Below are 227,432 nucleotides of genomic sequence, written 5' to 3'. Positions count from 1 at the left end.
TGATGGTGGACGGAACGAAGAAGGGACTGATCTTGCGCGGGCCGCCGTTGACCAAACTTTCGTGGTTCTGTTCAATCAGACCCAGACCGCCGATACCGGAGCCAATCGCCACGCCGACACGTTCGGCATTCTCTTCATTGATGGTCAGGCCGGAATCATCCAGCGCCTGCATACCGGCCGCGATGCCGTATTGAATGAAGAGATCCATCTTGCGAGCGTCTTTACGGTTGATACCGTACTGCTCGGGATCGAAATCCTTGACCAGACCTGCGAAGCGGGTTGCAAACTCGCTGGCATCAAAGTGTTCGATAAGGGAAATGCCGCTCTGCCCGTTGAGCAGTGCTTGCCAGCTGGATTCGGCAGTGTTACCCACCGGGGAAAGCATCCCCAAGCCGGTCACCACGACTCTGCGTTTTGACACTGAGGTAGTCTCCGAGAGGTGTTTTGAAAAGGAACAAATACAAAAGAAGCGGCCCTTGGGCCGCTTCTTTCAGAACAGGAACTTATTCCTGATTAGCGGTGATGTAGTCGATAGCCGCTTGAACAGTGGTGATCTTCTCGGCTTCTTCATCAGGAATTTCGGTATCGAATTCTTCTTCCAGCGCCATTACCAGTTCAACGGTATCCAAAGAGTCAGCGCCCAGGTCGTCGACGAAGGAGGCAGCGTTCTTAACGTCTTCCTCTTTAACACCCAGTTGTTCGATGATGATTTTCTTTACGCGTTCTTCGATGTTGCTCATGACCTGAATTTTCCTTTAAAAATACGCTATTTGCGTCTGGTTGGGGTAGTTTATTCAATTGACGTGAGTTTGCAAGTAGCTTGCCGCTGGTCAAACCACGAAATGTGCCAAACTTCGGCGTACTATCGCAAATTTGAACAGATCTCACGACAAATTGATTACACCATGTACATCCCGCCATTAACATGCAGGGTTTCGCCGGTGATATAGGCTGCTTCATCAGAAGCCAAGAATACCACAGCTGCGGCAATTTCTTTTGGATCACCCAAACGGGCGGCAGGCACCTGACTCATGATGCCGGCACGTTGATCGTCATTCAGGGCACGGGTCATGTCGGTTTCGATGAAACCGGGGGCAACCGCGTTCACTGTGATACCACGGGATGCCACTTCCCGCGCCAACGATTTGGTAAAACCAACCAGACCGGCCTTGGCGGCAGCATAGTTGACCTGACCGGCATTGCCCATGGTTCCCACCACGGAGCCAATGCTGATGATGCGACCGTGACGTTTCTTCATCATGGCACGCAACACCGGTTTGCTCAGACGGTAAAGCGAGGTCAGATTGGTATCGATGATCTCGTTCCACTCGTCATCTTTCATCCGCATCAACAGGTTGTCACGGGTGATCCCCGCGTTGTTGATCAGGATGTCGATGTCGCCAAAGCGCGCCTTGATGGCGGCGAAGACGGCTTCGATGGATTCCTGGCTGGTCACGTTCAGTGCCATGCCGCAACCATTGTCGCCCAGATAGGCGCTGATCGCCTCGGCACCGCTCTCGCTGGTCGCCGTACCGACCACTTTCGCGCCACGGGCCACGAATGTTTCGGCAATCGCACGGCCGATGCCACGACTGGCACCGGTCACCAACACAACCTTATCGGTAAAGCTCATCTCTTGCTCCTGTTTACTTGATCTGGGCCAGCGCCTGCTCGAAAGAGGCGGCATCGTTGGCGTGAATACCTTCCACGCGCTTGTCGATACGCTTGGCGAGCCCGGTCAACACTTTGCCCGGTCCCATCTCGATCTCGAGGGTAACCCCCTCGTTGGCCATCTGCTCGACAGTCTCGGTCCAACGAACCGGGCTGAACAGCTGACGTACCAGCGCTTGCTTGATGGCGGCCGGATCCTGTTCACAGGATACGTCGACATTATTGATGACCGCGATGGTTGGAACCTTGATCTCGATCCCGTCCAGCGCAGCTGCCAGTTTTTCTGCGGCAGGTTTCATCAGCGCGCAGTGAGACGGCACGGAGACCGGTAGCGGCAGCGCACGCTTGGCGCCCGACTCTTTCATCAACACGTTGGCTCGCTCAACGGCCTCTTTGTGACCGGCGATAACCACCTGGCCCGGGGAGTTGAAGTTGACCGGAGAGACCACCTGCCCTTGTGCCGCTTTTTCGCAGTTGGCGGCGATGGATTCGTTATCCAGACCGATGATAGCCGCCATGGCGCCGGTGCCTTCCGGTACCGCTTCCTGCATGGCCAGACCACGCAGCTCGACCAGTTTGACCGCATCGGCAAAATCGAGTGCGCCGCTGCAAACCAGCGCGGAGTACTCACCCAGGCTGTGACCCGCCATGACGGCAGGGGTTGCCCCACCCAGCTGTTGCCACAGGCGCCACAGGGCGACAGAGGCAGTCAGCAGTGCAGGCTGGGTGCGCCAGGTTTTGTTCAGATCTTCAACCGGACCATCCATCACCAGGGCAAACAGGTCATAACCCAGCACCTGACTCGCCTCGGCGAAGGTCTCCTTAATCACGGCATGTTGTTCGGCCAGCTCGGCCAGCATGCCAACGGACTGGGAACCTTGTCCCGGGAAGGCAATGGCAAATTGGGTCATCATTGATTCCTTTTAGATAAGACAAAAATGAAATCGGTGACGGGATGATGGAGACACCATCCCGCCGAAGATCAGAGGCGAACCAGCGCCGAGCCCCAGGCAAAACCGCCGCCAAAGGCCTCCAGCAGTACCAGCTGACCCGGTTTGATCCGGCCATCCCGCACCCCTTCATCGAAGGCGACAGGGACGGACGCAGCAGAGGTGTTGCCGTGCTTGTCGAGGGTCAGTACCACTTTATCGAGGCTCATACCGAGCTTCTTGGCTGTGGCGCTGATGATGCGGAAGTTGGCTTGATGCGGCACCAGCCAGTCCAGCTCGCTCGGCTCGATGCCAGCAGCGGCCAAGGTTTCGGTGACGATCTCGCTCAAACGGGTGACAGCGACCTTGAAGACATCGTTGCCCTTCATGTACATATAGGCTTCGAGCTCGGCACCCGGCATGCCGCGGCGAGGGTGCGGCAGCTTGAGCAGCTCGCCATAACGGCCATCGGCATGAAGATGAGTAGAGAGGATGCCCGGCGTCTCGCTGGCACCGACAATCACGGCCCCTGCCCCATCACCAAAAATAATGATGGTGCCGCGATCTTGCGGATCGCACATGCGGGAGAGCACATCGGCCCCAACGACCAGCACATGGCGGGCTGCGCCGGATTTGACGAACTGATCGGCAATGGAGAGCGCATAAGTGAAGCCTGCGCAAGCAGCAGCCACGTCAAAGGCAGGAATGCCCGGAACGCCGAGCAGCCCCTGCAGCTCACAGGCGGCAGCCGGGAAGGCATTTTCAGCACTGGTAGTGGCCAGCACTATCATATCGAGATCGGCAGCGGTCAGACCGGCTGCATCCAGGGCGCGCAGGGCGGCCTGGTAAGAGAGGGTGGCAACGGTTTCGTCAGCCCCGGCAATACGGCGCTCACGGATACCGGTGCGTTCCACGATCCACTCATCACTGGTCTCAACCATCTGCTCGAGATCGGCGTTGGTACGCACTGAACTCGGCAGGTAGCTGCCAGTACCCAGAATTTTGCTATGCATAGAGTTCTTATAGATCCCTGTCAGAGAAGACAGCTTCAAGGCGATCTGCTATTTGCAGTGGAAGTTGATGTTTGGCCTCTTGTGCGGCCAGCAGGATCGCATTACACAGAGCGCGCCGTTCGGCCCGCCCATGACTTTTTACCACAATGCCGCGCAATCCTAACAGACTTGCCCCGTTATACTGGTCGGGGTTCAGGTAAGAAAAACGTCGTTTGAACATAAATCCGGCGATCCGGCCAAGAAAAGTGCGTTTCTTGCGGGGATATCCGGCCAGCTGGGCCATCATCCGCACCACCCCTTCTGCCGTCTTGAGGGCGATATTGCCGACAAAACCGTCGCAGACGATCACGTCGCTGTCGCCGCTGAAGATGCGATCCCCTTCGACAAACCCGACATAATTGAGCGCGTGGCACTGACGCAACAATTCGGCACTGTGGCGCACCAGATCGTTGCCCTTGATCTCCTCCTCGCCGATGTTGAGCAAGGCAACACGGGGGGATGCAATGCCTTCTACCTTTTCGGCAACGACAGAGCCCATCACCGCAAACTGCAGCAAGGTATCCGCATCGCAACTGACGTTGGCGCCTAGATCCAGCATCACGGTACGTTTGCCGCTCAATGTCGGCAATGCCTTGATGAGGGCGGGTCTGTCTACCCCTGGCAGGGATTTGAGCACGCACTTGGCCATCGCCATCAACGCACCGGTATTGCCGGCACTGACGCAGGCATCGGCCTCACCGGCTTTCACCAGATTGAGCACCACCCGCATGGAGGAGTCTTTCAGAGTACGCAGCGCCACGATCGGTTTATCGCCCATGCCAACCACCTGGGATGCATGTACGAAACGAACGCGGGGATGATTCAGCAAGCCATGTTGCTGCAGCAGAGAAGAGGTCTGGTGCTGGTCGCCGACCAGGATCAGTTTTAGCTGGGGTAAAAGAGACAGTGCCTGCACGGCGGCAGGCACTGTTTCCGAGGGGCCAATATCTCCCCCCATGATGTCTAGCGCGACAGTTTGCGTAGACAAAGGCAATCCTTAAGCGATTACCTTTTTACCGCGGTAGAAACCATCGGCAGTCACGTGGTGACGACGATGGATTTCGCCACTGGTCTGATCAACAGTCAGGGCAGCGGTGGTCAGCGCATCGTGGGAACGACGCATGCCACGCTTGGCACGGGTTTTACGGTTCTGTTGTACGGCCATTGTAGGCTAACTCCTAAATTCACTTACGTTTAAGCTCTTCAAGAACTGCAAAGGGATTCGGCCGCTCATCAGCAGGTTCGATTTCACCCCAAGTCATCTCCATGTTTCCTCTCGGGCATGCATCCAGAGAATGCATTGCGACTTGAGGCAACGAGAGGATGAGTTCATCCTCCAGGATTTGATGAAGATCTATCTCGCCGTTTTCGTCCAACTCAATGGGCTCATAAGCTTCCGGCAGTTCTTCCTCGTTTGTTCTTTCGAACAGCGGAGTGTAGATAAATTCAGCTTCACAGAGGTGTTCGAATGTCTCTCCGCAACGTTGGCAAACCAGGTCAACCTTGGCATGGGCAGTGCCTTTCATAACGGTCAACTTCTGGACATCTTTGCCAAAGTGCAGTGATACATCGATATCACTCTGCAAGCCAGCGGTTGATTCCTCCAGCCTGGGCATCTGCGACTTTTCCACTATCCCGATGTAATCGAGCAGCTTCAAGGCACTACGGACTGGATCAACCTTAACGGGCAACTTCACCTTTTGCATAGGGCGCGAATAATATAGGTCCAACAACTGATAGTCAAAGGAAAAAGTCCTTACCGCCGATGATTTTAACGTCACAAGTCCCTAGAATGCCGGTACTCGCTTTCATCGGTACCTGATTATGCCACAGAATCTGATCCTCGCCTCAACTTCTCGCTATCGCAAAGCCCTGCTGGAGAAGCTCGATCTCCCCTTTGAATGTGCGGCTCCCGACGTAGACGAACGACCACTGGCAGATGAATCCGCTCAGGAGCTGGTGGCCAGACTTGCCCGGGCAAAGGCCCAGGCCATTGCAGATAGTCGTGATCACGGGCTGATCATCGGATCTGATCAGGTGTGTGTCTGCGATAATCACATCCTCGGCAAACCGGGCACCATAGACAATGCCATCGCCCAGCTGATGGCGGCTCAAGGTCGCAGCGTCACCTTCTACACCGGCCTGTGCGTGGTAAATGCCGCAACCGGTGAGGCCCATCAACTGGTGGAACCTTTCACCGTCCATTTTCGCAACCTCGATGAAGCCGCCATTCGCCGCTATGTAGAAGCTGAATTGCCCCTAGATTGTGCAGGCAGCTTCAAATGTGAAGGGATGGGCATCGTGCTGTTCAAGGGGCTGGAGGGGCGCGATCCTAACGCCTTGATCGGTCTGCCACTGATCGGCCTGATCGAGCTGCTGGAGCGCCACGGTATTGCCCTGCCCTGATTGCGGACGAATAAATAAGCTAGATCGAGGATATAAAAAGCCCGGTCAATACACCGGGCTTCTGTTATCAATCAGATTGATGTCTCTTAAAGAGAGGCGTCTACAACAGCGCGCGAAGAGCCGTCATGGAGTCCACCACCGCTACAGGTCCGTGACGACTGAGGGCATCGCGGCTATCTACACCCCAAGTAACGCCAATGCGCGGCATGGCGATCGCCTCGGCCATCGCCATATCGTGAACAGAGTCGCCGATCATTACCGCCTGCCGGGGTGACAGCCCCAGCTCGTCCAGGATCTGCTCAAGCATCAGCGGATCAGGCTTGGAGCGAGCCTCATCGGCCCCGCGACTGGTTACAAACAACGGGCGCAGTCCGGTCTCATCCAATACCCGATCCAGCCCGCGGCGTGATTTGCCGGTCGCGACGGCCAGTTGCAGCCCTCGTGACCGCCAATCATGCAGCAACTCCCCTGCCCCGGAAAACAACGGGCTGGGGGTCGCATCGTGCAGATAGTGATGACGATAGCGATCGATGAGTGCGGCAATCTGGCGCTCATCAAAGGCACTACCACTACCACTACCACTACCACTACTTAAAGGGAACAGACGGGACATGGCGACATCAAGGCTCAATCCGATGATCTGCCGGATCTGGGTTGGTGCAGGAACCGCCAGCTCACAATCTCTGGCGGCCCCCTGCACACAGGCCACAATCCTGCCCACCGAATCCATGAGGGTACCGTCCCAATCGAAAATGGCGAGCCGGATATCCTGCATCAGCGTGGCAAGCCGTTGAGGAAGTTGTCGAGTTCAGGTGCCAGCGGCGCTTCTACCTGCATCTCGCGACCATCGGCCGGATGGGTGAAGCTGAGCTTCCAGGCATGCAAAAAGAGCCGTTTTAGCCCTTGGCTGCGCATTTTCTCGTCAAACGCCGCTTCACCGTACTTATCGTCACAGGCGATCGGGTGACCGGCATGCAGGGTGTGCACGCGGATCTGGTGGGTACGGCCAGTAATGGGGCTGCACTCGACCAGAGTCGCTTCGGCAAATTGACGCACGATGCGGAACCGGGTTTCGGAGGGCTTGCCATCGGCACTGACCCGCACCACCCGTTCACCGGATTGCAGGTCGTTTTTGCGTAGCGGCGCATTAACCACCTTGACGTGAGCCTGCCACTTGCCACGCACCAGCGCCAGATACTGCTTGCGCATGGTCTTGACGCGCAACTGCTCATGCAGGCTGCGCAGGGCGCTGCGTTTTTTGGCAACCAGCAATACACCAGAGGTGTCGCGATCCAGTCGATGAACCAGTTCGAGGAAGCGGGCTTCCGGACGCAGGGCGCGCAGCCCTTCAATCACGCCAAAGCTCAGACCGCTGCCACCGTGTACTGCCATGCCGGAGGGCTTGTTCAGCACGATCATGGCATCGTCTTCGAACAGGATCTGGCTCTCCAGACGCTGGATAACCCCGAGGTTTGCCGAAGGCAGCTCATTCTTCTCGGCAACGCGCACGGGGGGCACCCGTACCTCGTCACCTGCGCAGAGTTTGTACTCCGGTTTGATGCGCTTTTTGTTTACTCGCACTTCGCCTTTACGAAGGATGCGATAGATCAGGCTCTTGGGGACGCCCTTTAGCTGAGTCTTGAGAAAATTGTCGATGCGCTGCCCGTCATGCTCAGCTTCGATGGTGAGCAGCTGCACTTGTTGATGTATCTGTGTCATGGCGCGGATTTTACCACTGCCAGCGCCCCTTGGCTGCTGGTTTGTTGAAAAATGGCGCCTTGCTATAAAAGAGGTTTAAATGGGATAATAAACAAGGTTTTGTCATTGTGTTCAAGCCTTGTACTAAGTGGCCAAAAAGTATGCCACCCAATCCCGAAACACCGTGTATACAAGAACATGACGGTTCCCGGGTGCGAGGTACAACGCATGGAGAACACAAACATCACCGTTTATTTGTCTCCATTTCGGCATCCTTATTCATTCCTTCTCGAGAAGTGATGACCAGAACGCCCTTAGTTTGCGCCTCATGCATACCCCAACCGGGAGGTTGCCCCAGTATGCTGAAGACCCGAGGCCGGCGCTGGCAGGACCCAGATGGAGGAAATCAAAATGACACAATAATGAGAACTCAATGAAAAGAATGCTTATCAACGCAACTCAAGAAGAGGAGTTGCGCGTAGCGCTGGTTGACGGACAACAGCTCTACGATTTGGATATTGAAAGTCCGGGACACGAGCAGAAGAAAGCGAACATTTACAAGGGTAAGATCACCCGCGTAGAACCCAGCCTTGAAGCTGCTTTTGTCGACTACGGCGCCGAGCGCCACGGTTTCCTGCCGTTGAAGGAGATCGCCCGCAATTACTTCCCCTCCGGTTACTCCTATCAGGGTCGTCCCAACATCAAAGAAGTGGTCCGCGAAGGTCAGGAAGTTATCGTCCAGATCGACAAGGAAGAGCGTGGCACCAAGGGTGCAGCCCTCACCACCTTTATCAGCCTGGCAGGTAGCTACCTGGTACTGATGCCCAACAACCCCCGTGCCGGTGGTATCTCCCGCCGCATCGAGGGTGATGAGCGGACTGAACTGAAAGAAGCCCTGAGCGGATTGACCGTGCCGGAAGGCATGGGCCTGATCGTACGTACCGCAGGTGTGGGCAAGTCGCCAGAAGAGCTGGAGTGGGATTTGAACGTCCTGCTCAATCACTGGGACTCCATCCACAAGGCCTCCCAGGAGCGCGCCGCGCCGGTACTGATCCACCAGGAAAGTAACGTCATCGTGCGTGCCATCCGTGACTATCTGCGTCGCGATGTGGGCGAGATCCTGATCGACAATCCGGTGATTTTCGAACGCGCCAAGGCCCATATCGAGCTGGTGCGTCCGGATTTCCTCAACCGTGTGAAGCTGTACAAGGGTGAAGTTGCCCTGTTCAACCACTTCCAGATTGAGAGCCAGATAGAATCTGCCTTCCAGCGTGAAGTGCGCCTCCCCTCCGGCGGCAGCATCGTTATCGATCCGACCGAAGCGCTGACCTCCATCGATATCAACTCCTCCCGCGCCACCAAGGGCGGCGATATCGAAGAGACTGCGTTGCAAACCAACCTGGAAGCCGCCGACGAAATTGCCCGTCAATTGCGTCTGCGCGACTTGGGTGGCCTGATCGTAATCGACTTCATCGACATGACGCCGGTTCGCCATCAGCGCGAAGTGGAAAACCGTCTGCGTGAAGCGGTTCATCAGGATCGTGCCCGCATCCAGCTGGGTCGGATCTCCCGTTTCGGTCTGCTGGAGATGTCTCGCCAGCGTCTGCGCCCCTCCCTCAACGAATCCAGCAGCCATATCTGCCCTCGTTGCCAGGGTCAGGGCGTGATCCGTGACAACGAATCCCTCGCCCTGTCCATCCTGCGTCTCATCGAAGAAGAGGCCATGAAGGACAACACCGAGCAGGTTCACGGTCAGGTGCCGGTGGATGTTGCCGCCTATCTGCTTAACGAGAAGCGTGCCGCCATCGCCAGTCTGGAGCAGCGCAATGATGTGCGTGTTTACATCATTCCGAACCAGCATCTGGAAACCCCGCACTACGAAGTGACTCGTATTCGTCAGAACGAGATCCCTGAAGCGGCCAGCTATGAGCTGAAAACCGAGATTGCCAAGCCGGTCTACCAGCCGAAGCAAGCTCAGGTGATCGAGCGTGAGCAACCGCTGCTGCAAGGCTTTGCCCAGCCGACTCAACCCGCGCCAGTTGCAGCACAGCAGCAGACAGCCCCGGCCGTTGCCGCTGCACCTGCCGAAGCAGGTTTCTTCAGCAAGCTGATCAAAGGCATTACCGGCCTGTTCAGCAGCGATGCAACCCCTGCCGAAGTAAAAGCTCCGGCTGATAAACCGGCTGCTCGCGAAGCTCGCAAGGAAGAGGGTCAGCGTCATCAGCGCGAAGAAGGTCGTGGCCGTGGTCAGCGTCCTCGTCGTGACGACAATCGTGGCAACCGCAACAATGCGGAAGCTGGTGAAAACCGCAATCGCCGTCCCCGCAAAGAGCGCGAGCCTCGTCAGGAGCGTGAAGCTCGTGGCGAAGTACGCAGCGAACAACGCATGGAACGTGAACCCCGTCAGGAGCGCGAGCCTCGCGAGCCGCGTCAGGAACGTGCGCCACGTCCGGCCCGTGAACCTCGTGCTCCCCGTGAGCCGCGCGCCGAAGTCGTTGTTGACGCAGTAGATACCGTCGATGCATCTGCTGCCCAGCCACGTCAGGAGAAAGAGCAGAAAGTAGCCGAGCGCCGCGAACGTCGCCAACTGCGCAAGCAGATCCGCGTCGATGTCGCCGCTGCTGACACCCCTGCCCTGCCGGTTGACGAAGTACCAGCGCAAGCTGAAGTGATCGATGCCACCGTGGGTAACGAGCAGGAAGAGCAGAGTGAAGGCCAGCGCCGTTCACGCCGCACTCCGCGCAGCCAGCGTATCGAAGGTCAGCGCCGCAAGCGCATCAACGAAGATGCCCGCAGCCAGCGTGACGAAGAACAGCAAGATACCACCACTCTGACCACCGCAGCTCAGGCAGATATTGCCAAAGCGCAGGTCGAAGAGCCGGTAGTGCCTGTTGTTACCATCCCGAGCGCTGAAGCCGTCGCAGCTGCCCTGCAAGCTTCTGCGGCACTGACCGAGCATGTGGTTGTCGAAGCCGTTGCTGAAGAAGCTGCCGAGCAGGCTGCTGCCCAGGTCGAAGCAACTCAAGCAGATCTGATCGCTAGCCCGGTTGTTGCAGCTGTTGCAGAAGTCGTGGTTGCAGCAGAGCCGGAAGTTGTCGCCGCTCCGGCTGTCGACATGGCTGCCACTGAAGTCGTTGAAACTGCTCAGGTTGTTGAAGAAGCCCCTGCTGTCAGCACTCCTGTCGTGGAAGCTGAACCGGCTGCAGTCGAAATGCCAGTTGCTGTTGTCGAAGCCCCGGCACCTGTCGCTGCGGTTGTGGTGGAAGAGACTCCGGTCGTGACCAAACAGGTAGCTCACGGTGCCGGCCTGCTGGCTCGTGCCCGCAAAGCATCCGCCCCGATGGCAACCCCTGCCGAAGCCCCTGCCCTGCCTGCTCGTGAGCCGGTTAACTACCCGCCGCTGGTACGCAACGAGGTGAGCACATCAGGTCGTCATGGTGGCAGCACTGCCGCCGTCAACGTGGCCACCTGCCCGGCCGGTCGCCCCTAAGCAACCCTGGTTGACCTCCTAAACAAAAGCCACACCAACCGGTGTGGCTTTTTTATTTCTCGTGTCCCGTCCTGAATATGGTTTACACCTTTCCCCCAATAAATGGAGAACCCGATGGGACAAGGTGTGAAACGGACACAGCGCGATTACTCGCTGACTTTTAAACTGTCACTGGTCGAGCAGATTGAAAAAGGCGAGCTCACCTACAAACAGGCTCAGGTGCGTTATGGCATTCAGGGCCGCTCCACCGTTCTGGTATGGTTGCGTAAACATGGTCGGCAAGATTGGAGCCAGGGGGCTTCTGTGCGCGCCGGCAGGAGCATCACCATGCCTGACCCCGACAACCAGACGCCCGAACAGCGTATCAAGGAGCTCGAGCAGCAGCTGGCGCTGATGAGCCAGAAGGCCCAGTTCTTTGAGGCCGTCGTCGATGTACTGAAGAATGACTACGGCGTCTCCATCGTAAAAAAGCGACCCGGCAAGTCCTCTCGCAGCGGCAAGACCATTGTCAGGGCTTGCCTGTTTCTGGGGATAAGCCGGCAGGCTTACTACAAGCGCAATCGGGTCGCCGACGAGCGCCATGCACAAGGGCTGCAGGTGGTGCGCTTTGTGCGTCAGGTTCGACTGCGACAACCTCGGGTGGGCACTCGCAGGCGGCATTATCTGCTGCAGGGTCAGGATGATGGCGGGCTCAAGGTCGGGCGGGACAGGCTGTTTCAAATATTGGCCGAACACCGCCTGCTGGTGCAGCCTAAGCGGGCGTATCACAAGACCACCCACAGTTTTCACCGTTTCTATCGTCATCCCAACTTGCTCAAGGCGGGGCCAGAGCAGGTCACACCGGTGGTCCCGGAGCAGGTCTGGGTCGCAGATATCACCTATCTGCCCGCCAGGAGCGGGCCGCTGTACCTGAGCCTGGTGACGGATGCGTACTCACGCAAGATAGTGGGCCATCATCAGTCACTACATGAACGGGATTTTGAAAGGAGTGTTGCTATAGGAAAACGCCGTACTCAACTCTGTGTTTGCGCTTTGGGTATCCCTGAGAAAGTTCATTCCAAGCGTTAATGTTCAGCATCACGACTGTTGATAGCTTTAGTACATAAACATGTTTGTTGGCATATTAATGCGGATCGCAGATATGAAAAAAGGGCCCGCAGGCCCTTAGAAAAAATAGCGATGTTATCCACCAAACAGATGGTGGCTGACGATAAACAGGCCACCGGAGAGCAGCATTGTCAGCGGCAGGGTCAGCACCCAGGCCATCAGGATGGTCTTGATGGTCTGGCTCTGCAGGCCGGATTTGTTGGCTACCATGGTCCCCGCCACCGCAGAAGAGAGGATGTGGGTGGTGGACACTGGCATACCGGTCAGACTAGCGACCCCGATGGAGGTTGCTGCCGTGATCTGGGCCGCAATGCCCTGGCTGTAGGTCATGCCGGTGGTGCCGATCTTCTCGCCCACGGTATGAACGATACGACGCCAGCCCACCATGGTGCCGCAACCCAGCGCCAGCGCGATGGAAACGATCACCCAAGTCGGTGCGTATTCAGCGGTCGCGGTCAGATCCTTGCGCCATTTGGCCAGATCGGTCAGCTCCTTGGCGGGCAGCGGCAGCTTGGCAGCCTTGCGGGCGGTGTCATCGATACAGAGCAGCAGACGACGCACTTCGCGGCGGTCGGTCAGGCTCATCTGGTCATAAGTACGCACGGCACCCAGACGGGCATCCAGGGTGGCCATCGCCTGCAGCACGCCATCGGCGGAGCAGTGGGTCATCAGCTCTTCCTGAGCCGTTGCCGGTGCAGAGAAGTTGATGACGCCAGAGAGGGCGGACTGGTTGCGCTGGTAGATCTCCATGATGCGCTGGTTGGCATCCTGGGTCCGGTCCAGATCATAGGCGCGGCTGTTCATGTCCAGTGCGAAATAGGCGGGTGCCATGCAGATCAGCACCAGCATCACCAGACCGATCCCCTTCTGACCATCGTTGGAGCCGTGCACGAAGCTGACGCCCATGGCCGAGGCCACCAAGGTCAGACGCGCCCAAAACGGCGGGTGCTTCTTGCCATCCACCAGCTGACGCTCTTCCGGTGTTTTGTGGATCTTGTTGCTGGTCCAGATGCGCTTCATCGCCAGCAGCAGCAGTGCCGCGATGATGAAGCCGATGGTGGGAGAGATGATGAGGGAAAGCATGATGTCGATCGCTTTGCCCACGTTGATCCCTTCTGTCACCGGTTTATGGGTGATCCAGGCATAGGCGCCGCCTACCCCCAAAATGGAACCGATCAAGGTATGTGAACTGGAGGCCGGGATCCCGAAGAACCAGGTGCCCAGGTTCCACACGATGGCGGAAAACAGCAAGGAGAAGACCATAATCAACCCTTGGGTGGAGTCCATCCCAAGCAGCAGGTCGATGGGCAGCAGATGGACAATGGCATAGGCCACACCCAGACCGCCGAACATGACGCCAAAAAAGTTGAAGATCCCCGATGCAACGACCGCCAGGTGAGCTGGCATCGCCTTGGTATAGATAACCGTTGCTACCGCGTTGGCGGTATCGTGAAAGCCGTTGATAAATTCATAGGCAAGCACAAAAAAAACGGCCAATACCAAACCGATTGACCACCACAAACCCAAACCACTAAACATTTCAAACATAAAAAAAAGCCTGTTTATGAGTTGCGGCGGATTATGCCAGATGGCGGCCAACACCATAGCCACCATTGAAATATTTCAGCCATAAAAAAAAAGAGCTTTTTGGAAAAAAATATCCTAGAGCCAGTCTTCATGAGGCTTGCCATCGATTAATTAAAGCCATCAATGATTGCGGGAAAGGGCAAAAATAGCTGACAATTAAGCCAATAATTTCATTTTTATGACGCTTTTATGACAGGAAAACGGGCGGAAGTGGTGATAAAACGTCCCTACCCCGCCAATCTCATCCGACCAGCACCATCAACCCCATATCCGTTTGATTCCAGATGCAAAAAGGGAGCACCTTGTGCTCCCTTGAATCGTTGCCGTGTTGCCAGTTATCAGTCCTGATTGATGCGACTGGCAACGGCGCCCTGCTGGCTCTTGTACTTGGCATTTTCCCGCTTGTTGTAGGGGCGGGCCGCGACGCCGGAGAGCATCTCGAAGTTCAAGGCGCCGATCTTCATCTTCGGACGCAACGCCAGCGGCAGTTTGCCGCCGTTGTAGAACTCCAGCACGATGCGACCGGACCAACCCGGATCGATGCGGTGCGCCGTCACGTGCACCATCAAACCCAGGCGTGCCAGTGAAGAGCGGCCATCCAGCCAGCCGACGATATCGGCAGGCAGGGTGACGGATTCGTAGGTCACCGCCAGCGCCAGCTGACCCGGGTGAAGGTAGAAGGCTTCGCCATCGGGGATGTGGATCTCGTCACTCATCACCCGATCGATGGCATCGGCCATCTCGCTGCTCGGGCCGCTCAGGTCGATATAGGGCGCGGTATGATCGCGAAACACCCGAAACTCGTTACCCAGCAGCACATCGACACTGACACCACTGATCCGCTCTACCCCGGGCCGTGGCTCAATGACGATCTTGCCTTCATCCAGATGGCGTTCAATATCGGTATCACACAGACGCATTGGGCGACTCTCCTGACAAATTGTGCTTTTAAAAAAGCCGGGCATCACCCGGCTTGTTTCATCTTAACCAATCAACATGTGGCGGATACGCGCTTTGAGCATGTCGATGGCGATGCGGTTCTTGCCACCACGGGGCACGATCACATCGGCGTACTGTTTGGACGGCTCGATAAACTGCAGGAACATCGGACGCACCGTCTTCTGGTACTGCTTGAGCACGGAGTCCATGGTACGGCCACGCTCCTGCACATCACGCACCAGACGGCGCAGCAGGCAGATGTCGAGCGGGGTATCCATAAAGATAGAGGCGTCCATCAGATCCCGCAGACGGCTGTCGGTCAGCAGCAGGATCCCCTCCAGAATGATCACCCGGCGCGGCGCAAACGGGGTCACTTCGCTCATCCGGGTGTGTTCGGTGTAGGAGTACTGGGGAATGGCTACCGCGTCACCTTTGACCAGCTGGCTCAGGTGCTGTACCAGCAAGTCGTGATCCAGCGCGTTGGGGTGGTCATAGTTGGTCTTGACCCGCTCTTCCATGGTCAGGTGGGTCTGATCACGGTAGTAGCAATCTTCGGTGATCACACCAATCTGACCTGCGCCCAGTTCGGCCACCAGCTCTTCATAAATGGTCTGGGCTATAAGACTTTTGCCAGACGCAGATGCGCCCGCAATACCGATGATCACACACGAATGTTGAGTATCAGACATGACAAATACCTAAAAGAGAAGAGCAGTGGGGATGGTTTAAACCGATCCATTATATAAAAAAGGGTGGGTCATGCCCACCCTCAATTCCCTTTCAAGTGACCGACCGCCGATTATTCATCCAGCGCCATGGCATAGAGGGGGGTCGCAATCGGTTTTGCGCTGAAAAAGAGTTCAGCCCCTACCCTGCGCGCCAGCTTCAAATAGGCCTGAGCCAGGCTCCCTTCCGGTGCGCCGAACACCGTCGGACAGCCATCATCCATGTGTTGGCGGATATCGATGTGCAGCGGTAATTGACCAAGCAGTGCCACTTGATACTGCTCTGCCATCTTCTGGCCGCCACCGGTACCAAACAGCGGCTCATGGTGACCACAGGCGCTGCAGACGTGATAACTCATGTTCTCGATGATGCCGAGCACCGGCACATGGACCTTGTTGAACATGGCGATCCCCTTGCGGGCATCGGCCAGCGCCACATCTTGCGGGGTGGTGACGATCACTGCCGCCGAAGTCGGCACCTGCTGGGCCATGGTGAGCTGGATATCGCCAGTGCCCGGCGGCATGTCTACCACCAGATAATCCACCTCGCCCCAGCGGGTCTCATGGAGGATCTGCGCCAGCGCCTTGCTCGCCATCGGGCCACGCCAGATGGTGGCATCCTGCTCGGAGACCAGATAGCCGATGCTGTTGCTCTTTAGGCCGCAGGCCATCACCGGCTCCATCAGCTTGCCGTCATGGCTGACCGGGCGCTCTTTGAGGGTGCCCATCATGGTGGGAATGGAAGGGCCATAGATATCGGCATCGAGAATAGCGACCCGCGCCCCCTCTTTTTGCAGGGCCAGCGCCAGATTGACCGCGGTGGTGGACTTGCCTACCCCCCCCTTGCCGGAAGCAACCACGATGATGTTGCGAATGCCCTGCACGGCATTGAGGCCCTGCGCCCGCGGCATGCTGGCGACGTCAATCTCCAGTGCCCAGTCGATACGGGCGGCACCGGTGGCGCTGCGCAGTCTGGCATCGTAGTTCTCTTTGAGCTGATCGAGCAGCGAAAGACCGGCAAACGGCAATACCAGCCGGATAGTAAGCTCCTGACCCTGATTGATGATCTCGCGAACGAATCCGGCATCCACCAGATCCTTGTGCCAGCCTGCTGGCTTAAATTCGGCGAGGATCTGTTTTACTGAATCAATCACCATTAACTCCTCATTATCTTGTCATTATCTTGAGGTGAACGGTTACCGCACACAAATCAGTGGCTTGCCTGCCATCGTAACAGCAGGTGCTGCCAAGGTTGGCATAGCCACAACCCTAGGCAGGCTACCCCCAATTCGGGTAACATGCACGGCACTCTATCATCCCAACAAGCACATCAAGAACGTAATATGGCAACTGATCCTCGTAAAATGCTGGTAACCTGCGCCCTCCCCTATGCCAATGGCTCCATTCACCTTGGCCACATGCTGGAACATATCCAGGCCGATATCTGGGTTCGTTATCAGCGAATGCGCGGTCATCAGGTGCACTTCATCTGTGCCGATGATGCCCACGGCACCCCGATCATGCTCAAGGCGCAACAGATGGGGATCACCCCGGAAGAGATGATTGCCGCTGTCTCTCAGGAGCACCAGGCCGATTTCGCCGGGTTCAACATCAGCTTTGACAACTATCACTCCACCCACAGCGACGAAAACCGCGAGCTGGCGGAGCTTATCTATGGCCGCCTGAAAAATGGTGGTTTTATCAAGAGCCGCACCATCTCCCAGCTGTTCGATCCGGAAAAATCCATGTTCCTGCCGGACCGTTTCGTCAAGGGTACCTGCCCCAAGTGCAAATCTCCGGAGCAGTATGGCGACAACTGCGACAGCTGTGGCGCCACCTACAGCCCGACTGAGCTGATCGATCCGAAATCTGCCGTCTCCGGTGCCACTCCGGTGATGAAGGACTCAGAGCACTTCTTCTTCGACCTGCCGCAGTTTGAAAAATGGCTCTCTGAGTGGGTGCGCGGCTCCGGCGCCATTCAGGAAGAGATGGCCAACAAGATGCAGGAGTGGTTCGAAAGCGGCTTGCAGCAGTGGGACATCACCCGTGACGCCCCCTACTTCGGGTTCGAAATCCCCGGCGCCCCGGGCAAGTATTTCTACGTCTGGCTGGATGCCCCCATCGGTTACATGGCCTCTTTCAAGAACCTGTGCAACAAGCGTGGCGACATCGACTTTGACAGCTACTGGAAAGCGGACTCCGACGCCGAGCTCTACCACTTCATCGGCAAGGACATCGCCTACTTCCACTGCCTGTTCTGGCCGTCCATGCTGGAAGGTGCCAACTTCCGCAAGCCGACCAAGGTCAACGTGCACGGCTATGTGACCGTCAACGGCGCCAAGATGTCCAAATCCAAGGGCACCTTTATCAAGGCATCCACCTACCTGAACCACCTGGATCCGGAGTGCCTGCGTTACTACTACGCCGCCAAGCTCAACAGCCGCATCGACGATCTGGACTTGAACCTCGAAGATTTCGTGCAGCGCGTCAACGCCGACGTGGTCAACAAGCTGGTCAACCTCGCCTCCCGCAACGCCGGCTTTATTGCCAAGCGTTTTGGCGGCAAGCTGGCTGCCACCTGCGCCGAGCCCGAGCTCTACGCCGAGTTTGCCAATGCCCGTACCGCCATTGCGGAAGCCTATGAGAGCCGCGAGTTCAGCCGCGCCATCCGCGAAATCATGGCGCTGGCCGACAAGGCCAACCGCTACGTGGACGACAAGGCGCCCTGGGTTATCGCCAAGCAGGAAGGGGCGGATGCCGAGCTGCAAGCGGTCTGCTCCGTTGGCATCAACCTGTTCCGCGTGCTGATGGCCTATCTCAAGCCCGTCATGCCGCTGCTGGCCGAGCGTGCCGAAGCCTTCCTGGCCGAAACCCTCAGCTGGGATGGCATCGAGATGCCGCTGGTCGATCACACCGTTGCCCCGTTCAAGGCCCTCTTCTCCCGCATCGAGCCGGCGAAGATTGAAGCCATGATCGAGGCCTCCAAGGAAGACTTGGCCAAGGAGCAGGCACCGAAAGTGACCGGCCCGCTGGCTGATGACCCCATCAGCGAAACCATCACCTATGACGATTTTGCCAAGATTGACCTGCGCGTCGCGCTGATCAAGAAGGCCGAAGCGGTACCGGAAGCCGAGAAGCTGCTCAAGCTGCAACTGGATATCGGCGGCGAAACCCGTCAGGTGTTTGCCGGTATCAAGTCCGCTTACAACCCGGAAGATCTGGAAGGCAAGCTGACCGTGATGGTGGCCAACCTGGCGCCGCGCAAGATGCGTTTCGGCATGTCCGAAGGCATGGTGCTGGCTGCTGGCCCGGGCGGCAAGGATCTCTGGATCCTGGAGCCGCAAGAAGGTGCCCAACCGGGCATGCGCGTCAAGTAAGCGTATCGCTGACTGCGACCACAGCCAGATAGAGAAGAGAGGCCAAACGGCCTCTCTTTTTTTGTCTCGCATTTGTGGCTTGGAGAGTTTTTGTAGATGCTGGTCGCGGATGACTTTCGTAGATTGCGGCCTCGGGGCTATCCACCGCTTGACTTGGCGGACGATACATTGTGTTCTGAATACCTGACCATCCGACTTGGCATGTCATCCACGTTGTGGCCTGCCTGCATCGCCAGTTTGAGCGCCACCAGCTCTGCCTGCTGGCAGTCTAGTTGACGCAAACGGGCGGTGATCTTCCCCTTCAACTGCTGCCGCAGTTTCGTCTGCTTGCGGGTGTTCCCCTGCTCTGCTCGCAACCTCCGCCGCCATTGACGCCAATCCTGCAACTGGCCGAGTCGCTCCTGCCAGTGAGTCAGAGTACTCAACCAGCCGGGATCTCCACTCCCCAGATCCAGCAACAGTTCCACGCCATAACGGGCCTGCTTGATCTCGAGGCGCAACCGATGCCAGCGGCGCAACTGTTGCTGACGGGAGCAGGCAGATTTCCCAACGCAGGGAATAGGTTCATCGCGAGCGCTCTGCGCCTCATCAAGGCGCAGGGCCAGATGCTGCTGATAGAGGAACGCCAATGCCCGTGCATCCGGCACCTGCGCCACCGCTGCAAGCCAGCGGGCCAGTCGCCGCGACAACAGGGGCACGCGACAGGCCGATTTGTGGGTATTGCCCGTGCTGGCAGGCAGCTTGCCAAAACGCTCGGCGTAGACCTGAGCATCCCGCAGCGCCGAGAGCCGCCCGACCGAGCGCAGCAGACGCCGCTCCAGCTCGGGATGATAGGTGAGTGGCCGCCACAGGGCGAGCAGCGCCAGCAAGCGGCGCGCTGCGATACGGTAGCCATGCACGGCCGGTTCGCTGGCCTCTTCGCGCACCGCCCGCGCCGCCTCCTGATAACGGGCGACCCAGCTTGTTGCCTGAGTCAGCAACAGACCTTCCTTGTCAGCGTCCATCTCATCCCCGCCCCTTCAGTTGGTGTGAAAGCCCTGACCGGTGGGCGGCAGCGCCTCCTCATACTCCATCCGGGTCACCCGAGCGGTGCGCGGGCCATGTTCCAGCCAGCCCAGCATCATCTGTACCCCCTGCGCGGGGCCGCTGATGAGGATCTCCACCGAGCCATCCTCCAGGTTGTAGGCATGGCCCCGCAAACCCAGTTGCAGCGCCCGCTCGCGGGTGAAATAGCGAAATCCCACCCCCTGCACCTGCCCCCACACCCGAATGACAAACGATTGCTCTCCCATTTCTCACACCTTCTGCTTAAGAAAAAAATTCCCGAGACGATAATGTGCGCGACACTCTATCTCTGCAGGATGCAGCTCCATTATGAAAGAAGTTAAATTCCGGTGGGTTGACCGCTATCTCATTCACCTTACCATCAGTGAAAAATTCCATATCGCGTTCTGGTTACCTCTCTTCATCATCGCCTTTCTCAGCTGGTATATGCTGGCGGCCAGCCATCAGCAGGAGATCTCCCTGCGGGTAGCGCAGTTGCAGCAACGGGTCGAGACCACGGCGCAGCTGGTCAGCCAGCAGCCCACTCTGGTATTGCCTGCTGATCTGCGTCTGGCCCGGCAAGGCAGCAGCGGGTTGCAGCAGCAAGGAGATCACTACCTCTTTAGCGCGCCAGCGGGTCAGGCAGGCTACGTCACCGGTGATCTCGATACCGGCAACCTCTCCATGTGGGAAGGTCAGGGCTCGACCCTGCTTCTGATCGGCGCGCTGGCCGCCCTGATGGCGCTGGTGATCCACTACATGATGACCTTTGTCTCCGGTGCGCTCTACTCCACCAACAAGGCGCTGCAAACCGTGGCGGACGGGGATCTCACCTTCCGTCTCAACTTCTTCCCGGTGCGGGACGAGTTCTCCACCCTGGCGGGCAGCATCGACCGCTTTACCGACCGCCAGCACCAGATCGTCAAACTGGTGGAAGAGTCTGCCGAAGCGCTGACCATGGCCGCCGACGAGTTTCGTGATCATGCCTGCGAAGGCGAGACCATGGCGCGTTCCCAGCGCCAGCACATGGATTCACTGGCCACTGCCATGGAGCAGATGTCGGCGGCGATCCGCGAAGTAGCGCGCAATGCCAACGACACCCTGCTGCAGACCCGCCAGTCGAGCGAAGAGGCGGCCAATGGCGCCAACCGGGTAGCCCGCACCATCGAAGCGATCCGTACTCTGGCCGACGAGATTAGCAACGCCTCCGGTGCAGTCGAGCGGCTCACCCACAACGCCAACCGGATCAACGAGGTGGTCAACGTCATCAACGCCATCTCCCAGCAGACCAACTTGTTGGCCCTCAACGCCGCCATCGAGGCGGCCCGTGCCGGTGAGCAGGGTCGCGGCTTTGCAGTGGTGGCGGATGAAGTGCGTACTCTCGCCAGCCGTACCCAGCAGGCGACGGTGGAGATCCAGCAGATGATCGAAGAGCTGCAGACCGGTACCGGCGCGCTGAACGAGATCATGGAAAAGACTGTAGGGCGCGCCGCCAACAGCCAGCAGCTCATCAGCGAAGTGGGGCTAGATATCGAAAAACTGAGCAACCACAGCGATGCGGTGCTGGAGATGAGCACCCAGATCGCCACCTCCAGCGAGGAGCAGAGCTCGGTTGCCGCCGAGATCACCCACAATCTGGATCAGGTGCGCCATGAAGCGGCGCAGGTGGAGGAGTCTGCCAGTGCCTCGGTAGCCGGCACACAAGGGCTGAAAGCCACCGCCAGCGAACTGACCCAGGCACTCAAGGGGATCACTCTCTGACGCTGCCGAATAACATCCGGCAACAAGAAGCAATAAGAAAAGAGGCCACCCATTGGGTGGCCTCTTTGTCTTTATGGATAGTGACCATGAATGATAGCGACCAATTGCTATGCCGGCTGGCAGTCCCGCTCAGGATTGCAGCAAACTCAGGGCCGCATTGGGGCGACTGTTTGCCTGACTCAAAATCGAAGCACTCGCCTGCTGCAAGATTTGGGTGCTGACCAAGCGCGCCGATTCCACAGCCATGTCGGCATCCCGGATCCTTGAGCGAGCAGCGCTGAGGTTCTCATTGGCATTGGCCAGATTGCGTACCCGTGAATCCAGCGCGTTGGCTTGGGCCCCGAGCCGAGCGCGCTGAACACCCAGCTGTTTCATACCCACATCCAGGGTTTTGATGGCCCTGCTGGCGTTGTCGTAACTCAGGACATCAATGTTATCAACGGTATATTTCTTCTTGTCCTCTTGATAAAAGCCAAGCGCATGCAAGCTGGATCCCTGCATATCAATATTGGAATACTTGTCGCCTGATGAGCGCAGCTCCATCTGACCGATATACGTCGTCGATGTAACGTCGGGTAGCAAAGCGCTCAGAGAGGAACTACTGATCACCGGAGGCGCCGGTGGTGCTGGCTGCGGAGGGGGAGTTGTGCCATTGGCCAGCGCAAGGCTGTTGCCCTGAGCGCTATGCATGGTCAACGCATTGCTGGCGGGATTGCTGTTGTTGGAGGCACTCACATAAAAACTCAGACCTGCCGATTGCGCAGTACTGTTGATGCGTTGAACCACGGTTGCCATGATGGCACTATTTTTTGCTGTCGGATTGACCGGATCCCATCCGGTCATATCAATGCCTGTGGTCAAATCCACAGAGTGACCCGCCACATCGATATAGGAGGGTAATGCGGATAAATCGACCGCGGAGGCGACTGAAAATGGCAGTTGTTGCGCTTGTACCGGCCCCTGATTATTGGGAAAGGTGGTGCCATTAATATCTGCCACGAACGCTTCCAGGGTTGAATAGTCCTTGTCAAAAGTGACGCCATTAAGGGTGATAGGCTGAGATGAAAGCTTGAGATCAGCAATGTCATACGCCCCTGGCTTGCTTCCTGCCGGACTGCGCGCTTGCCACTCCATCTCCCCCAGATTTTTGGTCTGGGCATTGAGATCGGTAATGACGGTATTCTGTCCTGCATAGGCACCGACCAAGAAGATACCTTCGTAACTCCCCGCCAGCAGGTCCTGTCCGGCAAACCGGGTACCTGTAGCAATCCGGTCCATCTCCAACTGCAGTTGCTTGAACTCAGCATTCAGGGCTACGCGATCCTCTGCCGTATTGGCACCGCTTCCCGACTGCAGTGCCAGGGTGCGCATCCGCTGCATCAGGTTCACCGACTCATCAAGCGCCCCATCGGCGACGTTGATCACCGAGATCCCATCATTGGCGTTGCGAATAGCGGTGTTGGTCCCGTTCACTTCACTGGTGAGGCGATTACTGATCTGCAAGCCTGCTGCATCATCAGCGGCACTGTTGATGCGCAAGCCGGATGAGAGTCGTCGATATACCGAATCCAGCGTGTTGGATGATTGACCAAGATGGCGAGAAGCATTGAGGGCAGAAATATTAGTAGCGATGGAGAGGAACATGGACAGCTCGATACAGGAAAGATTCAAAATGGTCTCCCCCACTATCGACATCATCAAATGACTCTTTAGCGAAAATCACTATAAAGTAAGGTTAAAACGCTTTATTGACTACATTGCGCACACATAGCGACCAGCAATGAACAAAAAACAAGCACAACCAACTGTGGCATATAAGATAAACAGCGTGAAACGCCAACATTGAGATTCTGCAAATCTTGCATATGCAACACTCGGGCGTTGTCCAGATGTACAATTCGTCACTCTGCCATATACCAGCAAAGGCTGGCTTAGCCGCACTATTGCACATAGAATGTGGCCCCTTTTCTTTCTACCATCGGCAAACATCCATGAGCGCTTCCATCTATCTCGTCAAAGGCCGCGAAAAATCCCTGCTGCGTCGCCACCCCTGGATCTTCTCCAAGGGGATTGAGCGGGTTCAGGGCAACCCCATTGACGGCGATACCGTCGAGATCTATGCCAACGATGGCAAGTGGCTCGCCCGTGGCGCCTGGTCAGGCAGCTCCCAGATCCGTGCCCGAGTCTGGACCTTCGACAAGGATGAGACCGTCGATCTCGACTTCTTTATCCGTCGTCTCAAATATGCGCAGGAGTCTCGCGATCCGCTGATCAAGCGTCAGGGTCTCACCGGCTATCGCCTCTGCGCCGCCGAATCCGACGGCCTGCCGGGTCTGACCATCGACCGTTATGCCGATTTTCTGGTGTGCCAGATCCTCTCTGCCGGTGCCGAGTTCCAGCGTGAGCTGATAACGCAAGCACTGCGCACCCTCTACCCCGAGTGCAGCATCTATGAGCGCTCCGATGTGGCAGTGCGCAAGAAGGAAGGGCTGAAAGAGCGCACCGGCGTTATCTATGGCGAGACCCCGAACGAGCCGGTGGTCATTGAAGAGAACGGTGGCGTCAAGATCCTGGTGGACATTCGCAATGGCCACAAAACCGGTTTCTATCTGGATCAGCGGGACAACCGTCAGGCTGCCGCCAAATACACCGAAGGCAAACGGGTCCTCAACTGCTTCTGCTACACCGGCGGTTTTGGCGTTTATGCCCTCAAGGGCGGCGCCAAGGAGGTGGTCAACGTCGATCTCTCCCAGAATGCGCTGGATATTGCCCGCCAGAACGCCGAGCTGAACGGGCTGGATACCAGCAACACCCAGTTTGTCCGTCACGACGTGTTCAAGCTGCTGCGTGAATACCGCGAAAAGGGCGAGAAATTCGATGTCATCGTGCTGGATCCGCCCAAGTTCGCCGAGAGCAAGGCGCAGCTGCTGGGTGCCTGCCGTGGCTACAAGGACATCAACATGCTGGCGTTCCAACTGCTGGCGCCGGGTGGCGTGCTCTTGACCTACTCCTGCTCCGGCCTGATGGAGCAGAGCCTGTTCCAGAAGATCGTTGCCGATGCAGCGCTCGATGCCGGTCGCGATGCCCAGATCCTGGAGCTGCTCTCCCAGGCTTCTGATCACCCTATCGGTACCGCCTATCCGGAAGGCTTCTACCTCAAGGGTCTGGTGGTACGCGCCCGCTGATCGGCAACCACCCTCCCCTTGTGATCAATCAGGCCCCTTGCGGGCCTGATTGTTTTGCTTTACGCCTATAGACCTGCCCCTTGCTCCGTTGACCACCCTCTCTGCTTTATGGGTGTTCTCTCTCCTCCTCTTTCCCTGCCTGCGTCCCACGTTCTTATCTGTTTAAATTTTTTTGCACAATAACTGCACATTTATGATTTAAATCACACCCGTATGGCTCTCTTTTCCGTAGTGTGATTCCGCCTGCGGCAGCCAAGCCGGGGCAACCGTCCCATCAGGATTGATGGACGGTACAACAACAAAAATCGATGTCAGGCCAAGCTGAACATCACAAGGGATCCTGTTATGAATCAATCATTGCCGCTGTTAACGCCGCTGCGGGGCATCGCTGCCCTGATGGTGGTGCTGTTCCATGCCCGCTTGCTGCTCTTTCCCCAGTGGATGGAGTCGATCGCAGGCCACACCCAACTCATCGAGAATGGCTACCTCTGGGTCGACCTGTTCTTTATTTTGAGCGGCGTGGTGCTGGCCCATGTCTATGGCGAGGCCTTCACCCGCACGCCCCGCACCGTGAGCTATGGCCGCTTTCTCTGGCTGCGGCTGACCCGTGTCTACCCCCTCTATCTGGTGACCCTGCTGCTGCTGGTCGGCTGGGAGCTTTACAAGGCGCAGCACGGGGTCGGCTTCTATGCCGGCCCCTTGTTCAAAATGTGGGAGTGGGAAGGGATGCCCCCCTTCGGCTCCCCCTTCACCCCGGCCGAGGCGCTGCCGAGCGCCTTCCTGCTGCTACAGGTGGTGACCGATCACGGGCTGACCTGGAACTTCGCCGCCTGGTCCCTCAGCGTAGAGTGGATCAGCTACCTGCTGTTCCCGCTGCTTATTCCGCTGGCGGTCACCCGCAGTCGCTGGAGCCATCTCGCCCCCCTGCTGGCGCTGACGGTGCTGGCCTTTATCGTGCACAGTCGCGGCACCCTGGATGTCACCAGCGGCGCGCTGGCGGTGGGGCGCGGGGTGAGCGAATTTGTGCTCGGCCTCTGGCTGCTGCCGAGGGTCAAGGCTGCGAAAAACTTCCCCATGATGAAGCGGGATCTGCCGCTGCTGGTCGCCTTTGTGCTGCCCTTCGCACTGATGCAGTTCACCATGACGCCGCAGCTGACACTGCTGCTGATCGGCTCCTACGTGCTGCTGATCTGGATTTCAGCCGCCCAGGGGGAGCGCCAGAGCCCGCTGCTGCACCTTTTGGATAACCGCTTCACCAACTGGCTGGGAGATCTCTCCTACTCCATCTACCTGCTCCATGCGCTGGTGCTGCTCACTGGCTGCGAGCTCATCCACTATCTGGCACCGGGGTTCACCGAGTGGTGGTATGGCCAGACCAACCCGCTGCTGGGGGTAGTGGCCACCTTGCTGATGCTGGCGGTGCTGATCGGGCTATCGGCGCTGAGCTACAACCTGCTGGAGCGGCCACTGCAACGGCGCCTGCGCCGCTGGGGCAAGGCGCGGCAACCGGCGCTGGAGCAAGCCGGATAAGTTAATCTCGCCCTGTCTGGATGAGTTGACGGGCTTATGCCAACTCATCCAGTACCAGTTCATCCAGACTGCTCATCACCCAAGCGCTCGGGTGCTGGCTAAATCCGAGCTTGGGGTAGTACGCCACTGCCTGCGGTGCGGCCAGCAGGATCAGCTTGCAGCCCTGCTGCAATTGCAAAAACGTCTCGCGAATAAGGGCTTTACCAATCCCCAGCCCCTGCACCGACTCGGCTACCGCCAGATCCGAGAGGTAGCAGCAAAAATGAAAATCGGTCACTGAACGGGCCACCCCGACCAAGGTCTCGCCCTGCCAGGCGGTGATCAGCAAATTGGCGTTATCCAGCATGCCCTGCAGGGTGGCGGGACGGTCCAGCGGCCGTCTCGCCCCCAACGAGGTCTGCGCCAACAACTCCGCGAACTGCGCCGTGGTGATGGGGTGGTTAACCAAAAGTGTGGTGGTCACTAAGCTCTCCTGTTGTAGATCGGCTGTTGCGTGCTGTTGGTCTCTTTGACGTTCTTTTTGCTGCATCTGCACTGCAATCATTCAGTCAGCGCCGGATCCAGACCGATGACAGGGAAGTGAGGGCAATTCCCTGCTGTTTATGTGAATTCCTGTTCGAACCCCAAGGGGCAAATGTGGCATAATGCCCCGTCCTGTGGCCCTTGGCGGGGCTGCGCTGGCGCACCTTGTCGCCCTTTTCTTCCCCGTCCGGCCTGGCGGTCCTTCATAACTGCCAGTCATCGCTGCCCCTGTTGGCACCGAGGCCACCCATATTTGCGGCTTCTTGTCATTCTCTCTACAAGGCCGCCCATTGACCAAGACGGCTCCACAGAGCCTCTGCTCTGTTTGCAAATAAAAGGGGTAAGTATGTCTTCCATTCGTCTGACCCAATACAGCCACGGCGCTGGCTGCGGCTGCAAAATCTCTCCCAAGGTACTCGACACCATCCTCAAGAGCCAGATCCCGGGCTTCAACGACCCGACCCTGATCGTTGGCAACAGCAGCAAAGATGACGCGGCCGTGGTCGATATCGGCAACGGTCAGGGCATTGTCTCCACCACCGACTTCTTCATGCCCATCGTCGATGACCCCTTCACTTTTGGCCGCATCGCCGCCACCAACGCCATCAGCGATATCTACGCCATGGGCGGCAAGCCCATCGTCGCCATCGCCATCCTCGGCTGGCCCATCAATACCCTGCCCGCCGAAGTGGCCCAGCAGGTGATCGACGGCGGCCGTCAGGTGTGCCATGAAGCGGGCATTTCGCTGGCCGGTGGTCACAGTATCGATGCCCCCGAGCCCATCTTCGGCCTCGCGGTAACCGGTATCGTGCCTCTGAATGCCATCAAGCAGAACGACACCGCCAAGGTGGGTGACACCCTCTATCTGACCAAGCCCCTCGGTATCGGTATCCTCACCACCGCCCAGAAGAAGGGCAAGCTGAAGCCCGAACACGAGCAGCTGGCCCCCAACGCCATGTGCACCCTCAACAAGATTGGCCAGCGTTTTGCCGAGCTGCCGGGTGTCCACGCCATGACCGACGTGACCGGTTTTGGTCTGGCTGGCCATCTGCTGGAGATGTGTGAAGGATCTGGCGTCAGTGCCCGCCTCGACTTCAAGGCGCTGCCGCTGCTGGATGAGGTGGATTACTACCTCGCCGAGGGCTGCGTACCGGGCGGTACCCTGCGCAACCACGACTCCTACGGCCACAAGCTGGATGCCATGGACGATCGCACCCGCAACATCATGTGCGATCCGCAAACCAGCGGCGGCCTGCTGGTTGCCGTGGGTAAAGAGAGCGAAGCCGAGCTGCTCGCCATCGCGCACGAAGCTGGCCTTGCGCTCTCGCCCATCGGCCAGATCAAGCCCCTTGAAGGCACCCGCTTTATCGAGATTGTCCAATGAGTGAATTGCCACTGGCCACAGACTACGCCCAGATTTTTTTAGGCGATGTGCCGTTGATTGATGTGCGCGCCCCCATCGAGTTCAAGGAGGGGGCCTTCCCCTGCTCGACCAGCCTGCCCTTGATGACAGACGATGAGCGCGCCCAGGTGGGGACCTGCTTCAAGAAGCAGGGTCAGGCCGCCGCCATTGAGCTTGGACACAAGCTGGTGGGGGGAGCAGTACGTGCCGAACGACTCGAAGGCTGGCTGGCGCAGTTGCGCAAGCAGCCCGATGCCCTGCTCTACTGCTTTCGCGGCGGCCTGCGCTCGCAAACTGTACAACAGTGGCTGGCGGATGCCGGGGTGACTCGCCCCCGCGTCGCCGGTGGCTACAAGGAGCTGCGCCGTTTCCTGATCGACACCCAGGACAAGGCCTCTGCCGAGTGCCGCTGGACTGTGCTGACCGGCATGACCGGCTCCGGCAAGACCCATATGCTGGACCATGTTGCCCAGGCGCTCGATCTGGAAGGACACGCCCATCACAGGGGGTCGTCGTTTGGTCAGCTGCCCGGCGGCCAGCCCAGCAACATCAATTTTGAAAACAACATGGCCATCGAGCTGCTCAAGCGCCGCCATCAGGGCGAGCATGCCTTCGTGGTCGAAGATGAGAGTCGCCTGATCGGCCGCTGCTGCCTGCCCCTCTCCCTCCATGAGGCCATGAGTCAGGCACCGCTGGTGGTGGTGGATGTACCGCAGGAGGAGCGCGCCGAGCAGATCCGCGAAGATTACGTGCACGATCTCTGGCTGCGCTATCAAGCCATGTATGGCCAAGAAGAGGGATGGCCGCTGTTTGCCGCCTATCTCACCGATGCGTTGGCCCGCCTCAAGCGCCGTCTTGGCGATCTGGCCCACCGCGAGCTGGATGCCCTGATGCAGACCGCCCTCACCGAGCAGGAAAAGAGCGGCGATACCGGGCTGCATCTGGCCTGGATCACGTTGCTGCTGACCCGCTACTACGACCCCATGTATCTCTATCAGCTTGGCAACAAGCAGGAGCGCATCGTGTTTCGCGGTGACAAGCAGGCCTGTCTCGACTATTTCGCCGAGCAGCATGCCAGCTCGCTGCGCGGCTGACCCATCCCAAGAGAGGAACTCTATGTTGAAATTCGAGGTGATCCCGGTCACCCAGTTCGCCCAGAACTGCTCCCTCATCTGGTGTGACGAGACCCATCAGGCGGCCCTGATCGATCCGGGCGGCGAAGCGGAAAAACTGCTGGCCGCCATCGCCAAGCGCGGCCTGACCCTGACTCATATCCTGCTGACCCACGGTCATCTGGATCATGTGGGTGCCGCCGCCGCTCTGCGGGAAAAGACCGGCGTCGCCATTACCGGCCCCCACAAGGAGGACGCCTTCTGGCTCGACATGCTGCCCCAGCAGAGCCAGATGTTCGGCTTTGCCCATACCCCCGCCTTCACGCCGGATCGCTGGCTGGAGCAGGGTGACAAGGTGCAGGTTGGCCAGTGCGAACTGGAGGTCTACTTCTGCCCCGGCCACACCCCGGGCCATATCGTGCTGCTGAGTCAGGCCGAAAAACTCGCCTGGGTTGGCGATGTGCTGTTTGCCGGCAGCATCGGCCGCACCGACTTCCCCCGTGGGGATCACGGTACGCTGATCAAGTCGATCACCGAGACCCTGCTGCCGCTGGGTGACGAAATCGTCTTTATCCCGGGCCACGGCCCCAGCTCTACCTTCGGCCGCGAGAAGGTGAGCAACCCCTACCTGACCCAGCCTATCTGGTGATCAAAAAAGGCAGCGGTGTTAGCCGCTGCCTTTTCTTCTCTGCTCTCTTTTTCATTCTCGACTCCTGCCAACCGGCCAGCCATGTCCCCTCTGCGTTCTCCAGTTCAGCATGCCTGTTTGTCTCTTTCGCCCAATAAAAATCCCCACCCGAGGGTGAGGATTGATTTATAAGTGCAACCGTAAGGTGGCTTATTGTGCCAGCAGGTGACCGACCAGCTCATGACGCCACCCTTGCAGCAGCATCGGCTTGTCGCTGCGGGCCCGCTCTTCGTCGTTCATCCGCCAGCTCCAGGTGAAGTACTGGTGAATGATCTTCTTGCTGGCAATCAGCTCGGGCGGAATATTGCTGGCCTTGGCCTTCTCTTCCACCATGGCCTTGATGCGCTTGAGCTCGCCCTTGTACTGGGGATAGTCCACCAGCCGGCGAATGGGCTCGGGCCAGCTGTCAGGATCGCTCTGCTGCGCCTTGGCGACGATATCGAGCATCCGCTTGCCGTGGATCTTGATCTCGATGGGCGAGAGGCCGAGCTCGTTGAGATCCCGCAGGGAGGCAGGACGACGCTCTGCCACCTTGAACAGGTGCAGCTCTTTGACCACGAAGTTGAGGGCCAGATCCCGGCGCACCGCCTCTTGCTGGCGCCAGGCTGCCAGTTCACGCAGGATGGCCAGCTCGCGGCGCCCCAGTTGCCAGGCGTTGACGATATCGAGATAGGCCTGACGGGGATCGCTACCCTGGGTCTTGCGGGCGGAGTGGTTCTGACACTCCTGCTCGAACCAGGCAAACTTGCCGCTTTCCCGCAGTTTGGTCATCACCTTCTCGTAGAGCGGCATCAGGTAGAAGACATCCGCCGCCGCGTATTCAAGCTGACGTGGCGTAAGCGGGCGGGCCAGCCAATCAGTGCGCGCTTGATCTTTTTCCAGCTCGACCCCAAGGAATTCGTTCACCAGCGCACCAAAGCCGACCGAGACGCCGTAACCGAGAAAGGCGGTAGCCAACTGGGTATCGTGCATCTGGTTGGGCAGGTGGCCCGCCTGATGCTGGATAAGCTCCAGATCTTCGCCAGAGGCGTGCAGGATGGCGATCTGCCCTTCCCTGCCCAGTCGCTGCCAGAGGGCGGAGAGATCCAGGGTCAGCGGATCCAGTAGCGCCAGATGCTCGCCGTCATAGATCTGGAACAGGCCAAGCTGGGGGTAGTAGGTACGGGTGCGAACGAATTCAGTATCGATAGCCAGGGGAACGTCGGCCAGAGAAGCGAGATACTGCTCAAGTTCGTCTTGCTGAGTGATAAGTTGATAGTGCATCTGTGCCTGCGCGGTTGATCAGGGCCAAAAAGAAAAAACCGTGGGATGACCCACGGTTTTGCATAACGACGGTGCTGGTTTGCAGATAATTCTGCAGCTGCAGTCCGGTTATTGCTTGGCAATCTCCTCGTCGCGCAGTACGCGGCGCAGGATCTTGCCCACATTGGTCTTGGGAAGTTCGTCACGAAATTCTACCAGTTTCGGCACCTTATAGGCAGTCAGATGTTTACGGCAGTGGGCAATAATCTCGTCCTCCTGCAATTTTGCATCTTTCTTGACCACAAAGATCTTCACCAGCTCACCGGAAACCTTGTGCGGCACACCGACGGCGGCCACTTCCAGCACTTTCGGGTGCAGGGCGACGACATCTTCGATCTCGTTCGGGTAGACGTTGAAACCGGAGACCAGGATCATGTCCTTCTTGCGGTCAACGATCTTGAAGAAGCCCTGCTCGTCGCACACCGCGATATCACCGGTACAGAGCCAGCCATCCTGCATCACTTCGGCGGTCGCCTCGGGACGCTGCCAGTAGCCCACCATCACTTGCGGGCCGCGCACCTGCATTTCGCCCGGGGTGCCGAGGGCGTGGATCACCTGACCGTTGTCATCCACCAGCCGGATCTCGGTAGAGCAGACCGGCAAACCGATAGAGCCGTTGTAATCAGTCAGATCGTAGGGGCAGACGCTCACCAGTGGCGAACACTCGGTCAGGCCGTAGCCTTCCAGCAGCGGAGTGTCGGTCAATGTCTTCCACTTCTCCGCAACCGCGCGCTGCACTGCCATGCCGCCGCCGATGGTCAGCTTGAGCTTGTCAAAGGCGATGCCCTGAAACTCTTCGTTGTTGACCAACGCATTGAACAGGGTGTTAACCCCGGTAATGCAGGTGAAGGGGTACTTCTTGATCTCTTTGACAAAACCCGGGATATCGCGCGGGTTGCTGATGAGCAGGTTGTAACCGCCAAGGCGCATAAAGAGCAGGCAGTTCACGGTCAGGGCAAAAACGTGGTAGAGCGGCAGCGCGGTGACCACAAACTCCTTGCCACGCTCCAGCATGGGGCCGTAGACGCCGAGGCACTGCTCGACGTTGGCAATCATGTTGCGATGGGTCAGCATGGCCCCTTTGGAGAGACCGGTGGTGCCGCCGGTGTACTGCAGGAAGGCGAGATCGTCGTTAGTGATCTCCGGCTTGATGTACTGCAGGAAACGCCCCTTGGAGAGGGCCTGACGCATGGTGGTGGCGTGGGGCAGATTGTATTTCGGCACCAGCTTCTTGACGTACTTGACCACGAAGTTGACCAAGGTGCCCTTGGCCAGCCCCAGATTGTCCCCCATCCGGGTCAGGATAACGTGCTTGATCGGGGTGTCGTAGACCACTTTTTCCAGGGTATGGGCGAAGTTGGAGACGATGACGATGGCTTTGGCACCGGAATCTTTGAGCTGATGCTCCAGCTCGCGCGGGGTATAGAGCGGGTTGACGTTGACCACGATCATGCCGGCGCGCAGGATGCCGAACACGGCGATGGGGTATTGCAACAGGTTAGGCATCATCACCGCAACCCGATCCCCTTTCTCCAGCTTCAGCTCGTTTTGCAGGTAGGCAGCAAAGGCGCGGGACTGCTCTTCCAGCCGGCGGTAGGTGATGGTTTGGCCCATGTTGACGAAGGCGGGCTGATCGGCAAACTGGGTCACCGAGGATTCGAACATCTCGACCAGGGAGCTGTATTGGTCTGGATTGATCTCGGCGGGGACCCCTTCCGGATAACGTTTCAGCCAGACTTTTTCCACAAACTTCTCCTGCATAACTAGCACCTGTGCGCTCACTGTGTTGCCTCCGTCCCGGTTCACATCCATTTTAATCGGTTGTTTTAAGCTGATGCTCTAATGCCGCCCATATTTACACAGCGCAACATCAATTAACAGCAAATTAACAACAGAAAAATGTGAGGGAGAAAACAAACCTGGAATTATTGAAAGCTGGCGATTCTACCGAACTTGACAAAACTTTACGATACAAACGGCCGTATCAACCGAATTTTCCATATGAAAATGGTGGTTTCCACCCAATATGACCCGCTCGATCTGCTGGAAGGCATCCTGACGAGCCTGCCATTGGGCTTCCAGCGCAGCAAAGCCCTGCTCCCCCTGAATCAACAGCACAGGACAACGGATAGCCGCCATCAATGCCCGAGCCTGTCCTTCGCTCATTCTCAGGGGCGACAGATCCCGCAAACGGGGATCGCTGCGCCAGTGCCAGCGCCCTGCCCGCTCTTCAAGCTGCCGTTCACAGATAAGACGCGCCGCCTGCGGCGTGATATCCGCCACTTTGCAACGGGCGGCGACAGCCTCATCGATGGAGGCAAAGCCGTTGGCACTGCGCTCCCGGGTGCGACTGCGGTTTAAAATCGCACGTCGCAGCTGGGCAGGTACCTCCTCATCGGGTTGGCTCAGCGGCCCCAGCCCCTCCAGCATGATCAACCGCTCCACCTGTTCGGGGAACACCCCGGCATAGGCGGAGGCGATCAACGCCCCGAGGGAGTGACCGAGCAGAGTGAAGCGCGACCACCCTGCCGCCTGCACGATCTGGTAGAGATCGTCCAGCCAGTCGACAAAGACATATGGGGTGGTTTTGTGATCGGAGTGACCGTGCCCCGGCAGATCGACACAGATGAGGTGAAAATCCCCCAGATGCGGCGCCAGCGGCAAGAAGCTGGCACTGTTGTCGAGCCAGCCATGCAAAGCGATCAGCAGGGGTTTGCCCTGCTGATCATGCTCCGCAGACTGGTTATCCAGCAGGGCTACCCGCCGCCCATCAGCCAGGGTCAGCAGACGTTCGTACAGAGTACTCATCATGGGGTTGATCATGGCAAGCCTTAGCGACGCAGCGGCCGTCTCGGCCAGAAGGGATCATAGAAGGGGTCGTAGAAGTAGGGGTCCATATAGCGCACCTCCACCTCCTTGACTGGCGGCCACAGCTTGCTGCCCGTCACATTGAGCACCGAGAAGCGGTACTTGTGCTCGCCAATCTGGCTATCAACCGGTTGGCCTATGGTGCCGAGCACCGTCAGGCTGCGCCCCTTGGCATAGAGGGTCGGATCGACAAAACCCTTCATGATGGCCAGAAAACGGCCCGGGCTCTGCTCGGTCTGCTCCGGCACACCGTTGGACTTGAGCGGCAAATAGACCACTTCAATAACGCTCTGATCCGCCTTGTTGTGCACCGCCGAGATAACGCCGCTCCAGCGGGCCGGTTTGCCCTCCATCCCGCCAAGGGCGGGCTGATAGGCCACCAGCTGGTTTTCTGGCTCATAGTCCAGCTCCTTGGGTACCGAGCTGCAGGCCCCGAGCAGCAGAGCCAGCGCCCCGACCACCATCCCGCGTTTCATCATGTCGCTTCTGCTATTACGCATCATGTCACTCTCCTGTTGCCGGCGTGGCCCGTCGGGCCATCCGCTTTTATTGCAGCTGATGAGCGGCAAGAGCGACATGACATCAGTGCTCCTGCCCTTATTCGCGACCCGGCAGTTTTTTCCAGGTCACCTTGTCACGCAAATAGACCGGCGTCGCTTGTTCAACCGGCACCGCCTCCCCCGCCAGCCAGGCGGCGCGGGCCAGCGGCAGCATGTCTTCTGCCGCCGGGAAGCGCACCTGACTCACCGCCAGCTCATCGGCCAGACCACTCAGGGTCTCGCCATAGGTTTCAAAACCGGTGCCGACGCAGGTCACCCGACCCGCCAGCTTGCCACGGACGTCAACCAGTGCCGCGGGCTCGCTCACCACCTCATCCCCCACCAGCTGCATGCGGTCATCAATTAGCTCATAGCGGCCGAAATAGACCTCGTTCATCCGCGCATCAATGGCGGTCAGCACCTGCTCGGCGCCATCCAGTCGATAGGCGCCTTGCGCCATGGCGGCCAGGGTCGAGATGCCAATCAGCGGCACTCCCGCGCCAAACGCCAGACCTTGCGCCACACTGATGCCGATCCGCACGCCGGTAAAGGAGCCCGGGCCGCGACCGAACGCGATGGCATCGAGGTCACTCAAACTTATCCCGGCATCCTCTAACACAGCCTGAACCATGGGCAGGATTTTTCGGGTGTGATCCCGTGGCGCCTCCTCCCAGCGGGAGAACAGCTTGTCACCCACCAGCAAGGCGGCGGAGCAGGCTTCAGTGGCGGTATCAACGGCCAGGATCTTCAACTCATTCATGCTTTCCAATCTCTATAAAATCAGTCAATTACATAACCGGCAAGCGAGATATGCTCACCCGTTGTTCAAATCTGTTAGCTGGCGGCACACTTATTCACCGCGTTCAGTGCGATCGAAAAAACTCCCTAACGTTCCCAACTCCCGGGTGCGAGGGATGGCGGGCAGACTCTTGATAAAGGTGGCGCCGTAAGGCTTATTGACCATTCGGGGATCACAGATCACCAGCACCCCGTGATCACTGCGATCACGAATAAGCCGCCCCACCCCCTGTTTGAGGGCAATCACCGCCTTGGGCAACTGCAGCTCGGCGAAGGGATCGCCCCCCTTGAGCTTGCAATCATCCACCCGCGCCTTGAGCAGCGGATCATCGGGGCTGGCAAACGGCAGCTTGTCGATGATAACACACGACAACGCCGCCCCTCTTACGTCGATCCCCTCCCAGAAACTGCTGGTCGCCACCAGCACGGCACGGCCATTCTCGACAAACTCCTTGAGCAACCGCTGCTTGTTGTCCTCCCCCTGCAATAAGACGGTGCGGCCAATCTCCCGGCGCAGCACCTCGGCCACCTGACGCATCACCTGATGGCTGGTGCAGAGGAAGAAACAGCCCCCCGGCGTTCTGTTGATGAGGGGGATCATCAGCTTGGCCAGCTGCTCGCCACGGCCAAAGGCGTTGGGCTCCGGCAGATAACGGGGCACACAGAGCCGCGCCTGCTCGCCATAGTCGAACGGGCTGTCGAGAATAAGCTCGGCGCTGCCCGCCAGCCCCAGCTCGGCTTTGAAGTGATCAAACCGCATATCCACCGTCAAGGTGGCGGAGGTGAAGACCCAGGCCACTTCCGGTCTTTGCACCTCGGCACTGAATCGCTCGGCCACCGACAGCGGCGTGAGATTGAGGGTGAAATGAAGCCGTGAGCAGTCGTACCAGTAGGAGAAACCGGTCTGGTTAACCGCCAGCACCTCGCCAAGACGGGTGCGCAGTTCACTGATGCGCTCGAAGGCGTGATCCAGCTGCTCGCCACGGCCGAGAGCCAGTTTCAGCACCTCGTAGCAGAGCCCGATGGCATCGTTAAGACGAGCCAGAGCCTGCCCCCAAAGCGGCTGGCGCAGCATGTCGCGGGTATTGCCACGACCGCCATCTACCCCGAAGGCCAGACGCAGATCCTGACTGGCGATGGCAAGCCGGTCCGCTGCCTTGCCGAGCTGGGCCATATCGTGGGCCTCGGCCCGATAGGCGAGCTGGATATCCTGTGCCAAATCCAGAATGGTACGGCTGCCCACCGACTTGCCAAAGTAGCTGGTGGCGATCTCCGGCAGCTGATGGGCTTCATCAAACACATAGACCTGAGCTTCCGGTACCAGCTCGCCAAATCCGGTGTCTTTGACCGCCATATCGGCGAAGAAGAGGTGATGGTTGATCACCACCACCTGGGCGTCCATGGCGCGGCGGCGGGCCACCACCAGATGGCAGTCGTCGTAATAGGGGCAATCCCGACCGAGGCAGTTGTCGTTGGTGCTGGTGACGTGGGCGAGGATCTCGGCGTTCTCCTGCAATCCCGGAATATCCCCCACATCGCCGTTATCGGTAGCAGTGGACCAGGATTTGACCTTCACCAGATCGTTGAGAATTTCAGGCTTTTGCAGATGGGATTCGCTCAAGAGCCGGTTCATACGCTCGATGCAGAGATAGTTGCTGCGCCCCTTGAGCAGGGCCACCGGTGGGGTGTAGGAGAGCGCCCCTGTGATGGTCGGGAGATCCCGATAGAAGAGCTGCTCCTGCAGGTTCTTGGAGCCAGTACTGATCACCACCCGCTTGCCGGATTCCAGCGCAGGGACCAGATAGGCGTAGGTCTTGCCGGTACCGGTTCCTGCCTCCACCAACAGACGGCCACCACTTTTGATGGCGCGTGCGACCGCTTCGGCCATCTCCAGTTGGGGAGCGCGGGCTTTGAAACCGTCGATATGGCTGGCCAGAGGGCCATCTGGCTTGAACAGGGTCTGGATGGTCAAAAGGGCGTCCCGCAGCAAAAGCGGCCATTATGCCAAAAGCGGGGCAAAAGCGGGACAGATAATCTGCCTAGACGAACAGATCGATCTGATGCTCGGGGTCCGGCTTGTGATCACCCTCCTCCGCCTTGGGCTGATCACGTTTGGCGGGCGTATTATACGCCTGCTGGCGCTGCTGGGAGTCACTGTTGTCAGTGCCGGTCTTGCGCAGCTGGTGCTTTTTGCTGATCTGGTTCACTTCCCGCTTGATCTCTTCGCTGCCGGGCGCAGCGGGTGCCCTGGGCAAAATGGGAAACAACAGGTCCTGGCTGGGCATGATGGCGACTCCTGCAAGGGGTTATTGTCTAGTTATCGGCCAGAAAACCGTTTTCGCCACTTTAATCGATCAAATCACAATTTCGGGTTGCATTTTCTGTCAAGGCAGGTAGTGTAAATCAGGCGTCAATTACGACATATTATTTTGTAAAGGATTGATTACATGAAGTTCACCACCCTGAAGACTCATCACCACCATCATCATCCCGAATAGTCTTTCAGGAGGTTGACTGCTGGAAGACACGTTACTGGTGACTTCCAAAAGGACCGCAAGATTCATAAACCCTCGGAAGCACCCACTTCCGAGGGTTTTTTCGTTTTTGACTAAAAGGAAATCGAGCAATGGAAACACAACGTCTGCGTATCGCCATGCAAAAGTCCGGTCGTCTGAGCCAGGACTCCCAAGCTCTGTTCAAGAGCTGCGGCCTCAAGATCAACCTGCGCGAGCAGCGCCTTATCGCCCATGTCGAGAACATGCCCATCGATATCCTGCGGGTGCGCGATGACGACATCCCGGGGCTGGTAATGGAAGGGGTGGTCGACCTTGGCATCATCGGCGAGAACGTGCTGGAAGAGGTGCAGCTGATCCGCGCTTCTCAGGGTCAGCCCTTTGCGGTCAAGACTCTCAAGCAGCTCGATTTTGGCGGCTGCCGCCTCTCGCTGGCGGTGCCGGAAGATGTGGCCTACACAGGGCCAGAGAGCTTGGCCGGCAAACGCATCGCCACCTCCTATCCCGGGCTGCTCAAGCGCTTCTTTGACGAAAAAGGGCTCAATTTCAAGAGCGTGATGCTGGGCGGCTCGGTGGAAGTGGCACCGCGCGCGGGTCTCGCCGATGCCATCTGCGATCTGGTCTCCACCGGAGCGACCCTGGAAGCCAATGGTCTGAAAGAAGTAGAGGTGATCTACCGCTCCAAAGCGGTGCTGGTACAGGCCCCCAACCCCTTGTCCGATGCCAAGCAGAAGATCATCGACACCCTGCTGCCCCGCATTCAGGGGATGCAGCAGGCGCGCGAGAGCAAGTACATCATGCTGCACGCCCCCAAAGAGAAGCTCGATGCCATCACCGATCTGCTGCCGGGTGCCGAGCGCCCCACCATCATGCAACTGGCCGGTGACACCAATCAGGTGGCCCTGCACGTCGTCTCCAGCGAGACCCTGTTCTGGGAGACCATGGAACAGCTCAAGGCGCTGGGTGCCAGCTCCATTCTGGTGCTGCCCATCGAAAAGATGATGGAATAAGGAAGGGACATCATGCAGACCCTGATCTGGAAGACCCTCTCCCCCGCCCAGCAGGCCGATGTACTGACCCGGCCCGCTCTCAATGACGAGGCCGATATTGGTGCCGTGGTGCGGGATATCATTGCAGCGGTACGCAGCCGGGGCGATGAGGCCCTGCGCGAGCTGAGCCTGCGCTTCGAGCGCGCCCCCCGTGAGCAGTTGCGCGTCAGCGAAGATGAGATTGAAGCCGCCTGCACGCGGCTGGATAACGACATCAAAAATGCCATCGAAGCGGCCATTGCCAACATTCGAACCTTTCATGCCGCACAAGTGCAGCCGGTGGTAAGAGTGGAAACCCAACCCGGGGTGGTGTGCGAGCTGCGCACCCAACCCATCAGCCGGGTCGGCCTCTATGTGCCGGGGGGCAGCGCGCCGCTCCCCTCCACCGTGATGATGCTGGCCATTCCGGCTGCTATCGCCGGTTGCCGTGAAGTGGTGCTCTGCACCCCGTCTCCGGCGAGCGACGAGATCCTGTTTGCCGCTCGCGCCTGTGGGGTCGAGAAGGTGTTCGCCATTGGCGGCGCCCAAGCCATCGCCGCCATGGCTTACGGCACCGAGAGCATTCCCAAAGTGGACAAGATCTTCGGCCCGGGCAACGCCTATGTGACCGAAGCCAAGGGGCAGGTTTCGCGCGACTGGCGCGGCGCCGCCATCGACATGCCGGCCGGCCCCTCCGAGGTACTGGTGATTGCCGACGAGAGCGCCAACCCCGCCTTCGTGGCAGCGGATCTGCTCTCCCAGGCCGAGCACGGCCCAGACAGTCAGGTAGTGCTGGTGACCACCTCGCCGCTGCTGGCCGATGCCATCGCAGGGGAGATCAAGAGCCAGCAGGCCAAGTTGAGCCGCCGCGATATCGCCGCCCAGGCACTCGGCAGCAGTCTGGTGATCCTCTGTGACGATCTGGCCGAGGCGTGTGCCATCTCCAACGCCTACGCGCCGGAACACCTGATCGTTCAGACCCGCGCACCCCGCGAGCTGCTGGACCAGCTTGAGAATGCCGGTTCCATCTTTCTGGGAACATGGACCCCCGAGTCGGTCGGCGATTACGCCAGCGGCACCAACCACACCCTGCCCACCTATGGCTATGCCCGCACCTGCTCGAGCCTTGGCCTCGCCGATTATCAGCGCCGCTACACGGTGCAGGAGCTGAGCGCCGAAGGTATTCGCGGCCTTGGCCCCATTGTCGAGCGCATCGCCCAGGCTGAGGGGCTCGATGGCCACAAAAATGCCGTCACCCTCAGATTGAACGCCCTGGCCGCCGCGCCCCAACCAACAGCACAGCAGAAGGATTTGTCATGAGCATTGCCAATCTGGCGCGCCGCGTGGTGCGGGCCCTCACCCCTTATCAATCCGCCCGCCGCATCGGCGGCAAGGGCCACGTCTGGCTCAACGCCAACGAGGCGCCGCAGGCCTATCCCTTTACCATCGAGGGGAGCCGCCTCAACCGCTACCCCGAGTGCCAACCGGCCGAGGTGGTGAACGGCTATGCCGCCTACGCCGGGGTCAATCCCGATCAGGTGCTGGTGAGCCGCGGCGCCGACGAGGCCATCGAGCTGCTTATTCGCACCTTCTGCGAAGCGGGTGAAGATCAGATCCTGATCTGCCCGCCCACCTACGGCATGTACGCCATCAGCGCCGAGACCTGTGGCGTCGGCATCGTCGAACAGCCGCTGACCGCCAACCGCCAGCCGGACTGGCCCGCCATTGCCGATCGCCTGTCCGACGTGAAACTGGTGTTTCTCTGCTCCCCCAACAACCCCACCGGGGATTTGGTGGGTCGCGACGGCCTTATCGCTTTGCTGGAAAAAGCTAGGGATCGCGCCATCGTGGTGGTGGACGAGGCCTATATCGAGTTCTGCCCGGAAGCGTCCGTGGTGGACCTGCTGGCCCGCTTCCCCAATCTGGTGGTGACCCGCACCCTCTCCAAAGCTTTTGCCCTGGCGGGGATCCGCTGCGGCTTTACGCTGGCAAGCCCCGAGGTGATCGCCATGCTGGCCAAGGTGATCGCCCCCTATCCCATCCCCGAGCCTATCGCCCAGATCGCGGCGCAGGCCCTCTCCCCCATGGGACTGGAGCTGATGCAAGAGCGAGTGGTAGAGCTCAACAAGCAAAAAGCCGCCTTCAAGGCAGAGCTGACAAAGCTTGCCTGCGTGAAGGAAGTATTCGAGGACAAGGGCAACTTCGTGCTGGTGCGCTTTGTGGATGGCGCCACCGTCTTTGCCGCCATGAAGGCCGCCGGCATCATTCTGCGGGATTTCTCCAGCAAGCCGGGTCTGGACAACAGCATTCGCATCACCATCGGCTATCAGGGCGAGATGGATGCCGTGCTGGCGGTATTGCGTGACCTGCCCTCTCCCTCTTTTTAAGACAAGGATGTAGCGATGAAGACCCCGTTTTTGTTTATCGACCGCGACGGCACCCTGATTGAAGAGCCGGTGACCGACAAGCAGGTGGATAGCCTCGCCAAGCTGCGCTTCGAACCCATGGTCATTCCGGTGCTGCGCGAGTTGCAGGCCGCCGGTTACGTGCTGGTGATGGTGACCAATCAGGATGGACTGGGCACCGCCAGCCTGCCGCTGGAGAACTTCCAGCCACCCCACGACCTGATGATGCACCTGTTTGAATCGCAAGGAGTGAACTGGGAACAGGTGCTGATCTGCCCGCACTTCCCCACCGACGGTTGCAGCTGTCGCAAGCCCCACCTCGGGTTGGTGAAGGAGTACCTCGCCTCGGGCCGCATCGACTTTGCCAACTCCTTCGTGATTGGTGACAGACAGACCGATCTGCAGCTGGCAGAGAACATGGGCATTAGCGGGATTCGCTACCACCCGCAGGATCACGACTGGCTCGCCATCCGTGATCAGCTGTTATCCAAGGGGCGCGTAGCCTCGGTGGAACGCTACACCAAGGAGACCCGCATTCAGGTAGCAGTTGACTTGGATAAGAGCGGCGGCAACCAGATCGCCACCGGTATCGGCTTCTTTGATCACATGCTGGATCAGATAGCGACCCACGCCGGTTTCCAGCTCAAGCTGAACGTCAGCGGCGATCTGCACATCGATGATCACCACACGGTGGAAGATGTCGGACTGGCCCTCGGTCAGGCGCTGCGTCAGGCCCTTGGCAACAAGCGCGGTATCGGCCGTTTCGGCTTCGTGCTGGCGATGGACGAGGTGCAGGCGGTGATCGATGCGCGTCCGCTGACCGAGCAGGAAGTGAGTACCGCGCTGGATCTCAGCGGTCGCCCCTACTTCGTGTTTGACTGCCCGAGCGGCTTTGGCCGCGACAGCGTGGGCGAGATGGCCACCGAGATGGTGCCCCACTTCTTCCGCTCCCTCTCGGACGCCATGGCCATCACATTGCAGATGAAGGTGGGCAGCGGCAACACCCACCATCAGGTGGAGGCGCTGTTCAAAGGCTTTGGCCGCGCCCTGCGTCAGGCCATTCGGGTGGAAGGGAGCGAACTTCCCTCCAGCAAGGGAGTGCTGTGATGGATGTGAGCAAGCAGAAGCTGGTCATTATCGATACTGGCTGCGCCAATCTGGCCTCGGTCAGAATGGCGTTCGAGCGCCTCGGCGTGCAGCCGCTGGTCTCCAGCCAGGCCGCCGATATCGAGCAGGCGAACAAGCTGATCCTGCCCGGTGTCGGCACCGCGGTGGCCGCCATGAAAAACCTCAACGAGCGCGGACTGGTGCCCCTTATTCGCGCCGCCAAGCAGCCGCTGCTCGGCTTTTGCCTCGGTATGCAGATGCTGGCTGAGGCCTCCGAAGAGAGCATGGGTACGGATGACTCGTCAGAGCAGCTTATCGACTGCCTTGGCATAGTGCCGGGCAAGATCCGGCTGATGGAGGTCGGCACCTTACACCAGTCAAGCATGCGCCTGCCCCATATGGGCTGGAACCAGATTGAGCATGACGAGACCCATCCTCTGCTCAAGGGGATCCCGAGCGGCAGCTACTTCTACTTCGTGCACTCCTATGCGCTGGAGGTGACCGACGCGACGCTGGCGACCTGCGACTACGGCCAGCCGTTTACCGCCATCGTTGGTGGGGTTGCAGAGCACAGCAACTTCTTCGGCGCCCAATTCCACCCGGAACGCTCAGGCGCAGCCGGTGCCCGTTTGCTGCAAAATTTTCTGGAGCTGTGACTAGCATGATCATTCCCGCAATTGACCTTATCAACGGTCAGGTAGTTCGCCTCTATCAGGGGGACTACCAGCAGAAGACCGAATACAGCAGCAGCCCGCAGGCCCGCTTCGACGAATATGTCTCCCAGGGGGCGGTGCAGCTCCATCTGGTGGATCTGGACGGTGCCAAGGATGCCAAGGCGCGCCAGCTGCCCCTGCTGACCCAACTGCTGTCGGCCACCGAGGCGCCGGTGCAGGTCGGTGGCGGCGTGCGCACCGAACAGGATGTGGCAGATCTGCTGGCCGCCGGTGCCAGCCGGGTGGTGATTGGCTCCACCGCCGTCAAATCCCCGGATCTGGTAGCCAGCTGGATGGAGAAATATGGCCCCGAGCAGATCGTGCTGGCGCTGGACGTCAATATCGATGCCCAGGGCAATCGCCATATCGCGGTGGCAGGCTGGCAGGAGAACAGCGGCGTGACCATCGAAGCACTGATCGAGCGCTTCCTCCCCGCTGGGCTCAAGCATGTGCTCTGCACCGACATCAGCCGTGACGGCACCCTGGCTGGCACCAACGTCGAACTCTATCGGGATCTCTGCGCCCGCTACCCGAGCATCGCTTTTCAGGCTTCCGGCGGCATTGGCGGCATCGCAGACATCGAGGCGCTCAAGGGCTCCGGCGTCAAGGGGATCATCCTTGGCCGCGCCCTGCTGGAGGGCAAGTTCTCGGTGGGTGACGCCATCGCCTGCTGGCAAGCCCCCGCAGCCGACACCACAGGAGGCAACTGATGCTGGCAAGACGCATTATCCCCTGCCTCGACGTGAAAGATGGTGTGGTGGTCAAAGGGGTGCAGTTTCGCAACCACGAGGTGATGGGCGGCATAGTCGAGCTGGCGCGCCGCTACGCCGAAGAGGGCGCTGACGAGCTGGTGTTCTATGACATCACCGCCTCCAGCGATGCGCGGGTGGTAGACAAGAGCTGGGTGAGCCGGGTGGCGGAGGTGATCGATATCCCCTTCTGCGTCGCCGGTGGCATCAAGAGCGTGGAAGACGCCCGCCAGATCCTCGAATTTGGCGCCGACAAGGTCTCCATCAACTCTCCGGCCCTTGCCGACTCGACCCTGATCAGCCGACTGGCCGAGCGCTTTGGCGTGCAGTGCGTAGTGGTGGGCATTGACTCCTACTTCGATGCCGAAACAGGCCACTATCAGGTCAAACAGTTTACCGGTGACGAGAGCCGCACCCGCACCACCGCCTGGCACACCCTCGATTGGGTGCAGGAGGTGCAAATGCGCGGCGCGGGCGAAATTGTGCTGAACGTGATGAATCAGGACGGCATGCGTCAGGGTTATGATCTCGACCAGCTCAAGCTGGTGCGCAGCGTCTGCAAGGTGCCGCTGATTGCCTCCGGCGGCGCCGGTGCCATGGCGCACTTTCGCGATGCCTTTACCCTCGCCGATGTGGACGGGGCGCTGGCCGCCTCTGTGTTCCACAAGGGTCTCATCCCCATTCCCGAATTGAAACGCTGGCTGAAAACCGAAGGAGTCGCCATCCGTGAATAACTTCTCAGATAACACACAAACAACCGCCAGCGCGCGCCCCCTTGCCGATCAGCTCGATTGGACAAAATGCGATGGCATGATCCCCGCCATCGTCCAGCACGCCGCCAGCGGCGAGGTGCTGATGCAGGGCTTTATGACCCGTGAAGCGCTGGAAAAGACCCTGACTACCGGTCAGGTCACCTTCTTTAGCCGCAGCAAACAGCGGCTCTGGACCAAGGGTGAAAGCTCGGGCAATGTGCTCAAGCTCGTGGCTATCAGCACCGACTGCGATCAGGATTCCCTGCTGATTGCCGCCAACCCCGTCGGCCCCACTTGCCACAAGGGCACTACCTCATGCTTTAACGGCCACCCTCTGCCACCGCTCGGTTTTTTGGCAGAGCTGGAGCAAGTGCTGGCCGCCCGCAAAGGGGCCGATCCGGCCACCAGCTACACCGCCAGCCTCTACGGCAAAGGGACCAAGCGCATCGCCCAGAAGGTGGGTGAAGAGGGTGTGGAAGTTGCGCTGGCCGCCATGGCCAAGGATCGGGAGGAGCTTATCAACGAATCCGCCGATCTGCTCTACCACCTGACCGTGCTGTTGCAAAACGAAGGGCTGGGATTACAGGATGTCGTTCAGCGGCTTTATAAGCGGCATAATAAATAAGCGGATAGTAAGGCCGGGTTATCCCGGCTTTATTTAGTCAAGATGCACGGCCAGCTCAACTAAATTTTTATACGTTGTTAAGCGTCGCTCCAATAGTGACAGTTCCTTTTCTGCCAAAATAGTATTTCCTTCTACAGTCAAATTCCGCATACGCCTAACACAATCTATTGTTAACGAGATAAAACGAGATGAATATTCATCATCTAAAGTCGGCTTCAATAGCCCCTCATAAGACATGACTAAAATTTTTCTCAAGGAAACCATATATTCACTATCTTTAAATGGATTTGCATATCGTTCACCATCGACATCCTTAATATAACTTCCTACAGTACTCCCTGCTTTTATAAAACATTGAAAATGTTGTTCTTCATACTCACTTGTCAGACTATTAAAACCTTTCAAAGTAGGATGGTTATCTGTCTTAGGCATTTTGCCATCCGCTACAGCGCGATAATCTTCATTATTTTTCTCGCATAGAGAGAACAGGTAAACAAGAAAAATCAGATTTAATGTGCAACCTTGGTAATTTACGATGGACGCGATCGTTCGATCCAACACTTGCGCTGTTTTTCTTAAGCTCAATGAAAAATGATCACAAACAGCAGTTAATACATTTACCAATACTTGGCTATTAGTGATCTCAGGCCATACAGTGACATGCTCAAAATGCAATTTTTTATCTACAACTGCCTGCTTAATAAACTCTCGCCGAGAGATACAGCCTAACGTAAATCGTCTATGAAAAAATCGGCCAAGATAACTTTCTGCATCAAAACCATCGCCATAAATGACCTTGATAGCATGCTGTAACTGCTCGGTATCGGTTGCAAGTACAAACACCACGCCGGGAATATCAAAAATATGTTTTATGGTCTCCAGCATTTCTACCGCATAGGAGGGGCGACAGCGATCCAGCTCATCAATCAAAATAAAAGCAGGATAATCTAACTCTCCGTTACCTAAAGCAACAGCACCTTCCACCCATTGCCTAATTTCTTGTTTAAGATACTGGATAGATTCATAACGCTCTTTGTGATTGCTACAAAGCGTATCAACCAGCTTATCTGCATCTTCGCCTTCCACAGAAAAATCACTATCTTCCCATCCAGCTTTTTTAATGGCTGACTTGAGCACCAATTTTCCGCCCACCTTGAGCAAACCCAATAGTTTGGACTTGATGCCATCAGGTATTGCAACCTTATTTCCTGTTGCATCTCTCAATTGATCAATAATCGACGAAATCACCGTCAGCAAGGGATCGTCGGAAAAGTCCTGCTGCCAGGCATCGATATAGACGGTGGGATAATGCGCTTTCAGCTCCATATACCAGCGCTTGATAAACCAGGTTTTACCCGCCCCCCACTCGGCATTGAGGTTGAGCACATAGTTGCGCTGCTTGCCTTCGGCGGCCAAGTAGTTGGTCAGAAACTCTGCATAGCGGGCACGATCAAGCCGATCGGCACTCAAGATCTCTTCGCTACCCGCAATGGCCCCCGGCCCGTCCCACTGAACAACGTCATCCCAATTAAACGGTGCCACTGCCATCTCGAATCTCTCCATATTGCGTTGCTGAGGATGATATCAGGGGCACAGTGAAAATTGTTTGATTAAAGACCTGTTTGTTGCCCTTTCTGCCGCTCGGGCTGGCGTATTTAACTGCCGGGCAATTGCTCTGCTGCTGGCCCACGATGCCGGGCCGATATAGGTGGGACGGTTATCTGCATAGCCACGGACTCAGTTGATTTCCTTTGACCACACCAACGATGACAATCGTGTGACATGGCGCAGAACTTGCGGAAATAAACACGAAATATGGCCTGTTCAGTGCTTAATTTAAACCGTTGGTACATATATTAGCGCGGTATACAACGACTCCATTGACCAAGGATGGTTAACCCCATGAAGAATGAACCCTTCTCTATCCAGTTACAGCATGAGCTGGATCACCTCAAAGCCATCTTCAACGAGACGGACGCCTACATGTTTACCAAGGATCTGGCGGGCCGTTACACCTATGCCAATCAGGCGGTGCTGGATCTCTTTGGTTGCACCCTCGCCGAGTTGCAGGGGCAGGATGATCGGGCCTTTTTTGATCTCGAATTCTCCGACACCATTCAACGCAACGACCGGTTGGTAATGGAGCAACAACTCGCCATCGCCCAGGAGGAGATCAACTACCTCAAATCCACCGGGGAAAAGCGCTGCTACTGGACCGTTAAAAAGCCCATCCATGACAAGGATGGCAACCTGATCGGCCTGTGCGGCATCTCCACCGATATCACCGAACACAAGCTGATTGAGGCCCGCATGGCGGAGCAGCATCAGCTGCTGGAAATCATCCTCGCCAACGTGGATGCCCATATCTATATGAAGGACAGCCTGCACCGCTTTCTCTACGTCAACCAAAAGGTCGCCGATCTGCTGGGCCTTCCTGCCGAGCAGATCATCAATCGGCGCGATGATGAGGTGATCCCGGCTGCCAGCGCCTGCCAGCTGTGGCGGCTGGACAACCGGGTATTCGAAACCGGCGAGCTGCAAGCCGGGGAAGAGATGCTGACCGATCCCGAAGGCAATCAGCACTACTACTGGTCGGTCAAGGTGCCCTTTCTGCTGGGGGATGGCACCCCGACCCTGATCGGGATCTCCTCCGACATTACCGAACTGCACCAGCTCAAGGAGCAGCTACACCAGCAGTCGGTGCGCGATGGCCTCACCGGTCTCTACAACCGCCGTTTCTTTTTCGAGATGTGCGAGAAGAACCTCAGTCTGGACATGCGCCACCACCTCACCTCGGTGCTGATGGTGCTGGATGTGGATCAGTTCAAGTGCATCAACGATCGCTTCGGTCACCCCCTTGGGGATAGCGCGCTGGTGCATCTGGGCAGGGTGATGCAATCGGTGCTGCGCAGCGAAGATGTGCTGGCCCGCATCGGCGGTGACGAGTTTGCCATCTTGCTGCCCAACACCACCCTCTTGGCCGCCGCATCCCTGGCCGAGCGGCTGCGCCTGCAGGTGATGCAAAGCCCGCTGCCCCTGCCCGATGGGGATAAGCTGGTTATCACCATCAGCGCCGGACTGGTGGAAAATGGCGAAGGGGAGCTGATGGAGAGCCTCTACGCCCGCGCCGATCAGATGCTCTATCAGGCTAAACAGAGCGGCCGCAACTGCGTCGCCTGCAAGGCACCCTAGCCATACAACGGGAGGGCCAGCAGCCCTCCATGCTCCCTCGTTTCTCCCTTCTATGAAAGTCTGTGCTGGCTCCTTACGAACAGACCGCTACCCCAGCTGTTTGCGCAGCACGAATTTTTGCACCTTGCCGGTCGAGGTCTTGGGCAATGGGGTGAAGATGATGCGTTTGGGGGCCTTGAAGTGGGCCATCTGCTCCCGGCAAAAGGCGATCAACTCCGCCTGGGTAGTCTCTCGCCCCTCTTTCAATTTCACGAAGGCGCAGGGTACTTCCCCCCACTTCTCATCGGGCATGGCGATCACTGCCGCTTCGTCCACATCGGGATGGCGATAGAGCACATCTTCCACCTCCAGACTGGAGATGTTTTCCCCACCGGAGATGATGATGTCCTTGGATCTGTCCTTAATCTCCACATAACCATCCGGGTGCCACACCGCCAGATCGCCACTGCGAAACCACCCCTCCGCCATCGCCTCGGCACTGGCCGCCGGATTTTTTAGATAGCCCTTCATCACCACATTACCGCGCAGCACTATCTCCCCCATGGTTTTGCCATCTTTGGCCACCGGTTCGCCGCTGACCGGATTGATGACCCGCATCTCCCCCTGCAGAGGCGATGCAACCCCCTGGCGCGCCTTGAGGCGGGAGAGCGCAGTGGCATCCTGCCCCTGCCAGCTTCTTTGCGGTTCGCACAACACGCAGGGGCCATAGGTTTCGGTCAGGCCATAGACGTGGGTCACAGCGATCCCCATCGCCTCCATCCCGGCGATCACGGTGGCGGGGGGCGCAGCGCCAGCGGTCATCACCTTGATGGGGTGATCCAGCCCCCGCTTGAGCGCCGGATCGGCATTGTTGAGCATATTGAGCACGATGGGCGCCGCGCAAAAATGGCTCACCTTGTGCTCGTGCAGCGCCTCATAAATGGCGGCGGCCTGCACATGGCGCAAGCAGACGCTCACCCCGGCGGTGGCCGCCAGCGTCCAGGGGAAGCACCAGCCGTTGCAGTGAAACATCGGCAAGGTCCAGAGATAGACGGGATGTTTGGGCAGCTCCCAGGAGAGCACGTTGTTGATGGCGTTGAGGTGGGCGCCGCGATGGTGATAGACCACCCCCTTGGGATTGCCGGTAGTGCCGGAGGTGTAGTTAAGGGAGATGGCCTGCCACTCATCTTGTGGCAGCCAGCCGGGTTCATCGCCGTTACCAGTGGCAATAAAGGTCTCATAGTCGAGGTCACTGACAAGCGCCCCTTCCCGGTAGAGGGGATCGTCGATGGCGATGATCAGCGGTTGGCTCTTCAGCAGATCCAATGCCTTGCACACAACGGCACCAAACTCCCTGTCCACCAGCACCACCTTGCTCTGGGCATGCTGAAAGATAAAAGCCATCGACTCGGCATCGAGCCGGGTATTGATGGTGTTGAGCACGGCGCCGCTCATGGGCACCCCGAAGTGTACTTCAAACATCGCAGGGATATTGGGCGCAACGATGGAGACGGTATCCCCCTCCCCGATGCCGCGCAGCCGCAGGGCTGAGGCAAGCTGGCGGCAACGGCGGGCGGTCTCGCCCCAGCTCTGGCGCAGCGGGCCGTGGATCAGCGCCGGATAGTCGGGATAGACCCGCTCCGCCCGCCCCAAAAAGCTGATGGGGGTCAGGGCCTCGAAATTGGCGGCAGTTTTGGCAAGGTCGCGCTCATAGATGTTCTGCACTGTCATCGGATTCCTTCCTCACAGGTGGCACAAAACGGGCTGTTTCGGGATGATTCAGAGATCAGCAAGCGACATGGGCATCCTGCCCGTCACTGGTCTCTTATGGGGATGACAGCCTAACAGTGAGCCTGCGGCGGCAGGTATTAGCAAAACGTCTTAGACAGGGGCAGCCTGCTGCCAACAGAGGCCCCCTGTTTTCGTTGCAAAAAATATTTCATTACGGGAAAGCGTGCCATTTTTTTCACAGGCTGTTTTTGGCGAATAACGAAAAATGACGATAATGGAATATTATACCGTCAAAACTGCTTTATATGTCATTTCATTCATCTCGGCACGCACTATTTTCATGACCTTTATTTAAGGTAAACCGCATAAAACGAAAGCTGAAATAGTTATTGCATAATAACTATTATTTCATATCAGCTGTTAAATCCATGGAAAATAAATTTTGTGAGCCATCCCATAAAGCGAGCATGGCACCATGTTCATTCAGCCACACACGGGTTACGGTTACAACGCGAAACAATCCACCGGATGTTTAATATCAGGCCAGATTTCTCGCCAATCACTACGCAATCCACAGTGAGTTTGCGTACCTTGGATGTATGACGCAGAAACCCTATCGACCCGATATTCCGCCGAGCCCAAACCTGCTTTATCAAGGAGCATTTTATGTGTGCCGTGCCGAATACCACACCACGCAGACAATTCCCTACTGCATTTACCATTCTGTTTCTTATTATGTTACTGGCCATTGCGCTGACCTGGATAATTCCGGCGGGCGCCTATGCCAAACTCTCTTATAATCCGGCCAGTGAAAGCCTGATGGTCAATAGCCCACAGGGGGAAATTAGCCGACTTCCCGCAACCCAGGATGCCTTGGCAAAACTCAATATCAATATTGCGGTGGAGCAATTTACCAACGGCACCATCCGCAAGCCCATCGCCATTCCCGGTACCTATGCACGGCTGGAGCAAGCGCCCAAGGGGCTCAGTGACGTGGCAGTCAGCATGGTCAAGGGCACCATAGAGGGGGCGGATATCATCGTCTTTATTCTGGTGCTCGGGGGGCTGATCGGCGTCATCAACAAGACAGGTGCCTTCAGTGCGGGGCTGGTCGCCCTCTCACACAAAACCCGGGGCAACGAGTTCCTGTTTGTAGCGCTGGTCTGCTTCGTGATGGCGCTGGGAGGCACCACCTGCGGACTGGAGGAAGAAGCGGTCGCCTTCTACCCCATACTGGTGCCCATCTTTCTGGCACTCGGCTATGACTCCATCGTCTGCGTAGGAGCCATCTTCCTCGCCGCCTCCATGGGCACCACCTTCTCCACCATCAATCCCTTCTCGGTGGTGATCGCCTCCAATGCCGCCGGCATTCCCTTTACCGAGGGGCTGATCTTTCGCGCCATTGGCTGTCTGGTGGGCACCCTGGTGGTGATCAGTTATCTCTACTGGTACTGCAAGAAGATCAAGGCCAATCCTGCCTTCTCCTACACCTATGAGGACAGAGAGAGTTTTCGCGCCCGTTTTCTCAAAAAGGGCTCTATGGACGAAGGGGTGCCCTTCACCCTGCGCCGCAAGATCATTCTGACCCTGTTTATTCTCGCCTTCCCGCTGATGGTGTGGGGCGTCTCCATAGCCGGTTGGTGGTTCCCGCAGATGGCGGCCTCCTTCCTGACCATCGCCATCATCATCATTTTTATCTCGGGTCTCAGAGAGAAAGAGGCTGTCGAGGCCTTTACTCAGGGGGCGTCGGAGCTGGTGGCCGTCTCCCTCATCATCGGGCTGGCGCGGGGGGTCAATCTGGTACTGGATCAGGGGATGATCTCGGACACTATTCTGGCCTACGCCTCCGATCTGGTCTCCGGCATGCATGGCGCCGTGTTCGCGGTGGCGCAGATGCTGGTGTTCACCCTCTTGGGGCTGGTGGTGCCCTCCTCCTCGGGGCTCGCGGTGCTCTCCATGCCCATCATGGCGCCGCTGGCAGATACCGTCATGATCCCGCGCTATATCGTGGTGTCGGCCTACAACTGGGGGCAATACGCCATGTTGTTTCTGGCCCCCACCGGACTGGTGCTGGTCACTCTGCAGATGCTCGGCATCCAGTTCAACAAGTGGGTCAAGTTCGTGCTGCCCATGGTGGGTTTTGTGCTGGGATTTGGCGCCCTGATGCTGGTGGTGCAAGTGATGTTGGCCTGATGGGCCTGTGATACATGAGTGACAACACCCCGAGCCTGGCGCGGGGTGTTCTTTTGTCAGTCTTAGTGGCGTACCCGCCCCTGCTGGCGAAAGCAGTAGAGTTTAAGGCTGATGTCGGCGATATCGGCGGGAAGCTCCTCTCCCTGCTCGGGCAGTGGCCGGTAGAGGGATGAGAGCAGACGTTCGGCCTGCTGCGCCGTGATGATGTTGGCCTGGATGGCCGGGGTGATCCAGCTGGGTAACATTGACATATCTCCCCCTCGTTGATCCGGTGATCTCGGGTGAACATTTTCATTTCAGGTCTTACGCCGTTGTCGGCCGACCCGTTCACCCTCTGCTTCACCCAATCAAAGCAAAATGCTTGCCGTGATCTCTTATCGGCCAACATCCGATGGGGCTGGAGCCATTTATCAACCACTTGCGTGGCCATCTCAACGAACAGAGCCCTTGTTCAAGATCTCCCTTGACCTGTCCCCGTCAGCACTTTGCCACTCTGGCATTCTGCTCACCGCCCGCCTTGCAAATTGCGACTCGAATTGCCCCTTATCACAAAAGCAAAGCCCGCCATGCGTCGGAAACTGGTCACGTTTAGTCCGTTGTCGCCAAAGCCAGACACTTTTTCATGGTGGCTGTTTTTTGACCTTGCCAGCGCCTGTCGCAGGTCCATCCCCCTCGCCTTGTCCGGCCAGCCGGTTGTGACAAGATGACGCCAGATTGGAACAGCCCGTATGGGTATGCAGGAGAACAACAAGATGAACAGATCCATGATGGCAGGTATCGGTATTGGCATCGCCTCGGCCCTGGCACTCTCGGCCGCGGCCAGCGGCTCCCTCTTTACACCCCAGCCCACCTTTGCCGAGGTGATCGCCAGCAAGCCGCTCACCGAGACCATCAAGACTCCCCGACAGGAGTGTCGCAACGTCACCGTGACCCACCGCAAGCCGGTACAGGATGAGCACAAGATCCTCGGCACCGTGGTGGGCGCGGCGCTGGGGGGCGTGGTCGGCCACCAGTTTGGCGGCGGCAGCGGCAAGAAGGTGGCCACCGCAGCCGGGGCGGTCGCGGGTGGCTACGCCGGCAATCAGGTGCAGAGCAATATGCAGGCGGGGGATACCTACACCACCACCGAGCAGCGCTGCAAAACCGTGCAGGATACGAGCGTCAACACCATAGGTTATGACGTGACCTATCGCCTCGCCGGTCAGGAGGGGGTGATCCGCATGAAGCAAGTCCCCGGCGCCACCATTCCGGTCAAGGATGGCAAATTGGTGATCGACCAGCCAAAAGTGTGATTTCTCCTGACCCCACTCAGCAGCAGGCCCGCCTCTTTCGAGGCGGGCCTGTGTTTTTGGGCGGCTTGATTTCCTTTCTCACACAACAGCACGCACCACTCACGGCACCCGAACTATCACCCTTTGCAGCACTTCTTCACCGCCCGCACCACGTTCTGATACCCGGTGCAGCGGCAGAGGTTGCCCGACAGCCCGCGGCGGATCTCCGCATCGGTCAGCGGACGGCGTTCGGTCTTGTCGAGCAGAGCCGCGCTCGCCATCACGAGGCCCGGGGTGCAAAAACCGCACTGCACCGCCCCCTCGTCGATAAAGGCCTGCTGCACGTCGGAGAGTTCGTTACCTTTGCGCTCTCCCTCCACGGTGCGAATGGATTTGCCATCGGCCCACACCGCCAGATAGAGGCAGCTGTCGATGGCAGTGCCATCCACCCGCACGGTACAGGCGCCGCACTCACCGACACTGCACCCCTCTTTCACACTGATAAGCCCCTGCCCGCGCAGGAAATGGAGCAACGACATGGTGGGCGGCACTGCATAGGAGTAAGGCTTGCCGTTGATCTCGCACTGGATCTCCACTGCGGGACAGCTTTGCGGTTGCATCATAGGATCTTGCCTCCGGCACGTTCGACTGCGCAGGCGACCACCCGCTGCGCCAGGGTTTTGATAAGGTGCAGGCGAAACTCCTTCTCTGCCCGCCAGGAGGATCGCGGCGCCACATCGGCTACCACCGCCTCGGCAATGGCGGTCAGTGTGGCGCTAGTCAGCGGTTGCCCTTCGGCCGCCGCTTCTGCGTGCGGGGTACGCACCGGGGTCGGGGCCGCCACCCCGTAGGCCAGCCGCAGACTCTTGAAGTGACCATCCTCAATCTGGCAGTAGGCGGCGCAGCCGATGGTGGCAATATCCATGGCATCGCGCATGGCATATTTGAAGTAGTGGGAGCCCACATGGGGGTGCGAGTCCGGCGCAAAGTGGAATGCCACCAGAATTTCCGCCGGTTGCAGCGCCACCTTGCCGGGGCCGGTATGAAAACCGGCGATGGGGATGCGGCGTGTGCCATCGGGGCCCGCAATTTCAAGCTCGGCCTCGAGCGCGACGGTAGGCGCCGCCGAGTCGGCACTGGTGGCGCCGTTGCAGATATTGCCGCCATAGGTGGCGACGTTGCGGATCTGCGGGCCGGCGATGGTAGCGGCCGCCTCGGCCAGCATTGGCAGGCGGCGCTGCACCAGTTCGTTTTCAATCAGCTCGGTAAAGGTGGTGCCGGAGCCGATACGGATCGATCCGTCCGGCAACTCGCTCACCCCTTTGAGTTCGGGCAAGTCGTGAATATCGACGATATGGCGATAGGCGGCGTTGAGGTGATGCAGCTGGATCATCACATCGGTGCCACCGGCCAAGAGGCGCGCCTCAGGGTCGGCCTGACGCAGAGCGACCGCCTCGGCCACGCTGTGAGCCTTGTAGTAACGGGCAATATCAAACATGGTGTTGCTCCTCCCCTGATCCCTCGCCAATCAAACCCGCTGCGACAAACTCCCGGAACAGGGTTTTGGGGGTGATGGGCAGCTCGTTGATGGCCACCCCGGTCGCCATTCGAATGGCGTTACGGATAGCGGGGCCCGGCGAGATGATGGGCGGTTCCCCCAGGGATTTGTGGCCATAGACCGACTGGGGCTCATAGGTCTGCACGAAGTCGCATTCAAGCTCCGGCAAATCCAGCATGGTGGGGAACTTGTAGTCGAGCAGGTTGGGGTTGCGCACCACGCCGCTCTTGGCGTCGATGATCATCTCCTCGAACAGTGACCAGCCGATCCCCATCCCCATGCCGCCGTGCACCTGTCCCTCCGCCAGCTGCGGATTGAGGATCTTGCCCGCATCGTGCAGGTTGATGATGCGATTGATGGTTACCTTGCAGAGATCGATATCGACGCTGAGATCGACAAAGGTACAGCCGAAACTGGGCGGGTTGGTGGTGGTCTTGTGGGAGACCTCGGAGGTGATCTGGCCGCCGATAGTGAGGTGGTAGTAGGCGTTGACCGACACCTCGGCGACGCTGATCAGCACCTTGTCCGGCGCACCGGCCAGCACCACGTAGCCGTCGATCAGGGTGAGCGATCCCACATCCTGATGGCAGAGCTGGGCTGCCAGCGAGAGGATGCGGGCCCGCAGTTGCAGCGCCGCCTGATGAATCGCGGGGGCAGCCACATAGCTCTGGCGCGAGGCGAACGAGCCCGGATCATAGGCGGTAATGTCGGTATCCTGAGTCGAGATGACCCGGATCTGCTCAAACGGAATGCCTAACGTCTGGGCCGCCATCTGGGCAAAGACGGTGTCCGACCCCTGCCCTATCTCGGTGGCACCGATCTGCAGATTGACGGTGCCATCCTGATTGAGCAGCATGCGGGCACCGGCAATTTCGACCCCCACCGGATATGTGTTGGAGCCGTAGCTAAAGCACGCCACCCCGATGCCGCGCCGCACCCGGCTCGCCGGATCCTGCCCCAGACATTCGGCCTTGAGCCGATCCCACTCGAACATCTCGCGACCACGCAGCAGGCAGTCGGGTAACCCGGCGCTGTAGATGGTCTTCTGGTTGACCTGATTGACATCCCCTTCCCGCGCCACGTTGGCGATACGCACATCGAGTGGATCCAGCCCCAGTTCGGCGCAGGCGTCATCCAGCATGCATTCGAGGGCAAAAATCACCTGCGGCGCGCCGTAACCGCGCATGGCACCGGCGGTGGGCAGGTTGCTGTAGAAGGTCTTGGCGTCATAACCGAAGGCGCTGCGCGGATAGAGGTAGCTGATCTTGTTGCCCCCGGCGCTGGCGATGGAGTGGCCGTGAGAGGCATAGCCGCCGGTGTTGGAGAGCACGTCGAGCTGATAGCCCTTGAGGGTGCCGTCGCGGTTGAGGCCCATCTTGCCATCGATGGCAAAACCGTGGCGGGTACGAGAGGCAAAGAAGCACTCCTCCCGGCTCAAGGTCACCTTGACCGGCACACCGCCGAGCTTGTAGCTCAAAAACGCCGCCATCGGCTCTTCCAGCACATCCTGCTTGTTGCCAAAGCCGCCGCCCATATAGGGCTTGATCACCCGCACGCTCGACCAGGGCAGGCCGAGAGATTTGGCCACCCGGCTGCGCACTATCTGGGGGATCTGGGTGCTGCTGACGACGATGATGTGGTCCGGTTGATCCATGTAGGCGTAGCAGGTCACCGTCTCCAGATGGCAGTGCTGCACCACCGGCGTCCGGTAGTGCCCCTGAAACTGCAGATCGGCCGCCGCTATAGCATGCTCCGGGTCATTAGCGCGAAGCTGACTTTGGCGCAGCAGATTGCCACTCGGGTGGATGGGATAGGCACCGTCGGCCAGCGCGCTTTGGGCATCCGTCATCACCGGCAGCGGTTCGTAGGTCACCTTGACCAGCGCGGCCGCCTTCTCGGCAGTGAGCGGATCGCGCGCCACGACTATGGCGACCCCATCGCCGAAGTGGCGTACATGGTCGGTGAGCAGACGGCGGTCTTTCACATCCCGTTTGGCCTCATCGAGAGACCAGGCGTGACCGGCGGTGCGAAAACAGGTGGTGGGGACATCTTCATGGGTAAACACGGCTTCGACACCGTGCAGGGCCAGCGCTTCGGTCGCATCGATGGCGAGCACCTTGCAGTGGGCGATATGGCTTCGTACGTACTTGGCGTGGCGCATCCCGAGCATGATGTTGTCATCGGTATAGCGGGCGCTGCCGGTCACCTTGGCCTCGGCATCCACCCGCTTGAGCGGTAATCCTATGGACATATTCAAGTCCTTTTTCAAATGGAAAAATCTGGAACCGGCATAAAAAACAGCAAGATATGCGCCTGTTTCCCGCCATCGTCAGGAGAATGGGGAGAAGTGTGAAGGGGATCCCATCTAGCCCGCTTTTGTTGGCTCGCAGCGACAAGCCAAGGGCAGCCCCTGAGCAAACGGGGCACATTTGCGGTGAAAAAAACGGCAGAGCGAGGAGAGCAAGGGTGGGAGCCTATCAATCTGGTAGGAGGATTTATCAAAATGGTATCGCGATGGCACCAGCGGCTAAGGCATGGTAACCAACGTTGACGATCAGAGCGCCGCAGATATAAAAATGGGGCCGCCAGTGCGACCCCAAACGGGCGGGTTATCCCTAAATAGCCCACCCCCCAGCATAAAAGAGCACCAGCGCCAGGGCGATGACCACGGTGCCGACGTTGAGCTTGTGCCACTCCTTCGAGCAGATGCGGCCGATCACCAGCGAGCTGAAGCCGAGCATGATGCCGGTGACGATATTGCAGGTGAGCACAATAAATACCGCGCACACCAGCCCGGACATGGCCCCGACAAAGTCATCGAAATCGAGTTTGGTGACGTTGCTCAGCATCAAGAGCCCCACATACATCAGGGCTGGCGCGGTGGCATAGGCGGGCACCAGATAGGAGAGCGGCGAGAGGAACAGCATCAGCAGGAACAGGCCACCGACCACGGTCGCGGTGAGGCCGGTTTTGCCCCCCGCCGCCGTGCCCGCGGCCGATTCGATATAGACGGCAGCCGGGGCCGCCCCCACCAGACTGGAGAAGATGCTGCTGACCGAGTCGGCACTGAGTGCCTTGCCGCTGTTGATGATGTGACCATCCTTATCGAGCAGGTTGGCCTGCCCCGCCACGGCGCGGATGGTGCCGGTGGCATCGAATACCGCTGTCATCACCAGCGCCAGCACGCTGGGCAGCACCAGCGGCGAGAGGGCCCCCATGATATCCAGGCTGAAGATGAGGGACTTGCCCTGATCGTCCGAGAGGCTCGGCAGGGCGAACAGCCCCTGATACTTCACCGCCGGATCGAAAATCAGGCCGAAGATTGAGATGGCGATAATCACCAGCAAGATCCCCCCCGGTACTCGCAGCTTCTCCAGCCCGAAGATCACCGCAAGGCCGATCAGGGACATGATGACCGGCATGGAGGTAAAAGCCCCCAGCGCCACCGGCAGCCCCTCCAGCGGGTTCTTGATCACCAGCCCCACCCCGTTGGCGGCGATAAGCAGCAGGAAGAGACCAATCCCGATGCCGGTACCGTGGGCAATTCCCATCGGCAGGTTGTCGAGGATCCAGCTACGCACCCCGGTCACCGAGATGGCGGTAAAGAGTACCCCCATCAGGAAGACGGCCCCCAGCGCCACCGGAATGGGGATCTGCTGCCCCAGCACCAGACTGAAGGCGGTAAACGCTGTGAGGGAAATAGCGCAGCCGATGGCCATCGGCAACTTGGCCCAGAGCCCCATCAAGAGCGAACCGAAACCCGCCACCAGACAGGTGGCGACAAACACGGCGCCTGGGGGGAAGCCCGCCTTGCCGAGCATGCTTGGCACCACGATCACCGAGTAGACCATGGCAAGGAAGGTGGTGAGGCCCGCCAGCACCTCCTGTCTGACGTTGCTGCCCCGCTCGCTGATCATAAAGTAGCGATCAAGAGCCGTGAGCGGCTGTTGCTTTGCTGCGCTCGGGCTGGCGTCATCATTGGCCAGCTGTTCCACGCTGTTTGTCCTGCTGTTTGCTTGGGTCATACCCAACTCCTTCACACGCGCCTGAATGTTCCATGACGAAATGGCGACAGGATCTGCGGGTCTGCCGAGCGCCAGTCTGATGAGAAACAGGCGATGGCGGCAGAGGATGCGGCAGACAGACCAGGGCAGGCAGCCTTGACTCAAACGTTTGCCTTACTGGTCAAAAAAACCGGGCCATTTCACGTTCTATGCGGGGAGATCCCCTGTGGTGCGGCAAGACTGGCGCCCCTGTGGGGCACGCCAGCCGCCGTATTCGTTGGGCAGCGCCGCGGCAGCCCACTCCAGCCCCTACCCCCGTTCATGCACCAGTTGGCCATCCACATAGGTGCGGTAGATGGATTGTCATCCCCCAGGGTCAACAGCACAAAGAGCTTGTCCCGCAGGGTGGTGGAGTTGTCATAACGCAGCTGCTGCAGCGGGGTGGCGACCGGGTCGAGCACCACGAAGTCCGCCTCCTTGCCCACCGCAAAGCTGCCGATCTTCTCGTCCAGCCCCAGCGAATGGGCGCCGCCCAGGGTCGCCAGATAGAAGGCCTGATAGGCCGAGAGCCGCTCGCCCTGCAACTGCATCACCTTGTAGGCCTCGTTGAGGGTCTGCAGCATGTTGAAGGTGGTGCCCGCGCCAATGTCGGTGCCCATCCCCACCTTCACCTGCTTGCGCCACGCCTTGTGCAGCTTGAAGAGCCCGCTGCCGAGATAAAGATTCGAGGTGGGACAAAACGCGATGGTGGAGCCGGTCTCCTTCAGGCAATCCCACTCCTGCTCTTCCAGATGGACGCAGTGGGCAAACACGCAGTTGTGGCCGGTCAGGCCATGCTGGTGATAGACATCGAGATAACCCTTGTGCGCCGGGAAAAGAGATTTGACCCAGGCGATCTCGTCCTTGTTCTCGCACAGATGGGTGTGCAGATAGGTGGTGGGAAACTCTTCGCGCAGTCGCCGCGCCATCGCCAGCTGCTCGGGTGTCGAGGTGGGTGCAAATCGTGGTGTGATGGCATAGAGCAGTCGACCATTGCCGTGCCAGCGCTCGATAAGCTGCTTGCTCTGCACATAGCTGCTCTCGGCGGTGTCGAGCAGATAGTCGGGCGCATTGCGATCCATCATTACCTTGCCTGCGATCATCCTCATATTGATGCGACTGGCCGCCTCGAACAGGGCATCCACCGACTCGGGGTGAACGGTGCCGAACACCAGCGCCGTGGTGGTACCGTTGCGGAGCAGCTGCTTGATAAAGAAGGTGGACATCTCGCGGGCATATTCGAGAGCGTTGTAACGCCGCTCGGCCGGGAAGGTGTGGCGGTTGAGCCACTCCAGCAGCTGCTCGCCATAGGCCCCCACCATCTCGCTCTGGGGATAGTGAATGTGGGTATCGACAAAGCCCGGCACTATCATCTTGCCGCGATAATCCCGCACCCGCACCTCGGCCGGAATACGCGCCTTCCCCTCCTCCCACTCACCGAACCAGTCGATGCAGCCGTTGCGAATGATCAGCAGACCATCCTCGATAAGGCGGGCGTTGGACTCAATCTCCTCGGGCTGATCCACCACCCGGGTGATATCGAAGAAGCTGCCGCGTACCGCTTTGACAGAGTTGTCGTTTTTCATAACCGTTTCCCTGTTTTTCTTGTTCTGTTGACGTTTTTTGCCGGTTTAACCGTCAGATCCGTTCCACTTGTGGCGCCACCGCCTGCCCGGGTACTGGCTCTGGTGAACCCTCCCCCTTGCTGGCCGATGACAGGCCCGCACTGCGGGCGGTAAAGATCACATCCGGCTTGTCGCTCAGCTGGATCACTTCAACCGCCTCTGCATCCCTGACGGCCGCCTTGCGTTTGCGGCTTTGCGGCAACACCAGATTCATGATGATGGCGGTGATGCCGCCGGCGCAGATGGGGTTCTCCACCAGCATGTAGATACCGGCAGGCAGCACCTTGAAGACGTTCGGGTCATAGGAGACACCGAGCCCAAGACCCAGCGAGGTGGCGACAATCAGGGTCTCCCGCCGATCGAAACCGTGGCTGATGATGATGCGACCACCGGCGATGGCGATCATCGAGAACATGATGACCATGGCGCCCCCCATCACAGGTGACGGTATGGTGGTAAAGAAGCGCCCCACAACCGGGAAGAGCCCCAGCAGCACCAGAATGACGGCGATAAACTTACCCACATGGCGTGACGCCACCCCGGTCATCTGGATGACGCCGTTGTTCTGGGCAAAGGTGGTGAGTGGCAAAGAGCCGAGGGCCGAGGCGATCACCGATACCAGACCGTCCGCCAGCACGCCGCCGGAGAGCCGCTTTTGAAACTCGGGGCCCTGAATATCCCGGTGAGAGACCATGGCGGTGGCGGTGATGTCCCCCACCGCCTCCAGCACGCTCAACAGATAGATGGTGCCCGCCAACATAAAGGCGTGAAAATCGAAGGAGAAACCGTACTTGAACGGGATCGGCACCGTAATAAGCGGCAGGTCCTCAAGGGCGGAGAAATCCACCATGCCAAGCATCAGGGCCACCGCATAGCCCACCATCAGGCCGATGGCGATGCCGCTCATCCGCAGCAGCGGGCTTCGGCTGCAGTTGAAGGCGACGATGACGCAGAGCACCAAAAGCCCCAGCCCGATGTGCTCGTATTTGCCGAAGGTGCCGCTGCTCATGGCAGAGAAGCCGCCGCCAAAGTCGATGATCCCCACCTTGATAAGGCTCAGACCAATCATCAGCACCACCACACCGCTCACGGTCGGGGTGATCACCCGCTTGAGGTAGGGCAGCACGAAGGAGGAGCCCATCACCAGAAAGGCACCGACAAAGGAGACCCCGAGCAGGGTCGAGACGATCAGCTCCTCGTGGATGCCATCTTTTTTCATGGCGCCGCCGAGCGCGATCATCACGGTGACGAAGGAGAAGTTGACCGACTGGATGGAGAGCAGCCCCGATCCTATGGGGCCATAGCGGTTTACCTGCAGCCAGGTGCCGATACCGGAGGCGATCATCGCCATGGAGACCAGATAGGCGGTGGTCTCGGTGGAGAGGCCCAGGGCGCCGCCGACGATCAGCGCCGGGGTTACCATGGGGACAAAAATGGCCAGCAGATGGGTCACTGCACCCATCAGGGTTTGATAAAACGGGGGTTTGTCTTCCAGCTCGTAAATAAGATCAGAGTGCTTGCGTGTTGTTTTAGACATCGTGTTTGTCCCATCACACAGAATGGAGGCGGAGTACTCATTCCGCCGTCAGGCGCTGGGGGCGAGCTTGCGCCCGCCCCTCACCTTTTCTTTTGTTATGCCGACACGTTTTGCTCCAGCTTGCCCAGTTCGCGCAGGATCTGCTCCGGCGTGAAGTGCCACTTGCGCAGCCAGACACCGCAGGCGTCGTGGATGGCGGTGGCGATGGCGGGCGCGGCGCCGTTCACCCCAATCTCCGAGATGGACTTGGCGCCGTAAGGGCCGACCTTGTCATCACTCGGTACCAGGAAAGCCCGGAAGTCGCGGGGAATATCGCCAATCTTGGGCGCGCCATAGCTCTTCAGATCCCGGGTCAGCGGGATGCCCTTGCTGTCGTAGCAGATCTCCTCGCTCATGGTGTGGCCGATGGCCCGCATGGTCGCCCCGTAGATCTGGCCGAGGGCCAGCTCCGGGTTGATGGGGGTACCACAGTCGAGCAGAGCGTAGAACTTGTCGAGCCGGATCTCGCCGGTTCTGACGTTGACCGCCACCTCGGCGAAGTTGGCCCCATACGGGAAGGCAAGCTCCGAGGTGATGTAGCTGGCGATGCCCACCAGAATGCCGAAGCCGGTACCGGTCTCCGCCTTGTGGGCCAGCTTGGCGAGGCTCACCTCCCCCTGCTTGCCGCGCACCACGCCCGGGAACGCCAGCTCAACATCTTCTACCGGCTCGCCCAGCATGGCGGCGCCGTGGAACAGGATCTTCGCCTTGAGGTTCTCGGCCGCCATCTTGGCCGCGTTGCCGGAGAAGCAGGTACCGGACGAGGCATAGGCCCCCTTGTCGAACAGGGCGTGGTCGGTGTCGCCAGAGATCACATGCACATCGCTGAGCGGGCAACCGAGCACCTCGGCGGTCAGCTTGGCGACCACGGTATCGAGGCCGGTGCCGATATCGGCGCCACCGGAGTGGACGATAAAGGTGCCGTCCGATTCCAGCTTGACCATGCAGTTGGCCTGATCGATATCGGGGATCCCCGATTTTTGCATGATGATGGCGACGCCACGACCGATGCGCCAATCCCCGTCAGCGGGTTTGGGGCTATCCCAGGCAATCAGTTCGCGACCCTGTTTGAGGATAGGCTCGAGGGCGCAGCTGGCCGCATGGGGCACAGAAGTCGGCATCTTGCCCTCGCCGATGGCACCGAGCACCTTGAGGATATCCCCTTCGTGCACCCGGTTGTGCTCCACCATGTCGAGCTGATCGATGCCCAGTTTCTCGGCCAGCTCGGCAATGGCCATGGTCAGGGCGAAGTTGCCCTTGGGCGCGCCATAACCCTGATAGGCGCCGGTCGGGCAGATGTTGCTGTAGTAGGTGTTGACGGTAAAGCGCACGTTGTCGCACGGATAGAGCGGCAGGGAGAGCGCCGGGCCGTTGCTTGGCACCGTCAATGAGTGGTTGCCGTAAGGGCCGGTGTTGGCACGAAAATCCATGTCGATGGCGGTGATGGTGCCATCTTTCTTGGCCCCCACTTTCACCTTCACCTTGGCCACGTGGCGGGAGGTGTTGCTGATGAACTCCTCTTCACGGGTGTAGCGGAAGGTGACCGGACGGCCGGTGACCTTGGTCGCCCAGGCGCACACCTCTTCCAGCAGGATGTCCTGCTTGGAGCCAAAACCGCCCCCTACCCGCTCCTTGATCACGTGCACCTGATGTTGCTTGAGGCCGACGATCCGCGCCACCTGACGGCGTACGTGCCACGGCACCTGAGTAGAGGCGTGAATGACCAGACGCTCCCCATCCATGTAGGTGAAGCAGATGTGCGGCTCGGTCGGGCACTGCTGGGCCTGAGTCGATTCGTAGGTGCGCTCGACTATCTCGTCCGCCTCGGCAAAGCCTTTTGCCACATCGCCGATCTGGCCATGGACGCTGGCGGCCAGGTTCTCGTGCGGGCGAGAGCCGATGGGGAAATTGATGATCATGTGCTCGTCGCCGCGACGCACCGAGCAGGCGTTCTGCTGCTCGAGATCCGCAGGCGCACCGGCCATGTAGACAATGGGTTCATCGTGGACCAGGGGTGCATTGGGGGCCATCGCCTCATCGATATTCATGACCGCTGACAGCACCTGATACTCGACCTCGATGAGTTTGAGGGCCGCCAATGCGATGGCTTCGCTCTCGGCCACCACGGCGGCGACCCTGTCACCTACGTGGCGCACCTTGCGGCTGAACATACGGCGATCGAGCGGTGACGGCTCGGGGGCACTCTGGCCACCCGGGGTGTAAAACACATCCGGGCAGTTGAGGTGGGTGATGACGTGCACGACGCCCGGCAGCGCTTCGGCACGACTCACGTCGAGTTTGGTGATCACCGCATGGGGATGGGGGCTGCGCAGCATCTTGATGATCAGTGCATCCTCGGTAACCCGATCCTCCACGTAGCAGGGCTTGGCCTGCACCATCTTGGCGGCGTCCACTTTCGGACAGCTCTTGCCGATATGGCGCAGATCGTCGCGAAACTCGGGGGCAATCTGGCACAGGTAATCGGGATCCTTCATCCGTGAACAGGCAAGCTCGATGGCCTGATAAAACTGCTGATAACCGCCATCGCGGTGAAACAGGCCCGAGAGGGCATCGTCGATTTGATCACGGGTGGGCTCGGGGTGGCGATCAAGCAGGTCGGTGACGATGAGCGCGGCGGCCGGATCGTTGTAGCCGGATTGCACCACGCCCACATCCACCATTGCCTGCTGCACCAGACTGAGCTGGTTCCAGCTGCCCAGCGACTCGGCGGTGCGCACTTCTGATCCATCCAGCTGGGCGGCGATCAGCAGGGAGGCGTTGATCACCTTGCCGTTGAAGAGAATGGCGTCGGAGCCGGCGAAGCCGAAGCCGTCGTCGCTGTTGCGCACCGAGTGCATCCGGCACTGGTTGAACAGCACCCGCTGGGCATTGTCACCGGCCTTGCAGATGACGGTGCGCAGGGCACCGTTCAGGGTAAAGTTGAGTTCCATCATGCTTGCACCTCCTGCTGCTGGCAATCCACCAGCAGATCCGCCACTACCACGCCGGTGATATACCGCTTGTAACTTATGCTGCCCGCCAGATCTTCACGGGGCGCAATCAGCTCGCTTACGGCGGCCTCCAGCGCGGCATCGTGCAGTTCGCGGCGCTCCAGATCACGCAGGCGCATCGGCTGCGGCGTAACGCCAGCGACGGCCACCCGCATCTCGCCAATGCTGTCGAGGGCCACGGCGGCAGTCATCACCGCCAAGCCATCGGCGTTGCGGCTGATGCGGCGAGTCGCGCAGCGCAGCGCAGGCTCAGGCAGTACAATCCCCAGCACCAGGGCATTGCGCTGCCCCGCCAGATAGGCGTCGATGGGTTGCAGCAGGTTGTTCTCCAGCACCACTACGGCTTCAAGCACCAGCAGTACCGGCAGCAAGGGGGAGTCCTGCTGCTGGCAGGCAAGTTCGCCGCCGATGGTGGCTTGATTACGCAGATGGCGGGAGTAGACAAACCCCAGCGCCTCGCACAGGGCGGCCGGAGTACGGGGATCATCTTTCAGGGTCTGCAGGGTGACGGTAGCGCCGATATGGAGCTGGCCGTGCTGCTGCTCAATCTGGTTCAGTCCCAGCTTGTCCAGTGAGATAGCGACCTTCTTGTCGGTGCGAGTCGGAGCGGCGTTAAGCTTGCTGCCGCCTCCCATGTAGACGGCGTCGTTGCCGAAACTGGCCTTGAGTTCCAAAGCCTGACCCAGTTGCTCGGGTCGGAAGAATTGCTCAATCATGTGTCGTCCTTACTCTTGCAGCCCGCCGCCGGGGAGATCCACAGGGCGGGCAATCCGGTCCAAAACTGTGGAAGGTGGCCTCAGGCCAGCTGATCCATCCGTTGCCACAGGCGGCTCGCCACCTTGCTGGCCTGCTCGTAAATGGGCGCGACATCGAACGGGAACTCGCGGTCCTGATAGACCATGCGCCCCTCCACCATCACGCTGTTGACGCTGTTCGATCCCATACCAAAGGCGAAATGGCCACCGAGGTTGCGCGGCGCCAGCGGGGTCGGTGCATCGTAGTCGCAAATGGTGAGGTCGGCCTTGTAGCCCGGCTCCAGGCGGCCAAATTTGGCGCCGAAGTTGCGCTCCAGCAATGTGTTGCCGTTCCACAGGAAGCGGGCAAAGCTGTCGGGCCACAGCGCGCCACCGGCATCCTTGTGCTTGAAGTAGGCGAACTTGAGCTCTTCGAGCATGTCGGAGCCGATGCCATCGGTGCCGAGCGCCAGATTGCGATACTCCGGCAGGTGCATGTTGTAGCCCACGTGGTTGTTCATGTTGGAGCGGGCGTTGTGCACCAGAAAGGCATCGCGGCTGTTGAGCAGCTCAATGTCGGCCGGGCTCAGGTAGATGCCGTGGGCGATCAGGCTCTTGCTGTCGACAAGGCCAAACTCGTCCAACCGGGCGATGGGCTCCTTGCCATAGTGGTGGTGTCCGTGGGCCATGTCGTAGCGGTCTTCCGCCACATGGATATGCAGCCCGCGACCGGTGACCTGCACCGCTTCGCGCAGCATGGCCAGCCCCTCGTCGGGGACGGTGAAGGGGGCGTGGGCGCCAATATGGGCCTCCACCAGATAGGGTTCGTTCCCCTTGGCTTTGGCCGCATCGATCTGTTGAGCGAACAGGATGTTCTCCTCCACCCCGGCCTGCAGCTCGGCGAGGCCGCCGTTGCGATCCGTGGTCTCGAAGCAGGTCATGCCGCGCAGACCCGCCTCCATAAACCCTTTGCGCAGCACATTCAGGGAGCCCTTGATGAAGTTGGGCGAGGCGTGGTGGTCGATCACCGCGCTGCAACCGCTCTTGATCGCCTCCAGCGAGCAGATGAGGCCGCTGTAGTAGAGGGACTCCTCATCGAGCGCCCGATCGAGCCGCCACCAGAGGTTTTTCAGGGTGGAGATAAAATCCGGGCAGGGGGCGATATTGGCCATGATCCCCCGCGACAGGCCGGAGTAGAAGTGGTTATGGGCACAGACGATGCCCGGCATCACCAGCTTGCCGCCCATCTCCCGATAGTTGGCCTCCGGGTAGAGGGCCCGCAGATTGGGCCCCACCGCTTTGATAAGGGTGCCTTCGATGGCGATATCCACCCCTTCCAGCACCCGAGTCGGCTCCAGCTGGACGGCGGTGACGTTTTTCAGAATAAACATGGTGTGCTCCTTCGCTTATTCGTTGTTCGTTCAGGCCTCGACGGCCCCCAGCAGGTAGTGGTGATGAGCGTGGACATGGCTGATGATGCGGCACATGTCGCCAAGGGCCGCTGGCGCATCCTTGATCCGGCTCTGGGCGTCTATGGTCAGGCGATAGGTCTCGCCATCCTGACGCACCCGCAGCTCACCGCCATCCGCCAGATAGAAACCGGGGTTGCGGCTGTTGTCGAAGTCCTCGGGCAGGCTGAAGATGGTGACCTTGTCCTGGTAGGGCTTGCCCTGCCACGGGCAGAACTGGGCGCAGTTGCCACATTCGTTGCAGTAGGCATCCAGGTGCAGGGTCTGGAACTGGTCTTTGAAGCCCGGTACCGCGATGGCGATGTTGGCCCGGTTGGGGCAGACATCCACGCACTTGCTGCAGAGGTAGTTGCACTCGAGGCAGCGGTGAGCCTCTTGCGCCACGAAGGCATCCCGCTCGCTCTTGTCGACCAGGGTGACAGCGATGCTTCCCTTGCGGCGATAGATCTCATCCTTGCCCGACGGCTGGATGGCCACTTCACTCTGCTGACTGGCGATATGCTCGCGGGCCAGCACCAGATCCGCGGCGCGGCGGGCGCCACCGATGGCACCGACGATGGAGGACGGGCCGCTCTGTACGTCACCGATCAGGAAGACGTTGCGACGGCTGGTTTCGCCGGTCTGGCCATCCACCTCGGGCCAGCCATCGTTGCCAAGAGGAATCCCCATCGCTTTGAGCACCTCGCAGTCAGGCTGCTCGCCGATGGCGGTGATCAGGGCATCCATCTGCATCACTTCGGTCTGCTCGGTAGGCACCGGACGGCGGCGGCCCTGCTCGTCAGGATCCCCCAGCGCCATCATCCGCACAGTGAGCTTGCCATCTTTGTCAAAGCGCTCCGGATTGGTGAGGAAGCAAAAACGCACCCCATCCTCCACCGCTTCCAGATACTCCTCGCGATAGGCGGGCATCTCTTTTTCGCTGCGACGGTAGATCACGGTCACATCGCTGACACCGGGTACCTTGAGGGCGGCGCGGGCGCAGTCCATGGCGGTGTTACCGGCGCCGATCACCGCCACATGGCGGCCCAGCGGCAGCGGTTTGCCCTGATTGAAGCTGCGCAGGAAGTGGAAGGATTTGTAAATCCGCTCGTGACCCCCCTCGAGGCGCATACCGCCATTCTTGTCGGCGCCGATGCCGACGAAGACATAGATAAAGCCCTGGGCGTGCAGCTTGTCGACGGTGAGCGCCGGATCGCAACCAAACTCGAACTTGACCCCGTGGGCGGCGACAAAGTCGATGTCATGCTGGATAAGTTCGGCCGGAATGCGGAACTCAGGGATGATGTGCTTGACCACGCCACCGGCATCCGCTTCGCGCTCGAACACGGTGACCGGATGGCCGGCGCGGGCCAGAAAGTAACCGGCGGAGAGACCGGCCGGACCTGCACCAATGACCGCAACCGGGTGCTTGTCACCACTGCCTGCCGGTTTGTGCCAGCGGGCCTTGTACCCTTCCCAGCCGCGCTCCAGCGCCACCTTTTTCAGCTCACGGATATTGAGCGCGCTGTCGTAGTCGAGGCGGGTGCAGTTGTACTGGCACTGGTGATCGCAGATATGGCCGGTGATGGCGGGCAAGGCGTTGCGCTGATAAATCAGCTCAAGGGCCGCGACATACTCCCCCTCGCCCATCAGGCGAATGTACTCGGGGATATCCTGATGCACGGCGCAGGCGGTGACGCAGGGCGCTACGTAGCAGTCGGTCAGCGGCAGGCCGCCACCCACTTCAATGCGATCGTCGGACTTCCACTCCTTCTGGGTGTAATCCATGGTGAGGGCCTTGGCGGCAAGCGCTTCCAGCTTGGCCACATCCACCTGACTCATGCCCCAGCTGTCAGAAGCGTCGATCTCTTTGAGACACTCAATCTGGCGCAGGTAGCCACCCGGTTTGAGCAGGTCGGTGGCCATGGTGATGGGACGAATGCCGGTCTCAAAGATCTCGGCGATGTTGAACTTGCTGGCACCACCCGAGTAAGAGATGGGCAGCTTGCCATCGAAGGCGCGGGACAGCACGGCGGCCACGTTGATGGAGAGCGGGAACAGCGCACGGCCGGACATATACATCTCATCCCCCGGCAGCGCCCCTTTGCGGTTGATGGTGCCGAGAGTGTTGGTGAGCTTGACCCCGAAGGTGAGCCCCTTCTCGGCCCCCAGCGCCATCAAGCGGGTCAACATCGCCTTGGCCTGATCCAGCTTGAGGTCGTGATCGAACGACGCTTCGCTCAGACCAATGTAATCAAAGCCGCAGGTATCGAGGATCTCGCGCACCCGCGGATAGCCCAGCAGGGTCGGGTTGAGTTTGACGAAGGTGTTGAGCCCCTTCTCTTCCAGCATGTAGCGGCAGATGGCCTCAATTTCGTTCGGCGGGCAACCGTGCATGGTGGAGAGGGTGACGCCGTGCACCAGCTCGGCCGGGATGCGCTCCACCAGCTGTTGCAGGCGATCGCGCCGCGTCCCCAGTCCCAGCTCGGCGATAAACTGCTCGTCGGCCACCAGCTCGCGCAGCACCTGCTGGTACTCGGTAAATTTCGGACTTTGGCTTGCATCCATCAGGCTGTGGATGAACTGCTGCATCGGTGGCTGTTTGATGCCATCGAGGTTGTAACCCACGCTCATGTTGAAGATAAAGGACTTGGCCTCTCCGTCGAGACGGGGGTCAAACACCTCCTCCAGCAGGTAGAGGGCAAACCAGGCTTTCAGATACTCGTCAAATGCCTTGGGCAGGGTGAACTCGGTGGACCACTCGGTATTGAAGCACTCATCCTCGGCATCGATACAGGGCTTTTCCAGTTCGAGACGGTCCAGGATCTGCACCGTCTTGAGCTCGATAAAGCGCCCGCCAGTCAGCCAGGAGGTGACGATGTTCTGGGCCAACTGGGTATGGGGGCCGGCTGCCGGGCCAATGGGGGTCTCGCAGGTTTCACCGAACACCTTGATCTTGCGCTCGTCCTGCTTGCGATAAAATTGTGCGGCGGGAATACCGAAAATGCTCTGACTCTCTTTATATTCCGCGAAAATACGGGTCAGCAGGTTCTTGAACGGAACGGGTCGCATAATATCGCCCATGGCTATCTCCTTGCAGCTGTTCTGCGCATTGGCAGCATGAATAAATGGGGTATCCCGCACGGGTGTTCCCCCTTGGCAAGGAGAAGAGCAACAATCAGGCCACTACAGTTACAAAACTATTTTTTACGGTAAAAGCGTGAGACAGCTCCAATTAATGGAGAGAATTTACGATGCCACCATTATGGGTATTGCGAGTAGTTATCAATCACTCTGGAATTTACTTAATGAACAGTTCAAAAAGAACTCGCTCTATCAGATTAAGTGCGAGGAATATCACTTTGATACGCCATTTATCTCCCCGTTATCTTTTTAAACAGGGTTATTTCGTGGGCTCGCTCTCATTTTCAAGAATGCCACCCAGCAGCGCCTGATAGCGCTCCGGGGTATCCACATCAAACAGGATGGCGGGGCTGTCGACGGGTACCATACGGTGCGGATGCCCGTGCAACCAGCGCCGTACCGACGACTGCACCGGGGCCGCTGCCAACTCGCGGGCAAGGGATTTTGGCAGCAACACCGGATGGCCCGCCTCCCCCAGCCAGGTGGGAAAGAGTGTCTCACAGCCCCGTGCCTGCCAGAGCTGTTGATAGACATCGCGAGGGATACAGGGGAGATCCCCGTGGCTGATAAAGAGATAGTCAGCATCGCTGGCCGCCAGGGCGCAGCGGATGGAGCTGCCCAGCCCCTGCCGATAGTCGGGATTGTGGACGACAACAATATACGGCCGTGATCCGTAGCGCGTTTGAAGCTCCTCGCCACGATGGCCCACCACCAGAATAACCCGCTGACAAAAAGCCAGGGCATTTTTGAGACTTGCATCAAGCATTGTCCCCTGGCAATAAGGTAGCATCATTTTCCAAGTACCCATTCGGGAAGATAAACCCGCCGCCGTTATTATACAGTCACACTGCACTTGTTCCTGGCAACGTTGTTTCCCACTCCCTTCGATATGTATTTTGGTCGTCATTATGTCGCACCCACACGCTGTTGCTGTCGCATTTCCAGATATAGATCCGCTATTAAACCCGCTCACCAAAAATATTGATAGCCATACTACCTTAATTAGCCTCTGCGGTGCCGGTGGAAAAACCAGCACCCTGTTCTGGCTGGCGGAATATTTTTATCAACAGGGTAAAAGGGTGCTAATTACCACCACCACCCGGATGTTTCTGCCTGCCCCGTCACACTATCGGGAATTGATCCTGGAAGCCGATCCCGTCCGCCAGCTGACCCGCTGTCAGCAACTGCCCGATGAGCCGACTCTGGTCGCCCTGTTCAGCCATATCGATCAGGCCAGCGGCAAGGTGGCGGGCCCCACACCCCAGCAGATTGATCTCATCAAGGGGCAGCAGCGCTTCGATCTCATCCTGGTCGAAGCGGATGGCGCCCATCACAAGTTATTGAAAGTGCCAGCTTTGCACGAACCTTGCATTCCCCAGAGCAGTGATTGGGTGATCGCCCTGACAGGCGGCGCCATGGTGGGTGCCAAGGCCGACCCGCAGCAGATCCATCGCTGGGCAGAGCTTCAGGCCCTGTGCGGGATAGAGGTCGGTGACCCCCTCGACTGGGCCCTGTTTCACCAACTGCTCTCCCACCCCGAGGGGCTGTTCAAAGGCACCCCGGCCAGGGCGCGCCGGATCTGGTTTATCAATGGGGATTATCAAAATGAGGCGTCGTGGCTGGCTGAATTGATAAAGCTGCATAGCCGCCACCCCGAGCTCCATGCCATCTGGCAGGGGGCGGTTCACGAACCACAGCCCATTCGCCTCGCACTCGGTTACTTCGCTCAGGATGAGGCACAGCCGCCTCGCCCATGATGGTTTAAGGATAAGAAGAGGTACCTTATGAATCTGTTTGCACACGCAGCCCGACTGGAACAGGAGAACACTCCCTTTGCCATGGCCCAGATCATCGAGAGCCGGGGCTCCACCCCGCGCCATCAGGCCCAGATGCTGGTGATGGCCGATGGCCGGATCCTCGGCACCATAGGCGGCGGCATGATCGAGCGGCTGGTGATCGAGGAAGCGATGGCCGCCATTGCCGAGCGCAAGCCGCGCATCTTCCACGGCCGGATGGCGCGCAACGGCGAACATGCGGTCGGGTCGGACTGTGGTGGCGCCATGTCGGTCTATATCGATGTCTATGGCCTGCGCCCCCGTCTGGTATTGATCGGCGCCGGTCACGTCAACCGGGCGCTGGCCCATGCCGCCTCGCCGCTGGGTTTTGATATCCATGTGGGCGACTGCTTTGAAGGGAGCCTCAACCCCGATCACTTCCCCGCCGGCACCCATCTCAAACAGGCCGATACCATCAGCGCGGTGATCGAGGCGCTGGCCATCGAGCCCGCCAACTTCGTCATCATCGCCACCAACCATCAGGACAAGGAGGCGCTGGAGCGGCTCATCAACCGCCCCCTCGCCTATCTGGGGCTGCTCGCTAGCAAGCGCAAGGTACAGACCTTCACCCAGGCCCTGCGCCAACAAGGGGTGAATCAGGAGCAGTTGCAGCGGCTGCACGCCCCCATCGGCTACAACATAGGTGCCGAGACCCCCGAGGAGATCGCCATCAGCATTCTCGCCGAGCTGCTGCAGGTGAAAAACGGCAAATCGGGTGGGCTGATGCAGGATGACGTGCGCCTCAAGCGGGATCAGCTGGTGGTGATGCGCGGCTCCGGCGATATCGCTACCGGCGTGGCGCTGCGCCTGCACAATGCCGGCTTCAAGGTGGTGATGCTGGATCTCGACAAACCCACGGTGATCCGCCGCACCGTCGCCTTCGCGCAAGGGATGTTTGATGGTGAAACCAGCGTCGAGGGTGTGAGCGCCAAGCGGGTCGAGAGCGTCGAGCAGGCGTTCGAGCAGCTGGATCGGGGCATCATTCCGCTGCTGGTTGACCCCGACTGCGCCACCCTCACCGAGCTCAAGCCCCGCTATCTAGTGGATGCCATCCTCGCCAAGCAGAACCTCGGCACCCACAAGGAGATGGCCCCCATCACGGTGGCCCTCGGCCCGGGATTTGAGGCGGGACGCGACTGCGATGCGGTGATCGAAACCAACCGCGGTCACCATCTGGGGCGGGTCATCTATCAGGGCCCCGCCCAGCCCAATACCGGCATTCCCGGGGTGATCGAGGGGCACTCCGCCCGCCGGGTGGTGCGCGCCCCCGCCCCCGGGGTGATGAAGAGCCTTATCAAGCTCGGCGATCTGGTGCAGGAGGGAGATGTGATTGCCCACGTGGGGGATGCCCCCATTATCGCGCCGCTCTCCGGCATGGTGCGGGGGCTGCTCAGCGATGGCATCGAAGTGCCGGTCGGCTTCAAGATTGGTGATATCGACCCGCGCGGCGAGCGCGCAGATGCCACCACCGTCTCTGACAAGGCCCGCGCCATCGGCGGCGCCGTGCTGGAAGCCATGATGCATCTGGCCCAGCGCAGATAAGAGAGTGTTATTAAAACCAGAAGGGCCCGCCATGATGGCGGGCCCTTTTTATCTCTTCGCTGGCAATCGGCTCAGCCGTGCTTGATACGGGTCTCCCCCGCCACCGACACCACGGAACGCTTGCCCTTGCGGCTGATGATGAGAAGCGCAAGCACGATAAGGGCGATGCCGCTCCCTTCCACTGGCCCCGGGTTTTCCCCGAGCAGCCACCAGGAGAGCAGCACACCGGTCACCGGCACCGCCAGGGTGCTGAGGCTGGCAATCCCCGCAGGCAGCTTTTTCAGCACAAACAGCCAGAGACTCCAGGCGATGGCGGTGGCGAAGATGGCGCTATAGGCCAGCGCCCCCATCACGTAGGGCTGCCAGTCGATGGGGCGCTCCGGCACCAGCGCCGCCACCAGCGCCATCACTATGGTGGCGTAGATCATCTGCCAGGTGGTGAGGGACATCAGATCCACCCCGGGATGGCGGGCATACATCCGCTTGGCGATGATGGCGCTGATCCCCCAGCAGATGCCGGAGAGGATTGCCAAGAGGGCACTCTTGAGGGATTCAAGATGCAGCAACCAGGGCTGGATCACCAACAGCAGGCCGCAGGCCGCCACCCCGACAGCCAGATAGTGCAGCTTGCGCATCCGCTCGCCGAGAAAGAGCGCCGCGAAGATCACCACCCAGAACGGCATGGTGTAACTCAAAATGGCCACCTTGCCCGCCCCGCCGCTGATCAGGGCCCACTGGGCCAGCCCCACCATGCCGCAGGTCTGGAACAGGGCGATGGCCAGGGTATAACGAAACGGGGTAGGTTTGAGGTAACGGCGGCCACGCAAGGCCAGCACCAGCAACAACACCAATGAACCGCACAGGCAGCGCAGGGCGGTGAACTCGAAGGCTCCCGCGAAGAGCATCACCTGCTTCATCACGATCCAGCTGTAACTCCAGATGGCGGTGAGCAGAACAAGCCCCCCCAGCGCCGCCATATTGATCTTTCCGCTCATTTGCTTGTTACTCACCTCTTGTCACTCATTGCGCCGGGTCTGCTCTCGGCGTCTTGCCCGCGCTTGAAGGCGGCCATCTTACGCCTCCCATCCTCTGCTGACCATGGCCGCCCCGAAATGAACAAGGGGGCCGACGGCCCCCGCAATCACACTCAACCCGAGCTGGAACGCCTAGCGGCTGATAAGGGTTCCCGTCTTGCCGGCAATGCCCTCGGCCGCCTTCTCCAGCAGGGTGATGAGGGATTTGCGCCCCGGCAAGGAGGTGGCGAACGAGAGCGCCGCCTCCACCTTGGGCAACATGGATCCTTTGGCAAACTGCCCCTGGGCGATAAAGCTGTTGGCATCGGCGACGCTCAGCTGATCGAGCCACTGCACATCGGGCTTGCCGAAGTTGATGGCAACCTTCTCCACCGCGGTGAGGATGATCAGCATGTCGGCGTCGATAAGCTCCGCCAGCTTGGCACTGGCCCAATCCTTGTCGATCACCGCACTGGCACCGCGCAGGTGATTGCCCTCCCGCAGCACCGGAATGCCGCCGCCACCGACGGTAATCACCACCTGACCGGCAGCCAGCATGGCAGAGACAGTCTCCTTCTCGATGATGTCGACGGGTTTGGGGGATGCCACTACCCGACGATAGCCGCGACCGGCATCCTCTTTGAGCCGCTCGCCCTTGGCCATCAATGCCTCGGCCTCCTCCTTGCTGAAGAAGCCGCCGATGGGCTTGCTCGGGTCAAGGAAGGCGGGATCGTTTTTATCCACCTCCACCTGGGTCACCAGAGTGGCGACCGGCTTGTGGATGCCGCGCTCCAGCAGGGCTTCGCGCAGGGCGTTTTGCAGGTCATAACCGATATAACCCTGACTCAGGGCCACGCAGACCGACATGGGCAGATGGGGCGCCTTGGAGTCATGACGGGCCGCCACCTCGAACGCCTGCTGGATCATCCCCACCTGCGGGCCGTTGCCGTGGGTCACCACCACCTCATGCCCCTGGGCGATCAGGTCGGCAATGGTGCCCGCCGTGCTCTGCACCGCCTTCATCTGCTCGGGCAGGTTGTTGCCCAGCGCATTGCCACCAAGGGCCAGTACGATTCTCTGTTTCATCTTGTTATCTCCAGTGATGGGACAAGCCGGCGCGATACCGGCCCACCTTTCGTTGTTCACATAACCTTGCTGCTCTGCGTGTTTCGAACGGATTGTCAGCCTGCAGCCGCGGGGCAAGGCGAGTGCAGATCCGGCGCCAACGCCGGATCAAAGGGCGCTCTGGCCAGAAAGCGGCCATGACCACGCTGCCCCAGAAACTCGCCATCGCGAGCGACTATCTCGCCACGGCTCAGGGTCAGCCTGATCCGGCCGGGGCAATGCATCCCCTCGTAGGGGCTGTAGTCGCCGTTGTCGTGCAACTGTTGATGGGAAATCAGGGTGTCACCACAGGGATCCATGATCACCAGATCGGCGTCAGATCCCGGTTGCAAGTTGCCCTTGCGCGGCCAGAGGCCAAACAGGCGCGCCGGGTTGGCGCTGGTGAGGGCCACGAAGCGGGACGGCGAGATGCGCCCGCCCAATACCCCGTGGGCAAAGAGCAGCAGCATCCGGTTTTCGACCCCGGGCAAGCCGTTGGGGCAGCGGCTGAAATCGCCCCCCGAGAGGGTCATGCGCTGGGCGTGGGAGAAATTGCAGTGATCGGTCGCCACCGTATCGATGTCACCCGCAGCGATGCCGACCCACAGCTTGTCCTGCTCGCGGCGCGAGCGCAGCGGCGGGCTGAGCAGATAGTCGACACCGTTCTCCTTGTAATAACACTGCTCATCAAGCAGCAGATATTGCGGACAGGTCTCCACCCAGACTGGCTGGCCCTGACGGCGCGCCAGTTTCAGATACTCCAGCCCCAAGCCGTTGGAGAGGTGGACGATATAGAGCGGCGCATTGCCCGCGAGCCCCGCCAGATTGATCATCCGGGCGATCGCCTCCGCCTCGCACTCCAGCGGACGGCTTTGCGGGTGATACCAGGGCTCATGATGGCCGGCGGCCAATAGGGCCGCCCGGCGCGCCGCGATGGCGGCATCATTCTCGGGATGGACGGTGGCAAGCGCCCCCACCTCTTTGAGGCGGGCCAGGGCGCGCAGCACGTCATGGTCCCCCAGCTTGTACTGGTAGGTGAGATAGAGCTTGAAGCTGCTGATCCCCTCCTCCTGCACCATGGCGGCCATCTCGTGGAGGATGGCGTCATCCACATGCTGGATCACGCCGTGAAAGCTGTAGTCGATCACCGCCTGATCGGCGGCGTAATCGTGATAGCGGGCCAGCTGGTGATGCAGATTGCACCCCGCCGGGCCAAATCCCATGTGGTCGATGATGGTGGTGGTGCCACCACAGGCGGCGGCACGGGTACCGCTGAAGAAGTCATCGCAACTGCGGGCAATCCCGACATCGATGTTGAAGTGGGTGTGGACATCGATGCCACCCGGCATCACATAGCAGCCGCTGGCATCGATCACCCCGGTTTCGCCATCGGGCTGGATATCGGCGGCGCGGGCGCGGATCACCCCGTGCTCGATCAGCAGATCCTGACGATATTCACCCTGTGCATCGACCAGCACACCGTTTTTGATCAGCCGTTTCATTCCCACCACCTCGAACATCACTTCAAACAGCAAAGCCCCGCCTCAACACAGACGGGGCACTTGCCACACTTGCGACAGCCGGGCGGCGATGGCAGCCACCACCCGGCAGACCCCTTACTTGTCCAGCTCGGCCAGATAGAGCATGGGGATCACGGCGTACATGGCAGCGCACTTGACCAGATGCTCTTTCCAGGTCTTCTCGTTCGGTGCGTGGGCCTCCGGCTCTTTACCCGGGCCAAAACCGATGACCGGAATACCGTGACGGCCCATGATGGAGACCCCGTTGGTCGAGAAGGTCCACTTGTCCACCACCGGCTCCTTGTTGAACAGCTCGCGATAAGCCTTTGAGAGGGTTTTGACGGTGATGTGATCCTCTTCCACCTTCCAGGTCGGGAAGTAGCACTCGGTCGGGTAGACCAGACCGGTATAGGCCGGACGATCGTACTGATACATGGAGACCTCGGCACCGGCGGCTTGCACCGCTGGCAGGGCGCGGATCTCGTCGAGCGCCCCTTGCCAGGTCTCGCCCCAAGTCAGACGACGGTCGATGGAGATGGCGCAGCTGTCCGCCACGGCGCAGCGGCTTGGCGAAGTGAAGAAGATCTCGGAGACGGTCAGGGTGCCCTTGCCGAGGAAGTCATCGTTGCCAAGGTTTTGGCTCAGCTCCTGCAATTCACCGAGGATCGGGCCCATCTTGAAGATGGCGTTATCACCGCGCTCCGGCGCGGAGCCGTGGCAGCTCACCCCCTGCACTTCCACACGGATCTCCATGCGGCCGCGTTGGCCACGGTAGATCTGGCAGTCGGTAGGCTCGGTACTGACCACAAACTCGGGGCGGATCTTGCTCTGCTCGATGATGTACTGCCAGCAGAGACCGTCGCAGTCCTCCTCCTGCACGGTACCGGTCACCAGCAGGGTGTACTGATCTTCCAACCCCAGATCCTTGATGATCTTGCCCGCGTAGACCATGGAGGCCATGCCGCCTTCTTGGTCAGATGCACCGCGGCCACCGATGATCTCGTGATCTTCCATCCCCTCATAGGGGTCGAAGGTCCAGTTGGCGCGGTTGCCGACCCCCACGGTATCGATGTGGGCATCCATGGCGATCAGGTGCGGGCCGTGGCCGATATAGCCCAGCACGTTACCCATGGGGTCGATCTCGACCTTGTCAAAACCAACCTTCTCCATCTCCTGCTTGATGCGCAGCACGACGCGCTCTTCATCGCAGCTCTCGCTCGGGATGGCGATCATGTCGCGCAGGAACTGACTCATCTCGGCCTTGTACTGGTAGGCCTTCTCCAACACCATTTCAAACGGAATTTGCTTGCTCATTGTGATTCTCCATAACAACTGAGAGTGCGCGGCCTGTTCGTCGGCAGCGCCCTGTGCCCGTTACCGCACCCCATTGGCGAGGCGCGATCAATGCTTCAATTCGTGTCTCTGCTCTGGCGGGAGAGTTAGTCGCAGGCAGGATGCTTGCCTTCCCACACCACTTCCCGGTAGTGCTTCACATCGGTGTCCCCTTCGGTGTTGATGATCAGCACGACCGAGTTGCTATCCAGCCCGAGACGCGCCATCAGCGCCGCGCAATCCGGGTGGTGACGCACTGCCGCCAGCACGCCTGTACCGACCGAGCCGGATTCGCCGGAGATGATGCGGGGGTCATTGCCAAGAGGGTTGCCGAGCACTCTCATCCCCAGCGCCGACACCTTGTCGTGGCAGGAGATAAACTGGGTGGTGCAGCTTCTGAGCAATGGCCAACCGAGGGGATTGGGTTCGCCGCAGGCAAGACCGGCCATGATGGTGCGCATATCGCCCCCCACGTTGACCATCTCCCCCGCCACGCCGGAGCGGTAGATGCAGTCGGCCTGATCCGGCTCGACCACGATACTGTGCAGGTTTTTCGCCCCGAAGCAGTCCACCAGATAACCGAGCACCCCGCCCGCCAGCGCCCCGACCCCGGCCTGCAGCAGCACATGGGTCGGCTGCTTGATGCCCATATCCTGCATCTGCTCGACCGCTTCGTCGGCCAGAGTGGAGTAACCCTGCATGATCCAGGTCGGGATCTTGGTGTAACCCTCCCAGGCGGTGTCCTGCACTATGTGCCAGCCGCGCTCTTCGGCCATCTTCATGGTCAGGCGCACGGTGTCGTCATAGTTCATGTCGGTGACGATGCACTCGGCACCGAGGTTGAGGATGTGGTCAACCCGCTCCTGGGCGGAGCCCTTGGGCATGTAGACCACCGCATGCTGACCCACCTGTTTGGCGGCCCAGGCAACGCCGCGACCGTGGTTGCCATCTGTGGTGGTGGCGAAGGTCATCGGCTCCTTGATGGTGCGTTTGATGAGATCGAAGGAGAAATCCTCGATGGCCACCCCGTATTTCTCACAGAGCAGGTTGGCGATGGCATAAACGCCACCCAGCATCTTGAAGGCATTGAGGCCAAAGCGCTTTGACTCGTCCTTGACCAATATATTTTTCACCCCGATATAGGCGGCCAGATCTTTCAGGTCGCACAAGGGGGTCGGCTCATAACCGGCCAGTTTTTTATGAAAAGCGCGAGCCTTTTGTGCTTCGGCGCGAGAAAACAGCGGAGATGGCTCGGCGGTAAAAAAGCGGTTATCGGCAATATCCATCTTCAAAGAAAATTGGGACATGCTTACCTCACTAGGCGTTACCTGACAAAGAGCTGCCTCGCCGAGAGATCCGTTATTCAGATACCACGGGGAGAAAACTCGAAATAATGGATTCGACAGCGTGGGCAGGATGAATATTCACCCTGCCCTGCCGTTATTTATTTCACCCGCTTTTGCGCCTCTTTAATCAGATTTTCCAGGGTTTCTGCCGGGGCGGAGAATTTACGGGCCATGATCATGGCGGCGATAATATAGGGCTTCCAGCTCGCCTCTTTGTAAGTGGCGATACGGTATTTCTCGAATACCCCTTCGGTTACTTCGCCCTCTTTGCAGGAGACACCGGAAATATCGGCGGGCAGGCAGTGCATATAGAGCGCTTCGCCCCCCTTGGTCAGCTTCATCATCTCCTCGGTGCAGTGCCAATCCTTGTGCTTGGCGTTCTGCTCCAAACAGTGTTTCTCCAGATCTTTGAGGCCAGCGTGGTCATTGGCACGCAGCAACTCGGTGCGCTGCTCCATTACCTTGTAGGGAGCCCAGGACTTGGGATAGACGATATCTGCATCCTTGAACGCCTCTTCCATGGAGGTGACCTGGCGGAAGCTGCCACCGGATGCCTTGGCATTCTCCTTGGCCACTTCGATCACGTCCGGGATCAGGTCATAGCCTTCCGGGTGGGCCAGGGTCACGTCCATCCCAAAACGGGTCATCAGGCCGATGATGCCCTGCGGCACGGAGAGCGGCTTGCCGTAGCTGGGGGAGTAAGCCCAGGTCATCGCAATCTTCTTGCCCTTGAGGTTTTCCAGGCTGCCGAAGTGCTCCTGCAACCAGGCGAGATCAGCCATGGACTGGGTCGGATGATCAATGTCGCACTGCAGGTTGACCAGCGCCGGACGCTGGGGCAGCACTCCCTTCTCGAACCCTTCATCCAGTGCGGCGCCCACTTCGCGCATATAGGCGTTACCGGCACCGAGGAACATGTCGTCACGGATGCCGATGGCATCGGCGCAGAAGGAGATCATATTGGCCGTTTCACGGACGGTTTCGCCATGGGCGATCTGGGATTTGCCCTCATCCAGATCCTGCTGGGCCAGACCGAGCAGGTTCAGGGCAGAGGCGTAAGAGAAGCGGGTTCGGGTGGAGTTATCGCGGAAAACCGAGATACCGAGCCCGCTGTTAAACAGTTTGGTGCAGATATTTTCGGCGCGCAGGGTCTTGAGTGATTCGGCCAGTTTCAATACCAGCTCCAGCTCCTGAGGGGTTTGCTCCCAGGTCAGCAGAAAATCTTTTTCATGCAGGTTGGATTTGAGTGCTCTGATCTCTTTGATTAATTCGTTAACTGCTTTCATCGTTCGCCCCAATCATTGGATGAGATATGGATAGCTCCCCTTTCACTCACGATGTCACCAGCATCCCGGTTGTGGGTGAGCGCGTCGGTTAGCGTCGATATGAGGCAATCAATAACCGTGCCAAACCAATAAAATGCAGGCAGATATTAATAAATGGCGAAAGTGTGTGATGCCACCCACAAAATCAGCGGCTATTTAAGCGGTTTATTCAATAAAAAGGTGAGCGGATCAGCCAAGCCATAAAATAGCCGAGTGATAATAATCAGAGGTGATATCTCGGCATCGGTGAGAATTATCATCAAAGGTCAGTTTCAAGGGCTGAAATGATATCACTGCGGCTGCCGTTATCATTATGATAATGCCGTACAGCACCTTTTCTCTTGATGGGATCTCTCCTGCGGTGACACTGCAGCCATCTTGCCTCCCCTGCACTCCCCACCGCATCGCCTGGCGCGAAGTGACATCGCTGGGCGAGGTTGGCCCGAAGTGCTAACGTGAATACGCCAGCTGCGCATCTGTATCGGATGCTCAGAAGAAGCCGACGTTCACGACCGCAACTGCGCGGATGAACCTGAATGACTTACATCTTTGAGGGATTATCTATGTCCAGGAATGCTGCTCTGCTCATCACCCTGACCCTGCTCGGGATCGCCCCTGCCCACGCCATCAGCGCCAAATATGCCGAGCAGCTGGAGCGCTCCGGCTGCACCCAGGTCACCGAGGCGCAGGGCTGTGACATTCACAAAACCAAAGCGGAAAATGCCAAGGCGGGATTTAGCGCGGCCGCCCCAGCCGCGGAGGGCGGTCTGAATCTCAGCTATGAGCAGAAGCTGGAGCGCTCGGGCTGCACTCAGGTGAGCGAGCTCAATGGCTGCGATATCAACAAAACCAAGGCTGAGAACGCAGCTGCCGGTGTTGGCAATGCTCCGGCCGCGGCAACCAGCGCCAGCCCCTATGCGGGCAACTGGATCGCCACCTTCCCCCAAACCGGCGCCACCGTGGCTAATATCCGCATCGATGGCAAGGATCAGGTGTGGGTCAACGACAAGAAGGTCAATGCCAAGAAATCCGATGGTGCGCTGGTGTTCAAGGATGGCATGGTCATCTACACCATTCAGGGGGATCGCCGCATCAAGGGTGAAGATGGCTGGGTCGATAATGATGCCGGCACCAAGGGGCCCATCAACGCCAAGTAAACAGCTGACCACAAAATGACGGGGAGCGCGGGCTCCCCGTTTCACACCTGATTGCCCATCGCTTCCAATGACCAGCTCCACCAGCGAGGCGCCAGAATCAATACCTCCTGCTCCAGCCAAGTCCCGTCTGTGATCAGTTTATCGAGCCAGGGAACGCCTGCCAACGCGCCATGACTATCGACCTGATCAGCCTGCTTAGTCACACGCCAGGGCACCTTGCCACTGTCCGTCGCAAAGGTGCGTACCGGACGGGCATAGTGATCCAGATAAGGTTGCAGCTCACAGGGAAGCCAGAGCATGGTCGGTCGATTTAGCTCGCGCGCCAGCTCGATGGCAATATCGATACCCCGTTGATCGAGATCGCCAAAATGGGCCCACTGCACGCCCGCAGGCAGCAGCGGGATCAGCTGTTTGGCCAGGGTGGTATTGCGACCGGGGGCAAAAAGCAGCAGTTGCCCGGGTTGCAGCGGGTAGTCGACAAAGGCCCCCTTGTTCTCCACCGTAATGACCCGCTCCCCTTGCCAACCGATGGCAGCCAGCATGCCCAGAGTCCGCTCCGGCAACGCCAACTCTCCCAACAACGCCATCATTGCAGTCATATCGTGCTGCTGACCCTGCAGATCGACCAGTGAGAGCGGTTCAAGGGTACGGATGCGGATCACCTCATCCTGCGTGAGCGACAATTCCGCAAGCAGTGGCGCGGCAAGGGATGCTGACCGCGGATGCTTGCTGTCCCCATGCCAGAGGGCATAAAAGCAGGCCTGATTGAGCCGTGCAGGCAAACTCACTCCCATTCGTTGCAGCTGCTCCCCCTTGTCCGGTTCGGGGGGCGCAGCCCGTGCCAGTTGTCCGGTCAGATAAGTCCGCCCCGCGTCGGTCAACGCATAATGAGCACCTCGGCCAACCGGCTTGATCCCGGCCACTGCCTGCAACAGATCCTTCAGCTCCCTACCATGCCGACTCTCAAGAGAGCAGCCCTTTCCGTTCTGGCTATCGAGCAACCGTGCACACAAATCCTGTACCCGCATCTCATCAAACAGCGACATCCTCACCTCTCCATGTGGCGTCATCTGACGAAGTAGAGGTGATTTTCCCTGTCATTACCGTGACCGGCTTCGCAAGCGGTTCTTATCAACCCCGCCATGCATGGCCCGTACTGGTAAACCCGCTACAAAGGGCGCAAGCTGGTTTGATATAGAGATACGCTGCGCTCTTCGCGGCACGACAACGCGACACCCGCTTTCACAAGGGCTTGCCATGACCGACGCCACAGACCCCTCGCCATCCTCTTCCTGGCATCTTTCGGATATCCGCGAGCTGGCGCACCTGCTGATTCTGGCGCTGCCCGCCGCGGTAGAGATCACCGAAGCGGTACATCAGGCGGTACTGAGCGGTATGGGGCTCAAGGGACGGGATGAGGGAAAAACAGCCGGGATCACCGGGCTGGTCTACAAGGGGGTACATGGCGGCGCCAACACCCTGGGCAGCGGCATCAACCATCTGCTCAGCCGCCTGCCAGCCACTCCGCCGCCCCACCAGATCCCCGAAACCCCGAAACGTGCGGCCCTGATCGCCACGCTCAACGGCGTGTTGGGGGACAAGCTGGTCGAACACCACAATGCTCTCGCCACCCCCATGACCCTGCGCTATCAGGGCAAGCCCCTCGATTGGCAGGCGATGCCAAAGGATCTACCCCGTGAGGGACGGGCGCTGCTGATGATCCATGGCCTCTGCATGAACGATCTGCAGTGGCAGACCGAGCATCAAGGCAAGCCGGTCAATCACGGAGAGCAACTTGCCAACGCGCTTGGCTATCAGCCTCTTTACCTGCGCTACAACTCGGGCCTGCCCATTGCACAAAACGGGCAGCAACTTGCCCTGTTGCTGGAGCAGCTGTTCGCCCACTGGCCGGGAGAGCTCAAAGAGATAACGATAATGGGCTACAGCATGGGCGGACTGGTTGCCCGCAGCGCCTGCCACCATGCCAGCCAGGCCGGGCTCACCTGGCCTGTGCACCTTGCCAATATGATCTTTATTGGCACGCCACACCACGGCGCGCCGCTCGAACACGCCGGTCACTGGCTGGAGCAGTTGCTGCCCGCCACCGCCTACAGCGAGCCCTTCGTCAGACTGGCGCGGCTGCGCAGTGCTGGCATCAAGGATCTGCGCCACGGCAAGGTGAGCGATACCGTTGCACGGCCGGATCCCGCCGTCCCCTCACAGGATCCTCGCTCGCCACTCCCCTTGCCCTGTGGCGTCAACTGCTATGCCATTGCCGCGACCACTGCCGCCAAGCGCAGCCTGCTGGCCGACCGGCTGATTGGCGATGGACTGGTGCCGCTACGCAGCGCCCTCGGTCAGCACAACGAAGCGCACCATCAGCTGGCTTTTCTTCCTGCCCATACCCTGATTGTCTATCGCACCAGCCATATGGCCCTGCTCGGCAACCCGCAGGTTGGCCAGCAACTGCTGCGCTGGCTCAGCCCCTTGCAGTTATAGCGAGCTGGCTATTAAAGCAACAGAATGCTGGTTCACAAAGGAGCCCTGTGGCACTCTGGGACGTCAAAGGGAAGACCCACACTGACACCTCATGTGTCCCCACTGCAAAGGAGCGCCACCGATGGCCAAAGCAAGCAAGAAAGAGATCAAGAAGAAGATCGCCGCTCGTCTTGAGAAAATTGCCAAGCATGAAGGCAAGATCAAGAAGCTGAAGAAGGCCTTGAAGTAGGGCCCATTGCATAAGAAAAACCGCCAATAGGCGGTTTTTTCATCCTCCTTTTCGCCCCTTTCCCATCGCTTTTGATACCAATGACCCTGATGTAAACGCCTCAAGCGCCCCTCAGCAGAACAACCCGACTGAAGCCACGCACGTTCTCATCACTGATATTTGGTCTAACAGCGCCAATCGGACGCCGCGCGCGCCCATGCCAGCAACTACCTTCAACGGAGTGTTTGATATGAGCCAGTAGTGGAGCGCCATATGTACTCTTACACCCTCACCTTCAAGGAAGATGTCGATCGCCTGACCGCCCCCGAGCAGGAGATCACCTTGCAGAGCCCCGCCCAGGCGGGGGATTTTATTATCCTCTCCGACGGCAGCCGCCATCAGGTGATGTTTGTCACCCACAGGGCCAACTACAGTAGCCTCTATCTCGATAAAGGGGTCAGGGTGCCGCAGAGTTAGTGGCTATCGCCTTCAATTGATGGGGCTGAGTGAAATATTCACGCTGTTGACATAATAATCATCGCATCATGTCAATGTTCCTTTATCTCTATCACGATGTATCTGAGGAAGCGCGATGAAAAAATACAACATTGTCTTATATCAAATTCAATTTATTTAGCCACGAAAAAGCAAATCATACCTCACAAAAATGAACCACCATCACTCAATATCATTGACCACATCCTTGGTCCGTTATAACAATTACTTTGCTGAACATATTTATTCGCAAGCCATTATTAGTGATGGAGTTATCACAATGAATAAAGTTATCTTACCCATAGCATTAATTACCTGTGCCACGCTCGCTCACGCAGAGTCCAGCACTATTATCAACGGTCTGGATTTTGGTCCATTAGCTCAGTTGGCTGGCACATGGAAAAGCACCGATGCTGGTGGTGTAGATGTAGCACCCGGCCAGGAGGGTAGCAAAGTTGGCAAAGGGGGGCCGGCAGTTGAACCCTTTTACGAAGTCATTACTTTTGAACCGGCTGCCGATGCTAAAAATGCCAGCGAACAATATCTGGTAGCCATGTATTACAAGCAGGAAGTATTCAGAAAAAGTGATAATGGAAAATTTCATGACCAACGCGGTTATCTGATTTATGACAAGACCAATCAGCTTGTTTACAACTCATACTGTATACCTCGTGCAGTCTGTGTGGTCACTGAAGGCAAAGCGGGTAACAAAATCGAGTTCAAGACGGGCAAGCGCGGTATTGCGGAAAGCAATTATATGACCATTAATGATTCCACCACGGATTTCTCGATGACTCTGGACTTCTCAGAGAAAGATCTCCTCAAATACGGTCAAACCACCAACCTGATGGTGTATGGCAAGCCATTCGCACACTCCGATAGTGCATCCCTGACCAGAACCAATTGATGTTTCATAGCCAAGGTATTCATTACCTTGGCTTTTTTATATTCGTCGATAGTCTATCCTGATGGCATCCCTATCCCACTCGGGATTGAGCACACCGGCATACCAGAGTGTCAGAATGACATCCATCTGATTGTTATGCTTCACAACCTTGCCGCTCTTACAGGCCGAGATCACCTCCAGCCATAACTGCTCGGGATTAATCGGTTTGGTAATATCCTTGTGTGACAATAAATCAATGGCAGCCAACACATATGCTCTGGTTTTGGTCGCAGCTACATAATGAACTGGCATGATGCAACTGATACAACCAAGACTGCAAAGAGTCAAAAAAGTTACCTTTGGATTATTTTTGAATTTTCCTGTACTGATATCACCACCAAATGCTTCAGCAATAGCCATATCCCAGGCGGTGGCATGCCCATAATTATTCTGCACCATCAGATGAACAGCTCTCAGCGCTGCACCACCATATTTACCATAAATAATCATCACTAATCCCTCCGTTTGCCCCATAGTAAGGCCGAACAGGCGAGATAAGCTAAAATAAATATCAATCACGATCATCGATTTTTTCCATTGATAACAAATCCATTTTTAGCTGAATTAAATATTGATCCATGTCAATGTTATATCTTTATCTACCGAAAGGCTGACTGGTCGATGTCAGCCTTCCAATATCATTCATCAACATCCATTTTCGTGTATAAACGGGTTCACCCAGCCTAGAGCACCTCTATTTTTACTTTGATAATCCCGTCGCGAATATTGCCGATGGCGCTAAAGGCAGATTTGGAGAGATCGATAATACGCCCTTTTTTAAAGGCGCCGCGGTCATTGACCTTGACCACTACGCTCTTGCCGTTGGCGAGGTTGGTGACCCGCACCATGGCGCCAAAGGGCAATTCCATATGGGCGGCGCTATTGAGGTTGTTGCGATAGATCTCGCCGCTGGCAGTCTTTTTGCCATGATAGCGGTCGGCATAATAGCTGGCGTAACCGGTCTCGCTATAGCCGCGCCAGCTGCCGCCGTGGCTCTCGTCATAACGGCTGCTACAGGCCGCCAGCAGCAGGCAAAGAGATAACAGCAGCCCTTTCTGGATATGTTGCACCTTTCCCCTCTCCTCTCTTCTTCTTTTCGCTATGCGCACTTTTTACTCTTCGATTCAACCGATAATGCTGGCGACACACTTGCAGGCGGGAGCCCTCACCTTGCCATAGCTCCAAGGCACTCACCATGTTACTCGCCTTGCTGTCAGGCCGCAGCGACGGTGCGGCTACTGTGCCATATCTTCCATGTAAAAAGGGAGGCAAATGCCTCCCTTTAACCTATTTACCGGTCATCCCGTATCGGGATGGGCCAGAGACCTCTCAGGCAATCAGCTTGTCATCGCTAAAGCCGAAGCCGCGCAGACCCACCACATGCACATGCTCGTGCTTGCCCTGCACCTTGCGGATGAGCTTGTAGGTGGTGCCCTTCTCGGGGCTGATGTTCTCCGGCGCCGCGATAAGCAGCTGCATATCCTGCCGCTCGCACAGCTCGAACAGGGTGGCGATGGATTTGCCATCCAGACGGGCCGCTTCGTCGAGGAACAGCAAGCGGCACGGGGCTATATCCTTGCCGCGCAGACGGCGGGACTCCTCCTCCCAGCTGATCAGCACCATCAAGAGGATGGCCTGACCGGTACCGATCGCCTCACCGGTGGAGAGCGCGCCGCTCTCGGCACGCAGCCAGCCATCGGCCCCGCGCTGCACCTCGATCTCCAGCTCCAGATAGTTGCGATAGTCGAGCAGCACGTCGCCCATCACCTGATAGCTGCGATCCCCCTGTTCGATCTGCGGGTTCAGGCGCTGGAACAGCTTGGCCATCGCCTCGGAGAAGCTGAGCTCCTTGTCAGCGAACAGATCGTTGTGCATGGCGGTTTGGTCGGCCAGCGCCGTCAGCAGACGGGTGTGGGCCTCGCGGATATTGACGTTGAGGCGCACCCCGCGCACCAGACCGAAGGCGATGTTCTGCAAACCCTGGTTGAGCACCCGGATGCGGTTCTGCTCGCGGCGGATGATATTGGTGATCTTGGCCGCCACCTCGTGGGAGGAGAGCGACAGATGGGTTTCCCGCTGCTTGAGCTCGTCAGCCAGACGGGCCAGCTCGATCTCCATCTCCTCGATCGCTTCCACCGGATCATCGGAGCGGATGATGTCGTTGCGGATGCGATCCTTGAGGTAACGGTAGACCTGCACGTAGAAAGCGACCTTCTGCTCGGTGCTGCGGTTGCCCTCAGAGAGACGCAGCGCATCGCGCAGGGCCTCGTCGTGGGCCACCGCTACCCGCAAGGCGCCAAGGGCCTTGTCTGACATAGAGCGCAGCTCGTCGCTGTCGAGGTACGCCAGTTCACGCTTGTTGAGGCGCTTCTCGACATCGGTCTCCCGCGCCAGGCGCACCACCCGTGACCAACTCGCCTTGTGACCCACCAGAGATTTACGGGCGCTGTAGTAATCCTTGCCTTCGAGCTTGAGACGACCGCCGAGGGATTCGATCTCGCGCTTGGTGACCTGCAACTGGGCCTCGGCGCTGGTGCGACGGGAACGGGTGCGGATCAGCAGCTCTTCAATCTCTTTCTTGTGGGCGCGCGCCTTCTCTTCCATGTCATCAGAGAGGGTCAGCCCCATGGCCGCCAGCTCCTGCTCAAACTCGGTCAGGGTCTGGCGCTTGGCTTCGACGCTGGAGTTGAGGGCGGTGCGCAACTGCAACGCCTCGGTGTGACGCTGGGCAATCTGCTTGTGCTGCTCGCCAGCGGTGCGGGCAGCCAGCTCAGCCGCTTTCAGCTTCTCTTTGAGTCGCTCGCTCATTTCAGACGCCTTGCCCAGCAGGTCTTGCGCATCCTGATAGGCAAAGTGCGGCAGACGGGCCACCAGCTGATCGAGGGCATAGCAACGGCGCTTCTGCTCGGCCAGCAGGTCGCTCACCTCATCGTAAGCCGCCTGCAGCGCCGCAAGATCCTGCGGATCCTGACGCAGCACCTGCACCATGGTTTCCAGTTTTTCCAGCGACTTGCCGTGCTTGGCGATAAAGGCTTCGGCTGTTTTAAGGGCCTCAACGTCGGCGTGAGCCGCTTCGAGGCGGGCGGCCAGGTCTGTCTCGGCAAACAGGTGGGCAAAGGGCAGCATCCCCTGCACCAGCTGGATATGGCGAGTCAGCTGGGCGCCGGCCGCTTTGGCATCACTCAGCTGCTTGTCGCACTCACCTATGGCACCTTGCAGCGCGCGCAGCTCAGCCTGCTTGGCCTGCACTTCGGCTTCCGGGTCGGGGCGGAAGGCAATATCCAGATGCTGACCGATAAAATCGCGGAAGTGGCCGTAGAGACGGTGGTACTTCTGCTGCTCGAAAGCGGCCTTGGCGTAGCCCTCGATGAGCCCTTCGCGCTCAAGGTCGAGCTGCTCGATCCGTTTTTCCCGGGCGGCGCGACCAAACAGCGGCAGCTCGGGGTAGCGGGAGAAGCGCACCTGACGCTTGCTGGTGCGCACCAGCACGGCGTCTCCCAGCTCGTCCGCTTCCACCAGATCCTCGTCAAAGGAGTCGGGGTTGCCCTGAATGAGATAGATATCCTCCGGGCAATCTTCCAGCTTTTTCAGCCGCTCGATGGAACCTTCAAGGTCGAGCACCACCAGGGCGCTGCGAGCCGGGCCGTAGAGCGCGGAGTAGTAAGGGGCATCGTCGATGGAGATGTCGTCGTAGACATCGGAGAGCAGCACGCCCCCCACCTGCTCGGCGATACGGGCAAGACGTGGATCCGCCTCGCCAGCACCCAGCTGCAGGTTGCGAATTTGCAGCTCCAGCGCCTGTTTCTGCGCCGCGATGCGGTTGCTCTCCTGCTCGAACTCGCGCTCCTTGTCGAGCACTGTCTGCATGCCGGCCGAAAGCTCTTCGGCGGTGGCGAGTGGCAGACCGCTCTGCTCGCGCAGCTGCTCGAGTTTTTCAAAGGATTTCAGCCAGCGCGGCGCCAGCTTGGTGAGCTCCGCAATATCGCGACCCAGCTGGGTGCCCTGATGCTCGAGGCTGGCGCGGCGCTGGTTCACCTCCGCCTGCTGTTCGGAGAGCTCCTCCTGACGGGTGCGTTGGGCTTCGAGGAAGATCTCCAGCTCATCGCTGCTGGCAATCAGCTGGCCAGAGGCCTGCTGCAGCTCGTCACGCAGCTTGAAGAGACTCTTCTGGCTTTCGCTCTCTTTCTCGAGGCGAGCCAGCGCGGCGCGCAGCCCCTGCCCCTGGGCAATGCGAGCCTTGTCTTCGATGTGACGCTTGAGCAGCGCCTGCGCGGTGGGCCAGGCGGCCTCGCGCACTGTTTCCGGGGCGATGCTCAAAAGCAGCGCCAGCGCCGCTTCGTGCTCGGCCACCGCCGCCTTGGCCAGCGCCAGCTGCTGCTCGGCCCCCAGCACCCGGCTGGTAAGGCTCTGCTCGGCGGCGCGGAACTGGTGCAGGGTGTCGCTCGCCTGTTCGGCGGTCAGCCCCGGCAGCTCGCACTGCTCGCGGGCAGCATCGAGGGCCTGCACCGCCTGACGGTACTGGATGGCGCGGGTCTGCTGAATATCGAGCGCCTGCTGATAATCGGCCAGCTGGGTCTTGAGGCTGTCGACTTCTGCCTGCGCCAACTCCTTGCGCTCTTCCACTTCCAGCAGCTGGCCGTGGATCTCTTCCACCACCGCTTGCTGCTGCTCGAGTTTGTCAGAGAGATCCGCCAGATCGGCGCGGTACATCTCGATCTTCTTCTGCAAGCTGACAGCCGCCATCACCTTGGCCAGATGCTCGGAGGCAGACTCCAGCTCGTCGGTCAGCAATTTTTCGCGGTTGGTGAGCTGCTCCACTTCATCGGCCAGATAGATAGCGCGCTGTTTCTCTTCGGCCAGAATGCGGCGCTTGTCGGCCAGCTCCTGACGCGCCTTGAGGGCCAGCTCGGAGAGGCGGCTCTTCTCGGCGGCATTGCGCACATAGTCCGCTGCCACATAGTGGGTGGTCTCGGTGATCAGGTTCTTGAACAGATCCCGCTGACCTTGCGTCTCCTTGATCGCTTCCAGCGTGCGGCGGTTTTCATAGATGGCCGCCTCCATGTCAGCAAACGCCTTGCGCACCCCGGAGTTCTCCGGCAGCAGGTATTCGCGCAGGGAACGGCTGATGGACGAGGAGATGCCGCCATAGAGGGAGGCTTCGATCAGGCGATAGAACTTGCCGCGATCTTTTTGATCACGCAGTTTCTTCGGGGTGATGCCGAACTCGAACATGAAGTTGTGATAGTCGGTCACCGTATTGAATTTGGCGACTTTCAGCGCCCCCAGCTCGGCGGCCGCCCCTTTCAGATCGGTAAAGGCGCGTACCCGCCCCTTGCCGCCATCGAGCTTCTCCAGTAGCAGATCGGTCGGTGCCAGATTCTCCGGCACATCCACCAGCGCAAACGGGGTGATGTTGACCTTGTTGTCGCGGTTGGCCACCTGCTCGAGGTGGACGCCGACCCAGATCCGCTGCTCGCGGCTGTTCATCACTTCCAGAAGTGAGTAGCAGTGGCCGCGCTGCAGTTTGCCGTAGAGCCCCTTGTCACGGGAGGCGCTGCTCGATCCCGCTTCCGTGGTGTTGCGGAAATGGAGTAGTGACTGGTCGGGGATGAGCGCCGCGATAAAAGCCGCCATGGTGGTGGACTTGCCCGCGCCGTTGCCACCGGAAAGGGTAGTGACCAGCTGGTCGAGATCGAAGGTCCGGGCAAAGAAGCCGTTCCAGTTGACCATGGTCAGGGATTTGAACTTGCCTCGCACCGGTTATACCTCCAGATCCAGTTGTTCTTCATCGAGATCCGCCTCGATGTCATCAAAGAGCGAGTCGCTGCTCGGCATTTCGTCGTCGTGGAAGATAGCTTCACCCTCCTGGATCATCCGCAGCTGAACGGCGCGCGGATCTTCATCGGAGCGCACATCGGCGGCGAAACGGAACACCGATTCGTTGACCCGGAATTTATCCCCGTTGCCAAGGGCGGTGATCATGCCAAGGCGGCGCAGACGGCGCATGGAGGTACGGATCTTTTCGAGCAACTTCTTCTTGTCGAGATCGGTACCGCCAGAGCGGCTGTTGACCATCCGCAGCAGCTGCTTCTCGTCGGCGAGGCTCAGCACCTCTTCTTGCAGCTCGGCCATGGCGAATACCCCTTCCGAAGCCAGACGATCCGGGCTCAGGTAGAGGTAGCAGAGCACCTTGCCCACCAGCATATCGAGCTCGGAGAGCACAGTGGTGCCGATGTCGGAGCTCGGGCGCGGACGCAGGTAGAAGAAGCCTTCCGGCGCCTTGATCAGCTCCACCTGATAGCGGCCGTAGAAGATCTCCAGCTCGCTGTGATATTCGACCAGCGCCGAATGCTGCTCGAACTCGTCGGCACTGATGTGGCGACCGGAGCGCAAGGCGGTGTCGATGCGCGGAAACAAGGGGTTGGCAATCGCCTCTGCGAGCCGCAGCGGCAAGGGAAACTCAGTATTGATCAATGACATAGGCCTGAACCTTGGATCCAGCTTGGTTAATGGGTTTCCATGCGGGTTGGCGATGCAGTTCGCGCTCGCCACTGGCATGGCCCAGGCGCACGGCCTGGTCGATCAGAAGACGCGCCACATCGAAGTGGGCATGGGCCGGGTAGTCCAGCAGGTATTCCCGCAGCACATCGGCTAGATCCAGCTGCTGCCCCTGCTCGGGGTAGCGGGCCAGATAACGCTCGATGCGCTCGGCCAGCTCCTGGTTGATATCCACCATCTCCATGTACTCCATCTCGAGGGGCACCTCACCGGTCACCTCCTCGTCGTGGATAGCGATGGTTTCGTCGCGCAGCTCCAGCAGACGGGGCTCTTCGGCCACCCGCAGCTGCCAGTTGTGCTGCTCGAAGTTGCGGATGGACTCGCGCAGCCGCTGGCTGAAGGCGCGGTTCTTGTCCATGTCGATGGCGTTGCGGATAAATTTGTGGACGTGTCTGTCGTAGCGGGACCAGAGCTCGATGCACTGCTGACCCCAGCTGGTGATGACATCAAGACGACCTTGCAAGGCGTGAGTCAGCTCCTCGACGTGGAACAGATCATCGCGCCCCTGCGCCGCTTCCTGAATATTGAGCAGCCCCGCCTGCAAGCGGTGGCCGGCGGCATCCAGGGTATCCTGCAGCTCGCGCAGGGTCTGGCCGGTCTCGTGCAGCAGCTTTTCGCAGCTGTGAATGGCATCGACCCAGTTCTGGGTCAGCAGGGCCGCGATTTCGCTTTTGACCTGATTCTGCTGCTCATCCATGGCACGCTGGGTGAGATCGATGCGCCCCAGGGTCTCTTCCAGCGAGAAGGTGAGGCGCGGCAGCACCTCGGCATCCCACTGTTCACGGGTGTTGGTCTCAAGCGCCGCCTTGCGGGCGGTGTCGAGCTCGGCAGCCAGGTGTTCGAGCAGAATGGAGAGCTTGATGGAATCAACCTGACGCTGATCCATAAAGAAGTCGACGATGCTCACACCCAGGCGCGACAGGCGGTAGAGGCTCTCCCCCGCCACCATGTCGGTGTTGAAGCGCGACAGCAGCTGCTGGCGAATGAGATCGTTGATGGCGTTGTTGGCGCGACCGGTGAGGGTCTCGTCCATCTGGCCGAAGGCGCTGCTGACATAGCCGAAGGCGTCGTGCAGCGCCGCTTCCGACAGGTCCGACTCATCTTCGGATAGCGTCTTGATTGCAATCAGAAAGGCCAGCCGGTCGGTCGGCAGGCTCAACGCCAACCCCTCCTGCCTGACCCACCCTACTAGCTCCGGCAAAGAACGCTCTGGCAGGGTACGGGATGTACTCATCATGATGTTGTCATCTCGTTGTTGTATTGGGCGCAAAATCGTGCGCGCGGCTACATCCGGTAGCATCGAAAACATGGTTCACATCGACGTGAACCGCGAGCAATCAGCTGGCCGGCTTCTGGGCCATCACATGGATATAGCGACCGAGGGCGACAAAAGGCTCCTGACGGCAATATTGCTGCTCCATGGCCAGCAGATCGTCGAACTTCTCCACCTGATCCTGCTTGTGACGCATATAGTCGTGGATCACCCGCACCCCGGTCTTGCCGATGATGCGCAGCCCCCCGCGACCAATCCAGTCATAGACCTGTTCCGGCAGCTGGGGATTGGTGGGCGTAAGCGCAGTCTGGCGCTTCTTGCGAAGGCCAAGGCGCACATAGTCAAAATTACCCACCACCAGGCTCTGGAACAGCAAACCATGACGGTTGTAGAAAAGCAGCGACAGTATGCCCCCGGCATTGACGAAAGGGAACAGACCCAGCAAGGTCTGGCGCGGCTCGGCGAGCCACTCCAGCACCGCATGGCAGAGCACCAGATCAAAGGTCCCGGTCACGTGTTGCTTCAGATCCTGAATGGGGCAATGGATGAGACGGATTTTGTCTTCCAGCCCCTTCTCGGCGATCTGGCTGCGGGCCAGTTCCAGCATTTCTGCTGACAGATCGCACAGCTCCACCTGATGGCCCATGGCCGCCAGCTTCTGGGCGAAATAGCCAAAACCGCCCCCCGCATCGAGGATGCGCAGCGGACGGTTGCCAAGGCGGGCCAGGCAGGCTTCGATGTCGCTCCAGACAATGGTGGTGCGGATGCGCCCCTTGGTGGAGTCGTAAATGTTGCGGGCGAACTTGTCGGCGCGCCCGTCAAAACTCTGATCGTGCTTCAAGGAGAAACTCAACATTAGCGCCACAGGGTTGTGGCCATCCCAAAAAAGAGAGGTATTCTGTCACATCCCGAATTTGCTGAAAACTCAAGGAAGTGTCTGTCGTGTTTGTGCTCAAAAAGTGGCTGGGTCAGCTGTTGATGCCGCTCCCCTTCTCCCTCTCCCTGCTGCTGGTCGCCCTGCTGCTGCTCTGGTTCACCCGTTTTCAGAAAACCGGCAAGCTGCTGGCCACTCTCTCGCTGCTCATTGTAGCGCTGATGGGAATGCGGCCGGTGAGCTACGAACTGGCCCGCGGGCTGGAGCAAACCTTCCCGCCGTTCGAGGTGAGCCAGCATCCCAACATCGATGCCATCGTGGTGCTCGGCAATGGCCATGTCAGCGATCCGGCGGTACCGATGCGCAGTTGGCAGAACAATATCGCCCTGGCCCGCACCCTCGAAGGGGTTCGCCTCGCCCAGGCCTATCCCGACGCCGAGCTGGTTTTCTCCGGCTATGTATCGGGGGATCCCCTCTCCAATGCCGAGGTCAATGCCCGGATGGCCGAGAGCCTCGGCATATCCCGTTCGCGGATGACGTTGTTTGAAAACAACAAAGACACTCATGATGAGGCGGTCAGTATCAGTCGTCACCTCAAGGGAAAAGAGGTGGCGCTAGTCAGTTCGGCCACCCATTTACCCCGGGCCATGGCTCTCTATCAGGGTCAGGGACTCAATGCCGTGCCGGCCCCCACCGATTACACCGCCAAGCAGAGCCAGGTACCCCAGCCCCTCTACAGTTATTTACCCAAAGGGCGTTATCTGATGTATTCCGAAGCTGCCATCCACGAATGGATTGGGGTATGGTGGGCTCGCTTGCGGGGGCAGGTTAACGAATGAGCGATCAAGCGTTTCATTCCTGATTTGGATCAGGAAAGCGAAAAAAAATTACGTCATTTGCCGCCGGGTCAGCTATCTTGGGCTCGGTTCAATTCATATAATGTCGCGCAATCAAATGCCTAGGAGATATACAAGATGAGACAGCACCTGGTAATGGGTAACTGGAAACTGAACGGCACCAAAGCTTCTGTAGAAGCTCTGATCAAAGGACTGACCCCGGCTGCTGCCGCTCATCCTTCTGTACAAGTCGCCGTCTGCCCGCCGGTTATCTTTTTGGGTCTGGTTGAGCAACTGACCGCTGGCAGCAAGATTGCCTACGGTGCCCAGAACGCTGACGTTCACGAGTCTGGCGCCTTCACCGGCGAAAACGCCCCCTCCATGCTGAAAGCCTTTGGTTGCACCTACTCTCTGGTCGGCCACAGCGAGCGTCGTACCCTGCACGCAGAGACTGACGACGTGGTTGCTGCCAAGTACGAAGCGATCCAGAAAGGCGGCCTGATCCCGGTTCTGTGCATCGGTGAAACTCTGGAGCAGTTCGAAGCCGGCGTGACCAAGAACGTGGTTGAGACCCAGCTGAAAGCTGTTATCGACCGTTGCGGCATCGCCTCCTTCAACAACGCCGTTATCGCTTACGAGCCGGTATGGGCCATCGGTACTGGCAAGACTGCCACTCCGGAAATCGCTCAGTCCGTTCACGCTCACATCCGTCAGTACCTGGCCGGTTTTGATGCCGCCGTTGCTGCCAAAGTACAGATCCTGTACGGCGGTTCCGTCACTGGCGCCACTGCAGCCGACCTGTTCGGTCAGCCGGACATCGACGGTGGCTTGGTCGGTGGTGCGTCCCTGAAAGTGGACGACTTCTCCCAGATCATCGCTGGCGCTGCCAAGTAATCGCTGATTACGGCAAAGAGAGGGGCTCATCCCCTCTCTTGTATCGCTTTTCCTATGGTGGCCCCCGCATCCCATATGAAAGCCGATATAGTAAAAGTGGCTTGTCTATTTAAACATTCGTATTTGACAACTCAGATCCAGAGGCACTCATGACCAAACAAATCAAACGTATTGGTGTTTTGACCAGTGGTGGCGACGCACCGGGTATGAACGCAGCCATTCGCGCCGTGGTTCGCGCCGGTTTGCATCATGGCCTGGAAGTTTACGGTATTTATGATGGCTACCTCGGTCTGCACCAGGATCGCATCGTCAAGCTGGAGCGTCACAGCGTCTCCGACGTGGTGAACCGTGGTGGTACTTTCCTCGGCTCCGCCCGTTTCCCTGCCTTCAAAGACCCCGCTGTGCGCGCCGAAGCGATCGAAAACCTGAAAAAGCACGGTATCGATGCGCTGGTCGTCATCGGTGGTGACGGCTCCTACATGGGTGCCAAGAAGCTGACCGAAGAGGGTTTCCCCTGCATCGGCCTGCCGGGCACCATCGACAACGACATCGCTGGTACCGACTTCACCATCGGCTTTGATACTGCCCTGAACGTGGTTGTTGACGCCATCGACCGCCTGCGCGACACCTGCAGTTCCCACCACCGTATCTCAGTGGTCGAGATCATGGGTCGCCACTGTGGCGATCTGGCCATGTCTGCTGCCGTTGCCGGTGGTGCCGAGTATGTGATCGTACCGGAAGTGGCCTTCGACAAAGAGAAGCTGCTCAAGCAGATCAAGGAAGGCGAAGCCAAGGGCAAGAAGCACGCCATCATCACCATCTGCGAGCACGTAACCGACGTGAACGCACTGGCTAAAGACATCGAAGCCCTGACCGGTCGTGAAACCCGCGCCACCATCCTGGGCCACATCCAGCGTGGCGGAGCCCCGACTGCCCGTGACCGCATCATGTCCAGCCGTATGGGTGCCTACGCCGTTGAGCAGCTGCTGGCTGGTCACGGTGGTCGCTGCGTCGGCATTCAGCGCAACGAGCTGGTACACCACGACATCATCGACTGCATCGAGAACATGAAGCGTCCGTTCGATCAGGAGCTGTACAACCTCTCCACCACCCTGTTCTAAGCCTCGCGGCTTTTTACCGGCTGTTGATGACAAAAACCCTCCATCGGAGGGTTTTTTTATATCTTGCAAAAACGGGGGCATCGGCACGCTGTGTGACCCTCACCATATGGGTTGCCTGATTCCCCAGCCTTGCGCCATCTGACTGATCACCAGCCTTCCTCTCCTCACACCAACCGGCATCAGCCTACGAACAGAGTTCCGGTATCGTCGTGGATGTTTTATCACGGCGAACCGGATTGCGTTGACCTGTGCTCTGTCGCCCCTGAAACCAGCTTGTTCAGCCTCCTCGTCATACGCCGCTTTTTATATCTCAATCTTGTAGAGGGGATTCAGATATCTTCCCCAACCATGCTCCGGCGCAGTTCTCGTATTGCACTCACATGACTCACGCAGATGCACCGGCTACGCGGATCGCTACTCGCGCCCAGCCCAGCCCAGCCAGAGAGTACGCCTCTGGCCTATTGCGCACCTCACTCTTGCTGCGGCCATGTCTATTCCGAGGCCGACGGGAAAATTGGCGGTGGTAAAACAGCCAGTTACCACTCTGAATCCCCCCGATGCACCGCTCTACTCCCTATCAACCCAATGTATTGCTGTAAAAATGCGGAGCCTCCAGACTGATAAAGTGATGGTGTGACAAGGGTTGGCAACCAGACTCTCTCCATAGACTTCTTTTGGATGGGCTATCTACGTCAGGAATCGTCAAATCATTGCCTCGCACACTTTTTATGACCTTAATGACGCTATTACGAGGAGGAAAACTTATAAAATGCCACTTAAGCCCCATACAAAACCCATTACCAAGCCAACCACTAACCAACCAACCAATTGAATTTAAATGAAATAATCATAAAAACAGAGTCTTGAATGCCTACCATGCCAGAGCAGGTGATAAAATCAGCTCAATATGACAAAAATAGCCATCTCAACCAACCTAACAAGAAAAGAAGCTATTTTATCAATTTACACCTTGTTTTACCCCCTTCTTATGGTATCTTGACTACATCAACCAACAACTTAGGGAGAGAAAAATGAAAGAGTTTGTCGTTACTGCCGTTTTCACGGTGTTTTTCACCCTGGTTGCTGTCTCTCTGCCCTCACTGTCACAGTTCTGAGCCGGATAGAGAGGCATCAATCCGGACCGACCCTCTTTGCCATGTCTGTTTAATCGCCATCAACTGGCGTTTTTCAGTAATAATGCCGAGATGGTCAACATAGATATGATTTCATCACGTTGACGCTGTTTCTTTCGCCACAAGGGTGTAACCAGGATGGTTTAACCATATGGCCTGATGGAGTAGAACCAGCAGCAGATCATATCCGAGGGGAGCAAGGCTCCCCTTTTTGTTACCCGCCGTTTGACAATCCCCTACCCCGGCATCTATAACAGGCCGGTTGACGCCATACGGCCCATGTCCACAACTGATGTTTTCCCCTCCTGTACTCTCCATTCAACACAGCTAAATCCGTCAGCAATCTCTTGTGCACACCTTTGCTCTGATACTTGTCAGACAGATATAAAAAAGCCCCCGCCATCATGGCAGGGGCTCGCGTTACGCAGTGTCAGCTTAAGGCTGTTATATCTCAGCCCAGCTCAAAGCAGTTATGCCTTGTTCCAGCGCTGTGGGTCATATTCCGGGCTGAAGCGGTCAACAATGACAGCACAGGCCGCATCGCCGGTGATATTGAGGGAGGTGCGGATCATGTCGAACAGACGGTCCAGCGCGAACAATAGCGGCAACCCTTCGATGGGGATCCCGGCCGCCAGCAGCACGGCAACCACCAGGAAGCTTGGGCCCGGCACACCGGCCTGACCGATCGCCCCCAGAGTGGAGGTCACAATGATGGCCGCCCAGGCACCGACGCTCAGATCGATGTTGTAAACCTGCGCGAAGAAGATGGCGACCAGACCGTAATAGATGGCGTTGCCGCTCATGTTGATGGTGGCTCCCAGCGGCAACACGAAGGAGGCTGTCGCGTTGGTCACTTTCAGATCATGCTCGCAGGTCTCCATATTGACCGGCAGGGTCGCCATGGAAGAGGCGGTGGAGAAGGCCACGATCTGCGGCTTCTTCATGGCAGATAGGTACTTCATCACCGGCGTGTTGGAGAACATCATCACCAGCAGCGGATAGACCACAAAACCGAAGATGAGGATGGCAGCCACATAAACCACGAACAGCTTGAGCACCAGGGTCAGCACGTCGAAGCCATAGGTACCGATGGCCTCTGCCATCAGACCGAACACCCCGAGCGGCGCGATGATCATCACCTTGTTGATCATCCAGACGAAGGCATCCACCAGGGTATTGAGCCCATCGACAAGTGGCTTGGCCCGCTCGCGCGGCTGTTTGGCCAGCGCAATGCCGAGGAACATGCAGAACACCAGGATCTGCAGGATGTTAGCCTCGTTGAGGGAGTTGAAGACGTTGGTGGGGATCATGCCAAGCAGGGTGGCGACTGCATCCGGCAACGCCCCTTTATCGGCATAGTCACCGCCAAACATGGAGGCAACGGAAGCGAAATCGACCCCGACACCCGGTTTGAAGATCTGCCCCATTACCAGCGCCAGCAACACGGCCAACGCGGAGGTCACGAGGAAGAAGGCCAGCGTCGCTGCACCGATCTTGCCCGCCGCCGGGCTGGCGCCCAGATTGGCGGCGCCGGAGAGGATGGCAACCGCCACCAGCGGGATCACCAGCATCTTGATCAGCTGGATAAACAGGGTACCGAGCGGTGCAAACACGGTGGCTTGTTCACCCATGAACGCGCCGACCACTGCGCCCAGTACCATGGCGACCACAACCTGGAAGCCGATGTTTTTAATGAGTCCTTTAGTTAACACAATATGTTCCTTTATGTAGCAAAATTCACACTTTTCCCAGTGCAATTAACCAAACAGGGGAATGAGCGGCTGCCCATTCCCCTGTTTGCGCGTGTTATCTCACATTTAATTGCTGTTTTAAATCAGCAAATCATTAACCTTGGCTATTAATAAGTTTGCGAAAAAGTGAAGATTCAAAGCGGTCTCGGCGATTTTTACCTCATCCCCCATGACAACTGGCAAAAGATTGTGCTAGTTTGGCTGTACAAACGTACACACAGGGATGTAAAGATGCTGAAAGTTAACGAGTATTTCGACGGAAATGTAAAATCCATCGGTTTCGAACAAAAAGGCGATAAATCAACCGTCGGGGTGATGAACGCAGGTGACTACCTGTTCAACACTGCCGCCCCCGAACGGATGACAGTGATCAAGGGCGCCCTCACCATCCAGCTGGCTGATGAAGATGAGTGGCACACCTACAGCCAGGGTGAATCCTTCCTGGTGGCCGGTCACTCCTTCTTCAAACTGGAAGTGAAAACTCCCACCGCCTACCTGTGCGAATTTCTCGACTGATCAAGCCGGTTGAAGGGGATCAGCCCCTTCAACCTTCTTGGGCAATCCCCAGCCCCATTATCTGTGTCCATGTCACAGCACCGCACATCCCCGCTTTCCATCCACGTCAAAAATCCTAGAATAAACAGACATAAACCATCACCGGATTGATGTCATGATCAGCGTGTTTGACCTGTTTTCCATCGGAATTGGCCCCTCCTCTTCCCATACTGTCGGCCCCATGCGTGCCTCCTATGCCTTCGTCCAGCAGCTCAAGCTGCAAGGCCATCTGCCACAAGTCACGCGGGTCGAAGTGGAGTGTTACGGCTCGCTGGGCCAGACCGGCAAAGGGCACGGTACCGGCAAGGCGATCATTCTGGGGTTATCGGGCTTTGAACCGGAATCGGTCGATATCGAAGCGATTCCCGCCATTCTGGCTCGAGTGGAAAAGGAACAGAACTTGCAGCTGGCAGGCGAACAACCAAGCCATTTTCCCCGCACCGGAGCCATCATCTTCAACCGCCGCAAAACCCTGCCGGCCCACACCAACGGCATGACTCTGCGCTCCTTTGATAAAGAGGAAAACCTGCGCTTCAGCCAGACCTACTACTCCATCGGGGGCGGCTTCATCATTGAAGAGAGCCACTTTGCCACCGCCAAAGAAGAGGCCGCCAAGTCTGATGCCAAACACCCAGTCCCCTACCCGTTCGACAGCGGCGCCCAACTGCTGGCCCACTGTCAGGAGAGCGGCCTCTCCATCTCGGGGCTTATCCTCGCCAATGAGCGGGTATTTCGCAGCGATGAGCAGATAAAAGCGGGGCTGCGCAAGATCTGGCAGGCGATGCAGGGCTGCGTCGAGCGAGGCTGCAAAAGCGAAGGGGTGCTGCCGGGCGGCCTCAAGGTTCGGCGCCGCGCCCCGGGGCTGTTCCGCCAGCTCAGCTGCGAGACCAACTTCAACAAGGATCCGCTGATGGTGATGGAGTGGGTCGATCTCTTTGCGCTGGCGGTCAACGAAGAGAACGCCGCCGGTGGCCGGGTGGTCACCGCCCCCACCAATGGCGCTGCGGGCATCATCCCCGCCGTGCTGCACTACTACGATCGCTTCGTGCACAAGGTGGATGACGAGACGCTGATCCGCTACTTCCTCACCGCGGCTGCCATCGGCATCTTATATAAGAAGAACGCCTCCCTCTCCGGCGCCGAAGTGGGCTGTCAGGGGGAAGTGGGTGTCGCCTGCTCCATGGCGGCTGGCGCGCTGACCGAACTGCTGGGGGGCAGCCCGGCCATGGTGGAGAACGCCGCCGAAATAGGCATGGAGCACAATCTCGGCCTCACCTGCGATCCCATTGGCGGGCTGGTACAGGTGCCCTGCATTGAGCGCAACGCTATGGGCGCAGTGAAAGCGATCAATGCCGCCCGCCTCGCCCTGCGCGGCACCGGCGAGCACAAGGTGTCGCTGGACAAGGTGATCAAGACCATGTGGGAGACCGGCAACGACATGAAGACCAAATACAAGGAGACGGCCCGTGGCGGCCTCGCCGTTAACATTACCGAATGTTAAAAAACGGCAAATGACTCCATTTGGTTCCGAAATGCCCGGCATCGCCGGGTATTTTTATGGGCAAACGCTTAACAAAATGGATAAGCACAAAAATAAATTTTATACTCGCGCCTCAGATTCAACAAAAATAGATCTATTTCAACTTTTTTTAGGTCTGGAGCCGTTACACTACGGTTATCTGGTTCTGTGACCTGCGCTGACAAGCGCGTTCCATGGATCTCCCAAATTTCTGTGAGTGGGCATGCCGCCCCCTTCTACCCTGAGGTAATAGTGACATGATCAGCGTTTTTGATATCTTCAAAATCGGTGTAGGCCCCTCTTCTTCCCACACTGTTGGCCCGATGAAAGCGGCCAAACAGTTTGTTGACGAGCTGCGCGCGGGCGGCAAGATCCGCGATGTAACCCGGATCAATGTCGATGTTTACGGCTCCCTCTCCTGGACTGGCAAAGGCCACCATACCGACACTGCCATCATCATGGGCCTGGCTGGCAACCTGCCGGAAAATGTTGATATCGATGCCATCCCCGAGTTTATCTCCCGTGTTGAGCAGACCGAGCGCCTGCCGATCGGCCTGCACTGCCACACCGTCAGCTTCCCGCGTGACGCTATGGTATTCCACGACGAAGCCCTGCCGCTGCACGAAAACGGCATGAAGCTGACTGCCCTGATCGAAGATGAAGTGGTTTACAGCAAGACCTACTACTCCATCGGTGGTGGCTTCATCGTTGACGAAGAGAACTTCGGCAAGGCTGACAGCGGCGACATGTCCGTACGCTATCCGTTCAAGAGCGCCGCCGAGCTGGTTGCCCATTGCAGCCAGACAGGTCTCTCCATCTCTGCCCTGATGATGGAAAACGAGAAGTGCTTCAACACTCCGGAAGAGATCTACAAGAAGTTCGGCAAGATCTGGAACACCATGCGTGAAGGTATCGAGCGCGGCTGCCGTACCGAAGGTGTTCTCTCCGGCCCGCTGCGCGTACCCCGTCGTGCCGCGCCGCTCTACCGTCAGCTCAACACCAACGAGAACCTCTCGAGCGATCCGATGAACATCGTTGACTGGGTCAACATGTTCGCTCTGGCCGTGAGTGAAGAGAACGCTGCCGGTGGCCGCGTGGTCACCGCCCCGACCAACGGCGCTGCCGGTATCATCCCGGCCGTACTGGCCTACTACGACAAGTTCATCCAGCCGGTTGGCCGCGACGAGTACACCCGTTTCTATCTGGCTGCCGGTGCCGTCGGCATCCTATACAAGATGAACGCCTCCATCTCCGGCGCCGAAGTGGGCTGCCAGGGTGAAGTGGGTGTTTCTTGCTCCATGGCCGCTGCCGGTCTGACCGAGCTGATGGGCGGTAGCCCGGAGCACGTCTGCGAAGCTGCCGAGATCGGCATGGAGCACAACCTGGGTCTGACCTGTGATCCGGTTGCCGGTCAGGTACAGGTGCCTTGCATCGAGCGTAACGCCATCGCAGCCATGAAGGCTGTCAACGCCTCCCGTATGGCCCTGCGTCGTACCTCCAAGCCACGCGTCTCCCTGGACAAGGTGATCGAGACCATGTACATCACCGGCAAGGACATGGACTCCAAGTACCGTGAAACCTCCCGTGGCGGTCTGGCCATCAAGGTGATGCAGGTTGCCTGCGAATAAATAGGGGTTGCGACCCTCATCTGAACAAAGGCGGGATATCCCGCCTTTTTTACTGCCCAGATGGGATGCCGGGCACTTAAACCGGCATACCGACCATTTCACTGTAGGGCGTCGCTGATATGTCCCTGCTACGCCACTGCGATGCTGATTGCTTTTTCTAAATACCTCTCTAATTACATACCTTGATTAACTCTTCTCAATGCATTGAAAGGGACATTACGCCCCGACATGAAACCTTTTACCCGCTATCTTGCCCCAGCCACGATTCCACAACTAATCGATATCGAGATGCCCCCTCAGCTCAATATCCCCCCTTTGGTCATACCCTTGTTTGGCAAGACGCGGTTACCGCTCACCCTGCGGATTATCACGCCGCCACATTGATTGCCTCCTATGTGATACTTCGTGATCAGGGCAAACAATCAAGCACACAAACAGGGGGTTAGCTCATCATTTTGGCCACAGCGCATCGCTCAAACTGGTTTTAGCACCGTTATCACCGCCCTCTTTACGCGCCCTTTGATGGACAACTCATCACGCAGTGGAGGCCAAAAAAGCGCCCAAGGAAGAGGCTGAAATAATCGATGAATAAGCCAATAGCCGTTGAAATGGCGGATATGAGAGCACGCCGCTCGCTATTTTTGTGAGCGCCAGCAAAGGTTGAGGATATGGTGTTGGGAGTAGATTGACTTTCTATTTAAACAGCGAAAAGTGAATATCACCAAAGGGAGGGTTTAATTTGGCCAGATCCTGTCACGGGATTATCGCAGGCCACCTCTCCGGGGCCGGAATGCGTCATGCAGAGTCACAAAGAATTAGCCCCGCTGGGCAGATCACACCACGGGGCTGGATATTCAGGATGGTTTTTTCAGGCTGGCCTTGTGCTGCTCCAGCAAATTCTCAGGGGGCGGCGGCACCTGCAGGTAGAACCCCTGGTTGGTCAGCGCGGCCATCACCTTGCCGACATCAGCCAGCCCCAAGGGCTTGGCCGGATCCAGCTTGGTCATTAGCACCAGCTCGGGACGCCCGAATGCGCTCAGCAGTGGCTCGGGAACGCGGGAGAAATCCTCTCTTTTTTCAACAAAAAGATAGGTCTCGGCTTTTTTGCGACTTTTATAGACTGCACACAACATGGAAATTGATATAATCCGACGAGTTTATTGCCTCTGATGGGGGCAAACTATAACATCAGGAATTGAATAACAATAACGGATTAGCATCTCTGCCTCGGGGAAGATTCATGGTTGAGCGCGATAACGAATTGAAAGGGACCACCTTCACTATTTCTGTGTTGCATATCAGCGATGGCGAGCCTGAGCGGATACGTCAGTTGTTGGCCGAAAAAGTCGCCCAGGCACCCTACTTTTTTAATTGTGCGCCGCTGGTGATCAATGTTTCCCGACTGGAGCATATTCCCGATTTCGAACAGCTCAAGGAGCTGGTGGAGTCCGAAGAGTTTGTGCTGGTTGGCATCACGGGGGCGCGCAGTGAAGAGATGAAGACGGCCGCCAAGGCGGTGGGACTGGCCGTGATGGCCTCGGGCAAGAGTCGCAAGAGCGAACCGGAACCCGAGCCTGCCCCCGCGCCAGCCGCTCCTGTGGTGGTTCCCGAGCCCGAACCCGCCCCCTTGATCCCGAGCAAGGTACATGTGGGACCGGTTCGTTCCGGCCAGCAGATTTACGCAGCCGGCACCTCGCTGGTGGTACTGGGGTCCGTCAGTCCGGGAGCTGAAGTGCTCGCCGACGACAGCATTCATATTTATGGCACCCTGCGTGGCAGAGCCATTGCCGGTGCCCGGGGAAACACCCAGGCCCGGATCTATTGCCAGCAATTACAGGCCGAACTGCTCTCCATCGCGGGCACATTCCAGCTGAGCGATGCATTGCCGGCAGGCCTGATCCAGCAACCGGTACACGTCCGGCTGGACAACGAACAACTCCGAATAGACCGTATCAAATAGAGTTACAAGGAAGCGAGAATGGCGCGAATCATAGTCGTAACATCGGGTAAAGGTGGCGTTGGCAAGACCACAACCAGTGCGGCCCTGAGCACCGGCTTAGCCCAGCGTGGTCACAAGACAGTGGTCATTGACTTTGACATCGGTCTGAGAAACCTGGATCTCATCATGGGCTGCGAGCGGCGCGTGGTGTATGACTTCGTCAACGTCATCAATGGGGAAGCAAACCTCAATCAGGCGCTGATCAAGGACAAACGCTCGGAAAATCTGTTTATCCTGCCCGCCTCCCAGACCCGGGACAAAGATGCCCTCACCCGTGAGGGGGTCGAGAAGATCCTGGATCAGCTGGCGGAGATGAAGTTCGATTACATCGTCTGCGACTCCCCGGCGGGGATCGAGGCGGGCGCGCTGATGGCGCTCTATTTTGCCGACGAAGCGATCGTCACCACCAACCCGGAAGTCTCTTCCGTGCGTGACTCCGACCGCATCCTTGGCATCCTGGCCTCCAAGTCCCGCCGCGCCGAGCGTGGTGAAGACCCCATCAAGGAGCACCTGCTGCTGACCCGCTACTGCCCGACCCGCGTCAACCGCGGCGACATGCTGAGCGTGCAGGATGTGCAGGAGATCCTGGCCATCCCGCTGCTCGGGGTGATCCCGGAGTCCCAGGCGGTGCTGCGCGCCTCCAACTCCGGCGAACCGGTCATTCTGGACAAGGAGTCCGATGCCGGTCAGGCCTACGAAGATGCGGTGTCCCGCCTGCTGGGCGATGCCAAGGAATTTCGTTTTCTGGAAGAAGAGAAGAAGGGCTTCTTTAGCCGACTGTTCGGGAGTTAAACATGTCATTATTGGATTATTTTCGTTCCAACAAGAAACAGAACACCGCACAACTGGCCAAAGAGCGGTTGCAGATCATTGTTGCTCACGAGCGTTCATCCAGAGGGGGGCCGGATTACCTGCCCCAGCTCAAGCAGGACATCCTCGATGTGATCCGCAAATACGTCAACATTGATCCGGAGAAGATAACCGTCCAACTGGATCAGAAGAGTGATGAGCTGTCGGTACTGGAGCTCAACATCACCTTCGCCGATGACAAGAAGGGATGAGCTGACGCCCTATGCGTGACCCCTTCCCCCAATGAAGACCGGATCCTGTCACTGGATCCGGTTTTTTATTGGCACAAAAACAGGTCACAGCGGCTCGCATCATCTCGCCAAGGGGTCTGCCGACCGCTAGAATAGCGCCGCCCCGCAGGCTGTGATCTGTGATGGCACCTTTTTCTCTTTTCTGGAACAGACCGCTTATGTCTATGAATGACGAAATGCACAGCGTCGAGGAACTGCTCGATACCGCCCTCGAACTCTTTATGGAGCTGGCCTCTGACAACCTGCCGGAGCAGGAGATCGCCCGCTTCAATCAGGAGTTCAACGACCGCGGCCTGCTGGCCGAAACCGACCCGGCCGATGACTGGGAAGCGGACGTGGGTTTTGCGGTGAGCGATACCGACTATGCCGAGATCTGGGTAGGCCTTGGCAATGAAGAACAAGAGTATGAGCACTTGTTTGCCCGCATGCTGCTCTCCCGCCGTGTTGACGAGAAGTTCTGCCACATCGAATGGCTGCCCCAATAATTCCGGATCCCGATGATCCCAGCCACTATCAATGGGAGTCTGGCCCTGACGCCGTGGCCCCCGTGCGCCCATCTGCATCCCTTGGGCGCCGGGTGTTGAGGTGGGCAGGCAAGATCGCGCTGGCCGGGCTGATCTGCTCGGTCGGCTCGGTCGCCTTGCTGCGTTTTATCGATCCGCCGATGTGGAGCTGGCGTATCGAGCGGGCCCTCTTTCCGCCCGCCAAGATCACCCAGGTGCGCCATCAATGGGTAGATCTGGAGTCCATCTCCAAGGAGCTACAACTGGCGGTGATCGCCGCCGAGGATCAGCGCTTTGCCGATCACAACGGCTTTGACATGGATGCCATCAACGCGGCACTCAAGCACAACCAGCACAGCGAACGGGTGCGCGGTGCCAGCACCCTCAGCCAGCAGACCGCCAAGAACCTCTTTATGTGGAGTGATCGCAGTTTCCTGCGCAAGGGGCTGGAGGCCTGGTTTACCCTGCTGATGGAGCTGGGTTGGGACAAGGCCCGCATTCTCGAGGTCTATCTCAATATCGTGGAGTTCGGCCCCGGCATCTATGGCGCCGAAGCCGCCGCCCGCACCTACTTTGGCAAACCGGCCAGCCGCTTGACCCGCTACGAGTCATCCCTGCTGGCCGCCGCCCTGCCCAATCCGTGGCGTTATCGGGTCAAGCCCCCTTCACCCTATGTGCAGAAGCGCTCGGTCTGGATCCGCCGCCAGATGGGGCAACTGGGTCAGATCACCCTCAATCGGGTGCATCAGGCCGACTGATCCTCAGGGCTCATCGGGTTTCTCCGGTGGGCCCAGATGACCGCCCACCGTCTCGCGGTGAAGCGGCAGATAGTGCCACCACCAGGCCTCGCGCCGTCGCTTGATCTGTTGCCGCCGTCCCCGCTGCTTCATCCCCTTACTCCCTGCCAGATGATCCGCGCCTTAACCATACTCCCCCAACGGCAACTTGGACAGGTCAGGCACGCCCGGCGCACTGGTCTGGCCGCCACAGCCAATAATTGTTACAGTAGCGAACCTCGATGTATCTGGAGTGATTTCATGGAACAGCGTACCCCGGATCAGCTGGTCGAATGGGCCTATGATCAGTTTCTTGAGCAGGCCGCCGACATGCTGGCCCCCGAACAAATAGTCGACATCACCCTGGAGTTTGAGCAGCGTGGCGCCGTGGAGGCGACTCTGCCCAATGCAGACTGGTCGACCGAGCTGGGTGAGCCGGTCGATATGGAGCGCTGGGTCGAAGTGTGGGTCGGTTTGCTGGATCATCAGGATGAGTTTGAGGTGATCTTCGCCACCTTCCTGCTGCCCCGTCTGCTGACCGAAGATCAAGTGCATGTGCGCTGGCATCGCCAGCAGCAGGCATAAGAAAGGCGCCATCGGCGCCTTTCTTGTTTCCGTGCACTCTTATTGCTGTTTTCTGCTAATCCTGCGCCGCGATGGCCTTGGCCAGACAGCGGCGGCACCAGCAAGCGCTGGCCTCCTGCATCGGCATTGCCGGCAACTGGCTGCACCAGCACTGCGCAATGGTCTGACCGGCAGAGACGGCGCAATAGGCCGGTTCGCCACAACCCGGGCAGCGGTGAGTACTTTTCGAGCCATTCAGCTCGGCCATCACCGCCAGCTGGGCCTTGCTATCCATCGCCGACCAGTGGCCGATCTCGGTCAAGGTGCGGCCACAACCCAGGCAAAGCCCATCTTTCGCCTTGCAGAGGCCAACACAGGGGCTCGGCATCTTATTCGCTATCCACTGCCGAGTCGGTCTCTGTGGCCACCAGAGTGATGGCGTTATCTTCGATGACAATCTTGCCCTGCTTGTAGAGGCCGCCGATCGCCTTCTTGAAGGTGCCCTTGCTCATGCTGAACAGCTTGTAGATGAGCTCGGGTTCGCTCTTGTCACCCACCGCCAGACTGCCGCCCTGCTTTTTCATCCGGCTCAGAATGCGTTCACCAGCGTCATCAACCCGCGCCAGACCCGGCTTTTGCAGGGTCAGATCCAGCTTGCCATCTTCGCGCACCTGCTTGACCCAGGCGGTTTGCGGCCGACCGGTCATCACCCGGCCAAACACCTCGTTCTTGAACAGCATGCCGGGATACTGACCGTTGACGATCACCTTGATGCCAAGGGGCGAGTGCTCCCCCGGTAGCGCGGTCACTTCGTCACCAACCTTGAAGTTGCTGCCGGCCGGGGTCAGGAAACGCTCGATGCGGCTGGTGCCGACCATGCGCCCTTCGTTATCCAGTTGCAGACGTACCAGATAAACGTGGCCCACCTGCATCGGCTTGTTCTGCTCGCGGCTGGGCACAAACAGATCCTTTTTCATGCCCCAGTCGAGGAAAGCACCAATCTTGTTGGCATTGACCACTTTCAGACCGGCAAATTCGTCCACCATGGCAAATGGCTTGTCGGTGGTGATCACCGGTTCGCAGTCGGCATCCAGATAGAGGAAGACCTGCACGCTATCCCCCTCTTTCACCCCTTCCGGCAGTTGACGCTTGGGCAGCAGCAGTTCACCGTACTCATCGGCCGCAAGCCAGGCGCCGCGATCTTCGAGTTCAACAACGGTGAGGGTGTTCATCTTGCCAATCTGTATCATGGTGCTCTCTTTTTTCATTACCCGGATGGGCCAACTGAACATGGCCCCTATGGGCGCGCATGTTACCTCAAGAGCGGTGATCCGGCCTAGTCCCCAAGCCACCACTGGCAGCTCTTTCGCCCCTATCTTATCCGCCAATGGTGATTAAATCGCCAAACAGGCGGCCATTTGCTGCAAATAACCCCACTTTTAGGTAGACTTCGCGGCTGTTCAAATCCAGAGGAACTGTCGATGAACCCATCCACTCGTACCCGCCATCTTAATCAATGGATCCAGAGCCACAGCGATCAGGACATGACCTACCCGGCCCTGCACGGTTTTCTCTGTGCTCGTCTGGTGGGGCCGGAAAGCCCTGACTGGCAACGCCCGCTGGCTGGTTTGCTGGAACAGGATGCCGAGTTGGATGAAAAAAGCGCAGAAGCCCTCAACCACCTGATCGCCGAGCTGGAATCCCAAGCCGACGACGCCCAGCTGGCCCTACCCAGCCAGTGTCGCCTGCCCAGCGATAACCCCGAGCAGGTGTTCGAACAGAGCCACCCCCTCGGTCAATGGTGTTATGGCTTCAGCATGGGTTTTGCCACCTGGCCCAAGCCGAAGGATTTGAACGACCCGACCACCCAGTACCGCTTCAGTCTGGCCGCAGAGCTGAGCCTGTTTCGCGACAAGCAGATGGCCCATATGCTCTATAGCGCCGCCGCCAGCGAACTCCCCTTTGTCGAGTTCTGCAAACGACAGCGCCAGAATATGAAAACCGCCCTCAACCAGTTGCTCAACCTCGACCAGTATCAGGCCGCCCCCAGCGCTGATGTGGCCCTCAATGGCGAGCAGGCCCAACAGTGGCAGACCTGGTTCGAGCTGGCCGACAGCTGCCGCGATCATCAGGCCCGCCTCGGCTGGTTCGAGAAGATCATCGCCGATGCCACTCCGCTCTTTGATGAAGCCTTCTGGCCGCAAATCGCCGGTCACGGCTGGAGTGCCCCCGAACTGCGCCCTCTGCTGGCCGCCAGAGCCGGCCGCGCCGACTGCCTGCTACGCCTTGGCAAGCTGGGCGAGGCCAAAGCGGAGTATCTGGCGCTGCTGACAATCTGCATGGCCGATGAGCTGGGTTGCCGCTACAACCTCTCCACTCTCTATGCACTGCAAGGGGATTGGCAGGCGCTGGCCGCCCTGCTGGTGCGCTTCGACGAAGCCTCCAGCTGGTTGCTCTACAACAAGGCGCTGATGGTCTTTGCTACCGAGGGTGCCGAGGCAGCCAAGCCCCATCTGCTGGTCGCCATCGAGGCCAACCCGCACATTCCGGCCTGCCTGCTGGGTCAGCGCAAGCTGCCCAAACAGGAGCCACAAAGCTGGCAAGCGGGCAGCCGCGACGAGGCCGCGCTCTACGCTATCCACACACGCGAGGCCTGGCTCAAGCAGAACGCCCTCATCTGGTTGCGTAAAGGCTGAACAGCGTTGGCTTAAAATCCCGTCGGTCAGACCCGGTTTTTCCTTGAGGGCGTGCGCCACCGCACATTTCATCGCAACCGGGTCAGACAAATCAGCTTGAGTTTCGTATCATCAATGTCAAAGTATCAAAAGAAACTGCATCTGATGCAGCCGTCACAGCAGGGTGTAATATGTCAAAAATCATAGCGTTACTCGCTCACTACCCGCCCTATCAGTTGGTACATGCCGCCGAGATGCTACGGGATACCTTCGAACAGTTTTATGAACAGCGTTACCAGCTGACCGTGCCGCAATGGCGCCTGATGATGGTGCTCGGCCCCAACTACCCCATCAGCCAGAAAGAGCTGGTCGAGGCGAGCGGCATGGACAAGGTGCGCATCTCCCGCGAGATCCGCCGTCTGGTCGAAAAAGGGATCATCTTTACCGAGAGCAGCGAGCAGGATAAACGCATCAGCCTGGTCTCCCTCACCAATGCCGGGCTCGCCCTCTTCCTGCAGCTCAAGAGTGAAGCGGGCAGCTGGCAACATACCCTGACAGACTATTTGCCTAGCGAATCCCGCGAGGCGATCCGCCAGCATCTGCACAGCGTCAGCGCCGCCATCGAGCAGTTGCAATCACTGGATCGGGAGAAATAATCATGGATTTGAAAAAGTTCGCCACCATGGACATCAACATGCTGCTGAGCGTCGTCAATATGCAGTTGCGTGATCGCTATGACGATCTGGATGATCTCTGCAAGGCGCAGGAGATCGATCAGGCAGCACTGGAAGCGCGGCTCGCCAGCGGCGATTTTCACTACCAGCCAGCGCAGAAACAGTTCAGATAAAGAGAGCTAGCGGGATCGGGATCACAGCGCCAGTGATGGCGCTGGCTCTGCGGTAAAAACCTGATATGGTCTGAAGAGCCCCAACAGGGTGATGCACGGATACATCACCCTGTCACAAGAGGGCATTAAAATCGTTTCAGGTGAGCAAACCAAGGATGACCCCATGATATTGATGACCCGACAGAGCCTGTTGATCACGCTCTGTACCCTGTTGATGATCAGCCTCTTCACGCCCCACATGCCGCAAAGTACCGAACAGTGGCTGACCACCCTCTTGCTTGGCCTGCTGGTCACGGTGGCATTGCTGCTGGTGCGTGGTTGTCGCCGCTTTATGATGGAGTAGTGACTCCGCCAGAACGTCTATACCGACCACTTGCCGCGATACTCACTGTAACATTATGGTCTTGTCGCAATAACGTCTGTCGCAATCACACCAAGCCAAAAAACAAACGCAGCCTGATGGCTGCGTTGTGGTATCTGGCGGGCAACCCCTTGAAGAGATAACCCCTGACGGGATAAAGAGCCCTTATAGAGAGAACCCTTAGATAGCCAGAGCCTCAAGCTGCGCTTTGGCCGCTTCCATCCCCTTGCTCTGGGCATCCGGGCCCATCCCCATCCCCTCGGCGTAGATGAAATCCACCTCTTTGATACCGATGAAACCGAGCACGGTACGCATGTAGGGAGTGACCAGATCGGTGGCACTGCCAACGTGCATGCCGCCACGAGGGCTGATCACCAGCGCACGGGTATTTTCAACCCCATATAATGCGCCTACTTATCAGCCTTTGGGACGTTGGGACGGTATTTTTCACTATATACCCCCAAGTTTTTAGACATGAAAAAAGCTCGATATATTATAAATATATCGAGCCTTTAAGTTACTGTTTTTCAATATCGTTCAAAATCTTGATAATTACAGTATACGGTTTTATGAAGTGGTATATTTGCAAATGCTTATTTTGCAAGGTCTATTTGCTTGATTTATCCTACAATCGTAATGCAAAACCCATGACCGGAAGCAACGAACTTAGGTTCAATCTCACTCAAATCCGAGGATAGCTTTTGTCCGGATTCTTGATTGGGCAATGTATCTGCGCCGCTTGATTTTACCGCTGCGTCCCAACTGCTTTCGATAACTTGTCCGTGATTCTCACCCATGCCGAACATGAGGTCGCTGCTAAAGAAAATACCACGTTTCTTTTCAAAAAATAAAAGTCCTTCCCACATATGCATTTCAGATGGGTAACTGATAGCTTGAAATTCAAAATCATCTCCGGCAAATATTTCATTCGGCTTTTTAATAAGCACATTGTTAGTAATACCAAACCCCATCAGTTGTCTTGCTGTGGTTTCGGAACAAACCGCGACAGCTTCGGGATGTTCTTTGAGAACCAAAGCAAGTCCGCCACATTCGTCTGATTCAAAATGAGAAATTAGAATGTATTTTATTTTGCGTTCACCGAGCAACTCTTGCAACTTAGGAATGGTAGTTTGCGCTTGTGATACGGCTCCGGTCTGAATGAGAACAGGCTCATTTGTCATCAATAAGTATTGGTGCACTGAAAGCTTAATCGGCTCCATTACCTCTGTAAATTGGTATAAATCTTTGATAATCTCTGTCATTGTCAAAACACCTTTTTCTATTTATAGTCTAACCTAAATTCCACGTGTGTTTTTTATTAGCTTCAAAAATCACTATTTCACGAAGAATTTAGACTGCTTCTCACACATTGTAACATTATTTACAACCACCTTTCAATCATTTTTGATAAATCATTGATTTCATCTTTGCTGCAATGATACTTAATAAACTCTGCAAGTTATCCACAGAGCAACACTCAATTTTATTGATGATATTCTTATTATACCAGACATTTTTCATACACTCCCTTGTACGGATAGTTTTCCGACAACTTCATGATTACATATCTTGCGGTTTTGATTATTTTTGCTGCAAGAAATACATACTTCAAACGAAAGGTCTTTATTTGCTGTCTGTATTCTGAAGAGTCCAAGGAATCAAACTTGAACAACAAAAATAGGTTATATGAAAGCATCATCATTTGAAACACGGCTTCATTCGCCCAAAATGACTTTAGCAAGAGATGACCCACCGCCATGTCGTATTTGGCTTCTTTGATATAGTTTTCAGCATTACCACGCTTTTCATAGTATATAACTACTTTTTCAGAAAGCAAGGTAGTATTTGTTACAAAGAAAAAGTAGTCGTATTCGGAACCTTCTAAAAGTGATAATTGTGCTCTTTCTTTTTCTGGTTTCAGTACGCGAGATACGACAAATCTTCTGTCTTTTTCCCATTTAACTAATTTTGTATACAGTTCTGTAGTTTCTCTACCTTCTTCTCCTTTAACGAATACAATTGATGAATTCGTTGCTTGTGAGGTGAGTGTAGAATAACTTTTGGCTTTAATTAAATATTTGCATCCAAGAGATTCTATCGTTTCGATAATTTTTTCATCAAAGTAGCCACTATCCATTCGAAATAAAATTTCTAAATCGTCTGATTTGATGTTAGCAACAATTTCTTTGATCATTTCCGCAGCACCGTTTGCAGTGTAAGTATTGCCACTTCTTACAAATCCGGTAACATATGCTTTTAATTCGTCGCAAAATGCAAATTGGATATTGTAGCATCGGTTTCCCAGTTTCTTAGGATTATATCCTTTTGACGCACCTTCTTGATGACCTTCTACGTTAATTACACTACTATCAATATCAATCGTAATGGATGTCAATTTACTTTTAGTGAGCAGTTTTTTAAAGACTTTAAAATTAATGTCTCTAAACATTTGGGTTGTCTTGAAGTTGAAGTTTCCTAGAAACCGTGACACTGTTTCAGGTTCTTTTACGGAAATATCAAACTCGTTGACGAGGGGATCATTTTGAAGTAGCTTTAGACGTTCTAACTTATCAATGCCAATGAAGTGACCGCAGAGCATGGTCTTTATATGATTCATCTTGATTTTATTTGTTGAGTCATTATCAAATACGAGGTCATTTTCAATAAAATCAAAAATCCCATTGCTTTTTGCATTCTCAAGGAGCAGAAAAAGACCTGCATTTGATGTTAGATTCTTAGCTTTGAAATCAATTTTATTAATCATAATTAGAACCCCTTTTTACTACTTTTCTTACTATTATTTTACCATATATCGAGTCATAAAAGCTGATAATTTAACATATTTTTGAGCACTTTTCTTTCACCCAATGGGTGAAAGCTGAATTTCGAAGGAATGCATATTTATCAAGGCTTTGATTATGCTTTTTGAAGTACTGACGTAGAATCTAGGTCAACCATACCGACCGGACCGGTCTCGGTATAGCGGAAGGTGACGCCAGCGCGAGCCACCAGATCGATCCAGTTTTTCAGCTGGGTCGGGATGTTGAAGTTGTACATGGGGGCCGCAATCACCACCAAGTCGCTCGCTTTGAGTTCGGCGATCAGCTCGTCGGACTGGGCGATCACCGCCAACTGACGCTCGCTCAGGTTATCACCACCGCGCAGGCCGGAGGCCAGCTCGCCATCCAGCACCGGCAGGTTGAGTGCTGCCAGATCACGCACGGTGACGACATCATCCTGATGGTCAACCAGGAAGCCGTCGATCAGGGCGTTGGATTGGGAATATTGACCCAGGATGCTGGATTTGAGTACGAGGATATTGGCCATGGTGAAACTCCATTTGGTTGTCGGTTGAACAGCCTTGCTGTCGATGGAGGTCACTCTAAACATTGTGCTTATTTGCTGATAGCGAAAATAGATGCTCAACTTGTTCAAATTTTTTGATGCAAGGCCACTTCCTCGCCAGCCAACCCTGCGGCCGCGCTTCAACCCTTGGCAGAACAAACGATTGCCGTTATGATCCGCCGCACTTTTTTCCAGCGACCCGGATCCCATGATACCCTCGCGCAGGCACTCTCCTTTGGCCGGTGCAGTCTGGATGATGGTGGCAGGACTCTGCTTCGCCGCCGTCAACAGCCTGAGCCAGTATGTCAGCTTCAAACTCGGCCTTGCCTCTACCCAGGTCGCCTTCCATCAATACCTGATCGCCCTGATCTGCCTGCTGCCCTGGCTGGTTCGCCATGGCTTGCGCCACTCCCTGATGACCAATCAGTTCCGGTTGCACCTGTTGCGGGTATTGCTGGCGGTGATCGGCATCCAGCTCTGGCTCTGGGCACTGGCGTACCCTGTACCCATCTGGCAGGGGATCGCCCTGCTGATGACCTCGCCGCTGTTTGCCACCCTGGGTTCCGCCCTGCTGCTCAAGGAGCAGGTGAGCCGCGCCCGCATTCTGGCCACCCTGGCGGGCTTTGCCGGCGCCATGCTGATCCTCGCCCCCTGGACTGACGAATTCAACTGGGCCTCCCTGCTGCCGGTGGCAGCGGCGCTGTTCTGGGCCGGCTACTCCCTGATGGTGCGCTATCAGGCAGCCAACGAATCATCCCACACCATAGTGGTGTATCTGCTTATCTTCAGTACCCCGTTCAACGTCATGCTGGCCCTGCCGGAGTGGCAGTGGCCAAGCGAGAACCAGTGGCTGCTGGTAGCCGCTTCCGGCGTGCTGACGGCACTGGCCCAGATGTCCATCGCCCGCGCTTACAGCGTGGCGGAGGCCTCCTTCGTACAACCTTTCGATTTTGCCAAGCTGCCGATGAACGTGCTGGCGGGCTGGCTGGTCTTTGGCTGGGCGCCCCCCGGCCGTCTGTGGCTTGGCGCCGCCATCATCATTGGCGCTATTACCTTGCTGACCCATCTGGAGCAGCGCGCTCACAAACCCGTTTCCTGAGGTACGCCATGCGTGCCTCTTTTTTTGTCCGCTATTTGTGTAATAGCGATCATCAACAATGACCATTGACATCAGGAGAGATCGTATGTTTGGAACCGCAACCCGCCCCGGCGCCACCCGTGCCCTGCTGCTGGGCTCCGGCGAACTTGGCAAGGAGGTCGCCATCGAGTTGCAACGGTTCGGGATCGAAGTGATCGCCGCCGACCGCTACCCCAATGCCCCCGCCATGCAGGTGGCCCACGCTGCCCACGTGCTGGACATGCTCGATGGCAACGCCCTGCGTGCCCTGGTCGCCGAGGTTAAACCCGACCTCATCATCCCCGAGATTGAAGCGATTGCCACCGATACCCTGGCTGCCCTTGAGCAAGAAGGGGTCAAGGTAGTGCCCAACGCCCGCGCTACCCAGCTCACCATGAACCGGGAAGGGATCCGCCGCCTCGCCGCCGAGACCCTGGGTCTGCCCACCTCACCCTACCGCTTTGCCCAAAGCAAAGAGGAGTTTGTCGCCGCCGTCGAGGCTATCGGCCTGCCCTGCGTGGTGAAACCTGTGATGAGTTCGTCCGGCAAGGGACAGAGCGTGCTGCGCGATCTCACCAAGCTGGATGAGAGCTGGACCTACGCCCAGGAAGGCGGCCGCGCCGGTCGTGGCAAGGTGATCGTCGAGGGCTTCGTTCCCTTCGAGTACGAGATCACCCTGCTCACGGTACGCGCCGTCGATGGCATTCACTTCTGCGAGCCGATCGGCCACCGGCAGGAAGATGGCGACTACCGCGAATCCTGGCAGCCACAAGTGATGAGCGAGCTGGCGCTGGCCCGATCCAAAGAGGTAGCGGCCAAGGTGGTCGAGGCGCTGGGCGGTTACGGCCTGTTCGGGGTCGAGCTCTTTATCAGGGGCGATGAGGTGTGGTTCAGCGAAGTCTCCCCCCGCCCCCACGATACCGGCATGGTGACCCTGATTTCCCAAGATCTCTCCGAGTTCGCCCTGCATGTACGCGCCATTCTGGGGCTGCCGGTCGGCACCATCACCCAGTACGGGCCGAGCGCCTCCGCCGTGGTACTGCACGAAGGGCACAGCCAGAATATCCGCTATCAGGGGATTGGTGAGGCATTGGCGCTGGTGCCGGGCGCCCAGCTGCGGCTGTTTGGCAAACCGGAGATCGCCGGTCGCCGCCGTCTTGGCGTGGCGCTGGCCCGCGCAGCGGATTGCCAGGATGCGGTAGAGAAAGCCAAAGCCGTGGCCGCCAAGGTCGAGGTGCTGTTCTAAGGGCTTTTTTGCCACAGCAAAACAAACGTTTGCTGATGTGATCGGGCGCAAGGGGCATGGCAATGCCCCTTTTGCATTTCCTCGTCAGGCTTATAATCCCCTCTTCAAATTTGTCAGGAGTACAAGATGTTAGCTGCCGTGATCTTCGATATGGATGGTGTTCTGATCGACTCGGAACCCTTTTGGCAACGGGCCCAAATCGCCGTTTTCTCCGAACTGGGTCACCCCCACACCGTCGAGGATTGTGAATCGACCATCGGCGTGCGCATCGATCAGCTGGTCGCCCACTGGTATCGCCTGCGCCCGTGGAGCGGCCCGACTCAGGAAGAGGTGGTACAGCGCATTCTGGATCAGGTCAACGCCCTGATCCTCTCCGAAGGTCAGGCCAAAGCCGGTGTGCTGGAGGCGCTCGACCTTATCGAAGCCCGCGGCCTGAAAGTGGGTCTGGCCACCTCCTCCCCCTTTGCGATGGTAGAAGCGGTGCTCGGCAAACTTGGCATTCGCGATCGCTTTATGGCGGTGCACTCCGCAGAGGTGGAGCGTTTCGGCAAACCGCACCCGGATGTCTATATCCACGCCGCCGAGAAACTGGGGGTTGAGCCGGTTCATTGTCTGGCCATCGAAGACAGCTTTACCGGCCTGCTGGCGGCCAAGGCGGCCTCGATGAAGGCGCTGATCGTGCCGGATCCGGCGCTGGTGGGTGACCCGCGTTTGGCCATCGCCAACTACCAGCTCGGCTCGCTGGCCGAACTCAATGCCGACATGTTGGCCAGCTGGGTCAAGTAGCGCCAATCGGCGTCTTGTTGCGCTCGCATTCTCATACTCGCGGGGGGCTCCAGCCCCCTGTGATTGCCAAACAACTATTGGCAATCCCCTCCTTTTCACTCGTCATTCACAACCAGATTGTTCTTCTCGCACACGACCAGTCCAACCGGTTGCACCTTGCCATCGCTCAGGCTTGATCTCTGTCATAAACGTGCGTTTGCTCGCGGTTAACCCCCTGCAGCCCGACTAGAATCAGGGTAGATAGGCGGCCTCAGGGCCCGAGGAGGTTATCATGATCGAGTACACCAGCAAGCGCATCGTCTGCCCCCACTGCGGCCACCATACCCGGGTCGAGCTGGATGCCAGCCAGGGTGATCAGGAGTTTTACGAAGATTGCATGGCCTGTTGCAATCCGATCCACCTGCGGCTTCACCGCGACGAAGCTCGCGACTGCCTGCAACTCTTTGTGGATGCCGACGACGAGCAACTGTTTTGATTGCGAGTCACAAAAGGCCGAGCAGCTGTTTTGCCTGCAAGTCGCAAAGAGCTGAGCAGATGTTGTGACTGCGAGTCATAGAAGGTTGAGTGGATATTTTCACCATGTAAAAAACAAGGGCCTGCACACTGCAGGCCCTTGCTTATGAGGCGATTGAAACCGAGCCGTTTCCTTTCAGTGACCCGCGCGTGCCGCCAACACCCGCTCCACGGTATCGACGATGGCCTGGGTCTGGGGATCGATCTCGATATTGGTCTGCCAGCCAGCCTTGACCCAACCCAGGTTGGTGCGGGCCAGGGTCTCAGGGATCAGGTGAACGCAAAACTCCCGCTCGCGCACCTCGCCGATGGTCAGGCTGATGCCGTCGATGCCGATATACCCCTTGGTCAGCACATATTTCATCAGCTCGGGGGCGAGGCGATACCACACCTGACAGTTGTTGGGGGTGTCGATCACCGAGGTCACTTCCGCCATGCCGATAATGTGGCCAGACATGGCATGACCGCCGATCTCGTCGCCAAAGCGGGCAGCCCGCTCCACATTGACCTTGTCCCCCACCTGCAGCTTGCCGAGGTTGGTCAGGCGCAGGGTCTCCTGCATCAAATCGAAGCTGACCAGATCCCCCTCAACCCGGGTAACGGTCAGGCAGCAGCCGTTGTGAGCCACCGAGGCACCCAGAGCCAATCCCTCGCCCCACTCCCGGCTGGGCATGCGGATCACGTGGGTACGAAATGAAGCATTCTCTTCGATGGCGACCAGCTCGGCCACACCTTGCACAATTCCGGTAAACATCATCACCTCTTTGTTTCTGGTAACACGCTCTGTTTTTTATCGCGGCCTGTGGCCGCTTCTTTTACATAATCCGTTTTTTACACAATTCGTTTCGTACAAACTGTCACACCTGCTCCGCCGCCTCAGACCGCGCCAGCACTCGAGCCCGGCGCTGGGAATGAATGACCACTATGCCAGCCAGCACGATGAGCAGACACCCCGCCATACTACTGAGGGTCGGCATTTCACCAAACATCAGATAGCCGCAGAGGGTAGAAAAAAAGATCTGAAAATAGAAGAAGGGCGCCAGAGTAGAGGCCTGCGCATACTGCATCGCCTTGATAAGGCAATATTGGGAGAGCAGGGTCACCACTGGTAGCGCCAGCAGATAGGGCAAGTCAGCAAGCCTAGGGTAGCGCCACAGTGCAGGCTGCCAGCAGAGTGCGACCATTGCCACCATCCCCAGCATGAAGCAGGTGACGATCAGGATATCGAGGGTGGTCAAACGTGGATCCACCAGCTTGGTGATGAGGTTGTAGCCGGTGTTGGCCAGTACAATGACCAGTGGCAGCAGATAGTAGAGGTTCGCGTCGCCCCCGTCAGGATGGGTCACCACCAGCACGCCAAACAACCCCAACAGCACGGCCGCCACCTTGGTCCGGGTCAGACGCTCCCTGAAAAAGATCACGCCCGCCACCACGAAGGCCAGCGAACCAAGCTGGCATATGATGGTGTAGACGTTGAGTGGTACATGGGCCAGCGCAATAACCGAGACCAGCGCACAGACCAGAAACAGCAGCGAGCGCAACAATAGCCAGCGATCCACCGCCAGCAGCGCCGACATGGTGCGCCTTGGCAACAACAGCAGCAGACCGAGGAAAGGAACAAAGAAGCGAAACCAAACCATCTCCATCACGGAGTAGCCATGGAGTACCAGATATTTGTCCGCGCCATCCTTAAGCGTCAGGGCGAGAAGTGCAAACAGCGTCAGAAAGATCGCCAGTGAGTTGCGCGAAGAGAACAGCATCAAAGAGGCCGAAACAGGAAAAGGGGGTAACCAAACTAACGGGCTTGCCGCAAATTACAACCGCGAGACTGACAAAATGGGAGCAAAACCGCTATATTTGCTCGCCTTTTTACTTTCAAGGAAGCAAATCATGATGGTTTATGAGTGCTGTGAAGCGATCCGTATCGCCTATAACCAGATTGGCTCCGGCGAGCAGGGCTATGTGCCAAACGCCATCGCCGCTACTATCCGTGCCCTCAACGCGGTCGCCGCCGATGAGCGGGTACCCGCCGAACTGCGTGAACAGGCCGCCTATGCCGCTGCCAACCTGCTGATCAGCGATCACGAAGACGCTTGATCCTGCCCCTTGGGGTGGCAACTATTTCGTCCTGGCTGAATTTCAGGCTAGAATGCCTCCCCCACCCTTTGCACTTTCGTCCGAAAGTGCAAAGGCTCTTCCCGATTTCCGCTCTTTTTTACTCTTATCTGATCCACTCGGAGGTGTCAGTGCAACGTTATTGGTCCGAGGCGAAGCAGCTCGTCCGTCTAGCCAGCCCCATTCTGGTCGCCCAGGTGGCCCAGGTCGCCATGAACTTCGTCGATACCGTGATGGCGGGTCAGGTGAGTGCAGTCGATCTGGCAGCCGTGTCGGTGGCGTCCAGCTTCTGGCTACCGGTGATCCTGCTGGTGCAGGGGATCATCATGGCGCTCACCCCCATCGTCTCCCAACTCAATGGCGCCCGTAAACGGGAGGCAATTCGCCCGGCCGTTCATCAGGGTTTCTGGCTGGCACTGATCGTCACCCCGCTGGCGATGATTGCGCTTTATTACAGCCCGCTGGCGTTGCAGTTCATGGATGTGGAGCCAGTGATGGCGGCCAAGACCACCGGCTATCTGCACGCCATCCTGTGGGGCCTGCCCGCGTTCGTGCTGTTCCAGGTGCTGCGCAACTTGAGTGAGGGGCTCTCCCACACTATGCCTACCATGGTGATCGGCTTTGTCGGGCTGGCGGTCAATATTCCCGCCAATTACATCTTCATTCACGGCCACTTCGGCATGCCGAAACTGGGCGGGGTGGGTTGTGGCGTGGCCACGGCCATCGTGCTGTGGGCCATGCTGCTGGCGATGATCCTCTATGTGAAGCTCTCCCGTCACTTCACCGAGATCCGGCTCTTCTCCCAGCTGGCTCGCCCCAACGGCAGCCGGATCTGGCGCTTGTTCCGCTTAGGGTTCCCCATCGCCATGGCGATCTTCTGCGAGGTGACCCTGTTTACCGTGGTGGCCCTGATGCTGGCCCCCTTCGGTGCCGAGACGGTGGCGAGCCACCAGATTGCGCTCAACTTCTCCAGCCTGGTCTTTATGCTACCCCTCTCCATCGGGGTGGGTGTCACCATCCGGGTTGGCCATAGTATCGGTGAAGGGCTGCCCCATCACGCCCGGGTAGCTGCTCGCACCGGCTTGATGCTGGGGATGGCCATCGCCGCTGCCACTGCCGCCATGACGGTGCTGCTGCGCGAACAGATCGCCTCCATCTATACCGATGATCAGCAGGTGATCGTCCTGGCGGCCATCTTGCTGTTCTTCGCCGCCATCTATCAAATCTCCGACTCGGTGCAGGTGGTCGCGGCCGCCGCACTGCGCGGTTACAAGGATACTCAAGCGATCTTCTACGTCACCATCGTCGCCTACTGGGGACTGGGGCTGCCAACCGGCATGATCCTGGGTCTGACCGACTGGTTGGTACCGCGGATGGGGCCGCAGGGTTTCTGGATCGGCTTTATCGTCGGCCTCACCAGTGCGGCCCTGATGCTGGGGGCGAGATTGCGCTACATCTATGGCCGTTTTGCCACTCCGGAAGCCTGCACTACCCTGTCGCGATCTCAGTAACAGGGCTTGGCAAGCGACAACTCGCCTGCAAAATCAACAGGCTGCGCAAGAACTGGGCAAACAGTCTCCTTTGTGCACATGGCCTGTTGACAGCCTTGGGGGGCATGGGTAGTATGCCGACCACGTCAGCAGCGCTGGCGTAGTGAAGTAAGAGAAAGTGGGTTTATAGCTCAGTTGGTTAGAGCACTACCTTGACATGGTAGGGGTCGTTGGTTCGAATCCAATTAAACCCACCACTTTTCTGTGATGCGTCCTTAGCTCAGCTGGTTAGAGCACCACCTTGACATGGTGGGGGTCGGTGGTTCGAATCCACTAGGACGCACCATCACAGAACACTGATTATGCGTCCTTAGCTCAGCTGGTTAGAGCATCACCTTGACATGGTGGGGGTCGGTGGTTCGAATCCACTAGGACGCACCATTCAGTTTGAAAGAAATGCAGATATGGGTTTATAGCTCAGTTGGTTAGAGCACTACCTTGACATGGTAGGGGTCGTTGGTTCGAATCCAATTAAACCCACCACTCCTGCATAAAGAAATAAAAGCCGCATTGCGCACCCTGCGTCCTTAGCTCAGCTGGTTAGAGCATCACCTTGACATGGTGGGGGTCGGTGGTTCGAATCCACTAGGACGCACCAGATTATAAAAAGCCCGCTCATCGAGCGGGCTTTTTGCATTCTGTCCAGCCACTCCCCTGCCCCGCCAATCCGTTCAGTACCGACCGGGCAATGGCGCAGAACCTTGTTCCCATAAAAAACCCGTGCCATCCGATAAACGACACGGGCCGGAGAGATGCCGCCAGCGCCTCAGCTCTGAACGGCAATCTCGTACTTCTTTATCTTGCGATAGAGGGTGGCAATCCCAATCCCCAGCGCCTGTGCGGCCAGTTTTTTGTTGCCAAGCCGCTGCAGGGTCTCTTCAATCATCTGTTTTTCCATGCTCTCAAGGCCGCTCTCACCCGGTACGGGTTCAGGCAGTTTCTCCGGCGTGGCGGAAAGCGGCGCTGTGGCAGGCACATTGAACGCCGCATCCAGGTTGGTCACCGGGATCGACTGGGCCGCCACGCGATGGGGCTCCTGATTGCGGATGATGTTGGGGGGCAGCAGGCTGGCGTCAATCACCTCGCCCGCCTGGCTGACGTTGACCAGATATTCGATGAGGTTGCTGAGCTCGCGCACGTTGCCCGGCCAGCGATACCCCTTGAGCAGCGCCATCACCTCGGGCGCCAGACCGGGATAGACGATACCGATACGGCTGGTGTGGAGGTTGAGGAAGTAGTGGGTCAGCAGCTCCACGTCCCCTTCCCGCTCCCGCAGCGGCGGCAGGTTGAGAGGGATGACGTTGATGCGGTAGTAGAGATCCTCGCGAAACTTCCCTTCGGCGATGTATTGGTCGAGATGCTGGTGGGTGGCGGCGATGATGCGGATATCCACCGGCACCGGTCGGCTTGCACCGATGGGGGTCACCTCCCGCAACTCCAGCACCCGCAGCAGCTTGGCCTGCATGGTGAGCGGCATGTCGCCAATCTCGTCAAGGAACAGGGTGCCCTGATGGGCCGCCTGGATCAGGCCCTGTTTGCCACCGCTGGAGGCACCGGTAAAGGAGCCCTTCACATAACCAAACAGCTCGCTCTCCAGCAGTTGTTCGGGAATGGCGGCACAGTTGATGGCAATAAAAGGCTTGTCCTGACGGGGACTCAGGCGATGGACAGCGCGGGCCACCACCTCTTTACCGGTGCCGCTCTCGCCGCAAATCAGCACGCTGGAGGGGCTCTGGGCGATGCGGTGCAGCAGTCGTTTGAGGGTGCGCATCGGCTTGCTCTCGCCGATCAGCTGATCGATCCGCACATCCGGATCCGGCTCCTGAACCTGACCGGAGTGGGACTGGTGAAACGCCATCAGAAAGAGCTGCTGGCCCTGCACATGGTGTAGCTGGCCGATGATCAGCTCCTGACGACCTTCAAAGGTGATGATGTGCTGAAGATGACCACTCAGCCCCTGTTGGGAGAAAGTGAGCGGGCGGATCCCCACTTCGCGCCCCTGCAGCTGTTCCTGCTGGCAACCCAGATGATGGAGTGCCGCCTCGTTGGCGTAGAGCAGTTGACTCTTGTCATCGAGCAGCAGGCAGCCCTGATCCATGTTGGTCATCAGATTGAGGAACACCTTGTTGACCCCGTCCGACAGCCCGCGTGAATCGAGCAACTTGGCTACAAAGATGGTGGAGATATGGCGCACATAGTCGCACACATCCTGCAGATTGTTGTTGAGGCGCGCCTGCTGTTCGTCGCTGAAGGCCACCAGACTGATCACCCCGATGCAGCGCTCGTCCACCATGATGGGGACCCCGAGGAAGGCGCGCTCACGACAGCTCTCCTTGCAGGTACAGCCGTCACACACGGGATCATCACTGGTGTGGGTAACGATCTTCTCCCGCTGGTTATCAATCACATAGCGCAGCAGGCGGGAATCCCCCTCCAGCTGACGTCCGAAGAACTTGCCATAGGGCCCGGTGCCAGCCACCCGAACCATATCGGCATCCACAATCTCGACCTCAAGCTGCAGCACACTCGCCAGCATCTTGGCAAAGCGCAAGATGGTCGGCTGGATCTGCATCAACAGACACTGGTTGCTCACGGATCTCATCCATCATTCCTTTTTGTTCTTGTTATCTTCCCCTTAAAGGGAGTCATGCTGGCCAGATACTAAGGGATATCAGGAGGAACTACTTCGGGGAGGATCACGAAAAGGGAAAATGATCTGCATCCTCCGCGACTTCAGATGCACAGATAAAATTCAATAAAAACATAAAGATGAAAACACATGCAGTGAGATAAACAACTCGGGACAGCCAAGCCTGCGGATCTGCGGAATCCATCGAAAAATCATGCTGAAGGTGGGGAAAACAGCCACTGAAATGGCATCTGGCTCACGCGCCGCGTACCTGTTTCAAGACTTGGCACTCATGGTCGAAATCCGCTTTATCTTGCGGCTGAATGTAACTTTGCCAGCGGGCAAACAGCTCGGCCGTCGGATATCGATGCAGACGAATACCGGTGCGATAGAGTTTGGGAAAGAGTGGGTCTGGCTGGGATCTCACGACCAGACCGCGCAGCATCTCGCCAGAGGGAATGGCAATCACCAGCTCATCCCCCTCTTTCAACCGTATTGCCCCCAGAATACCGATGCCGCCGATGGCTATGTCGCGCACCACCACATAGGGCACGGGGTTGAGCAACTCCAGAAACCAGTTGCGACGGTGACATTCCGCCTTGTAACCACCGCCACTGAGGATAAAACGGCGGTGTCTGCGCCAGTCATAACCGGTAGGCAATGCCGGGTCATAGCGCGATTTTGCCTGCCCCACAGGCTCAGATTGCTCACTTGTGCTCATCCGCTTTCCCTCACTGGCATTGGTTAAACAGTGTCAGTCAGCTCTTTTTCATACTATAGCTGTCGCCGTTAGCCCTTGGGCTCAGGGCCGGATACGGGGACGACAGATGTATCACGGAGGCAATAATGGACAGAGATGGCATGGAACAGCTTGCTGATCCTGATAGGCTAACTTTCCCCTGCAAGGATGAGATGCGAACGACTGTGACTCGGTTCGATCAAGCAATTGGCCAGTGAGTCGCACCAATGCAGTCTGGCTTAGCCGGGCAGATGAAGTGCCAGCCAGACCGCCAGCGGGATCACCAGCACAGAGAGGGCATTGCCGCCGAGCACGATACTGGCCACCTTGTCCGGCTGACAGTGATACTGCTCGCAGAGCATGTAATTCAACACCGCAGGGGGCAAGGAAACCGACAACATCAACAGCGGGATCCACTCCGTCTTGAGCGGCAACAGCCAGATCGCCAGCAGCAGCGACAATCCCCCCGCCAGCAGATAGAGCAGGTTGCACTTGAGCGCGAGGCCCAGGTGATCGAGTTCTCCCTCCATCAGGCGAATACCCAGCGCAAAGAGCATCAGGGGCACCGAGATCTGGCCGAGTAGCGAGGCCGTGGTCACCACATATTCCGGCAGCGTAATGTGCAGGTTGGCCACCAGCAAACCGGCCAGCGCGGCCCACAGTACCGGGCTGCGCAGCCACAGCCAGCGAGAGGTATTGGCCGAGAGGATAAACATGCCGACCGAGAAGTGCAGCAGATTGGAGAGCACAAAGAGGATCACGTGTAGCCCGCCGCCGAAAATGAAAAAGACTTGCGGGGAAAATGAAAAGCTACCAACCCGGCTGTTTATCAATCTTGGTGGCACCGGAATCACTGAGTTTGATAACCCCGTTAAACCGGCATTAAACCTCTATCTCATAGGTCGGTAAATCCGGCGCCTCTCCTGCCAGCGCCCCTCCTCTGTAAAACGCCTTCTTGCCGATGGTTACCCCAGTGCCCCGTACTGTGACCGTTCCACCGGCCAACGTACTGATAGTGGTGGTCGTGGCACCGACTGCGGTCACGGTACCAACCAGCAAGGGATCAGCACCCGGTACCAGCTCCAGGAATCGCTTAAACAGGTTCATACAAATCGCTCCACACTCAGTTGCTGGCGCACCGTCATGGCCCTGTTCTGCAGCGCAGCAGAGACCCTGACGCCCCGGTTGTAACCCTTCCAACCGTCCACGGCGAGCAGCGCACCCGGCAGGATCAAGCCGGTATCAGCTGACAACGGCAGCTCGATGGTCTGGGTACGCTTGGGCATGGTCTTGGCCAGCCCCACCACCCCCTGGGCACGGGCGGCCGTCACATCACATACCAGCGGGTGGGTAATGGTCGGCCCTTGTTGCTCGCCAGCCGTCCCCTGGCGAACCACCCGCGCACTGATGCCCTGATGGCCTCCAGTCACCCAGATCCCGTTGGCGGCATGACCCGGCTGGAAGTCACTGCCCAGGGTAGTAATGATGGTGCGGGGGATCGCCACATCGGCCTGCGCTGTATCGAGCTGCCACGGCACGGTGGGATAACGCGGTTTGATGACCAGATGGCGGTTGCGCTGGTGTGGCAACACAAAACCACCGGCCGCCTCGGCCAGGTACCTGACCACCTCGATCGGGGTCTGGTTGTCCAGGCTAAAGAACCCGGCAGGCACCAACCAGTCAGCCGCTTGCCAATCCAGCGTCCAACCCACCGGCAATACGGCGGCCGCCAGCTGGGCCATGGTCGCTGCAGCACGCTCACTCACCGCCTGTGCCAATACATGGGTCGGTGAGAGATAAGCGGTACGCGAGCGTCCAGTCAGCGTTGCCGACTCGCGGTCAAAGCTCTGGCTCGATTGCCAGCCATCGCACACGCAGTCCCATTGCTGACCGTTGATATGGATGCTGACCTCTTCCTCATCGGTCAACGCAGCTGCCGCAATACGGGGGATCTGGGCGCTGAACTGCCACGCCCAAGAGTCGGTATCGAGCTCGATACTTACCGCCGTGGCAGGGATATCGAGCCCATCGCGTACCCGCACGATCTTCGCTGTATTGCTCACCAGATAAACCCTCCGGGTTGGAATGACGATTGCTGCATCACTGCCCTGCCAAACGAACTCCAGCTCTGCCGTGTCGTGCTTGCGCCCGAACGCCAGCCGCAGCATCCGCTTATCGGGGCGGATGGGTGGCTTGGGTGGTTCTGGCGGCGGCGTCTTGCCCTTGGATGGCCACATGGCCTCGTCCCAGCCATCACGCCAGCCCTCTATCAGCGGCTTGCCGTGGTGCCAGACTTGGGCGGCCACCCCTTTACCGATAGGGATGCCCTCTTGCCACTGGTCAGCCTGCCAAACCCGGTCAAAGCGCGGCGGGTTGGTGAACCCGACCAGGCGCCAGCTGCCGACTGGCGCCGCCTCAACCCACAGGGACTGATTCGCCACATGGCCAGCGGCCAGGCTGTCATAGCCCTGGCGGTTCTGCTGGCTGACCGGCAGCCCCTCGGCAAAGCGCTGTTGATTGGCCATAAACGTCTGGGGCATCTGCTCGCCCAGCTCAGCCACCTGCTGCTGATGCGCGGCGGCCTGTTGCCACAGGGAGCGGCTGCTTGCCCGCTCTGTACCTGCCTTCTGCCATTCGCTACTGAGGTGCTGAGAATAGCTATCTGCCCGCTCCCACTCATCCCCCATTGCACTGGCAGGGCCCCGGAATACGTTCTGGTCATACTGCCCGGCGATCACCGGCAGCGGGGCGCGGGATGTGCTGGCCATGGTGCATTCAATGACGAACGCGCCGACCAGCTCCCCACGGCCATGTGTATGGCTGGCAAGCACCGCATCAAGTCCCACAGAGCCGTCCAGCATCGCGCTGGAGCGATGCGGGGCGCCATCCAATACCGATGACAGCACCAGACCCGGTGACGCACTCAGGCGTGGCGGCAAGTTGGTACTATTCAGGATGCCTACCAGGCGCACCACGTCGGACTGGTTCAGCTCCAGCTGGCCATTGATGCTGCGAGCCTTACGCAGCGCTAGGCTGGCATCCTTTCTGGCCATATGGCCCCCCGGTTACGGTTCGGTGATGGTAGCGGTATTGATACGAATCAGCGCACCGGCAAAAAACTCCGCAGCGGGTAGCTCCAGATCGGCGCCGCTGCCCGGCACCCCGACATCGAGATCCGCAACAAAGGCCCCATCCCGGTCAACAATGCGCCCCCAGGTAGGGGCACCGCTGGCGGTGGCCATCTGCTCGGCCAGGGGCTTCAGGGTCAGCACCCCACCGCGGATCGTCTTGGCACAAGGGTGGCTGAACGTCAGCGCCACCAGAGCCTGCTGGTCTGTCGTAGCCGCCCCTGGTGCCGGTTTGGTGCCGGTATAGATGGTCAGCTTGGCACTGGCCCCAGTGCCCGTATCAATGGCCGTGGCCAATAGCTGGGCGCGACTGGTGCGCAGCCCTTCGGCATAGGAGATCATGGTTAGTTCCTCTGGAAAGCAGCGAATGGGGATGTGATGGCTCCACCGCCAGGAGGGTATGGCTTTGGCATCTGAAAATCCGCCGCCACGGCATTGTAATCCGCAGGGCCAAAGGCGGGGTCATCCTGAGCGACCAGCATATAACGCCGGTTCAACCAGAGGTGATCAAACCGGTACACACCATCTGATTCACGGCTGAAGGTCTCCCCAACCAATTCGCCATCTTGCAGGTAACAAAGTACACGGCGACGCACCCCAACCCCGCTGATGGTCACCGTGCTCTCGATAAACCCCTGCTCAGTTTGAACACCATCCCGAACAATAAAAAAGTCTCTGCCCTTGCTGAACAGTGACATTTTTTGCGATGGGAACGCGGCTGATTTGCCCGAAAAAACAGGAGGAATACCAACAAAGCTGACCGGCTGCGGCCAATACTTCTCTTTTGTCTCCTCATTGGCGGCAAGTAAGGTAGGTAGCTTTATGGGTACCAACTGCGGATCGCTATAACTGCTATCAAACTTGAGGCTATGGATCCTCACGTTGGTGTTATAGACAAAAATGGCAGGCATCACCTTGGTTGTATCCGCAATGCCCAGGTAGTCAAACGCCAGCTCGTCATTGATGTAAACGCTGATCTTTTTACCAGTGCCAAGTCGTACCGCTTTCATCCGATAGCGACCACCTATCACCATAGGGCGATAGGTGTAATTACTAATTGGCTCGTTCCCGTTATTCCATGCACCGGCAGGGTTTGAATAGTTCACTCCATACAGTGCCACACCGTTGGATGGCTTGTAATGAACCAACTGCCATAGCTCATCACCATTCCCAGATCTAAGGTGGAACCCGGTGTGAGTCTCACCTGTTGAACTGGCCAGCACCTCAATATCCACCTCCAGGGTAAAATCAAAAACACCAGCGGCTTGTAACAGAGAGCCAAACTGGAGGCGCCACTGACCATGGATATTGCCGCTGTTGTTGATGAGATCAACCGCCTTCTCTGCCGCTCTATAGTTAACACCGACCGGTGTCGCCCCCCCTTTAGCCGCAGCAAGAGCAAAATCAGCAGGCGGCGCTACATCAAACGATTCTTGAATGTTAAGCGTCATGACTCACCTCCATGGGCCAGTCAAATCAAAGCCAAACATAGCGAGAGGCTGGCCACCAAACGTACCCACCAAAGACTCGGAGCGGGTCGCATCCAGAAAGCGGACTATCTTGCCTGGGATAGCTGGCAGGTTTCGGTAATTGCGGTTTATCAGGCTGGCTTGGGTGGTAAATGGCATCACAATGCCCGGCATACTGCCACGCAAAACACTTCCAGCCGCCTCCATGACCAATAACGGATCAGCAGACACATAAAACGCATTATCTGCGGGGTTTGGGAATGGCAGTCCTGAGCCCCATACCGAAAAAATGCCAAGGGTCTGAAATGCGATAGAACCAAACATCTGATGATAAGGACGCGCTAATTGCTTGTAACCGTTATTACCGTTCACGGGCAAAATGTTGTAGTACATAGACATGTTCCAACCATCCTGCCACTGCCTACTGGTGTTGCCAGTTCCATTCTCTGGGTAAAAGGCCAGTGCAGCATGGTAACGATCTCCAGGCCGAACCGTCTTGATATAGCCAAAGTAAAGTAAGCTGCGGCCACCTGTAGCCCCATAAGCCGGGATGAAATAAAACATCTGGCTATCACCAACAAGATCCCAGCGCTTATCGCCAAAGCGACCAGTGCAAGGCCATGCCCAGGCGAACGCGGTGGTAAAGGTATTGATATCTATCACATCCTCAACCATGGCCACCTTTGCCAACCATTGGTTGTTGGCCGCCCATCCGGTATAGGCGCTGTTGTCAATGCGCAGGGATATATTGCCTGACGCGCTAACATCGGTTGGCCGCACGATGAAGATTTTCCCATCCGGGCTCTCATGGGTGATCGTCCAACCCAGCGGAGCAACCTTCACCATCATGGTGCCAGTGCCTGGGCTGCCGGGGTTCCCTCCATCTATCTCGAACCAGACGTTATTTGAATCGACCTGCATCACTCGATGCTCACCGTTGTAGGCAACTGGGGTCACGCCTTCAACATGGATCACTGAATCTTGCAGGTACTTATGGCCACTCTGAAAATTCGCTTTTGCCCAACCTGTAGCCGGATCAAATGTGATACTGGTCGCTTGCAACTGGCCAAAGCCTGTAACCAGCACAGCCTTGATCAAAGCGGTTAAGGCTCCTTCTGTGGTGTCACCCAAACTCGGGGCGCCCTGCATGCTACTGTGAAACCACTTCACCGGATAAACAGCCATATATGTACTCTCCATGGCGGGGCGCGGTGCCCCATTGCCAAAAGGTGGTGGGGCGCTCTCTGAGAAAAGAGTGCCCTACCCGGTTTGTTAACGGTTGACGTTGCCCCTGAGCTGGGCCTCGAAACGGTCGATATCTACCGCAGCCACCGACTGCAAGATGGTGCGGATAAACCAGATCGGGTAATTGGCGGCGTAGGTGTTGAACCGCAGCACGTTGCCCGCAGCCCACCCCGCGCCCCAGCCACGCCGGTCAAGCCTGAAATAGGGCTGGCCGTTGTTGGGGTTGATGGGGGCAAAATCGGTATTCACATCCCCCACCGCGATTTGGCCCACATGCTCGCCGACCAAAATAAACGTGGTGGTGGTCTGGAAGATGATGGCCCAGCGCTCTTGCAGGGTGGCCCGGTTGGTCACCACGATCGGGAAATCCGTGTCGTTGTATTCCGCCGTGCAGGGGTCGCCAATCAGAAAATCAGACCAGTTATTTGTCCAGGTGCGCTGGTCAAACAGCGCCCCATAGCGGGCCCACAGGTCACCGATAATGAGGGCGCTGGAGACCAGGGTATCCGCCGCCTCATAGTTGTGACTGAGTGGCCTGGCCAGGGTGATGCGGCCCGAGATCTCCACATCGGTGGCCAGGCTCATATCCTCGATCCGGTGAACCACGGTCAGCGGCTCCACATAGCCGGTCAGGTTCAGCGGGCTGGCCAGGGTCACCATCCCGCTATTCATGTTGACGCTGTAGAACTGCGGCGCGAGCTCCTTGCAGTTCTTATCCTCCACCCGGCAATAGGCCAGCCGTTCGCGCCCGGTGTTGAGCTGCTGCCCCGCCTGTACTCCCATGGGGAAGGCGCTGCGCTTGGTGGAATGCACCACCACGATGTACCCCTTGCGAATGAAGGGCACCCGGCCATCGGATGGCAGGCGCACCGGATCCAGCTTGATCAGATCCGCATCGAGCGGCAGATAGCTATAGACCACCGCATTAAACCGGATGGTGTCAGCCACCACCGACAAGGGGCGCCAGATCTTGCCATCGACCACCATATCCGGGTCAAACCAGGGTTTACTCTCGTTGCCCGCTGCCGTCACCAGGCGGCCAAAGCGCACCGATACCACCCCGGTCTGATAGTCCACCTTGCCGGTTACATCCGTGCTGGTGATGGTGCCATCGCCGTTGGCGGTCACCTCAAATCGGCGCCCGTCTGCGGTGTTGCCGCTCAGGTAGAGGCTGGATGGCGCAATGGGTGCCCCCGGCGTCCTGAACGTCACCTCGTCCACCGTCTGGGCCACCAGGCTGGTGACCAGCGAACTCAGGGCCGGCACTGGCGCAGCGCCGGGGTTCCAGACCGTGACGGTCGCCTTGCCGGTAGCGTAATCCAGTGTCCCGGCCTGCTCACCGGCCCCGGTGGCGGGGTCGATGTTGCGATAGAGGATCCCTTGCCTGTCCACATAGACCGACCCGCCCAGCGCAAAGCGCACTGAGTTGGCCAGGATCGCCTCGCCGTTGCGCGGGGTGATATCCAGCACCAGCGGGGTAGCCTTCACGGTATCTTGGCCCGCTTGGCTTGCATTGTTGCTGCGGTACTCCACCTCGACCCAACCACTGTCGTCCACCGGGAACAGGTAAGCGGCCTGCACGTAGTAGATCTCCACCAGTGTCCAGCGCTGGCGGGCAATGGTGTTGCCTTGGCCATCGCCATAGGTGCCGATGGTGCGCCACTCATAGCGGGTTTTCGGAATGCCGCCCTGGCCATCCGGCTTGATGGTGATCTGGCCGGTGGTGTAGTTGACGCTGCCCCGTTCCACCCCTGCCGCATCCAGCAGCTTGCCCGCGCCGTTGTCGCGCACACTGATGATCGGGTCACGGGTAGCGATCACCAGTTCGGTGTCGTCCTTCACCTCCTCATAAAGGGCATTCCAGCGTACTGATACCATCCTCGGGGTCAGGTTCTGCTTAGCCAGCTGCATGGTGATCGTCCCGTCCGGGTTACGGGCCGGGTAGTCAAAGCGTTGGGTATCCGGGTCGCCGTACTGGTAAACAACCTGGTACTCCTGACCGCCATCCGGCAGGGTTGCCACCCGCAGGGCCAGATCGCCGGTCACATAATTGATGATGCCGGTGGCATCGCCGGTCAGCTGGCCCGCCCCGTTGTCGATGGCGGTTTTGGCCGCGCCACCGGCTTGCCAGGTCAGGGTCAGGCTGTTGGGGGTGATCCCCTCATGGGCCAGCTTATGGGTCAGCTGCACCGGATCCAGCACCATGCTGGCGCGGTTTAGGTAAGAGACCTTGGTACCCCAGCTGAACATGATCGAGCTGTTCACATCCGGCAGCGCCCCCAGGGTCAACACCACAGAGCCGGTGGTGAAGTTGAGCAGCCCAGAGCCATAGGATTTGTCCTGGCCAAACAGCTCCCCGCGCCCGTTGTCTTTCAGGTCGTACCATTTGCCCTGGGCAAGATAGCTGACGGTCAGCGAACCGGGGCAAGGGGTAGGCAGCAGGGTCGCGGTGTAGGCATAACCCCGGTTGTTGGCGGCGATCTGGATCTGGGCCGTGTCAGCGATGCGCGATGGCATCACTGCCGGGCGAAAGCTCACGGTTTTGCTGGCGGCGCCATAGTTTGGGCACTGGCTGTTGAAGGTCAGCAGGCCACGCCCGTAGTCGATAGCCCCCACCACGGTACCGACCAGGAACAGCTCGCCGCCCTTGTCGGTGATCACCGCCGCGCCGATGGTGACCGATACGCTGCCCGGCATGGCACCAATCCCCAGGAACAGCCCTTGGCTTGGGCTGACCGGTGAGGTGGTGGTGAAGGTGTGGGGACTGCCCACCCCGGATTCCAGCAGGGCGCCCAGCTCACCGGCTGCGGTCAGATCCACCACCGGGGTTTCACTGCGGGCGCTGGGTACCAGCTGGGTGAAAATGGTCTTGGCCTGCACCCGCATTGCCCCCAGTGCCGCATCCGCCACCAGCTTGGTGGTCGAAAAGTAGTTCGCGGCATCGGCCACCACGGTTTCCCGCAGGGTGGTCTTGGTGGTGGCCTGGTCATAGGGGCTGGGCTGCTCCCCTTCAAAGGTGTGGCGCAGCGGGTCAGTGATGACGCAAGTGACCACGTTGCGGGTGAACTCGCCCTGGTAGCCTGCTACCCCGAACTTGCGCAGCTCGGCGGTTACCCGGTCAACCCGCACATACTGCTCAACCTCGTTCCCCTTCCCTTCGTTACCGACCAGCACCAATACTTCCCCGACCTCCGGCAACCGTACCTCGACCCGTTGCAGGATGCGGATCGCCCGCTGCCCTTCCAGCTGGGTATCGTAGAGCACTCCCTGCCACTTCGGGCCTCGGGCCTGATAGCGCTCCAAAGTGTTGCGGGCGTTATCGCGGGTGTCGTTGTGGTCTTTGGTGGTCATCAGCGTCAGGTTGACGCTGGGGTCACTGGGCGGCAGCAGCACCATGGCATTGGCGCCATAGTAGGTGTCGGTGTCGTCCGTCTGCACCGCCAGAAACGCCTTGCGCATATTCACGGTGCCATAGGCCCGATCCATGTCGCTTACGTCAGGGAACAGGCTGTTATGGTTGCCGCTGATGATCTCGCGGCCAGTGATGCGACCACCGCCGTCATCGGTATCAACCAGGCGCTGGCTGGCCAACAACACGATATCGCCAGAGAGAATGGTCATGGGGTTACCTCTGTGAGATTCAGGGTCAAGGCATAGGGGTCGCCCCCTTCCGGGTCGGCCATCTCGACCAGTGGGGTCGCCACCACGCCAGGGCGGCGCCACACCACGGTGCGGGCCACACCATCGAGCAGGGTCAACGTCATCAGCTTGGCCACCTGCGCCTCCAGCACCTTGATCTCCTGCACCTTGGCGCGGGAGCAATGCCCGCTCAGGGTCAGCGGCCGTCCCTCGGGTTTGGCGGTCTCCTCCACCAACAGGGCGCCGCTCAAGGTCGGGGTCACCACCTGCTCGACCGGCGCCCACTCGAACTCGTCGCGCCAGACCAGATCATCTGGCAGCAGCACGCTGTTTAGGGTCACGTTCATTGCCGCAGTCCTTGCTGTTTAAGAAGGGAAATCAGGGCATTCGCATTGGCCTCATCGGCCTGCAGTTCGGCCGATCCCCCTGCCCCTTTGAGCTCGATGGTGATCCGCTCGGACAAGGGCCTGCGTGTCCCTGGGGTGTTGGCGCTGGGGGTAGATGGCTCTGCAGTTGGGACTGGTTGCTGGGCGGCGGCCTGATTGGTTTTGGCACTCTCTTTGGCCAACGCTTTGTTGAGCTCCTCTTTGAGGCGGGCTTGCATCGCCTCCATCTCTTTTTGGAACTTCTCGCCGTAATACTTGCTCCACTCGCTGTAGGCCGGAATGTCCTTGACCTTCTGGCTGTAGCGGGCCAGCTCCTCCTCCACCCCGGCCAGGGTATTGGCCAGCCCCTCGGCATTGCCGCGCAGGCTATTGATATCCACGCTCTTGTAGTAGAAAGAACCGGCGTTCACGGTGCGGGTGATATCGCCTCGACCACCGCCCCCGCCACTACTGGTGAGGCTGGCATTCGTCTGCTTGGCTTCATCCTGTACCCCTTTAAGCCCCGCCCGCATCGCATCGGTGGCCCCCTTGGCCCGTGCGGCCGCCTCGTCAAAGCCATCACCAATGGCCGCAACGGCCTGCTTGGTATCGCTACTCCCCCCTTTCACCTTGGCCATGGCATCGGCGGCGATGGCCATGGCGCGGGCCAGCGCATCCCCGGTGATTTTTCCCTGGGCGGCCAGTTGCTTTTGCCGCTCGATCACCGCATCGATCTCGGCGGTGGTCTTGGCGCTGTTGTAGGCAGCGGCCAGCGCCTCCTCGATGGCGGCACTACTGGCCCCCGTGTGCGCCACCAATACATCCAGGGCGCCGATGGTCTTCTGAAAGCCCGCACCGATACGGCCATTGGCCTGCTCGAAATCGAGGCCAAGCACCTTAAACGCCTCAGCCAGTTTGGCTGGGCCATCGGCGGCGGTTTGCTTGGCCACCGCATTGATCTCGGCCAGATGGTCACGGGTGCTCTTGGCCTCCGTCCCCAGCGCTTTTACGGCGGCGGCGCCTTGTCGCCAGCGTCCAGCGGCCTCGTCGTAATGCACCTTGCCCTCGGCGACCAGGCGATCGAGATCCCCCATGCTGGTGATGACAAAACCCAGCTCCGTTGACAGGGCGGCAAACTGACCATTGAGGCGGGCCTGAGTCTCGGAGCGCAGCGCTTGCGCCTCCCTGAGCGCCAGCTCAGCCTGCACCAGCTGGCGCAGGGCAGAGGCGAACTGGGTGATCTGGATGATGGACTCGACCGCTACGGCGGCCAGCAACCCCTTGACGGCTGCGCCCAGCACCCTGACCCCTATCGCCGCACTGGCTGCAGCCGTGCCCGCAGTCGTCATGCCGCCTGCTGCTGTCGCGGTCGCCACAGGCATGGCAATAAACTGGGCATAGAGGCTGCGCAGATCACCAATCCAGCCTGCGATTTTCAGGCCGACCCAAGCCTGAGCCAGCACGGTCAGCGCGGTGCGCCACTCATAGAGGGTCTGGATCAGAGCCTTGAGGGTTTCCCCCATGATGATAAAACCATCGGAGAGGCGCTGTGCCCACTCCTGCAGGCGGCCATCCCTGGCCATCGCCTCAAATTCGGCATTAAGGTTCGCCAGCTGGTTTTTGAGCCAGGCCAGCGCCCCGTTCTCTGCCACCATCCGGTAAAACTTGGCGAGGTTGTCCTGGGCATTGGAGATAAGCCCGGAGAGCAGACTCATGTTGTCGGCAGCGGCACCGCGCGATTGGGCAGCAATCTCGTTCATCAGGGCAGAGATGGTCTCGCGGCCCAGCTTGCCCGCCTCAGAGAGCTTCTGCAGCTCGGCGGTATTCTTGCCAGTCACCTGCTCCAGCATCTGCCAGACCGGTACGCCACGCTCAATCAGCTGCAGGATCTCCTCTCCCTGCAGCTTCTGCTTGGCCCAGGCTTGGCCGAGCGCCAGGGAGATGCCCTGAACCTCTTCAAAACCACCGCCCAACTTGAACGCTTGATCGACAATGCCCTGCATAGCCCCCGCCATGGGGTCGATGCCGAACGCCTTGAGACGCACGAATACCTGGGTGACTTCACTAAGCTGCAGAGGGGTGTTCTTGGCAAAGTCCTGGATCCAGGCTGACGCCTCTTTGCCACCGGCAATCGACCCCATCACCGCCTTGAGCTGCACATCGAGGCGCTCGGCCTGATCGCCGGTCTGGAACATGGCGAGCAATTGGGTAGTCAGGGTCTGGATACCGAACCAGGTACCCGCCAGCGCCACCAGGCGCCCGGTCAGGCTGCCGATGGCCCCCTGTAAGCCACCGGCCTGCTGACTGCCCTGGCGAAGCTCGCGCCCCAGCCGCTCGGTCTGGGCAACACTCTTGGTCAGCTCACGCTGCAGGCGCTGCTGTTCCTGAGCAAGGTTCTTGGTATCGAGCCCGGACTGCTTGAGCCCTGCATGCAGGCGGGTATGACTGGCTGACTGAGCGACCAGCTGACGCTCCAGCTGCTTGACCTCGGAAGCCAGCAACCGCTCTTGTTCGGCCAGCGCCTTGGCATCTCCGCTGCCCGCTTGTTGCTCACGGCGCAACTGCTCCAGCTTGTCACGGCTGAGCACGGTCGCCAGTTCGAGCTGGGTCAGGGCGGCCTTTGAGTCATTGAACTGCTGGATCAACGCCTGCTGGCGGCTTAACGATTCGAGGGTTTCAGCCAGCTGCGCCGTTTCGGCGGCCGTCTCGTCCGAGATCGGGCCCAGCTCCTGCACCTCACCCGCCAAGGCGGCCAGGTCTTCCCGACCAGTGACCTTGGCTGCCAGCTCCAGGGCAAGTTTGAGAGTGGTAGAGGTGGACATGGGGCTATCTCGTTAAAGTGCGATAGCTCCCATTTTGAAATTCATTAGGAGGATTAAGGGTTTATGGTGGGTTAAAGATCAGCAAAGGGAAAGAAGACGAGTCAACACGAACCAACAAGACCAAAAAACAACCCGAATACTTTACGATTTCACAAACAATGGTTACAATAAATCGTAAAGATGGTAGAAATTCGTAAACGGAGAAAACTATGAGTAATCAATCATTACTTCATGAGTCAGCACAGATGCTGATCGAAAAATTTAACGGTGATGCTACGGCATTAGCGATCTGCACAAGAGTACTAAACCTGCTCAACGAAGTAGCTCATGAGATCAAAACTCAATCTGAACGCTTTGCTGCGTTGCCGGATGAACAGCTGCTCAGTGAGCTATTCTTGACTCTTGCAACACATAGGACAATGGTGAGTAAAAGAGATCTACGCAAACAAGTTCAAAGATTACAAGCAGATAAATATTTCCTAGATACGATTAAAGATAATGGTGGTTTGTATAAAGCTGGTGAAGTTGCAAATATTATGGGTGTATCTAGACAAACCATAAACAATCAACGTTCATCTGAAAAATTAATTGCAATTAAAAAAGGGGGGGAATACTTGTATCCTGCATTTCAATTCAATGACTCAGGGAAGTTAAATGGTTTAGATGAAATTTTAGAAAAATTAAAGGGACTAGGTACAGTAACAAAATGCTCATTTTTGACCATGAAAATTGATTTCAACGATATGTGTATTAGCCCTATTGATATTCTAAAGCTTGGATTGGATGGTGATTACTTATCATATATTCTTAGAGAAGCTAGTCTCTATGGCTTGCATACTGCACGCTAGTGCGCTGGTAACCAGCGCACTTTCGTTAATCCATACATCCAGGAATACTGAAACGGAGCACCTGAGTCAGAATTTCTTCCGCATCAATTGTCGATTCATCCCAGCCCCTAGGGACTTCACTAGACTCAAAGTCTTGAAGCGAAGTAATGGAACATGTTTTTAGCAAAACTTCATCGCGTTTGTTCAACCACAGTGCATAGCAGTATTCGCTAACATAGTGTGTCGATATGTATGCAATGCCATCAACATCCAGTTCAGGATGTGCTGCAAAGAATGCAACAAGACTCTGAGTCACAGAGTAGTCTTTCGACGTAATCTCCGACAGTGTAAGCCCCAGTGGAATAAGTGCTTTGCTCAGGTCAAACAATCTCAAAGGACGAGTAGGTTCCACAACTGACACACTTCGACTAATGAAATCTTTTCTGTCAATTTGGACTAGACGTTCACCATTTCCAGCATCTCGCCGGCCATACACTTCAGCAAGTGCAGTCGTAGCCAGATCTGCAACGTAACAAACGGGCAATGACCCCGTTGGGTCGTTATAACGACCTAGGTTATCGCAGGGTGTGGAAAAGTGGAAACCTTCCAGATAAGGTTGTTCCTGTTTATTACAAGTCAACTGCACTCTAAACATCTTAGATTGTACCGATATAATCGGTTCATTCTTAGATGCAAAAAGTTCACTCAACAAATCATGGAGATGCCCCCCAGCCAATTTTTTGTTCATAGATTATGTTCCTTCTCAAGATAGATAACTTTTTCATAAGCATTTCCTTTTTAGGTGGTTGCTTATTGAGCCGTTGCTCATGCATGCTTGCCTACATGAACGTTTCTGCATAACGCAGGTGGCAGATAATACAAAAAGCGGGCCTAATCATACAGTTAAAATTATCAATTATTTTTGACGCTCATTTTTTAACCACAACAATGACGCACATCATTATTTTGTCACGATCGTCACACTACGAATGACCTTTATTGAAGTGGGTGACCTCTCCATCTACGACCCTCCGCTCCTAACAACAAAACTAACGACATAGTCAACCTGTCGTTTCTAACAGTGGCAAGTGGGCCTGGATGGCCAAAACTTAGATTTACTTGAGTTGAAAGGTATGGGCGGAATGCATCAATTTGGCGTCTGGCATGAGGGGGGGCGCCACACCATACAAGGGCTGCCGATCCTGAAACATCTACTGCGTACACTTCATGGCGATGTGATGGTGCGCTATGTCTGCCGTGCCGATACGCCTTGCACCCTGTTTCTGACCATCAAGGATGGCATGCCACACCAGAAGTTTAAGGAAGGTACTCCGCCGCTGGACTGGCAATGGTTAGAGAACTCCATCCTGTCCCTTTCAGACTCATCCCAACCACTGGTCATGATTAAGCGACTGGCATTTCGTTAAAACCAAGTTCCCAAACTGGTATGCTGCGCCAGCGATATGGTGTAGCACATGATCAAGTGATGACTAGATGACGGATTTTTAATATTTTCAGAGGCTCATCACAGGAAAACGATAAATATTTAATTACGATTCATTTGTATACATCTCTGATTACATCCTTATACCTCAAAAATAGGAATCATCGTTTGGATACAATTAAAATGGCAACAATTGCGGGAAAAGTTGCTTTTGCCACGATAGTCCCTGGCTATGTCAAAGCAATCTATTCCGCACTATCAGACTCTCAAGATGAAGTAAAGTCAGCGGAATCAAAGGGGCTCGATACCCTAACAGAGGAAGCGAACAAGCAGCGTATCGTCATGGAGTTCCAGGCTCATCAAGCTCGAGTTGCCCAAGAGCTTGCTATCGCAGAACGAATAGCCTCATCTCACGAAGTTCAAATTGAGGAATTTTATGACGGTTCTGGAAAAGGCAGTCTAGGCCTGAAGACTGAGGGAGAGTCCATCTCTTTAGGTGCAAGTGGTGAAGGTCGACGGGTTACAAGGCGTATTATTCGATTCACTGGTTGTGGGCCTGTAGAAAGAACTGTGGACGATAAAATCATTCAAGTCGAAACAGAGCTGTAGGCTAAACTCACAAGAAAATGTGAGCGGATATTCACAATTGAGTTCAAAACGGCGGTTTTTCCGCCGTTCTTCAATCCGATACTACACTGCAACACAGCATAGAAAGTGTTTACAACTCTAGAATTAATCGACATAATGTTCAGCTGAGTGTTTTTAGGCCAACATCTGTTGGGGTCTCCCAAGAAGGGCTAACATCCTTCGCGCTTTACAACGTTGCGGTTCTTTTACTTCTATCTGCCATTCGTTTTTTCGGGTGTTTTTTGAGCGATATAACTTTAGCTCCAGATAATTTTAGAGAGGTGTCTATGACTCAACGTTTTTTCACAACATTTAAAAAAATCACTGGCTGTGCAATCGAAACCGCATGGGCCGCACTTGTGAGCGTTTGGGCTGGTAGCCTGTTGACCTAAAAGCACTCAATCTCATCAGAAAAACGGCGAGTATCCCCGCCGTTTTCATTCCCCCGTCACACCATCACCGGCCGATCCACATAGAAGGGGGCTGTTTCGCCATCCACGGCCAGCAACTCCCCCTCCAGCTCGATCTCGATGGGCTTGTCGCTCATAAAGTCCACCGCCTTCTTGGGGGACAGGCTGGCACGGGGCACCGTCAGTTTGATGGCCTCACCGCTGACGATACTGCGGCCATCGAGCAGCAGCCGCGCCTTGATCTCCGGCTGGATGTTGCCCGCGATGCGGGTACCGGTCACCGCGTTATAGGTACCGCTGACCGTCAGGCTACCGCCATCCGCTACCGAGCCCCCCTTAATCGCCCGTACCAGCCCGAGCGCATAGTTGACCTCGATATCGGTACCCACCACCAGCGCGGTGACCCCTTCCTTGATGGCCAGGCCAGTCGAGGCAATATTGCTCTTGCCCAGCTGGGCCCACTTCGGCCAAGCGGGCAGCACGACCTGCAGATCAGTCATCGTCCCGGCCCCCTGATTGATGGGGCTCTCCAGACCCATAAAGGCAGCGGCCAGCAGCACGGGCGGGATCTCGGTGGTCTTGATGGTGACCATGGCAGGCTTGGGAATGTGGTAGTTCTCCCGCGCCTGACCGTATTGCCCCTTGCGCTTGCTGGGAATCGAGATCTTCTGGCTGTCGGGTTTCACTTCCAGGCTATCCACATCGATGGGGCCAATCACCCCGGCCGAGACCCCGTTGGTAAAGGTCTCGATAAAGAGATCCCCTTCCAGGTGCAGTGTTTCGCTCATCATCGCTCTCCTTTGAATTTCACTCGGGTAGTAAAGGCAAGCGGCAAATAAGCCGCACCGCCGCTGTAACTGGGTTTGACCGGTGGGGTTTCGCGGCGAAAGGTACTGTCACCACATGCTCGCCCACTGATGGCCTGCAGGATGCGGCCAAGCCACACCCCGGCACTGACCTCCTTGGGGCTAGCACGATGCACCAGCACCAGCAACCAGAGCTGATCAAAGCTGCTGGCTCGGCCTGACTGAGTGCCTTCGCTCTCACGTTCGCCCTGATAGACCACATGCACCGCCGGACTGTGCTGGCCCAGATTGGCGATGGCCGCCACATCGGTGGCCACAAACACATCCTTGAGCCCTTTCGTTTTCAGGGGGGCGAGCAGCTCACGCAGCCGCTCGCCCGCCTGCAGGTAGTCGAGTTCGGTGCCAGACGGGTTGGCGGGTTGGCTCATAGAAAGCCCCCCTTGTCGCGCCCCTGACTCCGGCCAAAGACGCGCCCATCCGACTGCAGTTGAGCCAGATTCTGGCTCTCCAGGGTGGCGCCATCGGATGCCAACCCCAGCGCCAGCTCACCCTTGCCAACCGATTTCAGAAAGGCCAGGGCCGCCTCATTACGCTTGGCTATCTGCTCCGGGGCCTGTTCACCATAGAGACGGTGACGGGCGATATCGGCGCAGATAGGTACCAGGGCACTCGGGATATGGGCCAGCGGCAAGGGATAGCGACCCGCCAGATAGCCATCGATCAAGGCGCCTGCATCCTGCAGGGCGATGGTGATGGCCGCCTGATCCAGCTCACCGGTCGGCGTCATGGCCAGGCGCAGCAACTCGGCCTCGCCAAAGCGGATCACCATGTCATTGACGCTGGCATACATATCACTGCTCTCCGTTCTGGCCAGATGGCTGCTCATCCTTGACCGGGTATTGCACTTCAGTCGCCGCGATCGCCGTCACCAGTTCGGCCTTCTTGAGCTTGGCCGCCTCCGGGATACCCATCTGCAGCGCCAGCTCGCGCAGCTCATCGACCTTCATCTCGGCCAGCGGCGTGACCTTGCCAGCCAAGGTGGCAACCCCTGCCAGATAGCCCGAACCGGTCAGGACGCCCAGTGTTGCGTCCAGATCCCCAGGCGCCGATGGTGCATCACCTGCCTGAAAGCTGGTGTCTTCAGCCAACCGGACGACCACCAGACGCGGGTCGTTCTCCAGGGTCGCGCACTGCTCAGGCGACACAACCATCTCAGACTTGCCCGGTACAATCGGCAGGCCCGCGCGAAAATAGACCTGACGAACTGTTGACGTAATCCCCACTCGAATAGCCAGTTCCATCTCTTGTTCCATCTCATGTGTTCCTCGTCGTATCTGATAGAGAGGCTGTTTAAACCGAGGGTTAAACCGGGCTTGGCCGCTGTTTAACCCCCGTCTTTTAAACAAACAGCAAACAGGCATAACGCAGGGTTAGAGGTAGTCAGCCACCACCAGCTCCAACTTGCCTTTCAGCTCGTTGCTACTGCTGCTATCCAGCTCTCGCTCCAGCATCTGGGTCGCCAGCTTCTCAAGGGAGGGCGGTACCACCAACATGGTGGCCTTCACCCCAAGCTTGCGGCCGCCATCGGCTTGAAACTCCCGCATCTTGGAGAAGGAATCCCACAGGTTGTCGGGGGTCAGCGCCCGCTTGTTGGCAAAGGCCAACTGCCAGAAGCCAAAGCCTGCGGCATCACGGCAATCGACCCCGTAGCGGAACTCCTTGCGGGTGAACACCGCCTCGTCATCGATCTTGGTCATAGCGACCAACTCCGGTGACTTGCGATCCTGGAAGATGACCGGCTTGAGGGCGCGGCTGGTATCGAGCAGGAACCAGGGCTCCCCCTGGTAACCGGCATCCACCACCACGTTGGCAGTCAAGACAGGGGTACCGGTACCATCGGCCTTGGGATAGACCGGGTGATCGGTGTCGAAGAAATACTGCCCGTCATAGCAAGGCGTGGTGAAGCCAGCACCGAGCAGACCGAAACAGAGCTCATCGGGGTGAATGCCCGCCGAGCGGCCCATCTCGGCAAACATCGGCGCGTAGATACCCAGCTCGTCATCTTCGATATCGTTGCGATCGACGCCGACGGTGGCCTCGAAGTCTTCGTTGACGATCTGGTAACCGTGCGCCTTCATCGACTCGATCACCCGATCACCGACCCACTTACGCAGATTGGGGAACTTGCCCAACCAGCCATAGGTGTTGGACTTGGTAGTCGATTTGATCACGGTGGCGATCTTGGTGTACTGGGCAGGCGCTTCACTCTTGGCGTCTTCAAAGTTCTTCTTGAAGCCGGTGAAGAGGGACTGCAACAGCGCGGGTGTAATCATGGCCATACGGGTGTTCCTTCTCTGGATAAATGGCGTGGTAGGGTCTGCGCTTAAGCCTGCTTGGCCTTGGCAAACTCCTCGTGGCTGATACCGAGCTGGTCGGCGGCATACTTGTCATCCGCCGAGAGCACCGCATCCCCCTTCTTCTCGGGCAGGGTCACCTGAGTGGTCTGGCTGGCGGACAGTGCGGCAATCGCCGGACGGGGATCCAGCAACGCCTTGAGGGCAGCTACCCCTTTCTGGGAGGCATAGGCGGTCAAATACTCCTCTTCGGCGGCCACCACCTTGCCCTGGGTACGGGCTTCCTTGATCAGGGTTGCGGCATCCGTGGTTTCCACCTTGGCGCTTAAACTCGCTACCTGGGCAACCAGGGCGTTATAGGTCGCCACCGGCACGAATTGCGCCAGGTCAACTTGGCCACCCGGCTGCGCTTTGAGCGCGGCCAGCGATGCCTTCTCGGCAGTGAGTGCCGCCTCCAGCTCCGGCGCTTTCTTGGCGCTGGCCTGCAGGCTATCGAGCTCGGTGAGCGCCTTCTGCAGTTGCTCGTCAGTGGGATCGCCGGTCAGCTCGATGCCGAGCTTGGCCAACAGCTTTTTCAGCAGTTCATTCATGGATGTCTCCTTGGAGGGGTTGGCCAGCTGGCCAGGTTGGGAAGCGGGTAGCGCACTGAGCGCCGCCAGAGCCTGCATACCCACCACACCGGGATCATTGGTGATGGCGGCCATTCGCAGTTCTAGCGGGCGGCCCTGGGCGTCATAGGGAAAGACGGCAGAAAGGAATCGGTACTCTTTGGCAGCCACCATGGCAGCGGCACGATCCGTCCAGCGCGGTTTGATAAAGAGGCCCAGCCCCTCACGCCATTCGATCTCGTCACCGTTGAACCAACCGGCAGCCGGAGCCTCCTTGCCAGTCTTTTCGATATGGAGGGTCTGGTGGTCGTAGTCGATCAGGATGTCTTGCCCGAGCGCTTTGGCTCGATTGATCAGGGTGGTGGCGATGCTCTTGTCGAGCTGCCAGTGACCACCAGGAACATCAAAGGGGCGGCCATCGCGGGCCTTGAACGGGCCGACCGGTAGCAACTGGTGCCAACCGTCGTCGCTCGGGCCAAGGGCTGCATCGAGCACGGCCAACCCCAGGGCGGTTGGTCTTGCATTCAAGATGGCCACGGCAATGGCGGAACTGGCGGCAGATAGGGGCATCACTCTCACTCCGGCTGGTCACAGCAAACCTCATTGCGGCCAGTGTCATCGAACTGAGAATTGGGTGGGGTTTATGGTGGGTTACTGCAACAGCAGGGGTGGCGGCGCTGTTTAATGGTGTTTAAACGCTCTTTTGCCGTGCGAATAGCAGACGGGCCATGCCATCGTAGCAGCACAAGGCCCCAAAACGCGCTCAGGAGCATTCAGGACGTTTCGTTATCTTCCCGCTCAACCTCCTATTTCCCTATGGGCTGTTATGGGTAGCAATGCCACAGTCTGACCCGCAAGATCATGGGAGCAGTCAGAGAGAAATTGCGCTTCCCCATCGGTTACCCACGTATGGCATCGGTGGAGGTGTGTTTCTGATAAGATGCTCGGGCGTAGCGTCGGCTTGTCCGTATCTCCATTCCATGACCAGCACCCTGTGCCATCGCGTGTCCCACGCAGAATAACGGGCAGATAGCGCTGAGGTAGCGGCCCCGGCATATTCAACTCTACATGCGTAGCTTCGCTTACGGGGCATTCAAAATACCCTTGCCCATACACCAGCTTTACTGGTTTGGCTTTCATTGCCATTTGTTATTCCTCAAAGTAGGCCCCCACCAAGTCGAGCACCTGTTGCAAGTCGGTGGGTGAAGCCCCTAACCAAACACGCTCCGGCACACCTAAGCCTAACTGGTGATATTCACCGTACCCCATCGGCGTGCCGAAATAGAGTGCCAGCGGATCTACCTGATAGTTGAGCATATCCCTTAGGTAGTCATGCTCTCGCAGTATCAAGTCGTGCCCTTTACGCTCGATGGTCTCCTCGGAGAGGGGCTGCCAAGGAGTACCGTCAGGGGCCTGCTCTACCTGCCAGCGCTTTTGGTGGCTGATCAAAAACATTTCCCCGATATCTGCCAGCACCGGGCTCAGGTCACCAGTCTTCTCATAATACAGCTGTAGTTGTTCGAGCACCGGCTCATAGCCCGATGGGGTAATGGTGAGAAATGCCCCTGCCATGTTGCCTCCTTTATCATGTTACCGTCATACTTAACTCGATCCGAGACGGGTGCGGGCCGCCGCTATACCTGAGCAGGAGAGCCCGCCCGGCGGTCAGGGAGTGAGGGCCTCACCTTCTGTGTGAAGCAGTTGCCCAATCCGTTGGCGGTTTACATACTTCAAGTCGGACGTGCCAATCAGCGTCCACGCAGTCAACACTCCCCTTACAGCATTAAACGCCACCAAGATCGCCTGGTCTTTTCTCACCTGGTAAACCGTGACAAACCGAGTGCGTAGCACTATCTTGCCGGTTCCTTGATGCTGCTCGAAGCTCTGCCAGATCTCTTGCGGGTTGGTCAGCGCATCCATCAGCAAAGGCAGATACGCGGTTCGCTCAGCCTCGATGTGCGCCCCCAGCACCGATGCATCGACCAGCACAGTGCCAACTGGTGTGGAGATCAGTACCTCATCTGCCCCTAGTGCAGACTGCACCGCCTTGATGACATCCGCTTGGTCAACCGGTTGTTGCAGTGGTTGAGGCAGCTCCCTTGAGGTCAAACGCTCCGGGCGCTTTGTGCTCTGCCAGTTTCCCTTGCTCAGGCTCTGCCAAGCACTCCCCTTTTCCCCTTGCCACTGAGCAAACTCTTCTTGGGCTAATCGACGGCCAAACTTGGCCTCACCGACCGAGTAGTCAAAGCCGGGGTCTATCCCCTTCGGCACCTGCAGTACCTCGCCGGTCTTCTTGTTCACGTACTCATAGGTACCATCATCTGGCGCCTCGCCTATCTCGATCCCCTTGAGCCGGGCCCGTATCTTGGAGTATCCCTCAACCCGGCACTTGCAGCCCCAGCCGTTCTGGGGGAAGTGCGCCCGCCACCAAGGGTCATCCTTTGACAAAGTCAGTCCGTTCCAAGATAGGTGTAACTGACGGGGGTTGCGGCTGTCGCCGTGGTGATATACCCAGATAGGGAACTGCTGTAACTGCTGCCAGCGGCCCGCGTTGTAGGCTTGCCGAACGTTGGTGTCATAGATCACCTTCGTCCGCCAGGCCATCCCGGCCTCGCTCCCCTCGCCCCTGAAACCTGTCCAACCCCGCTTGGTAACAATGTCTTTGAACTCATCACGAAACTCCGCAAGGCTCATGCCCTCGGAAATAGCCTTGTCCACGCTCTGGCGCAAGTCACAGAGCAGATCGTCTTTCATGGCTCCCGCCACGGTGAAGGCAGTGGCATGCTGCCCTTGCCAGAGCGAATCCCACGCATCACCCTTGACATTGACCTTGTCGCGGAAGTAGTCGATCGCCTGCTGGAAATACTGGCTACCAGAGCGGGCATCCATCGGCCCCTCCGGGCCGCCCATAAACGGGCCAAGGCTCTGGCGACTGCGTTTGGTGCTTTCTGCCATTATGCCTCCTCAGACGAACCCACATCCGCCATTCCAGCCAGCTCAGCAGCAACCAGCGCACGCTGCATCAACATAGCCAGCTCCTCAGTCGGCAACTTGCGATAGCGCTCAAGCAACCGATCTCGAAACTCATCGAGCGAGTTAACTTCGCCCAGCAGATGCTCGACCTCTTGCGTCCATCCCTCTATCGCATCCTCCCCGGCTGCGCTTAACCGACCTGTCAGCAGGTCTGCCCGATCCTGCATCTGACGCTCTGCAGCTAGCGCGGCCAGTCCCTTTGCCTTGAGCGCGGCGTCTCCCTGCCCGGCCTGTTTGTCCACGATGATCAGTACCTCTTCCCCCTCTTTGGGGGCCGGGATCTGCAACTTATCCCGCACCCACTGCGCCGGGATCTGCATTCCCATCCCCACCAGGGCCCGCAGCGGATACGCCAAATCGCGCATATCCTCCGGCTCGGTCACATCAAACTCCAACCGGGGGCAACGGCGCGGCCCCTGGTAGCTCTTGCCGTTCAGGGCATAGAGCGGATAGACCAGATCGCGGGTCAGGGTAGCGGCCAGCTGGCGGAGATCTGCATCCCGTACCTCCTGACGCACCTCGTTATGAACATTACCCAGAGCATTGGTCGAGCTCTTGCCATCGGCCTGTGAGGTCAAGGTGCCCCCCAGAATGGCCTTGCTCATGGAGCGCTCGCACCACTCCATCATCACCACGAAGGGATCAGCCTGACCACTGGCGGCGTTCTGGAACTCAATCTCCATCCCGCGCGGGATAATGCCCCCGGCGTTATGACCGATGGAGAGCACCGCCTGCAGCAGAGTGGCCTTCTCTTTCTCGGTCGCCCCTTCCGGGTATTTGCCCAGCCGCACCGGCAGGCCGTAGATCTCCAGAAACTCGGCGAGATCCCGCACACTGTAGTTTTTGAACAGGAACGGCCAGACCAGGGTGCGGATAAGCCCGGTGCGGGCCAGATACCCCGATTTGGACTTGGCCTTGTGCAGCAGCCAGCCAAAGGGGTTGAGGGCAACCCCTTCCTGGCTGCCGTCTCGCAAGCGCAGCTGATTGCGATCATCCGGGTGGGTCTGGAACCAAGCAGGGTCGCGCCAGACGATGCCCTTGGGAAGCTGTAATCCCTCGACCATCTCCCAGCCGCAGAACTCCTGGGCACTGAACCCCTTGAGGATCCCGTCGGTGGCATCAAAGATGGCATCATCCAACCAGGTGAAGTCCTCAATCAGCTCGCGGATCATCTCGCTGTCGCGCTTCTCCGCCGAGGTGGCGTTGCGAGGCGGCTCGATTGTCCAGCTCACCCCCAGCAGAGCGCGGCGACGTTTGCCGAGTTCACTCTGCAGGTGGGCGTCTTTCTCCTCCATGTCTTCGGCCAGCTCGCACTGGGCGATCAAGTTGCCCTGTTCTGCCTCCTTCAATGCGGCTGCCGCCCTGCTCGGCGTGAGCCCCACCGTGGGGTGTTCACTGTAGTAACGGCGCAACTGGGCAAGCGCCGCCGAGTTCTCGGTCTGCGACTCCTTTTCAAGCCGCAGGGGAATGCCGTTGATATCGATGATCCTGCCCATTACCAGGCCCCTCTCTCGAACGAATGATGGTTATCGCCCCTTGCTTCATCGCGCTTGTTGGGCAGCGGGGTGAACTCGATGGCGCCCCCCTCCATCCAGCTGGCCCGCACCGCCATGGCCAAGGCCACCGCAAAGTCACCGTGGCGCTGTTGGCCCCCTTGGCCGGTGTTCTTGCCCTTGTCGATCTTGGGGATGCCGTTGATGACCTGGATTTTCCCCAAGTCATCCTGCACGTCTGCATGGCGCGGGATGGTCAGGTTGCCATCCTCAAACTCTGCCTTGAGCTTGGGCATCCACTCCCGATACCAGGGGTCATTGAGCATCACGCACTCGATCATGCTGGCGCCCCAGCGCAGTCTGGCAGCCTCTGCCAGATAGCCGCCGTTACCAGTGGCATCGAAAGCGGCTGCCGTGAAACGGTGTAACCCCTGCAGCAGGTAGAACAGGATCTGGCGCTGACTCTCATAGGGGGCATTGACCAGCTCCACCACAAAGGGCACCTGTTTGCGCAAGTTGGTGGCGATGGAGAGCGGCACGAACACCGACAAGTCCCCCTTGCGGGCGAAGTCCTCTCCAAACGCATGGCGGCAACTGCGGTCGAGTGCTTCCAGACAGGGCTTGAGGTTCTCCTCGCACCAGATATCCACCACTGCCTTGCGACTCTCCTCGCTCTGCAGTTCGAAGTCTTTGGGGGCGGTAAAGCGCAGGATGGGGATATCCGGTTGCATCGCACGCTCAATCAGGGTGCGCTTGATATAGACGCCGCTGCTCTGCTTGGGTACGCAGAAATACTCCTCAAGGGCGTCCTCTTCGGTGGCTGTGGCCTTGAGCAGCCCCGCCTTCCAGGCGTCTTCGGCTTCCTGTGTCCAAAGGCCACCCTTGACCTGGCAGATCCGACGATAGAGCCCCTGGCGGCAGGCATCGTCCAGGCTGATGGTATGGATGGAATACTCTTTGCGGCCCGCTCGGCTGTCGTTGATGAGCTGGTTAAACAGGTTATCGACGCCGTTATGGGTACTGATCAACCGCACCTTGGCGCCCCACATGGTCAGCGCCATGGCGGCCTTCAACACCTCGGCCAGTCGGTCGTGGAAAGCAGCCTCGTCGATGGTCACATTGCCCTGCATCCCCCGCAGGTTGGAGGGGTTGCTGGAGAGCGCCTGCACCTTGAAGCCCGAGGCGAAATAGACCACGAAGGTGAGGATCGCCTTGTCCTCGTCGTCGGTGAATACCTCCTCCTGGATCTCACCGGCCGCCTTGTTGTACGCCTTGGCCCACATGGCCACCGCATCGATAAACTCGCGGGCCATCTCCTTGTTGCTGCCCACATAGAAGTGGTGGCAACCGCCAGCCGTCTTGGTCTTGGATGCCGTCAGAGCCGCGTCAGCCGCCTCCGCCCAGGTGATACCGGTACGGCGGCTCTTCTCAGCAATCTTGAGCGGGCTCTCGTCGGCAATCCAGATCCGCTGGTACGGCAGCAACACCTCGTCGGGGTTGTATTCGGTACCCAGGGCCTGGGCCAACTGCTGGGCGATCGTGCTCATCAGGCAATCCCCAATATTTCACGGCGAATGGCGGCGGCGGCCTCACCACTCAAGCCCGCCTGAGTCACGATGGCTTCGGTCTTGGCGGCGATCTCTTCGGCAAATGCCTGGCGGATCTCTTTCTCCCGCTTATGGCTCTGCATGGCGGTCGATTCGAGCCGCTGGGCCGCCAGCATGGCGTTCTTCAGCATGTCGATATCCACCGCCTCCTCCGGGTTCTGCACCTGAGCCAGCATCGCCTTGAACAACTGGGAACGGCCCAGCTCCAGAATGAGCTTGGTGGTCTCCCCCATCGGCTTGTCGCCAAGCTGGGAGGTCAAGGCGGCCGTGGTTTCGCGCAAATCCCGCAGGTGCTGGCCGACCTGTTCAACCTGGCTGGCATGACGGCTTAACCCGGAGCGGGAGAGCTTGAGATCATCGGGCAACCCCGCCTCCTCGATCAGGCCGTTGATTTCATCCAGGATGGCGGCCTGACTGTTGCCTTTGTCCCGCAGCATCTCGTTGAGCGCGTTGCGGATAGACTCAGGCAGCAGCCACACCTTGCTGGCGCGGCCTCGGGTCGGTTTCTCGGCCATGCTTAATCCTCCGCTCGGGGCTTCTTGACGCCGGGCACCGTTGCCCGGCCCTCTGCCGCGTCCTGGCCACGACCGGTCAAGTGAGCCACCTGCACCGTGGCCAGTCGCTCGATGCGCACCAGCCCCTGCTCTTCCAGCCAGGCCAGCAGGGTCTTCACCCGATCCCTCGTCACCCGGCCGGTACCCAGCTGGTCGAGGCAGTCATTGAGGATTGACTCGTTGGCGGCACCACCGATATCCAGCAGGGAGCGCAGGATCACCAGCCGCTGCTGGGCGTCCAATATCGCTTGAATACTCATGCCTTCTCCTTGAGTTCATTTTCCAACAGCAGATCGGCAAGGCGACGGGCTTGGCGCAGCTCCGGCTTCACCTCCCGCAACTCCCCCCGCAACTCGCTGATCTCCAACTGCAGCTTGTGCAGCTCACGCTCGCTCGGCAGGTCAGCCAGTACCTGCTCCACCCGCTGGACTCTCTGCACCAGGGCAGTGAGGTCTTCGCGCTTGGCGTAGGTTTTGGAGAGCAAGATGATGACCACCAGACCCACCAGGCTGGCCAACGCATAGAGCGGGCCCCAGTTCTTAACGATGAATTCCCACACGGGTCGCCTCCTTGCGCTCATACAGGGTCTGGCACTCGATACAGCGCTCGGCACCAGGCTCGGCTGCAAGGCGGGAGGGCGGGATGGCTTCGTCACAATCGCAGCAGATACCATCGCCGTGTGGCCTTGCCCTGTTCTGGTGGGCTTCGATAATGCGCCCAGTCCGATCGGCATCGGCCTGCTGGGCGCGGTCTATGAGGTTTGTCACATGACCTCTCTCGTATGGCTACTAACGGACGGTATGAGTCGCCTTGATGCGGCCCCAGATGGCGAGCAGGCCACCCACCGCACTGGCCAGATCCACCAGGGTGGATGCCAAGCTGGCTTGGGTACCCGCATCGACCGGCACACCGAACAGGCCCGCAATACCGGCCCCCACGGCAATCACACCACCGATCACGGTGCGGCTTTTGAAGGCAGACTTCGCTTGAGGTAACAGGGAATCAGGCATGATGGACTTCCTTTTGTTGAGGTTGGGAATGACGGGCACGGGCCCGCAGGCGATCCAGTTCGGTCACCGAACGCCACCCTTTCTCGAACAGGGATTGACGGGTCTGGTGGTGGCTATAGAGCGGGATCGCCTTCGGGTCAGCGATCTGATTGGCCAAAGCGGCCTTGAGATGGGCTTTGCGCCCATCCTTGAAGCAAGCGAGATAGCGGGGGTTCTTGAGCTCAGGAATGCCAAAGTAGCCCGCAGCCTGGATTGCGGCCGCCGCCTTCTGTTGCTTGATGGTCAGCACGCTCATGCCACCACCTCGCCAACCACGTCGGAAAGGAGGTAGCTCTGCAGACGCAGCAGCCGGTTGATCCAGCCATCGGCATTGGCCCACTGGCTCGGGTCTTTGCGCACAATGCCGTGCATGAAGCTGGCCCGCTGCATCATCAGCGCCAGCAACAACTGGCCCTCTCCCTTAGCGCCCAGTTGCTGCTTGAGCCTGCCAATCGATACCGGGCCAAGGCGACCATCTGCCATCACCCCCAAGACCTGCTGCAGCTGTTGGATGGCGCGTTTTGGCCCGTGATGCACCGCTGCATCAAACACGGCGATAGAGAGTGCAGGGCTTAAGCTCGCAATCAGGTCACAGCGGGCGGGCATCCAGTAGTTCTGGCGGTAAAAGGGCTCGGTATGGGCAGGAGTCAGATCACCGATAGCGATATCGGGCACCCCATCCCGATCGAGGTCGGCCATGCCGTCCTTCTTGCCATCGGCGGCATCGGCGATGCCGTACTTGGTATGGCCACCCCGGTCTGCCGGGTGGTTGACTTCGCCCCCTTCCACATCGGGACGAAGCAGCCATTTAAGTGCGAGTGATAACATAAAGGCCCCTCGGTGAACTGCGTTATCAGCAGCGTACCGAGGGGCCTCTATGGCATGGGTTTATGGTGGGTTAGTGGGGATCTTGTATATATCCGGTCGCATCTGTTGTTTTATCGAAGGGGGTAAGTGTGATAGCGTCTTTCATATGTCAATATGACTGGGCAAAGTAAAAATACAGTCTTTATCGGAGAACTCTCGTGGATTGGAACGTATTCTTTAGTACTATCAGCCAGACCTCTGGTGCAATAGTAGGTATTTTTTCAGCATTCCTAATTACAAAAATAATTTCCAATCAGTCTGATTTTTCAAAATTGAAAAATCAGGCAACCCACAACATAATAGATTCAGAATCTGTTGAAGCCGAGGCTAAAAGCCGATACTTTGACTGGTATAACAGAAGAGCAAGGGAGAAAGCCATAAATAAAATGGGTGAAGATTTCTGGGAAAATGAAAAATTCTTACCATTAGAGAAATATATCTCAATGTATGATTTTTCTCCCTTTGACAGTTATGAAGAAAAAATTAACGCCGTGACCAATAAAATAACTGAGCTTTCTGAAAGGCTAGAGATAAAACGAAAGCGAGAGGAAGAACAGCGTGTCAATCCTTTTGCTTACTCTCTTGGTATAAGCCAATTGTTTAACGATAACATATCTACATACATTATATCACCAGAATTACGTGCACAAGAGAGCGAAGAACGAGAGCTGATTGACCAACTAGCCATAAAAGTGGAGCGCCAAGCGAAAAAGAACGTTGCGCTATGTGAAGAATTGAAAAGTGGCGTAGACTCAGTGAATCTAGTAACTAGCTCCATCGTAACCGTATTGATTCTTTTTTTTGTGGGTGTCATCTATCCTTTAAGTTTTCTTCCTTGGCAACAAGGAAAGGATATAAGCCTTTCCCTGTCAGCTTTTTGGGACATACTTTTTTCCCTGCAAGGTTTCATGCTTTTTTTGATATCTGTAATATTTTCCGCACTGATGATGGTTTTTTTAGTTATAAATATGAAGCTAAAACATAGTGTTGACGTAATTGACAAGATCACACACTACAGTGACATATCAAATTACTCACCATACTTGGCTAACTATAAGAAAAACAAGGCTGGCTAAATTAACCAACATATAAACCCCGCCACAGCGGGGTTTATCTTTGATATTAGTCGTCTCCTTATTCATGACCAAACAGGTCAGACTGATGCCGCAGCCGGGTCAGTTGCCGCTGTTCAGCCACCACTGCATATGTCTGCGGCACCGACAGGCCATGCTTGCGCGCCAGCTGGTCGATATTGCGGCCATTGAACTCATCCCAGATAGCCCTATCCCGCAGTGCGGCTTTGAGATGATCCCCGGTAGGGATGTAGTAGGCACGGCCACCCATACAGTGGGCCTGCACCAGCGCCAACTTGCGGGCCTGAGCCTTGGCCTGCTCGGGCCCCATACCTCCTCTTGCCAACTCGCAGGCCAGCACATCCACCAGCTCGCTCAGGGCTTTGGGCCATTTGGCCGTCAGTTCGGAGGCCGGGATCTGGTCGAGGCGATCGACAAGTTGCCCCAGTGAGGCGTGATCATCGGCAAAGAGATCCTGATTTTGTTCCATGACTCCCCCGGCAAAACAGAAAAAGCGGTGCGCCGATTAGAACACAGGCCATTTTATGCGCACATTAGTTGCACTGCAGCCAGCCACCATGGAATCAACTGCCATGTGTGAGTCCCTTACCGTGACCGAATTAACAATGTCATCAATTTGCCATTGAACAGGTATGAATTGGGTATACATTACTTCTCTGCGTGTTTTTTTGTAGCCATATGGAGATATGTGATGAGTAAGGAAGCTATCTATAAAAATCTGGAATCTTTGGCACCGGTCGTAAAGGTACTCGGGGAAGTGGACAAAGCCTTAAACGATAAGGAACGAATTGATTCTGACAGTGATGATATCAAGGAAGTGCTGGCTGCCGCTGGCGGTGTCGGTGCCGGTGCGGGTATTGGGTTTGCAGGTCTTTATTTCGGCGGCGTAACTGGTCTCTCCGCTGCTGGCATTACCTCTGGTCTGGCTGCAGCAGGTGGCCTCGTGGGTGGCGGTATGGCTGCAGGTGTAGCTGTTCTGGCGGCACCTGCCGTGCTGCTGGGTGTTGGCGCTTACGCTTTCGTATCACAACGTAACAAACGCAAGTTGAAAGAAAAGAAAGAGATGTTGCTGCAAGAAGCGATGAAAAAGCAGAACGCCATCATTTCAGAACTGCGCAAATCCTCAGACGACAACAAAGCAAGGGCAGACTATCTGACCAAACTCAACACACTCCTGCAATCAATCATCATTGACCTTGAGGGTGACTTGAAGGTGGCTGCCTGATGAGCAATGACAAGGGTGATTATCTCACCGATGGATTGAGGGTTGCAGTTCATCACAAGCAAATGCTTGATCAACTAGGCTCCGAACATGATGAACAGCGTCATAGCCTTGATGCTGCGATCAACTCCAGTGAAGCCTTGCTCCGACGCTTGGGTAAGGCATTACCGGTAAAGGACTCCAGCACGTCAAACTCTTTGCACGTAATTACCCCTGTCAGGACAAAATCATGGGAAGAAATCCTTGCAGAGGCTAAACAAGCAATACCTGGTGAGGTCGATTTTAATGATGTACTGACGCCAGCGGAAATTGATGCTGTATTGGCAAAACATCAGAAACTCGGTGAGCACCTGGGTTGGCTCGGCAGCCTTGATCGATACGATGTTGCACTGGCTGTTTCTGCGGGCATCCTCTCCGGGCTTATCGATATCTTTCTTGTCCAGGTGCCCGCACATCCGGGGTTTTTGGGTAGCCCTGCTTCGGAAGGGGGATGGCTATCCAACAAGGTCAAGGAGCTTTTTGGCGAAGTTCTGCCACCAGAAAAGATCAAAGAGCTTGAGGGGTTGTACAAAGTCTCTTTCGATCCCTCAACTAGCAAAGGTCTGGAAGAAGCGGTTGCTGGATTGGGCCCTCGCACCCATCGTTACCAATCATTGGGACATGACCCCATCCTAGGTTTCATTTTTGGGGTCAAAGATGTGTTGTGCGGTGAATTTACTGCCATTGATAAGTTTGGCAACGTGATTGTCCAACAAACTGCTGCGCCATTACTGGAGGGGGAGCATTTTATTATTAGGCTCCTGGAGGCCATCAGAAAAGTTGGCGGTCATCTGGCATCAGATGTAGCAACATCAGCAGGCCTGCCCGCCCCCCTGATGCCCCTTCTCTCTTTCTTTCAATTCGGAACGATAGGAAAGCAAGGCTACACCATCGCAGAAGTTGCAAGACAGATGTATCGCAGTGGATATGACCTGCGTCATTTCATTGCGGCATCAGTGCCATTGGCGATCAGTGAATTGATTGTTCGGCTTGGCTTTATGGTGAGAAAGCTCAATGCAGGAGCGACACTGGCCGAGGCATTTCCCAATTCAGCTCATCCGCAACTTCGTCGCCAGCTGCTGATTGCACATGGGGTGGCCGGTGTGATCAATGCAGGCAAAGTGACAGTGACCAGCAACCCCTTATCTATTAGCTGGCCACTCGTTTTAACGCTGCTGCGCTATGGTATGCCAGAAATGATGTATTTGATTTATGGCCAAGAAAAAGAGAGAGCAAAGCTGGTTGAGACCGAGATAATGGCTGACTACAGAGCCATTCATCAGGAGCTGGATACACAGCTTAAGATGCTCCCTCACATCGTGATATAGGCTTGGTAAAATGCAGCCCCGCATCGCGGGGCTTTCTTAAAGGTAAATATATTATCTTGCAGACCACTTCTTCAGCGCCTCAAGCACTTTGACGGCCAGAGGCGCATCCAGCCAGCCCACCTCGGCCACCCCTACCCCACCGTTTAAACGGGCAGTCATCCGTTGCACCCAATGGTTTAATGCGGTTTCCGAGCCATCCCTGACGATGCCAAGGCGGGCCATCTCGCACCAGATGGCCCTGATCTTGGCAATTTCATTGACCCGTAGATGGCCACCGGGCGCCGGACTCAGCCGTCTGTTGGCTGCATGGCGAGCAGGTTTGGGAATAAAGCCCGCCGCCTTGAAGGCAGTCAGCACCTGTTCCAGCTCCTGTTCGCTCAATAAGGCGGCGCTACGCTTGCCGGTGTGGCTGGCCAACAGGTCGCGGTAACACTCGTCATCGAGCGCCAACGCACGGCGCCCTACCTGTACCAACCGGATCAGTCTGCTGCGCTTGTCCATCAGCTATCCCCTCCCCGTTCTGCCTTGCTGTCATGGTGCTGCCCGGCCACTCTCAGCTGTTGGTAGTGCTCATTGAGGCACCCCCGACACCAGCTGGAGAGCCGGGTGGCATCACTCGCCAAACCGAAAAACTCGGTATCCCATGGCCAGAACTCGCCACAACGGGGGCACCGCTGCTCCAGCCCCAGTTCGGTGATGCAGGCCCGACCGCTTTGCAGGCGACGGGCCAGAATATGGGGAGCCAACAGGGGGCTATAGATGGCCATGGCGATCCCCGGCTTCGTGTACCCCGCCACAATCTCTGGCCGATTTCGCCTGCTGTAATTCGGCCACCAGCTGCCAGCGCATCTGGCAGGCTTCTCCGGCCAGCGCATGAAAACCACGGGCGCGCGCCTCTTTATCAAACTGTTTGAGCTGTTTGCACACAGCCCGTTTGTCAGCCGCTACCAGTGCAATGGCTGCGCTGCTGAATATCTTGGTAAGCCGAATATCCATCTCTGTTTTGGTCATCGCCGTGCTCCTTGTATCAAGACGGTGAAGACCTGGGCCCAGATCGTTTGGTTGCTCATCAGTACCCGGCCACCACACCGGGTAGACAGGGAGGCAGCGCCGCCCTGTTTCGCAGCGGGCCATTACTCGAACTGCAGTGGCGTCACCCCTTGATACTCCTCGGCATTGAGGGGGGCAGGCCCCAGCCCCAGCGCCCAGAGCAAGGCGGCCTTGATGCCATCCTCATAGGTGTCGTCGGGGTAGCAGGTGCCCTCGGTTTCGGTGATCTGCTCACAGAGCAGCAGCTGCTCTTCCGCTTTTTCCACGTTGATTTCCATCACGCCTCCTCCCTATACCTTGGCCAGATCCAGGCTCATCTGGATGTAACGCCCGTGAGCGTCACGCTCGTAGAGCCGCAGATATTGGCTGGTGCCGGTCACCTGGATGGCATCGACAGCGGCTTGCATGGCCAACAGCCAATCCGGGTCATCGATATTGAGCTGGCGCAGGGAGAGCACCTGATTCACGTCGATATGACCGCTCTTGGATACCCGAAAGGCATGGTCTACCAGAGCGCGGATCTCGCTGCTGGCGCCATCGCTCCAACGTTCGATGCACTGGTCAATTAGCGCTTTGGCGGCCTGAATCCGTTCATCAAATTTGCGGTGCTCCCCCACTGCCCGAATGAGCTTGTAACGGCCATCAAAACTGAGCAGGGTCACGTTGCCCTTGGTACCGCCCCATGCCACGCCGTACTGCTCGGCGGAGAGATCCACAAAGTCGGCGATCTGTTGCATGGCGCCAATCTTGAAGGCAGCCAGCTGTGCGCGCTGCTCGCGGGCAGCAGCGATAATGGCCAGCACCACTTCATCGCGCAGCTTGTCTGCCGGGGCGATCAGGCTTTCCGGTACCCAGTGCCCCTGAGCGTTCTGGCGCATCGGGGTGGTACTGCTGGTTTGTGCTTCTTGCATGGGCTTCTCCTTAATGGATCTTGTTGCTGCCAGGCACCGGAGGGCACATCACGGCGCTGTACTGCTCTGTTGTCGCGCTCGCCAGCTCCTCTTGGTGGGTCGCGCTGCAGAATTCGAGAAACTTGGGTAACTGGCGCAGTACCACCCGCGCCAGCGCCTCGTCTTCTATCTCAAGCTGGATCTTGCTCATCTCATCCCCCTTGCCGGTTTCAGGATTCTTGACGCCAGTGGAGCAGGCAGCCGCCAAAGCGCACCAGGGCGACTTCACGCACCACGCCCGCCAGACATTCACGGCTTAACACGGCGCGCGCCTGCATCTCTTTGGGTAGTGGCCCGGTAACCGCCAGCAGCGGGGTATGGCAAACCCGACTGGTGCGAACGTCATATCCCTTGGCCGTCAGCCAGTGGCTGAGTTGCTCGGCGGTCTTTTGCAAATTGCTGTGCAGATGCTTTTTCATCCCGTTCTCCTTGTGATCTCGTCACCGGGCCCACCGCGAAAGAGCCCTTCCAACCCTTATTTGCCTTCTTGCTTGTCGAGCAGCCGGTTGTATTTGATGGCCATGATTTTCAGCTCTTCGGCCAGCAGTTCACTTAGAATGCGCAGGCTGCTGCTGGCATTGTCGCCATCGCTTTTAGCCTGACGGCGCAATCTGGAGAGGGTTGCCTCGGCGTCATAGCGAGCCATTTTCTGCGACCCTTTGCCCTGCTCTACCGATAACCGCATCGGGCGGCGCAGTTGCTGCGCCTCGGTCAGCTGGCTATGGGGGCAACCGCTGCGGCATGCCTTCCAGAGCTTGATATCCATCGGACTGCTGCCCACTTCGCTGGGGCCTCGGCGTTGGTGCGCGAGACACTGATGCGCCGGGATATCACCCAGGATGGGGCACCTCACTTTGTTGCCCATCAGTGCCCCTTCCACCAGGGTCTGTACCCTTGCCATATCGCCGGGATACTTTTCGTTGCAGACCTGGCTGATGGTGGTGCGAGAGAGCCCGAGCTTCTCGGCCACCTGGGCCAGCGAGCTGGCCGCCACTTCGGCCTGCAACACCTCAAGCCACGTTTCCATGTGTCTCCTCCTCCCGTTGGAACGGGTATAACTGCTGCTGGTTTTGATCCCAGCAACCATGGTCACGACACAGCGGGGCATAACGGCCTGTATCCCTGACCAGCTGATAGCGTCCTGTCAGGCCGTGTCTGGCGGGAACAGGCAGCAAACTGTCAACTTTGAACAGCACTTTGACGTAACCGGCTTTCACCAACCTATCGGTGTAAAACCAGGCTTGTTTCTGACCCGTCTCTGCCGTCAACATCAGGTCTGTCAGGGTGAAGAAGCGGCTGATCTTCATGGTGTTCCACATTTTCTGTTGATTGGTTTTGCGCTTGTTCCGGCATTTTGGCCGCTTCTGGCAACTGCTTTTGCCAATCGGTGGCACGTATTGGGCGCTAACCACTTTGAAATAGGCCGGGCGGGATACCACGCCGTCCGGGTGTTTAATGAGGTGGCCAGCGGCCAACCAGTCACGCACGACCTTGTAGATATGTGCCTCCGACATTCCCGTCACGGCGATCACGTCCTTGATCAGAAACGTCTCTTGCTGGCACATCCATTCCCAGGCTTGCAACGTCATTAGCGTTGCTTTTGTATCAACCACTGGAATCCCTCCCGTGCTTTGTTTTTATTGGCTGTAGCCTGACGGCTAGCGGCTGCGACGCACGTCATGGAGCAACTCGCTGGCGTCAACGTCCTCCAGCCGGATAATCCGGGCATCAGAGGCCATCGCCATTTTTTCAATCTTGTCGAGGGCCGAGACGATGGTGCGCACCACGCCGTTGGAACGCTTGCGGATCAGATCCAGCAGTGCATCGTCGATCTCCACGTCCACCTCCAGCATTTCACTGGCAATCAGGGACACGTCATCGAGATCGGCCGGTTTGAATTCGATCCACTGGGAGATGCGGTTAAACAGCTGCTTGCGCTGGCTGATGCGTCGGGCAATCTCTTCCATCCCGACCAGGATCAGGGGTTGTTCGGTGGCATCGTAGATATCGCGCAAGGTCTCCATGATGCGGGCATTGCCGACCACGTAATCGGCCTCGTCCACGAAGATGGCCAGCTCTTCGGCGCGCACGGATTCGATGATGCTATCGACCTGAGCACGCAGGTTGTGGCGCTGGGGAATGCCGATCTCTTTGGCAATCTGCTCCAGCAGGCTGGTCACCGTGTCGGCCTTGTAGCAGCGGACATAGATGCCGTTCACTTCGTCCTGGTTGAACAGCCATTCTACGGCGGTGGTCTTGCCAAAGCCGGAGGGGCCATGGATCAGGCCAATGCCTGGCACGATGCTGGAGCGGTTGAGCAAGTTGTCGAGCAGCTGCTCGGTCTTGATCATGTTTTTGACTTCAACGATCTTGTGTTTCATAGTGGGTTTGTCCTTTTTTTGGGCCTTTTCGGGCTACTCGCTAACTTTTGCCTGGGTGCGGCGGATAGCCCGAACTTCATCCAGATGGCGGTTAATGCGTTTTGCCATCAACTTGTGGCTGTAGAGGTATCGGGTCAGCCACTCCTTCTCCCGCTCTGTCAGCGGGGTATCCAGCTCCCGCTCTGCTAGATAGATGGCTTGCTCGTACTCGGTCTTGAGTGCTCTCGATTCCTGCCCTGCGGTGGCTTGCGCCCGCTGCGCTTTCGCTTCTCGTCTGGCTTCTATGGCGGCCAGTTCTGCCGCATTGAAACGGGCGGGTTCAGCGGGGGTTGAAACCCCGCTGAGCGCGGCCAATGCCGGGTTATCGAGGGTGAGATCGCGCCGACTGAACGCTTCAATACCCTTGGCCTGATCGACGAAGTGGCGCACCACATCCTGATGGAGCTGGTCGATGCCAAAGGTTTTGGCAAGGTTGCGCATCTCGCGGCGAAAACTGGCCAGCGCCTTGGCATCGGCTTTTTGGCCGCCCGGAAGGCATCGGGGCTGATGCCATTGCCCAGCAGGTCGATGTTGATGGCCTCGATCCGCTCGTTCCAATCGCCGGTGCGGTACAAGATGGCGCGGCCCACATCGCACGGATCGAGAAAGACGCTGACCCGCTGGCTCTTCCAGTTGTGCTCCAACAGTTCGGGGGCGCTGTATTTGAGGCCACCAGCCTTGATAAAGCCTTTGGAGACGGTCGCCTCACCGATATGGTTGAGCAGCAGATCCAGCGCAGCTTCATCGGGAATGGCGCGGCGCTGGTAACGAGCCAGCTGGTACTTTTCATTGGGACTGACCCCGAGGGCACTGTGCTTGCGGTTGTGGTAACGGGCATCGAGCCAGTTATCGAGCAGGGTTTGCAGTTCGGCGGCCGTCATGGCCAGCTCGTAAATCTCTTTTTGCGCATCCGGTTTGCGCTTCTCCTCCAGCCGCTGGGCAAAGCTCTTGCGCGCCTCGATCACCTGACGGTCTGCCACGCAGTGGCCGATATAGGAGGGCAACAGCTCGATCAGGCCGTGGCTCAGGGTGCGGAAAAACCGCTCAATATGGGGTTTCTCCCAGCCCGAGTAGGCGTTGGAGCGGCTGACGTTCATACCAAGCAGGGTGCAGATGGACATGACCCGCTGGCTCACATAGTCAGAGCCGTTATCGGTGCGCATCACGCCGTTATCGTTGAGGGTGCCCCAGGCCAGCAGGGTCTTGCGCAACAGCAGGCAGATCCCTTCGCTCGATGAGCTCTTGGCCACCAGCAGACGAACGCGACGGGTATACACGTCGATCACCGCGATGATGCTGTGACGACCATCCACCAACATGGCATCGACCGGGGTGCTATCGAACTCCCATACGTCGTTGGGCTGGGCCATCCAGGGGTACATCTCCTCGATCGCGCTGCGGTATTTGTTGTTGTAGGCATCCGGGTTGGTGGTGTAGGTAAAGGCCACCTTGTTCTCTGCCAACCATTTCACCATCCAGCGACGCAAGGAGGATTGGCTGGGGATCTGCCATCCCAGCCGGTTCATTTCGCTGTATTGGCTGGCCAGTTCGTGCAGCGCCCCCCACTTGTTGGCCAGATGGGGCTTGGTGGTGACCAGTGCGGTGAGAAACTGGGCCAGATCCGGGCTCTGTTCGACGGTTGATGGCCGCTCCCGCTGATAGTTACCAGCCAGAGCTGCGGGGCCTTCATCCGCCAGCGCACTTTGCCAGCGGCGCAAGGTGATCAGACTGAATGGCTTTTGCCTTTCATAAACGCTGACAGGCAGAGCGAGAGTGCGGGCGCGGTATGCCTCGATAAAGGCGCGGCGACCCACCTCCCCTTGTTGGCAGGCGTGATAGGGGGCCAGGAAGATATCGGCGGCCTGCAGGATCAGCAGTCTGGCATCGACCTTCTGGCGAGCCCCCTCCCCCAAAGTCAGCAATTTGCGGCCAGCCTCCGGTTTGACTGGCACCTCGCGCGCCAGCAACTTGGCCATGGCCTTGCCACCCGCTGCATGATCGGTCACTGCATGGCCCTGTGCGGCCACAGCCTGTTCTGCCAGGTAACGGCGGGTTTCAATCGGCAGTGACCCAATGTGGTATTCGGCCCCTTTGCCTTTCTCGCGCTTGCGGCTTTGCCACTCTTCACGCTCGGCCTTTTTGCGCACACCATCGGGGTAAGCGGGCATGCCGACCAATCCGGCCAGCGCCTGGGCGGTGTACCAGGTGCTCATTGGTCACCTCCCAGCAGGTCGATCCCCAGCGACTCGGACAGCAGGGCCATGATGGCGCGGCTTTCCCGACGCTTGGGGCTAATCCCTCTGGCCGGAGCATAGTGTTTGATGCAACGCTGTACGGCTCGGGGGTGCAACCCTTTAGCGCGGGCCCAAGCAGCTTGGGAATATCCGCATTTTATGAGCTCAGCCCTGATCCACTCTGGTGTTTTCCCTGACATACTCACCCCGTTTCGGTATCATCAAGTGTCGCAGTGCGTATCTTCATCATTCATAAAAGAATGATTTTATGTCGCAGAGCGTCACATATGAATGATTAATCACCCCAAAAAGATTGACAAGTCTTTTTGTGCGGAATTTTTTGTCTACCGACTCACCAGCATTAGCCACTAGCCGAGAATTCCTTGTATGTCAGAGCGTTATGAAGAAAAACCACAAGCAGCACAAAAAGACGGTGAGGTATCTTTTCTGACGGCGGGAATGGATACTTTGAGTGACCGTCTGGATGAGCTGCGCGGGAGCTTGAGCTACAAGGCATTTGCCGAACTGGTGGGGATGAGTGAGTCGGGGATGCGCAAATACTTCCCACCGTTTAATTCGCTGCCCACCATCGACAAGGCGCTGCGCATCGCGCGGACGTTCAATGTGAATCTGGAGTGGCTGGCCACCGGTCAGGGCCCGAAACACCCCGATGGAGCGGCCGAGCAGATGGTGCAACGTGAGGAGTTTGATGAGGAGTACGCGCTGATCGATGGCTACCATGTCACCGTCAGTACTGGCCATGGTGCGTTTAACGATGATCATGAGGTTAAACGCAAGCTGGCCTTCCGCCGCAAGTGGCTCACGTTTCGCAAGTTAAACCCGGATAACCTGGTGGTGGTCTTCGCCAAAGGCGACAGCATGGAGCCCACCATCCACTCTGGTGACTCTATCCTGGTCGATATCAGCAAGAATCAGATCGAAGATGGATCCATCTTCGTGTTGCGCCTGGGGGAAGAGCTCTACGCCAAGCGCCTGCAGAAAAACTTCGATGGCGGGATCACTATCATCAGCGACAACCGCGATGATTACCCCCTGCAGGTCGTTCCAGCCAACCAGCTGGAAAACCTGGCCGTGATCGGCAAGGTAGTCTGGGCCGGGCACGATTTTTTTTAACTGTAACTATCTGATTTTGTGATACCCCGCTGCTGATATTATCTAGCCAGTGATTATTTAAATGGCTCTAGGCAGCAATCACTACATTTTTCATTTTCAGTGCATCGACTCGCAGCCTGACTCTAAAGTTTTCATTTTGCGGTTAAACGGCTTGGTTTAACCGCATCACGCCACAAGCCCCGCCATTCCTGAGTTTGTCCCGCCATCTCCCACTTGTTTTCACCAGCTCCCGGTTTTTCATTCTTGGTGATGGGTTACATCACGATGGCCCCCAGTTGCTGCTCACCAAATGCCAGCACCATCAAGGGGATACCGAGATTGCCGGTATTTCGGAACATGGCGGGCAAGATCAGCGCTGCCCGCTCAATCCCTTTGAGTTTGAGCAGCGCGAGCAGCAGACCGGGTAACAGAATAACCAGCGCCCCCGCCGCAATCAGCGGCATATGCTCCGCCAGCGCCAGCGGATACTTGACCAGCGCGGAGAAGACCAGCGCCGGGGTAAACAGCTCGATATTGGCCCGATTGACGTAACCGAGCGCGGCCCCCGGTCGCAATCGCCCATAGAGGGCGCCGAGCCCGACCACACCAAACACCGGGATGACGATATTGAGCAAGGCGCTGAACATGGGCGGCGTCCGTTACAGTTCGCGGGCCGGCTTGCCCATCAGCACCACCGGATCCAGCGTCACTTCCAGTGCGCCGTTACTGACCCAGAGCTGACCATCGGAGATAGTGCAGGTGAGCTGCATGGTGCGCTCGACCATGGCGGTGAGCGGCAGAGTCTGGCTGTCGGAGAGTTCGATGATGCTGAGGTTGTCATGCTGGCTCAGCTTGCCCTGGTTCTGCTTCCACCAAACGCTGGTGCCACGACCGCCGTAGAGATAGAGCACCACCTGACGGGCGCGGTTGCAGGCTTTTTTGAGCCGTTTTTCATCGGGCTGGCCCAGCTCGATCCAGAGCTCTATTTCGTCCGAGTAGTTCTTACACCAGAGCTCGGGTTCATCATCGGCGCTCAATCCCTTGGTGAATTCCAGTCGCTCGGCGGCGTGCCAGGCAAAGGCCGCCAGCCGGATCATCATCCGCTCATCGGTTTCGGAGGGGTGGCGCGCCAGCGTGAGGGAGAAGTCCTGATACAGATTGCGATCCATATCAGACAAACTGATCTGGGCCTTGAATACGGTTGCCTTGAGAGCCATAGAAAACCTTGAACACCTGGATTAGAGAAGGGTGAGTGGGAAATACGGGCGCCAGTGTAATCAAAATCGGCGGCAGGTTCGACCATCCTGACCAAAGATTTCCCCTTCCCTGCCGGGATAAGTGCTTTAAAAGACACAAAAAACAAATGCCAGTCCGGAGACTGGCATTTGGCGGCATGGAGAAGCGACTCACTTCTCGGCGGACTGTACCCCGAACGCGTTCAGCAGCATGCAACAGGTCACTGCCACCGCCACGAATCCGCTCAGAAAGATAAAGGGCATGGCCCCATATCCTAGTACTGTCCAGATGGTGTGTTCAAGAAGACTCATTGTTGTGTCCTTCATCCGGTGAAAGGTGTGTTCCTTCTGGCGGATATTGGCTCCGCTCTTGATGCCTCCATTTGACCTCAATCAGCGGTTGGGTCCTATGCCACCAAAGTGATAAATGCAGGGTTCATTTGCGCTGGATCAAGCTTTTTGGCCAAATATCCATGCAGTTCAAGCAATTACCACCGCCAATCAAGGATAGACACAAACACGACAGAATAAAAAAACGCGCCGGATGGCGCGTTTCTTGGACAGCACAGGCAAGGGATCAGTTGTCGCACAGATCGCTTGGCATGTCCTGACGCAGGCGGGTCCACAGCTTGCCGGACTCGATACCATACTGACGCACCGTCATGAACACGGCTTCGTGGTTCTTGGTCTCCGCCAGATTGAGCAGGGTCTTGTAGTAGGCATCTGCGGTCTCGCGGGCCTGCTTGTCGGAGAAGTAGTAGCTGCCAACCCGGCTGTACAACCCTTTGAAACCGTTCAGGATCAGGGCGTAGATCGGATTGCCGGAAGCAAACGCCAGCTGGTGGTGCAGGCGATAATCGAACTCGGCATAAGCCTGTGCGTTGTTCTCGACCCCATCGGCGCCACGCAGGATCTCGGCGGCCTGCTCCGGATTGTGACGGATCGCCCCGCGGATAAAGATGGTGCAGATGTGGGTACGGGCGGAGAGCAGCTGAGCTATCAGATCAGGTACCTTGTCCTGATCCAGACGAGCCAATGTCTCCAGAATATTGAGGCCGGAGGTTTCCCAGAAATTGTTCACCTTGGTCGGCTTGCCATGCTGTATGGTCAACCAGCCATCACGGGCCAGTCGCTGCAGCACTTCCCGCAAGGTCGTCCGCGTCACCCCGATCAACTCGGATAATTCACGCTCGGCGGGCAGAATAGATCCGGGAGGAAAGCGATTGTTCCAGATGGACTCGATGATGTATTCCTCGGCAAACCCAGCTGGGCTCTGCGCTTTTATAACCATGAATTGACTCTGTTGTAATGCGTAAAAAGGCTGACGAATGATATCAAAGCGATGATGGCTGGCAAGCATAAGGTCAGTCCTCTGCTCACATATGGCAAATATAGTGTTGGGAATATGTATCTAATCGCCGCAGGGGAGCCAGCCAACCCCGACAAGGTGGTTATAAAACAGACACATGGGCAGAGATCCATCGGCTATCATTTATAATCGTCACGCTTTTTGATTAAAATCACGAGGAATCAGACAGATAAAGGCCAACATCCGGAGGCACAGGTCGAATCATCCTTGACTGCATAGAAGCAGATCCTAACAACAAAGTTGAGACCCATTATCATGCCAATAAGCCTAGGGCAGGCATTCGCCAAGAACTTCTTGGGCAATGCACCACAGTGGTATAAAAGCGCCATCTTGCTATTTCTGGTGATCAATCCGATTGCCTTCCACCTTGATCCTTTCATTGCGGGCTGGTTACTGGTCGTTGAGTTTATCTTCACCCTGGCCATGGCCCTCAAGTGCTACCCCCTGCAACCGGGTGGTCTGCTCGCGATCGAAGCCGTGTTGATCGGCATGACCTCCGCCGATCAGGTCAAACACGAGCTGGTCGCCAATATCGAAGTGCTGTTGTTGCTGGTGTTCATGGTGGCAGGCATCTATTTCATGAAGCAGCTGCTGCTCTATGTCTTCACCAAGCTGCTGATCGGCGTACGCTCCAAGATCCTGCTCTCCCTCTCCTTCTGTCTGGTCTCCGCCTTCCTGTCGGCTTTTCTCGATGCCCTGACCGTGATTGCCGTTGTGATCAGCGTCGCCACCGGCTTTTATGCCATTTATCACAAGGTCTCGTCCGGCAAGGAGTTTGGTCACAGCCATGACCATACCGATGATAAGGAAGTCGCCGAGCTCAATCGCCAGGATCTCGACGATTTTCGTGCCTTCCTGCGCAGCCTGATGATGCATGCCGCCATCGGTACCGCGTTGGGCGGTGTCTGCACCCTGGTGGGCGAGCCGCAAAACCTCATCATCGGCGAGCAAGCCAGCTGGAACTTCGCCGAATTTGCCATTCGTATGTCCCCCGTCACCGTCCCCGTCTTTATCTGCGGTCTGCTGACCTGCGTACTGGTAGAGCAGTTCCGCTGGTTTGGCTATGGTGCCCGCCTGCCGGACACGGTGCGCGCCATCATGGAGGAGTACAACCGCTACGAAGAGGCAAAACGCAGCCCGCAAGACAAGGCCAAGCTGATCGTTCAGGCATTGATTGCGGTCTGGCTGATCGTCGGTCTGGCCATGCACCTGGCTGCCGTTGGTCTGATTGGCCTCTCGGTCATCGTGCTGGCCACCTCCCTGACCGGGATCACCGAGGAGCACTCGCTGGGTAAAGCCTTCCAGGAGGCACTCCCCTTCACCGCCCTGCTGGCGGTCTTCTTCAGCGTGGTCGCCGTCATCATCGATCAGCAGCTGTTCAAGCCGGTGATCCAGCTGGTACTGGCAGCTAAACCGGAGAATCAGCTGGCCCTCTTCTATCTGGCCAACGGGGTGCTCTCTATGGTCAGTGACAACGTCTTTGTCGGCACCGTCTACATCAATGAGGTGAAGACGGCCATGCTCAATGGTGCCATCGACCGCGCCCAGTTCGATCTGCTGGCGGTAGCCATCAACACAGGTACCAACCTGCCGTCGGTCGCCACCCCCAATGGTCAGGCCGCCTTCCTGTTTATGCTCACGTCGGCATTGGCGCCGCTGCTGCGTCTCTCCTATGGCCGCATGGTCTGGATGGCGCTGCCCTACACCCTGGTGCTAGGGCTGATCGGCTTTTTCTCTGTCGAATTGCTGCTTGGTCCTGCCACCGAGTGGTTCTATCAGCATGGATGGCTGGTAATGGAGAGTGCGCTGCCAGCGGTACAGCCGGCACTGCATTAATCCGTTGCGACGGTTTCCGAGGGCCCTTTCAGGGCCCTTTTCTTTTCTGCCCCGCTCTGCTCTAATTCAGCCACTGTTTTTTCTGAGAGATCAATGAGATGATCGAGTTTCTCCGCCGTATCGCCGCCCATCGGCTGGCCTGGGGCTTGTTGGCAGCATCAGCCCTGTTCCTCGAGTTGTGTGCCCTCTTCTTCCAGCATGTGCTGGGCCTCTCCCCGTGCGTGATGTGTGTTTACGAACGGTTGGCGACCCTGGGTGTGCTGGCCGCTGGTCTGCTCGGCATGGTGGCGCCGGATAAGTGGTATGTTCGCTGGAGTGCCATGTTGCTGTGGGGCTATAGTGCCTTCCGTGGCTTCCAGCTGGCCCTCAAGCATGTGGACTATCAGGTTAACCCCTCCCCGTTCAACGTCTGCAGCCCGTTTGCCGACTTCCCGAGCTGGGCACCGCTCGATCAGTGGCTCCCATGGCTCTTTATGCCAGAAGGGGATTGTGCCCAGATCACCTGGCAGTTCTTCGGTTACTCCATGCCCCAGTGGCTGGTCGTCATCTTCGCCGCTTACCTGTTGGTCTTCACCGTGGTGGCCATCGGCAATCTGGTGAAAGGGCGCTGCTGCAACTGAGAGTCATACCCGCGTGAAGATAAAAAGGGGGAGCCATTATGGCCCCCCTTTCTCGTTCTGGCTGACCGTATTCTGGTTACGCCCTGGCTGTACTCATCTTGGCCTTGACCGCACCAATCACCATGGGCAACAGGGAGATACCGATGATGCCGAAGATCAGCAGGGTAAAGTTGTGACGCACCACCGGCAGATTGCCAAAGAAGTGGCCGGCATAGACGAAGGAGAGTACCCACAGCAGGCCGCCAACCAGGTTGAACGCCAGGAAGCGCGGATAGGTCATGGCCCCCATCCCTGCCACGAACGGCGCAAAGGTACGCACGATGGGCAGGAAGCGGGTGATGATGATGGTCTTGCCGCCATGCTTGGCGTAGAAAGCATGGGTCTTCTCCAGATAGTCGCGGCGGAAGATTTTGGAGTCCGGGTTGCGGAACAGCTGCTCGCCGAAGAAGTGACCAATGGTGTAGTTGACCACGTTGCCCAGCACGGCAGCGATGATCAGCACGGCCGCCAGGGTATGGACGTCCAGCACGCTGCCCACGGTAAGCGCACCGGCGGCAAACAGCAGGGAGTCACCCGGCAGGAACGGCGTCACTACCAAGCCGGTTTCACAGAAGATGATCAGAAACAGGATGGCGTAAACCCAAACGCCATAGTTCTCGAACAGCTCTTTCAAATGCACATCTACGTGCAGAATAAAGTCGATTGCAAAGAGGATCAGATCCATTTTTTCCATACCCATAAAGTGAACGGCGTGGAGTCTACGCCAATGCCATTCGGGCGACAATCACCGGGGCAGCCTCTTTTTCATCCTGCAGTATCCACCTTCAAATGAAACCGTTTTTCTGCTTCCTTCGAGGGTGGGAGCACAAAGAGAGATGCCGAGCATGGCGTTGAAAAGGTGAACTAGGAGGCCTGTTCCAGATCGCTGCGCACTTCGGGGGGCAAACAACGCTCCCAGCCCCATAGCAACACCAGCAGCAGGGTCACATCATCGAACCATCCCAGCAAGGGCACCACGTCAGGGATAAGATCCACCGGGCTGATGCCATAGAGCAGGATAAGGATCACCAGTCCCCTCGCCCACCAGGGGGTACCGGGATGGCGAAAGCCCTGATAGAGACGACGAAGTCGTTGCCAAATCAGCCAGCGTTTGCTGCTCATGATTCGATCAACTCGCTGCGCAGCCGCTGGATCTGATCCCGCAGTGCCGCCGCCTGTTCGAACTCCAGATCCCGGGCATGTTGGAACATCTGTTCCTCCATCCGCTTGATCTCTTTGGCAATCTCGCCGGCAGAGCGGGCATGGTACTCCCCTTGCGGCTCGGCTGCCTTGCGCATCCCCTTGCCTGGTTTGCCTGCCGTGCGGCTGCCCCCCATGTCCATCACATCGCCAATGGATTTGTTGAGCCCTTTGGGGGTGATCCCATGCTTGAGGTTATGGGCATGCTGCACAGCGCGGCGCCGCTCGGTCTCCTCAATGGCTACCTTCATCGAGTTGGTGATGGTATCGCCATAGAGAATGACCTTGCCGTTGAGGTTACGCGCCGCCCGGCCGATGGTCTGGATCAGCGAGCGGGTCGAGCGCAGGAAGCCCTCTTTATCCGCATCCAGAATCGCCACCAGCGACACCTCCGGCATGTCGAGGCCTTCCCGCAGCAGGTTGATACCCACCAGCACATCGAACTTGCCAAGGCGCAGATCGCGGATGATCTCCACCCGCTCGACCGTGTCGATATCAGAGTGGAGGTAGCGCACCTTGACGTCGTGCTCCGCCAGATACTCGGTCAAGTCTTCCGCCATCCGCTTGGTCAGGGTAGTAACCAGCACCCGTTCCTCGACGGCGACCCGCTTGCGGATCTCGGAGAGCAGATCGTCCACCTGAGTAGTCACAGGACGCACCTCGATCTCCGGATCGAGCAGGCCGGTTGGGCGTACCACCTGCTGCACCACATCGCCGCCGGACTTCTCCAGCTCGTAGGGGCCCGGAGTCGCCGAAACAAACACCGTCTGCGGCATCAGCGCTTCAAATTCGTCGAACTTGAGTGGCCGGTTGTCCAGCGCCGAGGGGAGCCGGAAGCCGTACTCCACCAGGGTCTCCTTGCGGGAGCGGTCCCCTTTGAACATGGCGCCAATCTGCGGCACCGTGACGTGGGATTCATCGATGATGAGCAAACCATCCCCCGGCAGGTAGTCAAACAGGGTGGGCGGCGGCTCCCCCGGCGCACGGCCGGAGAGGTAGCGGCTGTAGTTCTCGATACCGGAGCAGTAACCCAGCTCCTGCATCATCTCCATGTCGAACTGGGTACGCTGGCTGATGCGCTGCTCTTCCACCAGCTTGTTGAGGGACAACAGCTGCTCGCGGCGACTGCGCAGCTCCTCCTTGATATGCTCGATAGCCCCCAGAATGGTCTCGCGCGGGGTGGCGTAGTGGGTCTTGGGGTAGATGGTATAGCGCACCACCGTCTGCTCGATGGCGCCGGTCAGCGGGTCGAACTGGGAGAGGCGCTCCACCTCTTCATCAAACAGCTCTACCCGCAGGGCCAGCTTGTCCGATTCGGCGGGGTAGATGTCGATCACTTCACCGCGCACCCGGAAGGTGCCGCGTTGAAACGCCATGTCGTTGCGGGTGTACTGCAGCTCGGCGAGGCGACGCAGGATATCCCGCTGGTTGATCACATCCCCCACTTTCAAGTGCAACATCATGCTCAGATAAGCCTGGGGATCCCCCAGACCATAGATGGCCGACACCGAAGCAACGATCACCACGTCGCGCCGCTCCAGCAGCGCCTTGGTGGCCGACAATCGCATCTGCTCGATGTGATCGTTGATCGAGGCATCCTTCTCTATAAAGGTGTCGGTGGTCGGCACATAGGCTTCGGGCTGGTAATAGTCGTAGTAGGAGACGAAATACTCCACCGCGTTGTCGGGGAAGAACTCCTTCATCTCACCATAGAGCTGGGCGGCCAGGGTCTTGTTGGGAGCCAGGATCATGGTCGGGCGGTTCAGGGTGGCGATGACGTTGGCCATGGTGAAGGTCTTGCCCGAACCGGTCACCCCGAGCAGGGTCTGGTGGGCCAGCCCCGACTCGATGCCATCCAGCAGTTGGGCAATCGCCGTGGGCTGATCCCCGGCGGGTTGAAACTGGCTGGCTAACTTGAACAATTTGCTCATGAACACTCCCGACACAAAACAGCAGAGGAGCAGTGTAACCGAGGGTTTGGCAGCGGTACACCCGTGCCATCATCCCGCGAATGGCTTGACCACCTCGGACACCTTCTGTATCATGCTCCTCCTTGCCTGATGTTCCCCCGTAGTTCAGTCGGTAGAACGGCGGACTGTTAATCCGTATGTCACTGGTTCAAGTCCAGTCGGGGGAGCCAATTCCTCACCATCTCGGTGCAAGTTATCCACTTTAGTGCCCTCTCTTGCCAATTTTAATGCACAAGATCCTTCTTGCTGCTGACGCTCCCTTTTGTTACCCGTTCCTGCTCGACAGAGTTTTCTCCTGTCGCACCTAACTATTTGATTTTTATAAAAACATTTTTCTTCCGGTATTTTTTGAACAGCCCTTGCATCCCAGTGCTGGCGCGGCTTTCAGGGCGATGAACAAGTTTCATGAACAGGCTTATCCACAGATTCTGTGGGTAAGTGCAGCAAGCCCTGTCAGGACGTGGGATTGCCCTTGATGGCCCCCGGCAAAGAGTCATTTTGCTGGCCAACCTGATTTTATGCTGTTTTTTAGCCCCCTCAGGAACAGCGGGGTGACAGGCTCTATTGGCACTTTTCAGAGGCATCTTTTTGCCAACCCTTTTCCCGTGGGCGAACGGGTAAATATCAAGCTGATTTGCCCCTCAGCCAACCATGGTGGCCATCGGTTGAATCTGCTGAAACTGATCCCCGCCAAGCGGCCGGACAGCAGAATCTAAAAAATCGTCCTGCGCCAGAGCACTTCGGTAGCGGGCAGCAGATTTCACTAATTGACAACGGCGGTTACAGCAAAAATTGCCAGATTTCATCCGCTTGTCTCCCTATCACGCCGCCGGCTCCATAAATAGCGTCCGATAACGTCCGATTAATCGCACCCTTGCGCTTCTTTATTGGGGATAGATCCGGCACAATATCGACCCCACTTTTTTCCTCGGTTTTTCCGGGCATGACCATAGATTTCGTGACACTGCTACATCAAAGCGACTCCCTGCTGCTGTTCGTGGTATTGGCCTTCGGCCTGCTGCTGGGCAAGGTGCGAATTGGCAACTTTCAGATTGGCAACACCATAGGTGTGCTGTTTACCGCCCTGCTGTTCGGCCAGATGGGCTTCGAATTTGCGGCCACCACTGAAAACGTCGGCTTTATGCTGTTCATCTTCTGTGTGGGGATCGAGGCGGGCCCTCACTTCTTCAGCGTCTTCCTGCGCGACGGCATCCACTACATCACTCTCACCCTGGTGATCTTGCTGACCGCCCTGCTGCTGACAGTGGGGCTCGCCAAGTTCTTCAATCTGGGGCCGGGGATGGCGGCGGGGATCCTGGCAGGTTCCCTCACCTCGACCCCCGCACTGGTGGGTGCCCAGGATGCCCTGCGCAGCGGTCTGCTCAACCTGCCCCATCAGACCGATATGCAGGCGGTGCTCGACAATATGGGCATCGGCTACGCCCTGACCTATCTGGTGGGTCTGGTCGGCCTGATGCTGGTGGTGCGCTACCTCCCCTCGCTGGCTCGCCTCGACCTCAATACCGAGGCACAAAAAATCGCCCGTGAGCGGGGGCTCTCCGACAGCGAGAGTCGCAAGACCTATCTGCCCATCATCCGCGCCTATCGGGTCGGCCCCGAGCTGGCAGCCTGGATCGGTGGCCGTACCCTGCGGGAGACCGGCATCTATCCCCATACCGGCTGCTATGTAGAGCGAATCCGCCGCAACGGCATTCTGGCCAGTCCCGATGGCGATGCCGTCATTCAGGAAGGGGATGAGATCGCCCTGGTGGGCTATCCCGAGAGCCACGAGAAGCTGGACGTCAACTATCGCAACGGTAAAGAGGTGTTCGACCGCAATTTGCTTGACCTGCAGATCGTCACCGAAGAGATAGTGGTAAAGAATGACTCCGTGGTAGGCCGCCATCTGGTGGAGCTCAACCTCACCGAGAAAGGGTGCTTCCTCAACCGGGTAGTGCGCTCCCAGATCGAGATGCCGTTCGATCGCAACATCATGCTGCAAAAGGGCGACGTACTGCAGATCAGCGGCGAGAAGCAGCGGGTCAAACTGCTGGCCAACAAGATCGGCTTTATCAGCATCCACAGCCAGACCACAGATCTGGTGGCTTTCACCACCTTCTTCGTACTCGGTCTGCTGATCGGCTCCGTTTCGCTGGTGTTCGGTCAGATCGAATTCGGTCTCGGCAACGCCGTCGGCCTGCTGCTGGCGGGCATTCTGATGGGTTACCTGCGGGCCAACCACCCGACGGTCGGCTATGTGCCGCCCGGCGCGCTCAGATTGGCCAAGGATCTCGGTCTGGCGGTCTTTATGGTGAGCACGGGCCTGAAAGCCGGTGGCGGCATCCTCGACCACCTCAGCGAGGTGGGTACGGTAGTGCTCTTCTCCGGCATGCTGGTGACCACCTTGCCGGTGCTGGTCGGCTACCTGTTCGGGGTCTGGGTGCTCAAGATGAACCCGGCGCTGCTGCTCGGTGCCATCACAGGTGCCCGTACCTGTGCCCCGGCGATGGATGTGGTCAACGAGGCAGCCAACAGCTCCATTCCGGCGCTCGGATATGCCGGTACCTATGCGGTGGCCAACGTGATGCTGACCCTGGCGGGCTCCTTTATCATCGGCTTCTGGTTCTAGCCAGCAGCCATCACATTACCGCTAACAAAGAAGGGAGCCTCAGGCTCCCTTCTTGCTATCTGCCTTTCTCCCAAGTGCGGAGCAGGCTTATTGGTGTGGCGTCACATCCCCCCCACCATCCGCGATGAAATCTGCCACCAACCCACTCTTCCTATTCCACAATGGCTGATGCTCTGCCTGCTCTGCCTGCTCTGCCTGCTCTGCCTGCTCTGCCTGCTCTGCCTGCTCTGCAACGATTGATAGCTAATCCCGAAGACAAAAAAAGCGCCCTGAGGCGCTTTTTTCATATCAACCGGATATCAGCCTTTGAACTTGCTGAACACCAGAGAGGCGTTGGTACCGCCAAAGCCGAAGCTGTTGGACATGACGGTATTGAGTTCGGCCGCTTCGTACTCGCGCACGATGGGCAGACCTTCCGCTTTCTCGTCCAGGGTCTCGATGTTGATGCTGGGGGCGATAAAGCCGTGCTCCATCATCAACAGGGAGTAGACAGCCTCGTGCACTCCCGCAGCGCCCAGCGCATGACCGGTCATCGCCTTGGTGGCAGAGATCTTGGGACCGTTGGCGCCAAACAGAGTCTGGATAGCTTCCAGCTCTTTGGTATCACCCACCGGAGTGGAGGTGCCGTGGGTGTTGATGTAATCAACCTTGCCCACACCCTGCATCGCCATCTTCATGCAACGCACCGCGCCTTCACCGCTCGGGGCAACCATGTCGTAGCCATCAGAAGTAGCACCGTAACCGGTCAGCTCGGCATAGATGTGAGCGCCACGGGCCAGCGCATGTTCCAGCTCTTCGATCACCAGAATGCCGCCGCCACCGGAGATAACGAAACCGTCGCGGTTCGCATCATAGGTACGGGACGCTTTTTCCGGCGTGTCGTTGTACTTGGTGGAGAGGGCACCCATGGCGTCAAACTGGATGGTAGAGGACCAGTCCAGCTCTTCACCGCCACCGGCGAAGACCACATCCTGTTTGCCAAGCTGGATCAGCTCAAGCGCGTGACCGATGCAGTGAGCAGAGGTGGCGCAAGCTGAGCTGATGGAGTAGTTGACACCCTTGATCTGGAACGGGGTCGCGAGGCAGGCAGAGGTGGTGGAAGACATGGTACGCGGCACCATGTAAGGGCCCACACGCTTGACCCCTTTCTCGCGGGCGATGTCCACAGATTCCGAGGTGTTCTTGCCGGAGGCACCACCTGAACCGACCACCAGGCCGGTACGCTCGTTGGAGACCTGATCTTCCGCCAGACCGGCATCTTCAATGGCCTGCTGCATGGAGAGGTAGGCGTAGGCCGCAGCGTCGCCCATGAAACGCATGACTTTACGGTCGATCAGTTCAGACGGATCGAGTTTGATGTTACCCCAGACACGGCTGCGCAGGTTGTGCTGCTCGAACTGCTCGGAATAGGTGATGCCGGATTTACCTGCTTTCAGGGAGGCCAGCACTTCTTCCTTGTTGTTGCCGATACTGGAGATGACGCCGATACCGGTGATCACTGCTCTTCTCATTAATTCATCTCGTCTGGAAAAACTGGCGCCAAGTCTACCCGCTTTCGGCTGCCAAACTGGTCTGCTTTCACGTAGAATGCCCGCGATTTTGTGACGCGAGCCGAGGAAAACGTGAGTCAAACATCCTTACATCATGCCCGATTGGACTGGAATGAAGCGGGAACTCCTGTCTCCAGTGACTTCGGGGATGTGTACTTTTCCAATGATAACGGTCTAAGTGAAACCCGCTACGTCTTTTTGCAGCAAAACCGGCTACCTGCGCGATTTTCGCACCACGATAGTGACAGTTTCGTGATAGGTGAAACAGGTTTCGGCACAGGCCTTAACTTTCTGGCGACAATGCAAGCCTTCCTGGAACAGGCGCCTCAATCCGGCAACGGCTCCCGTCTGCACTTCATCAGTTTCGAGAAATACCCTCTGACCCGGGACGATCTGCGCAAGGCGCTGGCCGCCTGGCCTGAACTTGGCCACTTGAGTCAGGATCTTGTCGCCCAATGGCCGCTGCCGGTCTCCGGTTGCCACCGCCTGCATTTTGCGGGTGGCCGCATTCGCCTCGATCTCTGGTTTGGCGACATCAAGGATATGCTGCCGCAGGTGCCTCACCGGGCAAAGGGGCTGGTGGATGCCTGGTATCTGGATGGTTTCTCCCCGGCCAAGAACCCGGAGATGTGGACACAGGAGCTGTTTGATGGTCTCGCTCGCCTCGCCCGTCCCGATTGCTCCATCGCCACCTTTACCTGTGCCGGTTTTGTCCGTCGCGGCCTGATTGCCGCCGGTTTTGCCATGAAGAAGGTGAAGGGCCACGGTAGCAAGCGGGAGATGCTGGTGGGGGATCGCACCGACAAGCAGCCGCAGCAGACCATCGCCCCCTGGTATGCCCGTCCTGCCGGACGCGCTGGCGAAGTAGTGATCATCGGCGGCGGCATCGCCTCGGCCATGACGGCACTCTCTCTGGTGGAGCGGGGTCGCAAGGTGACGTTGCTGTGTGCAGATGGCGAACCGGCCATCGGCGCCTCGGGCAACCGCCAAGGAGCCCTCTATCCACTGCTTAACGGCGAGCACGATGCCCTGTCACGCTTCTATTCGCTCGCCTTTGGCTATGCCCGCCAACGGCTGCTGGCGTTGGCCGAGCGTCATCCCATCGCTTTTGCACTGTGCGGGGTAACCCAGCTCGGTTATGACGACAAATCGGCAGCCAAGCTAGCCAAGATGAGTCAGGGCCCCTTCCCGTCCGAACTGATGCAACCCCTATCGACAGCGGAAGTAGAACAAGTAGTCGGCCTGCCCTGCGGCCACAGCGGCGTCAGTTATCCGCTGGGAGGCTGGCTCTGTCCGGCCGATCTCACCCGAGCCGCCCTGAAAGAGGCGCAAGCCAGCGGCCTGCTGGAGGTCGTGTTCAACACCGAGGTGGTCGCTATTACTGAACTGGCCGATGGCTGGCAAGTAGAGAGCCAGGATGGCCGCCACTGGCAGGCCCCCAATCTGGTGGTCGCCGCCGGACACCAGTTGCCAGCACTGCTCCCCTTTGCCGAGCTGCCGCTCTATCCGGTGCGCGGTCAGGTGAGTCATGTGCCAACCTCAGCCAGCTTGAGTCAGCTCAACACGGTGCTCTGCTACGATGGCTACCTCACACCTATGCACAACGATCAACACTGCATCGGCGCCAGTTATGGCCGCAACCAGAGCAGCCTTGAGTTTCGAGCCGAGGAGCAAATCCAGAATCAGGTGCGGTTGCAAGCCTGCCTGCCGGAGCAAACCTGGCCCGCCGAAGTGGATGTGAGCGGCAACGAGGCGCGCGTAGGGGGGCGTTGTGCCAGTCGGGATCACCTACCGGTGGTGGGGCCAGTGCCCAGATTGCAAGGTCTGGCGGATCACTACGCGCAGCTGCAACATGATCAGCACAACGCCCAGCCACTCCCCCTTCACCCCGGCCTCTATGTGCTGGGGGCTCTCGGTTCTCGGGGTCTCTGCTCGGCGCCGCTCTGTGGCGAGCTGCTCGCCAGCGAGATCTGCGGCGATCCACTGCCGCTGGCCGCCGATCTGCTGGAAGCGCTCCACCCAGCCCGTTACTGGGTGCGCAAACTGCTCAAAGGCAAGGCGCTGGTCTGAACCGGACTCTGCAAGCAAATAGAATGGCCGCCCATCGGGCGGCCATTCTATTTATCAAATCGTGCGATGCTGGATATTGCGTCTTGAGATAGCGCTTACTTGGGCCAGTGCACCCCGAGTTGTTCGCCGTAACCTGTCTGACGCTGGAATCCGTCGAGCCGTCCCTTGATTTTGTTCAGCTCGCCACTGCCTGCTGCCCACGCGGCATAGCGCAGTGCCTGACAATCTGCATGTCCGGGTAGCCCAGCAATAGCGCCACCCACCTGATTGGCCCCCTGCAGCACCATCTCCTTGAAGCGGGATTCGTAGTCAAACATGCTGGAGAGCAGCCGCCCCCAGCGCTGGCGGGCAGGATCGTTACTGTTCGCGCTCTGACGCCAGCGGGGCAGCAACACAGTGGCGTTGGTGGTCACCGTCACCCGGTTGAGCTGGCAGCGCCCCGGCAACTGCTCGGTATCCAGCTGCCAGTCCACTTGATAACTCGCCTTGCCGAGTACGGGCTTGCCATTCACCTTGGGAGCACTCTGGGCAATCGCCCGGGCAAGCTGCTCCGGACTGGTTGCATTGACCTCATAAAAACGGACATTGATGCGGGACTCTGGCACCACTTGCGGCCGGCTCGGCTGAGCCTGACTCATCAGGGGCAACAGCAACAACCCGACCCCCACTACTCCATAAACCTTGCTGACCATGCCAGACTACCTTCCTTGATTGCACGGGCGGAGTACCAACCTTGGTGAAACCCACCGCCACACAGATGACGGGTATAGCCTATGTGTGACGACGAGGCGGCGCAATACAATGATGCGCCCAGAAATCAGAGCACGCTCACAGGTTGCGTGAGCAGAGTATGGCACAAGGCCAAAACTGTATTTTTATTGAGCATGACGGCTGATGCGCTGCCAGTCGAGGTGATAGTTTTTCACATTGATGTCATGACCATCTATCTGAATAAAATGATCATTTTTAAGGCGGTTGGCAAAAAAGTCCTGATCTGCCCCCTCATTGAGCCACAGCTCGCAAAGTCCCCGTTTTCCCTCTCTGGCATAGAATCTCGGGGTGACCAGCAGCGCAACCCCATCTACCCGGATGGCATGACGGGCCAGGCAGTTTGCTTCGGTGGTTTTGGATGCCAGCGCGGCAAAACGGGGTCTGTTCCCCTCGGCAACCACCAGTACGCCGTAAGAGTGAGGAGCCATGAGACGCCGCATGGCGACCGCCTGATGAGGACCGGTTTGATGAAAACCGTCATTGGTTACCGCAAACACGCAAGTAGGTGAAAATAGCATTGCAAGCAGAAAAAGAGAGCGTTTAATGCCTGAAAAATCACCAACCACCATATAAAAGCCTCAAAAGACAACCAAGGCTGGCAAGGGTAGGTAGCCAAACCCGCTGGGTAAAGTACCTTTACCTTTCTTTAATTCTGTTCATGGGGTTAAACGTTGATTTAGCTCACACAACATCCTGTTTCCAGTCGCCACTCTACCCCTATCGGAATAGACTCCCTCCACTCTCATCCAATCAGAAGGCAACATATGCTGGAACTCATCGTTGGCACCCTGATCACCCTGGTGGTGGGCCGTGCCATTTTCAAAGGATACTCCGCGACCGGGGTGCTGCTGAGCGGCGGCTTGCTGCTGCTGGTCATCACCGCCATGATGGGCAAGCCGGTACTGCCGAGCAAGGTGGTCAGCACCGGTTATATCGCTACCGATATCTTCGAATACGTCCGCTTCCTGCTCAATGACCGTGGCGGTGGACTGGGGATGCTGATCATGGTGCTCTGCGGCTTCGCCGGCTACATGAGCCATATCGGCGCCAACACCATTCTGGTCAAGCTGGCCAGCAAACCGCTCGGCATCATCAAGTCCCCCTATATCCTGTTGGTGGCTGCCTATCTGGTGGCCTGCGCCATGTCGCTGGCGGTGAGCTCTGCCACCGGCCTCGGCGTGCTGCTGATGGCAACCCTGTTCCCGCTGATGGTCAACATGGGGATCTCCCGTGGCGCGGCGGCGGCCGTGTGCGCCTCGCCAGCCGCGATCATTCTGGCACCAACCTCAGGGGACGTGGTGATGGCCGCTCAGGCCGCCAACATGCCGCTGCTGGACTTTGCCTTCAAACTGACCCTGCCCATCTCGCTGGTGGCGATCGCCTGTATGGCGGTGACCCACTTCTTCTGGCAGCGCTACCTTGACCAAACATCCGGTGAGCACAACGAGCCGGTCGCCCCAGGTGATCTGGTGACGACTGCGCCTGCCTTCTACGCCATCCTGCCCTTTACCCCCATCATCGGGGTGCTGGTATTTGACGGTAAATGGGGCCCACAACTGGATATCGTCACCATCATCGTCATGTGCATGGTGCTGGCCAGCCTGCTGGAACTCATGCGTATCCGCAATGGCAAGGAGCTGCTGGACGGTCTGCAGGTCTGCTGGCGCAACATGGCTGACGCTTTTGCCGGTGTGGTCATGCTGCTGGTCGGTGCCGGCGTCTTCGCCCAGGGTCTGATGACCATCGGCTTTATCGACACCCTGCTGGCTCACGCGCAGGATCTCGGCTCCGGCGGCCTGATCATGATGCTGTCGCTGGTGGTGATCACCACCCTGGCTGCCTTCACCACCGGCTCGGGCAATGCCCCCTTCTACGCCTTCGTGGAGCTGATCCCCAACCTGGCCAGCAGCCTTGGCATCAACCCGGCCTATCTGGTGATCCCGATGCTGCAAGCCTCCAACCTGGGTCGCACCATTTCTCCGGTCTCCGGGGTGGTGGTCGCCTGTGCCGGGATGGGCAAGCTCTCGCCGTTTGAGGTGGTCAAGCGCACCAGTATGCCGGTCGCCGTCGGCCTGCTGGTGGTGATCGTCGCCACCCAGATCATGGTACCCGCCTGATCATTGACCAGCCCGGCACCCTGCCGGGCTGGTATCCTCCCCCCCCTTTGCAGTAGACTCGGTGCTCATTTTCCCCTAAGGAGGACCGAGATGAGTATTACGGTTCAACTTGCCCATTTCAGTGATTGCCACTCCCACTTCGATGGCGCGCCCATGAGCTTCTCCCCTGTCGGTGAAGGCCAATGGCGCACCCAGTGCGGCGGTTATGCCCGGATCCTGACCCGACTGACCCAACTGCGTGCCCAAGCCGCAGCAGCCGGCCAGCGTTTTCTGTTTCTGCACGGTGGCGACTCCTTTCAGGGCTCTCTCTATTTCAACCGCTTCAAAGGGCGCGCCAACGCCGACCTGCTCGCCATGCTGGCCCCCGATGCCATGGTGCTCGGCAACCACGAGTTCGATCTGGGCAACGGCCCACTGGTGGAGTTCTTGCGCCAGCTCGATTTTCCGGTGCTGGCCGCCAATCTGGATAACAGTCAGGAGCCTGCCGACACAACCCTCGGGCTGTGGGATATTCCCCACCTCTACGACGCCCATCAGCCCTGGCATCGTCGGGTGATCGACGGGGTTCCCTTTGCGCTGCTCGGCATCACCCTCGCCCAGATGGCTGCCATCGCCAACCCGGATCCCCACACCCGTTTCCACGCGGTCGCCGACACCCTCACCAAGGTGCTGCAGGAGATCAAGCGCGAAGGGATCCAGCATATCGTGCTGCTGAGCCACCTCGGGCTGGATCAGGACAAGCTGCTGGCCGAGCGCTTCCCCGAGCTCAGTCTCATCATCGGTGGCCATACCCACAGCCTGCTCGGCGATCTCGCGCCGCTGGGTCTGCCAAGCGAAGGCAGCTATCCGCTGATGAACAACGGGGTGGCTATTTTGCATGCTGGCCACAGCGCCCTCTGCCTCGGTGTCTGCGAGCTCACTTTCGATGAGGCAGGCCGCGTCGTGCAAAGTGAGGGGCAGCTGGAGTGGCTCCCCTGGCAGCCCTGGCCATTTGCCTCCACGCCACCTGTCGGGCTCACCTTCTGCGAGCCGGATCCACAGCTTGAACAACATCTGGCCAAACGCTATCGGCCTGAGATAGAGACAATGAGCCAGCGCATCGTCACCCGACTGGCGGCGCCACTTCCCCATCAGCGGCTGCCAGATGCCACCCTGCCCCACGGCAGCCAGCTCGCCCCGCTGGTGGCCAGCGCCATGCTGACCGCCGCCCGTGAACAGGTAGGCGAGGTGGACTTTGCCCTGCACAACGCCGGCGGCGTGCGCTGCTCGCTGGAGCCGGGCCCCCTGAGCGAAGCGGATATCGCCGGTCGCCTGCTGCCGTTTGCTATTCCCCTCACCCTCTATCGGGTGCACGGTCACGAGTTGGCGGAGGCGCTGGAGAATGCCATCGACAACGCCACCAACAACGGCGTGGTCGGCAATGGCAACGGCAGCTTCCCCTACACCGCAGGGGTGCGATTCACCTATCAGGCCGATCGGCCCAAGGGTCAGCGCATCACCCGACTGGAGTGGGAAGCCGCCCCCGGCCAGTGGCAAGCGGTCAATGCCGAACAGGTCTATCGCGGAGTGTCGAGCGCCTATACCGCCTCCGGCAAGGAGGGCTACACCGCACTGGCGCGGACCCTAACCCAGCACAATCAGGAGCTCGGCATCACCCTGGCCGACGCCTTTATCCGCTGGGCCCGTCACCTTCCGACACTGGAAGCGCAGCCGCCCCTGGTTGAGTACTTCAGTTGATATCGGAGGGATGCTTTGCCACATCCCCCTGACGGCCAATATTGCCGCAGCCAGCGCCCGGTTCCCTGCAAGAACCGGGCTTTTTCGAGAATATTTGCCCCACACGGGCCTGCCCCATTGCATCGCACTCACTAGCTCGGCAAGATAGGCCCGCTTTCAAGACCAGCTGCAGGAACAGGCGACTTCATGAATCACTCCATCCGTTTCACTCCCCCTCGCGTCAACCCGGGTATCAAGCCAGCCATTGTGCTGCTGACCGCCTTGCTGGCGCTGCTCTTCTGTCTGCGCAACCCGCTCTTCCACGCCATGGCGCCAGGCTTTGATGCCTCGCTGTTCGCGGTGATGGGCAAGATGTGGAGCGAAGGTGGCGTGCTCTATCGCGACATGATCGACATCAAGGGGCCGATGATCTTCGCCCTCGATGCGCTGGGCTATCGAATGGGGGGTTTTGTCGGGATCTGGGCGCTGGAGTGGGTGCTCTGCTGGCTCGGACTGCTGGCCAGCTGGCAAGCCTTTGCCCAGCTTGGACTCTCGTTCAAGGCGCGTCTCGGCGCCATGCTGGCGGTGCTGGCTCTCTACGGCACCCGTTACTACTACGGCAACATGACTGAGGACTGGACCTTCCACCTCGCCCTCATCGCCCAGTGGGCCTTCATCACCCTGCTGCTGGACAAGGGGTTTCGCTGGTGGCCGGCACTGGTGGCGGCCCTTACCTTCGCCATCGTCGCCTGGATGCGCACCAACAACGGCGCCTTCTGGGGCGCCTGGTATCTGGTGCTGTTCTGCCACTGGTGTCTGCATGAGAAGTGGCGTGATGCCATCTTGCTGCTCATCTCCAGCCTACTCGGTCTGGCGCTGATTGGCGGCCCGCTTTACGCCTACTTCCAGCAGCATGATCTGCTGGCGGCCTTCAAATACTACGCCTTCGACATCTTCTTCGAGGGGAGCTACGGCAATGGCTTCTCCCCCATGGTGGGCGCCGTCGGCCTGCTACGCACCGGCCTTATCATGCTGCTGCCCGCCTTCATCATTCTGATGCTGAGCCGCCGTCAGGAGTGGTATCTGCCCGCCCTGCTGGCAACCCTGTTTGGGGTGCTGTTTACCCTGATCGCCAACTCGGTCTCCGGCCATGTGTTCGATCACTACGACGTACTCTATCTGCAACTGGCAGTGCTGCCGCTGGCGGTATTGCTGGATCGCAGCGAACAGCAGGCTGATGCCATCGGCCTGCTCTGCATCTCGCTGGTGGTGCTCACCGCCAGCTGGCTGCTGGCCCAGCAGCTCGCCTTTGGCTGGAGCACCAAGGAGTGGTCCCTCGAGCGGGTCAACGAGGTGCTCGGTACCAGCCTGCTGTGGGCGCTGCCGGTGCTGATCCTCATCCCCCTCTGGCGAGCCTGGGATGTGCGCAGTGCCACCCCCTGGCTGGCAACGCTGGCCATGCTGCTGCTGATGATCAACAACGCCTGGGAAGGCACCCTCAAGGGTCGCCCTTTCAATCCGGCCGCGCAGGTACGGGTCGATCGCATCACGGCCGAGACAGTCCCGAGCGACAAGATCTGGGTCGATGGCATCCAGCCGCAATATTATCTCTGGACCGATCGCCAGCCGGCGTCCGCCTACCTCTTCTTTGCCAACGTCAATCCGCCCTATGACGTGCGCGAGCGGGTGCTGGCCGATATCCAGCGCCAGAGCCCGAAGTTCATCATCGCCAAGCCGGATCGGGTGAGCGAAGAGCTGAAAAAACCGAGCTCGCCTTCCCATCTCGCCTTCTATCAATACCTGACCAGCCACTACGAAGAGGTGGATCCGGGTCTCTATCGCCGACGCTGATCGTCAATACGCCCCGCAGGGCGGCCATTGTTGCAATGGCCGCCCTTTTTCTTGCGCCAGAGCCCCTTGCAGCAGCGGCCCGCAGTAGGCAAGCCCGCCCGAGATAACTACAATGACGCTCTTTTTGATGTAACGAGTAACACCATGGCGGAACTGACTTATCTGGGCGGCTATCCAGACCCCCTCAAGGCACAGGTACAACAGCTGATTGCGGCGGGCAAGCTGGGGGAGATGCTGGCCAAACGCTATCCGGAAAGCCACCAGATCCAGAGCGACAAGGCGCTGCTTGCCTACACCATGGAGCTGAAGAACCGCTACCTCAAGAGCTCGGCGCCCCTGTCAAAGGTGGTGTTCGATGGCAAGATCAACGTGATCAAGGATGCCCTCGGCCTGCACACCTACGTCAGCCGGGTACAGGGCAGCAAGCTCAAGGCCAAGAACGAGATCCGCATCGCCGCCCTGTTCAAGGAGGCGCCGCCCCCGTTCCTGAAAATGATCGTGGTGCACGAACTGGCCCATATCAAAGAGAAGGATCACAACAAGAGCTTCTACCAGCTCTGCCAGCACATGGAGCCCGACTATCATCAACTGGAGTTTGATCTCAGACTCTGGCTCACCTGGCGTGATATCGACAAGGCCAACCGCTAGGCTGACAACCGTTTCAGGGAGGAAACATGTCATTTGCCGCAACCCCCTTTGGTGCCACCCGCTTTATTGCCACTTTGGTAATGGCCAGCTTGGGCCGCGCTGCCCGTCCCCGCCGCGCGTCACGCGGGCTGCTGGCGCTGCTGCTTTTGCTCGCGGGCCACTGCGCCCGTGCCGATGAGCGCTGGCAGAGCGACAGCTATCTGGTCGAGAGCTTTATGGCCATCGTCATGGAGCGGGAGTATGGCGAAGCCAGGCAGACCCGTTTTGCCCGCTGGCAGCAGCCGATCCGGCTGCAACTTATCAACGAGTCGGGTGACAAGCCGCTGCAGGCCGACGTGGTGAAGGTACAGGCAGCCCATCTGGCCCGCATCACCGGCCACCCCATCAGCATGGTGGCCGCAAAGCCCAACCTCACCCTGATCATGACCGACTACAGCAAGATGAAGAGCTGGGCCAACCGCACCATGGGGGGCGATCCATCGGTCAAGATGGCGCTCAAGGAGGGGCTCTGCCTTGCCAATTTCGCAACCAATGCAAAACACGAGATCAGACGTGCCACCATCATCATTCCGGTAGACTACAGCAGAGCCAAGGGGCGTTTTCTCGACTGCGTGGTGGAGGAGTTCACCCAGGTGATGGGGCTGCCCAACGACTCGGACAAGGTGTTTCCCTCCATCTTCAATGACAACAGCATCGACAGCTTTTTGACCGGGCTGGACTATGTGCTGCTAAAGATGGCCTATCACCCGGCCCTCAAAGCCGGAATGAGCAGTGCCGAGATCCGCACCGCACTGCCTATCGCACTGGCCGATCTGCGCGCCAAAGGGGAGATCAGCGAAGCCAATCGCCGAGTGCAGCAGCAGAGCCTGAAAAGCTGGGCGGGGCTGTAACGGGCATGGCTCAACCCAGAGTCAGACAAGCCACCGCGAACCTCTCTCTCACCACCAACAAAAAACGCAGCCACCTGGCTGCGTTTTTTGTTGTCCGAAGGTCAACGGATCAGTAGCGGGCATACCCGTTTATCCACTGACAGTGCGGGATCAGGAGGCGACGTTCTCTTCCGGCATCCAGCTGTCGGCGTTCTCCCACACCTCCTGCACCATGGCTTCGGCCAGCTCTTTGTCTTCCTTGCTGGCACGGCTGACGGTCAGAGCCATGGAGCTGCCCGGCGCGACCCGCACATGGATGTCGGGGAATTTTTCGCCAAGCTGCTTGAGCAGCTCCTGACGCAGCGCCTCCATGGTCGAGGTCGGGATCTGATGTTTTCTGTCGATGATGATTTCAAGACGCATAGGAAACTTCTCCATGATTTATAACTGTATTTTTATCCAGTATTCATGGGAAGTAAAGTGCCAACTTGCACCAATCAGAAAAGATCCAGCTGCTGACCACAGATCCGATCGAACGATTCGCCGATAAAGGGCAGGATGGCATCGGCAATGGGCCGCAACTGCTTGTCGATATAGTGCTCGTAATCGATGGCGCTGCGCCGGTACTCCAGCGGCTCGGGGCCATTGAGGGTCATCAGATAGGCGATGGCGCCCCGATGCTGATTGCGCTGGGGCAGACCGCGGCGCAGGTTCTCCTCATCGGCCAGCCGCGCCGCCCGCACATGGGGCGGTACATTCTTCTGATACTCCTCGAGCTTCTGGCGCAGCCGTTTGCGGTAGATAAGCAGATCGTCGTGACGACCGGCGCGGGTCTCATCGACCATGGTGCGCACATAACCGCTGGGATCTTCATCGTGAAACACCAGCTCATAGAGGCGGGTCTGGAACTGCTTGGCCAGCATGGTCCAGTCGGTGCGCACCGATTCGAGCCCCTTGAACACCAGCTGTTCACTCCCCTCACTGGCCTTGCCAACCAGCCCCGCATAGCGCTTCTTGCTCCCCTTCTCCAAGCCGCGGATGGTGGGCATCAGAAAGCGGCGATAGTGGGTCTCGTACTGGATCTCGAGATAACTCGGCAGGTCGAACTCGCGCCTGATCAGTGCAGCCCAGTTATCGTTGATCATTTGAGCCAGTCGCTGGCCAATCTCGTCCGCCTCATCCGAGCTGGTCTCGCGCCCCAGATGGACAAAGGTGGAATCGGTGTCGCCATAGATCACCTCGAACCCCTTCGCCTCAATCCACTCGCGGGTCTGCTGCATGATGCTGTGGCCACGCAGGGTAATGGACGAGGCTAGGCGCGGATCATAGAAACGGCAGCCCCCTGAACCCAGCACGCCGTAGAAAGAGTTCATGATGATTTTGATGGCCTGGGAGAGCGCCTTGTTGCTGGCGGCCTTGGCCCGATCCCGCGCCGCCCACAGGGTGGCGATGAGATCCGGCAGGAAGTGCCGCTCGCGGGAGAACATGGCGCCGCGAAAGCCGGGAATCGCGTGCTCGGGATGCTGCAGCCCCTCGATGAGCCCCATGGGATCGATGCAGAAGGTGCGGATGATGCTGGGATAGAGGCTCTTGAAATCGAGCACCAGCACGTGGCGATAGAGGCCGGGTTTGGAGTCCATCACATAGCCGCCGGGGCTTGCCAGCCCCCCGTCGGCCGGCAGATTGGGGGCCACGTAGCCGCCACGATGGAGCCGCGGCAGATAGAGGTTGGTAAAGGCCGCCACCGAGCCCCCCACCCTGTCCAGCTCCAGGCCGGTAAGGGAAGCGCGCTCGATGGCAAAAGGGATGAGGTGGCAGTAATCGAAGATCTCCCACACCAGCTTGCAATCTTCCAGGTTGTAGCGGGCCAGCGCCTCCTTGTCGGAGTGGAACAGCTCGGTGATCTTCTCCCCCCGATTGGCCACATCCTCGATATCCTTGCCACGGCCGAGCAGTTCGCTCGCCACCGCATCCAGGCTGTAGCTGGCAAACTGCCAGGTGGCGCTTTTGAGGGTATCGATGCCATCGAGCACCATGCGCCCGGGGATAATGACGTTGCCGGTTTGGGGATCGCCCCGTGACGAGCGCCAGAAGCAGAGCTCACGACCCCGCCCGAGCCGCAGCCGCCGCTTGTTAAGCTCGGCGCGGCGTAGCAGCAGGCGAAAATCAAAGTTGACCACGTTCCAGCCGATGACCAGATCGGGGTCATGGTGACTGAACCAGCTCTCCAGCGCACTCAGCAGGGCGCTCTCGTCCGCCACCCACTGGACTTGGGTGCCCCAGCTCTCGGCATCCGCTTCCGGGGTGCCAATCATGATGACCCGCGCATCCTGCTCGCTGTAAAGGCCGACCGAGAACAGCGCCCCGTCCATGGCGCACTCCACATCCAGCGACACCCAGGAGAGGGTTGGCGTCACCGCCTGCGGCGCGCAGCGCGCCTCGTTCACCTCCCAGTAGCCCTGCTTGCCCCCCTTTTTTACCGCCCGGCCATCGAAGCGCACGCCAGCGGTGATGAAACGCTCCATCAGAAACCGCTCCGGCAGCCGGATATCCGCCTCGAAGTGCTCCAGCCCGCGAATAAGCAGTAGCTCGATGGCACGGTGAAAGGCACTCAGAGTGATGAAATAGCAGCCCACTACAGGCCGACCGTCGAAGGTGTGCATCGGCAGGCGGCGAAACCGCCCGCTCACCCCGGCCCCTTTGAACAGCTCGGCGGCTTCTGCCATATGGCTCTGCGGCAAAAAGAACACCGGCTCCTGCCCCGGCACCACCACCCGCACCGGCCCCTGCGCGCTCCAGAGCCACATCACGATTTCGGTGGTTGCAGGCAGCCCGTTGCGGCCGCGCACGTCCCGACCGTGGCGGGTCAGGATAAAACCGTCGAGGGGCGGGGTGGCGGGTACGGTGGGCTGGGTTGCAGTCATGAAGCGTAAAGGGGCTGTCCGAGAATGGGACTATTGTACGTTCATACAGTGCCTGCTCGCAATCATCACGCTGGCTGCGAGGCGGGAGTCAAACTGGTAAGCTCGATCCGGTCGTTATTCCCGCTCATCCCGTTCTGACCACTCTTCGCCGACGAAAGGAGTATCTGTGGCAATCTATTCTCTGCTGGATCAGCTGGCGATCCCCTACCAGCGTGTCGATCATCCCCCCGTATTTACCTGTGAGGAGGCGAGCAAGCTGCTGCCCGACCTGCCCGCAGCCAAGACCAAAAACCTCTTTTTGCGCGATCCGAAAAGCGAGCGGCTGTTTCTGGTGGTGAGTCCGGAGGATCACCGGGTCGACCTCAAGGCGCTGGCTGCCATGCTCGGCGTCAAGCGGCTGAGCTTTGGCTCCCCCGAGCGGCTCGATGCGGTGCTCGGCCTCACCCCGGGATCGGTGACCCTGCTCGCCATGGTGCGCGACAGGGAAAAAGCGGTAGAGCTGGTGGTGGACGAGGCCATATGGCAGGCCGAACAGGTGCAGTGCCATCCGCTGGTCAACACCGCTACTCTGATCATCCGCCTCGACGATGTGCGCCGTCTGCTGACCCATCTGGGCCGGAAGGCAACCATGATGCGCTTGCCAGCTGCGACCTGCGATTAGCACAACGTCTGGCGGTTGGGTTTACCCTGCCGCCAACACCACCTTTCACGCAGCGAAATTGACTGACAAGACAATAAAATGGCTCCTTGTGCGCTGATAAATCGAGTCAGCAGTTGCCATCGTGCAAGAAGTCGGAGATGAGCACATTCGGCCATTTAACCCATTGATAATAGGTTTGATTCATGTTGTGATCGGCCACTGCCAGCGGGCGATACCCCATCGCCTGTTCGTTCACAGGTGACTTCCCAGAGAGCCCCTTGATGCCAAGTCTGTTTTCCTCGGCCCAGTTGTTGAGTCTGGTGCTGTTCGTCACGCTGTCACATGTGGGGGTCGCCACCATTTTCGCCGCCATGTGGCACACTCATCGCCAGATCAGGGCATTGATCTACTGGTCAGCGGGGGAACTGGTTATCGCGGGGGCTTTTTGCTGCCTGCTGCTGCGCCCCCTCGAGGGAAATGCATCCCTTGCCAATATTCTCTGCACCAACCTGCTGTTGATGTCGACCACCCTGCTCTATGAACGGGGGATGCGCCACTTCTTTCGCCGTGAAGCCGATCAACTGGGCTGGCTGCTGCCCGCCGTTACCCTCGGCGGTTTCGTCCTGTTTGCCCTGACCGCCCTGCAGCAACCCCTCTTTGATGTGCATAGCCGGATCATCGTGCTCTCCGGCGTGCTCTCGCTGCAGATTGCACTGCTTATCTGGCAGCTCTGGCGCTACCAGCGGCTGGCCCCCGTCTATCGGGTGCTGCGCTTTGCCATTCTGCTGCTCGGCCTGCAACTGCTGTTGCAACTGCTGCGGATCGCCAAACATCTCTGGCAGCCAGAGCTGGCGGCCAACTCCTTCACCGACCCGCTGCTCGGGCCTGTGATCCTGCTCAGCCTGCTCTTTACCATCGCCCGCAGTTATCTGCTGCTGAGCCTGGTCCACACCCGCCAACAGCAAGCCCTGCTGGCCACCCAGCGCAAGCTGGAGCGGCGCGCCAATCAGGATGAGCTGACTGGCCTGTTCAGCCGCCACTATTTCGAACGCCAGGTTGCCCTGCGTGCCCGCGAGGTGACGAGCCCCGGCCAGCTGCTGCTGATCGATCTGGACAACTTCAAACAGATCAACGACCGCCACGGCCACCCCGCCGGTGATGCCATGCTGCGGGCCGTGGGTCGGGTGATCGCCAATACCCTGCCTGCCGAGGGCATGGCCGGTCGGCTTGGCGGCGATGAGCTGGCCCTGCTGCTGATGGCGGACCCGCATACCCTGCCCGACTACTGTCACAGCCTGCAACAGCAGATCGCCGAGGCGACCCGGGCGCTGGCCGGTGGCCCCATCAGCCTCAGCATCGGCCTCACCTCGCTGCACCCTGACGAGGGGTTTGAAGCGGCCTATCTGCGCGCGGATCGGGCCCTTTACGCCGCCAAACAGGCTGGAAGGCAACGGGCCTGCGTACAGGAGCTCCACCACAACGAGCCGCAACCGCTGCCGCCCTGCGCGCTCCTGTCATGAGCAAAGTGCTCGCTCTGCAATGCCGACCGGCCAGGCTGGCAGATGCCCCGGCTTACCGGCGCTATGTCACCGAATGCGCCGAGGACGGACAGCCGCTCTATCAGGTGGCGCAATTTGACCCGGACGGCTGGCTACAGAGCCTGCTGGATCACGCAGAAGCGCGCAACTTGCCCAGTGGATACCTGCCGACCACCACCTATTTTGCCCTCGATGGCGAGGAGATCATCGCCACCCTGCGACTGCGTCACGGTGACAATGAGGCAACCCGCCAGTGGCTGGGTCATATCGGTTACGAAACCCGCCCCTCTCACCGTGGCGAAGGGGCCGCTACCGTGCTGCTGCGCTGGGTACAACAACAGGTGCTGGCAGCGCCGGTACTGATCAGCTGTGACCAAGACAATCTGGCTTCCCGCAAGGTCATTACGGCCGCCGGGGGCGTGTTGCTGGGGCGGCGCTTCCATCCGGGGGATCGCAACTGGCTGGAGATGTATCAGCTAGCCCCCTGCCCCGCCCGGCAACAGCAGGTCTATTGACTACAGCAGCCAGTGATCAGTTACAGGTATGATGACCTCAACCGAGACTCCAACAAAAAGAGCGCCCCGAAGGCGCTCTTTTTGCGAACGTGGCAAGACCGTTAGTAGCTGTCTTCCTGCTCCGCCTTCATCCGGGCCTGACGGGCATAGGCCTCCTCCTCGGCGCTCTCGATCTCCTGCAGCACCGAATCGAGATCGATGGCGGTGCTGCTCTCTTCAAAGTGACCGGTCAGCTCGCTATCGGGGGTGAGTTTGCCATCTTCAAACAGCGCCCACATCTCCTGGGCATAACGGGTCTTGAGCAGCTCGGGGGCATACATGCCGTAGTAGTTGCGCATGTTGTTGACGTCCCGCTCCAGCATCGCCTTGGCCTGGTTGTTGGCGGCGGCATCCACCACCTGGGGCAGGTCGATGATGACCGGGCCCTGTTCATCCACCAGCACATTGAACTCGGAGAGATCCCCGTGGATAAGGCCGGCGCAGAGCATGCGCACCACGTAACGGAGCACCTTGGCATGGTCGATGACCGCCTGCTCGGGGGTAAGCGCCACATCGTTGAGGCGCGGCGCGACATTGCCATCCTCATCGGTGATAAGTTCCATCAAGAGGACGCCATCGAGGCAGACATAGGGCTGCGGCACCCGCACACCGGCCGCCGCCAGCTTGAACAGGGCGTCGACCTCGGTGTTCTGCCACACCTCTTCATGCTGCTTGCGGCCGTACTTGGAGCCCTTCTCCATGGCGCGAGCGCTGCGGCTGTTACGCACCTTGCGCCCCTCCTGATAGACCACGGCCTGCTTGAAGCTGCGCTTGGACGCCTCTTTATAGACTTTGGCGCAACGGATCTCGTCGCCGCAGCGCACCACATAGACGTCGGCCTCTTTGCCGCTCATCAACCGGCTGACGACCTCATCGACCAGGCCGTCATCAACCAGAGGTTGGATTCGATTTGGAATTTTCATGGCCGCCCTTTTACCCTATTTCCGCTCTCGAAGATAGCTCCGCGCACGCTCACCTGCCTCTCCCTTTCATAAGACACCCTGTTATCCCCTGTTTGCGCTGTTTTTGTCCACCCGTTCGCCTTAAAAACCACCAGCAGCAGACCAAATACGAAAGGCGCTTGTGCCAACAAAAATGGCCCGCAAGCGGGCCAATTTTCAAGGTTCGGGCGGCAAACCCTGACGAATGCGCTGGATCCCTGCTTCATAGAGGCCGTCATCCCCCTCCTGATGCTCCAGGGTTTCGAATATCTTGAGAAACCACATGTACTGCTCGGGATGGCGCGCCACCTGCATCTCCACCACCCGGTTCATGGCTTTGACGTCTGCCAGCAGATCGGCGGTGGGATAAGGGTCAAACGGCGGCTCGATCTCCAGCAGATAGCGCCCCTCATCCTCGTCATAGCTGGCGAAGATGGGTACGGCTCTGGCACCGGTCAGCTTCACCAGCTTGGGCAAGGCTGGCAGGGTTGCCTTGGGGCGGCCAAAGAAGGGAACAAACACGCTCGCCTCGCGGCCGTGATCCTGATCCGGTAGATAAAAGAAACTGGCACCAGCGCGGATCGACTTGATCGCCGGTTTGATGCCGGCGCTACGCTCATAGACCTTGCCTGCTTTGGCCCGCTCGCGGTTGATGTACCAGTCGAACACCTGATCTTTCGGGCTCTTCATCATGGTGCACATCTCGATGCCCATCATGGAGAAGTAGCGACCAATCATGTCAACCGCCCAGGTGTGAGGCACCACCAGGATCACCGGGCGGCCTGCAGCCTGCTCCGCTTGCACATGCTCCCAGCCGGTGACCTTGATGCGGCGGGTCAGCCGCCCCTTGCTGCGCCAACTGAGCTCGCCAAAGCCCATAAAGGTCTTGAGCCCGACCCGGATCGATTTGAGCAGCAGCGCCTGCCGTGCAGCGGCATCCAGCTCGGGAAAGCAGATCTTGAGGTTGGTATCGGCGATATAGGCCTGCTTTTTCGAAAAACGCAGCAGGGTAGGAGAGACCAGATCGGCAAAGCGCTCCCTCAGTCTCGCGGGGGTAAATGCCAGCAGGGAAAGCAGGCCCAGCGCACACCAGCTGCCCCACCATTTGGGATGCAGCAGGCGGCTATGAAATGAGGTATCAAATACCGGATCTAACGCAGACATGGCAGCCATCAAGTCATCAAAAACAAACGGTTATTGTAGTTATCCTGACATTTTTTTCTACCCTGGGGAGGCTGGCCATCGACCTGCAAGGCACTGATCAGACTAGTTATCATAAAAAATGGCCCACCTGGGGCCATTTCAATCAATCCAAATTCTGGGTCAGCCGTGGGGCGACAATCCCTTGCGGATCCGCTGGATCCCCGCCTCGTAAAGGCCATCCAGCCCCTCCTGATCTTCACGGGTATCGAAGATCTTGAGGAACCACATATACTGGCCCGGATGGTGCATCAGCTGCTGTTGCACCATGTCGTTCATGCGACAGGTATCGGCCATCACATCCTCGGTGGGATAGTTGTCGAACGGTGCCTCAATCTCCAGCCGGTAGTAGTGGTTCGCTTCGTCATAGCAGGCGAGCAGCGGCACCGCCTTGGCACCGCTGACCTGCACCAGACGGGGCAAGGCAGGCAGGGTCGCCTTGGGATAACCAAAGAAGGGGGCGAAGATGCTCTTCTCGCGGCCATGATCCTGATCCGGCAGATAGAAGAAGCTGCGACCGCTCTTGATGGTCCTGATCACTGCCTTGATCCCGGCGCTGCGCTCATAGACGCGGCAACCGTTCTTGGCTCGTGCACGGTTGAGGTGCCAGTCAAACACCGGATTGCGCGCCCGTTTCATCATGGTGCACATCGGCACCCCGCGCTGGGTGAAGCAGTAACCAGCGGCATCCACCGGCCAGGTATGGGGCACCACCAGGATCACCGGACGGCCGGCTGCCCGCTCCGCCTCGATATGCTCCCAACCGATCACCTGCATCCGGCTCATCAGATAACGCTGGCTGCGCATGGTGAACTCGCCAAATCCCAGCAGACTCTTGAGGCCGACCCGGATCGAGGTCAGTGCAATGGCATCCCGCTCTTCCGGGCTCTTGTCCGGGAAGCAGATCTCCAGATTGGTTCTGGCGATATAGATCTGTTTTTTCGAGATACGAAACACCAGCGGTGCCAAGGCTTCGGCCAAACGGTCGCGCAATCGCACCGGCACAAAGGCGAGCAGCATCAGCACACCGAGCGCCAGCCAGCTGAACCAGTAGCGGGGATGCAGAAAACGGGCTTCAAAGGAGGAGTCAAATACGGGATCTTGGGACGACATGTATTGGGGTCGAGCGAAAAAGTGGTGCTGCATTGTAGTCGTCCTGACAGGTAATACCAGTTAAATCCATGGCAAATCGCCCGCCACGGGCGCCACATCAAAAAACCATAAAAAAATGCCCCGCACTGCGGGGCATTTTGCTCGTTACACAACCAGGGTGGAGGCTCTTTGTCCATCCATCGTATGACTGGTCGTTTATCCCGTCGCTCTCGGAGCGCACTGCTTATCCATTTCCCGATGTCACATCATCAAGATTTATCGGTGAGCACCCTGGCGGGCCATGCCGTTATTCATTTCGGTATTACGCTGCGGCAGAAAAAACATCAGGTAACGCAGTGCCACATACCCGACGATGACGGTAGCCACCCCCAGTTCGAAGTGGGCCAGCAGTCTGATCTGCTCGACGTAGTGACTCCCTTGCGCAAACCCTTCAACCAGATGAGCCACTTTGAACAGGGCGGTTGCACCGATCACCAGCGGGAAGGTGAAGGCGGCATAACCCGGCGAGAAGGGCAGACGCAGCAGTTTGATGAAGGCCAGATAGATGATGCCTGTCATCAGGATGGCGATCCCCAACAGCACGGCCACCAGCAGCAGTGACGGCTCCTGACTGACGGTCAGGTAACCGGCCAGAGAGAGGCTGGCAGGAGCCGCCAGAATGGCGATGGTCGGTTTGGCGGCATCCGGCACTTCATGGCTGAAGATCAGGCGATAGAGCATCAGCGGCAGCATCAGGCCATAGCAGATGATCCCGAACCAGAGCAGACCGTTGGCCAGCGGGGCAAACTGACCACCCGGGAAGGCGACGTCAGCCACGATGATCCCCACCGGCGGCACGAACCAGCTCGGCACCATGTGGTGGATTTCAAACTCTTTGGCGCGATGCCAGATAAAGGTGGCCAGGAACAGCAGATGAACCGCCACGGCAAACAGCCAGAGGGCCTCGCCCGCTTGCGGCGCAATCATACCGAGCGCTTTGGAGACCACCATGGTACCCATGGCATAGGTCGGTACCACACTGCCCACCACGGGGTGAGCGAGATCCTGCAACAGCAGGCGGGGGTGAAGCAGAAACTTGAAGGTCAGGATCACCAGCAGCACGGCAGCAATGGCAGCGCCCAGCAGTTGCATCCGGCCATCGAAGTGACCGGCATTTTCCCAACACCAACCAAGGCTGGCGATGCCCAGCGCCAGACCCGCCATGGGGGTTGGGGCGGCAGCCAGTGATTTACGGGTTCTTGCGATCATGATGACACCTTTCTATTGATGACTATGGCGATAGGATAATGGCCCCTTATCGTTTACGATATCTAAATGAATTGAATCAATCATTCAGGAAAACCAAACACAATGAAACTGACCCTGCAGCAGCTGAAAGTGTTCGCCACCATTGCCCGCTATGGAAACCTTGGCCTTGCCGCCAACGAGCTCTGCCTGAGCAAGGGGGCCGTCTCCCAGTCGCTGCAGGAGCTGGAGCGCCAGCTCTCCACCCCGCTGTTTGACCGCATTCACCCCAGATTGCAGCTCAACAACGAGGGGCGCCTGCTGCAACCGGCCGCCGAAGAGCTGCTGACCCGGATGCAGGATATCGAGAACCTGTTCAGCCCCGATGCCGAGCCGAGCGGCCAGCTTCGCCTTGGTGCCAGCCAGACCATCGGCAACTACCTGCTCCCCACCCTGCTCGCCAGCAGCAAACAGGAGCTGGGGCTCCCCCCCAAGGTGACCATCAACAACACTCACCTGCTCTGCCATGCGCTGGCCAACTTCGAGCTGGATATGGCACTGATCGAGGGGGAGAACCACCACCCCGACCTGCTCGCCGAACCTTGGCTGCAGGACGAGATGCTGGTGGTGGCCACACCCGGTCACCCACTTGCCAACAAGAAAGAGCTCTCCCTCTCCCGACTTGGGGGCGAGACCTGGGTATTACGTGAAGCGCAATCGGGCAGCCGCGAGCAGTTTATCCAGCAGATCCAGCCCGAGCTGCCCCGCTGGCAACCAGGGCTTGAACTCAACACCCTGGAGGCGGTGATGCTGGCGGTGGAGAAGGGGCTTGGCATCTCCTTTATCTCCCGGCTGGCAGCCTCGGATCGCCTGGCAGATGGGCGGCTGATCGCCCTGCCCCTCTCCCGTCGCTTCCCGCGCCAGCTCTCCCTTATCTGGCACAAGCAGAAGTACCACTCCACCTCCCTGCGCCACTTTATCCACTTCTGCCGGGCTCAGGTGAAGGATGCCGAGGTGAGCCGCGCAGAGTAACGCCCGCTCGGAGCGCCGCTGGCAGGCCCGCTCGCCAATAACGGAAAAAGCAGAGAGGGAGCCACGGCTCCCTCTCTTTGATTCGCTTCTGAGTATCACTTCGCCAGACTGCGCAACCAGCTGATCTCCTCGCCCCAGATAGACTCGTCTATGGTCTCGAGGATCAGCGGAATGCGATCGAAACGATCATCATTCATGATGTGGTGGAATACCGCCTCTCCCAGATTGCCCTCCCGCAAGCTGTGGTGGCGATCGACCCGGCTACCGAAGGTACACTTGGCGCCGTTGATATGCATCCCCTTGAGATAGTGAAAACCCACCGTGCGGTCGAACTCGGCAAAGACGGCAGCGCAGCTCTCGGCGGTGTGCAGATCGTAGCCAGCGGCAAAGGCGTGGCAAGTATCGAAACAGATCCCGACCCGGCTCTTGTCCTCCACTCCCTCGATGATGGTGGCGAGGTGCTCGAACGACCAGCCGAGGTTGGTCCCCTGCCCGGCGGTATTCTCGATCACCGCCGTCACCCCTTCACTGCGCTCCAGCGCCCAGTTGATGGACTCGCTCACCAACTTGAGGCTGGCCGCCTCAGGGATCTGCTTGAGATGGCTACCGGGGTGGAAGTTCAGATAACAGAGCCCCAGCTGCTCGCAGCGTTTCATCTCGTCGAGAAACGCATCGCGGGATTTGGCCAGACCATCGGGATCCGGGTGACCCAGATTGATGAGATAGCTGTCGTGGGGCAGGATCTGCTCCGGCAGAAAACCGGCCTTGTCACAGGCCGCCTTGAAGGCACGGATGGTAGCATCCGACAAGGGAGCCGCCTGCCACTGACGCTGATTCTTGGTAAAGAGGGCAAACGCGTTGGCCCCGATGGCCTGGGCGCGGGCGATGGTATTCTCCACCCCGCCGGCCGCACTGACGTGGGCTCCGATATATTTCATACAATCTCCTCGATACGGCAAGCCGCCATTATGCCGATCCAGCCCGGCCACGCCAAACCGGGATATCCGATAGCGGGTATCGACAAATAGTGCCGCCTATACAAGGCGCTGCGTTTCATGGCGTAATCGGCCTTCGCTGTGGCAACCTCTCCCCAGAAGGGATAGTTAGAGCCCGCCCGCGCCAGCATGGCGCCCATAAAAAACGCAGCGTATCGCCTGAGCAATAACGCTGCGTCTTTGGGTCTCTCGGCCGTCCCCCTTGCCGTGACCCGAATGGCCAGCGACAAGGGAGCAAGAATGCGCGGGGAGAGTCGCCTTAGAAGGGCATCTTGAAGCCTGGCGGCAGTTGCATGCCACCGGTCAGCTCGCCCATCTTGGCCTTGTTTTGCTCTTCCACACGACGCACGGCATCGTTGCAAGCGGCGGCAACCAGATCTTCCAGCAGCTCCTTGTCATCTTCCATCAGGGAGGGGTCGATCTCGATGCGACGGACGCTGTGGCTACCGGTCATGGTGACCTTGACCATGCCAGCACCGGCTTCACCGGTCACTTCCATCTGAGCCAGCTGCTCCTGCGCCTTCTGCATACGCTCTTGCATCTGTTGGGCCTGTTTCATCAGGTTCCCCATTCCACCTTTACCAAACATATGTCGTCTCTCGTCTTGAAATCCGGCATCCAGCGCCGGGCTGTGGGCTTGTCTGTCCTAGATGGGGACAGCCAAACTGCTTTTCAACCGGAAGCGAGCTCCCGGCCACGGAATTTAGCGGTTGAGGGGCTCGATGCTCTCGTGATGGAGCACGGCACCAAACCGCTGAACTAAAAACTGCACGTTGGGATCCTGCTCCAGATCCCGGGTCACCTGCTCGCGCACCCCGAGATAAAGGCGGTGCTCGATCTCAAGGGGGGTCTCCTGGTCAGGCACCACACCGAGCGTTACCTCGACCTGCACCGGTTGACCCAGCGCTGGCCCGATGATCTCGGCCAGATCGGCGCGCGCCTTGTCGCTCACCAGATGGCGCTGCTCGGGCTTGAGGGTTAGCAGTACCTTGTCCCCTTCCCGCGTCATCACCGAGTTGATGGCCAGCTGGCGCAGCCGCCCTCCCACCTGAGTGTGAGCGATCAACTCGGCCCAAGGTTCGCCGCAACCATTGAGCAGCGAGGAGGGGATAAGGCGAGTCGCCTCTCCCTCTTGCGGCTCGCTGTCGCTCTCGAGCTCATCCCAGTCGATGGTCTCCATCACCGGCTGAACGGGCTCATCCTGCGTCACAGGGGTAGCAGCCACCGCCGTGGTGGCAACGGGTGGCTGGGTCGCTGGGGCGGCCGTCACCGCAGGCGCCGCAGCGCTGCGCTCGCCGGGTCGATAGCTCGGCTGCCCGTCGAGATCCCAGGGGGGCAGATCGGTTGGCTGGGCCGGTGCCGTGACAGGGGCGTGGCTCATCACCTGAGTCTGCTCGGCAAAGCCCTGATTGAGGTACTCCTCGTATTCCCCGTTGTCACCCTGCGGCTCGTAACCGTCGCCATAGAGATCCACCGGCGGCAGATCATCATAGTGACCCATCGCCGCCATCCCCTGCCCGACCGATTGGCTGACCGGAGCAGGTTGTTGGGTGACGGCCGGTGCAGCAGCGGGCACAACAGGGCGAGCTGGCGCAACCGGCACCGCGCGCGGCGCGGGCGCCGCCGGGGCATCCTGACCACGCTGGCGGCTGCGCAGCATGTTTCGCTTGCCAAGCAGGCTCTGCATGCTCGATACAGCTGATACCGGTTCAGCAGCGGCAACAGGCGTTGCTGTCGCTTCGAGCGCGGGCTCGAAGGGGGCGGTCAGCGGCTCGCCACGGGAATAGTCGGTATCGGCTGCGGCAGACGCTCGATCATCCGCATCTGCGGGCTGTGCGTCTGAGTGCGCAGACACATCGGGCTGCGCATGGGGCAACTCGGGCTCGGGTTGATACCCCATGCCCGCAGCTTCACGCAGCAACTCATCCTGCTGACTGAACAGCTCGGCGGCTTGCGCCTCCTCCTCGCTGTCGGCGGGGTTGCCGATGTCATCCGTCATCGCAGGCAGGGAGACATCAACCGCGGGCACTGCACTGGTAGCAACAGGCGTGCTGGCAACAGGGCTGGCTAGCGGTGCAGGCACGGCGCCGCTGATCGGTGCCACTGCGGCCGATTCAGCGGCCGGGGGCTTTCCCGGCAAGGAGGCTACCGGAGTGGCATTGCTCGTCATTGACGGGGGCAGCGCAGTGAGGCTGGCCGGATGCAGGGCATCGCGCCTTGGGGAGAAGGCGAGCATCCGCAGGCAGGTCATCTCCAGCGCGGTGCGGCCATCGGGGGCCCAAGGCAGATCTTTACGGCCACCCAGCACAATCTGGTAGCAGAGCTGCACCTCTTCTGGGCTCATCGCCTTGGCCAGTTGCAGCAGGGAATCAGCATCCGCCCCCTGTTCCTGCACACTGGCAGGCAGCAGCTGTGCCATGGCGATGCGATGGAGCAAGCCTTCCAGCTCGGCGTGGAGCTGATCAAAATCGGGGCCCAGGGTGGCGATCTCGGTGATCTTGGCCATAGTCGCGGGGGCATCTTGCCGCAAAATGGCTTCCAGCAGCTGGTGCAGATGGCGGTGATCGAGCGTGCCCAGCATCGCCAGCACGCTGTCGAGGCGCACGCTGCCATTCCCGTGGGCCAGCGCCTGATCGGTCAGGCTCAGGGCATCGCGCATACTGCCGTCAGCGGCTTTGGCCAGTGCCAGCAGGGCGCGCGGCTCGAAGGGCTGCCCCTCCTGATCCAGCACCCATTCGAGCTGCTTGGCGATCTGGGTCTGATCCAGACTCTTCAGATGAAACTGCAGGCAGCGCGAGAGAATGGTAATGGGCAGCTTCTGCGGATCCGTGGTGGCCAGCAGAAACTTCACATAGGGAGGCGGCTCTTCCAGGGTTTTCAGCAGCGCGTTGAAGCTGTGGCGCGACAACATGTGCACTTCATCGATGAGGTAGACCTTGAAGCGGCCGCGGGCCGGACGGTACTGCACGTTGTCGAGCAGCTCGCGGGTATCTTCCACCTTGGTTCGCGACGCCGCGTCAATCTCCAGCAAGTCGACAAAGTTGCCCTGATCGATCTCGCGGCAGGTATCGCAGACGCCACACGGGTGGCTGCTGATCCCCTGCTCGCAGTTGAGGCTCTTGGCCAGAATACGGGCGATGGTGGTCTTGCCGACCCCACGGGTACCGCTCAGCAGATAGGCGTGATGCAGCCGTCCCTGATCCAGGGCGTTGGTCAAGGCGGTCAGCACATGTTGCTGGCCTACCACTTGTTCAAACGTATGGGGGCGCCATTTACGCGCCAGAACCTGATAGCTCATAAATCCATCATGCAGGGAAGACAGGGCATTGAGGCCGGATGCTAACACAAATGGCGGGCTGGCTGTATCGGCTATCGGTGAGAGCGGGAGGGATCGCTTGATTTTCAAACCGATGCCCGCACGGGCACCGGTTCAATGCAGGCCCGATGCAGAGGATCGGGCCGAAGAGGCATTACTCGCCGGCCAGCTCGACCAGTGAGACCACCTTGATGCCAGCGGCAGTCAGGCGGGCATCGCCACCCAGAGACGGCAGGGAGATGATGAAGGCCGCATCGGCAACTTCACCACCAGCACGGCGGATCAGCTTGACGGTCGCATCGACGGTACCGCCGGTCGCCAGCAGATCGTCCACGACCAGCACCTTGTCACCGGGTACGATGGCATCGGTGTGCAGTTGCAGGGTGTCAGTGCCGTACTCGAGGGCATAGGACTCCTCGATCACTTCGCGCGGCAGCTTGCCCGGCTTGCGGACCGGCACGAAGCCCAGCCCCATGGCATAGGCAACCGGCGCGCCAAAGATGAAGCCGCGAGCTTCGGTGCCAACAATCTTGGTGATCCCTTGATCACGATAATGATTGGCCAGCAGATCGATGGTGGCCTTAAAGGCCTCGGCGTTCTCAATCAGGCTGGTGATGTCACGAAACAGAATGCCCGGCTTCGGATAGTCGGGAATGGTCTTGATGCTTGCTTCGATAAATTTCAGGGTTTCCGGATTCATGTGTTGACCGCTTATTTTTTGACCCAAGGGTGGCCATTTTTTCTCAATTCCCTTCTGCGGGAAATAAAAAAGCCTGTCACGCAAAAATGACAGGCCGACTCCATAGCATTATTGCTGCAATAGCTTAGGGACTTCACTTCACCATTGCAACTGGCTCCAGCACCGGCAGGCGCATTAACCAGGTGAGCAGGATCACCATTATGATAACCAGCAACCCCTTGACCCACAGCAGTGGCACCACCGCCAGTGACACCGAAAAGGTGAGCAAAATGAAGATAATGGCGCGCCGTCTGGCCTGACGACGAATGCCGCGATACTGCTGCCAATCCACGATGGGCGGGCCAAACCAGGGATGGGTCAACAGCCAGCGATGAAAACGGGGCGATGAGCGGGCAAACAGGGCGGCAGCCAGCAACATGAAGGGGGTAGTCGGCAACAGGGGCAGCACAATGCCCACAATACCGGTGACAAATGCCAGCCACCCGAGCGCCATTAGACACCAACGCTTCATTCCTTCTCCTTGCGTGATTTATCTCCCTCTAGCCTAACAGAGTTTGAGCGGGTGCTGACAGCGGGCCGCAACCCCACTACAATCTGCGCTCTTTTTTCTTGCCACTCTCGTCGGAAAGCCGTTATGCGCGTTATTTTGGCCCCCATGCAGGGGGTACTGGATCACCTGATGCGGGAGGTTCTCACCTCCGTCAATGATTACGATCTCTGCGTGAGCGAGTTTATCCGGGTCGTCGATCAGCTGCTGCCCGCCAAGGTGTTCTACCGCCTCTGCCCTGAACTGCTGCAAGATGGCAAAACCCGCGCAGGCACCCCGGTGCGGGTACAACTGCTGGGGCAACACCCCGAGTGGCTGGCCGAGAACGCCGTGCGCGCCATCGAGCTGGGCTCCCCCGGCGTCGATCTCAACTTCGGCTGTCCCGCCCCTACGGTCAACAAGAGCAAGGGCGGGGCGGTGCTGCTCAAAGAGCCCGAGACCATCTACCGCATCGTCAAGGCGGTGCGTGACGCAGTACCCGCCCATCTGCCGGTGAGCGCCAAAATTCGCCTCGGTTACGACGACAAGGATCTCTATCTGGAGAACGCTCAGGCGGTCTTCCAGGGGGGGGCCAACGAGCTGGCCGTTCATGCCCGCACCAAACGCGAAGGGTACAAGGCCCCCGCCCACTGGGAGTACGTGGACGCCATTCGCCGCGCCCTGCCCATCCCCGTCACCGCCAACGGCGAGATTTGGGATCATAAGGATGCCCTCACCTGCGCCAGCGTCTCCGGCTGTGATGCCCTCATGGTGGGGCGCGGCGCCATCTCCCTGCCCAATCTGGCCAACGTGATGAAAACCGGCTGCCCGCACATGAGCTGGGCCGAGGTGCTGCAGTTGATGGTGAGCTATACCGAGCAGGATCTGGCCAGCGAAAAAGCCGACTACTACCCCAGCCGCATCAAACAGTGGTTCAGCTATCTCAAGCGGGAATATCCCGAAGCGGACCTGCTGTTTCAGGAGATCCGGGTGCTCAAAGAGACGGATCCGATCCGCGATGCCCTGCTGCAAGCAGCCAAAAGCCACAGCTAACCACGTTTAACTTGACGCATATCATCTTGATAAAGTTATCGGATCCCTATACTGCCCCGAATCTGTCGTCTGTCCTGTGGGGGATAATGTGTGTGAAATGACGCAAGCACAGTTGACTGTCTGGCGTAATCGCCTGCTGTCAGACTGGGCCCAAGTACGAGAAACGCTGATCGGTCAGCTTAAAGCCTGCCGCCGTGACGAGTGGGCCGAACAGGTCGGTCACTGCGAGCAGGATCAACTGGTGGAACTGACCAGCCGACTGGATCTGCCGAAGGTAGAGCAGAGTGTGGCCCGCCTCAAGCGGATCGATGCGGCACTCTGCCAGATGGATCTTGGCCTCTATGGCCTCTGCTCCGATTGTGAAGAGCCGCTTTCCATCGAACAGCTGGAACAGGATCCGACTCTGCAACGCTGCCCGCGCTGCGAAGCCCGCTATCGCAAGGGATTCCACGCCCACGAACTGTGAGGGATGCACATCTGTGCATCCGCTCAACCCTCAGCACTGGTTACTCCGTCGTTCCTGTCCAATACTCAACCGTATCAGCCTGTTCGAGGGTATGCGTTGTGTACAGACTCTTGTTGTTATGGTGTTTGTGTTGCCAGGCTACGGCACAAGAGTCATTGGTCGTGGGCTGGGTCGACTGGCAGCCCTTCAGTTATCGCAATGAACAGCAACAGCTCCGCGGACTGGATGTGGAGCTGCTCAACGCCATCTTCCTGCGTGCCGGTTATCAGGCCAGATTCAGTGAAATGCCCTGGGCTCGCGTGTTGCACGAGCTGAAATTCGGCACGGTTCAACTGGCCATGTCAGCCAATATCACCGCCGAGCGGCAGCAATATGCCCGCTTCAGCCACCCCTATCGGGAAGAGGAGACGGCCATCGTCATCCGTCGGCAAGATGCCGCTCGCTGGCGCGGGATCACCACCCTGGAGCAGTTGATCAACACCCCTGACTTTCATATCGGGGTGCTCAAGGGCTTTGATTACGGCAATACCTTCCGCCAGTTGATGGCAAGGCCCGAGCTGCAGCCCCGTCTGCAGATGCGCCTGCGGCTGGATCAGCTGCTGAAGATGTTGCAAGGGGGACGGATCCAGGGGTTTATTCTGGATCCCTACGGACTGCAGGAGTGGCAGGGTAAGGATGGCGTGCAGGACAAACTGTATATTCTGCTGCATATCGAACAGACACCTGTTCACCTGATGCTGAGCAAAGAGAGCACCACTGAGGCGCAACTGCAGCGGATCAATCAGGCTATCGATCAATTGAAACAGAGCCCCGACTATCAGCAGATCCTCGATCGCTACCAGTTCAGATCCCTGCATTCACAGGAAAACACTCATAAGTAAGGGGAGCATCAGCTCCCCTTGCAGTCTCAAGCAAACCCAATCCTGTTTCAAACAACCCTGGTTGCAACTTGCCAGGACGTTTTGGTCACCGATAACGTGATGGGTTAAGCCTGGCTATCAGCGTCCCAGCACAATGTCGGCAAGGTGGGCGAAGTGGTGGATTTCGTGGGTTGCATCGCACTCGCCCGCTTGCCGCGCCGGGTTGTACCAGCAGGTTGCCAGCCCCTGCGCCGCCGCCCCGGCAATATCGGTTTTCGGGTTATCCCCCACCATCAGCACCCGGGCCGGATCTGGCTGCCCCATCAGGGAGAGGGTGTGCTGGAAAATAGCTGGCGCCGGCTTGGTCACCCGGATCTCGTCGGAGATCACCAGCGGCTCGAACCACTCGCTCCAGCCCAGTTTGCCGAGCCGCCCCCGCTGAGGCACGCTGAAACCATTGGTGATGATCCCCATCCGCACCTTGCTGCGCAGCTGCTGCAGGGTCTCGACCACCCCTTCGAGAGGCATGCTAAGGGCAATGATCTGCTCCAGAAAGGTGTTGTTCATTGCCATGGGATCGGCGGCGACCTGCTGGGCAAAGAGGGAGAAGCGGGTCTGCTGCAACGCCGTTGCATCGATCTCGCCGTCGTTGTACTGCTGCCAGAGCCCGTGGTTGAGGGCGTGGTACTGCGCCATGCTGGCGTCATCAGCCTGTACGCCATAGATCTGCAGAGTGTGCGTCAGCGCAGAGGCGACCGGAAAATCGAGCAGGGTTTCATCCAAATCGAACAGCACCCAGTCATAGCTTGGTTGTTTCACAGAAATCCTTGTTATCATTCAGATTGTTCAGAGGCTTGGCGACCAACTCTGCCAAGCGGGCTGGCCAGCAGATCCAGCGTGAGACGCACGCCAAAGCCGGTCACTTCGCTGGAGACCACCCCATTGCCCCCCTTGTTGCGAAAACCGCTCAGGTCGAAGTGCAGCCAGGGGGTCTGTTCGGGCACGAAGTGGGCGAGGAAACGGGCCGCATCGATGTGATCCGGCGAACTGCCAGGCGCACACTGCAACAGATCCGCCCACTCGCTCTCGATGTTGTCGTCGTAATCGTCATCAAGCGGGAAGGGCCAGACTCGTTCACCGCTGCGCTGACCCAGATTGACCAATGATGCCATCCATTCGCTGCGATTGGTAAAGACGCCGCTGTAGCGGCTACCCAGCGCCCGTTTGCAGGCCCCGGTCAGGGTCGCGTAATCGAGCAGCAGATCCGGAGTATCCTGCACCGCCATCGCCAGGGTGTCGGCCAATACCATTCGCCCTTCGGCATCGGTATCGACCACCTCGATGGAGGTGCCATTGATGGCAGTCACCACCTCGCCGGGGCGATAGGCGTGAGGGCCGATATGGTTCTCGGCAATGGCCAGCCAGCAGTGTACCTCGTAGGGTAGCTGAGCTCGGCTGATAGCGTAGAGGGTGCCGAGCGCCACTGCACTCCCCCCCATGTCCAGATGCATGCCATACATGCTGCCAGAGACCTTGAGGTTGTAACCGCCAGAGTCGTGGCAGATCCCCTTGCCCACCAGTGCAATGCGGCGCACCGGCTTGGGTGGATAGTAGCTGAGCTTGACCATGGCCCCCTGATTGTCTTCCGAGCCACGAGCAACGGCCAGAAACGCCCCTGCCCCCAACTCGGCCAGCTGCGCCTGATCATAGTGATGGCACTGCCACCCCTCATCTTGCGCCAGCTTGCTGACAAACTCGCGATAGCTGGCGGCCGTCAGCTCGGAGGCAGGCAACACCGCCAGATGGCGAGCCAGCCCGTTCCCCCCCGCTTCGCTGTAAAGGCGTGCCAAGTCCAGCACCACCGCGGGTGAAACCTTGATCTGCTGATAGCTCCAGCTGCTTTCACTGCGGCGCTTACTGGTGGGCAACGAAATATTGGCGGCAAGCAGGGCTGACAACATCACTTCGGCCAGCATCACTCGCTCGGAGGGGGAAAAACCTTCCAGATGCAGCCCGAGGCGCTCCACATTGAGCCCAGAAAGAGGAGAAATCCAGCCTCGGATCTGTTTATAGAGGCGGTGATCCCGCGTCACACTGCCGGCCACAAACATCACCTGCAACAGGGTATTGCCATGCATCAGGGTAAAGGGCGCTTTTTTCCCCAGCGCAAGCTGGGTCTGGAGACCCGCAAGGGCGGGCAGCGAAAGCAAGGACTCCTTCTGCTCTTCGGCGATCAGCAGCAGTTGCAACGGCAGCCCTTGGGCAAGGGCTTCGGCCAGCGTGGCATCCCGGCTTTCAATAGCAGGAGGAAGATAGGTGAAGGGAGTGATCACAGGCGCGTGCCTCATCCATGAAGAGATACCTGATGATACCCAACAAATGGTTGATACGACCAGTTTTGGTCTTGAAAAAGCGTCAGAAATAGCAGCAATCACCAGATGGTGACGAGCATCAAGAAGGATTGTTCAATGATTGGCAATGCAGGAAGGGAACGTACAGAAAGTTGGTTGCGGGGGCCGGATTTGAACCGACGACCTTCGGGTTATGAGCCCGACGAGCTACCGAGCTGCTCCACCCCGCGTCCGAATTGTCACCCCAAGCCGAGCAGTAGCTTGGTAGCGTTTGTCTGCTTTCGACTGTTTATACAATCGCAAGCTGACGAAAGAGTTGGTTGCGGGGGCCGGATTTGAACCGACGACCTTCGGGTTATGAGCCCGACGAGCTACCGAGCTGCTCCACCCCGCGTCCGAATTGTCACCCCCAAGCCGAGCAGTAGCTTGGTGGCGTTTGTCTGCCTTCGACTGTTTACACAATCGCAGGCTGACGAAAGAGTTGGTTGCGGGGGCCGGATTTGAACCGACGACCTTCGGGTTATGAGCCCGACGAGCTACCGAGCTGCTCCACCCCGCGTCCGAATTGTCACCCTCAAGCCGAGCAGTAGCTTGATGGCGTTTGTCTGCTTTCGACTGTTTATACAATCGCAAGCTGACGAAAGAGTTGGTTGCGGGGGCCGGATTTGAACCGACGACCTTCGGGTTATGAGCCCGACGAGCTACCGAGCTGCTCCACCCCGCGTCCGAATTGTCACCCTCAAGCCGAGCAGTAGCTTGATGGTGTTTGTCTGCTTTCGACTGTTTACACAATCTCAAGCTGACGAAAAGTTGGTTGCGGGGGCCGGATTTGAACCGACGACCTTCGGGTTATGAGCCCGACGAGCTACCGAGCTGCTCCACCCCGCGTCCGAATTTTTCTCGAAGTGGCCGAGCAGTAGCCAGTTCGATTTCTCCTTTCCCACCAACCGGTTACACCGGCTTGACTGGTCAGGATCTCAGATGGTTGCGGGGGCCAGATTTGAACTGACGACCTTCGGGTTATGAGCCCGACGAGCTACCGGGCTGCTCCACCCCGCGTCCGAATTTTTCTCGAAGTGGCCGAGCAGTAGCCAGTTCGATTTCTCCTTTCCCACCAACCGGTTACACCGGCTTGACTGGTCAGGATCTCAGATGGTTGCGGGGGCCAGATTTGAACTGACGACCTTCGGGTTATGAGCCCGACGAGCTACCGGGCTGCTCCACCCCGCGTCCGAATTTTTCTCGAAGTGGCCGAGCAGTAGCCAGTTCGATTTCTCCTTTCCCACCAACCGGTTACACCGGCTTGACTGGTCAGGATCTCAGATGGTTGCGGGGGCCAGATTTGAACTGACGACCTTCGGGTTATGAGCCCGACGAGCTACCGGGCTGCTCCACCCCGCGTCTGAGGTCGCCAATAATAGGCGCCAGCGCACAGATTGCAAGTAAATATCTCAAAAAAAGTTTATTCGTAGATTAATCGGACAAATAGTGCGGTCATTAGCAGCATCATGCTGTTTTTTCAGGCAATCGAGCCCTTGCCAGGCATCCGGCACTACACTCAATAAGGTGAACACTCCTCATTTTGGGTAGGTAGAATATGCGCATCTCCGCCGGTCACTGCCGTCAGTTGGGGGCCACACCCGACAGTAACGGCGTCAACTTCGCGATCTGGGCACGCCTCGCCAGCCGGGTCGAACTACTGCTCTTCGCAAGCGCAGACGATGCGACCCCCGAGGTGATCCCCCTCTCCCCGCGCCTAAACCGCACCGCCTACTACTGGCATATCCATGTGGAGGGGATCTCGGTCGGGCAACGTTACGCCTATCGCATTCAGGGCCCGTGGCGCCCATATGGCGGCACCCGCTTCGATGCCGAGAAGGTGTTGCTCGACCCTTACGGCCGCAGCATCGAGCTTGGCGCCAATTACGATCGATGGGCGGCGGCCCGTCCAGGCAGCAATCTGGCTTGTTGCGCCAAGAACAAGGTGGTCGATACTCGCCACTACGACTGGGAAGGAGACAAACTGCCCGCTCACTCCCTCTCCCGCTCGGTGATCTACGAATTGCATCTGGGGGGCTTTACCAAGTCCCCGAGCTCCGGGGTCGATCCGGCGCTGCGTGGCACCTATCTCGGGCTGATTGAGAAGATCCCCTACCTGCAATCTCTCGGTGTCACCGCCGTCGAGCTGCTACCGGTGTTCCAGTTCGATCCTCAGGATGCGCCCAAAGGACTCTCCAACTACTGGGGTTACAGCCCCATGTCCTTTTTCGCCCCCCACGCCCAATACGCCTGCGGCGATGATCCGCTGACCGAATTTCGCGACATGGTCAAGGCGCTGCACAAGGCCAATATCGAGGTGATCCTGGACGTGGTTTACAACCACACCGCCGAAGGGGGTGATGATGGCCCCACCTTCTCGTTTCGCGGCATCGACAACGAGGCCTACTACATCCTCGACAACAACCAGAAGGACACCAACTATTCGGGCTGCGGCAACACCTTCAACGGCGCCCATCCGGTGGTGCTGCGGATGATCATGGACAGCCTCCACTTCTGGCGTCAGGAGATGCACGTCGATGGCTTTCGGTTTGATCTGGCTGCCATTCTGTCGCGGGATGAATCGGGTCAGCCGCAGGCCAATGCGCCTACCTTGCGCACCATAGATACCGACCCCAACATCGCCGACATCAAGCTGATTGCCGAAGCCTGGGACGCGGGGGGGCTCTATCAGGTGGGGTCACTGGCCGGCGCCCGCTGGCGTGAGTGGAACGGCCAGTTCCGGGATGATGTGCGCCGCTTCCTGCGCGGGGATGACAACAGCGTCACCGCCTTTGTCGAGCGGCTCTGCGGCAGCCCCGACATCTACCACTATCACCACGCCGATCCCGAGAAGAGCATCAACTTCGTTACCTGCCACGACGGTTTTACCCTGTGGGACTGGGCCAGTTACAACAGCAAGCACAACGAGGCCAACGGGGAGGAGAACCGTGACGGCTGCGATCACAACTTCAGCTGGAACCACGGCCACGAAGGGGTGACGGAAGATCCCCAGATCAACGCCCTGCGGATGCGCCAGGCCAAAAATATGATGGTGGCGACCCTGCTCTCGGTGGGCTCCCCCATGCTGCTGATGGGAGACGAGCTGCTGCGCACACAGCGGGGCAACAACAACGGCTACTGTCAGGACAACGCCACCTGCTGGATGAACTGGCTGCCCAATGCCCGCAGTCAGGAGATGTTCCGCTTTATGAAGGAGCTGATCCAATACCGCAAACACCTGTTCCAGCGCCCGGAGCAGGAGAGCATGCCGCTGTCGCTCACCGAGATCCTGCGCCACAGCGAGATCTGCTGGCACGGAGTCAACGCCGGGCAACCGGATTTCAGCCCCCACTCCCACGCCATCGCCATGTCGGCGCTGTCGAGCGAGACCAAGCTGGCGCTCTATGTGCTGTTCAACGCCTACTGGGAACCCCTCACCTTCAACCTGCCGAGCCCCCCCAAGGGGGTCGGCGGCTACTGGCGGCGGATCCTCGATACCGCCCTCCCCTCGCCACAAGATATCTGCACCTTCGGCATGCCACTGGAGGGGTTGACCCGCGAATATCTCGCCCAACCGCGCAGCAGCTGCCTCTTTATCTGCGGGGCCGACGACTTCTATTGATAGATAACTGCGGCTTAATTGCTGCTAATGGATGGCTGCGATACCGGCAAGCCAGATATGCAAAAGCCCCGAGTGTTGGCTCGGGGCTTTCTCTTTTCAGCGCCAGTGTCAGATCAGCTGGTGCAACACGCTGGTAGCGGCAATCTGGGCGATCAGCAGGCCACACAGGGAGGTGGAGACCACCACTGGCGCGGTATCACGCTGCAAGTAGAGCGGGCTGAACCAGAGCAGCAGAGAGGCCACCAGCAGCGCTGCCTGGGTCACCACCGCCGGGATCAGGGCATCGAGATTGGCCTCGCCCCCTTGCCAGCCCACCAGCACTGCCAGCCAGACAAGGCTGGCCATCGCACCCATCAGACCGGCCAGCGGCAACAGGGTGTTGAATGCCTTGAGGCGATGACGGGCCCGCAGCAGCATCAGATGGGCAAAAGCCGCCCCCAGCATCGCCATCTGCAGCAGACCGCTCACCCAGCCCTGCAGTTGCAACAGCCCGATGCCATAGAGAGCGAGCGGCAACGCCGGTAGCCAGAGCAGTGTCGAGGGGACTGAGCGCTTGCCCTCCAGCCGTGACTGGGCCAGCGACAAGCCAACTCCGAGCACCAGTGCGACCCCACCACTCCAGATGAGCCAGCTGGCCGCCTTGGCTTCCACCGCCAGCATCAGAGAGAGCGCGGTAATGACCCAGATGGAGAAGAGCTGCTGACTGATGCGCGAGCGCTGGCCAGGGCAGATATCACCGCGCCACAGCACGATACCGAGGGCGATCAGCGCGCCAAGCGCCATCAATCCGGTGAGAGGAAAGAGCCAAAAAGGGAGTTGGACGAACACGACGCCTCCAGCAGTAAAGATTCGAGGTGCGCCACCGGGGCGCCAGAGAGGGGCAAGTATACCCAAACCGGCGGCTATCCCCAATCGCGACAAACAATCGCGGGCAAACAATCCGGGGCAATTTGCGCCAGCAGGGCCCACCTTGAAGGGTGCCCTGCTGGCAGCCATGTCCATAGGGACGGGATACGGCGCTGGCTTTAGCCCTGACCGCGGGCCAGCGCCACCACCCGGGCAAACATCTGGCGGATCACCGGCGGAATATGCTCGGCGCCGAGCCGCTCCGCCTCTTCCACCACCGCCAGCGCCATTCCCGGCTTGCTGCGGTGATGGATCGCCTTGTTGATGATGTGACTGGCGCTCCACATGGCGCGCCCGCCCACCCCGGCCTCGCGACGAAACACAGCTTCAAAACCGTTGTGATAGAGGTAGTGCTCTATGTCCGCCGCCGGCAACTGGGTCAAGCGATCCCGCTCCCGCTCGCCCTTGAGCTGGCCACGGGCCGAGGCGGCATACTTGAGCCCCGCCTCGTCGCCATCGGTCAGCAGGTGCCACTCGATGCCAAAATCCCGCGCCACCTTGATGAGCGGCGACTGGCCGCACTGGGCAAACTCGATGATCCGTACCCCCTCGGCCCGCAGACTGTAACCGCAGATCTGCGCCAACTCGGAGAGCAGCCAGATCTCGGTCTCCCCCTCCACCAGCAGCCAGCAGCGGGCAAACAGCGACATGGGGCGGTTAATCCGCACGTGGAAGGCGATCTTGCGCAGATCGTCGCTGCTGTAACGCTCGCCCCCCAGCTGATGACAGAGGATATCCTGCTGACGGCGCACCAGCCGCCGCACCTGATTGAGCGGCAGGGAAGAGAGCAGATCCCCCGAGTTGGTGGTGAGCAGTTTCTGGCCCGGCAGTTGTTCCAGCAGCCCCCACGCCAGAGCCAGCATGGTCGGGTGCAGCCGGCTCTCCGGGTCCTCCAGGATCATGATGGGGCGGGCCCCCTCCTCCAGCTCGCGGTTGCCACGCGCTTGCAGCAGGGTAGCCGCCATCCCCGCCATCGCCAGCTGCAGCGCGCGGTTATCGGCGCGGCGCAGCAGGGTATGCAGGTTGCCAGGATTGCGCAATGTCATGGGGCGATTGATGATGTCACGCTGACTGCGCGGCTTGTTCTTGATGGGGGCCAGGGCGTTGAAGTAGTGATCCATCAGCTGGCGCACCGCCTGCAACGCCTCTTTGAGCTCCGGCTCGCCGATCCGCTGGGGTTCGTCGATCAGCTTGTCTGCCAGCTCGCTCAAGCGATGCTCGGAGAGATCTCCCCACTGCAATGTCTCCACCCCGTTGCGAGCGGTACGGGCGTCCCGCAGCCGGAACACCGGGTTCATGGTGATCAGCATGCAGACCAGCTCGTGGGTGTTGGCGATGGGCAGGCTCTTGCCTACCCCGTCGAGAAAGTCGTGAATGGTGAGCACAGAGCCATCCGCCTGCAGCTCGGCGCTGGCGCGATAGTGAATGCGGTGGAATTTGTCCTTGTGCAGCACCCAGGAGGGGCAAAGACGGGCCAGCCGACGGGAGTGCTGACACATCTGGGGTCTGTGCTCACTGAAGGTGAGCACCAGTTGCAAGTGGCGCGCCGGGGCCAATTCGGGATCTTCCGGTTGGTGAAAATCCTCGGCGGTGAACTGATAGGGCTCGGCATCCTGCCCCAGCAGACACCAGAGGGCGCGCAGCAGGCTCGATTTACCCCAGGTATTCTCGCCGATCAGCACTGTGGTGTGATCCAGCCCGAGCGATAGGCGATTTATACCGCGAAAACCTTTGACTTCAATACGTTCCAGAAACATCCAGCCATGTCCACATCATTGTGATGGGGCAATAGTGGCAAAGTTACCGGAAAAATCCTATCGCAGGCGGGGCTTTTTCAACGTGAACTGTGAGGCACTGCAGGTTCGGGAGGGGTAACAACAGCGGTGCGATCTTGCGGGGCATTCCAGTGGCTGAACCAGAGATGACGGGTACGGATTTGACGTTTGCGATAATTCAATGGGCATTCCTTTCAATGGATAAGTGGTAGAGAGTACACCTCTTTTGTCCAAAGTCTCAGGGTTATCTGTGACGAGAAGATGACAATTGCGCCCGCCACTGCCCCGGCGTCAAACCAAACGCCTCGCGAAAACGATTGCCGAAATGGGCCTGGGAAGAGAAGCCACACTGACTGGCGATACTGGCCAGCGGCTCGGGGCCGGCCAACAGCTGCTTGGCCCGTTTGAGCCGCAGCCCCAGCAGATAGCGGTGGGGCGGGCAGCCGAGACTCTGGCCGAACATGCGGGCAAAGTGATACTCGCTCAGCCCCGCCTGCTGGGCCAGCTCTGTCAGCGTGACCGAATCGGCCAGATGGGCCTGCAGATACTCCTGCACCCGCTTGATCACCACCGGCGCCAGCCCGCCGCGCAGAGGCGGCAGACCGGGAGCCTCCTCGGTGTGGTGGCGATAGGCGTGGAGGATCAACATCCAGGCGCCGTGGGAGAGCGCCAACCGATCGACCCCGTGCTGCCACTCCAGCTGCATCAACTGGCGCTGCACCAGCGAAGCCGCCTGCGGATCGTCGATAAAGGTCTTGTCCACCAGTTGCAGGTGGCGCCCCTCCTTGTCACACACCTCCTCGGCGATACGGGTGAGGTGAGCCGGGGTGAAGTAGAGATGAAAGAATCGGAACTCTTCGCGCACCAGCCACTCGGATCTGTGGTGATCCGGCATGATGCACACCTTGCCGGTGCCGCCGTGGCCACCCGGCCCGTCGAGTCGCTCGGTCTGCTCGCCTCCTTGCAGATAGACGCTCAGGGTGTGGTGGCCCGGCTTGTGATAGCGGGTCTGGTCATAGCAATTGCGCCAACTGGCCACCCCGAGCCCGGGTTCGAGCCAGCAAGCGTCCTCCAGCCGGGCGCCGGTGCTGACCAGTGCATAATACCCCTGCTGTTTTCATTCGCCCCTGCCACCTGTTCCGGTTATGTGTACGGGTTATCCCGCTGCCATCCATCTTACCGACCGCGCCCGCAGATGACAGCGCAGGGCGATGAAAAACCGCAAGATGGTGCAATCCAGCCATCAGGGCTCGCCCCATAGTGGGTCATCTCTCCCTGACTCACCGGAACTGTGATGAACCTGATGCTCTATCTTGCCACCGTGCTTATCTGGGGCAGCACCTGGATTGCCATCGCCTGGCAACTTGGCCCCATCCCCATCGAGGTGTCGGTGCTCTACCGCTTCTTGTTGGCGGCGGTTGCGCTGTTTGCCCTGCTCACCGCCAGCGGCCGCTTTCCACGCCTCCCCTGGCACGGCCAGCGCTATGCCGCACTGCTCGGTGCCCTGCTCTTTTCCACCAACTTTCTCTGCTTTTACCACGCCACCCGTTATATCCCGAGCGGCATGTCGGCGGTGATCTTCGCCAGTGCCAGCATCTTCAACGGCCTCAACCTCTGGCTGTTCGAGCGCAAGCACCCCACCCAGCGCTGGTTGCAAGGCTCCTTGCTGGGACTCTTTGGCACCCTGCTGCTGTTCTGGCCGGTGCTGGCAGATGCGCAACTGGGTGCAAACGGCTGGAAGGGGCTGCTGCTCGCCTGCGGCGGCACCCTCTGCTTTTCGCTGGGCAATCTGGTCTCGGCCCGGGGCCAACGCCACGGCTATCACGTACTGCAACTGGTGCCCTGGGGCATGGTTTACGGCGTGGTGCTGTTGCTGGGCTGGGTCACATTGCTCGGGCAGCAACTGGTGGTGCCGACCGATGGCCACTATCTGGCGGCCATGGTCTACCTCGCCCTGTTTGGCTCGGTGATCGCTTTTACCGCATACCTGACCCTGGTGGGGCGCATCGGTGCCAGCAAGGCCTCCTACGCCACCGTGCTCTTTCCGCTGGTGGCGCTTACCCTATCTACCTTCTATGAAGGCTTTGTCTGGCAGCCGGTCTCGGTGGCCGGGGTGGTGGTAAGCCTCATCGGCAATCTGGTGATCTTCGCGCCGCCCTTAAGCGAGTGGCGCATTCGACCGGCCAAGGCAGCAAACGACCCTTGCTCCTGAGCCAGTCAGCCCCTAAGGTAGCGCTGATCAATCTGTGACGATCCTGATGGCGATAAACAAGGGGGCGAGATGTTACTGGAAGGGCTGGAGACGCTGAGCCTGCTGGCGAGCGAAGGGACCATGGCCAAGGTGGCCAGTCGCCTCTATATCAGCCAGTCGGCGGTGAGCAAGCGAATTGCCCAGCTGGAGCAGCGCCTTGGCAAGAAGCTGATTGAGCCGGAGGGGCGCCAGATCCGCCTAACCCCGCAGGCAAAGGAGCTGCTTGAGCGAGTGGCCCCGAGTCTGGCAGAGATGAAAGGAGTGCTGGCCGATAGCCAGGATCTGGCGGATCAGAGCCCCCTCCCCATCGCCTGCTCCGAAACCCTGCTGGCCGGTTATCTCGCCCACTTTATGCGCGACTATCTGGAGCGCGATCCCCACCTTGCCCTCTCCACCCACCACACGCCGGTCATTCTGGCACGGGTGCGCAGCGGCGATGCCCTGCTCGGCATCTGCGCCGGTCGGCTCCCTCCCGGCCATGGCCTCGGCGCCGATCTGCTGCTTGAGGAGCCCTTCTATCTGGTGGGCGAGGCGCAGCAGAGCCTGCCGCCAGCCAGCGCAGAAAGCAGGCGCAAGATCCTCACCATGGATCTGGAGAACCCCTCCAACCGCTACCTGCGTCAACCGCTGGCTGATTTGGGGCTGGAGCCCGCCATGGAGCTCGACTCCTATCTGGCGCTCATCGAACTCGCCAAGGCGGGCATTGGCCCGGTACTGCTCCCCGCTGGCCTGCTGGGGCAGGTGGGAGAACAGGGGGATATGGCGCGTCCAATGCCCGGGCTGGGCCGCCCCCTCCATCTGGTCTACCGGCCAAACAGCCTCAAGCGAGAGCGGATCGCCAGGCTGGTGAGCGCCCTGCAACAACACTTTCGTCACCGCAGCGACACGCCGAGCTAGCGCTGTAAAACACCAGATGTGACAACGGGGCCCAAGGGCCCCGTTAACAATTGCGATGCGGCAAGCAAGGCGCACATCAGATCCAGGCAAACAGCTCCGGATACTGGCTCCACACCAGCTTGGCAGACATCAGCAAGGAGACGGTCACCAGCAGCGGCTTGATCAGCTTCACCCCTTTTTTCAGCACCATTTTGGAGCCAAAACGAGCGCCGATAAACTGCCCCAACGCCATGCAAAAACCGACACTCCACACCACCTTGCCACCAAGCGCAAAGAACAGCAGAGAGGCAATATTCGAGGTGAAGTTGAGCAGCTTGGTATGGGCGGTGGCGCGCGCCATGCCAAAGCCTGCCAGCGCCACGAAACCGATGGCAAAAAACGAACCTGTGCCCGGCCCGAAAAACCCGTCATAAAAGCCGACCCCGCCCCCCACCAACAGCGCAAACAGCATGGGAGTCAGACGGCGGGAGCTCTCGGCATCGCTTACCCGCGGCGAGAAGTAGAAGTAGCAGGCAAAGGCCATCAGCAGGAAAGGGAGCAGGCGCTCGAGAATGGCAGCGTCTATAGTCTGCACCGCCAGCGTGCCGATGGCAGCACCAATAAAGGTGCAGATCACCGCAGGCCAGATCATGGCCCACTCCAACAACCCCTTGCGAGCATAGAACCAGGTGGCAGAGAAGGAGCCAAAACTGCTCTGCAGCTTGTTGGTGCCGAGCACCAGCGCGGGCGGCATGCCGGTGGCCAGCAGAGCAGGCACCGTCAACAGGCCGCCGCCACCGGCGATGGCATCGATAAAGCCGGCGACAAGCGCTACACCGAACAGGGCAAACAGGGTAACCAGTTCCAATTCCATCCATAGACCTCACGAGAGTGGGTTGCCCGAAGGGTCGAGCAACCGGATATAACCAAAACGACGTTGTGCGGGGGGGCACAGGCTGTCCGCTATCCTAGCGAGCCACTGACCATGAATCTAACGAAACAGTGGCAGCCAATTGATTCCTGATTTTCATTAATTTGAGCGGCCATGCCCCTGGCCCCCCCCTCAGAAGGCCAGTTAGCAAGCCGTTGAAGCGACGTTCGCTTCCTTGATGGCCGCCAGCGCCTCACAGAGATGATCCTCATCGGCACCGGGGAAACGGCTGACCCGCCCGGCCATGTAGCGGCTGCTGAACAAGTTGAACCAGTGCTGCAGTGCCTGCCCCGCCTTGAGCTCTCCCGCCACTTCCAGCACGCAGGCCGCCACCTCGGCGGTACAGAGGTGCTCCTCGCAGTTGGCCACCCGCATACCGTAGGTGGAGAGCGTATCGGGTTTGATGGCGAGCACCGGAAAACCGTCCAGATAGGGGCTCTTGTTGAACATCTTGCGCGCCTCCGGCCAGGTGCCGTCGAGCAGGATAAAGAGCGGTTTTTTACCCGGTGCCAGCGTCACCTCGCCGGTCAGGCGGGCAGGCGCCTTCTCGCAAGCGGGAAAGACCACATAGGGCTGCCAGGCGGGATCGGCCAGCAGGGCCAGCAGCTCGGGATGGGGCTGGGTGCGCGACCAGAGAAAGGCCCAGGTGGTATCCGGCAAGACATCGGCGATGAGGCGACCGGTGTTGGAGGGCTTCATCGGCTCGCTGTCATACATCAGGAGGCAGAAACCGGCCTCCGCTTTGAGCTCGGGGCGCCACTCGCAGGCACACCAATCCTCGCGCAGCTGACAGGCCGGACAGCGGGCCAGGGTGCCGCCACGGGCAAGAAACGGTCGGGTAGAGATACTCTTGCGCCAGGCCCGCAGGCGGTTGACGGCGTGATCAGGAACAGGCTTCATCTAGGTTCACAACTGGAGTCAAAACAGGAACGGCTGCGGTGCCAACATGTCACGGCGCCATAGGCGCGATAACAGGGGGCTGCCGGAAAAGCGCAAGATTGTACCGAGTTACGCGCTGGCGGAACAGCAATCCCTGCCCCTTTCGCCAGATGCAGAGCCAACTCCTCTTGCCTTACGACTCCTGACAGCTGCGCAGCAGCTCCAGCAACAGGCTGCCATCGCGCAGTGCCTTGTGCACCTGCACCGAAGTGGGCTTGGTGGGATCTTCGTAGAAGTGGGTGGATTCAATCTGCAGCCGCACCAGATATTCGGCTGGCAACTGGCTGGCCAGCGACTGGTGCAGCATGGGGAACAGCAGCCGATCGGCACGGGTGATTTCCCCCCCAGCAGCAGCTTGCCCGGGTTGAGTAGGCAGATGAGATTGGAGAGCACCTTGGAGAGGCGGCCCGCCGCCTGATGGAGAATATCCTGACAGAGGCTGTTGCCTGCCAGCGCCAGCTCGCACAGCTCGCGGATGGTGACGCTCTCGGGCAAGTCGTGCTCCTGCATCCGCTCGCGCAGATCCCGGTATTGCGCCTCCAGCGCCTGATTGGTCACCAGGGTGCAGGCGCAGCCAAAGCCGCCGCAGTAGCAGCGCTGGCCATAGGGTTCGAGCTGCAGGTGGCTGAGATCGCCAAGCAGCGCATTCTCGCTCTCGATGAGCTGACCATTGACCACCATGCCGACCCCGATGTCGTTGTGGACAAACACCAGCACCGCATCGGCACAATTTTTGGCGGCACCCCACTCCCGCTCAGCCTGGATCCAGGTGCGCACGTCACCGCTCACCAGCACAGGTACCGAGAACGCCTGTTGCAGAGTCGGGCCAAGGGGCCAGTTGCGCAGATCGTAGAAGGGGAAGTGCTTGACCATACCGGAGTGGCGCTCTACCTGACCCGGCAGACAGAGGGCGATGCAGGCCAGACTAAGGGACTTTCTCGGCAAAAACACCTTGATGGCATGCACCAGACTGCCCAGCAGATCGGCGCGCTCCTCCTCGGTAAAGAGGTGGCGCTGGCGGGCCAGCGAACGGCCGGAAAAGTCAAACAGCGCCATATCCACGTAGCCACGGCCGAGACGCATGGAGAGAAACTGGAAGCGGCGCTCGTTAATGCGCAGCAAGGTCTGACGACGGCCGCGCCCCACTGAACTTTCACCACAGGTGACCACCAGCCCCCCATCGAGCAGTTCCCGGGTGATCTTGGTGATACTGGCTGGCGAGAGACCGGTCAGGCGGGAGAGATCGGTGCGCGACAGCTCCTTGTGCTCTTCCAGACTGGCATAGACCAGGCCGTAGTTGAGCTGCCGGATCAAATCGATACTACCTTTCACGATCTCATTCATAGGGTATGGGGCAAAGGCTGAAAAAAAGAGGCTGGCAATTTTCACACATTATTGGTCAATCCCCAAATAAAGTGCGGCCTGAACCGGGGGTCAGGCCACATCTTGTGGTTGCCGTCACGGACCATTGCAAGATCAATAACGGAATTGCGATACCAGTTTGCGCAATTTGCCGCCGGTACTGGCCAGATCGCGGGTGGTGCTGTTGGATTCCACCGCCGCGCTGGTCAGCTCGCTGACAATCTGCTGAATGGCCACCAGGTTCTTGTTGATCTCCTCGGAGACCGCGTGCTGCTCCTCGGCGGCGGTGGCGATCTGGATGTTCATGTCGTTGATGGTACTGACCGCCATCACCATGCTGTCGAGGGAGCTGGCGATATGGCTCGCCTCCTGCACCGTCTCCTGGCTGCGATCCTCGCTCGCCTGCATCACATCCACCGCCTGCTTCACCCCACCCTGCAGACGTTGCAGCATCTCGTTGATCTCCTTGGTGCTCTGCTGGGTACGGCCGGCCAGCGAACGCACTTCGTCTGCCACCACCGCAAAGCCGCGTCCCTGCTCACCGGCGCGGGCCGCCTCGATGGCGGCGTTCAGCGCCAGCAGGTTGGTCTGTTCGGCAATGCCGCGAATAACCTCCACCACCGAGCCGATCTTGGCGGTCTCTTGCGCCAATTGTTCGATAACGCCGGAGGCGGTATGCACCTCCCCCACCAGCCGGTTGATACTGTTGATAGCCCCGCTCACCACCCCCCGGGCGGCGTCCGATTCACGAGCCGCATCGCTGGTTGCTGTCGCGGCATTGGAGGCACTGGCCGCCACCTCCTGCGCGGTGGAGCTCATCTCGGTCACTGCGGTAACCACTTGGTCGGTCTCGCGACTGTGGCCCTGCATCTGATGGTCATAGTGTTCGCTCAAATGGTGCAGCTTGTCGACCGCGCTAAAGAGGTGGTTGCTGGTCTCGCCCACCTGACTCACCACCGACTGGATCCGCTCGACAAAGCGGTTGAAAGCGCTGGCCAGCTGGCCAATCTCGTCCTGGCTCTGCACCTTGAGGCGCTGGGTCAGATCCCCGTCGCCGTTGGCGATATCGTTCAATGCCAGCACCGCATCCGCCAGCGGCTTGGTGACCCGGTTGCCCACAATAACGGTCGCCGCCAGGGTGATACCGAGGATCAGCAGGATCACCAGCACACTGCTCTGCAGCGACTCGTGCATATTGCTCTCGCGCTCTGCCCGCAAGGCTGCCAGCTCGTTGTCGATATCATCGATATAAAAACCGGTACCAATGGCCCACTGGTATTTGTCCAACACCAGAGTAAAGGCCAGTTTGGGAGCATCGCGACCGATGGAGGGCTTGGCCGTCCAGTATTCGGTAAAACCATCCCCCTGACGGGCCGACTTGAGGATCTCCTGGATCAGCAATTTGCCCTTGGCATCCTTGTCGTTCCAGCGGTTTTTCCCCTCCAGCTCGGTACGCACCGGCAGCAGTATGGTGTTGCCCTCGAAGTCATAGACAAAGAAGTAGCCGTCACTGCTGTAACGCAGCGGCCTGAGCAACTCTTTGACCTTTTGACGATTTTCCGGTGAATCCGGCAGGGAATACACGGCATCGACGGCGGTTTTGGCCATCATGATGTAACTGCTGAGCAGCGCTTTACGCTCCTTGATGGCATTTTCCCTCGCCACCACCAGATCAGACTCCAGATCACTCTTGGAGACCATGTAGTTACTGAGATTGACCACCAGGGCCATCAACAGTACGGGGACTGCACCCAGTAACAGGATTTTCTGCTTTAGCGTCATCTTTCACATCCTTGCAGCTGTTTTTATTGGAATTCCTTGCTTACTCATCAGTATAGGTGCTGGCAGGGCGAGCCCAGCTTTCGTTACAATTCCCTTAAACAAATCGGCCAGAACGTGAAAATCATGAATCTTTGTCCTTGCGGCTCAACCCTTTCTCTCGAATTGTGCTGTGGCTCACGTCACAGTGGCGCTGTAGCTGACACCCCGGAGCAGCTGATGCGCTCGCGCTACAGTGCTTTTGTGCTCGGTCTGGGGGAGTATCTGGTCCATAGCTGGCACCCGGCCCACCTTGGCGGTCTCACCGCCGAAGAGCTTTCACGCATCGACACCCGCTGGGATGGTCTCGAGATCATCGCCAGCCAGGGCGGCCCGGAGGATGAAACCGGGATGGTGGAGTTCAAAGCCTGGTTTCTGGACGGGGATGAGCGTCACTGCCTCCATGAGCGTTCTCGCTTCGTGCGTTATCAGGGGCGCTGGGTCTACACCGAGGGAGAGCAGGATCCGGCGCCCCTCAAGGCAGGACGCAACGATCCCTGCCCATGTGGCAGCGGCAAAAAGCACAAGAAGTGCTGCGGCTGACGCATCACACACCCACCAAACTCGTCAAACAGTGACAAGGGGCATCCGATGCCCCTTTTTTGTGCCTGTTATTCGCCACCAGCCCACAAACCGATGCGATAACAAGCGTGACAAATGTCACATAATGCTCATTAACGCGCGAGCAAATGAGCGCTTGCGAACGCAAATTTGGCCCATATCAAACATTTCCAC

The 227,432-nt window shown here is 58.5% G+C and carries 207 protein-coding genes, 14 tRNA genes, 1 other RNA gene, 7 pseudogenes and 1 other annotated feature (1 of these 230 cut by a window edge); of the genes and pseudogenes, 83 read left to right on the top strand and 146 right to left on the bottom strand.

Going from position 1 to position 227,432, the window contains the following annotated elements; all coding sequences use genetic code 11:
* The 8 genes from fabF to yceD form a co-directional block, all read right to left on the bottom strand.
* Nucleotides 1-421: the 5' end (the start) of a beta-ketoacyl-ACP synthase II gene (fabF, locus tag ACTG2W_RS02165; protein ID WP_106843691.1), read on the bottom strand. 821 nt of this gene lie to the left of the window's left edge; 421 of the gene's 1,242 nt are visible here — the first part of the coding sequence; the start codon lies at nt 419-421; the stop codon falls past the left edge of the window.
* Between the two features lie 82 nt (nt 422-503).
* The gene (gene acpP, locus ACTG2W_RS02160; protein ID WP_005300909.1) at nt 504-740 is read right to left on the bottom strand and encodes an acyl carrier protein; all 237 of its coding nucleotides are present in this window, start codon (nt 738-740) and stop codon (nt 504-506) included.
* Nucleotides 741-898: 158 nt separating this feature from the next.
* On the bottom strand, nt 899-1,633 hold the full coding sequence (fabG, locus tag ACTG2W_RS02155; RefSeq protein ID WP_005351850.1) for a 3-oxoacyl-ACP reductase FabG: 735 nt from the start codon (nt 1,631-1,633) through the stop codon (nt 899-901).
* Between the two features lie 13 nt (nt 1,634-1,646).
* Nucleotides 1,647-2,582 carry an ACP S-malonyltransferase gene (fabD, locus tag ACTG2W_RS02150; RefSeq protein ID WP_106843690.1) on the bottom strand — a complete coding sequence of 312 codons (936 nt, stop codon included), beginning with the start codon at nt 2,580-2,582 and terminating at the stop codon, nt 1,647-1,649.
* A gap of 71 nt (nt 2,583-2,653) precedes the next feature.
* The gene (locus ACTG2W_RS02145) at nt 2,654-3,613 is read right to left on the bottom strand and encodes a beta-ketoacyl-ACP synthase III (RefSeq protein WP_106843689.1); all 960 of its coding nucleotides are present in this window, start codon (nt 3,611-3,613) and stop codon (nt 2,654-2,656) included.
* 7 nt (nt 3,614-3,620) lie between these two features.
* Nucleotides 3,621-4,640 carry a phosphate acyltransferase PlsX gene (gene plsX / locus ACTG2W_RS02140; RefSeq protein WP_106843688.1) on the bottom strand — a complete coding sequence of 340 codons (1,020 nt, stop codon included), beginning with the start codon at nt 4,638-4,640 and terminating at the stop codon, nt 3,621-3,623.
* 9 nt (nt 4,641-4,649) lie between these two features.
* The gene (gene rpmF / locus ACTG2W_RS02135) at nt 4,650-4,817 is read right to left on the bottom strand and encodes a 50S ribosomal protein L32 (RefSeq protein WP_005300935.1); all 168 of its coding nucleotides are present in this window, start codon (nt 4,815-4,817) and stop codon (nt 4,650-4,652) included.
* A 19-nt stretch (nt 4,818-4,836) separates the two neighbouring features.
* Entirely contained in the window at nt 4,837-5,358 is a 522-nt protein-coding gene (gene yceD, locus ACTG2W_RS02130; RefSeq protein WP_013723766.1) for a 23S rRNA accumulation protein YceD, read from the bottom strand.
* 118 nt (nt 5,359-5,476) lie between these two features.
* Here yceD and ACTG2W_RS02125 point away from each other — a divergent pair, with 118 nt between their 5' ends.
* The gene (locus ACTG2W_RS02125) at nt 5,477-6,058 is read left to right on the top strand and encodes a Maf family protein (protein WP_106843687.1); all 582 of its coding nucleotides are present in this window, start codon (nt 5,477-5,479) and stop codon (nt 6,056-6,058) included.
* A 100-nt stretch (nt 6,059-6,158) separates the two neighbouring features.
* Here ACTG2W_RS02125 and ACTG2W_RS02120 read toward each other — a convergent pair whose 3' ends face one another.
* Both ACTG2W_RS02120 and rluC read right to left on the bottom strand, forming a co-directional pair.
* Nucleotides 6,159-6,833, bottom strand: a complete 675-nt coding sequence (locus tag ACTG2W_RS02120; protein WP_106843686.1) for an HAD-IA family hydrolase — start codon at nt 6,831-6,833, stop codon at nt 6,159-6,161.
* Nucleotides 6,833-7,777, bottom strand: a complete 945-nt coding sequence (rluC, locus tag ACTG2W_RS02115) for a 23S rRNA pseudouridine(955/2504/2580) synthase RluC (RefSeq protein ID WP_042030945.1) — start codon at nt 7,775-7,777, stop codon at nt 6,833-6,835. Before rluC ends, ACTG2W_RS02120 begins: the two co-directional genes overlap by 1 nt.
* 412 nt (nt 7,778-8,189) lie before the next feature.
* Between rluC and rne the strand changes: the two genes are divergently transcribed.
* Nucleotides 8,190-11,246: a ribonuclease E gene (gene rne, locus ACTG2W_RS02110; protein ID WP_106843685.1), complete on the top strand. Its 3,057-nt coding sequence runs from the start codon at nt 8,190-8,192 to the stop codon at nt 11,244-11,246.
* Between the two features lie 114 nt (nt 11,247-11,360).
* Nucleotides 11,361-12,263, top strand: a pseudogene (locus tag ACTG2W_RS02105) (IS3 family transposase); the annotation flags it as partial.
* A 165-nt stretch (nt 12,264-12,428) separates the two neighbouring features.
* Here ACTG2W_RS02105 and ACTG2W_RS02100 read toward each other — a convergent pair.
* The 4 genes from ACTG2W_RS02100 to apbC form a co-directional block, all read right to left on the bottom strand.
* Nucleotides 12,429-13,901, bottom strand: coding sequence for an inorganic phosphate transporter (locus tag ACTG2W_RS02100; RefSeq protein WP_047439689.1), 1,473 nt, complete (start codon nt 13,899-13,901; stop codon nt 12,429-12,431).
* 377 nt (nt 13,902-14,278) lie between these two features.
* On the bottom strand, nt 14,279-14,860 hold the full coding sequence (dcd, locus tag ACTG2W_RS02095; RefSeq protein WP_005336719.1) for a dCTP deaminase: 582 nt from the start codon (nt 14,858-14,860) through the stop codon (nt 14,279-14,281).
* A 63-nt stretch (nt 14,861-14,923) separates the two neighbouring features.
* On the bottom strand, nt 14,924-15,568 hold the full coding sequence (udk, locus tag ACTG2W_RS02090) for a uridine kinase (RefSeq protein ID WP_005345570.1): 645 nt from the start codon (nt 15,566-15,568) through the stop codon (nt 14,924-14,926).
* A 110-nt stretch (nt 15,569-15,678) separates the two neighbouring features.
* A complete protein-coding gene (apbC, locus tag ACTG2W_RS02085; RefSeq protein ID WP_128835681.1) occupies nt 15,679-16,761 on the bottom strand; it encodes an iron-sulfur cluster carrier protein ApbC in 1,083 nt (360 codons plus the stop codon).
* A 186-nt stretch (nt 16,762-16,947) separates the two neighbouring features.
* Here apbC and metG point away from each other — a divergent pair, with 186 nt between their 5' ends.
* Nucleotides 16,948-18,981 (top strand): methionine--tRNA ligase, encoded by a 2,034-nt coding sequence (metG, locus tag ACTG2W_RS02080; RefSeq protein ID WP_128835679.1) that lies wholly within the window; start codon nt 16,948-16,950, stop codon nt 18,979-18,981.
* 137 nt (nt 18,982-19,118) lie between these two features.
* On the opposite strand, the gene ACTG2W_RS02075 is transcribed toward metG, so the two are convergent.
* Both ACTG2W_RS02075 and ACTG2W_RS02070 read right to left on the bottom strand, forming a co-directional pair.
* The gene (locus tag ACTG2W_RS02075; RefSeq protein WP_106843682.1) at nt 19,119-19,985 is read right to left on the bottom strand and encodes a CHAD domain-containing protein; all 867 of its coding nucleotides are present in this window, start codon (nt 19,983-19,985) and stop codon (nt 19,119-19,121) included.
* A gap of 15 nt (nt 19,986-20,000) precedes the next feature.
* Nucleotides 20,001-20,273 (bottom strand): acylphosphatase, encoded by a 273-nt coding sequence (locus tag ACTG2W_RS02070; RefSeq protein ID WP_005345583.1) that lies wholly within the window; start codon nt 20,271-20,273, stop codon nt 20,001-20,003.
* An 82-nt stretch (nt 20,274-20,355) separates the two neighbouring features.
* On the opposite strand from ACTG2W_RS02070, the gene ACTG2W_RS02065 reads away from it, so the two are divergent.
* The gene (locus tag ACTG2W_RS02065; protein WP_106843681.1) at nt 20,356-21,786 is read left to right on the top strand and encodes a methyl-accepting chemotaxis protein; all 1,431 of its coding nucleotides are present in this window, start codon (nt 20,356-20,358) and stop codon (nt 21,784-21,786) included.
* 129 nt (nt 21,787-21,915) lie between these two features.
* On the opposite strand, the gene ACTG2W_RS02060 is transcribed toward ACTG2W_RS02065, so the two are convergent.
* On the bottom strand, nt 21,916-23,484 hold the full coding sequence (locus ACTG2W_RS02060) for a flagellin N-terminal helical domain-containing protein (RefSeq protein WP_181281634.1): 1,569 nt from the start codon (nt 23,482-23,484) through the stop codon (nt 21,916-21,918).
* Between the two features lie 293 nt (nt 23,485-23,777).
* On the opposite strand from ACTG2W_RS02060, the gene ACTG2W_RS02055 reads away from it, so the two are divergent.
* Nucleotides 23,778-24,971 (top strand): class I SAM-dependent methyltransferase, encoded by a 1,194-nt coding sequence (locus ACTG2W_RS02055; protein WP_005336736.1) that lies wholly within the window; start codon nt 23,778-23,780, stop codon nt 24,969-24,971.
* A gap of 345 nt (nt 24,972-25,316) precedes the next feature.
* Nucleotides 25,317-26,501 carry an acyltransferase family protein gene (locus ACTG2W_RS02050; protein WP_106843680.1) on the top strand — a complete coding sequence of 395 codons (1,185 nt, stop codon included), beginning with the start codon at nt 25,317-25,319 and terminating at the stop codon, nt 26,499-26,501.
* Nucleotides 26,502-26,535: 34 nt separating this feature from the next.
* Here ACTG2W_RS02050 and ACTG2W_RS02045 read toward each other — a convergent pair whose 3' ends face one another.
* Nucleotides 26,536-26,964: a GNAT family N-acetyltransferase gene (locus ACTG2W_RS02045; RefSeq protein WP_128835677.1), complete on the bottom strand. Its 429-nt coding sequence runs from the start codon at nt 26,962-26,964 to the stop codon at nt 26,536-26,538.
* 405 nt (nt 26,965-27,369) lie between these two features.
* Between ACTG2W_RS02045 and selD the strand changes: the two genes are divergently transcribed.
* The 3 genes from selD to ACTG2W_RS02030 are packed head-to-tail and all read left to right on the top strand — an operon-like array spanning nt 27,370 to nt 30,186.
* A complete protein-coding gene (selD, locus tag ACTG2W_RS02040) occupies nt 27,370-28,407 on the top strand; it encodes a selenide, water dikinase SelD (RefSeq protein WP_421308019.1) in 1,038 nt (345 codons plus the stop codon).
* The gene (gene mnmH, locus ACTG2W_RS02035) at nt 28,404-29,519 is read left to right on the top strand and encodes a tRNA 2-selenouridine(34) synthase MnmH (RefSeq protein ID WP_421308017.1); all 1,116 of its coding nucleotides are present in this window, start codon (nt 28,404-28,406) and stop codon (nt 29,517-29,519) included. The genes selD and mnmH overlap by 4 nt, the downstream gene beginning before the upstream one ends.
* Nucleotides 29,520-29,541: 22 nt before the next feature.
* The gene (locus ACTG2W_RS02030; RefSeq protein WP_193859206.1) at nt 29,542-30,186 is read left to right on the top strand and encodes an MBL fold metallo-hydrolase; all 645 of its coding nucleotides are present in this window, start codon (nt 29,542-29,544) and stop codon (nt 30,184-30,186) included.
* Between the two features lie 189 nt (nt 30,187-30,375).
* Here ACTG2W_RS02030 and rnd read toward each other — a convergent pair whose 3' ends face one another.
* The 7 genes from rnd to ACTG2W_RS01995 form a co-directional block, all read right to left on the bottom strand.
* Nucleotides 30,376-31,488 carry a ribonuclease D gene (rnd, locus tag ACTG2W_RS02025; RefSeq protein ID WP_323914305.1) on the bottom strand — a complete coding sequence of 371 codons (1,113 nt, stop codon included), beginning with the start codon at nt 31,486-31,488 and terminating at the stop codon, nt 30,376-30,378.
* A 108-nt stretch (nt 31,489-31,596) separates the two neighbouring features.
* Nucleotides 31,597-33,273 carry a long-chain-fatty-acid--CoA ligase FadD gene (gene fadD / locus ACTG2W_RS02020; RefSeq protein ID WP_440016536.1) on the bottom strand — a complete coding sequence of 559 codons (1,677 nt, stop codon included), beginning with the start codon at nt 33,271-33,273 and terminating at the stop codon, nt 31,597-31,599.
* A gap of 198 nt (nt 33,274-33,471) precedes the next feature.
* On the bottom strand, nt 33,472-34,338 hold the full coding sequence (locus ACTG2W_RS02015) for an alpha/beta fold hydrolase (protein ID WP_075115354.1): 867 nt from the start codon (nt 34,336-34,338) through the stop codon (nt 33,472-33,474).
* 20 nt (nt 34,339-34,358) lie between these two features.
* The gene (locus ACTG2W_RS02010; protein WP_374811881.1) at nt 34,359-34,874 is read right to left on the bottom strand and encodes a Slp family lipoprotein; all 516 of its coding nucleotides are present in this window, start codon (nt 34,872-34,874) and stop codon (nt 34,359-34,361) included.
* Nucleotides 34,875-34,992: 118 nt separating this feature from the next.
* On the bottom strand, nt 34,993-35,694 hold the full coding sequence (gene tsaB, locus ACTG2W_RS02005; RefSeq protein ID WP_429135143.1) for a tRNA (adenosine(37)-N6)-threonylcarbamoyltransferase complex dimerization subunit type 1 TsaB: 702 nt from the start codon (nt 35,692-35,694) through the stop codon (nt 34,993-34,995).
* Between the two features lie 90 nt (nt 35,695-35,784).
* On the bottom strand, nt 35,785-37,704 hold the full coding sequence (locus tag ACTG2W_RS02000; protein WP_440016024.1) for an ATP-dependent DNA helicase: 1,920 nt from the start codon (nt 37,702-37,704) through the stop codon (nt 35,785-35,787).
* Between the two features lie 67 nt (nt 37,705-37,771).
* Nucleotides 37,772-38,017, bottom strand: a complete 246-nt coding sequence (locus ACTG2W_RS01995; protein WP_421296098.1) for a hypothetical protein — start codon at nt 38,015-38,017, stop codon at nt 37,772-37,774.
* Between the two features lie 188 nt (nt 38,018-38,205).
* Nucleotides 38,206-38,334, top strand: a sequence feature (His leader region).
* 24 nt (nt 38,335-38,358) lie between these two features.
* Here ACTG2W_RS01995 and hisG point away from each other — a divergent pair.
* Genes hisG through hisIE form a run of 8 tightly spaced genes read left to right on the top strand, consistent with a single transcriptional unit; the run spans nt 38,359 to nt 45,624 of the window.
* Entirely contained in the window at nt 38,359-39,255 is an 897-nt protein-coding gene (gene hisG, locus ACTG2W_RS01990) for an ATP phosphoribosyltransferase (protein ID WP_440016023.1), read from the top strand.
* Between the two features lie 12 nt (nt 39,256-39,267).
* Nucleotides 39,268-40,593 carry a histidinol dehydrogenase gene (hisD, locus tag ACTG2W_RS01985; protein ID WP_440016022.1) on the top strand — a complete coding sequence of 442 codons (1,326 nt, stop codon included), beginning with the start codon at nt 39,268-39,270 and terminating at the stop codon, nt 40,591-40,593.
* A complete protein-coding gene (gene hisC, locus ACTG2W_RS01980; protein ID WP_440016021.1) occupies nt 40,590-41,660 on the top strand; it encodes a histidinol-phosphate transaminase in 1,071 nt (356 codons plus the stop codon). The genes hisD and hisC overlap by 4 nt, the downstream gene beginning before the upstream one ends.
* A 15-nt stretch (nt 41,661-41,675) precedes the next feature.
* Nucleotides 41,676-42,785: a bifunctional histidinol-phosphatase/imidazoleglycerol-phosphate dehydratase HisB gene (gene hisB / locus ACTG2W_RS01975; protein ID WP_440016020.1), complete on the top strand. Its 1,110-nt coding sequence runs from the start codon at nt 41,676-41,678 to the stop codon at nt 42,783-42,785.
* Complete coding sequence (gene hisH, locus ACTG2W_RS01970; protein ID WP_440016019.1) at nt 42,785-43,441, top strand: imidazole glycerol phosphate synthase subunit HisH; 657 nt, start codon at nt 42,785-42,787, stop codon at nt 43,439-43,441. The genes hisB and hisH overlap by 1 nt, the downstream gene beginning before the upstream one ends.
* Nucleotides 43,442-43,446: 5 nt before the next feature.
* Entirely contained in the window at nt 43,447-44,208 is a 762-nt protein-coding gene (gene hisA, locus ACTG2W_RS01965; RefSeq protein WP_440016018.1) for a 1-(5-phosphoribosyl)-5-[(5-phosphoribosylamino)methylideneamino]imidazole-4-carboxamide isomerase, read from the top strand.
* Nucleotides 44,208-44,981 (top strand): imidazole glycerol phosphate synthase subunit HisF, encoded by a 774-nt coding sequence (gene hisF / locus ACTG2W_RS01960; RefSeq protein WP_440016017.1) that lies wholly within the window; start codon nt 44,208-44,210, stop codon nt 44,979-44,981. The genes hisA and hisF overlap by 1 nt, the downstream gene beginning before the upstream one ends.
* Nucleotides 44,974-45,624, top strand: coding sequence for a bifunctional phosphoribosyl-AMP cyclohydrolase/phosphoribosyl-ATP diphosphatase HisIE (gene hisIE, locus ACTG2W_RS01955; RefSeq protein WP_440016016.1), 651 nt, complete (start codon nt 44,974-44,976; stop codon nt 45,622-45,624). Before hisF ends, hisIE begins: the two co-directional genes overlap by 8 nt.
* Before the next feature lie 33 nt (nt 45,625-45,657).
* Here the strand turns inward: hisIE and ACTG2W_RS01950 are convergent, their stop codons facing one another.
* Nucleotides 45,658-47,172 (bottom strand): KAP family P-loop NTPase fold protein, encoded by a 1,515-nt coding sequence (locus ACTG2W_RS01950; protein ID WP_440016015.1) that lies wholly within the window; start codon nt 47,170-47,172, stop codon nt 45,658-45,660.
* Nucleotides 47,173-47,526: 354 nt separating this feature from the next.
* Here ACTG2W_RS01950 and ACTG2W_RS01945 point away from each other — a divergent pair, with 354 nt between their 5' ends.
* Entirely contained in the window at nt 47,527-48,816 is a 1,290-nt protein-coding gene (locus tag ACTG2W_RS01945; protein WP_440016014.1) for a sensor domain-containing diguanylate cyclase, read from the top strand.
* A gap of 87 nt (nt 48,817-48,903) precedes the next feature.
* Here ACTG2W_RS01945 and ACTG2W_RS01940 read toward each other — a convergent pair whose 3' ends face one another.
* Nucleotides 48,904-50,526, bottom strand: a complete 1,623-nt coding sequence (locus ACTG2W_RS01940) for an acyl-CoA synthetase (RefSeq protein WP_106843662.1) — start codon at nt 50,524-50,526, stop codon at nt 48,904-48,906.
* A gap of 666 nt (nt 50,527-51,192) precedes the next feature.
* On the opposite strand from ACTG2W_RS01940, the gene ACTG2W_RS01935 reads away from it, so the two are divergent.
* Entirely contained in the window at nt 51,193-52,719 is a 1,527-nt protein-coding gene (locus ACTG2W_RS01935) for a YfcC family protein (RefSeq protein ID WP_106843661.1), read from the top strand.
* 62 nt (nt 52,720-52,781) lie between these two features.
* On the opposite strand, the gene ACTG2W_RS01930 is transcribed toward ACTG2W_RS01935, so the two are convergent.
* Nucleotides 52,782-52,970: a hypothetical protein gene (locus ACTG2W_RS01930; RefSeq protein ID WP_106843660.1), complete on the bottom strand. Its 189-nt coding sequence runs from the start codon at nt 52,968-52,970 to the stop codon at nt 52,782-52,784.
* A 501-nt stretch (nt 52,971-53,471) separates the two neighbouring features.
* Between ACTG2W_RS01930 and ACTG2W_RS01925 the strand changes: the two genes are divergently transcribed.
* Complete coding sequence (locus ACTG2W_RS01925) at nt 53,472-54,011, top strand: glycine zipper 2TM domain-containing protein (protein WP_106843730.1); 540 nt, start codon at nt 53,472-53,474, stop codon at nt 54,009-54,011.
* 116 nt (nt 54,012-54,127) lie between these two features.
* Here the strand turns inward: ACTG2W_RS01925 and xdhC are convergent, their stop codons facing one another.
* From xdhC to mocA, 11 genes and pseudogenes are all read right to left on the bottom strand, one after another.
* Nucleotides 54,128-54,613: a xanthine dehydrogenase iron sulfur-binding subunit XdhC gene (xdhC, locus tag ACTG2W_RS01920; RefSeq protein ID WP_005336775.1), complete on the bottom strand. Its 486-nt coding sequence runs from the start codon at nt 54,611-54,613 to the stop codon at nt 54,128-54,130.
* Nucleotides 54,610-55,488: a xanthine dehydrogenase FAD-binding subunit XdhB gene (xdhB, locus tag ACTG2W_RS01915; RefSeq protein ID WP_106843659.1), complete on the bottom strand. Its 879-nt coding sequence runs from the start codon at nt 55,486-55,488 to the stop codon at nt 54,610-54,612. The genes xdhC and xdhB overlap by 4 nt, the downstream gene beginning before the upstream one ends.
* Nucleotides 55,481-57,799 (bottom strand): xanthine dehydrogenase molybdenum-binding subunit XdhA, encoded by a 2,319-nt coding sequence (gene xdhA / locus ACTG2W_RS01910; RefSeq protein ID WP_440016013.1) that lies wholly within the window; start codon nt 57,797-57,799, stop codon nt 55,481-55,483. Before xdhA ends, xdhB begins: the two co-directional genes overlap by 8 nt.
* 364 nt (nt 57,800-58,163) lie before the next feature.
* A complete protein-coding gene (locus ACTG2W_RS01905; protein ID WP_180343373.1) occupies nt 58,164-59,465 on the bottom strand; it encodes an NCS2 family permease in 1,302 nt (433 codons plus the stop codon).
* Nucleotides 59,466-59,861: 396 nt separating this feature from the next.
* Nucleotides 59,862-61,177, bottom strand: a pseudogene (guaD, locus tag ACTG2W_RS01900) (guanine deaminase).
* Nucleotides 61,178-61,229: 52 nt separating this feature from the next.
* Entirely contained in the window at nt 61,230-62,753 is a 1,524-nt protein-coding gene (locus tag ACTG2W_RS01895) for a nucleobase:cation symporter-2 family protein (RefSeq protein ID WP_106843656.1), read from the bottom strand.
* A gap of 95 nt (nt 62,754-62,848) precedes the next feature.
* Nucleotides 62,849-65,746 carry a molybdopterin-dependent oxidoreductase Mo/Fe-S-binding subunit gene (locus ACTG2W_RS01890; protein ID WP_219899348.1) on the bottom strand — a complete coding sequence of 966 codons (2,898 nt, stop codon included), beginning with the start codon at nt 65,744-65,746 and terminating at the stop codon, nt 62,849-62,851.
* Nucleotides 65,743-66,519, bottom strand: a complete 777-nt coding sequence (gene ygfM, locus ACTG2W_RS01885) for a molybdopterin-dependent oxidoreductase FAD-binding subunit (RefSeq protein ID WP_440016012.1) — start codon at nt 66,517-66,519, stop codon at nt 65,743-65,745. Before ygfM ends, ACTG2W_RS01890 begins: the two co-directional genes overlap by 4 nt.
* Before the next feature lie 80 nt (nt 66,520-66,599).
* Complete coding sequence (ssnA, locus tag ACTG2W_RS01880) at nt 66,600-67,928, bottom strand: putative aminohydrolase SsnA (RefSeq protein WP_440016011.1); 1,329 nt, start codon at nt 67,926-67,928, stop codon at nt 66,600-66,602.
* Nucleotides 67,929-67,958: 30 nt separating this feature from the next.
* Entirely contained in the window at nt 67,959-71,069 is a 3,111-nt protein-coding gene (gene ygfK / locus ACTG2W_RS01875) for a putative selenate reductase subunit YgfK (protein WP_440016010.1), read from the bottom strand.
* A 319-nt stretch (nt 71,070-71,388) separates the two neighbouring features.
* Complete coding sequence (mocA, locus tag ACTG2W_RS01870; protein WP_440016009.1) at nt 71,389-72,036, bottom strand: molybdenum cofactor cytidylyltransferase; 648 nt, start codon at nt 72,034-72,036, stop codon at nt 71,389-71,391.
* A gap of 1 nt (nt 72,037) precedes the next feature.
* On the opposite strand from mocA, the gene yqeC reads away from it, so the two are divergent.
* Nucleotides 72,038-72,886, top strand: coding sequence for a selenium cofactor biosynthesis protein YqeC (yqeC, locus tag ACTG2W_RS01865; protein ID WP_106843652.1), 849 nt, complete (start codon nt 72,038-72,040; stop codon nt 72,884-72,886).
* Nucleotides 72,887-72,913: 27 nt separating this feature from the next.
* On the top strand, nt 72,914-74,506 hold the full coding sequence (gene yqeB, locus ACTG2W_RS01860) for a selenium-dependent molybdenum cofactor biosynthesis protein YqeB (protein ID WP_106843651.1): 1,593 nt from the start codon (nt 72,914-72,916) through the stop codon (nt 74,504-74,506).
* A 71-nt stretch (nt 74,507-74,577) separates the two neighbouring features.
* Here the strand turns inward: yqeB and ACTG2W_RS01855 are convergent, their stop codons facing one another.
* The 6 genes from ACTG2W_RS01855 to ygeW form a co-directional block, all read right to left on the bottom strand.
* Nucleotides 74,578-75,501, bottom strand: coding sequence for a DMT family transporter (locus tag ACTG2W_RS01855; protein WP_106843650.1), 924 nt, complete (start codon nt 75,499-75,501; stop codon nt 74,578-74,580).
* A gap of 171 nt (nt 75,502-75,672) precedes the next feature.
* Nucleotides 75,673-76,605, bottom strand: coding sequence for a carbamate kinase (arcC, locus tag ACTG2W_RS01850; RefSeq protein ID WP_106843649.1), 933 nt, complete (start codon nt 76,603-76,605; stop codon nt 75,673-75,675).
* Between the two features lie 95 nt (nt 76,606-76,700).
* Nucleotides 76,701-78,125, bottom strand: a complete 1,425-nt coding sequence (hydA, locus tag ACTG2W_RS01845) for a dihydropyrimidinase (RefSeq protein ID WP_440016008.1) — start codon at nt 78,123-78,125, stop codon at nt 76,701-76,703.
* A gap of 114 nt (nt 78,126-78,239) precedes the next feature.
* Nucleotides 78,240-79,457 (bottom strand): YgeY family selenium metabolism-linked hydrolase, encoded by a 1,218-nt coding sequence (locus tag ACTG2W_RS01840; RefSeq protein ID WP_274161435.1) that lies wholly within the window; start codon nt 79,455-79,457, stop codon nt 78,240-78,242.
* A gap of 125 nt (nt 79,458-79,582) precedes the next feature.
* Entirely contained in the window at nt 79,583-80,782 is a 1,200-nt protein-coding gene (gene dpaL / locus ACTG2W_RS01835) for a diaminopropionate ammonia-lyase (RefSeq protein WP_216962945.1), read from the bottom strand.
* 137 nt (nt 80,783-80,919) lie between these two features.
* Nucleotides 80,920-82,107 carry a knotted carbamoyltransferase YgeW gene (gene ygeW / locus ACTG2W_RS01830; protein ID WP_139426915.1) on the bottom strand — a complete coding sequence of 396 codons (1,188 nt, stop codon included), beginning with the start codon at nt 82,105-82,107 and terminating at the stop codon, nt 80,920-80,922.
* Between the two features lie 602 nt (nt 82,108-82,709).
* Between ygeW and ACTG2W_RS01825 the strand changes: the two genes are divergently transcribed.
* The gene (locus tag ACTG2W_RS01825) at nt 82,710-83,303 is read left to right on the top strand and encodes a hypothetical protein (RefSeq protein WP_106843647.1); all 594 of its coding nucleotides are present in this window, start codon (nt 82,710-82,712) and stop codon (nt 83,301-83,303) included.
* A gap of 41 nt (nt 83,304-83,344) precedes the next feature.
* Here the strand turns inward: ACTG2W_RS01825 and ACTG2W_RS01820 are convergent, their stop codons facing one another.
* Entirely contained in the window at nt 83,345-84,349 is a 1,005-nt protein-coding gene (locus ACTG2W_RS01820) for a Wadjet anti-phage system protein JetD domain-containing protein (protein ID WP_106843646.1), read from the bottom strand.
* A 211-nt stretch (nt 84,350-84,560) separates the two neighbouring features.
* Between ACTG2W_RS01820 and ACTG2W_RS01815 the strand changes: the two genes are divergently transcribed.
* The 3 genes from ACTG2W_RS01815 to ACTG2W_RS01805 all read left to right on the top strand — a co-directional run bounded on the left by ACTG2W_RS01815 (nt 84,561) and on the right by ACTG2W_RS01805 (nt 87,412).
* Nucleotides 84,561-85,802, top strand: a complete 1,242-nt coding sequence (locus ACTG2W_RS01815; RefSeq protein ID WP_274161438.1) for a lipase family alpha/beta hydrolase — start codon at nt 84,561-84,563, stop codon at nt 85,800-85,802.
* A 481-nt stretch (nt 85,803-86,283) separates the two neighbouring features.
* Nucleotides 86,284-86,487, top strand: a complete 204-nt coding sequence (locus ACTG2W_RS01810; RefSeq protein WP_110303762.1) for a hypothetical protein — start codon at nt 86,284-86,286, stop codon at nt 86,485-86,487.
* A 298-nt stretch (nt 86,488-86,785) separates the two neighbouring features.
* The gene (locus ACTG2W_RS01805; RefSeq protein WP_274161527.1) at nt 86,786-87,412 is read left to right on the top strand and encodes a heme-binding beta-barrel domain-containing protein; all 627 of its coding nucleotides are present in this window, start codon (nt 86,786-86,788) and stop codon (nt 87,410-87,412) included.
* Between the two features lie 36 nt (nt 87,413-87,448).
* Here ACTG2W_RS01805 and ACTG2W_RS01800 read toward each other — a convergent pair whose 3' ends face one another.
* The 6 genes from ACTG2W_RS01800 to cmoM form a co-directional block, all read right to left on the bottom strand.
* Nucleotides 87,449-87,976, bottom strand: coding sequence for a DUF6979 family protein (locus tag ACTG2W_RS01800; RefSeq protein ID WP_230599627.1), 528 nt, complete (start codon nt 87,974-87,976; stop codon nt 87,449-87,451).
* Between the two features lie 158 nt (nt 87,977-88,134).
* Nucleotides 88,135-88,521: a septal ring lytic transglycosylase RlpA family protein gene (locus ACTG2W_RS01795; RefSeq protein ID WP_274161526.1), complete on the bottom strand. Its 387-nt coding sequence runs from the start codon at nt 88,519-88,521 to the stop codon at nt 88,135-88,137.
* A 259-nt stretch (nt 88,522-88,780) separates the two neighbouring features.
* Entirely contained in the window at nt 88,781-93,208 is a 4,428-nt protein-coding gene (mukB, locus tag ACTG2W_RS01790; protein ID WP_440016007.1) for a chromosome partition protein MukB, read from the bottom strand.
* Between the two features lie 3 nt (nt 93,209-93,211).
* Complete coding sequence (mukE, locus tag ACTG2W_RS01785) at nt 93,212-93,931, bottom strand: chromosome partition protein MukE (protein WP_005345759.1); 720 nt, start codon at nt 93,929-93,931, stop codon at nt 93,212-93,214.
* On the bottom strand, nt 93,912-95,246 hold the full coding sequence (gene mukF, locus ACTG2W_RS01780) for a chromosome partition protein MukF (protein WP_058058822.1): 1,335 nt from the start codon (nt 95,244-95,246) through the stop codon (nt 93,912-93,914). The genes mukE and mukF overlap by 20 nt, the downstream gene beginning before the upstream one ends.
* Nucleotides 95,247-95,346: 100 nt before the next feature.
* Nucleotides 95,347-96,123, bottom strand: coding sequence for a tRNA uridine 5-oxyacetic acid(34) methyltransferase CmoM (cmoM, locus tag ACTG2W_RS01775; protein WP_031227571.1), 777 nt, complete (start codon nt 96,121-96,123; stop codon nt 95,347-95,349).
* A gap of 101 nt (nt 96,124-96,224) precedes the next feature.
* Between cmoM and elyC the strand changes: the two genes are divergently transcribed.
* From elyC to pfkA, 3 genes are all read left to right on the top strand, one after another.
* Nucleotides 96,225-96,995 carry an envelope biogenesis factor ElyC gene (elyC, locus tag ACTG2W_RS01770; protein WP_374810670.1) on the top strand — a complete coding sequence of 257 codons (771 nt, stop codon included), beginning with the start codon at nt 96,225-96,227 and terminating at the stop codon, nt 96,993-96,995.
* 135 nt (nt 96,996-97,130) lie between these two features.
* Nucleotides 97,131-97,886, top strand: a complete 756-nt coding sequence (gene tpiA, locus ACTG2W_RS01765) for a triose-phosphate isomerase (protein ID WP_047440675.1) — start codon at nt 97,131-97,133, stop codon at nt 97,884-97,886.
* Nucleotides 97,887-98,035: 149 nt separating this feature from the next.
* The gene (gene pfkA / locus ACTG2W_RS01760) at nt 98,036-99,007 is read left to right on the top strand and encodes a 6-phosphofructokinase (RefSeq protein ID WP_005336840.1); all 972 of its coding nucleotides are present in this window, start codon (nt 98,036-98,038) and stop codon (nt 99,005-99,007) included.
* Between the two features lie 1,603 nt (nt 99,008-100,610).
* Here pfkA and ACTG2W_RS01755 read toward each other — a convergent pair.
* Nucleotides 100,611-101,852, bottom strand: coding sequence for a dicarboxylate/amino acid:cation symporter (locus tag ACTG2W_RS01755; RefSeq protein ID WP_005352303.1), 1,242 nt, complete (start codon nt 101,850-101,852; stop codon nt 100,611-100,613).
* A gap of 270 nt (nt 101,853-102,122) precedes the next feature.
* On the opposite strand from ACTG2W_RS01755, the gene ACTG2W_RS01750 reads away from it, so the two are divergent.
* The 3 genes from ACTG2W_RS01750 to ACTG2W_RS01740 all read left to right on the top strand — a co-directional run bounded on the left by ACTG2W_RS01750 (nt 102,123) and on the right by ACTG2W_RS01740 (nt 105,593).
* Nucleotides 102,123-102,407 carry a pyrimidine/purine nucleoside phosphorylase gene (locus tag ACTG2W_RS01750; protein ID WP_374810669.1) on the top strand — a complete coding sequence of 95 codons (285 nt, stop codon included), beginning with the start codon at nt 102,123-102,125 and terminating at the stop codon, nt 102,405-102,407.
* A gap of 154 nt (nt 102,408-102,561) precedes the next feature.
* Complete coding sequence (locus ACTG2W_RS01745; RefSeq protein WP_005352308.1) at nt 102,562-103,947, top strand: L-serine ammonia-lyase; 1,386 nt, start codon at nt 102,562-102,564, stop codon at nt 103,945-103,947.
* Nucleotides 103,948-104,222: 275 nt separating this feature from the next.
* Nucleotides 104,223-105,593: an L-serine ammonia-lyase gene (locus ACTG2W_RS01740; protein ID WP_005336844.1), complete on the top strand. Its 1,371-nt coding sequence runs from the start codon at nt 104,223-104,225 to the stop codon at nt 105,591-105,593.
* Nucleotides 105,594-106,447: 854 nt separating this feature from the next.
* Here the strand turns inward: ACTG2W_RS01740 and ACTG2W_RS01735 are convergent.
* Complete coding sequence (locus ACTG2W_RS01735) at nt 106,448-106,726, bottom strand: YcgL domain-containing protein (protein ID WP_005360946.1); 279 nt, start codon at nt 106,724-106,726, stop codon at nt 106,448-106,450.
* Nucleotides 106,727-106,833: 107 nt separating this feature from the next.
* Between ACTG2W_RS01735 and minC the strand changes: the two genes are divergently transcribed.
* From minC to mtgA, 5 genes are all read left to right on the top strand, one after another.
* The gene (gene minC, locus ACTG2W_RS01730) at nt 106,834-107,553 is read left to right on the top strand and encodes a septum site-determining protein MinC (protein ID WP_058056865.1); all 720 of its coding nucleotides are present in this window, start codon (nt 106,834-106,836) and stop codon (nt 107,551-107,553) included.
* An 18-nt stretch (nt 107,554-107,571) separates the two neighbouring features.
* Entirely contained in the window at nt 107,572-108,384 is an 813-nt protein-coding gene (minD, locus tag ACTG2W_RS01725; protein ID WP_005336847.1) for a septum site-determining protein MinD, read from the top strand.
* Nucleotides 108,385-108,386: 2 nt separating this feature from the next.
* The gene (gene minE, locus ACTG2W_RS01720; protein ID WP_005336848.1) at nt 108,387-108,653 is read left to right on the top strand and encodes a cell division topological specificity factor MinE; all 267 of its coding nucleotides are present in this window, start codon (nt 108,387-108,389) and stop codon (nt 108,651-108,653) included.
* A 197-nt stretch (nt 108,654-108,850) separates the two neighbouring features.
* Nucleotides 108,851-109,177 carry an HI1450 family dsDNA-mimic protein gene (locus ACTG2W_RS01715; RefSeq protein ID WP_005352317.1) on the top strand — a complete coding sequence of 109 codons (327 nt, stop codon included), beginning with the start codon at nt 108,851-108,853 and terminating at the stop codon, nt 109,175-109,177.
* Nucleotides 109,162-109,953, top strand: coding sequence for a monofunctional biosynthetic peptidoglycan transglycosylase (mtgA, locus tag ACTG2W_RS01710; RefSeq protein ID WP_064338040.1), 792 nt, complete (start codon nt 109,162-109,164; stop codon nt 109,951-109,953). Before ACTG2W_RS01715 ends, mtgA begins: the two co-directional genes overlap by 16 nt.
* A 3-nt stretch (nt 109,954-109,956) precedes the next feature.
* Here mtgA and ACTG2W_RS01705 read toward each other — a convergent pair whose 3' ends face one another.
* Nucleotides 109,957-110,085 carry a hypothetical protein gene (locus tag ACTG2W_RS01705; RefSeq protein WP_019445852.1) on the bottom strand — a complete coding sequence of 43 codons (129 nt, stop codon included), beginning with the start codon at nt 110,083-110,085 and terminating at the stop codon, nt 109,957-109,959.
* Nucleotides 110,086-110,232: 147 nt separating this feature from the next.
* Between ACTG2W_RS01705 and ACTG2W_RS01700 the strand changes: the two genes are divergently transcribed.
* The gene (locus ACTG2W_RS01700; protein WP_005336851.1) at nt 110,233-110,556 is read left to right on the top strand and encodes an HI1450 family dsDNA-mimic protein; all 324 of its coding nucleotides are present in this window, start codon (nt 110,233-110,235) and stop codon (nt 110,554-110,556) included.
* 55 nt (nt 110,557-110,611) lie between these two features.
* Here the strand turns inward: ACTG2W_RS01700 and ACTG2W_RS01695 are convergent, their stop codons facing one another.
* Nucleotides 110,612-110,923 (bottom strand): DUF1289 domain-containing protein, encoded by a 312-nt coding sequence (locus tag ACTG2W_RS01695; protein ID WP_110303768.1) that lies wholly within the window; start codon nt 110,921-110,923, stop codon nt 110,612-110,614.
* A gap of 1 nt (nt 110,924) precedes the next feature.
* Nucleotides 110,925-111,785: a CvfB family protein gene (locus tag ACTG2W_RS01690; RefSeq protein WP_005336853.1), complete on the bottom strand. Its 861-nt coding sequence runs from the start codon at nt 111,783-111,785 to the stop codon at nt 110,925-110,927.
* Nucleotides 111,786-112,016: 231 nt separating this feature from the next.
* Here ACTG2W_RS01690 and ACTG2W_RS01685 point away from each other — a divergent pair, with 231 nt between their 5' ends.
* From ACTG2W_RS01685 to ACTG2W_RS01670, 4 genes are all read left to right on the top strand, one after another.
* On the top strand, nt 112,017-113,231 hold the full coding sequence (locus ACTG2W_RS01685) for a UPF0149 family protein (protein WP_440016006.1): 1,215 nt from the start codon (nt 112,017-112,019) through the stop codon (nt 113,229-113,231).
* A gap of 170 nt (nt 113,232-113,401) precedes the next feature.
* A complete protein-coding gene (locus tag ACTG2W_RS01680) occupies nt 113,402-113,866 on the top strand; it encodes a MarR family winged helix-turn-helix transcriptional regulator (RefSeq protein ID WP_005336856.1) in 465 nt (154 codons plus the stop codon).
* 2 nt (nt 113,867-113,868) lie between these two features.
* The gene (locus ACTG2W_RS01675; RefSeq protein ID WP_019445848.1) at nt 113,869-114,057 is read left to right on the top strand and encodes a DUF4250 domain-containing protein; all 189 of its coding nucleotides are present in this window, start codon (nt 113,869-113,871) and stop codon (nt 114,055-114,057) included.
* Between the two features lie 163 nt (nt 114,058-114,220).
* A complete protein-coding gene (locus ACTG2W_RS01670) occupies nt 114,221-114,400 on the top strand; it encodes a hypothetical protein (protein ID WP_019445847.1) in 180 nt (59 codons plus the stop codon).
* Nucleotides 114,401-114,598: 198 nt separating this feature from the next.
* On the opposite strand, the pseudogene ACTG2W_RS01665 reads toward ACTG2W_RS01670, so the two are convergent.
* From ACTG2W_RS01665 to ACTG2W_RS01650, 4 genes and pseudogenes are all read right to left on the bottom strand, one after another.
* Nucleotides 114,599-114,814, bottom strand: a pseudogene (locus tag ACTG2W_RS01665) (NAD(P)H-dependent oxidoreductase); the annotation flags it as partial.
* A gap of 224 nt (nt 114,815-115,038) precedes the next feature.
* The gene (locus ACTG2W_RS01660) at nt 115,039-115,680 is read right to left on the bottom strand and encodes an MBL fold metallo-hydrolase (protein ID WP_088903454.1); all 642 of its coding nucleotides are present in this window, start codon (nt 115,678-115,680) and stop codon (nt 115,039-115,041) included.
* Between the two features lie 239 nt (nt 115,681-115,919).
* Nucleotides 115,920-117,182, bottom strand: a complete 1,263-nt coding sequence (locus ACTG2W_RS01655; protein ID WP_000608644.1) for an IS1380-like element ISEcp1 family transposase — start codon at nt 117,180-117,182, stop codon at nt 115,920-115,922.
* Between the two features lie 185 nt (nt 117,183-117,367).
* Nucleotides 117,368-117,745 (bottom strand): annotated as a pseudogene (locus ACTG2W_RS01650) (NAD(P)H-dependent oxidoreductase); the annotation flags it as partial.
* A 226-nt stretch (nt 117,746-117,971) separates the two neighbouring features.
* Here ACTG2W_RS01650 and ACTG2W_RS01645 point away from each other — a divergent pair.
* The 4 genes from ACTG2W_RS01645 (at nt 117,972) to ACTG2W_RS01630 (ending at nt 121,387) form a co-directional block, all read left to right on the top strand.
* Nucleotides 117,972-118,862, top strand: coding sequence for a DMT family transporter (locus ACTG2W_RS01645; RefSeq protein ID WP_440016005.1), 891 nt, complete (start codon nt 117,972-117,974; stop codon nt 118,860-118,862).
* Nucleotides 118,863-118,947: 85 nt separating this feature from the next.
* Nucleotides 118,948-120,126, top strand: a complete 1,179-nt coding sequence (gene purT, locus ACTG2W_RS01640) for a formate-dependent phosphoribosylglycinamide formyltransferase (RefSeq protein ID WP_440016004.1) — start codon at nt 118,948-118,950, stop codon at nt 120,124-120,126.
* A 126-nt stretch (nt 120,127-120,252) separates the two neighbouring features.
* Nucleotides 120,253-120,912, top strand: coding sequence for a hexitol phosphatase HxpB (hxpB, locus tag ACTG2W_RS01635; protein WP_440016003.1), 660 nt, complete (start codon nt 120,253-120,255; stop codon nt 120,910-120,912).
* 271 nt (nt 120,913-121,183) lie between these two features.
* Entirely contained in the window at nt 121,184-121,387 is a 204-nt protein-coding gene (locus tag ACTG2W_RS01630) for a CPXCG motif-containing cysteine-rich protein (RefSeq protein ID WP_005336871.1), read from the top strand.
* 174 nt (nt 121,388-121,561) lie between these two features.
* Here the strand turns inward: ACTG2W_RS01630 and ACTG2W_RS01625 are convergent, their stop codons facing one another.
* Nucleotides 121,562-122,179 carry a riboflavin synthase subunit alpha gene (locus ACTG2W_RS01625; protein WP_440016002.1) on the bottom strand — a complete coding sequence of 206 codons (618 nt, stop codon included), beginning with the start codon at nt 122,177-122,179 and terminating at the stop codon, nt 121,562-121,564.
* Nucleotides 122,180-122,282: 103 nt separating this feature from the next.
* The gene (locus ACTG2W_RS01620; RefSeq protein ID WP_440016001.1) at nt 122,283-123,185 is read right to left on the bottom strand and encodes a DMT family transporter; all 903 of its coding nucleotides are present in this window, start codon (nt 123,183-123,185) and stop codon (nt 122,283-122,285) included.
* A 130-nt stretch (nt 123,186-123,315) separates the two neighbouring features.
* Here ACTG2W_RS01620 and ACTG2W_RS01615 point away from each other — a divergent pair, with 130 nt between their 5' ends.
* The 7 genes from ACTG2W_RS01615 to ACTG2W_RS01585 all read left to right on the top strand — a co-directional run bounded on the left by ACTG2W_RS01615 (nt 123,316) and on the right by ACTG2W_RS01585 (nt 125,688).
* Nucleotides 123,316-123,522, top strand: coding sequence for a YaeP family protein (locus ACTG2W_RS01615; protein WP_005336882.1), 207 nt, complete (start codon nt 123,316-123,318; stop codon nt 123,520-123,522).
* Between the two features lie 149 nt (nt 123,523-123,671).
* Nucleotides 123,672-125,051, top strand: a complete 1,380-nt coding sequence (locus ACTG2W_RS01610; protein WP_440016000.1) for an MATE family efflux transporter — start codon at nt 123,672-123,674, stop codon at nt 125,049-125,051.
* Between the two features lie 159 nt (nt 125,052-125,210).
* Nucleotides 125,211-125,287, top strand: a tRNA-Val gene (locus tag ACTG2W_RS01605).
* Between the two features lie 12 nt (nt 125,288-125,299).
* Nucleotides 125,300-125,376, top strand: a tRNA-Val gene (locus ACTG2W_RS01600).
* 18 nt (nt 125,377-125,394) lie between these two features.
* Nucleotides 125,395-125,471, top strand: a tRNA-Val gene (locus ACTG2W_RS01595).
* A 25-nt stretch (nt 125,472-125,496) separates the two neighbouring features.
* Nucleotides 125,497-125,573, top strand: a tRNA-Val gene (locus ACTG2W_RS01590).
* Nucleotides 125,574-125,611: 38 nt separating this feature from the next.
* Nucleotides 125,612-125,688: transfer RNA gene (locus ACTG2W_RS01585), tRNA-Val, on the top strand.
* A 168-nt stretch (nt 125,689-125,856) separates the two neighbouring features.
* On the opposite strand, the gene ACTG2W_RS01580 is transcribed toward ACTG2W_RS01585, so the two are convergent.
* The 11 genes and pseudogenes from ACTG2W_RS01580 to ACTG2W_RS01530 all read right to left on the bottom strand — a co-directional run bounded on the left by ACTG2W_RS01580 (nt 125,857) and on the right by ACTG2W_RS01530 (nt 141,126).
* Entirely contained in the window at nt 125,857-127,692 is a 1,836-nt protein-coding gene (locus ACTG2W_RS01580; protein WP_106843627.1) for a sigma 54-interacting transcriptional regulator, read from the bottom strand.
* Nucleotides 127,693-127,975: 283 nt separating this feature from the next.
* Nucleotides 127,976-128,440, bottom strand: a complete 465-nt coding sequence (locus ACTG2W_RS01575) for a hypothetical protein (RefSeq protein ID WP_106843626.1) — start codon at nt 128,438-128,440, stop codon at nt 127,976-127,978.
* Between the two features lie 257 nt (nt 128,441-128,697).
* A pseudogene (locus ACTG2W_RS01570) lies at nt 128,698-129,228 on the bottom strand (AEC family transporter); the annotation flags it as partial.
* Nucleotides 129,229-129,340: 112 nt separating this feature from the next.
* Nucleotides 129,341-129,565, bottom strand: a complete 225-nt coding sequence (locus ACTG2W_RS01565) for a hypothetical protein (protein ID WP_106843625.1) — start codon at nt 129,563-129,565, stop codon at nt 129,341-129,343.
* Nucleotides 129,562-131,511, bottom strand: a complete 1,950-nt coding sequence (locus ACTG2W_RS01560) for a hypothetical protein (RefSeq protein WP_421307966.1) — start codon at nt 131,509-131,511, stop codon at nt 129,562-129,564. The genes ACTG2W_RS01565 and ACTG2W_RS01560 overlap by 4 nt, the downstream gene beginning before the upstream one ends.
* A 12-nt stretch (nt 131,512-131,523) precedes the next feature.
* Nucleotides 131,524-131,928, bottom strand: coding sequence for a hypothetical protein (locus ACTG2W_RS01555; protein ID WP_421307964.1), 405 nt, complete (start codon nt 131,926-131,928; stop codon nt 131,524-131,526).
* Nucleotides 131,929-131,930: 2 nt separating this feature from the next.
* Entirely contained in the window at nt 131,931-133,037 is a 1,107-nt protein-coding gene (locus tag ACTG2W_RS01550; protein WP_235664708.1) for a hypothetical protein, read from the bottom strand.
* Nucleotides 133,038-133,040: 3 nt separating this feature from the next.
* On the bottom strand, nt 133,041-134,240 hold the full coding sequence (locus tag ACTG2W_RS01545) for a hypothetical protein (RefSeq protein ID WP_042083175.1): 1,200 nt from the start codon (nt 134,238-134,240) through the stop codon (nt 133,041-133,043).
* An 87-nt stretch (nt 134,241-134,327) separates the two neighbouring features.
* Entirely contained in the window at nt 134,328-137,921 is a 3,594-nt protein-coding gene (locus ACTG2W_RS01540; RefSeq protein ID WP_440015999.1) for a curculin (mannose-binding) lectin protein, read from the bottom strand.
* On the bottom strand, nt 137,918-138,286 hold the full coding sequence (locus ACTG2W_RS01535) for a hypothetical protein (protein WP_287976244.1): 369 nt from the start codon (nt 138,284-138,286) through the stop codon (nt 137,918-137,920). Before ACTG2W_RS01535 ends, ACTG2W_RS01540 begins: the two co-directional genes overlap by 4 nt.
* Nucleotides 138,283-141,126, bottom strand: a complete 2,844-nt coding sequence (locus ACTG2W_RS01530; protein ID WP_421307959.1) for a tape measure protein — start codon at nt 141,124-141,126, stop codon at nt 138,283-138,285. The genes ACTG2W_RS01535 and ACTG2W_RS01530 overlap by 4 nt, the downstream gene beginning before the upstream one ends.
* Before the next feature lie 209 nt (nt 141,127-141,335).
* On the opposite strand from ACTG2W_RS01530, the gene ACTG2W_RS01525 reads away from it, so the two are divergent.
* Nucleotides 141,336-141,974 carry a helix-turn-helix domain-containing protein gene (locus ACTG2W_RS01525; protein ID WP_440015998.1) on the top strand — a complete coding sequence of 213 codons (639 nt, stop codon included), beginning with the start codon at nt 141,336-141,338 and terminating at the stop codon, nt 141,972-141,974.
* 25 nt (nt 141,975-141,999) lie between these two features.
* Here the strand turns inward: ACTG2W_RS01525 and ACTG2W_RS01520 are convergent, their stop codons facing one another.
* Complete coding sequence (locus ACTG2W_RS01520) at nt 142,000-142,701, bottom strand: RES family NAD+ phosphorylase (protein ID WP_440015997.1); 702 nt, start codon at nt 142,699-142,701, stop codon at nt 142,000-142,002.
* A 394-nt stretch (nt 142,702-143,095) separates the two neighbouring features.
* Between ACTG2W_RS01520 and ACTG2W_RS01515 the strand changes: the two genes are divergently transcribed.
* Both ACTG2W_RS01515 and ACTG2W_RS01510 read left to right on the top strand, forming a co-directional pair.
* Nucleotides 143,096-143,380, top strand: coding sequence for a hypothetical protein (locus ACTG2W_RS01515; RefSeq protein ID WP_440015996.1), 285 nt, complete (start codon nt 143,096-143,098; stop codon nt 143,378-143,380).
* 185 nt (nt 143,381-143,565) lie between these two features.
* Nucleotides 143,566-144,006 (top strand): hypothetical protein, encoded by a 441-nt coding sequence (locus ACTG2W_RS01510; protein ID WP_068976949.1) that lies wholly within the window; start codon nt 143,566-143,568, stop codon nt 144,004-144,006.
* Nucleotides 144,007-144,472: 466 nt separating this feature from the next.
* Here the strand turns inward: ACTG2W_RS01510 and ACTG2W_RS01505 are convergent, their stop codons facing one another.
* The 18 genes from ACTG2W_RS01505 to ACTG2W_RS01420 form a co-directional block, all read right to left on the bottom strand.
* Nucleotides 144,473-145,222, bottom strand: a complete 750-nt coding sequence (locus tag ACTG2W_RS01505) for a hypothetical protein (RefSeq protein ID WP_440015995.1) — start codon at nt 145,220-145,222, stop codon at nt 144,473-144,475.
* The gene (locus ACTG2W_RS01500; RefSeq protein ID WP_440015994.1) at nt 145,222-145,668 is read right to left on the bottom strand and encodes a phage tail terminator protein; all 447 of its coding nucleotides are present in this window, start codon (nt 145,666-145,668) and stop codon (nt 145,222-145,224) included. Before ACTG2W_RS01500 ends, ACTG2W_RS01505 begins: the two co-directional genes overlap by 1 nt.
* Complete coding sequence (locus ACTG2W_RS01495; RefSeq protein WP_041217425.1) at nt 145,665-146,090, bottom strand: gp436 family protein; 426 nt, start codon at nt 146,088-146,090, stop codon at nt 145,665-145,667. Before ACTG2W_RS01495 ends, ACTG2W_RS01500 begins: the two co-directional genes overlap by 4 nt.
* A 1-nt stretch (nt 146,091) precedes the next feature.
* Nucleotides 146,092-146,553 (bottom strand): Rho termination factor N-terminal domain-containing protein, encoded by a 462-nt coding sequence (locus ACTG2W_RS01490; RefSeq protein WP_440015993.1) that lies wholly within the window; start codon nt 146,551-146,553, stop codon nt 146,092-146,094.
* Between the two features lie 117 nt (nt 146,554-146,670).
* The gene (locus tag ACTG2W_RS01485; RefSeq protein ID WP_440015992.1) at nt 146,671-147,579 is read right to left on the bottom strand and encodes a Mu-like prophage major head subunit gpT family protein; all 909 of its coding nucleotides are present in this window, start codon (nt 147,577-147,579) and stop codon (nt 146,671-146,673) included.
* A 44-nt stretch (nt 147,580-147,623) separates the two neighbouring features.
* Nucleotides 147,624-148,772, bottom strand: a complete 1,149-nt coding sequence (locus tag ACTG2W_RS01480; protein WP_440015991.1) for a phage protease — start codon at nt 148,770-148,772, stop codon at nt 147,624-147,626.
* 228 nt (nt 148,773-149,000) lie between these two features.
* On the bottom strand, nt 149,001-149,258 hold the full coding sequence (locus ACTG2W_RS01475) for a DUF6527 family protein (RefSeq protein ID WP_440016535.1): 258 nt from the start codon (nt 149,256-149,258) through the stop codon (nt 149,001-149,003).
* A 93-nt stretch (nt 149,259-149,351) separates the two neighbouring features.
* Nucleotides 149,352-149,774, bottom strand: a complete 423-nt coding sequence (locus tag ACTG2W_RS01470) for a phage virion morphogenesis protein (protein WP_439985266.1) — start codon at nt 149,772-149,774, stop codon at nt 149,352-149,354.
* A gap of 93 nt (nt 149,775-149,867) precedes the next feature.
* Nucleotides 149,868-151,157, bottom strand: a complete 1,290-nt coding sequence (locus ACTG2W_RS01465; RefSeq protein ID WP_439985267.1) for a PBECR2 nuclease fold domain-containing protein — start codon at nt 151,155-151,157, stop codon at nt 149,868-149,870.
* On the bottom strand, nt 151,157-152,731 hold the full coding sequence (locus ACTG2W_RS01460; RefSeq protein WP_440015990.1) for a DUF935 domain-containing protein: 1,575 nt from the start codon (nt 152,729-152,731) through the stop codon (nt 151,157-151,159). Before ACTG2W_RS01460 ends, ACTG2W_RS01465 begins: the two co-directional genes overlap by 1 nt.
* Complete coding sequence (locus ACTG2W_RS01455) at nt 152,731-154,275, bottom strand: terminase large subunit domain-containing protein (protein ID WP_440015989.1); 1,545 nt, start codon at nt 154,273-154,275, stop codon at nt 152,731-152,733. The genes ACTG2W_RS01460 and ACTG2W_RS01455 overlap by 1 nt, the downstream gene beginning before the upstream one ends.
* A complete protein-coding gene (locus tag ACTG2W_RS01450) occupies nt 154,275-154,850 on the bottom strand; it encodes a DUF3486 family protein (RefSeq protein WP_069555361.1) in 576 nt (191 codons plus the stop codon). The genes ACTG2W_RS01455 and ACTG2W_RS01450 overlap by 1 nt, the downstream gene beginning before the upstream one ends.
* A gap of 2 nt (nt 154,851-154,852) precedes the next feature.
* Nucleotides 154,853-155,149, bottom strand: a complete 297-nt coding sequence (locus tag ACTG2W_RS01445) for a VpaChn25_0724 family phage protein (protein WP_058059547.1) — start codon at nt 155,147-155,149, stop codon at nt 154,853-154,855.
* A complete protein-coding gene (locus tag ACTG2W_RS01440) occupies nt 155,146-155,448 on the bottom strand; it encodes a DUF2730 family protein (protein WP_081042918.1) in 303 nt (100 codons plus the stop codon). Before ACTG2W_RS01440 ends, ACTG2W_RS01445 begins: the two co-directional genes overlap by 4 nt.
* The gene (locus ACTG2W_RS01435; protein WP_076495051.1) at nt 155,429-155,656 is read right to left on the bottom strand and encodes a TraR/DksA C4-type zinc finger protein; all 228 of its coding nucleotides are present in this window, start codon (nt 155,654-155,656) and stop codon (nt 155,429-155,431) included. The genes ACTG2W_RS01440 and ACTG2W_RS01435 overlap by 20 nt, the downstream gene beginning before the upstream one ends.
* A 21-nt stretch (nt 155,657-155,677) precedes the next feature.
* Entirely contained in the window at nt 155,678-155,899 is a 222-nt protein-coding gene (locus ACTG2W_RS01430) for a hypothetical protein (RefSeq protein ID WP_005353373.1), read from the bottom strand.
* Nucleotides 155,892-156,194, bottom strand: a complete 303-nt coding sequence (locus tag ACTG2W_RS01425; RefSeq protein WP_058059550.1) for a hypothetical protein — start codon at nt 156,192-156,194, stop codon at nt 155,892-155,894. Before ACTG2W_RS01425 ends, ACTG2W_RS01430 begins: the two co-directional genes overlap by 8 nt.
* A complete protein-coding gene (locus ACTG2W_RS01420; RefSeq protein ID WP_227094952.1) occupies nt 156,191-156,766 on the bottom strand; it encodes a glycoside hydrolase family 108 protein in 576 nt (191 codons plus the stop codon). The genes ACTG2W_RS01425 and ACTG2W_RS01420 overlap by 4 nt, the downstream gene beginning before the upstream one ends.
* Before the next feature lie 197 nt (nt 156,767-156,963).
* Between ACTG2W_RS01420 and ACTG2W_RS01415 the strand changes: the two genes are divergently transcribed.
* Nucleotides 156,964-157,881: a hypothetical protein gene (locus tag ACTG2W_RS01415; protein ID WP_440015988.1), complete on the top strand. Its 918-nt coding sequence runs from the start codon at nt 156,964-156,966 to the stop codon at nt 157,879-157,881.
* A 58-nt stretch (nt 157,882-157,939) separates the two neighbouring features.
* Here ACTG2W_RS01415 and ACTG2W_RS01410 read toward each other — a convergent pair whose 3' ends face one another.
* Nucleotides 157,940-158,368: a Mor transcription activator family protein gene (locus tag ACTG2W_RS01410; RefSeq protein ID WP_440015987.1), complete on the bottom strand. Its 429-nt coding sequence runs from the start codon at nt 158,366-158,368 to the stop codon at nt 157,940-157,942.
* 222 nt (nt 158,369-158,590) lie between these two features.
* Between ACTG2W_RS01410 and ACTG2W_RS01405 the strand changes: the two genes are divergently transcribed.
* Nucleotides 158,591-159,124, top strand: a complete 534-nt coding sequence (locus ACTG2W_RS01405; protein ID WP_005353386.1) for a hypothetical protein — start codon at nt 158,591-158,593, stop codon at nt 159,122-159,124.
* Nucleotides 159,124-160,488: a hypothetical protein gene (locus ACTG2W_RS01400; RefSeq protein ID WP_319890199.1), complete on the top strand. Its 1,365-nt coding sequence runs from the start codon at nt 159,124-159,126 to the stop codon at nt 160,486-160,488. Before ACTG2W_RS01405 ends, ACTG2W_RS01400 begins: the two co-directional genes overlap by 1 nt.
* A 51-nt stretch (nt 160,489-160,539) precedes the next feature.
* Here ACTG2W_RS01400 and ACTG2W_RS01395 read toward each other — a convergent pair whose 3' ends face one another.
* The 13 genes from ACTG2W_RS01395 to ACTG2W_RS01335 all read right to left on the bottom strand — a co-directional run bounded on the left by ACTG2W_RS01395 (nt 160,540) and on the right by ACTG2W_RS01335 (nt 167,121).
* Nucleotides 160,540-160,989: a gp16 family protein gene (locus ACTG2W_RS01395; RefSeq protein WP_440015986.1), complete on the bottom strand. Its 450-nt coding sequence runs from the start codon at nt 160,987-160,989 to the stop codon at nt 160,540-160,542.
* A complete protein-coding gene (locus ACTG2W_RS01390) occupies nt 160,989-161,255 on the bottom strand; it encodes a hypothetical protein (RefSeq protein ID WP_440015985.1) in 267 nt (88 codons plus the stop codon). Before ACTG2W_RS01390 ends, ACTG2W_RS01395 begins: the two co-directional genes overlap by 1 nt.
* The gene (locus tag ACTG2W_RS01385; protein WP_148610690.1) at nt 161,242-161,499 is read right to left on the bottom strand and encodes a hypothetical protein; all 258 of its coding nucleotides are present in this window, start codon (nt 161,497-161,499) and stop codon (nt 161,242-161,244) included. Before ACTG2W_RS01385 ends, ACTG2W_RS01390 begins: the two co-directional genes overlap by 14 nt.
* 45 nt (nt 161,500-161,544) lie before the next feature.
* Nucleotides 161,545-161,614: hammerhead ribozyme type II (locus tag ACTG2W_RS01380), an RNA gene on the bottom strand.
* 7 nt (nt 161,615-161,621) lie between these two features.
* A complete protein-coding gene (locus ACTG2W_RS01375) occupies nt 161,622-161,816 on the bottom strand; it encodes a hypothetical protein (protein ID WP_005345945.1) in 195 nt (64 codons plus the stop codon).
* 12 nt (nt 161,817-161,828) lie between these two features.
* On the bottom strand, nt 161,829-162,449 hold the full coding sequence (locus ACTG2W_RS01370) for a DUF3164 family protein (RefSeq protein WP_118853894.1): 621 nt from the start codon (nt 162,447-162,449) through the stop codon (nt 161,829-161,831).
* 10 nt (nt 162,450-162,459) lie between these two features.
* The gene (locus ACTG2W_RS01365) at nt 162,460-162,639 is read right to left on the bottom strand and encodes a hypothetical protein (RefSeq protein ID WP_005353400.1); all 180 of its coding nucleotides are present in this window, start codon (nt 162,637-162,639) and stop codon (nt 162,460-162,462) included.
* 19 nt (nt 162,640-162,658) lie between these two features.
* A complete protein-coding gene (locus ACTG2W_RS01360; RefSeq protein ID WP_005353401.1) occupies nt 162,659-162,907 on the bottom strand; it encodes a hypothetical protein in 249 nt (82 codons plus the stop codon).
* A 56-nt stretch (nt 162,908-162,963) separates the two neighbouring features.
* On the bottom strand, nt 162,964-163,515 hold the full coding sequence (locus ACTG2W_RS01355) for a transcriptional regulator (RefSeq protein WP_005345956.1): 552 nt from the start codon (nt 163,513-163,515) through the stop codon (nt 162,964-162,966).
* The gene (locus ACTG2W_RS01350; RefSeq protein ID WP_440015984.1) at nt 163,499-164,077 is read right to left on the bottom strand and encodes a hypothetical protein; all 579 of its coding nucleotides are present in this window, start codon (nt 164,075-164,077) and stop codon (nt 163,499-163,501) included. The genes ACTG2W_RS01355 and ACTG2W_RS01350 overlap by 17 nt, the downstream gene beginning before the upstream one ends.
* A gap of 69 nt (nt 164,078-164,146) precedes the next feature.
* Nucleotides 164,147-164,869, bottom strand: a complete 723-nt coding sequence (locus ACTG2W_RS01345) for an AAA family ATPase (RefSeq protein ID WP_029300291.1) — start codon at nt 164,867-164,869, stop codon at nt 164,147-164,149.
* A gap of 33 nt (nt 164,870-164,902) precedes the next feature.
* Complete coding sequence (locus ACTG2W_RS01340; RefSeq protein ID WP_440015983.1) at nt 164,903-165,223, bottom strand: hypothetical protein; 321 nt, start codon at nt 165,221-165,223, stop codon at nt 164,903-164,905.
* Nucleotides 165,151-167,121 carry a DNA-binding protein gene (locus tag ACTG2W_RS01335; protein ID WP_440015982.1) on the bottom strand — a complete coding sequence of 657 codons (1,971 nt, stop codon included), beginning with the start codon at nt 167,119-167,121 and terminating at the stop codon, nt 165,151-165,153. The genes ACTG2W_RS01340 and ACTG2W_RS01335 overlap by 73 nt, the downstream gene beginning before the upstream one ends.
* 408 nt (nt 167,122-167,529) lie before the next feature.
* Here ACTG2W_RS01335 and ACTG2W_RS01330 point away from each other — a divergent pair, with 408 nt between their 5' ends.
* The gene (locus ACTG2W_RS01330; RefSeq protein WP_081318870.1) at nt 167,530-168,276 is read left to right on the top strand and encodes a LexA family transcriptional regulator; all 747 of its coding nucleotides are present in this window, start codon (nt 167,530-167,532) and stop codon (nt 168,274-168,276) included.
* A gap of 257 nt (nt 168,277-168,533) precedes the next feature.
* Here the strand turns inward: ACTG2W_RS01330 and ACTG2W_RS01325 are convergent.
* The 4 genes and pseudogenes from ACTG2W_RS01325 to fadR all read right to left on the bottom strand — a co-directional run.
* A pseudogene (locus ACTG2W_RS01325) lies at nt 168,534-168,902 on the bottom strand (AEC family transporter); the annotation flags it as partial.
* A 12-nt stretch (nt 168,903-168,914) separates the two neighbouring features.
* The gene (locus tag ACTG2W_RS01320; RefSeq protein WP_005336887.1) at nt 168,915-169,472 is read right to left on the bottom strand and encodes a YaeQ family protein; all 558 of its coding nucleotides are present in this window, start codon (nt 169,470-169,472) and stop codon (nt 168,915-168,917) included.
* Nucleotides 169,473-169,661: 189 nt separating this feature from the next.
* Complete coding sequence (locus tag ACTG2W_RS01315) at nt 169,662-169,802, bottom strand: TIGR02808 family protein (RefSeq protein ID WP_005345965.1); 141 nt, start codon at nt 169,800-169,802, stop codon at nt 169,662-169,664.
* Between the two features lie 265 nt (nt 169,803-170,067).
* Nucleotides 170,068-170,781 carry a fatty acid metabolism transcriptional regulator FadR gene (gene fadR, locus ACTG2W_RS01310; protein ID WP_026034983.1) on the bottom strand — a complete coding sequence of 238 codons (714 nt, stop codon included), beginning with the start codon at nt 170,779-170,781 and terminating at the stop codon, nt 170,068-170,070.
* A 333-nt stretch (nt 170,782-171,114) separates the two neighbouring features.
* Between fadR and nhaB the strand changes: the two genes are divergently transcribed.
* Nucleotides 171,115-172,695 (top strand): Na(+)/H(+) antiporter NhaB, encoded by a 1,581-nt coding sequence (nhaB, locus tag ACTG2W_RS01305; RefSeq protein ID WP_064338053.1) that lies wholly within the window; start codon nt 171,115-171,117, stop codon nt 172,693-172,695.
* Between the two features lie 98 nt (nt 172,696-172,793).
* Entirely contained in the window at nt 172,794-173,315 is a 522-nt protein-coding gene (gene dsbB, locus ACTG2W_RS01300; RefSeq protein ID WP_005336895.1) for a disulfide bond formation protein DsbB, read from the top strand.
* 76 nt (nt 173,316-173,391) lie between these two features.
* On the opposite strand, the gene ACTG2W_RS01295 is transcribed toward dsbB, so the two are convergent.
* From ACTG2W_RS01295 to uvrB, 3 genes are all read right to left on the bottom strand, one after another.
* Entirely contained in the window at nt 173,392-174,039 is a 648-nt protein-coding gene (locus ACTG2W_RS01295) for a DedA family protein (protein WP_040069761.1), read from the bottom strand.
* Nucleotides 174,040-174,218: 179 nt separating this feature from the next.
* Nucleotides 174,219-174,476, bottom strand: coding sequence for a YkvA family protein (locus ACTG2W_RS01290; RefSeq protein WP_440015981.1), 258 nt, complete (start codon nt 174,474-174,476; stop codon nt 174,219-174,221).
* Nucleotides 174,473-176,485, bottom strand: a complete 2,013-nt coding sequence (uvrB, locus tag ACTG2W_RS01285) for an excinuclease ABC subunit UvrB (protein ID WP_440015980.1) — start codon at nt 176,483-176,485, stop codon at nt 174,473-174,475. The genes ACTG2W_RS01290 and uvrB overlap by 4 nt, the downstream gene beginning before the upstream one ends.
* Before the next feature lie 133 nt (nt 176,486-176,618).
* Between uvrB and ACTG2W_RS01280 the strand changes: the two genes are divergently transcribed.
* Nucleotides 176,619-176,694: transfer RNA gene (locus ACTG2W_RS01280), tRNA-Asn, on the top strand.
* A gap of 471 nt (nt 176,695-177,165) precedes the next feature.
* Here ACTG2W_RS01280 and ACTG2W_RS01275 read toward each other — a convergent pair.
* A complete protein-coding gene (locus tag ACTG2W_RS01275) occupies nt 177,166-177,330 on the bottom strand; it encodes a hypothetical protein (protein ID WP_160175218.1) in 165 nt (54 codons plus the stop codon).
* A gap of 137 nt (nt 177,331-177,467) precedes the next feature.
* On the opposite strand from ACTG2W_RS01275, the gene ACTG2W_RS01270 reads away from it, so the two are divergent.
* Both ACTG2W_RS01270 and ACTG2W_RS01265 read left to right on the top strand, forming a co-directional pair.
* Complete coding sequence (locus ACTG2W_RS01270) at nt 177,468-179,153, top strand: aspartate:alanine antiporter (RefSeq protein WP_005336899.1); 1,686 nt, start codon at nt 177,468-177,470, stop codon at nt 179,151-179,153.
* A gap of 93 nt (nt 179,154-179,246) precedes the next feature.
* Nucleotides 179,247-179,393 (top strand): hypothetical protein, encoded by a 147-nt coding sequence (locus ACTG2W_RS01265; protein ID WP_439845316.1) that lies wholly within the window; start codon nt 179,247-179,249, stop codon nt 179,391-179,393.
* A 59-nt stretch (nt 179,394-179,452) separates the two neighbouring features.
* Here ACTG2W_RS01265 and fabB read toward each other — a convergent pair whose 3' ends face one another.
* Entirely contained in the window at nt 179,453-180,664 is a 1,212-nt protein-coding gene (gene fabB / locus ACTG2W_RS01260) for a beta-ketoacyl-ACP synthase I (RefSeq protein ID WP_100645761.1), read from the bottom strand.
* Nucleotides 180,665-180,754: 90 nt separating this feature from the next.
* Here fabB and mnmC point away from each other — a divergent pair, with 90 nt between their 5' ends.
* Nucleotides 180,755-182,773 (top strand): bifunctional tRNA (5-methylaminomethyl-2-thiouridine)(34)-methyltransferase MnmD/FAD-dependent 5-carboxymethylaminomethyl-2-thiouridine(34) oxidoreductase MnmC, encoded by a 2,019-nt coding sequence (gene mnmC, locus ACTG2W_RS01255; RefSeq protein WP_181281625.1) that lies wholly within the window; start codon nt 180,755-180,757, stop codon nt 182,771-182,773.
* Between the two features lie 95 nt (nt 182,774-182,868).
* Here mnmC and ACTG2W_RS01250 read toward each other — a convergent pair whose 3' ends face one another.
* Nucleotides 182,869-183,465 carry a DUF922 domain-containing protein gene (locus ACTG2W_RS01250; RefSeq protein WP_064335946.1) on the bottom strand — a complete coding sequence of 199 codons (597 nt, stop codon included), beginning with the start codon at nt 183,463-183,465 and terminating at the stop codon, nt 182,869-182,871.
* A 183-nt stretch (nt 183,466-183,648) separates the two neighbouring features.
* Complete coding sequence (locus tag ACTG2W_RS01245; RefSeq protein WP_047438592.1) at nt 183,649-184,113, bottom strand: hypothetical protein; 465 nt, start codon at nt 184,111-184,113, stop codon at nt 183,649-183,651.
* 195 nt (nt 184,114-184,308) lie between these two features.
* On the opposite strand from ACTG2W_RS01245, the gene dcuC reads away from it, so the two are divergent.
* The 5 genes from dcuC (at nt 184,309) to ACTG2W_RS01220 (ending at nt 190,766) form a co-directional block, all read left to right on the top strand.
* Nucleotides 184,309-185,661: an anaerobic C4-dicarboxylate transporter DcuC gene (gene dcuC / locus ACTG2W_RS01240; protein WP_106843583.1), complete on the top strand. Its 1,353-nt coding sequence runs from the start codon at nt 184,309-184,311 to the stop codon at nt 185,659-185,661.
* A 90-nt stretch (nt 185,662-185,751) separates the two neighbouring features.
* Nucleotides 185,752-187,398, top strand: a complete 1,647-nt coding sequence (locus ACTG2W_RS01235) for a bifunctional metallophosphatase/5'-nucleotidase (protein ID WP_106843582.1) — start codon at nt 185,752-185,754, stop codon at nt 187,396-187,398.
* Between the two features lie 186 nt (nt 187,399-187,584).
* A complete protein-coding gene (locus ACTG2W_RS01230; protein WP_245147685.1) occupies nt 187,585-189,228 on the top strand; it encodes a hypothetical protein in 1,644 nt (547 codons plus the stop codon).
* 144 nt (nt 189,229-189,372) lie between these two features.
* A complete protein-coding gene (locus tag ACTG2W_RS01225) occupies nt 189,373-189,876 on the top strand; it encodes a M48 family metallopeptidase (protein WP_005333421.1) in 504 nt (167 codons plus the stop codon).
* Nucleotides 189,877-189,902: 26 nt separating this feature from the next.
* Nucleotides 189,903-190,766, top strand: a complete 864-nt coding sequence (locus ACTG2W_RS01220; protein ID WP_128835628.1) for a DUF2927 domain-containing protein — start codon at nt 189,903-189,905, stop codon at nt 190,764-190,766.
* A 150-nt stretch (nt 190,767-190,916) separates the two neighbouring features.
* Here the strand turns inward: ACTG2W_RS01220 and ACTG2W_RS01215 are convergent, their stop codons facing one another.
* Together ACTG2W_RS01215 and ACTG2W_RS01210 are read right to left on the bottom strand one after the other, a co-directional pair.
* Nucleotides 190,917-191,168, bottom strand: a complete 252-nt coding sequence (locus tag ACTG2W_RS01215; protein WP_421307914.1) for a DinI family protein — start codon at nt 191,166-191,168, stop codon at nt 190,917-190,919.
* A 74-nt stretch (nt 191,169-191,242) separates the two neighbouring features.
* Nucleotides 191,243-193,669, bottom strand: coding sequence for a DNA polymerase II (locus ACTG2W_RS01210; RefSeq protein WP_106843578.1), 2,427 nt, complete (start codon nt 193,667-193,669; stop codon nt 191,243-191,245).
* A gap of 166 nt (nt 193,670-193,835) precedes the next feature.
* On the opposite strand from ACTG2W_RS01210, the gene ACTG2W_RS01205 reads away from it, so the two are divergent.
* The 3 genes from ACTG2W_RS01205 to ACTG2W_RS01195 all read left to right on the top strand — a co-directional run bounded on the left by ACTG2W_RS01205 (nt 193,836) and on the right by ACTG2W_RS01195 (nt 196,362).
* Nucleotides 193,836-194,330, top strand: coding sequence for a prolyl-tRNA synthetase associated domain-containing protein (locus ACTG2W_RS01205; protein WP_106843577.1), 495 nt, complete (start codon nt 193,836-193,838; stop codon nt 194,328-194,330).
* Nucleotides 194,331-194,590: 260 nt separating this feature from the next.
* On the top strand, nt 194,591-195,829 hold the full coding sequence (locus ACTG2W_RS01200; protein ID WP_106843576.1) for a GGDEF domain-containing protein: 1,239 nt from the start codon (nt 194,591-194,593) through the stop codon (nt 195,827-195,829).
* Nucleotides 195,826-196,362, top strand: a complete 537-nt coding sequence (locus ACTG2W_RS01195) for a GNAT family N-acetyltransferase (protein WP_106843575.1) — start codon at nt 195,826-195,828, stop codon at nt 196,360-196,362. Before ACTG2W_RS01200 ends, ACTG2W_RS01195 begins: the two co-directional genes overlap by 4 nt.
* Nucleotides 196,363-196,463: 101 nt before the next feature.
* Here the strand turns inward: ACTG2W_RS01195 and ACTG2W_RS01190 are convergent, their stop codons facing one another.
* The 4 genes from ACTG2W_RS01190 to ACTG2W_RS01175 all read right to left on the bottom strand — a co-directional run bounded on the left by ACTG2W_RS01190 (nt 196,464) and on the right by ACTG2W_RS01175 (nt 200,903).
* Entirely contained in the window at nt 196,464-197,324 is an 861-nt protein-coding gene (locus tag ACTG2W_RS01190) for a PA4780 family RIO1-like protein kinase (RefSeq protein WP_106843574.1), read from the bottom strand.
* A gap of 195 nt (nt 197,325-197,519) precedes the next feature.
* Complete coding sequence (locus ACTG2W_RS01185; RefSeq protein WP_181281624.1) at nt 197,520-198,515, bottom strand: LpxL/LpxP family acyltransferase; 996 nt, start codon at nt 198,513-198,515, stop codon at nt 197,520-197,522.
* Nucleotides 198,516-198,665: 150 nt separating this feature from the next.
* A complete protein-coding gene (gene lpxM / locus ACTG2W_RS01180; RefSeq protein WP_106843585.1) occupies nt 198,666-199,655 on the bottom strand; it encodes a lauroyl-Kdo(2)-lipid IV(A) myristoyltransferase in 990 nt (329 codons plus the stop codon).
* 255 nt (nt 199,656-199,910) lie between these two features.
* Nucleotides 199,911-200,903, bottom strand: a complete 993-nt coding sequence (locus ACTG2W_RS01175) for a TDT family transporter (RefSeq protein WP_005352390.1) — start codon at nt 200,901-200,903, stop codon at nt 199,911-199,913.
* A gap of 102 nt (nt 200,904-201,005) precedes the next feature.
* Here ACTG2W_RS01175 and ACTG2W_RS01170 point away from each other — a divergent pair, with 102 nt between their 5' ends.
* Entirely contained in the window at nt 201,006-201,911 is a 906-nt protein-coding gene (locus ACTG2W_RS01170; protein WP_429206054.1) for a LysR substrate-binding domain-containing protein, read from the top strand.
* A 95-nt stretch (nt 201,912-202,006) separates the two neighbouring features.
* Here the strand turns inward: ACTG2W_RS01170 and nfo are convergent, their stop codons facing one another.
* From nfo to ACTG2W_RS01145, 5 genes are all read right to left on the bottom strand, one after another.
* Nucleotides 202,007-202,849 carry a deoxyribonuclease IV gene (gene nfo / locus ACTG2W_RS01165; protein ID WP_440015979.1) on the bottom strand — a complete coding sequence of 281 codons (843 nt, stop codon included), beginning with the start codon at nt 202,847-202,849 and terminating at the stop codon, nt 202,007-202,009.
* Nucleotides 202,850-203,165: 316 nt separating this feature from the next.
* Nucleotides 203,166-203,495, bottom strand: a complete 330-nt coding sequence (locus ACTG2W_RS01160; protein ID WP_005333445.1) for a YbaB/EbfC family nucleoid-associated protein — start codon at nt 203,493-203,495, stop codon at nt 203,166-203,168.
* Nucleotides 203,496-203,609: 114 nt separating this feature from the next.
* A complete protein-coding gene (dnaX, locus tag ACTG2W_RS01155) occupies nt 203,610-206,204 on the bottom strand; it encodes a DNA polymerase III subunit gamma/tau (protein WP_440015978.1) in 2,595 nt (864 codons plus the stop codon).
* 172 nt (nt 206,205-206,376) lie between these two features.
* Nucleotides 206,377-206,922: an adenine phosphoribosyltransferase gene (gene apt / locus ACTG2W_RS01150; protein ID WP_005352403.1), complete on the bottom strand. Its 546-nt coding sequence runs from the start codon at nt 206,920-206,922 to the stop codon at nt 206,377-206,379.
* 133 nt (nt 206,923-207,055) lie between these two features.
* On the bottom strand, nt 207,056-207,433 hold the full coding sequence (locus tag ACTG2W_RS01145) for a YbaN family protein (protein ID WP_111900114.1): 378 nt from the start codon (nt 207,431-207,433) through the stop codon (nt 207,056-207,058).
* A 123-nt stretch (nt 207,434-207,556) separates the two neighbouring features.
* Between ACTG2W_RS01145 and dusC the strand changes: the two genes are divergently transcribed.
* The 3 genes from dusC to ACTG2W_RS01130 all read left to right on the top strand — a co-directional run bounded on the left by dusC (nt 207,557) and on the right by ACTG2W_RS01130 (nt 209,848).
* The gene (gene dusC, locus ACTG2W_RS01140; RefSeq protein ID WP_201993155.1) at nt 207,557-208,501 is read left to right on the top strand and encodes a tRNA dihydrouridine(16) synthase DusC; all 945 of its coding nucleotides are present in this window, start codon (nt 207,557-207,559) and stop codon (nt 208,499-208,501) included.
* Nucleotides 208,502-208,598: 97 nt separating this feature from the next.
* Nucleotides 208,599-208,967 carry a TraR/DksA family transcriptional regulator gene (locus ACTG2W_RS01135; protein WP_019445807.1) on the top strand — a complete coding sequence of 123 codons (369 nt, stop codon included), beginning with the start codon at nt 208,599-208,601 and terminating at the stop codon, nt 208,965-208,967.
* 161 nt (nt 208,968-209,128) lie between these two features.
* A complete protein-coding gene (locus ACTG2W_RS01130; RefSeq protein ID WP_440015977.1) occupies nt 209,129-209,848 on the top strand; it encodes a substrate-binding periplasmic protein in 720 nt (239 codons plus the stop codon).
* 117 nt (nt 209,849-209,965) lie between these two features.
* Here ACTG2W_RS01130 and yjjG read toward each other — a convergent pair whose 3' ends face one another.
* From yjjG to ACTG2W_RS01080, 10 genes are all read right to left on the bottom strand, one after another.
* Nucleotides 209,966-210,646 carry a pyrimidine 5'-nucleotidase gene (gene yjjG / locus ACTG2W_RS01125; RefSeq protein ID WP_005333455.1) on the bottom strand — a complete coding sequence of 227 codons (681 nt, stop codon included), beginning with the start codon at nt 210,644-210,646 and terminating at the stop codon, nt 209,966-209,968.
* 14 nt (nt 210,647-210,660) lie between these two features.
* Nucleotides 210,661-212,160, bottom strand: a complete 1,500-nt coding sequence (locus ACTG2W_RS01120) for a M17 family metallopeptidase (protein ID WP_106843566.1) — start codon at nt 212,158-212,160, stop codon at nt 210,661-210,663.
* A gap of 171 nt (nt 212,161-212,331) precedes the next feature.
* Nucleotides 212,332-212,408 (bottom strand) — tRNA-Met (locus tag ACTG2W_RS01115).
* An 87-nt stretch (nt 212,409-212,495) separates the two neighbouring features.
* Nucleotides 212,496-212,572, bottom strand: a tRNA-Met gene (locus tag ACTG2W_RS01110).
* 88 nt (nt 212,573-212,660) lie between these two features.
* Nucleotides 212,661-212,737 (bottom strand) — tRNA-Met (locus ACTG2W_RS01105).
* 88 nt (nt 212,738-212,825) lie between these two features.
* A tRNA-Met gene (locus tag ACTG2W_RS01100) sits at nt 212,826-212,902 on the bottom strand.
* Nucleotides 212,903-212,989: 87 nt separating this feature from the next.
* A tRNA-Met gene (locus ACTG2W_RS01095) sits at nt 212,990-213,066 on the bottom strand.
* A 94-nt stretch (nt 213,067-213,160) separates the two neighbouring features.
* Nucleotides 213,161-213,237 (bottom strand) — tRNA-Met (locus tag ACTG2W_RS01090).
* Between the two features lie 94 nt (nt 213,238-213,331).
* A tRNA-Met gene (locus ACTG2W_RS01085) sits at nt 213,332-213,408 on the bottom strand.
* A gap of 94 nt (nt 213,409-213,502) precedes the next feature.
* Nucleotides 213,503-213,579, bottom strand: a tRNA-Met gene (locus ACTG2W_RS01080).
* 196 nt (nt 213,580-213,775) lie between these two features.
* Between ACTG2W_RS01080 and glgX the strand changes: the two genes are divergently transcribed.
* On the top strand, nt 213,776-215,839 hold the full coding sequence (glgX, locus tag ACTG2W_RS01075) for a glycogen debranching protein GlgX (protein WP_058058466.1): 2,064 nt from the start codon (nt 213,776-213,778) through the stop codon (nt 215,837-215,839).
* Between the two features lie 108 nt (nt 215,840-215,947).
* Here the strand turns inward: glgX and ACTG2W_RS01070 are convergent, their stop codons facing one another.
* The 3 genes from ACTG2W_RS01070 to ACTG2W_RS01060 form a co-directional block, all read right to left on the bottom strand.
* A complete protein-coding gene (locus tag ACTG2W_RS01070; protein ID WP_106843842.1) occupies nt 215,948-216,667 on the bottom strand; it encodes a hypothetical protein in 720 nt (239 codons plus the stop codon).
* Between the two features lie 197 nt (nt 216,668-216,864).
* Nucleotides 216,865-218,502, bottom strand: coding sequence for an ATP-dependent endonuclease (locus tag ACTG2W_RS01065; RefSeq protein ID WP_106843841.1), 1,638 nt, complete (start codon nt 218,500-218,502; stop codon nt 216,865-216,867).
* A gap of 262 nt (nt 218,503-218,764) precedes the next feature.
* Complete coding sequence (locus ACTG2W_RS01060; RefSeq protein ID WP_440016534.1) at nt 218,765-219,616, bottom strand: helix-turn-helix domain-containing protein; 852 nt, start codon at nt 219,614-219,616, stop codon at nt 218,765-218,767.
* A gap of 198 nt (nt 219,617-219,814) precedes the next feature.
* On the opposite strand from ACTG2W_RS01060, the gene ACTG2W_RS01055 reads away from it, so the two are divergent.
* Both ACTG2W_RS01055 and ACTG2W_RS01050 read left to right on the top strand, forming a co-directional pair.
* The gene (locus ACTG2W_RS01055) at nt 219,815-220,732 is read left to right on the top strand and encodes a DMT family transporter (RefSeq protein WP_106843839.1); all 918 of its coding nucleotides are present in this window, start codon (nt 219,815-219,817) and stop codon (nt 220,730-220,732) included.
* A 69-nt stretch (nt 220,733-220,801) separates the two neighbouring features.
* Nucleotides 220,802-221,668 carry a LysR family transcriptional regulator gene (locus tag ACTG2W_RS01050; protein ID WP_106843838.1) on the top strand — a complete coding sequence of 289 codons (867 nt, stop codon included), beginning with the start codon at nt 220,802-220,804 and terminating at the stop codon, nt 221,666-221,668.
* A 76-nt stretch (nt 221,669-221,744) separates the two neighbouring features.
* On the opposite strand, the gene ACTG2W_RS01045 is transcribed toward ACTG2W_RS01050, so the two are convergent.
* The 4 genes and pseudogenes from ACTG2W_RS01045 to ACTG2W_RS01030 all read right to left on the bottom strand — a co-directional run bounded on the left by ACTG2W_RS01045 (nt 221,745) and on the right by ACTG2W_RS01030 (nt 226,661).
* Nucleotides 221,745-222,521, bottom strand: coding sequence for a TSUP family transporter (locus tag ACTG2W_RS01045; protein ID WP_005333472.1), 777 nt, complete (start codon nt 222,519-222,521; stop codon nt 221,745-221,747).
* 201 nt (nt 222,522-222,722) lie between these two features.
* On the bottom strand, nt 222,723-223,478 hold the full coding sequence (locus ACTG2W_RS01040; RefSeq protein ID WP_106843837.1) for a tRNA-uridine aminocarboxypropyltransferase: 756 nt from the start codon (nt 223,476-223,478) through the stop codon (nt 222,723-222,725).
* Nucleotides 223,479-223,650: 172 nt separating this feature from the next.
* Nucleotides 223,651-224,861: pseudogene (locus ACTG2W_RS01035) on the bottom strand (ROK family protein).
* Between the two features lie 132 nt (nt 224,862-224,993).
* The gene (locus ACTG2W_RS01030) at nt 224,994-226,661 is read right to left on the bottom strand and encodes a methyl-accepting chemotaxis protein (protein WP_106843836.1); all 1,668 of its coding nucleotides are present in this window, start codon (nt 226,659-226,661) and stop codon (nt 224,994-224,996) included.
* Nucleotides 226,662-226,784: 123 nt separating this feature from the next.
* Here ACTG2W_RS01030 and ACTG2W_RS01025 point away from each other — a divergent pair, with 123 nt between their 5' ends.
* Complete coding sequence (locus ACTG2W_RS01025) at nt 226,785-227,240, top strand: YchJ family protein (protein ID WP_081990741.1); 456 nt, start codon at nt 226,785-226,787, stop codon at nt 227,238-227,240.
* Nucleotides 227,241-227,432 lie beyond the last annotated feature (192 nt).

The organism is Aeromonas sp. 96A (genome assembly GCF_051919165.1).
GTDB classification, from domain to species: domain Bacteria; phylum Pseudomonadota; class Gammaproteobacteria; order Enterobacterales; family Aeromonadaceae; genus Aeromonas; species Aeromonas veronii.
Note: the sequence above shows the minus strand (reverse complement) of the source record. Positions and strands in the feature narration are given on the sequence as shown.

Coding starts and splice junctions, on each gene's coding strand:
- apt (WP_005352403.1), bottom strand. CDS start 206,922: ATGAATCCGGAAACCCTGAAATTTATCGAAGCAAGCATCAAGACCATT.
- ACTG2W_RS01520 (WP_440015997.1), bottom strand. CDS start 142,701: ATGAACAAAAAATTGGCTGGGGGGCATCTCCATGATTTGTTGAGTGAA.
- mukE (WP_005345759.1), bottom strand. CDS start 93,931: ATGTCATTGATCAATACTGAGTTTCCCTTGCCGCTGCGGCTCGCAGAG.
- ACTG2W_RS01660 (WP_088903454.1), bottom strand. CDS start 115,680: ATGACAGAGATTATCAAAGATTTATACCAATTTACAGAGGTAATGGAG.
- ACTG2W_RS01480 (WP_440015991.1), bottom strand. CDS start 148,772: ATGCCCCTATCTGCCGCCAGTTCCGCCATTGCCGTGGCCATCTTGAAT.
- glgX (WP_058058466.1), top strand. CDS start 213,776: ATGCGCATCTCCGCCGGTCACTGCCGTCAGTTGGGGGCCACACCCGAC.
- hxpB (WP_440016003.1), top strand. CDS start 120,253: ATGTTAGCTGCCGTGATCTTCGATATGGATGGTGTTCTGATCGACTCG.
- dcd (WP_005336719.1), bottom strand. CDS start 14,860: ATGCGTCTGTGTGATACCGATATTGAACGCCATCTGGATGAAGGCAAG.
- ACTG2W_RS01370 (WP_118853894.1), bottom strand. CDS start 162,449: ATGCAAGAAGCACAAACCAGCAGTACCACCCCGATGCGCCAGAACGCT.
- ACTG2W_RS01420 (WP_227094952.1), bottom strand. CDS start 156,766: ATGTTATCACTCGCACTTAAATGGCTGCTTCGTCCCGATGTGGAAGGG.
- apbC (WP_128835681.1), bottom strand. CDS start 16,761: ATGGTGATTGATTCAGTAAAACAGATCCTCGCCGAATTTAAGCCAGCA.
- ACTG2W_RS01580 (WP_106843627.1), bottom strand. CDS start 127,692: ATGAGATCCGTGAGCAACCAGTGTCTGTTGATGCAGATCCAGCCGACC.
- ACTG2W_RS01295 (WP_040069761.1), bottom strand. CDS start 174,039: ATGGATCTGATCCTCTTTGCAATCGACTTTATTCTGCACGTAGATGTG.
- ACTG2W_RS01055 (WP_106843839.1), top strand. CDS start 219,815: ATGAACCTGATGCTCTATCTTGCCACCGTGCTTATCTGGGGCAGCACC.
- hisG (WP_440016023.1), top strand. CDS start 38,359: ATGGAAACACAACGTCTGCGTATCGCCATGCAAAAGTCCGGTCGTCTG.
- ACTG2W_RS01405 (WP_005353386.1), top strand. CDS start 158,591: ATGAGTAAGGAAGCTATCTATAAAAATCTGGAATCTTTGGCACCGGTC.
- ACTG2W_RS01320 (WP_005336887.1), bottom strand. CDS start 169,472: ATGGCTCTCAAGGCAACCGTATTCAAGGCCCAGATCAGTTTGTCTGAT.
- ACTG2W_RS01895 (WP_106843656.1), bottom strand. CDS start 62,753: ATGTCTAAAACAACACGCAAGCACTCTGATCTTATTTACGAGCTGGAA.
- ACTG2W_RS01430 (WP_005353373.1), bottom strand. CDS start 155,899: ATGCCTGATTCCCTGTTACCTCAAGCGAAGTCTGCCTTCAAAAGCCGC.
- ACTG2W_RS01905 (WP_180343373.1), bottom strand. CDS start 59,465: ATGATCAGCGAGCGGGGCAGCAACGTCAGACAGGAGGTGCTGGCGGGC.
- ACTG2W_RS02075 (WP_106843682.1), bottom strand. CDS start 19,985: ATGGACGCTGACAAGGAAGGTCTGTTGCTGACTCAGGCAACAAGCTGG.
- ACTG2W_RS01575 (WP_106843626.1), bottom strand. CDS start 128,440: ATGAGCACAAGTGAGCAATCTGAGCCTGTGGGGCAGGCAAAATCGCGC.
- ACTG2W_RS02010 (WP_374811881.1), bottom strand. CDS start 34,874: ATGATGAAACGCGGGATGGTGGTCGGGGCGCTGGCTCTGCTGCTCGGG.
- mukF (WP_058058822.1), bottom strand. CDS start 95,246: ATGATGAGTACATCCCGTACCCTGCCAGAGCGTTCTTTGCCGGAGCTA.
- ACTG2W_RS01645 (WP_440016005.1), top strand. CDS start 117,972: ATGATACCCTCGCGCAGGCACTCTCCTTTGGCCGGTGCAGTCTGGATG.
- ACTG2W_RS01950 (WP_440016015.1), bottom strand. CDS start 47,172: ATGGCAGTGGCACCGTTTAATTGGGATGACGTTGTTCAGTGGGACGGG.
- nfo (WP_440015979.1), bottom strand. CDS start 202,849: ATGAAATATATCGGAGCCCACGTCAGTGCGGCCGGCGGGGTGGAGAAT.
- dpaL (WP_216962945.1), bottom strand. CDS start 80,782: ATGTCCCAATTTTCTTTGAAGATGGATATTGCCGATAACCGCTTTTTT.
- ACTG2W_RS01805 (WP_274161527.1), top strand. CDS start 86,786: ATGAATAAAGTTATCTTACCCATAGCATTAATTACCTGTGCCACGCTC.
- ACTG2W_RS01930 (WP_106843660.1), bottom strand. CDS start 52,970: ATGTCAATGTTACCCAGCTGGATCACCCCGGCCATCCAGGCCAACATC.
- ACTG2W_RS01195 (WP_106843575.1), top strand. CDS start 195,826: ATGAGCAAAGTGCTCGCTCTGCAATGCCGACCGGCCAGGCTGGCAGAT.
- pfkA (WP_005336840.1), top strand. CDS start 98,036: ATGACCAAACAAATCAAACGTATTGGTGTTTTGACCAGTGGTGGCGAC.
- ACTG2W_RS01290 (WP_440015981.1), bottom strand. CDS start 174,476: ATGAGCAGCAAACGCTGGCTGATTTGGCAACGACTTCGTCGTCTCTAT.
- rluC (WP_042030945.1), bottom strand. CDS start 7,777: ATGACACAGATACATCAACAAGTGCAGCTGCTCACCATCGAAGCTGAG.
- ACTG2W_RS02145 (WP_106843689.1), bottom strand. CDS start 3,613: ATGCATAGCAAAATTCTGGGTACTGGCAGCTACCTGCCGAGTTCAGTG.
- hydA (WP_440016008.1), bottom strand. CDS start 78,125: ATGAAACGGCTGATCAAAAACGGTGTGCTGGTCGATGCACAGGGTGAA.
- xdhB (WP_106843659.1), bottom strand. CDS start 55,488: ATGTTTGATATTGCCCGTTACTACAAGGCTCACAGCGTGGCCGAGGCG.
- ACTG2W_RS01190 (WP_106843574.1), bottom strand. CDS start 197,324: ATGAAAATTCCAAATCGAATCCAACCTCTGGTTGATGACGGCCTGGTC.
- xdhA (WP_440016013.1), bottom strand. CDS start 57,799: ATGTCCATAGGATTACCGCTCAAGCGGGTGGATGCCGAGGCCAAGGTG.
- ACTG2W_RS01220 (WP_128835628.1), top strand. CDS start 189,903: ATGTCATTTGCCGCAACCCCCTTTGGTGCCACCCGCTTTATTGCCACT.
- ACTG2W_RS01200 (WP_106843576.1), top strand. CDS start 194,591: ATGCCAAGTCTGTTTTCCTCGGCCCAGTTGTTGAGTCTGGTGCTGTTC.
- ACTG2W_RS01235 (WP_106843582.1), top strand. CDS start 185,752: ATGAGTATTACGGTTCAACTTGCCCATTTCAGTGATTGCCACTCCCAC.
- ACTG2W_RS01800 (WP_230599627.1), bottom strand. CDS start 87,976: ATGATCGTGATTGATATTTATTTTAGCTTATCTCGCCTGTTCGGCCTT.
- mocA (WP_440016009.1), bottom strand. CDS start 72,036: ATGACGACCAAAATACATATCGAAGGGAGTGGGAAACAACGTTGCCAG.
- ACTG2W_RS01065 (WP_106843841.1), bottom strand. CDS start 218,502: ATGTTTCTGGAACGTATTGAAGTCAAAGGTTTTCGCGGTATAAATCGC.
- ssnA (WP_440016011.1), bottom strand. CDS start 67,928: ATGTTTATTCTGAAAAACGTCACCGCCGTCCAGCTGGAGCCGACTCGG.
- ACTG2W_RS01360 (WP_005353401.1), bottom strand. CDS start 162,907: ATGAAAAAGCATCTGCACAGCAATTTGCAAAAGACCGCCGAGCAACTC.
- ACTG2W_RS01620 (WP_440016001.1), bottom strand. CDS start 123,185: ATGCTGTTCTCTTCGCGCAACTCACTGGCGATCTTTCTGACGCTGTTT.
- ACTG2W_RS02065 (WP_106843681.1), top strand. CDS start 20,356: ATGAAAGAAGTTAAATTCCGGTGGGTTGACCGCTATCTCATTCACCTT.
- ACTG2W_RS01555 (WP_421307964.1), bottom strand. CDS start 131,928: ATGATCTCCTATGCCGAAGGGCTGCGCACCAGTCGCGCCCAGCTATTG.
- ACTG2W_RS01675 (WP_019445848.1), top strand. CDS start 113,869: ATGGATTTGAAAAAGTTCGCCACCATGGACATCAACATGCTGCTGAGC.
- ACTG2W_RS01335 (WP_440015982.1), bottom strand. CDS start 167,121: ATGAGCACCTGGTACACCGCCCAGGCGCTGGCCGGATTGGTCGGCATG.
- ACTG2W_RS01515 (WP_440015996.1), top strand. CDS start 143,096: ATGCATCAATTTGGCGTCTGGCATGAGGGGGGGCGCCACACCATACAA.
- xdhC (WP_005336775.1), bottom strand. CDS start 54,613: ATGATGCAACCGCAAAGCTGTCCCGCAGTGGAGATCCAGTGCGAGATC.
- ACTG2W_RS01565 (WP_106843625.1), bottom strand. CDS start 129,565: ATGAACCTGTTTAAGCGATTCCTGGAGCTGGTACCGGGTGCTGATCCC.
- ACTG2W_RS01250 (WP_064335946.1), bottom strand. CDS start 183,465: ATGGTCAGCAAGGTTTATGGAGTAGTGGGGGTCGGGTTGTTGCTGTTG.
- ACTG2W_RS01145 (WP_111900114.1), bottom strand. CDS start 207,433: ATGAAGCGTTGGTGTCTAATGGCGCTCGGGTGGCTGGCATTTGTCACC.
- yqeB (WP_106843651.1), top strand. CDS start 72,914: ATGAATCTGTTTGCACACGCAGCCCGACTGGAACAGGAGAACACTCCC.
- ACTG2W_RS02100 (WP_047439689.1), bottom strand. CDS start 13,901: ATGTTTGAAATGTTTAGTGGTTTGGGTTTGTGGTGGTCAATCGGTTTG.
- ACTG2W_RS01400 (WP_319890199.1), top strand. CDS start 159,124: ATGAGCAATGACAAGGGTGATTATCTCACCGATGGATTGAGGGTTGCA.
- ACTG2W_RS01135 (WP_019445807.1), top strand. CDS start 208,599: ATGACGCAAGCACAGTTGACTGTCTGGCGTAATCGCCTGCTGTCAGAC.
- ACTG2W_RS02070 (WP_005345583.1), bottom strand. CDS start 20,273: ATGGGAGAGCAATCGTTTGTCATTCGGGTGTGGGGGCAGGTGCAGGGG.
- ACTG2W_RS02050 (WP_106843680.1), top strand. CDS start 25,317: ATGAATCAATCATTGCCGCTGTTAACGCCGCTGCGGGGCATCGCTGCC.
- ACTG2W_RS01210 (WP_106843578.1), bottom strand. CDS start 193,669: ATGACTGCAACCCAGCCCACCGTACCCGCCACCCCGCCCCTCGACGGT.
- ACTG2W_RS01925 (WP_106843730.1), top strand. CDS start 53,472: ATGAACAGATCCATGATGGCAGGTATCGGTATTGGCATCGCCTCGGCC.
- ACTG2W_RS01470 (WP_439985266.1), bottom strand. CDS start 149,774: ATGGCAGGGGCATTTCTCACCATTACCCCATCGGGCTATGAGCCGGTG.
- ACTG2W_RS01460 (WP_440015990.1), bottom strand. CDS start 152,731: ATGGGCAGGATCATCGATATCAACGGCATTCCCCTGCGGCTTGAAAAG.
- fabG (WP_005351850.1), bottom strand. CDS start 1,633: ATGAGCTTTACCGATAAGGTTGTGTTGGTGACCGGTGCCAGTCGTGGC.
- ACTG2W_RS01245 (WP_047438592.1), bottom strand. CDS start 184,113: ATGGTGGTTGGTGATTTTTCAGGCATTAAACGCTCTCTTTTTCTGCTT.
- ygfK (WP_440016010.1), bottom strand. CDS start 71,069: ATGGGCGATATTATGCGACCCGTTCCGTTCAAGAACCTGCTGACCCGT.
- arcC (WP_106843649.1), bottom strand. CDS start 76,605: ATGAAACAGAGAATCGTACTGGCCCTTGGTGGCAATGCGCTGGGCAAC.
- ACTG2W_RS01160 (WP_005333445.1), bottom strand. CDS start 203,495: ATGTTTGGTAAAGGTGGAATGGGGAACCTGATGAAACAGGCCCAACAG.
- metG (WP_128835679.1), top strand. CDS start 16,948: ATGGCAACTGATCCTCGTAAAATGCTGGTAACCTGCGCCCTCCCCTAT.
- ACTG2W_RS02055 (WP_005336736.1), top strand. CDS start 23,778: ATGAGCGCTTCCATCTATCTCGTCAAAGGCCGCGAAAAATCCCTGCTG.
- ACTG2W_RS01175 (WP_005352390.1), bottom strand. CDS start 200,903: ATGATCGCAAGAACCCGTAAATCACTGGCTGCCGCCCCAACCCCCATG.
- minE (WP_005336848.1), top strand. CDS start 108,387: ATGTCATTATTGGATTATTTTCGTTCCAACAAGAAACAGAACACCGCA.
- ACTG2W_RS01530 (WP_421307959.1), bottom strand. CDS start 141,126: ATGTCCACCTCTACCACTCTCAAACTTGCCCTGGAGCTGGCAGCCAAG.
- rne (WP_106843685.1), top strand. CDS start 8,190: ATGAAAAGAATGCTTATCAACGCAACTCAAGAAGAGGAGTTGCGCGTA.
- ACTG2W_RS01050 (WP_106843838.1), top strand. CDS start 220,802: ATGTTACTGGAAGGGCTGGAGACGCTGAGCCTGCTGGCGAGCGAAGGG.
- ACTG2W_RS01275 (WP_160175218.1), bottom strand. CDS start 177,330: ATGAAATCTGGCAATTTTTGCTGTAACCGCCGTTGTCAATTAGTGAAA.
- ACTG2W_RS01700 (WP_005336851.1), top strand. CDS start 110,233: ATGGAACAGCGTACCCCGGATCAGCTGGTCGAATGGGCCTATGATCAG.
- dsbB (WP_005336895.1), top strand. CDS start 172,794: ATGATCGAGTTTCTCCGCCGTATCGCCGCCCATCGGCTGGCCTGGGGC.
- ACTG2W_RS01505 (WP_440015995.1), bottom strand. CDS start 145,222: ATGAGCGAAACACTGCACCTGGAAGGGGATCTCTTTATCGAGACCTTT.
- lpxM (WP_106843585.1), bottom strand. CDS start 199,655: ATGTCGTCCCAAGATCCCGTATTTGACTCCTCCTTTGAAGCCCGTTTT.
- ACTG2W_RS01560 (WP_421307966.1), bottom strand. CDS start 131,511: ATGGCCAGAAAGGATGCCAGCCTAGCGCTGCGTAAGGCTCGCAGCATC.
- hisA (WP_440016018.1), top strand. CDS start 43,447: ATGATCATTCCCGCAATTGACCTTATCAACGGTCAGGTAGTTCGCCTC.
- acpP (WP_005300909.1), bottom strand. CDS start 740: ATGAGCAACATCGAAGAACGCGTAAAGAAAATCATCATCGAACAACTG.
- yceD (WP_013723766.1), bottom strand. CDS start 5,358: ATGCAAAAGGTGAAGTTGCCCGTTAAGGTTGATCCAGTCCGTAGTGCC.
- ACTG2W_RS01395 (WP_440015986.1), bottom strand. CDS start 160,989: ATGGACAAGCGCAGCAGACTGATCCGGTTGGTACAGGTAGGGCGCCGT.
- ACTG2W_RS01270 (WP_005336899.1), top strand. CDS start 177,468: ATGACCATAGATTTCGTGACACTGCTACATCAAAGCGACTCCCTGCTG.
- ACTG2W_RS01535 (WP_287976244.1), bottom strand. CDS start 138,286: ATGAACGTGACCCTAAACAGCGTGCTGCTGCCAGATGATCTGGTCTGG.
- dcuC (WP_106843583.1), top strand. CDS start 184,309: ATGCTGGAACTCATCGTTGGCACCCTGATCACCCTGGTGGTGGGCCGT.
- ACTG2W_RS01820 (WP_106843646.1), bottom strand. CDS start 84,349: ATGTCGCTGTTTGATGAGATGCGGGTACAGGATTTGTGTGCACGGTTG.
- hisF (WP_440016017.1), top strand. CDS start 44,208: ATGCTGGCAAGACGCATTATCCCCTGCCTCGACGTGAAAGATGGTGTG.
- ACTG2W_RS01995 (WP_421296098.1), bottom strand. CDS start 38,017: ATGCCCAGCCAGGACCTGTTGTTTCCCATTTTGCCCAGGGCACCCGCT.
- hisH (WP_440016019.1), top strand. CDS start 42,785: ATGGATGTGAGCAAGCAGAAGCTGGTCATTATCGATACTGGCTGCGCC.
- ACTG2W_RS02125 (WP_106843687.1), top strand. CDS start 5,477: ATGCCACAGAATCTGATCCTCGCCTCAACTTCTCGCTATCGCAAAGCC.
- ACTG2W_RS01025 (WP_081990741.1), top strand. CDS start 226,785: ATGAATCTTTGTCCTTGCGGCTCAACCCTTTCTCTCGAATTGTGCTGT.
- ACTG2W_RS01695 (WP_110303768.1), bottom strand. CDS start 110,923: ATGCCGAGCCCCTGTGTTGGCCTCTGCAAGGCGAAAGATGGGCTTTGC.
- rnd (WP_323914305.1), bottom strand. CDS start 31,488: ATGCACTATCAACTTATCACTCAGCAAGACGAACTTGAGCAGTATCTC.
- ygfM (WP_440016012.1), bottom strand. CDS start 66,519: ATGATTGAGCAATTCTTCCGACCCGAGCAACTGGGTCAGGCTTTGGAA.
- hisD (WP_440016022.1), top strand. CDS start 39,268: ATGCAGACCCTGATCTGGAAGACCCTCTCCCCCGCCCAGCAGGCCGAT.
- udk (WP_005345570.1), bottom strand. CDS start 15,568: ATGTCTGATACTCAACATTCGTGTGTGATCATCGGTATTGCGGGCGCA.
- minC (WP_058056865.1), top strand. CDS start 106,834: ATGGTTGAGCGCGATAACGAATTGAAAGGGACCACCTTCACTATTTCT.
- ACTG2W_RS01350 (WP_440015984.1), bottom strand. CDS start 164,077: ATGACGTTGCAAGCCTGGGAATGGATGTGCCAGCAAGAGACGTTTCTG.
- ACTG2W_RS01625 (WP_440016002.1), bottom strand. CDS start 122,179: ATGTTTACCGGAATTGTGCAAGGTGTGGCCGAGCTGGTCGCCATCGAA.
- ACTG2W_RS01410 (WP_440015987.1), bottom strand. CDS start 158,368: ATGGAACAAAATCAGGATCTCTTTGCCGATGATCACGCCTCACTGGGG.
- ACTG2W_RS01545 (WP_042083175.1), bottom strand. CDS start 134,240: ATGGCTGTTTATCCGGTGAAGTGGTTTCACAGTAGCATGCAGGGCGCC.
- ACTG2W_RS01690 (WP_005336853.1), bottom strand. CDS start 111,785: ATGATACAGATTGGCAAGATGAACACCCTCACCGTTGTTGAACTCGAA.
- hisB (WP_440016020.1), top strand. CDS start 41,676: ATGAAGACCCCGTTTTTGTTTATCGACCGCGACGGCACCCTGATTGAA.
- ACTG2W_RS01045 (WP_005333472.1), bottom strand. CDS start 222,521: ATGGAATTGGAACTGGTTACCCTGTTTGCCCTGTTCGGTGTAGCGCTT.
- ACTG2W_RS01475 (WP_440016535.1), bottom strand. CDS start 149,258: ATGCCGGGGCCGCTACCTCAGCGCTATCTGCCCGTTATTCTGCGTGGG.
- ACTG2W_RS02120 (WP_106843686.1), bottom strand. CDS start 6,833: ATGCAGGATATCCGGCTCGCCATTTTCGATTGGGACGGTACCCTCATG.
- ACTG2W_RS01935 (WP_106843661.1), top strand. CDS start 51,193: ATGTGTGCCGTGCCGAATACCACACCACGCAGACAATTCCCTACTGCA.
- ACTG2W_RS01630 (WP_005336871.1), top strand. CDS start 121,184: ATGATCGAGTACACCAGCAAGCGCATCGTCTGCCCCCACTGCGGCCAC.
- ACTG2W_RS01840 (WP_274161435.1), bottom strand. CDS start 79,457: ATGAGCAAGCAAATTCCGTTTGAAATGGTGTTGGAGAAGGCCTACCAG.
- ACTG2W_RS01825 (WP_106843647.1), top strand. CDS start 82,710: ATGTCCAGGAATGCTGCTCTGCTCATCACCCTGACCCTGCTCGGGATC.
- ACTG2W_RS01615 (WP_005336882.1), top strand. CDS start 123,316: ATGATGGTTTATGAGTGCTGTGAAGCGATCCGTATCGCCTATAACCAG.
- ACTG2W_RS02030 (WP_193859206.1), top strand. CDS start 29,542: ATGTTGAAATTCGAGGTGATCCCGGTCACCCAGTTCGCCCAGAACTGC.
- dusC (WP_201993155.1), top strand. CDS start 207,557: ATGCGCGTTATTTTGGCCCCCATGCAGGGGGTACTGGATCACCTGATG.
- ACTG2W_RS02060 (WP_181281634.1), bottom strand. CDS start 23,484: ATGATGTCGATAGTGGGGGAGACCATTTTGAATCTTTCCTGTATCGAG.
- minD (WP_005336847.1), top strand. CDS start 107,572: ATGGCGCGAATCATAGTCGTAACATCGGGTAAAGGTGGCGTTGGCAAG.
- ACTG2W_RS01355 (WP_005345956.1), bottom strand. CDS start 163,515: ATGGAAACGTGGCTTGAGGTGTTGCAGGCCGAAGTGGCGGCCAGCTCG.
- ACTG2W_RS01215 (WP_421307914.1), bottom strand. CDS start 191,168: ATGCGTCTTGAAATCATCATCGACAGAAAACATCAGATCCCGACCTCG.
- ACTG2W_RS01495 (WP_041217425.1), bottom strand. CDS start 146,090: ATGTATGCCAGCGTCAATGACATGGTGATCCGCTTTGGCGAGGCCGAG.
- mnmH (WP_421308017.1), top strand. CDS start 28,404: ATGAGTGAATTGCCACTGGCCACAGACTACGCCCAGATTTTTTTAGGC.
- yqeC (WP_106843652.1), top strand. CDS start 72,038: ATGTCGCACCCACACGCTGTTGCTGTCGCATTTCCAGATATAGATCCG.
- ACTG2W_RS01680 (WP_005336856.1), top strand. CDS start 113,402: ATGTCAAAAATCATAGCGTTACTCGCTCACTACCCGCCCTATCAGTTG.
- ACTG2W_RS01425 (WP_058059550.1), bottom strand. CDS start 156,194: ATGAGCGTGCTGACCATCAAGCAACAGAAGGCGGCGGCCGCAATCCAG.
- dnaX (WP_440015978.1), bottom strand. CDS start 206,204: ATGAGCTATCAGGTTCTGGCGCGTAAATGGCGCCCCCATACGTTTGAA.
- purT (WP_440016004.1), top strand. CDS start 118,948: ATGTTTGGAACCGCAACCCGCCCCGGCGCCACCCGTGCCCTGCTGCTG.
- ACTG2W_RS01525 (WP_440015998.1), top strand. CDS start 141,336: ATGAGTAATCAATCATTACTTCATGAGTCAGCACAGATGCTGATCGAA.
- tpiA (WP_047440675.1), top strand. CDS start 97,131: ATGAGACAGCACCTGGTAATGGGTAACTGGAAACTGAACGGCACCAAA.
- ACTG2W_RS01490 (WP_440015993.1), bottom strand. CDS start 146,553: ATGGAACAAGAGATGGAACTGGCTATTCGAGTGGGGATTACGTCAACA.
- ygeW (WP_139426915.1), bottom strand. CDS start 82,107: ATGAAAGCAGTTAACGAATTAATCAAAGAGATCAGAGCACTCAAATCC.
- ACTG2W_RS01715 (WP_005352317.1), top strand. CDS start 108,851: ATGTCTATGAATGACGAAATGCACAGCGTCGAGGAACTGCTCGATACC.
- ACTG2W_RS01375 (WP_005345945.1), bottom strand. CDS start 161,816: ATGGAAATCAACGTGGAAAAAGCGGAAGAGCAGCTGCTGCTCTGTGAG.
- ACTG2W_RS01465 (WP_439985267.1), bottom strand. CDS start 151,157: ATGGCAGAAAGCACCAAACGCAGTCGCCAGAGCCTTGGCCCGTTTATG.
- ACTG2W_RS01745 (WP_005352308.1), top strand. CDS start 102,562: ATGATCAGCGTGTTTGACCTGTTTTCCATCGGAATTGGCCCCTCCTCT.
- ACTG2W_RS01445 (WP_058059547.1), bottom strand. CDS start 155,149: ATGAGTATTCAAGCGATATTGGACGCCCAGCAGCGGCTGGTGATCCTG.
- ACTG2W_RS01855 (WP_106843650.1), bottom strand. CDS start 75,501: ATGAGCGGAAAGATCAATATGGCGGCGCTGGGGGGGCTTGTTCTGCTC.
- ACTG2W_RS01385 (WP_148610690.1), bottom strand. CDS start 161,499: ATGACCAAAACAGAGATGGATATTCGGCTTACCAAGATATTCAGCAGC.
- hisC (WP_440016021.1), top strand. CDS start 40,590: ATGAGCATTGCCAATCTGGCGCGCCGCGTGGTGCGGGCCCTCACCCCT.
- ACTG2W_RS01330 (WP_081318870.1), top strand. CDS start 167,530: ATGTCAGAGCGTTATGAAGAAAAACCACAAGCAGCACAAAAAGACGGT.
- ACTG2W_RS01345 (WP_029300291.1), bottom strand. CDS start 164,869: ATGAAACACAAGATCGTTGAAGTCAAAAACATGATCAAGACCGAGCAG.
- ACTG2W_RS01670 (WP_019445847.1), top strand. CDS start 114,221: ATGATATTGATGACCCGACAGAGCCTGTTGATCACGCTCTGTACCCTG.
- ACTG2W_RS01550 (WP_235664708.1), bottom strand. CDS start 133,037: ATGACGCTTAACATTCAAGAATCGTTTGATGTAGCGCCGCCTGCTGAT.
- selD (WP_421308019.1), top strand. CDS start 27,370: ATGTCTTCCATTCGTCTGACCCAATACAGCCACGGCGCTGGCTGCGGC.
- ACTG2W_RS01735 (WP_005360946.1), bottom strand. CDS start 106,726: ATGTTGTGTGCAGTCTATAAAAGTCGCAAAAAAGCCGAGACCTATCTT.
- ACTG2W_RS01040 (WP_106843837.1), bottom strand. CDS start 223,478: ATGAAGCCTGTTCCTGATCACGCCGTCAACCGCCTGCGGGCCTGGCGC.
- ACTG2W_RS01740 (WP_005336844.1), top strand. CDS start 104,223: ATGATCAGCGTTTTTGATATCTTCAAAATCGGTGTAGGCCCCTCTTCT.
- mtgA (WP_064338040.1), top strand. CDS start 109,162: ATGGCTGCCCCAATAATTCCGGATCCCGATGATCCCAGCCACTATCAA.
- ACTG2W_RS01750 (WP_374810669.1), top strand. CDS start 102,123: ATGCTGAAAGTTAACGAGTATTTCGACGGAAATGTAAAATCCATCGGT.
- ACTG2W_RS01185 (WP_181281624.1), bottom strand. CDS start 198,515: ATGGCTGCCATGTCTGCGTTAGATCCGGTATTTGATACCTCATTTCAT.
- uvrB (WP_440015980.1), bottom strand. CDS start 176,485: ATGAGCAAATTGTTCAAGTTAGCCAGCCAGTTTCAACCCGCCGGGGAT.
- rpmF (WP_005300935.1), bottom strand. CDS start 4,817: ATGGCCGTACAACAGAACCGTAAAACCCGTGCCAAGCGTGGCATGCGT.
- fabD (WP_106843690.1), bottom strand. CDS start 2,582: ATGACCCAATTTGCCATTGCCTTCCCGGGACAAGGTTCCCAGTCCGTT.
- ACTG2W_RS01685 (WP_440016006.1), top strand. CDS start 112,017: ATGAACCCATCCACTCGTACCCGCCATCTTAATCAATGGATCCAGAGC.
- ACTG2W_RS01655 (WP_000608644.1), bottom strand. CDS start 117,182: ATGATTAATAAAATTGATTTCAAAGCTAAGAATCTAACATCAAATGCA.
- tsaB (WP_429135143.1), bottom strand. CDS start 35,694: ATGAATGAGTTGAAGATCCTGGCCGTTGATACCGCCACTGAAGCCTGC.
- fadR (WP_026034983.1), bottom strand. CDS start 170,781: ATGGTTATAAAAGCGCAGAGCCCAGCTGGGTTTGCCGAGGAATACATC.
- ACTG2W_RS01500 (WP_440015994.1), bottom strand. CDS start 145,668: ATGAGCCAACCCGCCAACCCGTCTGGCACCGAACTCGACTACCTGCAG.
- ACTG2W_RS01485 (WP_440015992.1), bottom strand. CDS start 147,579: ATGGCCATGATTACACCCGCGCTGTTGCAGTCCCTCTTCACCGGCTTC.
- nhaB (WP_064338053.1), top strand. CDS start 171,115: ATGCCAATAAGCCTAGGGCAGGCATTCGCCAAGAACTTCTTGGGCAAT.
- ACTG2W_RS01705 (WP_019445852.1), bottom strand. CDS start 110,085: ATGAAGCAGCGGGGACGGCGGCAACAGATCAAGCGACGGCGCGAGGCC.
- ACTG2W_RS01940 (WP_106843662.1), bottom strand. CDS start 50,526: ATGACAGTGCAGAACATCTATGAGCGCGACCTTGCCAAAACTGCCGCC.
- ACTG2W_RS01390 (WP_440015985.1), bottom strand. CDS start 161,255: ATGGCCATCTATAGCCCCCTGTTGGCTCCCCATATTCTGGCCCGTCGC.
- ACTG2W_RS01810 (WP_110303762.1), top strand. CDS start 86,284: ATGTACTCTTACACCCTCACCTTCAAGGAAGATGTCGATCGCCTGACC.
- ACTG2W_RS01450 (WP_069555361.1), bottom strand. CDS start 154,850: ATGGCCGAGAAACCGACCCGAGGCCGCGCCAGCAAGGTGTGGCTGCTG.
- ACTG2W_RS01225 (WP_005333421.1), top strand. CDS start 189,373: ATGGCGGAACTGACTTATCTGGGCGGCTATCCAGACCCCCTCAAGGCA.
- ACTG2W_RS01890 (WP_219899348.1), bottom strand. CDS start 65,746: ATGATGGAACTCAACTTTACCCTGAACGGTGCCCTGCGCACCGTCATC.
- ACTG2W_RS01365 (WP_005353400.1), bottom strand. CDS start 162,639: ATGAGCAAGATCCAGCTTGAGATAGAAGACGAGGCGCTGGCGCGGGTG.
- ACTG2W_RS01170 (WP_429206054.1), top strand. CDS start 201,006: ATGAAACTGACCCTGCAGCAGCTGAAAGTGTTCGCCACCATTGCCCGC.
- ACTG2W_RS01815 (WP_274161438.1), top strand. CDS start 84,561: ATGACCGACGCCACAGACCCCTCGCCATCCTCTTCCTGGCATCTTTCG.
- fabB (WP_100645761.1), bottom strand. CDS start 180,664: ATGAGAAGAGCAGTGATCACCGGTATCGGCGTCATCTCCAGTATCGGC.
- ACTG2W_RS01315 (WP_005345965.1), bottom strand. CDS start 169,802: ATGAGTCTTCTTGAACACACCATCTGGACAGTACTAGGATATGGGGCC.
- ACTG2W_RS02015 (WP_075115354.1), bottom strand. CDS start 34,338: ATGATGAGTACTCTGTACGAACGTCTGCTGACCCTGGCTGATGGGCGG.
- ACTG2W_RS01230 (WP_245147685.1), top strand. CDS start 187,585: ATGAATCACTCCATCCGTTTCACTCCCCCTCGCGTCAACCCGGGTATC.
- ACTG2W_RS01455 (WP_440015989.1), bottom strand. CDS start 154,275: ATGAGCACGATCGCCCAGCAGTTGGCCCAGGCCCTGGGTACCGAATAC.
- ACTG2W_RS01030 (WP_106843836.1), bottom strand. CDS start 226,661: ATGACGCTAAAGCAGAAAATCCTGTTACTGGGTGCAGTCCCCGTACTG.
- ACTG2W_RS01540 (WP_440015999.1), bottom strand. CDS start 137,921: ATGACCATTCTCTCTGGCGATATCGTGTTGTTGGCCAGCCAGCGCCTG.
- ACTG2W_RS01945 (WP_440016014.1), top strand. CDS start 47,527: ATGAAGAATGAACCCTTCTCTATCCAGTTACAGCATGAGCTGGATCAC.